Here is a 230,686-nt window from a genome sequence, read left to right as displayed (position 1 = left end):
CGGCGTGGTCTTGTGGTTCATGGATTCGGTGGCGGGCGGGGCGGCGCGGTTGCCGGGGGCGTTTTTCCCGGCGGAGTTTCGCGCGGGCTGGGAGGGGCCGGCGGCGCTGGCGGGGCTTCTGGTGGTGCTGGCGATCGGTTACGACCGGAAGTGGCCGGCGGGATGGCGTGGGGTGGCGGTGCCGGCGGGATTTGTGGCGCTCGTGCTTGTCGCGGGCATCCGGTTCGTCACACTGCCGCCTTCATGAAAAGCGCCTACGAACTCGCCATGGAACGCCTCACCCGGGCTGACCCCGACAGCAAACCGCTCACGGCGGAACAAAAAGGCCGGCTGGCCGACATCGACGCCCGCTACAAGGGCAAGATCGCCGAGCGGGAGATTTTTCTCAAGGGGCAGCTCGACAAGGCGCTGGCCGACGGCGAGCCCGACGAAGCGGACAAGATTCGCGCGCAGCTTGCGGGCGAACGGGCGAGGCTGGAGGAGGAGCGCGACGAGGAGAAGGAGCGGGTGCGGCGCGGGCGCTGATCAGTTCTCGCCCAGCAGCCCGGCGGCGTGGGCGAGGGCGCTTTTGGCCGTGCGGTCGCCGAGCATCCGGGCGAGTTCGCTGAGGCGTTTTTTGCGGTCGTCGTGGATGGCCGTGATCGTCACCTCGGCACGGTCGCCGCTCTGGTCTTTTTCGACAACAAGGTGGCTGTCGCCTTGTGCGGCGACCTGCGGGAGATGCGTCACGCAGAGAACCTGGTGGCCTTTGGCGATGCCGGCCATCTTTTCGCCGACCACGCGGCCGATCTCGCCGCCGACGTTGGCATCGACTTCGTCGAAAACGAGCACGGGCACGTCGTCGAGATCGGCGAGCACGGTCTTCAGGGCAAGCATCACGCGGGCGAGTTCGCCGCTGGAGGCGATGCGGTTGAGCGGGAGCGGCGGCTCGCCGACGTTGGGCGAGAAGAGAAACTCCGTGCTGCAATCACCGGCCGGGCCGAGCGCGGGAGCGCCGGCGGTGGCGGAGAGCGGGACGAGGCGGATCTGGAAGTCGGCCTTCCTGAACCCGAGCTGCGCGATGCTTCTGGCGGCGACCTTGGCGAGCTCGCGGGCGGCTTTTTCACGGACGGCGTGCAACCCGGCGGCAGCGGCGCGGGCGGTGCGTTCGGCGGCGGCGATTTCCTTGTCGAGCCGGGCGAGAGCGCCCTCGATGTCGCCCTGGATCTCGAGGCGGCGGCGCATGTCGTCGCGCGCGGCAACGACAGCGGCGAGGTCGCGTCCGTGGCGGCGGCGGGCGTCGAGCCAGGTGTTCATCTGCGTTTGCAGGTGCGCGGCCTGGTCGGGGTCGAAGTTGAGTTCGCCGGCGAGGGATTCGAATTCGGCGCCGAGGTCGGCGAGTTCGATGCTGGCGGCGGCGAGGCGATCGGCGAGGGGTTTGCTGTCGGGATCGAGGTTTTCGAGGTGGCGGGCTTCGCGGACGAGCGCGGCGACACGGGCGGTGGCGCCGTCCTCGCCGGTGAGGCCGTTGGCGAGGGCGGAGGCGAGTTCGATGAGCTCCTGCGCGCGGGTCATGCGCTGGAAATCGCGTTCGAGGGTGTCGATGGCATCGTCGGTGAGATCGAGGGCGTCGAGAGCGGCGAGTTGCGTTTCGAGGAAGGCGATCTGCTCGGAGGTGAGCCGGGTTTCGGTGGAGACGCGGGTGCGTTCGTCGATGAGATCGCGCCAGGCGCGGTAGTGTTTTTGATAGGTTGCGAGCTGCGGGGTGGCGCGGGCGTAGAGGTCGAGGAGTTCGAGCTGGCAGTTTTCCTTCAGCAGGCGGCGGGGTTCGCTCGGGCCGTGGAAATCGATCCAGGCCTCGCCGAGGCGCTGGAGGGCGGCGAGGGTGGCGAGGCTGCCGTTGACGGTGAGGCGCGGGGCCTTGTCGCGGGGGAGGGTGCGGCGGAGGAGGAGCAGGCCGTCTTCGCAGGGAGGGAGTTCGAGTTCGGCGAGGAGAGCGTCGATGCGGGCGGGGTTTTTGAAATGGAGGGCGGCCTCGACTTCGCAGGCGGGGGCGCCCTGGCGGATGAGGGTCTTGTCGGCGCGTTCGCCGGCGAGAAGCGAGAGGGCGCCGAGGAGGATGCTTTTGCCAGCGCCGGTTTCACCCGTGACGGTGGTGAAGCCGGGCTCGAACTCGAGCGAGACTTCCTCGAGGAGGGCGAGGTTTTTGATGCGGAGCGACTGGAGCATGGCGTGGGCGGCTGCGTGTGTGTGCGTTGGCTGTCTCCGGGTGAGTGAGCGGAGCGGGACGCGGGGAGCAAGCCCGGCGTGGCGAGGGCGGTGTTGCCGGTCGCCCCCGGGGGGGGAGGGGGGGGGCGCGCTGACGCGCGTCCGGCGGCGGTTCGTCAGAAAAAGCCGCCGCTCCGGCAGGCCGCGTCCCCTTTTCGTTCAATGCCGGTCCGGTCAGTAGACGAACGTCGATTCGTCCTTGATGACGGGTTCGTCGAGGAACGAGCTCATGAACTCGAGGCGCGCGCGGCCGGAGCCGGGTTGCACGCCCTGGGCCTCGATGCTGAGTTTGGTCGTGCCGTGCGGGTTGAGCACCACGTCGGGGAAGGTCACGGTCTGGCCCTGGATCGTGCCGCGGGCGTCGCCGCCGGTGGTGACCGGGCGCAGGTGCTGGCTGAGCGTCACCTTGATCTGCCCGTTGACGGGCTTGTACACGCCCTGGTTGATGATCTGGATGTTGTAGATCGTGGTCTGGCCGACGCGGACAGGGTCGACTGTATCCACCATCTCGGTACGCACGCCGGGGGCGCCTTCCCATTCGGTGACGGCCTGCGCCCGCGCCGTGAGCGCCTTGCCGGTGACGGAGGTGGCGGCGGCCGTGGCGACGTTGGCCGTCTGGCCGGGCTGGGTGGCGGTGAGCTGGACGTTGAAGGTCTGGCTCTGGCCGGGGGCGAGCGTGGGGATGGTCCAGGTGAGACGATTGCCCGAGATCGCGGGCTGCGGGCCGGCGGCGACGGCCGTGGCGCCGCGGGGCACCTCGTCGGTCACGACCACGTTGGAGAGGGGCGTGTTGCCCGGGTTGCTGGCGACGATCCGGTAGGTGGCGTTTTTGTAGATGTAGGAACGCGGGGTGCCGGTCTTGGTGATTTCGAGGCGGGACTGGACGATGTCGACCGGGGCCTGGGCGCGCACGGGCTGGCCGCCGTCGAAGGTGGCGGTGGCGGTGTTGACGAGGGTGCCGGTCTTGTCGGCGCGGGCGACGACCGTGACCTCGCGGGTCTCGCCGGGCGGCAGGTCGCCGACGACGGTGTTGAGGTTGCCGGTGCCGGTCATGCCCTCGGGCAGGGTGTCGGTGATGACGACGTTGCGGGCGACGGCGGTGCCGCTGTTGCGCACCTGCACGCGGAAGGTCACGGAGTCGCCGAGCTCGGCGGCGGGCGGGCCGGCCTTGGCGATCTCGAGGCGCGGCGTGCCGGCAAAGAGCGGCAGGGCCGCGATCGGGCTCACGCAGGCGGTGGTCGTCGTGACGTAGTTGCCCTCGCGCTCGGGGCGCACCGTGATGACCATGTCGCGGACTTCGCCCTTGTTCAGGTACGGCCAGTTCCAGGTGAGGGTGTTGCCGCTGACGCGCGCGGCGGGCTCGGACCCGAGAAGCGTGAGACCGGGCGGCAGGTGCTCGGTGGCGGAGACGTTGGTGACCGTTTCCAGCGCGGTGAAGCGCATGAGGTAACGGTAGGCGCCGCCGACCTGCGTCGTGGAGACGACGCGTTTCTGGACGGAGTAGAGATTGGAGTTGAAGTTCGGGGAGAGCGCGACGGCCGGAGCCTGCGCCGGGGCGGCGGTTGCAGACGCATCGGATGCGACCCGGGCGTCGGCAAAGGCGGCGGTCGTGAGGAGAGCGGAAAAACCGGCGAGGACGAGCCGGAGGAGGCGGGCGCGGAGCCCGGGCGATTGCTGGTGTGTGTTCATGACGTGAAAGTGAGAAAGGGATTTTTCGGCGTGCATTGGGTGGCGCGAGAGACCGGTGGTGCAAGTCGTTTGTCTCTGTCCGCCGGTCCGTCCGTGCAAATCGTCTCGCGGCCTGCCCTTGACTCGTCTCCCGCTTCCCATAGCCTCCGCCGCTTTTCTTTGGCATGGCTCAAGACCTGAAAACTACGCTCCAGCTTCCAAAAACGGATTTCCCGATGCGGGCGAACCTTCCGCAACGCGAACCCGGTCGCATCGCGCATTGGGAAAAGCTCGGGCTCTACGCCGCCATTCTGAGAAAAAACGCCGCTTCCGACCGCACCTTCATCCTGCACGACGGTCCTCCCTTCACCAACGGCGATGTCCACATCGGCACCGCGCTCAACAAGAGCCTCAAGGACATCACGCTGCGTTACAAGACCATGCGCGGTTTCCGCACGCCCTACGTCCCCGGCTGGGACTGCCATGGCCTGCCCATCGAACAAAAAGTGACGCGCGAGCTCCAGGCCGCCGGCGAAACCGTCAGCACGGCGGAGCTGCGCGCCCGCTGCGATGCGTTTTCCGAAAGCTGGATCGCGAAACAGACCGCTTCCTTCAAGCGCCTCGGCGTGCTCGCCGACTGGGCCAACGAGTACAAGACCAAGGCTCCCGCCTATGAAGCGGAAGTCATCCGCACCTTCGCAGCCTTCGTCGAAAACGGCCTCGTTTACCGTTCCAAAAAACCCGTTTACTGGTCGATCCCCTTCGAAACCGCCCTCGCCGAGGCCGAGATCGAGTACAAGGACCACGTCTCGCCGTCGATCTGGGTGAAGTTTGCCGTCCCGGCCGACGAGGCAAAAAAGTACAACCTCCCGGCCGACAAGCCGCTTTCGGTGGTCATCTGGACCACCACGCCCTGGACGATCCCGGCCAACCTCGCCATCGCCGTGCACCCGGAGGTCGAGTACGTCGTCGCCGATTCCGGAGCGGAGCGGATCATCGTGGCCGAAGCGCTGCTGCCCGCCGTGCTTGCCGCCGCGAAGCTGGACGAAAAGGCGATCGCGTCCGCCACGGCTTCCGCCGCCGCCAGCCGTCGCAAGGGCGCCGCCCTCGAGAAGCTTGTCGCCCGCCATCCTTTCATCGACCGCGCCTCCCCCGTCGTCCTCGCTGACTACGTGACGACCGAGAGCGGCACCGGCTGCGTCCACACCGCGCCCGGCCACGGCAGCGAGGACTATCTCACCGGCCTCAAGTACGGCCTCGATATCTACTGCCCGGTCGGCGACGACGGCCGTTATCTCGATGATGGCCAGGTGCCCGCCGATCTCGTCGGCCTCACCACGCTCGAATCCGTCGAGGATCTCGAGGCGAAACGCACCTCGCCCGCCAACATCGCTGTCCTGAAAAAACTCGACGCCGCCGGCGCGCTCCTCGCGAAGGCCCGCTACACGCACAGCTACCCGCATTGCTGGCGCTCGAAGACGCCGATCATTTTCCGCGCCGTCGACCAGTGGTTCGTCTCGCTCGACAAGGCCGGACATCGTACAAAAGCCCTCGCCGAGATCGAAAAGGTGCAGTGGATCCCCGCCTGGGGCGCCGCCCGCATCCGCGGCGCCGTCGAGTCGCGCCCCGACTGGTGCATCAGCCGCCAGCGCTCGTGGGGCGTGCCGATCATCGCCTTTTACGACGCCGACAAAAATGCGTACCTCGACGCCGGCGTCGCCCGTGCCGTGGCCGACAAGATCTCCACCCGCGGCACCAACTACTGGTACGATGCCGCCCCGGTCGACATCCTCGAGGGCGTCACCCTTCCCGCCGGCTGGCCCGAGCCCGCCGCGCTCACCTGCGGACGTGACACGCTCGACGTGTGGATCGATTCCGGCTCCTCGCACGCCGCCTCGCTCCGCCACGGGCAGGGCGGCACCACCTGGCCCGCCGATCTTTACCTCGAAGGCTCCGACCAGCACCGCGGCTGGTTCCAGTCCTCGCTCTGGTGCGCCGTCATCGCGCAGGGTGGCGCGCCCTACCGCGCCGTGCTCACGCACGGCTTCATCGTCGGCAAGGACGGCAAAAAAATTTCCAAGTCCGGCCAGTACGAAAAACCCCCGACCTCGGACAACTACATCGCGCACTACGGCGCCGACGTCATCCGCCTCTGGGTCGCTTCGCAGGACTTTACGCAGGATATCACCGTCTCCGACCTCGAAAAGGACCTCAAGGACAAGGGCAGCATCCTCAACATCGTCGCGGAAGCCTACCGGCTCTTCCGCAACACGCTCCGTTACCAGCTCTCCACGCTTCACGATTTCGACGCGGCGCACGACGCCGTGCCGCTCGCGCAGATGGACACGCTCGACCGCTGGGCGCTGCACCAGGCCGCCCGTCTCGTCGCCGACTGCACCGCGGCGTACGACGCGTACGAATACCACCGCGTCATCCACCTGTGCAGCCAGTTCTGTTCGACGACGCTCTCCGCGGTTTACCACGACATCATCAAGGACCGCCTCTACACGCTCGCCTCCGCCTCCCCGCTGCGCCGGTCCACCCAGACCGCGATCCACGGCATTTTCGAGGTGCTCGTGAAAATCCTCGCCCCCGTCCTCACCTTCACCGCGGACGAAGCCTGGACGTGGGGCACATCGGGCAAGGAACTCGCCGACACCGCCGCCGGCACCATCCACCTCCAGGACTGGCCCGCGCCGCCCGCCGCCTGGACCAGCCCCGAAATCGAGGCCGACATCGCCACGCTCCTGCGCGTCCGCGCGCAAGTCACCGAGGCCATCGAGCCGTACCGCCAGGCCGGCGAGATCGGCAAATCCCTCGATGCGGCCGTCACGCTCGAAGCCGGCGCCGACACGCCCGACTACGCCGTGCTGGAAAAACACCGCGATTTTCTGCCCGAGCTCTTCATCGTGTCGCACGTCGCTCTTCGCCCGGCCGGCGCCGGCGCCTCGCTCGGCGTGACCGTTGTGCATTGCCAGACGCTCGGCTATGTGCGTTGTCCCCGCTGCTGGCGCTGGGTGCCCGCGCTCCAGACCACCGCGCACGGCGACGTGTGCCCGCGCTGTGCCGAGGCAGTGCATGCCGTGCCCTGAAAAAACTTTCTGTCAGAGTCCTCCATCGATCAAAACCCGCCACCCCCTCCAAAACATCATGGCCCAAAAAAAGAAAAAACCCGCCCCCGACCGAAACAGGAAGACAGCAACCGCCAGCAGCAAACCCGGAACACCCGCCAAACCCGCCAAATCCGCGACTCGTCCCGTGAAAAAGACGAGACCGCTTGTGAAAGCGAAAAGTGCGAAGACGGTACCGGCTGCGAAAACCGGACGGGCCATCGCCCCGACGGTCAAACCGAAACCGAAAACCAGTCAGCAACCGAATCAGAAACCGAAACCGGAATCCAGATCCTCACGGCAGAAAGACGCCAGCCCGGCCACCCGGCCCGCGGCCCGTCGCTCTTCCGAAAAATCCACCGCGCATCCCGCCCCTCCGGACGGGAAAACTGGCGCGAAAGCAGCTACCAGAAAACCAATCATGAAAGTCCCGGCCAAATCAGCCACCCACTCCGCCTCTCCCGCGAAATCCGCGAAAACTCCGGAAGCCCGAAGCACCAGGAACACCGCCGGCTCCAAAAGCGCCGACGCCGTCCCGGACAAGGGGAAAAAACACGCGGCTCCGCCGGCAGCTCCGGCATCCGGTGGCGGCGCCCGGGCCCGGCCCGACTCCGCCGTTGCCGGCAAGGCAGCGGGCAAGGTTTCCGCCAAGGATCGCCTCCGCAGCAGCATCCTCGCCCGCCGCGAGAAACCCGCCAAGCCCATCGCCTTCACGCTCGACGAAGTCCGCGAGATTGCCAAGCAGAGCGCGGCCGCCGAGGCCACGCCCGAGCAGAGCGCGGCCGCCATCGCCCGCGCCCGCGCCGCCCGTCTCGCCGAGGCTGAAAAGGCCGCGAAACCCGCCACGCCCAACCGCGTGCAGGCCGCTTCGCTCGCCGACATTCTCGGCTTCAATCCCGCCGCGAAAAAGAGCGTGGCCGAGACCGAGGAGTCGCAGATTCCGGAAAAATTCCGCCGCTACTACAAACTCCTCATCGACCTCCGCCAGCATGCCAGCGGGCAGCTCGAGAGCCACACCGAGGAAACGCTGAAACGCTCCGCCAAGGACGACGCCGGCGATCTCTCCAGCTACGGCCAGCACATGGCCGACGCCGGCACCGACACCTTCGACCGCGATTTCGCGCTCAGCATGGTGGCCAGCGAACAGGAAGCGCTCTCCGAAATCGACGCTGCCATCCAGCGCATCAAGGCCGGCACCTACGGCATCTGCGAGATCACGCAAAAACCCATCGCCAAGGACCGGCTGCTCGCCGTGCCCTTCACCCGCTACTCGACGGAGGCGCAGAAGGAAGTCGAGAAGACGCGCTACCGGCCCCGCGGCCAGGCCGGCCTCCTCGCCGAACTCGGCGAAGACGGCGCCAAGATGATGGACGACGCCGACATCGACGAATGAGCATGGCCGCAGGGTTTGCCGCGTGGCGCGGGCGTTCCGCCTGCTGTGGGAGCGGCGGCATTCCTGCCGCTGCGACGAGGCGCAACGCGCCTCGCCTCCGAACCGTGCGACGCGCTGCGTCGTCGCAGCAGTCAGGAGACCGCACCTGAAAATTTCTCTCCCGTGCCTGAACACAACATGATCCCTCCGGCGAGTTCTCCTGCGCCGGCTCCGGCTGACGGTTCACCGGCCTCGCCGGTCGCCCCGTCATCTGCTCCCGCGACGACGCTCGCCCCTGCGCAGGCGGAGCCGCGACGTTCGCGTCGGGAACGGGTGCATGCCTACCGGCTGCTCTGGTGGATCGCGCTGGCGGTTTTCGGGATCGACCAGGTGACGAAAACCTGGATTGCCGCCGTGATCCCGTTCGACCCGTACGGCTGGCACCTTCACCGGATCGTGGTCATCGACGGATTTTTCAATCTCGTGCACGTGGGCAACACCGGCGCGGCCTGGAGCATGTTCGAGGGCAAGAGCCTTTTCCTTGCCGTGCTCGCGGTGGTGACGCTGGGCGGCATCTACCTGTGGCGCCACCAGCTCGGCCTGCGCTCGCGCATCGCCCAGGTCGGTTTCGGCCTGCTCTGTGGCGGCATCGTCGGCAATCTCGTGGACCGACTCCTGCACGGTCACGTGATCGACTTCCTCGATTTCCATTTCGGCAGCTACGTGTATCCGACTTTCAACGTCGCCGACATGGGCATCTGTATCGGCGTGGGGATTTACGTGATCCACTCCGTCTTCCAGCCGGCGGCGAAGTGATCCCGGATCGGCAAGGGGGGGAGAAGGAGCGAGCGACACAGGGATAGATCACTGATGTTACGCGGAGTGTCGTGGCGCGGGCGTCTCGCCCGCATCACTTTCCCTCCGTCGCATAACATCAGATAGATACCACAAGCGCGGAGGCCTGTGGCTACGCATACCGTTCAGCTGAAGCCGTTCTGGCAGACGGACACGCGTTCCGATACGGCACGGGTTATTTCCCGATCACATAGAGATCGCTGATTTCGAGAGCGTTTTCGTCGGTCTGCGAGTTGAACCCGATCGAGAGCTTTGCGATCCGGACGCTTCCCGGATCGGCGGCGGAGAATCCCTGGTAGCTCGCCAGCGGCACATAGGCCACGTGCCACTCGCCGTCGGCGGGAATGATGGGGAAATACGTCACACCCATCTCCCCGTTGCCGTGCCACGACATCAGGCGCACGGTGGCCGGTTTCAGGCAGCGCGCCCGCACCAGCACGCCGGTGATGCGCGACTGGTCCACTTCCTGCGGGAGCGTGAAACGCGGATACGCCCAGCGATCCACGCCCGGAGGGAATTTGACCGCAAAACCCCATGCTGCCGGCGGCTCGTGGGCAAAGGTTACCGTGCCGTTGGCGTTGCGGTCCCACCGGTAGGCTTCGCCTGCCGTCAGCGCAAAATGATACGTGCTCGCCTGAAGGTGGGCTGCGATATCGCCTTCTCCGAGCGAAGGAATCAGGGACAGTGCCGCCGGTCCGACGCGGGAGCCGTCGTCCGCTGTCGCCGTGACCGACAACAGCCGGTCGTCGCTCGCCATGCCTGCCGGCAAGGCGGCGATTTCCACGTCCAGCGTTACCTGCTCACGCTTCCCGCCTGCCACCGTGACGCTTGCTTCCGTCGTTCCGCCCGCGCGAAGAATGATCGTGCGGGTTTCGCTGCCGGAATTGTTCACGCCGACCGTGACCGGCAGTCGTTCGCAACCGGCCGGAAGAAAATACCCGCGCGCCGAGATCGCCTGCATCTTTTCCGGATCGATCTGCGGTTGGAGCACGATCGACGCAACCGGGGGCAGGGCCGGAGCCGCCGCCTTGCCCAGGCGATACAAACGCATCGCCTCCGTATCCGTTTTCAGACTATCGGCGAGCGAAGCACGGGCGACCCGGAGATAAACGAGTCCGTCGCCCGCCGGCGCTTTTTTCACGCCTGCCTCCAGCGGGAGGGAACGCCCGTCGGCACCTTGCGCTGCCAGCGCTTCGAAGGGCAGCGTCACCTCCGCGCCGGCTGCCACCTTGCCTGTGCAGACCACGACCAGCGCCTGTTCGTTTTCATTCGCCGGGTCCGTCCCGGTCGGCACGAATACGCGGATGCGTTCCGCGCCGGGAACCAGCGCGGCGGGCACGTCGCCTGCATACTCCATCCCGGCCAGCGCCTGCCCCGCCTGCGCCGATGCCGCCAGCATGCGCAACGGGGAACCGTTGCGGTCGAGCATCCCGAAGTGGCGGCTGTCGCCGTGTTCGCTGTAATCGACATACACGAACGGGAAAAAACGGGCCACACCGCAGGCCCTGGCCTCGACCGCCTGCATCGCATAGGCGAGCGCCGTGGCGGTCTGGTCGCTTGTCGAAGGACGCACACCGGTTTTCCCCGGACGCGACAAACCGACCTCGGTCATCCACAGCGGTTTGGTTTCGTATCCGGCCGCCGCCAGCCAGCCGCGATACTCGCCGACCAGCCGTTCCAGCCCGAGCGGATTGCCGTAGTAGTGGAACGACAGAAAATCACATTCGTCGAGCAGACCGTTGCGCGCGGCCAGCTGGAGGTAGACCGGATTCAGCGACGCAAAGACGCCGCCGCCGATCGGCGTATCCACACCGGCTTCCCGCATCGCCTGCCGGACCGTTTTGACCAGAGGCACGTACTGATCCGCCGGCTGGTTGCCGCCGAAGCCGATATCCGGCTCGTTCCACACTTCGAGGGCTCCCCACAGATCGTGCCAGCGCAGCGCAACCTCGCGCCACGCGCGGCCGGCCGCGATCAGGTCGTCGGGGAATTTCCCTTTCTGCGCCCTGCCCATCCAGACCGGAGCGTCGTGAAACATCTCCAGCACCGGCACGCCGGCGGCGGCATACAACCGGCGCGTGGATTCGTAGCTTCGGACGGTTTCCCATTCCGGACGCACCTCCGCCGGGCGGATCGCGTTCCACGAAAGCCGTTCGCGCGCCAGCCCGCCTGTCCCGATCACATGAGGCAGATTCCCGACCAGCGCCGGCCGGGCTTCCGGTTTTGTCAGCCACGACATCGCGGTGTCGATCGACAGGAAACCGTCCGGCGGTACCTCGCCCGGAGGACGACACCATACACCGGTGGCCTGCGCCTCGCCCGCGGCGTCGAAAACCACTTCGTGGTATCCTGCCGGCAGCGTCGCGTTGACGGAAAGCAGGCCGCGATCATCGACCGTCGCACGACCTTCCGCCAGCACGCGCCCGTCGTAGTTTTTTACGCGATACGCATGCGTCTCGCCTTCCGCGCTGCCCGGCGGGGCGCGAAATGCCAGCGTCGTTGCCGGGCCGGCGGCGGGAAACAGCGCCGTGATGTCGGCAGGTTCGTAACCGGCGTCGGCGGCGTGCAGGGACACCGCCGCCAGAGCAAGCAGTGAGGAAAAACGGACGAATCGGGGAAAACAGGCAGGCATGATCATAAGGGAAAACAGAAACCGGAGATTGGAAAACAGAGTTGGAGGGAAAGGCGGCCGATGGGCAGCCGGGAGGGCGTCGGATCAGCCGTCGATTGCCCGGGTGTACCAGATATCCCAGCGCTCCTTGAGCTGTTGTTCGGAGAAGGAGCCCACGTGCCCGTCGGCGAAAAGCGCATTGAGCTTTTCGCGATGCGGATAAACGAGCCCGGCTCCGGGATTGGTGGTCGCCCATGTATTGAAGTGAGGATGGGAATGCCCTTCGGCCACCAGCAGCGACTGGGCGGGATTGGCGATGCGCGCGAGAGGGAGTCCCCCGGCCGTCACACCGCCATTGGCATTCAGCCAGCTCACGTGCGCCTGGGTCATCTTGTAGCTGATCCAGGGTTCCGTGTAGGTCTTGTCGGTGACATCGGTATCGGGACATCCGAGCGGGCCGCCCGGCTTGCAGGCACGCAGGACCGATGCCCACTCGTATTTCACCTGCATCCCCAGATAGGGGGCGAGATGGTAGTACCAGTTGTTGTCGGGATTATTGGTTCCGTCGTAAGAAAGCGGATACCGTTCCCGGTGATCGGCGGCGTAGGCGGCAAAGGCCGGCCCCATCTGGCGGAGGTTGCTGACGCACTGGATGTTCCTCGCCGAGGCCCGCGCACGGCCGGCAACAGGAATGATGATGGCGGCGAGGATGCCGATGATGGTGATGACCGTGAGCAGTTCGATGAGGGTGAACCCTCGCGGCGGGCGGTGGAGTGAAGACATGGGGAAAAACAGGGTTGTGTACGGGCAGGGAGGAGGAAAGCCCGCGGCCGGTCTCCGGTTGACCCGGTCATGCCACGGGCGCGACAGGCGAAGCGGTCAGCGCCGGGCCAGACGGCCGGCGGCCAGCCCCAGCAGGGTCAGCCCGCCCAGGATCAGGGCCGCGCTGCGCGGTTCGGGAATGGCGGCGGTAGTGACGAGAAAATTGTCCACGGACGACGCTCCGACGACGGAAGCGCCGTCGTTGCGCGGATGGATGCGGAAACCGGTGGCGGTGATCGAGGTGTCGACGTCCAGCCCGGTCGCGAACCAGCCGTCGTTGGTGGAAAACAGGCTGGTTTCCGTGGTGCCGTCGCTCAGGAAGGCGCGGGCCATCTGTGTCGCCGGATCGTAGCTTATCCCCAGCGTGTAACTGGCAGTGGCGGAGAATCCGCTGACCGTGCCGCTGGCAAGCGTGGTGGTGGTGCCGTTCTTGAATAGGGTCCAGCCTCCCGACGGACGGATCATGACCCACAGAATGCTGTCACTGCTGCCGAACCACGCTTGCGAACTCGACGTGTCGCTGCTGAGGAAGCCGACTGCGACCCAGTCGGAGGTGGAGCTGACGATGCTGGCCGACACCGTGGTCACCGCGGTTGGCTGCGTGATGGCGATGCGCATTTCTACGGGATAGATCGTACTGCCTGACTGATAGCCGATGATCGTCCCCTCGGCGGAAAATCGGCCGGAAGCCGAACCGGTCCCCGTTTTCCAGACGCCGCTGCCAGTCTGTTGTTCGGGGGACGTCCCGGCAAGGCTGCTGCCTTCGATGCGGGTGGTTCCGTTGAGGGTGAACGTATCCTGGACGAGCACCACCGTCTGGGCGGCGAGAGCCTGCGCCGCGACGGCGAAGGCGAGACAAGGCACGGCGCGCGCAGCGCCGGTGAACAGGGAGGGGAGGGTTGGGTGTTTCATGATGAGGTCGTGTGGTTCAAAACCGGACCCGATGTTATGTCGGATTCGAGTGTGCCCGATTTAGCACATATCAATCCATGCATGTCAAATAGTTTTGTGCCTGATCAGGCACATATCGGCAGAGCCGATCATCTTTTCTGCCACAACATTTATCCCGACCTCTTATCGGAAAAGATCCTGAATGTTGGCCTTGAGCGCCTTGGCCAATGGAACCAGTTCGAAATCTCCCACCCAGCGGGAGCCGCCTTCTATCTTGGCAATCGTATCCCGGGAAATATCCCAGCCAAGCCGCTGACAGCGCGCGGCAAGCTCGGTTTGCGACAGATTCTGTGCGTCGCGTAAACGTCTGACGGTCGGGCCAACGATATTCTTGGAAGCGCGCATGTTTGGTTGCAGCCCGAGCGTAATTCTTTTGAAGAATCCGTATGTGCCTGATCGGGCACAACCGGGGTAGCGGAAGATTCCGGGGCACTATTTACCGCGCCGGGGCGAGAAGGATCGCCCTGAAGGAACATCCTTTGCATCAAGCAGAAAACGTAACCCGGGGTTGAGCCCTGCCGGTGAATTTGCCTCACTCGCCTGTTGTCCTGCTGCTTCATGGCCCGTTCCCGCATCACCGAAATCGAAGGCTTTGAACGGGAAGTGAGGGACCTGGAGTCACCTCGCATTGCGAAAGTTTTTTCGATAACGGTCTCCCGGCTTATCGGGAAAACGCCGATCCCTGATGCTTTCGAAAAACAAAGCCGAAGCGTGCAGGCTTCGGCTTGGGAAGGGAGAGGCTGCCCGCAGCCATGCGGCGGCGGGGAGAGGACGGCGGTTCAGTAAACCTGCTCGTCGAGCAGGGTGAAGAGTTCGGCCTCGGTGATGCGTTTTTGCTGCATCGTGTCGCGCTCGCGGAGCGTGAAGGTGCCGTCTTTTTCGATCGTATCGAAATCGATCGTCACGCACCACGGGGTGCCGATCTCGTCCTGGCGGCGGTAGCGGCGGCCGACGGCGCCGGACTCGTCGTAGAAGGCGGCGTACTTGCGCTTGATTTTCCTGTAGAGTTCCTGCGCGCGGGCGACGAGCGGCTCCTTGTTTTTCAGGAGCGGCAGCACCGCCACCTTGACCGGCGCGATGCGCGGCGAGAGGCGGAGCACGACGCGTTTCTCCACGTTGCCCTTCTCGTCCTTCACTTCCTCCTCGGCGTAACCGGCGCAGAGCGCGGCGAGGAAAATGCGGTCGAGACCGACGGCCGGCTCGATGACGTGCGGCACGAATTTTTTCTTCGTGGCCTCGTCGAAAATATCCTGCGGCTTGCCGCTGTGCTGCGCGTGCTGGTTGAGGTCGTAGTTGCCGCGCGCGGCGATGCCCCAGAGTTCCTGCACGCCGAAGGGGAACCGGAACATGATGTCCGTCGTGCCCTTGGAGTAGAAGGAGAGCTTGGCCTTCGGGTGGTCGTATTCGGAAAGGTGTGACGCAGGCAGGCCGATGCTCCTGAGCCAGCCGGCGCACCAGTCGATCCAGTAACGGTGCCACTTCGCCCAGTCGTCGTCCTCGTGGATGAAAAACTCCATCTCCATCTGCTCGAATTCGCGGGAGCGGAAGATGAAGTTGCGCGGGGTGATTTCGTTGCGGAATGACTTTCCGGTCTGCGCGATGCCGAAGGGCAGTTTCACGCGGCCGGTGTCCACCACGTTCCTGAAATCGACGAACATGCCCTGCGCGGTTTCCGGGCGGAGGTACGCGATGGCCGAGTCGTCGCGCAGCGCGCCGACGTACGTCTCGAACATCATGTTGAAATCGCGCGGCGGCGTGAGGCTGCCGGGTTCGCCGGTGGCGGGGGAGGGGATCAGCGGAATCTGTTCGGGCGTGGCCTCGGTGAACTCCTGCGGCTTGACCGGGGCGAGCGCGCCCTGGATGGCCTTCTTGCGTTTGAACGTTTCGGCGGCGGCCTGGAGTTCGCCTTCGGTGTTTTCGCTTTCGAGCGCGGAAACGTAGCCGTGGGTGGCGCCATCGACGATGACGGCGGCGAAGAAGAGCTGGTCGGCGCGGTAGCGTTGTTTGCTGACCTTGCAGTCCACGAGCGGGTCGGTGAAGCCGCCGACGTGGCCGGAAGCGTGCCAGACCTTGGGGTGCATGATGATGGAGGACTCGATGCCGACGACGTCGTCGCGGCGGCGCACCATGTCGTTCCACCAGCAGTCGCGGATGTTCTTTTTCAGCTCCACGCCGAGCGGTCCGTAATCGAAAAACCCGTTGAGGCCGCCGTAGATTTCGGAGGACGAAAACACGAAACCGCGGCGTTTGCAGAGCGAAACAACGGCTTCCATCAGGTTGGATGACTCGGAGGGCTGCGTGGACATAAAGGGTCTTGTTAAGCAGCCGGACGCGCCGGGGTCAATGGCGGGAAACAGGGGAGCGGCGGCGGGGTGTGGCACGGCCATCCTGGCCGTGGACGGCGCGCAGCGCCGCCTTTGTCCGGAGCGAAACACGGGCTGGAAGCCCGTGCCACGTCGGCATCATGGGCAGGATGCTCAGGCCACTTTTGCACCTCTCTTGACTCGCCGGCACTTTTTCGCGCCGCTTGGCGCGCGCATCCGCCATGATCCATATCGTCCTGTTCCAGCCCGAGATCCCGCAAAATACCGGCAACGTCGGCCGGATGTGCGCGCTCACGCGTTCGCGGCTGCATCTGGTCCATCCGCTGGGTTTTACCATTACCGACCGGCACTTGCGGCGGGCGGGGATGGATTACTGGCATTCGCTCGACGTGCATCATCACGCGGACTGGGCGGCCTTCCGGGCGAGCCCGCACGCGCCGCGACGGCTGTTTTTGTTCACGACAAAAACGGAGCGGTCGTTCTGGAGCGCGGCGTTTGCCGACGGCGACGGACTGGTGTTCGGCAACGAGGGTCACGGCGCACCGGACTGGCTGCACGACGAGATCGGGGAGGCGCAGCGGCTGACGATCCCGCACGCCAACCCGGAGCTGCGTTCGCTCAACCTGAGCACGGCGGCCGGCATCGCCTGTTACGAGGCGTTGCGGCAGGTGGGGATGGGCTGAAACGCCGAAACGCCGAAACGCTGAAAACTGAAAAGCTGAAATCAAACCGGCGGCAGCGTGGACGCGCTACCATGGCCGAAGCCCTGTTTTTCACTTCATGCCGAAGCCGTGCATGATTTCCGAAGCGCCCCAGCCGATCAGGCCGGTGACGGGGAGCGTGAGCACCCACGCCCAGACGATGCGGGAAACGATGCCCCATTTCACGGCGCTGAACCGCTTGGTGGCGCCCACACCCATGATCGAGGTCGAGATGACATGCGTCGTCGAGAGCGGCACGCCCACGTGCGAGGCAGCCTGGATGATGAGGGCGGCGGTGGTCTCCGCGGCGAAGCCGTGGACAGGCTGGAGCTTCACCATCTTGTGGCCCATCGTCCGGATGATGCGCCAGCCGCCGCCCGCCGTGCCGGCCGCCATCGTGAGCGCGCACGTGATCATGACCCACTTGGGCACATCGAAGGTCGGCGTGTCGAGAAAGTGCAGCCAGCCCGGAAGATTCTCGAACGCGCCGGACTGGGTGCCGGTGAACAGGGCGAGGGCGATGATGCCCATGGTCTTCTGCGCGTCGTTGGAGCCGTGGCTGAAACCCATCCAGCTCGCGCTCACGAGCTGGAGTTTGCCGAAGACGGCGTTGATGATCCTCGGCGTGAGTTTTTTCAGCACCGCGTAGAGAAACAGCATGAAGATTGCCGCCCCGATGAAACCGACCACCGGCGAGGCGAACATCGGCATCACGATTTTCGGCCAGAGACCTTCCTGCATGTGGTGCTCGGGATTGTAGATCGACCACTTGAGGACGCCCCAGTTGCCGTGCGCCGTGGAGAGCGCCGCGCCGCACAGGCCCCCGACGAGCGCGTGGCTGGAGCTGGAGGGCAGGCCGAGCCACCACGTGAACAGGCCCCACACGATGGCGGCAATGAGCGCGCCGAGCACCGTGGTCATGGTGATGGCTTCCGCCGCCACGAGGCCGTTGCCGATGGTCTTCGCCACGGCCGTGCCCATGAGCGCGCCGAAAAGGTTGAAGAAGGCCGCCAGCATGATCGCCTGGCGGGGCGTGAGCACCTTGGTCGAGACGACAGTGGCGATGGCGTTGGCCGCGTCGTGGAAGCCGTTGATGTATTCGAACACCAGGGCCGCCACCAGAACCACGAGAAACAGGGTCATCGGTCTAAAGGAGGGAGTGGGAGGGGAGGGCGCGGCGGCTCAGGAGTATTTCAGGACGATCTGGAAAACGACGTTGCCGGCATCGCGGCAGCGGTCGATGGCCTTTTCGGCCATTTCGAAGAGCTCCTGGAGAATGACAGTTTCTTTCGCGTCATAGGGGCCGTGGTAGAGCTCCTTGAGCTGGCCGAGCATGACCTTGTCGGCCTGGCCTTCGGCGTACTGGAGGCGTTCGTTGGCTTCCTGCACGCCTTCGAGCTTCGCGCCCTTGCGAAGCTGTTTGACCATGAAGACGACGGCCTCGGCGGCCTGGCCGAGCAGCTCGGTCTGGCGCTGGAAACCCTCGCGCGGGAAACGGCCCGGATAGATGGAGAGGCGCTCGACGAGTTTTTCGGCGATCTTGGGGATGCGGTAGAGCGCGCGGGAAAGTTCCTCGATGTCTTCGCGCTCGATCGGGGTGACGAAGGTTTTGCAGAGCTCTTCGGTGATCTGCTGGGTGATGCGTTTGTCCTTGCGGCGGCTCTGGATAAAATCGTCAAGGTCGCCCGCCGAGGTAAACGATTCGCTGCGTTTGAGATAGGTCGCGAGAAGTCGGGTGCTGACAAGCGCTTCTTCGGCGCTGGCCTCGAGAAGGTCGTAGAACTTCTCGTCTTTTCCGAACAATGATTTGAGCGAAAACATCAGGGGTGCTGCGTAGCAAATGGCCTGACGTTGTAAAAGCTGAAATCCGGGATGCCGGCACTGCGCGCTTCGCGCTGATGAAGAATGACGAATGCAGAATGTCCGGTTTCCGCGTTTCCGTCCGGTTTCGCCTTTCATTCTTCATTCTTCATTCTTCATTCTTCATTTTTTCCATGTCCACCATTCCGAACGTCCTCGCCGAACGCTACGCCTCGCCACTCGTCAAAGCCCTCTGGTCGCCTGCCGGTCGCATCGCTCTGGAGCGCGATTACTGGATCGCCGTGATGAAGGCCCAGCGCGACCTCGGGCTGGCCATCCCGGCCGCCGCCATCGCCGACTACGAACGCGTCAAGGACCGGATCGACCTCGCCAGCATCGACGCCCGCGAACGCGTCACGCTCCACGACGTGAAGGCGCGCATCGAGGAGTTCAACGGCCTCGCCGGGCGCGAACTGATCCACCTCGGCCTCACCTCGCGCGACCTCACGGAAAACGTCGAGCAACTGCAAATCGCCCGCTCGCTCGGCGTCGTCCGCATGAAGGTGGCCGCCGCGCTCGTGAAACTCTCCCGCCGCGCCCGGCAGTACCGCGGTCTCATGCTCACGGGCCGCACGCACAATGTGCCGGCCCAGCCCACCACGCTCGGCAAGCGCATCGCCATGGCCGGCCAGGAACTGCTCGCCGCCTTCACGCGCATCGACGAACTCGCCGCCCGCTATCCGGTGCGCGGGCTCAAGGGCGCGGTCGGCACGCAGCTCGACCAGCTCACGCTTTTCGGCGGCGACGCCGCCAAGGTCGCCCGTCTCGAGGCGCGCGTGCTGAAACACCTCGGGTTCCGCGTGTCGCTCTTCGCGGTCGGCCAGGTGTATCCGCGGTCGCTGGATTTCGAGGTCGTCTCGGCGTTGCACCAGGCGGGCGCGGCCGCGTCGAGCTTCGCCACCACGCTGCGCCTGATGGCGGGGCAGGGGCTCCTGACGGAGGGGTTCCAGAAGGGGCAGGTCGGCTCGTCGGCCATGCCGCACAAGGTCAACGCGCGCAACTGCGAGCGCATCTGCGGTTTTTCGACGATCCTCTCCGGCTACGTGACGATGACCGGCGCGCTCGCCGGCGACCAGTGGAACGAGGGCGACGTGTCGTGCTCGGTGGTGCGCCGCGTGGCGTTGCCCGATGCGTTTTATGCGATCGACGGCCTGCTCGAAACGCTGCTCGCCGTGCTCAACCAGATGGATGTGTTCGAGGCCGCCATCGCGGCCGAGAACGAGCGGCAACTGCCCTTCCTCGCCACGACCACGATCCTGATGGAGGCGGTCAAGGCCGGGGCCGGCCGCGAGACGGCGCACGCCGCGATCAAGGAGCACGCGCTCGCCGCCGCGAAGGCGATCCGCACGGGGCAGGGCAGCACGGACCTGACCGGCCTGCTCGCCGGCGACACGCGCCTCGGCCTGTCGCGGACGAAACTCGTGGCGATCCTCGCCGATGCGAAGCGCTTTGTCGGCGCGGCTCCCCAGCAGGTGGACACGTTTGTCCGCACCGTCGCTGCCGTGGCGAAAAAGGTGAAAGGCGCGGCAAGTTACGAGCCCGGCAAGCTGTTGTAACCGCCAGCGGCTCAGCCGCTGGCGGTTACAACAGGGTTCAGGGTTCAGGGTTCAGAGTTTAGAGTTCAGGGTTCAGAGTGGTTGGCAGGTGCCACATTGCCGAAACTCCAAACTCTGAACCCTACACCCGGACGCCGCCGCGTCAGCGGCGTCCGGCAAATCTGCGTTTCCCCCTTTACTCGGGCAGTCTCCGGGCCAGATTGATGGCATGACTCTTGATCTCCCCCTCCTCGCAGGGTTTATGGGCATCGGCGGTACCGAGCTGATTGTCATCCTCGTCATTGTGCTTCTGCTCTTTGGCGGTGCCAAATTGCCGGCGCTGGCCCGCGGTCTGGGTCAGTCGATCAAGGAGTTCAAGAAGGCCCAGGTCATGGATGAGGACGACGACGATGACGAGGACGGGAACGACCGGAAAAAAAAGACGGGTTCACCGAAACTCGCCTCGACTTCGAAAAAAGCGCCTTCCGACAACTGACGCGCCGACGGCGGAAAGCCGGAAACGAAAAAATCCCGCGCCTGCTGAATGCGCGGGATTTTTTGTGTCCGTTGACGGAGCGGCCGAAAGGAGCGGCGGCATTCCTGCCGCTGCGACGACGCAAAGCGTCGCCGGTTTGGAAAATTCGCGGCGTGCCACCCGCGGGGGGGCGAGGCGTGTTGCGCCTCGTCTGCAGCGGCAGGAATGCCGCCGCTCCTTTTTTATCACGATCGCGACGCGATCCGGCGGGCGACCTGGTCGATGATGGCCTGATCGTTGTTTCCGGCCCGCCAGACGAGCGAGAGGAACTCGGCAGGGTAGATGTCGTTGCTCTTGAAAAAATGGCGGTCGCCGCCGCAGCAGTACATGAGCGAGGCGGGCAGTTCGCCGTGAAGCTTGGCGCGGGCTTTGGGGATGATGCGGGGGAGCCAGACGATGCCGGCCACCGAGGCGTCCTTGGGCGGCAGCGAGGCCTCGTCGAGGAGCGGGCCGGGCGACGGTTGCCCGCCCTGGATGTTGAGGAAATAGTCGCGACGCACCCCTTCGATGCCGAGCGCGATGTCGTAGCCGGGTTCGCCGTCGCCGTTCTGGTCCTCGGCGTAGTCGTAGAGGTGTTGCGGGGTGATGCCGTTGGCGGCGAGCCACGCCTGTTCCTGTTCGTTAAAAAAGGTATCGGCGCCGCGCTGGCCTTTGGCGTAGAGGCCGACGGCCTTGTCGTAGAGCACGCGAAATGTCCGGGCGAAGGTGTAGTGTTTCATCGCCGCGCAAGGTTGCCGGAAACGGTGACGATGCAAATCGCGGGAGGCGGTCGGCGCCGCTCACCCGCCGGTCGCGGTCTTGTAGAGGAGAAACACCAGGAGCTGTCCGGTAAAAATGCGCAGCAGCATGGTCAGCGGGTACACGGTCGCGTAGGCCACGCCGGGAGCATCGCTGCCGGTGGACTGGTGTGCGAAGGCGAGCGCGGGCGGATCGGTCATGCTGCCGGCGAGCATGCCGCAGAGTTCGGCGTAGTTGACCTTTTTCCAGAGCCGCGCGGTCACGGCGACGACGAGGAGCGGCACGATGGTGATGACGGCGCCGTAAAGCATCCAGCGCAGGCCGTCGGCGCCGAGCAGCACGGACACGAATTTCTCGCCCGACTTGATGCCGACCGCCGCCAGGAACATCGTGATGCCGATCTCGCGCAACATGTGGTTGGCGTTGTGCGGCATGTGCCAGACGAGCGGCCCCGTCGTCGTCAGGCGCGAGAGCAGGATGGCCACCACGAGCGGTCCGCCGGCCAGGCCGAGCTTCACCGCCGCCGGCAGGCCCGGGATGAACAGCGGGATCGAGCCGAAGAGCACGCCGAGGGCGATGCCGAAGAAAAACGGCATGGGCTGCGGCAGGTCGAGCGCCTTGCGCGAGTTGCCGAGATCGGCGGCCACGGCCTCGATCTGCGCCGGCTCGCCGACCACCATGAGCACGTCGCCGAACTGCAGGCGGAAACCGGGCGCAGGCGTGAACTCGAGCCCCTGGCGTTGTACCCGCGTGACCACTACATGGTGTTGCGCGAAGGTGGAGAGGCCGGCCAGCGGTTTGCCGAAAACGGCCGACTTGGTCACGATCAGGCGCTGGTTGGTCACCGTGCCGGGGATCGTCTTGAGGTCCACGCCGGTTTCGGCGCCGATGACGATTTTCACGGAATCGAGTCCGGCCTCCGGGCCGACGGCGTGGAGGATGTCGCCGAGCTGCAGGCGCGTGTCGGGCCGGGCCACCTCGACGACGCCGCTGCGCGAGAAGCGCGAGATGACCACGCCCGAGCCGGCGAGGCCGGGGACTTCCGAGAGCTTGCGGCCGTCGAGGTTGACGTTGCGCACCTCGAAGTTGCGGGTGGTCGGTTTCGGCACGGAAGGCAGGTGGGAGGCCTCGGCGTCCTCGACTTCCTTTTTCACATTCACCCGGAACCATACGCGCACGAGGATCATCGTGAGGATGATGCCGATGATGCCGAACGGGTAGGCGATGGCGTAGGCGAGACCCTGGATGGCGGTGGCGTCGTCGGGCGCGCCGACCTCCCCGAGCGCCTGCCCCGCCGCCGCGAGGCTCGGGGTGTTGGTGGTGGCGCCGGAGAGCAGGCCCACGCCGGCGGGCACCCCGACCATGCCGGTGCCGATCCACAGGGCGGCGACGGCGACGCCGAACAACACGATGGCCGCGGCAAAACCGTTGAGGATCAGCCCGCGCGAACGCAGCGAGGCGAAAAAACCGGGCCCGATCTGCAACCCGAGCGTGTAGACAAAAAGAATCAGCCCGAACTCGCGCACGAATTCGAGGACGTTGTGATCGAAACTCAGCTTGAAGTGCCCGAGCGCCAGTCCGGCGAAAAGGACGCCGGCCGCGCCGAGCCCGATGTTGCAGATTTTTATTTTTCCGAGAGCGATGCCCGCGCCGCCGGCGACTCCGAGAAGGATGACCGTGCGGGCGACGGATTCATGAGCGAAGAGGTTTTGAAGCCATTCCATAAAGACAGATAGACAAGGCATGACCGGCGCACAGGAGGGTGCGGTGTGGCAACCGGGAAAGTTGGTGTGTGTTAGCGGGGCAATCTGCTACCGGGGCCGGCATATCAGGTAAAGGATAACCATGAGGGAGCTTCGCCGGAGCGGAAAACCGGAGAGACAAAACCGTGAGCGGATCACCCTGACCAGGGGAAAAACTCTCCCGTGCCACTCCGGCGCCTCCGCATCCGGCGAAGTCCTCAAAATTGCGGACGCCGGGACGGAGTGCGGCCCCGCAGTCGCTTGCGGAGCGAACGGGGACGGCCCGGCGAAAACTGTGAACGAACATCGAGCGGCCACGAGGTGAATCCGGCCGGCGCGAAGGGCGCGATCTTTTTTTGGCATCGTTATGCCAAAATTAGCAAATGTGCGCGGCGCATTGACCGGCGCTTATCGATCTGCCTGATTTTGTCGCCGTGCCACCGATTACCGCCCAAGGGAAACGCATTCATGCCACGCGCCAGCGCGCCGCCATCGCCGAAGTCATCGCCGAGGCGGCCGGGCCATTGACTGCCGAGGAGGTGTGGACGCTGGCGCGCCGCCGGTTGCCGCGCATCGGGTTGCGGACAGTGTTTCGCAATCTCCAGGAGCAGGTCGGGGAGGGCGCGCTCGCGCGGGTGAGTTTTCCGGGGCAGCCGACGTCCTACGAAAAGCCGACGCCGCGACATCATCCGCACTTTTATTGTCTGAGGACGGGCCGGATCTTCAGCCTCGACTGCGAGACGCCGGACGTGCGCGCGCAATGCCCGTTGCCGCCGGGTTTTGTGGCGGTGGGCTGTGAGGTGACGATTTTCGGCTACAGCGCGGGCGCGGCCGCCGGGGCAATCGGAGCGACCGGAGCCGCCGGAGCGACGGAGCCACCTGCGCGGCCGGCCGTCCGCCGCGGGCGGAAGTCCCCGGCCAAGCCGTAAGCCTCAGCCCGGCCGGTCCGGGGACGGTTCTGCCGGGGGCTCCCCCCCCCCGATCCCCCGAATTTCGCCGCTTGAAAGCTGCGGGCCACCGTCCACGCTGGGCAGTTTCATCCGACGCCCGCCTCTCCGTATCGCCGGACGGCAGGCGCACCAACTGCACTCATGGACGTTTCGCTCACTCGCAATTTTTGTATCATCGCCCACGTCGATCACGGCAAGACGACGCTCTCCGACCGCCTGCTCGAATACACCAACACCGTCGCGCAGCGTGTCATGACCGACCAGCACCTCGATGCGATGGACCTCGAACGCGAGCGCGGCATCACCATCAAGAGCCACCCCGTCGCCATGGTTTACCCGGCCAAGGACGGCCACCGCTACAAGCTCAACCTCATGGACACCCCCGGCCACGTGGACTTCGCCTATGAAGTCTCCCGGTCGCTCGCCGCCTGCGAAGGCGCCGTCCTCCTCATCGACGCCGGCCAGGGCGTGGAGGCCCAGACCGTGGCCAACGCCCACCTCGCCACCGCCCAGGGTCTCAAGATCATCCCCGTCATCAACAAGATCGACCTCCCCTCCGCCGACCTCGACCTCTGCACCCAGCAACTCGAGGACATCCTCATGATCCCCGCCGAGGAGGCCATCCTCGCCAGCGGCAAATCCGGCATCGGCATCGAGGAGATTCTCGAAGCCGTCGTGCAGCGCATCCCGCCTCCCCGCTGGGCCGATTACCCGCAGACCCGCGCCCTCGTCTTCGATTCCCTGTACGACTCCTTCCGCGGCGTCATCACCTACGCCCGCGTCTTCTCCGGCTCCCTCAAGGCCGGCGACCAGATGACGCTCATGAGCACCAACCAGCGCTCCGAAATCAAGGAAGTCGGCGTCTTCACCCCCAAGATGACCAAGCTCGCCGAACTCAGCGCCGGCGACGTCGGCTACCTCGTTTCCAACATCAAGGACCCCTCCGAGATCAAGATCGGCGACACTGTCACCCTCTCCCGCACCCCCGCTACCGAGATGCTCCCCGGCTACAAGGAAGTGCGCCCCATGGTCTTCTGCGGCCTGTATCCGCTCGAGTCCAACGACTACGAAAAACTCAAGGCCGCCCTCGGCCGACTCCGCCTCAACGACGCCGCCTTCCTCTACCAGTCCGAAAGCTCCGTCGCCCTCGGCTTCGGCTTCCGTTGCGGCTTCCTCGGCCTCCTCCACATGGAGATCATCCAGGAGCGCATCCGCCGCGAGCACGACGTGGAGATCATCTCGACCTACCCGAGCGTCGTCTATCACGTGAAACCGCACGGCAAGGACGAGATCGAGGTGGACAACCCCGTGATGCTGCCCGATCCCGGCACCATCGACTATATTTCCGAACCCACCATCAAGGCCGCGATCCACATCCCCAACGAGTCCATGGGCGACATCCTCGCCCTCGTCATGGAAAAGCGCGGCACCGTCGAGCACACCGACACCCTCGACGCCACGCGCGTCATGCTCACCTGCATCCTACCGCTCAACGAGATCCTCGTCGATTTCAACGACCGCCTCAAGAGCGTTACCCACGGCTACGGCTCCATGGATTACGAACTCGGCGAGTACCAGCCCGCCGACCTCGTCAAGATGGACATCCTCATCAACGGCGACCCCGTCGATGCCTTCGCCAGCATCGTCCACCGCGACAAGGCCGAGGGCAAGGGCCGCGAACTCTGCGAAAAACTCGCCGACATCATCCCCGCCCAGATGTTCAAGGTGGCGATCCAGGCCGCGATCGGCGGCAAGATCATCGCTCGCGACAACGTCAAGGAAATGCGCAAGGACGTCACGGCCAAGTGCTACGGCGGCGATATCTCCCGCAAGCGCAAGCTCCTCGACAAGCAGAAGGAGGGCAAAAAGAAGATGAAGCTCATCGGCAAGGTCTCCATCCCGCCCGACGCCTTTATCCAGGTGCTGAAGAACTGAGCGGGAGCCGTAAACCTGTTCGTTTTTTAACCACGGATTTCACGGATGGAAACCCGGATAAAGACAGGGAGTTTATTCCAGTCCCGATTCCTGAAAGCAGCTTTCCATCCGTGAAATCCGTGGTCAAAGCGAACGCCTTGAACGCCTCACTCTGCTTTTAACCACGGATTACACAGATAAAAACCGGATACTACACGTTTCCGGGAGTTGCCGTTCGGCATCGGGCCAAACGGCAGAGGGCTCACAGGCGGATGAGCTGACTGGCGGCCTTCCCCGGTTCGAGTGTGATTGAAGACTGGATACCGGAGTCAACGTTGCCGGATTCCGTATTGATGACATAGGAACCGTGGAAGCCGCGGAAACGGAAGCAACCGTCGGCGTCGGTAATCCCTTCCGTTTGGGTGCGCCATTCCCGGTGGATGAGATCCTGCAGAACGTGCCAGGCGGGCTTGGGGCGCATGTCGTCGAAAAGCAGTCCGGAATAAACCTTGTTTTCTCCCGGCGCGGCGCCGCCATCGGGGAGGTTCCACCAGGTGATGCCCTCGACCGTCGGATGGCTGAACCAGAGGCGGTAAAAATTGCGGGCGACGACCGCTTGGGCGTCGAGACCTTCGGCGGTATTGCCGGGGGCGGTGAGCGTGATTTCGCTGACGTGTAGCGGGAGTTTGAATCGCGCGTAGTGGTCGAGCGCCTTGAACAGGATTTCGGGCGTGCAGATTTGGCCGGAGAGCACTTTGCCGAGTTCGGCGTCGGAGAAAACGTGGAATTGAAGCCCGATGCCGCCGACGCGCCGCCCGGCGGAGAGGAGGCGCTCCAGCAGGAGGGTGAGGTCCCCCATCTTGTTCGTCCAGCCGTCCATCTTGCCTTGCGTCCAGGCGGGACTGATTTCGTTGACATCGAACCGGACATCGGGGGGAAAATGCTTTTCGGCCCAGGCGAAGGCTTTTCCCTCGTAATCGTCCGTCATGCGAATCCCGCGCGGCGTCCGGTCATAGAACGCCACCGGCTCGTTGAGCACATCCCAGCGCTTGATGCGGTCGCCGTAGCGGGCGGCGATTTCCGAGATGCGTTTTTCCCAGAACGGAGCGGCCTCGGCAGGATCCTCGGGCAGCCAGTCGGGGACGGACCATTTGCGCAAACACCAGACAAGCGTGTGGCCGTGCATGCGCAGGCCGCGCTCCTCGCAGAATTTCACGGCTTTGTCGGGTGGCGGCCGGCGGGCAATGGGCACGCTGTGCAGGCCAAAGCGCGGACGGCCTTGTTCGGGTTCGAGCGTACGCCAGTAGAAGGGAACCGTCGCGCCGTTGAAGAGTGCGCAGAAGGCCTCCTCGTATTTGCGGTTGAGTTCATCCAGCGGGTAATCCCCGAGCTTGAAAAGGTTGGCTCCGAAGTGAAAGGGCGAGTCGTGCTGGCGGACGCGGACCGTGACGCCGGGCATGGGTTTGCCCGTGAAGTCGGTTGTGCGGATGATGGCGTCGCTCTGGCGGTGGCGCCGGATGCCATCGTCGATGCGGGCCTGGAGCCCGGGGGCCGACCAGAGCTTTTCGTATTCGGTGGAAACAAGGGAATGGGGGTTCATGGCTGGATTTTATCCGTTCTTGTCAGTGCAGGTCATACGCGGTGTCACAGGCGGATGAGTTGTTCTGCGGTCTTCTCCGGTTCGAGGGTGATTGAAGACTGGATACCGGAGTCAACGTTGCCGGATTCCGTATTGATGACATAGGAGCCGTGGAAGCCGCGGAAGCGGAAGCAACCGTCGGAATCGGTCACGCCTTCCGTCTGCGTGCGCCATTCCCGGCGGACAAGATCCTGCAGGACGTGCCAGGCGGGCTTGGGGCGCATGTCGTCGAAAAGCAGTCCCGAATAAACCTTGTTCTCACCGGGAGCCGCGCCGCCATCGGGCAGATTCCACCAGGTGATGCCCTCGACGAACGGGTGGCTGAACCAGAGGCGGTAGAAATTGCGGACGACCTCGGCCTGGGCGGCGAGTCCTTCGGGAGAGTTGCCGGGGGCGGTGAGCGTGATCTCGCTGACGTGAATGGGCCGTCCGAAGCGGGCGTGGCGGTCGAGGACGGAGAGCAACGACTCCGGTGTGTAGGTCTCGCCAGCGAGAACCCTGGCGAGGTCGCTGTCGTTAAAGAGGTGAAATTGCAGGCCTATCCCTCCGACGCGACGGCCGGTGGCGAGGAGGCGTTCGATCAGGGCGACGTATTCATCGGTGTAGGCATTCCCTGCCCGCACGCCCCAGACCCCGGTCGTCTCGTTGATGTCGAGGCGGGCCTCGGCGGGCAGGTATTTTTCCGCCCATTCAAAAGAACGCGCCGCATAGTCCGGCTGCATGGGCAGGCCGACGGGTCGCCGTTCGTAGTGAGCGACGACTTCGTTGACGACATCCCAGCGCTTGATGCGGTTGCCGTAGCGGGCGGCGATTTCCGCGATGCGTTTTTCCCAGAACGGAGCGGCCTCGGCAGGATCCTCGGGCAGCCAGTCGGGGATGCCCCATTTGCGAAGGTTCCAGACGAGGGTGTGGCCGTGCATGCGCAGGCCGCGTTCTTCGCAGAATTTCACGGCTTTGTCGGGTGGCGGCCGGCGGGCAAGGGGCACGCTGTGCGTGCCAAAGCGCGGACGGCCTTGTTCGGGTTCGAGCGTGCGCCAGTAGAAAGGAACCGTCGCGCCGTTGAAGAGGGCGCAGAAGGCCTCCTCGTATTTGCGGTTGAGTTCATCCAGCGGGTAATCCCCGAGCTTGAAAAGGTTGGCCCCGAAGTGAAAGGGCGAGTCGTGCTGGCGGACGCGGACCTTGACGCCGGGCATGGGTTTGCCCGTGAAGTCGGTTGTGCGGATGACGGCGTCGCTCTGGCGGTGGCGCCGGATGCCATCGCCGATGCGGGCCTGGAGCCCGGGGGCCGACCAGAGCTTTTTGTATTCGGTGGAAACAAGGGAGCGGGTGTTCATGGCTGATTGGGAAAACAACGAGGAACGCATCTTGCCGGCGTTCCGCGCTTGTGCGATGGGGAGGGTAATACAACGGTTGCATTCGTGCCTCCTCCTCTTCGTCAGATCGCCGCCCGGCTGGGGCTTTCCGCTTCGACGGTTTCCCGTGCCTTGCATCAGGATCCACGGGTGTGTCGTGCAACGACAGAACGGGTACAAGCGGCGTTGAAGCAGGCGGGGTATCAGCTCGATCCGGTGGTTTCGGCGGGCATGTCAAAAATCCGCCAGCGGAGTTTTTATCGGGAGACGCTCGCCTGGTGCGGAGATTGTCCGCGAGAGACGATGCCTTGGCTGTCATCCTTTTTCCGGTCGGTAGAGAATTACGGAGCGCGGCTGGGTTATGCCGTGGAGTATTTTCATTTCAAGCAGGGGACATCGCGGGAGTTGGCGAGGCTGGCTTCCATCTGGCGGGCGCGTGGTATTCGCGGAGTATTACTGGGACCCTTTCGTTCGGGACGAACCGGGCTGGCTTTCCCGTGGGAGGGGTTTGCGTGGGTGTCGATCGGCCATGCGGTGGATACGCCGACACTGCATTCGGTCGGGCGGGATTATGCGACCGACATCAAGACTGCTCTGGATTGGCTGAAGTCGCAGGGCTGCCGGGGTCCCTGTTTCATTCAGGATCCGGAGGTCGCCCATCTTTTCAGACGGCCCATGCTGGAGGCGGCATTGCTGCATTATCACGGAGCAAGCCCACGGCCGCGGGAGCCGTTTTACGAAATCGATCCCAAGCGGCCGGAGGCATTCGGGCGGTGGTTTCGGGCGAACCGGCCCGACGGGGTGATTTTATCCCGGAAGTTGAGCGAGCCTTTGCGCCGGATGACGGCAGCAGTGGATGGGTTGCCGCAGGTCCTGCTTTCATCGACGGAGACTCGCGGCGTCGCGCATTTTACCGCCCGCTATGAGGTGATCGGCCAGGCTGCGGTCAACCTGACGCATCGTTTGCTGATCAACCGGGAGTTTGGCCTGCCGGCCTACAAACAGACGGTGGCGCTGAACTCGGTGCTGTTCACTGGCGAGGAGGATGCTGTCGCTGCTTCGGAATCACTTTCCGGGGCGCCGTGAAATTCCTGTCACTGCGGGATTCCGGTTGCCTCCTGCGTTGAGTACGAATTGTAGGCTTTTCGGCATGAGCACTCCCCGCCGGATTACCCAGAAGGATATTGCCCGGGCGGCCGGGCTGACCATTGCGGCGGTTTCCCTCGCCCTGCGCAACGATCCCAGCATCCCGTCCCGCACCTGCGTCCGTGTCCAAAAGTTGGCCGCCAGACTCGGCTACGCGCCCGATCCGATGCTGGGCGCTCTTTCCCGCTATCGCTTGCGCACCAACCCTGTGGGGTTTCATGGCAATCTGGCTTGGCTGGCATCGACCACCGCCGACTTCGATTGGCGGGAAATCCCGCATTTTGTGGAATACGTAGAGGGAGCCCGCCAGCAGGCAGCCCGGCATGGCTACCATCTGATTATCCTCGATCTGACGGAGACCGAGGGGTCGTGGAAGCGGGTTAGCAATGTCGCTCTGGCCCGTGGCATCCAGGGCTTGCTGCTCTGCCCGCAGCCCAATCCCGATACCAGCATTTCGGAACTGCTCTGGGAGAATTTTTCTGCCGTGACTTTTGGATACAGTCTCAAGAAGCCGGACCTGCACTCGGTCGCCCCCGCCCATTATCAGGCGACTCTGGATACGATGGAAAAACTCCATGCCCTGGGATACCGGCGGATCGGATTCGCAACCATTCGCAGTCACGATCAACGCACCAATCATAACTTTCTCGCGGGTTACCTCGCGGCCCGGACCCTCCTCGGACATCCCGACATTCCGCCTTATTTGGGTGAATGCTGGTGGACCGAGGAAGCTCTGCGCGACTGGATACTGGACAATCGGCTGGAGGCGGTTCTCACCTGCGACGTGCAGTTCAATCGCTGTATTGAGCAATGGGCGCTCGCTGTGCCCCGCCGCCTCGGCGTTGCCTGCCCGATGCTCCCTTCAACCGATAGCGGCCTCAGCGGAGTGCTGGAGGACAACCGGCGCATCGGCGCGGCCGCCGTGGATCTTCTGGTCGCGATGATCCAGCGCAATGAGCGCGGTGTGCCCGAACACCCGCAGCGCCTCCTCATTCGTGGTTCGTGGCATCCGGGCTCCACCCTGCGCAGGAGTGTGCCTCGTTCCCGGGTCACTTAATTTATCAAGTAACGCGGCGGTTGTTGCCCGCGGGTGGCTGGTCGCAAGATGCCGCCATGCCCGCAATCCCCCTTGTCGAAGAGTATTGCTCCCCGCGGTCTTCAGCCCACGCCGAAACCTCGCGTATTCTCTTCGCCCTGGATCACAGCGAATGGGCATGCTTTTTCCCCAATGGAACCGCGGACCTCGCGGCCCACGGACGGGCGGATTATTGCGATGTCGAGATGCTGGCGGGACCCGATGCCTGGCGGGAGCGGGTGCTGCGTATCCGTCCGCGTGTGATTGTCAGTGCATGGCGCACGCCTGCCATCGTCGGGGAGCTCGCCTGTTCCGGGGGAGGGCCGGTGGAGTATGTGTGTCATGTCGCCGGTTCGGTGCGCCATCTGGTGACACGTGCACAGATAGAAGGGGGGCTGCTCGTCAGCAACTGGGGTTCGCTCGTCGCCCCGATTGTGGCGGAACATGCGTTGCTCCTCGTTCTCGCCGGTTTGCGCAATCTGCCTTCGTGGCGTGACGTCCTGGGCTGGCCTGATGACCGCCGCCGGGAACGACTGGCCACCCGCTGCCTGCATGGCAAGCGAGTCGCCATCCATGGTTTCGGAGCCATCGCACGAAAGCTCATCGGCTTGCTGCGTCCGTTCGGCGTATCCATTTACGCTTACTCAGCCGGTGTTCCGGTCTCCTTCATGGAGGAACACGGAGCGCATCCGGTTTCCTCGCTGGAGGAGCTTTGCGCCGGAGCCGATGTATTTGTGACTTGCGAGGCGCTCACTCCCGCGACCCAAGGTGTGATTGGCCCGGATGTCCTGGCCTTGCTGCCGGATGGCGCGGTGTTCGTCAACGTGGGCCGTGGGCGCCTGGTTGACGAGCCAGCTCTCTTGCGAATCGCCCGTGAAAAACGCCTGCGCGTCGCCAGCGACGTATTTGTCAGCGAGCCCGTTTCCCCGGGCTCACCCTTTGTCAGCCTGCCCGAGGCGCTGGTCTCCCCTCATATCGGCGGACCGACCGATGATATGTATCCATTGTGCGGTGACTACGCTCTCGCCAACGTGAACCGCTATCTTGCGGGGCAACCGGTTGAGTCGATGGTGGCCCTCACCGCCTACGACCGCTCCACCTGATCATTCTCTCCCTCCCCACACATACCACCATATCAATTAAGGTAATTATTTCCCCAATACACTCCAACCTGCAACCACCACCCAATATGAAAAAGCACAAACTCCTCCTGCCTCTGCTCCTTGCCGCTTCAACGCTCAACCTCGCGGCCACCACCTACCAATGGGATAATGCCGCCACCTCCTCCAGTTGGGACACCGCCGCCAATTGGTCACCGAACGGCACGCCCGGCGAAGGCGACACCATCGGGACGCCGCTTAAAACGGGTGCCGCACTCGTCAATGGTGAAAAGTCCGTTTACAGCATGGACATCGGCTCCGCATGGACGCTTCGGGGCACTGGCGGGCAGTCGCAACTGACAATCGGCGCTGGCGGTTTGATCAAATCGGGTTCGGGCACGCTGGTTATCCGGAATGACAATGCTCTCGCGACCACCGTCTTCAACGTCACCACCAGTTCCGTCACACTCAACGGCGGTTCCATCGCCTTTGGTTCCAGTCCCAATCCACTCACCTCCCTGTACGTCTCTGGCGTAACGAGCGTGACTTCAAGCAGTGCTACGCTTCCTTTATACGTCCTCAATGCCACGCTGGCGGGCGGCTTGGATAACGCAGGCACCGTTGGGCTGCATGCGGGACCCGATGGCACCGCCACCGCGCTCACCGTTGGCGGCATCACGGGATCAGGAACCGGAGTCATTCGAGTGGCCTCCGCTAGTGCAAACAAGTCGAGCACGCTCAAAATTGCTCTCGGAAGCGGCACCAAAAACTACAACGGAAAAATCGAAAACGGCGGCGCGACGAACTCACTCACCATAGAGAAAACAGGCACAGGCACCCAAATCCTCTCCAACGCCAACACCTACAGCGGCGGCACAACCGTCGAGGAGGGGGCGCTCCTCGTTGCCAACGCCAGCGGCAGCGGAGTCGGCACCGGCGAAGTTGCGGTGAAAAACAGCGGCACGTTTGGCGGCACCGGAATCGTCGCCCTTGCGGCGGGCAACGCGATCATCGTCGATTCCGGCGGAACCCTGATTGGCGGGGACGGAGAGACGCTTAACAGCGTCCTCACCATCGCCAACGACGTTACCTTCCAGAGCGGCTCCACGATCCGGCTGGCCTTGGGCGCTGGCGGCGCTCACTCCTCTATCGCTCGCACCGGCGGCATCTGGAGCTTTGCCAGCGACCAGTCCATCTTCTTCGACAACATCAGCGAAGGGGCCCAAGCCGGAGTTGTTTATTCCGGCATCATCACCGGCCTTGCCTCCGATCCCGGAGTCGACGGATGGACGATTGCCAACGCTGGCTGGACGGGCATGTTTTCCTATGACAACGGTTCGGTCAGCGTCGTGTTGAACTCCGTCATTCCCGAACCTGCCTCCGTCGCCTCCGTTCTCGCTATCGTGGCTGCGCTTGCCGCTTGTTGCGTTTGCCGCCGTCGTTCCACCCGTTAAGCAATTCAAATCCTCCCCCCGCCCCTCGCGTTATGAACCGCCCCACCTTACGCTCCGTTCGCGCTTTCACGTTGATCGAACTGCTGACCGTTGTTGCCATCATTGGCGTCCTCAGTGCCATCCTTCTGGTGACGCTGGGCAAGGCGCGCTCCATGGCGGAGCGCACCTCCACGATCGCCAGTCTTCGCTCCGTCGGGCTTGCCATCGCCGCCTATGTCAACGACGACCGCCAAGGTCGCCTTCCCGGAAATCTCAATATCGGCCAGATGCCGGGTTACTCCACTAATAACAGACGATATCTCGGCTATTTTCTCTGGCCTTATTTGAGTGATCCCGAGCCGACCGCCACGACCTACGTGTCTCCTGCTCTTAAGAATCGGGCCTACGAGCGCCAACGCGTGTCGGAAGGCATGGGCATCGACACATTTGTTTACATGGTTTGCACACAAATCGGTTCTTCGGCCAAAGGGAATCTGCTCGCAAATCCCTTTGGCAACGGCAGCGAAGAAAACAAACCACCTTACCCGATTTCGTTCGTGAAGCTTGCCGAATACAGTCCGAGCAAAGAATGGGCCATCCGGGACGTCGACAGAAAGATTCGGAGTGGCTCTAACTACCTGCCCGAACCACCGCTCGGCAACGTCCGCATGCATCTCTACTTCGACTGGCACGTCGCCCCCGTGAAGGTGGAGTAATTCCGTCACGTCCCCCCCTCCGCCTCGATTTTTCGATTCATCATGTCCTCCATCTCATTGTATCCATTGATCATGACAGCAGGAGCTTTTCTGGCCGCGCTTCCCGTTTCCGGGGCTCCTTCCGCCAAGGAAAATCTCGCCGCTCTCCACATCGGCGATTTCGCCCTGGCACCCTCAAAAGTCGGCGTTCATCCGCGCCTCTTCACGGACGCGGCCGAAATCGAAGCCGCCCGAAAACAGCATCGCGACGACCCGAAATTCTTTGCCCGCTTCCTGCCCAAACCGCCTTTCGGTCGCGTGCTCCTGGATACCGCCTCCCTGCCGCGCCAACAACAGATTATTTTTGACCTCTGCCACGTTGCCGCTGCCTGGCGCGTCACCGGTGACGAGGCCCTCCGCAAACACCTGCTGCAAGACTGGCAACCCGCGCTCGAAGGCTACCAGATCATCGTCACCAAAAACCTCGGCGGCGGCCAGGGACTCACCGCCGGACACATCCTCTTCGGACTCTCCTTCGCCTACGACACCCTGCACGGCGCCTTCGATCCCGGCTTCGAGGCGCTCCTTCGCAAAACCCTTATCGCCCAGGCCGCGCAACTTCACGCGGACCTCGTCTGGCGCAAGAGCTTCGCCTACGAACAAAACCATCTCATCATCCCCGTTTGCGGCCTCGCCATCGCCTCGCTTGCCATCGTGGATGAACATCCGGCCGCGCGCGAATGGGGAATTTTTTCAACGAATCTCACCCATCGCTGCCTCGCCGCCATCGCTCACGACGGCTGGTTTTTCGAGGGGCCTTCCTACTGGAGCTACACCATGCAGTTCCCCGCCGCCTATGCCCTTGCCCTGAAGGGTTCCACCGGACGCGATCTTTTTGCCGAGCCGCCCTTTCGCGACGCGGGGTTGTTCCTGGCCCACATGTTTCTTCCCCATCCACGCTTCGTTTTTGATTTCGGCGACTGGGGGCCCCGCGTCAACGGCGACGGCGTCACTGCCCAGAAAGGCTACGAACTCCCGTGGCACACCCTCACCAGCGGCGTGAAACATTTCCCCGCCATGGCGATCTTGCAGAGCACACAAGACCCGTTGCTTGCCGCCTTTATCGCCCGCCAGAAAAAGGCGCGCGCCGACATCAACATCCCCATTGACTCCGCCTTCAGCCTGCTCTGGCAGGAAAAACCCTTCCCGGACGACGCCGAGCAGGGTTATGCCACGCGCCCGCCGTATCATTATTTTCCCGACATGGATATCATCCACTGGCGCAACGACTGGTTCGATCCCGATGCCACTGCCATCGCGTTCAAATCCGGTCCTCCTGCCGGTCATCGGGTGGGAGAACTGCTTCCCGGCCACCCCGAGTGGAAACCATCCCTCGGCCACGCGCATCCCGATGCCGGCTCCTTCATCCTTTTTGCCAAGGGAGTCTTTCTCGCCAACGACACCGGCTACACCGGGAAGAAAGAAACCGCCGATCACAACTCCCTCCTCATCGACGGCGTCGGCCAGGCGCGCGGCGGCACGGCGTGGGGCACCTTCCCGATCGAGCGGTATCCGAAATACAACAAGATCCACCTTCGCGACACCTGGCTCACTCCGCGTGTGGCCGCCGCCACGGCGGTCTTCGCCGATGCCTACGATGTGCCGGATTTCGCGATGGAGCGTGTCAACCGCCATCTCATGCTTATCCAAGGTCGCTTTCTGGTGATTCTCGACGACCTGCGTTCCGCCAAGCCGCATACGTATCAATTCCGGCTGCACGGAGACCGCGAGCCGGTCGCCCTGGATGAACACCGGGTGCTCTTCCGGAATGGTCCCGCGCAACTCGTCCTCCACTCGCTGGGGACCGTCGCCAGGCGGTCCATCGCCCCCACCATTGTCGAGACGGAACTCTACCCGCAAAAACCATCGCGTCCGCAGCGGCGCGGTTTTCACGTCGCCCTTGATTCCCCCAAAGTGGAAAACCATTTCTTCGTCACCGCTGCGTGCATACAGGCAGGCGACGAGTCGCCCGATGCTTTCACCGCCGTGTTGGAAGCTCCCGGTCGTCTCCGGCTTTCCGACGGGAAACAAACTTGCATGGTCTGGCTCGGAGACTCGGCCGGACTCGAAGGAAGCTTCGCTTATGCGCTGCTGGATTCCGATGGCGCGCCCTCCACGGTCGGCCTGAACGGCAAAACCCTGTCCACCGACTTCCTGTCCCTCCAACTGGAGACTCCAGGTGCGGCCGAGTTCATCCGAAGCCCGTCCGGTTCATGGCAGCCGGCTTCGAAGGAGCAAACCGCTGGCGTCGTCAGGAACCAAAAATAACGAACCGGGAAGGAGCCTGCAGCATAAGGAGCGGCAGAGCCCAACCGAAGAGAGAGACCGCTAAAGGTCGCTAACGGACGCTAAACCGGATTTTTTCCGATTGTCCGGTCTTTAGCGTCCGTTAGCGACCTTTAGCGGTTTATTCAAAATGATCCTGTTCCATAGGGAAGTAATTAACTGGATTGAAGGTGATTGGGGCATGAGGGGAGTTTTGTGGAGTCGTTCTGGCCGCGGTGTTCTCTGTGCCGGAGCCCTGTGTTCCCGGTGACCTTTCCGGCGGTCTCTGGAATTTTCTGCCTGAAAGCAAAACCTCTCTCCGTTGGTTTCCGCGAATTTCAGCATTCCCGTGTGCAATTTCAGGGAAAATCATGTGGCGCATCGGCGGTTCCCTGTTTTCATCCAAGTCCTCAAAAACCAGATGAACCACGGATCGCACGGATTAACACAGATAAGAATCTGTCCCGCAGACCCTTCCATCTGCACAATCTTTCATCCGTGGTCAAAGGCATCTCCGAATGCCACCAGATTATCCAACCATGAGTACCGGCAGCCTGATCCATTCTGAAATCAGCAAAGCCATTATAGGATCGGCGATGACGGTACTGAATACGCTTAAACCTGGGCTGAGTGAAAAAGCCTATGAAAACGCGCTCGTTATCGAATTACGTAAACGCGGCCACCAGGTGAATCAGCAAAAACGCCACGATGTTTTTTATGATGGGATTCTCATCGATACGCTCATTCCCGACATGATCGTCGATGAACTTGTCATTGCAGATCCCAAGGTGAAAGATGATTTCACCCCGACAGATCAAGCGCAGGTGATCGGCTATCTCGCCATCAGTGGCCTCAAGCTGGCGTTGCTCCTCAATTTCAAACACGCAGACCTGCAATGGAAACGTGTTGTTCGCTAACCGATCATGTTTGTTCTTTATCCGTGAAAATCCGTGACATCCGTGGTTAAAGAAGCACGCCTTTAACCTTCCGCCTTCCCACACCTTCCGTCCTTCCAACGACCCATCCATGTTCAGCCTGTTCCTTTCCGAAGAAAAAAAGATGCGCAAGCACGCCGCCAACTGGCTCGAGCTGGCGGACAAGATCTACCACTACCGGCGCGATATCCTCGAAACCCCCGTCCTCGCCGACCTCCAGGCCAAGGCCGCCGCCTTGCGCGACGCCCTGAAAAAACGCGTCGACGCCGCCAGGCTCAAGGTCGCGATCGAGGCCCTCGAACCCGTGCTCAAGCGCGCCGGCGGCACCCATTACCCCAAGTCCGGCCTCGTCGAGAACGTCGAGTTCTTCCTCGTCGCCGCGATCGTCATCCTCGGCATCCGCACCTACATCGTGCAGCCTTTCAAGATCCCGACCAATTCCATGTGGCCGAGCTACTACGGGATGACCGGCCAGGTGTACGCCTCGCCCGCCGACGAGCCCGGCCCGGTCGGCAAGTTTGCCAACCTCGTCCTCACCGGCTCGCGCCCGCGCCGGATCGACGCTCCGGCCTCGGGCGAAGTCCTCGTCCCGCTCGCCATGAACGGCCAGCCCGAGTCGCGCGCGGTCAGTGGCCGCAACTGGCTCGTCTTCCCGGCGCAAAATCGCGAATACGCCCTCCTCGTCGGCGGCGAACGCCTGACGCCCGCCACCGTCACCGTGCCTGGCGATTTCGATTTCAGCCAGGTGATCCGCGACGCCTTTTTCCCGGATGACCACCGCCTCCTGCGCGAAATTCTCAACGACCCGGCGCAGGCCGGCAAAGTCGTGAAACTCTCCAACGGCCAGCTCGCTCTCCGCACCGGCAAGACCGTCCGGGCCGGCCAGCGTCTGCTCTCGTTCGACATCCTCACCGGCGACCAGCTTTTCGTGGATCGCGTCAGTTACCACTTCGTCCGCCCGGGGGTGGGCGACGGTTTTGTTTTCCGGACCGATCACCTCGCCGAGCTCCATTCCTACCAGGCGCCCGGCACGCCGACCGACCAGTACTACATCAAGCGGCTCGTCGGCCTTCCTGGCGACAAGCTGGAGATCCGCGACCACACGCTTTACCGCAACGGCGCTCCGATCACCGGTTCACCGGCCTTCGACAAAAATGCCCGCCAGGCCGAGGACTATCCCGGTTATCGCAACGAAAAATACTTCGGCGTCGGCCAGACGTTCACCGTCGAACCCGACCGCTACATGGCCATGGGTGACAACTCCGCCAACAGCCTCGATGGCCGTTACTGGGGCACGGTTCCGGCCAAGGATATCGTCGGCCGTCCGCTGATGATCTATTACCCCTTCACGAAACGCTGGGGCCCCGCGCCGTAAGCGGCTGATCAAGAATCAAGGGAACTTCTGAAAATTGAACAGAAGGCAACGAAGAGAACGAAGAACAACCAGGGACGCTTACCGTTCACTCCTGTTTAACTCTCTTATAGTAAATAACTTCTCGTCTGAAGTCTTCTTTGTTTTTATCTTCGTTACCTTTGTTTCCTTCTGTTCAAAAATGAATTTCCGGATGCTCCCTTACTTCTTCACCCCTCGCCAGGGTGCTTGGGCTTGCACCGCGCCGCCGGCTCCCTGAAAAACGACCCTGTGTCGAACAACGGTTATCAGGTTATCGCCCGCAAATGGCGCCCCCAGACATTTGACGACGTCGTCGGACAAGACCATGTCGTGCGCACGCTGAAGAACGCCATCGCGCGCAACCGCATCGCGCACGCCTACCTCTTCGTCGGCCCGCGCGGCACGGGCAAGACCTCCACCGCCCGCATCTTCGCCAAGGCCCTCAATTGCACCGGTGGTCCCAAAGCCGACTTCGACCCGGCCGATCCCGCCGTCAAGTCCATCACCGACGGCACCTCCATGGATGTCATCGAAATCGACGGCGCTTCCAACAACTCCGTCGACCAGATCCGCGACCTCCGCGACGACGTCCGCTACGCGCCCACCCAGGGCAAGTTCAAGATCTACATCATCGACGAGGTGCACATGCTCTCGACGGCCGCGTTCAACGCGCTGCTCAAGACACTCGAAGAGCCGCCCGAGCACGTGAAATTCGTGTTCGCCACCACCGACGTCCAGAAGGTCCTCCCGACGATCCTCTCGCGCTGCCAGCGTTTCGACCTGAAGCCGATCCCCGACGAACTCATCATCAAGCGCCTCGCGCAGATCGGCGCCGAAGAAAAAATCAGCGCCACGCCCGAAGCCCTTGCCTGCATCGCCCGCATGGCCGACGGCGGCATGCGCGACGCGCAGTCGATCTTCGACCAGATGATTTCCTTCTGCGGCGCGGAAATCGGCGAGGCCGACGTCCTCGATGTGTACGGCCTCGTTTCCGCCGAGCAGATCGCCGCGCTCGCCGGCGCCATCGCCGCCGGCAACCACCAGGAGCTCGTCCGCATTGTCGAGGATTGCGACGCCAACGGCCGCGACCTCGTCCGCCTCCTGCATGATCTTCAGGGCGAAATCCGCCAGGCGCTGCTCGATGCCATCGCCAACAACGGCCGCACCACGCGGCTCGGCAACGTTCCCATGACGACCGAGCAGGTCACGCGCCTGCTCGATGCCCTGCGCGAAGGCGAGGGCAGCGTGAAACTCGGCCTCTCCGACAAGATCAATTTCGAGGTCACGCTCCTCAAGGCCGTCGAATCCAGCCGCAGCCGCGCCATCGATTCGCTGATCCGGGAACTCGCCGCGCTCGCCGAAGCCGCGCCGGACCCCGCAGGCGCCGCCGCCGGCGACGAAAAAAAAAAGCCCTGATCACGCAGCTTGAGGGGCGGCTCCTCGCGGCCCTCGCCGATGGCGCCGCCACGGCCGAAGCCGCCAGCCAGGCCTTCGCGCTCGTCGCCGCCGCCAACGCCCGCCACGACTCCGCCGCCGCCGCCGGCGAAAAACGCGCCCTCCGCTTTGTCGACAAAGCCCCCGCCGGTGCGGCCGGAGTTGCCTCGTCCGCGAGCGGCAACGGCGTCAACAGCGACAGCGATGCCGAAGGCTATGACGAGGATGCCGCGTTCGCCGCGTCGGCGTTCGCCGGTTCCGGTCATGACTCCGGTTCTGTCACCGATGACATCGGCGGCGCGATGCCCATGCCTGCCTCCGACGACGACGGCGCTCCGCTGCCCGATGCCGCGGCCGAGGCGGCGATGCTCTCCGAACTGCGTTCGCGCGGCGAAACCGCCACCGGCGTCTCTGCCCGCGACCTTGCCCGCCGCGAGGAGGCCGCGGACCCGCGCACCCTGCCGCCGCTCGATGACCTCGTCGCCCGCGTCCCTGCGCCCGTGCGCGAGAAACTGGACGAACTTTTCCGGGCCCGTTTCGTGACCGTCAAAAAAATGCCGCCCGGCGTGTTCAAGGCTCCGCCGCTGAACTGATCCGGCGACAGGCCGTCCCGGCGAGGGGAACCGGCCTGGCATGATTCCGGTGTGGCACGAGCATCCTGCCCGTGTTGCGGAAGGCGGCGTGGAACGCCGTCCACGGCCAGGATGGCCGTGCCCCTTTTATCGCCACACGCGGATCAGAGCGTGTACGGCAGCGGGTACTTCGCGGTGAGCCTGGCGATGCGGGCTTTCGCGTCGTCGATGGCGGCGGCCTGGCCGTCGGTGTCGATGGCTTTCAGGACCGTGTCGATGGCCGCGGCGATTTCATCCATGTCGGCTTCGCCGAGTCCGCGCGTGGTCACGGCCGCGCCGCCGATGCGGATGCCGGACGCCTGGAAGGGCGAGCGCGTCTCGAAAGGCACGGTGTTTTTGTTGAGCGTGATGTGCGCGAGATCGAGCGTCTCCTGCGCCTTTTTGGCGGTGAGTTCGGGCAGGTTGTGCCGGAGGTCGAGGAGGAACAGGTGATTGTCGGTGCCGCCGGAAACGATCTTGTAGCCGCGTTTCGCGAAGGCGGCGGCGAGCGCCTGCGTGTTTTTCACGAGTTGCTGCGTGTAGGTCTTGAACTCGGGTTTCAGCGCCTCGGCGAAGCACACCGCCTTGGCGGCGATGACGTGCATGAGAGGGCCGCCCTGGCCGCCGGGGAACACGGCGGAGTCGATGGCCTTGGCGTGCGCGGCCTTGCAGAGGATGAGGCCGCCCCGCGGTCCGCGCAGGGTCTTGTGCGTGGTGGTCGTCACGAAGTCGGCATGGGCGACGGGCGACGGATGGACGCCGGTGGCGACGAGACCGGCGATGTGCGCGATGTCGGCAAACAGGTACGCGCCGACGGAGCGGGCGATCTCGCCCATGCGGGCGAAGTCGATGATGCGCGAGTAGGCGCTGGCGCCGACGGTGATCATCTTCGGCTGCTCGCGGGCGGCGATGGCGGCGAGCTCGTCGTAGTCGATGAGGCCGGTGTCCTCGCGGACGCCGTACTGGACGAAATTGTAGAGCTTGCCGGAGAAGTTGGCCGGGTTGCCGTGCGTGAGGTGTCCGCCGTGGCTGAGGTTCATGCCGAGGATCTTGTCGCCGGGCTGGAGGACGGCGGTGTAGACGGCGAAGTTGGCCTGCGAACCGGAGTGCGGCTGCACGTTGGCGTGCTCGGCACCGAAGAGTTTTTTGGCGCGGTCGATGGCGAGCTGCTCGACCTTGTCCACGAACTCGCAGCCGCCGTACCAGCGTTTTCCGGGATAACCCTCGGCGTACTTGTTGGTGAGCACGCTGCCCTGGGCCTCCATGACGGCCGGGCAGGTGAAATTTTCCGAGGCGATGAGCTCGATGTGGCTTTGCTGGCGGGCAAACTCGGCCGAGATGGCCGAATGGATTTCCGGATCGAGTGTCTTGAGCGGCGAGGCGTTGAGCATGGTGATGGAAAAACGAAAGGCCCACGCTCGCGAAAGGGCAGGGGAGGGGCAACGGGAATTTTCGGTCCTGCACCCGGGTATTACCTTTGGGGAGGTTCTGAAAATTCGTTTTTGAACGGAAGGAAACGAAGGCAACGAAGATGAAACAAAGAGGATTTTTAAATTAAAAGTTATTTATTGTAAGCAGGTTGTATAAAAATGAATGATGAATGTCCTTGGTTGTTCTTCGTTCCCTTTGTTGCCTTCTGTTCAATTTCTGGAGATTCCTTTTTGTGATTGTTCTCCGGTTCCGGAACGGGAGGAAGGGCCACAAGAAACACACAATTTCCTTCTGCCCGGCGCGAATCTCCCGTGCGCTCATAAGCGCGATGGAGGGTTTCATGCGCGGCGTGTTCCTTGGTGTTTTTTGTGGCTATTGAAGGGCTTGGAATTTTCGCGTTACGTCGTGCCGCCGAGCGTGAGCACCGGGGGGAAAACGACGCTGCGCGGCTCCGGTTCGCCGAGCAGGGAGACCGCCGCCCGGCCCATGGCGCGAAAATCGAAGCCGAGGCAGCTCAGGCCGGCGGCCTTGCCGACATCGGTGCCCATGACGGAAAGCACGCCGACTGCCTCCGGGCAGGCGCGCCCCGCCGCGACCGCGAGCGCGTGCAGGCTCGCCGCCACATGGTCCTCGGGGACAATCAGCGCTGTGCGTTTTTTCTTCGGCAGCGCGGCGACGAGCGCGGCCTGTTCCTCCGGCGTGCGGGCGTGGACCCGGGGGGCGAGCCGTTCCTCGCAACCGAGCGCGCGCGCCTCCTTTTCCAGCGCGCCGAAAAACTCGTCCACCGCCGGGTCGCCGTCGAAGGGCGACACCGGCACGATCCGGTCGAAACCGCGCCCCGACAGGTGCGCGAGCGCCTGCGTGGCCGCCGCTCCGAAATCGGCGCGCACGTTGGAGAGCGCCACGCCCGCCGGCGCCTGGCGGAAGAGAAGCACGCCGGGCGCGAGCCGGGCGGCGGCGCGTTTCAGGACGGCGTCCGCCCAGAGGTGATCGAGCACGAAGCCGCCCGCATCGGCGCCGTGCCGTTCCAGAAAACCGTCGAGCAGCAACCGCTGCGCCGCCGCTCCCGCGAAGACCGGCGGTTTTGCCGGATCGGGATGGTTGACGAGCACGTCGTCGTGCCAGAGCAGCATCGCCCGCCGCGCCTCGCCCGAACCCGCGCTGATGCCTTCGAGCAATTCGCGGTAGAGCGCGCTGCACAGCTCCAGCCGCCGGATCAGGCACGCCACCGGGCGCGGACGGTCGAGCAGCAGCTGCGCGGCGACCTTGTAGAAACGGCCGCTGCTGTGCTGCCAGACCTGCCCCTCCTGCGCCAGCCGCTGGAGCAGGCGAAAGGCGGTGGCCGCGGAGAGACCGAATTTTTTCGCCAGCTCGCGCGTGGTCGGCAACGGCTGGTCCACGGGCCATGTTTCGCTCTCCATGCAGGCGCGCACATGCGTTTCGAGACGCTGACGGGATTTCGATTTTTGAGCGGGAGCCGGCATCGGATTGGAAAAGCGGGAGGCGGACAGGCCGCCGAAGAACGTGAAACAGCCAACAGGTCTGTTGCGAATATGCAACATGATTTTTTGTTGCAAACAAGGTCTCCATATGTTTCCAATGCGTCCATGCAACTCACTCTCCTCGTTCTGGCCGCGGGCATGGGTTCCCGTTACGGCGGGCTCAAGCAGGTCGATCCCATGGGGCCGGCCGGCGAAACGGTGCTCGATTATTCGGTGTACGACGCGATTCGCGCGGGCTTCGACCGCGTGCTGTTCGTCATCCGGCGCGATTTCGAGGAGGCGTTTCGCGCATCGGTCGGCGCGCGTTTTGCCGGAAGCATCCGGGTGGACTACGTGTTTCAGTCGCTCGACGCGTTGCCCGCCGGCCACACGGTTCCCGCCGGCAGGACCAAACCCTGGGGCACCGGTCACGCGGTGTGGTGCGCGCGCGAGGCGCTGGGGGACGACGCATTTGCGGTGGTCAACGCCGACGATTTTTACGGCGCCGACTCGTTCGCCCGTCTCGCCGCCTTCCTGCGGGCCGCCGGGGCGGCGACGGCGACACCGCCCGAATACGCGATGGTGGGTTTTTCCCTGGCCAACACGCTGTCCGAGCACGGCGCCGTCTCGCGCGGTGTTTGCGAGGTGGATACACACGGGCTGCTTGCCGGGATCGAGGAGCACACCGGCATTCTGGCGGCCGAGGTCGGCCCGGGGGCGGATGCGAAGTACAGGCCCGCGACCATCGTGTCGATGAACTGCTGGGGTTTCACGCCGGCCTTCCTGCCGCAACTCGACGCGTGCTGGCGAACGTTTCTCCAAAAACACGGTGGCGACGAAAAAACCGAGTTTTATCTGCCTTTCGCCGTCAACGACCTGCTCCGCGCCGGCTCCGCCCGCGTGCGGGTGCTGCCGACCGGGAGCCAGTGGTTCGGCGTCACTTACCGCGAGGACAAACCCCGCGTGCAGGCCTCCATCGCCGCGCTCGTCGCCGCGGACGATTACCCGTCGCCGCTGTGGCACTGAGGAAATCACCATGTCCGCTACCACCCTCCCGCCGCTTTCCGGATTCGCGACCCTCGGTCACCGCTTCGCACTTTATGGAGAAGTGGTGGCCGCCGTCCCGTACGGATCGGGTCACATCAACGACACGTTTGCCGTGACCGTTTCGCAGGCCGGCGCGCCGGTCCGCTACATCTGGCAGCGGATCAACCACCGCATCTTCACCGACGTCCCGGCGCTGATGGACAACATCACGCGCGTCACCACCCACCAGCAGGCGCGCCTGGCCGCCGGCGGCGCGGCCGACGCCTCGCGTCGCGCGCTCACGGTCGTCCCCGGACGCGACGGCCGGCCGTATGTGCGCGACGACTACGGAGCCTGGTGGCGCGCCTACCTGTTCATCGAAAACGCGCTCACTTACGACAAGATCGAAACGCCCGCCCAGGCGCGCACCGCCGCCTGCGCGTTCGGGGAATTCCAGCGCCTGCTCGCCGATCTGCCTGGCGGGCGTCTGCGCGAGACGATCCCCGGGTTTCACGACACGCCCCGCCGCTACGCCGCGCTGGAAGCCGCCATCGCCGCCGACACCGCCGGGCGCGCCGCTTCGGTCGCGGAAGAAATCGCCTTTGCCCGCAGCCGCGAACCGCTCTCGCGCCGCCTCACCGACCTGCTCGCCGCCGGCCTCGTGCCGGAGCGCGTCACGCACAACGACACCAAGCTCAACAACGTCATGCTCGACAACGCCACCGGCGAGGGCGTCTGTGTGATCGATCTGGATACGGTCATGCCCGGCCTTTCGCTCTACGATTTCGGCGACATGGTGCGCACCGCGACCAACGCCGCCCTGGAAGACGAGACGGATCTCGCGCTCGTGGTCGCCCGCCCGGAAATTTTTGTCGCGCTCGCCGAAGGTTTTCTCGCCGGAGCCGGCGCGGCGCTCAACGACACCGAACGCGCCCACCTCGTGACCGGCGGCCAGGTCATGACGTACGAGGTCGGCATCCGTTTCCTCACGGACTACCTGCAAGGCGACGTCTATTTCAAAACGAAACGCCCGCATCACAACCTCGACCGCGCCCGCAACCAGTTCGCTCTCCTGCGCAGCCTCGAGGCGCAGGCCGATGCGTTCCGGCAGATCATCGGGGAAACGTGGGGAAAGCTGAAGGAGCCCTCTGATAATTGAACAGAAGATAACGAAGGGAACAAAGATATTCCGGTTCTCGTAACCCATCCCGGATCCGTGGTTTTTTCCAAAACAGAAAATATTTCTTTCGCTTAACCTCCCTGCCAGCCTCCAGCGAATCTTCGTTCCCTTCGTTATCTTCTGTTCAATTTTTAAATTCCTTTATCACACGTTGATCCCGGCATTCCCGCGCCCCGCGGGCAATCAGGCTTCTGTTCAAAAACATTTTTTTAAAATCTCTTTAAAGCATTTTTTTAAAAATTGTAGCCGTACAGGATCCTGAAAACAGAACCACGGATATCACGGATGCACACGGATAAGGAGGAAGCGGCAAGGCATGGTTTGAATCCGTGATAATCCGCGAAATCCGTGGTTAAAAAACGACTACAGTTTTATTTGAACCGCTCTATGTCATCCATCTCTCCCCGCCTTCGCAAAGCCCTCGTCACCGGCGGCGCCGGTTTTATCGGCGGGCACCTCGTCCGCACGCTGCTCGAAGCCGGCACGGAAGTCGTGGTGCTCGACAATTTCCGCACCGGCAGTCCGGACAACCTCGCCGGTTTGCCCGCACCCGGTGTGCGGCTGGTGCGCGGCTGCATCACCGACCGGGCGACGGTACGCGACGCGGTGCAGGGCTGCGACGCCGTGTTTCACCTCGCCGCGCTCGTCAGCGTGCCCGAGTCGATGGAGCGTATCCACGAATGCGTGACGCTCAACGTCACCGGCCTGCTCACGGTCCTGGAGGAGGCGGCCGCCGCCGGCGCGCGCAAGCTCGTGCTTTCCAGCTCCGCCGCGATTTACGGCGACGATCCCGAAGTGCCCAAGCGCGAGGACATGCGCCCGGCCCCGAAAAGCCCCTACGCGATCACCAAGCTCGACGGCGAATATTACTGCGCGCTCTTCGCCGCCGCCGGCCGCATCGAGACGGCGAGCCTGCGGTATTTCAACGTCTTCGGTCCGCGCCAGAACCCGAACAGCGCCTACGCGGCGGCCGTGCCGATCTTCATCCGCCGCGCGCTCGCCGGCCAGCCGGTGGCGATCCACGGTGACGGCGGCCAGACGCGCGATTTCGTTTACGTGCGCGACGTGGTGGCGGCCAATCTCTTCGCTGCCCGGACGGCGGGGCTGACGGGCGTTTTTAATGTCGGTTACGGCGGCAGCCTGACGATTCTGGAACTGGCGCAGCGCATCATTGCGCAGACCGGCAGCGCCAGCCGCATCGTCCACGAAGCGCCCCGGCCCGGCGACGTCCGGCATTCGCGGGCCTCCGCCGAAAAGCTCCTCGCCGCCGGCTGGACGCCGGGCTACGATCTCGACCGTGGTCTGGCCGAGACGCTGGCGTGGTACCGGGAACAGCACTAGCGCGTCGAAGCAGGCCGGCGTATATCCTGCGTCATACCTGTGACCCGGGCTTGCGCCGGGCGGCGGCAAAGGCCAGGCCGGCCAGTCCCGCCAGCGCCGCGAAGGCGAACGGCTCGGGAACGGCGGAGCCTGCGGCGGTCTTGAGGAGGCCGTTCGCGACGTCGAGGATGCCGACAAGAACATCGCCGGTCGTGAGCTGGCCGAGATCCGTTGTCAGGATGCTTTGTATGCTGGCGGGCGTGGTCCACAATGCGCTGCTCGTCACGCTCCATTCGGTGGCGCTGGCGATGTCGCCGGAATTGAAGATCCAGTAGCTGAGCTGCGTGCTTGTTTCGGAAAGAATAGCACTCGCAGAAAAATAGCCGTCAATGCCGTCATAACCGCCGTCTCCGATGGCCGAACTCGCCAGCAGGGTGAAATGATCCAGAAGGTAGGTCAGGTCGGTTCCGTGTTCGCCGAAGTCCGTATTTTCGGAAAAAATACCGAGATAAATGAGGGAGCCTTCCGGCATCGCGTTTCCGGAGGAGTCGACGATCATGACGGTTTCGGCAGAGTTTCCCCAGAAGACGTTGATTTGGGCCTGCGCGGAAAGAGCGTAAAGGAGACCGGCAAGTAACAGGCCTGTTTTCAGAAAAAAGAAGGCGGATGTTTTCATGTGTAGTTATTTTTGTGTTACTGAATGTCGGGCCGGTTCCAGAAGAAGCCGGAGAGATCGGGCTGGCGCGTGATGATGATCGCCGCGCCGGCAGGGATCAGGGCGCCGGAGGCGTCGATGGAAACGTTGTCTGCCCGGCGCCAGCCCTGAAGTCCGGCTGCGGTCGATCTTACATAATAGACCTGAAAAGAGGCTCCGTCCCACACGGCGACGGTGTCGGCCGTGACCGTCGCCCCCGCTTTCAGGCCGGTTTCCGGAGAGCCGGTGAACAGGCCGGATTCGGCCAGCGTGATGTCGCGGGCAGCCAGGGCCGATATGAGGTTGAATCCGGGTTCGATCCGCACGGAAAACGGTTCGTGACGAATTTCGCCGACATAGCGGAGATGCAGGGCCGTGGAGCCGCGACGAGTGAAAAACACGCCTTGGTCGGGGTAGATGACGACGCCCGATTCGTTTACAGAAACATTGGCCGCATTGCGCCAACCCTGGCCGGTGGAAGTTTCTCTGTAATAGAAAACATTATACGAGCTGCCTGACCAGAGGCTGACCAGGTCGGCATTCAGGATGGAGCCGCGGCTCAGGCCGGGAGGATTGTCGGCTCCGAAAAGATTGGCGAGTGTCCAGTGTTCACGAATCCGGTAAATGCTGCCGGCGAGGTCCGCATTTCCGAGGTCGCCGTCAAGGGTGAGGGTATGCTCCGCGCCCGATGTGGCGACGATGTCGGCGATCATTCCGCGGGCGGGACCGGTGACCAGCTCGAGATAATGGGTGGAGTAACGGGATCCGGGGGCGGAGTTGTAGCTGTTATCGGACCAGCCGGCGGTGTCGTCGGTCAGAAGGGTGAGACCATCTCGCACCGTGATGGCGGAGATGCGGCCGCTGGCCGAGACCGGCTTGGCCAGCGAAATGGCGTTGTAAGCCCAGGACTCCGCCTGCCCGGGAAGCGGAGCGGGGACAGAAAACGACATCATGCCGGCCGGGGTGGTGGCCACGCTGGCGGTGGTCGTCCCGGATACGGCGACGACCACGCGGAGGAAGCGGCGGGGGAGGCTGCCGGCGGAGACGCTGTCGGTGACGACAACCCGGCCGCCGGATTCGGTCACGGAGGCGCCGGCTGCAAGCACCTGCCAGTCTGTATCCGAAGAGGTACGACGGGCGAGAGGCGTCCAGGGGCCGGCCGCGTCGGCGGAGGCCTCGACTGTCCAGGAAAGATCGGAGGCCGTGGTCTCGCGCAGGAAGCGCAGGCGCAGGCGGTCGTTTTCCAGCCAGACCTTGTAACCGGGAAGGGGAGTCGCCCGGACTGGGTCGCCGCCGAGCGCGTAACGGAGCAGCGGGGAGAGGTCGCCATCGGCGGGTTCCACGGACGGCAGGGAGGTGGTGTCCGGATACTTTTCGGCAAGCCATCCGGCCCAGGTCTGGCGGCCGGTGGCGAGGGCGGGGATGCCGGTTGCGGGGAGGGCGTGGTCGTAGAGCCGGATGTCGCGCAAGGTGCCGGCGAGGAAGCTGGTGGAGTTGCCCGACGCCGGCCTCCAGCCAAACCAGGCCAGTTCGTCCGGGGAAAGCCGGCCGGAGCGACCGGTGGCGGTGCGCATGAGTTGGCCGTCGATGTAGACGCGGGCCGAACCGTCCGCCGCAACGGCGAGGGCGTAGTGGCGCCAGACGCCGTCCTGCCACGTTTGCGGGCTGGTGAGGGGCACGTCGAGGGCGTTGGCGGAGAGGCCGCCCAGGCTGGTGCGGAGCGAGACGGTGCCGTTGGCGACGTTGGTGGTGGCGAGGTAGAGATGGAGCGAGCCGGATTCTCCGCGGGTGCCGTACGAAAAGAGGTTTTTGCTGCTGATCGTGCCGCCGGCATCGAGACGGAAGTGAAAGGCGAGGGTAAAGGCGCCGTCGGGATCGAGGGTGAAGCGGGGCAGGGCGAGGGTGTCGTCGACGCCGTCGAAGACGATGGCGGGCGAGTCGTCTCCGTCGGTTGCGGACGGGACGGGGCCGTTCGAGGAGGGGCCGTTGGCGGGCAGGGTGGTGGCGTGGCGGCGGTAGTCGGAACTGTCGGGCGCGATGTTGCCGTCGAGATCGCCGCGCAGCCAGAGGGCGAGGCCGGCGGGGCGGTCGTCGTCGAGCAGGCGGACGCTGGCGGACGAGGGATGGCCGGCGAGGCCTGCGGAAGGGGTGCCGATCGAGAGGACGAGGGTCTTGTCCGGTTCCGCGCGGCCGTCGTTGACGAGCGGCACGGTGACATCGACGCTGTCCGCCCCGGCGGGGAAGACGGCCGTGGCGGGAGGATCCTCGTAATCGGTGCCGGTGATGGCGGTGCCGGACCAGGCGAGAGGCACGGTGAGGGTGTCGTCGGTCCGGGTGCGGGTGAGGCGGAAGGTGACGGCGCCGGCCGGTTCGGCGACAGAGCCGGCGGGCGACGAGACTCGTACGATCTGGCTGAGGCCGTCGCTCAGGGTGAGCACCAGCGGGGTGAGATCGGCGCTCTGGGTGGCGCTCGGCGCGAGGGCGATTTCGAGGGTGCGGTCGCCGAATACGGGGCCGGCGGCAGCGGGCGCGAGGGTGAGGGTGGCGGTGTCCTCGTCGGCGGGGAAATAGAGCGTGGAGACCGAGGCGGTGTAGTCGCCGCCCGCGCCCCGGACGGCGGTGCCGCCGAAAGAGAGCGCGAGCGTGCTGGAGAGGCCGAGATAGCCGGTGCGCCTGACGGTGAGCGCGAGGCTGCCGCCGCCGCGAACGAGCAGGCTGTTGGCAGGGGGCGTGATGCGGGCGAGGGAAATCGTGCCGAGGTCGAATCCGTAGTTGTACCAGAGATACGGCTGGAGGACGTTGGCGAAGCGGGAGGCGAAGGTGGCGCGGGTGGAGGCGGAGCTGCGGACGCCGTAGTGGGTCTCGATCTGCACGCCGTTGACGGTGCTGTTGTCGAGGAGGCAGGTATGGCTGCGGACGATGTAGCCGCCGTCGAAGAAAAGCTCGTCGCCGATGACGGGGTACTGGGGTGAGGGCCAGGCGGGAACGCTGCGCAGGTTGAAGAGATCCCCGAGGCTGCGCTCGCCGCGGATCAGGTCGGAAAACGGCACGCCGGGCCGCAGGAGCGCCAGCGTGCGGAAGGTGCTCATCCAGGCGTAGCCGGGATTGTTGAGCACGGCATCGGTCCGGTTGAGCTGGCTGGCGCCGAGGGCATAGCCGAGTTCGAGGCGACCGATGGTGTGTCCGTGGCCGTGGATATCCATGACGTGGCCGAATCCGTATGCGGATTCGGCGGAGGCGCGGGCGGCGGCGATGAAGTTGTGAAACTCGTTCCAGGCCTGCTCCGCCGGGGCGTTGCCCTGGGCGCCCTCGACGATGTCGCGGTTGGGGTCGAGCTTGGTGCGGTTGAGGTGGGAGATGACGAGATGCGGGTAGCGGCCGGTGCGGGCTACGATCTCGTCGTAGCAGGCGATGGCGAGCTCGCGGGTGTTGGTGTCGGTGACCAGGGTGCCCCAGGTGCGGTCGGGAATCTCCGCCGGAGTACGGTCGCCTCCGTGACCGGTGGTGAGAATCAGGGGGAGATTGCCGGCGCGGTACTCGATGTAGTTCTGGCGCCCGTAGTAAGTCCCGCCGGCCTCGTAGGGCTGGGCGGCGAGCGTCAGCCCTGTGAAAAGGAAAGCGGACAGGCGCAGGAGGTGAAGCGGGAGTGGCATGTCTGGAGGCGGGTGAAGCGGAAAAGTGAGAAACGCAGGAAAATGGCCGGCCCCTGCCGGGGAGAGATTCTCCGCGGGCGGCTTTTGACCGACCCGTGAAAACCAGCACCGGATGTGCCGGCGGGATGGCGTGAGGCTACGCCACGGGCAGAGGGGAGGAGCCGCCCGGCGGAGGGGAGAACGGCGGGGGACGTCGCTCCGCTTGACGGTGGCGGCGGCGGGCGTTTGCATCACCGGTTTTATGCGTATCCGTGCTTTTCAGGGTCTCGTCCCGCTCCCGCAACATGTCGAAGAAGTGGCCTGCGTCCCGTACGACGTCGTCAACGCCGCCGAGGCCGCCGCGCTCGCCGCCGGCAAGCCGCGCAGCCTGCTCCATGTCGACCGCGCCGAGATCGACCTGCCCGCCGGCACGGATCCGTACAGCGACGCCGTTTACGCAAAGGCCCGCGAAAACTTTCTCAAACTCCAGGCGGATGGCGTGCTCGTCCGCGAAAAGGGTCCCGCCGTTTACATCTATCAGCAGCAAATGGGTGAGCACGTGCAACGCGGCGTCGTCGCACTCTGCAACGTCGAGGATTACGACGCCGAACTCATCAGGAAGCACGAGAAGACCCGCAAGGACAAGGAGGACGACCGGACAAAACTGATCGACACGCTCGGCGCCAACACCGGCCCGGTGTTCCTCACCTACCGCGACGAGGCCGCCGTCACGGCGATCGTCGATGCCACCGTGAAGACGAAGCCGGTCTACGATTTCACCGCGCCCGACGGCATCCGGCACACCGTCTGGCGGATCGAGGGCGGGGCGGATGTCGTGCAGGCCTTTGCGGCCGTGCCGCTCACCTACATCGCCGATGGCCATCACCGCGCCGCCAGTGCGGCGCGCGTGGCCCGGCTGCGGCGCGAACGCAACCCGCAGCACACCGGCGCCGAGGATTACAACGGGTTCCTCTGCGTGCTGTTCCCGGCCAGCGAACTGAAGATCTTGCCCTACAACCGCATCGTCGCCGACCTGAACGGACGCATGCCGGAGGCGTTTCTCGCCGAGGTGAAGGCGACCTTCGGGCTCGAGGAGGGCGCCGCGCCGTCGCCGGATGCGGTGGGCAAGGTGAGCATGTATCTGGGCGGAAAGTGGTACGGGCTGCGTTGCGCCGCCGCGCCGGATGCGGACCCGGTGTCGCGTCTCGATGTGAGCGTGCTCCAGGACAGGCTGCTCGCGCCGCTGCTCGGGATCGACGATCCGCGCACGAGCAAGCGCGTCGATTTTGTCGGCGGCATCCGCGGCACGGGTGAACTCGTGAAACGCGTCGATGCCGAAGGCGGGGTGGCGTTTTCGATGTATCCGGTGACGATCGACCAGCTTATGGACATCGCCGACGCCGGCCAGATCATGCCGCCGAAAAGCACCTGGTTCGAGCCGAAGCTGCGCTCGGGGCTGGTGACGCACACGTTCTGAGAGGGAGGGCGAGGTCTGCAAGCCGATGGAGCGGCGGCATTCGTGCCGCTGCGACGAGACGCGGCAGCGTCTCGCCCCTTCAAGGGTGCCACACCACCAATCCGGCGACGCTTCGCGTCGTCAGCAGCGGCACGAATGCCGCCGCTCCGTGCAACAAAAACCCGCGTCCGTTTTCCGGAAACGCGGGTTTTTTCGTAAAAGAGTGGTGGCAAGACTCGGAATCGAACCGAGGACACGGTGATTTTCAGTCACCTGCTCTACCAACTGAGCTATCTTGCCAAGGGAAAGGCGGTCCAGCAAAGGGTCTCCCGGAAGGGCGTCAACGGGAATTTTACCGGGATTTTCGACCGGCGTGCCGCTCCAGTTCACGGTCAATCCACCCGGCGAGGGCGGCCTGCCCGGCGAGCGTCTCGGGCGGGGTGCGGGCGTTGCGCCAGGCATGGAAGGGGCGGGCGGCGCCCTGGCCGAGCGTGGCGGTGTCGTTGTGGATGACAGCGTCGACCGTGCCCGCCGCAAAGAGCCGGGCGACGGCCTGCGCCTGGGCGGCCTCGTCGGCGCCGGCGGTGAGCTTGAATCCGATCACGAAGAGCGGGCGGCCGCCGGGAGGCGCGTAGCTGCGGAGCTCGGGGAGGAGCTTGGGCGTGGGGACGAGACGGAGGATCATCTCGTCGGCGCGCGAGGTGAGTTTGCCCGCCTCCACGGTGTCGGGCCGGTAGTCGGAGACGGCGGCGCACTGGATGACGGCGTCGCAGTCGCCGGCGCCGAGCAGGGCGCGCAGGCGGGCGCGCAGGTCGGCGGTGGAGCCGAAGCGGCGCGTGTCGGCGACGGTGCGCGGCAGCACGGCGCCCTCGCCGTGGAGCAGCGTCACGGCATGGCCGCGGGCGGCGAGCGCATCGGCGAGGGCGGCGCCGGTCGCCCCGCTGCTGATGTTGGACACAAAACGCACCGCATCGATCGGCTCGCGCGTGGCTCCGGAGGTGACGAGGATTTTCACGAGGTGGTGGTTTGAAGTTGGTAGTTTGAAGTTTGAAACTGGTAGTTGGCAGTTTGTAGTTGGTAATTGGTTACGAATTGCGCTGGCGGTTGATGACCAACTTCAAATTTCCAACTTCCAACTTCAAACTCTCCCGGCCCGCGCGGGCCGGCTCACGCAATATGCCGGGGGTCGCGGGCCGGAGCGGTCGGCGAGAAATGCACCTGGATCTGCGTGACGATTTCGTCCGGTTCGAGCAGGCGGCCGGGGCCTTCCTCGCCGCAGGCGAGCGCGCCGGTGCCGGTGCCGAGGACGCGCGCGCCGAGATCGGCGAGCTTGCGCAGCGAGGCCTGGGTAATGCGATTCTGATACATGACGACATTCATCGCCGGCGCGATCCACCACGGTTTTTTGCGGATTTCCCACGCGAGAAAGAGCGGGCCGATGGCGTCGTCGGCGAGGCCGGCGGCGAGGCGGTTGATGGTGTTGGCCGTGGCCGGGCAGACAATCGCGAGGTCGGCCCAGCGGGCGAGATCGATATGATCCATGGCGCGGCCGGGCTGCCAGAAATCGCTGTAAACGGGTTGCCCGGTGAGCCCTTCGAGCGTGGCATTGCCCACGAACTGCAGCGCGGCGGGCGTGGCCACCGTGCGCACTTCGTAGCCGGCCTGCACGAGTTTGGAGATGGCGAAGCAGGCCTTGTAGCAGGCGATGGAGCCGGTGAGGGCGAAGAGGATGCGCGACTTGCGCTTTTCGGGCGCAGCCGGGACGGCGGCTGCCGTGGCTGCGGTCCCGGGAGCATTGGCAGCTCCGGGAGCGACGGCCGCAAACGGGCTGGCGGTAAACGGACTGGCCGTGGCCGGCGAGGCGGCGGCAGGGCGCGGCGCGGAGGCGGTGGCGGACGGGAACGGGGAGCTGGTTCGCGTATTCATGCGGAGGGATGGGTGGGTGGTGTCAGTGATAACTTTCGGTATCGGAGGGAAAACTACGGTCGCCGACGGCGGCGGCAAAGGCGGCGAGCCCGGCGGCAACCACCTGGCCACCTTGCGCGAAGGGGCGGACGAACTTTGGCCGGAAGCCGGGCGTGAGCCCGAGCAGGTCGTGAAACACCAGCACCTGGCCGTCGGTGTCGGGCCCGGCGCCGATGCCGATGGTCGGGATGGCGAGGGCGGCGGTGATCTCGCGGCCGAGCGCGGCGGGCACGCACTCGAGGACGAGGCCGAAGCAGCCGGCGGCCTCCACGGCACGGGCCTGGCGGAGCAGGTCGGCGCCGGCGGCGCCGCCGCGGCCCTGGACCTTGTAGCCGCCCATGGCGTTGACGGATTGCGGAGTGAGCCCGAGGTGGCCGATCACCGGCACGCCGGATTGCACGAGGTGGCGGATCACGTCCTCGTGACCGTCCACGCCCTCGATCTTGACGGCGTGAGCGCCGGAGCGGAGCAGGAGGGCGGCGCAGTCCACGGCAGCCGGGATTCCCTTGCAGGCGGCCAGAAACGGGAAATCGGCGATCAGCAGCTTTTGAGCGCCCGGCCCATCCGGCCCGCCGAGCCCGCGGGCGACGGCGGCCGTGTGGCGAGCGATGATTTCGGGTGTGGCGGAGAAGGTGGTGGCTTCGCCGTCGACCACGCCTGCCACGCTGTCACCCACGAGCACACAATCGACCGGCGAGTCGGCGACGAGGCGGGCCTCCCAGTGGGTGTAGGCGGTGGACATGGTAATGGGAGCGCCGCCCTTGCGGGCCTTGAAATCGAGGACGGATTTCATATGAAACGCCTACGTTCGCATATTTATCCGGTTCTGCCAATAGCCGGTTATTCGCCAATTGATGGCGGTTTCGGGGTGACGGGAGGAGCGGGACTCGAAAAATGCCCAAATGTGCCTGTCCGGTTGCGAGGTGCGCGGAGCATGGTATTTTCTGCAACCTTCTTAAATAGCTTGTCCACCCTCGGGCTGTGCCCATTAACGTCATCCCCATCTTTTTCTTTCCCGCCATGAACGTTCTCCTCCGCAAGGCTCTTTTTATCGCTGCTGGCTCTGCCGTGCTTTTCGCGGCAGGCTGCAAGAAAAAACCGGTTCGCCCCGATCCGGGCTCCACTGTTCTCGGCCAGGGGGTGGGAACATCGTCCGGATTGAACAGCGGAAACGGCTACCTCAATCCGACCGATATTTCCGGTGGCCCGCTGACGCCGTACAATCCGTCTTCACAAGTAGCAGATACGGGTTCCCTGCTCACCGACAACCCGAACACCTTTGCCCCCGGCGGCGAGATCCGCGGCCAGTTCCAGCCGGTCTATTTCGCCTTTGACCAGTCGGCGATCCGCGCCGAGGAGCGCGGCAAGGTCCAGGCCGCCAAGCAGCACCTCGACGCCAACCCCAACGACCGTGTTCTCCTCGAAGGCCGTTGCGACTGGCGCGGCACGGCCGAGTACAATCTCGGCCTCGGCGACCGTCGCGCGTCTTCCGTCCGCCAGTATCTCCAGGATCTCGGCGTGTCTCCTTCCCGCATCGAAGTGATCTCGAAAGGCGATCTCGAGGCCGTCGAGAATGCCGACGCCGCCACCGCGGCGCAGGATCGCCGCGTCGATATCGTGATCCTGAAATAATTCCCTGCCATTTCATTCCCGCCCGGGGTTATCCCGCAGGCGGTGCAAAAGCCCCGGAACCGGGTTTCCCGATCCGGGGCTTTTTGTTGATACGAATCGGAGAGAGCCCACGAAACACACGAAAGGACACGAAAAAAATACGAAGAAATCCGGCTGCCTGATTTTCGTGTCTTTTCGTGTGTTTCGTGGGCTCCCCCTCCGCGCCCGGTCCGGGTTCGTGTGCCATTCCGGTGAGACTGTTTGCAGGCGGGGGTTGCTCGCGCCTTTTTCGCCCTCGACGTTTGCTGGAGGTGAAACTTTTTTCGCACCATGTCCCACCAGAAATCCGATGGCATGAACTACGCTCCCCAAGGCAAACCGAGTCCGGTCGTCAAGGCCGGTGAATTTGTCTTTGCGGCGGCTCACCTCGATCACGGTCATATCAACGGCCAGTGCAACGGCCTCAGCGAGGCCGGCGGCGTGCTGAAATGGATCTACGATCCCGATGCCAAAAAGGTGGAGGACCTGCGTGCCCGCTTCCCGCAGGCGAAGGCGGCGCGCTCGCTCGACGAGATTCTCGACGACCCCGAGGTGAAGCTCGTGGCCGCCGCCGCGGTGCCCAACGTCCGCGGGCCGATCGGCTGCCGCGTCATGGAGGCGGGCAAGGACTATTTTACGGACAAGACACCGTTCACCACGCTCGACCAGCTCGACCAGGCCAAGGCCACCGTCGCCCGCACCGGCCGCAAGTACGCCGTGTATTTCAGCGAGCGTCTGCACGTCGAGTCGGCCATGTACGCCACCGACCTGGTGCAGCAGGGGGTGATCGGCCGCGTCATCCAGGTGATCGGCCTCGGCCCGCATCGCCTGAACAAGGCGAGCCGTCCCGACTGGTTTTTCAAAAAGGAGCAGTACGGCGGCATCCTGTGCGACATCGGCAGCCACCAGTTCGAGCAATTTCTGACCTTCACGGGCGCGACGGATGCGACCGTGACCAATGCGGCGGTGGGCAACTACGCCAACCCCGACAAGCCCGAGCTTGAGGACTTCGGCGAGGCCAACCTCGTCGGCGACAACGGCGCCACCAATTATATCCGCGTGGACTGGTTTACACCCGACGGTCTCGGCACCTGGGGCGACGGCCGCATGACGATTCTCGGGACGGAGGGCTACATCGAGTTGCGCAAGTACCTCGATGTGGGGCGCGAGAAGACGGGGGATCATGTCTATCTCGTGGACGGGAAGGGCGAGCATCACCTGCAGGTGGCGGGCAAGGTCGGATTCCGTTTCTTCGGCGAGCTGATCCTCGATGTGCTCAACCGCACCGAGAAGGCGATGACGCAGCGTCACACCTTCAAGGCGGCCGAGCTTTGCCTGCGCGCCCAGGCGGCGGCGCGGTGGCTGACGCGGTAGCAGCGGGACCCGCCGTGCCCGTAGCCGTAGCGTAGCTGCGAACTTACGTTCGCAGCTACAGGGGTCGCTGTGCGGCGTCGCGGCGGCGGTATGATGGAGCGGCGCAGGCGTCTACGTCGTTTCCTTCCGGCTACGCTACGCCGGCTCGGTGAATTTCTCCCGGAGCAGGCGCACTTCGGTTTCGCCGACGCCGAGGACGGTTTCCAGAAATGTCGCGAACGTGCCGTGCCGTTGCGTGATGGAGTCGCGGAGCGCGCGCAGGTATTCGGGCCGGGCGGACAGGAGGTCGCGCGCGACCTGCGGTTTCACCTCCACGCCGTCGAGGAGTCCGGGGATGTTCATGTCGTCGGCGAGGGCGGCGCGGCAGGTGTTGGTGAGCAGGTAATCGGCGAGGATGGCTTCGTCGGGCACGCCGAGAGCGGAGAGCAGCAGCGCGGCGCCAATGCCGGTGCGATCCTTGCCCACCGTGCAGTGAAACAGCAGCGCCCGGTCTTCGGGCAAGGCGAGGAGGTGTTCGAAAAAGGGCCGGTAGCGGGCCGCCAGCGAACCGGTGCTCGCGTAAAACGCCTCCATGAAGGGCACGCCGGAATCGGCGGTGGCGAGCTGGCGCGCCCATGCGTCAGGGCTGTCGTGTCCGGCGGAGCAAAGCGTGATCGCGATCGCGTCGCCGGGCAGGCGGTCGGGGGCATGGGCCGCTTCGTCGGCCTCGCGAAAATCGAGAACGGTGAGAATGCGGCGGGCGGCGAGTTCGGCGACATCCGCATCGGAGAGGCGGTCGATGAGGCCGGCGCGGTAAATCCGCCGGCTGCGCACGCGGCGTCCGTCGCCGGCGGGCAAACCTCCGAGATCGCGGAAATTGATCGCGCCCTCGAGGGGCACGATCCGGCCGAGAGCATCTTCGGGCAACAGACCGGAGGCGAGGGCGACGGCTGGCGAGACGGGCAGGGAGGACGACGAGGGATGGCTTGCGGTGGCGGACATGGTGGCCCATGGCAACGGAAAGGGCCGGGGATGTCCAACATCGGGTTTCGGGCAGGGGGCGGGGGGCTGCTCAGGACGGGCGTGAGGAGACGGGGAGTGTGAAGAAAAACGCGGTGCCGCGTCCCTGGGTGCTTTCGACCCGCACGCGTCCGCCGTGGAGTTGCACGATGTGCTTCACGATCGAGAGGCCGAGGCCCGTGCCGCCGGTGTCGCGCCCCCGGCCTTTGTCCACGCGATAAAACCGTTCGAAGAGATGCGGCAGATCGGCGGAGGGAATGCCGGGGCCGTTGTCGCGGACGCAGACCTCCACTTCGGATCCCTTGAGCTGCAAGGTGATGTCGATGCGGCTGCCGGCCGGCGTGTAGTTGAGGGCGTTGTCGAGGAGGTTGTGAAAAACGAGCGAGAGTTTGAGCGGATCGAACGCCAGCGGCAGGGGCGCGGAGCCGGGCGAGAAATGCAATTCGTGGCGGGCGGCGGCGGGACGCGAACGGTAATCGTCGAGGATGCCCTGGACGAGGCGGACGAGATCGGCGGGCTCGCGCTGCAGGCCGGCCTTGCCGGATTCGAGGCGGGAGAGCGTCAGCAGGTCCTCGATGATCGAGTTGAGCCGGTCGGTGTGGCGCTGGATGGTGAGCAGAAACTTGTCGCGCTGCGCGGCGGGCAGTTCGCCGCCGCTTTCGATGATCGTCTCGACGTAGCCCTTGATGACGCTGAGCGGGGTGCGGAGCTCGTGGGAGACGTTGGCGACAAAATCCTTGCGCACGGCCTCGAGGCGTTTTTGCCGGGTGATGTTGTGCAGGACGAAAAGCACGCAGGGCGGCTGGCCGATGTGGAGGTCGGGGATGACGGTGCCGGTGACCTCCAGCCAGGTGACGGCGGCGGAGGTGTCGTCGGCAAACTCGATTTCTTCCTGCGGGCGGGCGCCGTCGCGGCGGACGGCCTCGACGTAGCGGAGGAAGGCGGCGTTGTGGACAACGGTTTCCAGGCGGCGGTGCAGGATGGCGTCGGCGCGGGGGAAGATGGCGCCGAGGGCCTTGTTGGCGAGGAGGACGGTGTTGGCGGCGTCGATGACGAGGACGGCTTCCTGAAGGCTGCCGAGGGTGGCTTCGAGCTGGGCAAGCTGGCCGACACGCTGCCGGTCGAGGCGAGCAATGTCGGCAATGAGATGGTTGGCGGCCTCGCAGAGGCTGCGCCAGGCGGTATCCGTGCGGGTGGGCAGGTTTTCCTGGAGGAGCGGCTGGCGCTGGAGGATGGCCATGTGCAGGGCGCTCAGGGCACGCCGATGCGCCAGCAGCCGCAGGAGGGTGACGGCGAGGACGAGCGAGAGGAGGATGAGAGCGAGCCAGATCATCGGATGCGGCGCGAGGCACCGCCGGTTCAGGGTTAGGAGTTCAGGGTTCGGTACCCGGGGTTCGGGGCGGAGGGCGGGGCGGATGTGGCGTTTGGCATTCCGGCACTCTGAACGCTAAACTCCACAAACGCCAAACCCTGAACCCTGCATGGTCGCGCGCTCAGCGCGCCGCCATGCGGTAGCCGACGCCGCGGATGGTTTCGATGAGGTCGGCATGCTCGCCGAGTTTTTCGCGGAGACGGCGGACGTGGGTGTCGACGGTGCGGGTTTCGATTTCGGTTTCGTAATTCCAGACGTTGATGAGGAGGTGTTCGCGGGTCTGCACCCGGCCGCGCCGCTCCATGAGGAGTTGCAGGAGCTTGAATTCGGTGGCGGTGAGATCGACGGGCTGGCCGGAGATGGCGACTTCGTGCCGCTCGGTGTCGAGGGTGATGTCTCCGGCGCGCAGGAGGCGGGAGGAGGCGGCGGCATCGCCGGCGGGGGCGATCGCGGCGTCGCCGACGCGGCGGAGGATGGTCTGCACGCGCAGGACGACTTCCTTCGTGGAAAAGGGTTTGCAGATGTAGTCGTCGGCCCCTGTCTCCAGCCCCTGGATGCGGTCGCCCTCTTCGGCCTTGGCGGTGAGGAACATGACGGGCACCTTGCCGAGCCAGGGATCGGCGCGGAGCAGGCGGCAGAGCTGGATGCCGCTGAGATCGGGCATCATCACGTCGAGGATGACGAGGTCGGGCCGGAAAGTGCGGGCAAAGCCGAGGCTGAGATTGGGATCGTTGAGCGTTTCGACGACAAATCCCTTGGCCCGGAGGTGGAAGGCGAGCAGTTCGGTGACGTCGGGCTCGTCGTCGACGACGAGGATTTTTTGTGATGCTGGTGACGTTTGCGGGACGGATTCCGACATGGACTTTGGTGGATCAAGTTATGCGGAGCACGCGGATTGCCGAGTGTAAAGCCGGGCTGTTTCCGGATTGTAACAATCTTGCAGGAGCAGGGGAGAGCAGAGGGGGGGGCCGGCACCAAAAAAAAACGGGCACCCCGGAAAGGGATGCCCGTGGAAAAAAGCGGATTGCAGGAACCGGCTCAGTAACGACGGTCGCGACCGCCGCCGAAGCCACCGCGATCACGGTCACGGCCACCGCCGAAACCGCCGCGGCCACCGCCACCGCCGCCACCACCGAAGGAACGGCCGGCGCCTTCTTCCTTGGGACGGGCTTCATTGACGGTGAGAGCGCGACCGCCGAGGTCGACGCCATTCAGCTTCTCGGCCGCGATTTTCGCCTCTTCAGGCGTGCTCATGGTGACGAACGCGAAACCGCGGGGGCGGCCGGTCATCTTGTCCATGGCGACATAAACGTCGGTCACGTTGCCGAACTGGCCGAAAGCCGAACGGAGTTCGTCTTCGGAGGTCTTGAAGGACATGTTGCCGACGTAGAGTTTGGAATTGCTCATGTGATGTGGGTCGTAGAATTGCGTCTGCTGCCAGTCCGTTCCCGGTCATCGGGTTTCGAAATCATCACTTGAAGCCTGACTCCATCTGACGAATCACCAGTTCCTGTCATCTAACGTGCTCTAACGATAAGGTTCCGGAGGAGAGCGGTTTTACGGCAACATGCAAGGCAAATAATAAAAAAAGGCATGATTGGTAGCATCTAAAAATGGATATAACTTATTATCCTGAAGTCGAATGCGGTTTTACTCATCTTCCGGATTAGCGGAGCGTCGGCAGCAGGCGGAAAGAGGCGGGCAGAGGGTGTCCTTTTCCGGAAAAGCGGCGTGCGGTCGCCGCATCCGCGATTATCTCGTTGCCGCGGGGCGGACGGAGCGGCTTTGCTGGCGGTTTTTCCGGACTTTTCCCGGACTGTTTCCGATCCGTTCCGACAAACCGTTTACCGACCGATTACTGTTACCATACCGTTATGATGAAGCGCACCCATCACTGTGCCCAGCTCACCTTGGCCGATCTCGACGCGACCGTCTCGCTCATCGGCTGGGTTGATTCCATCCGCGACCACGGCGGCATCCTTTTCATCGACCTGCGCGACCGCAAAGGCATCACGCAGGTGAAATTCGACCCGCAGACCAACCCGGAACTCGGTGCCCTGGCCGCCACGCTGAAGCCGGAGTCCGTCATCGAGACCGAAGGCAAGGTCGTTCCCCGGCCCGAGGGCACGGTCAACAAGAACCTCCCGACCGGCGCCATCGAGATCGATGCCACCGCCCTCATCATCCACAACATCTCGGAAACACCGCCGTTTCCGCTCGACGACGCCGCGGCCGACAAGGTCAACGAAGACCTGCGCCTCACCTATCGCTACCTCGACCTGCGCCGCCCGCGCATGCGCAGGAACCTGCAGGTACGTCACCGCGCCACCAAGTCCATCCGCGACTACTTCGACGCGCAGGAATTCATCGAGGTCGAGACGCCCGCCCTCTTCAAGTCCACGCCCGAGGGCGCGCGCGAATACCTCGTGCCCTCGCGCATCCACCCGGGCCAGTTCTACGCGCTCTCGCAGTCGCCGCAGCAGTTCAAGCAGATCCTCATGGTCGCCGGCGTGGAGCGGTATTTCCAGATCGCCCGCTGTTTCCGCGACGAGGACCTGCGCGCCGACCGCCAGATGGAGTTCACCCAGGTGGACGTCGAGGCGTCGTTCATCACGCGCGAGGACGTTTACCGGCTGTTCGAAGGCATGCTGAAAAAGGTGTGGAAGGACGTCCTCGATGTGGACATCCCGACGCCGTTCCTGCGCATGCCCTATGTCGAGGCGATGAACCGTTTCGGCGTGGACAAGCCCGACCTGCGCTTCGGCATCGAGCTGTCAGACTTTTCGGATACATTCAGGACCTCCGCCTTCAAGGTTTTCAAGACCACGGTGGAGAACGGCGGCGTCATCAAGGCGATCAACGCCAAAGGCCTCGCCGACCTCACGCAGGGCGAACTCAAGAACCTCGAGGACATCGCCAGGTCGCTCGGCGCGAAGGGCCTCGCCTTCATCAAGGTCGAGGGCGGCGAATGGAAATCGCCGATCGTCAAATTTTTCTCCGACGCCGAGAAAGCCGCGCTCACCGAAAAACTCGGCGTCGCCGAGGGTGACATGATCTTCTTCGCCGCCGCTCCGTGGGAACAGGCTTGCGCCATCCTCGGCCGCATCCGTCTCGAGGCCGCGCAGCTCCTCGTGAAGCGCGGCAAGCTCGCGATCGATGCCAGCGACTGGAAGTTTCTCTGGGTCGTCGATTTCCCGCTGATGAGCTACGACGAGGAACGCGGCGGCTACGTGGCCACGCATCACCCGTTCACCGCTCCGGTCCCCGAGGATGCCGCGCTGCTCGACTCCGACCCGAAGGCCGTCCGCGGCCAGCACTACGACCTCGTGCTCAACGGCATGGAGCTCGGCGGCGGCTCGATCCGCATCCACCAGCCGGCGTTGCAGAAAAAGGTTTTCGAGGACGTTCTGAAAATCCCGAAGGACGTCGTCGAAAGCCGTTTCGGCTACATGCTGAAGGCGTTCACCTACGGCGCCCCGCCGCACGGCGGCATCGCGTTCGGCCTCGACCGCCTGGTGGCGCTGCTCTGCGGCACCACGAGCATCCGCGACGTGATCGCCTTCCCGAAAACGCAAAAAGGCCAGGACCTGATGGCGCAGAGCCCGACGCCCGTCACCGCGAAACAGCTCAAGGAATTGCACATCCAGACGGTGATCCCGGCGGAGTGACGGACCATTGCGGATTATCTGCTCCGAAATCAAACCACCCAAACCCTGATCACCAATGACCGGAACAGAAAGAGGACCGCTAAAGGGCGCTAACGGGCGCTAAAACAAAAAAGTCCGGTTTTAGCGCCCGTTAGCGTCCTTTAGCGGTTCCCTCATGGTTTGGGATTAGTGTCCATTAGTGGTTAAAAATGAATTTCCCAAGGCTCCCCGTAGTTGCTTTTCCATGATCGAAGTCCGTCAGCTCACCCGCGTTTTCCGCACCTACAAAAAGCAGCCCGGTTTTATGGGAGGCGTGAAGGGGCTTTTCCACCGTGAGTTCGAGGAGACCGCCGCCGCGCGCGACATCACGTTCGACATCGCCGAGGGCGAGCTTGTCGGGTTTCTCGGCCCCAACGGCGCGGGCAAGACCACCACGCTGAAAATGCTTTCGGGCCTCATCCACCCGACGAGCGGCACCGCGCGCGTGGCCGGCTTCGACCCCGTGCGCCGCGAAAACGCCTACCGCCGCATCTTCGCGCTCGTGCTCGGCCAGAAAAACCAGCTCTGGTGGGACCTGCCCGCGATCGAGTCCTTTCTCCTCCTCCGTCATATTTACGGCCTGCCCGCGAAGCAGTATCAGGAAACGCTCGACGAACTCGTGGACCTCCTCGATGTGCGCGCCAAGCTCAACGTCATGGTGCGCGAGCTCTCGCTCGGCGAACGCATGAAGATGGAGCTCATCGCCGCGCTGCTCCATCGCCCGCGCGTCCTGTTTCTCGACGAGCCGACCATCGGGCTCGACGTCGTTTCACAAAAAGCCGTCCGTTCTTTCCTGCGCGACTACAACCGCCGCCACCGGGTGACGATCCTGCTCACCAGCCACTACATGGCCGACATAAAAGAGCTGTGCGAGCGCGTGATCGTCATCCACAAGGGCCTGAAAATTCACGATGGCAGTCTGGCCCGTCTGGAAATGGCGGGCGGCCGGAAAAAGATCATCCGGTTTCGCCCCGCAGCGGAAGCGTTGCCGGTCGGGATCGCGGCCGGAACTGCGGCGGGAGCGGTCGGGCCGTTTGCGGATGTCGCCGCCTTCGCGCCGGAGGGTGTCGAGCCGCCGGTCGTGGCCGGCGACGGCGAAATCACCCTGCATGTGCCGACCGATCAGGTGGTGGCCGTGTCGCAACGCATCCTCGCCGCCGGTCCCGTGGCCGACATCACGATCGAGGATGTGCCGCTGGAGGACGTGATCGCCGCCCTGTTCAAGGCGCAGTGAAGGCGGCCGGACGATTTCCGATTCCTGATCACCAACTGAAGTGACGCGGGCCGACGTGGCACGGGCATCCTTGCCCGTGGACGGCGCTCCGCGCCGCAAACGTCCCTCCCACCCCCCGGCAATCATGGGCACGGATGCCCATGCCACACCAAACCCACGGGCTGGAAGCCCGTGCCACGCCGTCCTCCGCGTAACATCCGTTACCAATCGGGAACTGCGCATCATCCCGCATCTGGCGCGGCAGCGCCTCCAATCGAAAATCGGGAATCGAAAATCAGAAATCCCGCCCTACAGAAACCGGCTCACATCCGGGATTACCCGGATCCGCTGGCCGCCGGCGCGGCGCTCGAAATACGGGTCGATTTCGGGCAGGTCCATGCCATCGTCGTCCTCCTTGTCGGCGGCCTCCTTTTTCTTCGCGGCGCGCTTCGCCTTTTTTCCGGATTTGCCCGATGGAGCGAGGCGGTCGCCCTCGTCGTCCTCCTCGTCTTCCGTGCCGAATTCCACGCCTTCGAGCGAGATCCCGGCCCATTCGTCGGCATCGAACGCATGCGACATCCGGCGCGCTTCGGATTCCAGAACGAGCGCCGGATTGCGCACCCGGCTGCCTTTCACCAGCTCGAACAGGCACGGATAATACCGGTCGCGATAGCGTGCCTGGAAGTCCGACATCCACTTGTTGGCCACGCCTTCGCGCCGGTGCAGCAGCGTCACATCCGAAAAATGGATGCAGGCGTCGTACCACGCGAGCAGCTCCGTGTGATGCTCCGCGAGCTGGCAGTTGACCACCGTGATCACCCGCGCCACCTCCAGACCGGCTGCCCGGCTCCACGGTACGAGCGCCTCGAGCTGGTCCACCGGGTTGCCCCGGCCGTCGGTCAGGAAAAACACATGCGTCGCTCCCGCCGGCACCTGCGCATCGATCGTCCCTGCCTCCAGTTGCCAGTGGGCCGTGGTCACGTCGGCGAGCGCTTCGCCGGCCGCCGCCTCGCCCTCCGGCAACAACAGGACCGCGTTGTCCTCCTCGCCCAGCCCGTCGGCCACCAGATCGGCGATCACCTCGCGACGCCCCGAACCGGCCGCGCCGAGAATGATGTAGAGAAGAGGTTTTCCTGATGATTCCGGACCAGACACAGATTCCATACCGCAGACCTCAAACGAATTTCCGAAATCCTGAATCCCAAAATGCGGCTCGCTCGCCTGTTCTTCCCCGGAGGCCGCCCGGTTCCCGGAAATCCCGCCGCCGCGGACGGGAGCCGGCGGGAGGCCGGAAGTGGATCGGGTTGTCGGCCTGCACTCGACAAATCCGCTGCCGCGTCGTGAACTGCCGTGCCTCCCGTTCGTGTCATGAAGAAACCGTCACAGGCTCGCTCACTCTGGATCGCTGTCGGCCTCGCCTTCGGGCTGCTGATTGCGGCTTGGTGCGTATTTTTCGTCATCGCCTCGCGCAATCGCGTGCAGGAAGTGCCCGTGCACGCCCGCTAAGCGCGACGCGAAGGGGGCGTTTGCAGCCCCGCTATCGCAGACTCGCCCTGCCGCGGGATTCTGTTTTAGTTCCGTCCCTGTCATGATCTGCCGCATTTTTCCCCGTTTTCGTCCGTTGCCCCCGGCCGGCGTCCGTTCCCGACGCGGCGTGACGCTGATCGAGCTTCTGGCCGTCATTACCCTCATCGGCGTACTTGCCGGTCTCGTGATCGCCGGGATCGGGCATATCCGCAACCAGGCCCGCATCGCCACCTGCCGCTCCAATCTTCGCCAGGCCGGCGTGGCCATGCTCAACTACGCCACCGACAGCCGCGACCTGCTTCCCGGCCCGCTCTGGCGCGGCCAGGGTCCGGTTTACAATTCGGACGCCTCCGGGAGCTTCGATACCGGCAGCGGCAACCTGGCCAATTTCCTCGTTCCCTACTTCGGCCTCCAGCCGCCACCGCCCTCCACCGAAATGCGCGCCCAGGCGCTCTCCTGCCCGGCGTGGCTGAACTCCGATCACGCCCCGCAAACCAGCATCTGCTACTATTCCACCGGCGAGACCGGCGCGGACGACGGCTCCGGCTATTTCCCTTTCGGCCGTTACAGCAGCAACCCGGACAATCTCGTCCGTCCGATGCAGATCTCCGCGTTGCCCGAGCCTGCCACCACGGTCGCCTTGCGCGAATTTGACCGGAAACAGCTGCCCGAAGATTCGAGTTCCTTTTATGCCACCGACCCGCGTGTGCCGCCCCGGCCCGTCCATGGCAACGTGCGCAACGCGCTTTATTTCGACGGCCATGTCGGCCCGATGCGATGACCGGCCAAGGCCGATTTTGAAATTTGAAATCTGAAGTTGGAAGTTTGTAATTTGAAATTGGTGACAAAATGCGGGAAGGAACCGACAGCCACCAACTTCAAACTTCCAACTTCAAATTTCAAACCGCCACCTGCCAACTTCCCCTTGCATACACCCAAACAGAACACCCCGCCAGATACTTCCGGCCTGCCCGCTTTCGATGCCGCCATCGACCGGGTGCTCGCCGGCGACAACATCGTGTGGCACGTCGATAGCGTCTCCCAGTACCAGGCCTTCGTCACACCCTTTGCCGAAGCCGCCGTGCGCGACCGGCGCCGGCTTTTTTACTTCCGCTTCGCCCGCCATCCGCGCCTCCTGCCCGAAGATTTCCCGTGCGAGGCGATCACGCTCCGGCCGGAGGACGGTTTTGAGGTATTCATACATCGGATACGGAGGGTCATCGGCGAGGCCGGGCTCGCGGCCTACTACATCTTCGACTGCCTCTCCGATCTCGCCACCGACTGGTATTCCGACGCCATGCTGGGCAACTTCTTCATGCTCACCTGTCCTTACCTGTTCGAGCTGGAGACCGTCGCGTATTTCGGCCTCCTGCGCCGCCGCCACTCGCGCGACGCCACCGAGCCGGTCATCGCCACCACGCAGCTCTTTCTCGACGTCTTCGGCTGCGGCGACCGCCTCTACGTGCGCCCGCTCAAGACGCAGTTTCGCGACTCGCCCACCATCCATTTTCTCCACCTCCGGGGGGCGGACAATTCGTTCGAGGTCGTCCGTTCCAGCGCCGAAATCGCCCGCGCGCTCCTGCATGCCGGTCCCAACTGGGCGGCATCCGAAGTGTATGGCGGCGAAGTCTGGCACCGCGCCGAGGAGCTCGTGGCCGGCACCCGTCCGGCCGCCGACCCCGAAGCCACCGGCATCGCCGGCGACGATCACCCCGAGGTGTGGCTCCAGCTCGTGCGCATGATGATCACGCGCGACGAGGCCATCATGCCGCTCGTCAGCCGTTACCTCAGCCTCCGCGATCTGCTCGCCGTCCGCCGCCGCCTTGTCGGCACCGGGCTCATCGGCGGCAAGACCACGGGCATGCTCGTCGCCCGCAACATCATCGCCCGCGATCATCCGGCGCTCGCGCGCAAGCTGGAAGAACACGATTCGTTCTACGTCGGCTCCGACGTGTTTTACACCTTCCTCGTCCGCAACGGGCTCTGGCCCGACCGCGAACGCCAGTGCGACCCGGCCACGTTTCTCGATGGCGTGGACGAGGCGTGCGAAAAAATCCGCGCCGGCACCTTTCCCGACTACGTGCTCCGGCAGTTCGAGGCGCTGCTCGACTATTTCGGGCAATACCCGCTCATCGTGCGCTCCTCCTCGCTGCTCGAGGACAACTACGGCCGCTCCTTCGCGGGCAAGTACGAGAGCGTGTTTTGCGCCAACCAGGGCACGCGCGAGGAGCGCCTGCGCGCCTTTCTCGACGCCGTGCGCACGGTTTACGCCAGCACGATGAGCCGCGAGGCCCTCAGCTACCGCGCCCGCCACGACCTGCTCCAGCGGGACGAACAGATGGCACTGCTCGTCATGCGTGTGACCGGTTCGATCCAGGGCGAGTATTTTTATCCGCACCTGGCCGGCGTCGGTTTTTCGTGGAATCCGTTCGCGTGGCATCCCGCGATCGACCCGAAGGCCGGCGTGGTGCGGCTCGTGTTCGGGCTCGGCACACGCGCCGTCGACCGCGTGGACGACGACTACACGCGCGTCGTCGCCCTCAACGCCCCGCTGCGCCGGCCCGAGGCCGATTTCGACGAAATCTTTCGCCACTCGCAACGCCGGGTCGATGTCATCGACCTCGCCGCCGACCGGCTCGCCTCGCACGATTTCGAGACCGTGCTCGCCCGCGCCGCCGACGTGCCCGCGGAGTTGCTCACCACCCGCGACGACGACGTCTCCGACCGTACCGGCCGCGAAGTCCGCGTGCTCACGCTCGAACCGCTGCTGGCCGACGCTTCGCCGGGCGGCTTCGTCGCCGACATGCGCGCCCTGCTCGGCACGCTCGAAGCCGCCTACGGACGCCCCGTGGATGTGGAGTTCGCCGTCAATTTCGAAGCTGGCGCCGACGCCCCGGTTCCCGTCGGCGCTCCGCCTTCCTCATACTGGATTCATTTGCTGCAATGCCGGCCGCTCCAGGTCCAGGGCACGCACGATCCCGATGTGCCCGAGGTGCGCCTGCCGCCGGAAGACATCCTGTTGCAGGCGCGCGGCGCGGTTGTCGGCCACAGCCGCGTGCGGCGCATCGACTGGATCATCCGGGTGCGTCCGGAAATCTACGCCACGCTTGGCGAGCAGGACCGGCATGCGGTGGCGCGCGCCGTCGGCCGGGCCAATCGCGCGCTCGCGGACCAGGGCGGCGCGGTCATGGCGATGGGTCCGGGCCGCTGGGGCACGCAGATGGCCTCGCTCGGGGTGCCGGTGCGGTTTTCCGAGATCAACCACATATCCGTCATCTGCGAACTCGCGATGATGCACGCCGACCTCACGCCGGACATCGCGCTCGGCACGCATTTTTTCGGCGAGATGGTCGAAATGAACATGCTGTGCTTCGCGCTTTTCCCCGGGCGCGAGGGCAACCGCCTCGACTCCGCCGCGCTCGATGCCGCCCCCGACCATTTCGAAAAACTGGCCGGCGACCCGGCGGCGGCGAAACACGCCGTGCGCATCGTGCGCGCCGCCGATCTCGCCCCGGCCCCGGACGAGGGCCTGTGGCTCATCGCCAACGCCCCCGCGCAGGAGGTGACCGTGAGCCGGCGGAAACCGGAGTGAACGGAGCGGCGGCATTCCTGCCGCTGCGACGAGGCGCGTCAGCGCCTCGCCTCCGGAGGTGGCACGGGCATCCCTGCCCGTGAGCGTTGCCTCTCCGCGTGGCACGGGCTTCCAGCCCGTGTTCCGGAGAGGCACGGAGGCGACGCTGCGCGTCGTCCAGCGGTCTGGAGACCGCCGCTCCGGGGGCGGCACTTCGCGCCGTCCACGGGCAAGATGCCCGTGTCACTTTTTCCGGCTTGCCGTCCTATCCGTACCAGTTCAGATAGTACGGTATGTTGCCGTTCCCCATCACCCTCAGGCCGGGCGAGCCCGTGGCGGAGCAGGTGCTCCATGCCGTCCGCAAGGCCGTGGTGAGCGGACAACTGGCGGCTGGCGAAAAATTCCCTTCCGTGCGCCAGCTCAGCCAGGCGCTCCGTATCAACCCCAACACCGCCCACAAGATCGTCGCCGCACTGGTCGCCGAAGGCGTGCTCGTCACCACTCCCGCCGTCGGCAGCACCGTGGCCGCCCGCCCGGAAGACGCGTCCGGCATTCGCGCGCGCAAGGCCCGCGCTGCCGGGCTCGACCCGGACATCGAACGCCTCGTCGTCGAATCCCTCAAACGCGGCGTCTCGCTCGAAGATTTGCAGGACGCCGTCGCCCGCCACTGGGAAAGCCTCTCCCCGCCCTGAACCCGTCCGCCGTTCCCGTTCCGTCCTGTCAGCCGCCTTCACCTCAACGGCATCACCTCCCGACCACGATGAAACACGCCATCGAAACCTTTGCCCTCACCCGGCGCTTCGGCCGCCGGAAAGCCCTCGATGCCCTCACGTTGCGCGTGCCCGCCGGGTCCGTGTTCGCCTTGCTCGGCCCCAACGGCGCGGGCAAGACGACCACAATAAAACTCCTGCTCAACCTCCTCGCGCCGCACGACGGGAGTTCCTTCGTGCTCGGTTGCGATTCCCGAAAACTCGGCCCCGCCGAATTCGCCCGCATCGGCTACGTCGCCGAAGGGCAGGACCTGCCCGACCGGATGACTTTGGGCGAGTTTGCCGATTATTGCCGTCCGTTTTATCCGGCATGGGATCGCGAGCTCGAAGCTGTGTTGCTGCGCACTTTCGAACTGCCGCCGGACCGGCAACTGCGTCACCTCTCGCGCGGCATGCGGATGAAGGCGGCGCTGCTCGTCGCGCTTGCCCGGCGCCCCCGGCTGCTGCTGCTCGACGAACCGTTCGGCGGACTCGATCCGGTGGCGCGCGACGATTTCATCCGCGGTCTGATCGAGGCATCGCTCCTCGGCGAGTGGACCGTCCTGCTTTCCTCGCACGATATCGAGGAGGTGGAGCGGCTCGCCGATCACATTGCGATCATCGACCGGGGGCGCCTGCAACTCGCCGAATCGCTCGAAGCCTTGCAGGCGCGGGTCCGCCGGGTGGAGTTGCGCTTCGGTTCGCCCGCGGCGGCGGCGGAAGCGGCGCGGCGGCTGACGGGGACCGGCAATCCGGCGTGGCTCGACGTGGAGCAGGCCGGTTCACGTGCCGGGTTTGTGGATACGGCATGGCGCGGGAGCGACAGCGAACGCGCTTGCCGCGAACGGTTGCTGTCGCCGCTGGCGTCCGCAACGGATGCGCCGGGCGCAGCGGACAACATCACGATCACGGCGAGGCCGATGCCATTGCGCGAGATCTACCTGACCCTGGCGCGGACGCCTGCGCCAAACCTGAAAAATCCTGTATCATGAAAACGCTTTCCCCCGCCTCTCCCGATTCTCCGGCCGCGCCGGCACTCGCGCCGCGCCGCTTCGCACTCGTCTGGCACATCGTCAAAAAAGACCTGCGCCGGCAACGCTGGCTGTTGCTGGTCTGGGGCGGCGTCTGGTTGCTGCGGCTGGCGTTGCCCTTGTGGCTGATGGCACGGCTCGAACCGTCCGAACCCGGTTACGGCGCAACGGAAGCAACCGTCCTGCAGGTCGCGCTGCTCGCCGACCTGCTGCTCCTGTTTGTCATCATCGCCCGTGCCGTCCAGTCCGACGGTCCGCTGCGAAAGGAAGCGTTCTGGCGCACGCAGCCGGTCTCTCCGGGCCAGATGCTGACGGCCAAGCTGCTGTTTGCCGGCATCGCCTGCTGGCTCGCGCCGTTGGTCGTGATGGCGGCGGCATTGCTGTGCTATGGCGCGGGCGCGGAGGAGTTTTTTGTGTCGCTGCGCAGCGTGGCGCTCAACCAGGCGGCCTGTGTGCTGGCGGCGTCCACGTTTGCCGTTGTTTTTCGCGGAGTGGCGGCGAGCCTGATCATCGCGGCGCTGGTGTCGTGCCTGTTCATCATCTTGCTCCCCGGCGCGAATCCCGTCGGGCTTGACGGGGTGCTGATGGGCAAATCGTTGTTTGCCAGCCGGATGCTTGCCGGCGCAGGTGTTTTGCTGACGAGCGCAGCGATCGCATGGAGGGGCGCCTGGATACGACGTTCGGAATGGAGAGCCTGGCTCGCAGGCACACTCGGGTTTATCCTCGCCCTGAGCGCCGCGCGTTTCTGGCCGGTGGATTTCGTTCGCCGGCTGCCGGGTGAACAACGCGCGGTGTTCGCTTCCGGAACCGGAAACGAAACGCCCCAATTTGTAGTATCGCGTTCCGGTGTGGTGGGGAAACCCGTGGTATCCCGCCACGAGTTCCGGTTTATCCGGTTTTCCAACACGACACTACGAAAACAGGAAAACGGTGATAGCCAAAGAGATCGCGCCTGGCGCGAGGATGTGTTGCACGATCTGCCTCGTATCCAGCCTGCGGTTACACTCCGGGTGGCGCCGCCGCACGAAGACCTTGTCTGGGAGCCGGTGAGGCTCGAAGTCGATGCACCCGGACGCCAGACATGGGAAACAACTGCTGCCCGGAACTCGAGATCGGATAATCTTGCGATCGCATACGGCTTGCTGCGCAAGCGAGGTGTCACGCCATTCGCGCAATTCACGCAATTCGCGGCAGGATACGAGTCGCCGGTCTGCGAGTGGCTGTTTCCGCTGTCCGGGGTTTTTTCCCGGACAGAAAATCCGTGGCCGCCCCCGCCATTCGCCTGGGAGGGCAAGCTGGAGTATCGGGTGGGACGCCCGGAGATCGTCTGCGAATTGCCGTTACGCGCCGGAGCGAAGGCCCGGGGACCCGGTATCGAGGTGAAGGTGCTGCGTACGGAGATCAGCTTTGGCAACATCCACCTTACCTTGCGCGAACGCCGCCCGGTATGCGCCGGCATCCGGCTTCCCGGGATCGACCGTTTATTTGAGCCCGAAAGCTGGTTCGATGGCGTGCGTTATGTGCTGGTTAACGACAGGCTCGGTGAGGCGACAACGGTGCATCCGGTCACCTCGGGCGAGAGTCTGGCCGAATTTATGCAAACGGTGCCGTTCGTGATCTCCTCGCGGCGGATGGACTTCACTGTGGTCCGGAAGCCCGAGGTGCCAGGAACGGACGACCGGGAAGCACGACGGGAACGCTGGCGGGGACGATGGAGATGGGTGCGCGAGGGGCACATTGACCATGAACAACAGCGGGCTGCCGAGGAAGCTGCTGCGCGGGCGTGGCTGGCGGATGCGCGACTGCTCGTCATCCGGGTCGCTCCGGCCGGGCGGGCCACCGCGGAAATACGGGAGGAAATGTTTCGCTACGAACCGTAATTCCGGAGCGGCGGCATGGCAAGCTGTCGGCCTTCGGCCTCGGTACCTGCCGCTGCTGAAGTGGCGCGGGCGTCCCGCCCGCTCCGGAGGTGGCACGGGCTTCCAGCCCGTGTTCCGGAGAGGCACGGAGGCGACGCTACGCGTCGTCCACGGCCAGGATGGCCGTGCCACGCCGGAATCGTTCTCGTTCTCCTGATCGATCGTTCTCCTGCTCCGGCACTCGCACGGCACTCGCATGGCACACGCACGCACGGCGCGCCGCAGCACGAGTACGAGTAAGAGAAGGAGTACGAGAAAGATCCCGATCCGGAGAAAGAGCAGGAGAACGAGAATGAGAACGAGTGGAAGCGCCCCCCCCCACGGCCAACAAAAAAAAACCGCCGGAGCTTTCGCTTCGGCGGTTCTTGCAAAAACCGAAAACTGCCATGCAGCAGTTCAGGCCTTCAGGTGACCGGAGACGAGCTTCGTCATCTCGAACATCGTGACGGTCTTCTTGCCATTGAAAACGGCTTTCAGAGCGGCGTCAGCGTTGATCTTGGTCTTCTCCTTCGGATCCTGGAGCTTGTTCTTCTTGATGTACTCCCAGAGCTTCTTGGTGAGCTCGGTACGAGGAAGAGGTTTCGCGCCAACGACCGCCGCGAGGGCATCGTCAGGTTGAACCGGTTTCATGAAGGCTGCATTGGGTTTACGTGTAGGAGCTTTTTTAGCCATAGCGGCGTTAGTCCTGGATTTCGCGTCCGCGAACGCAACAACGATTTTTGGTATAAAATCAGGCTTTTCAGAGGGGGAATTTCAAACTTGCGGAGTTGCCCCCGAGCTTTCAAAAGCAGCCGGCCCGCCGGTAGTTGACATCCAACTACGCATCTCCGGCCGTTCCCCCCGCCTTGGCGAACTGTCCGTGCAGCGAGGCATAGGCTCCGCCGGCGGCCACGAGCTGGTCGTGCGTGCCGCTTTCGATGATGCGCCCCTGGTCGAGAACGAGGACAAGATCGGCGTACCGGATCGTGCTCAGGCGGTGCGCCACGACAATGCTGGTGCGGCCGCACAGGAGGAGTTGCAGGGCGCGCTGGAGGCGGGCTTCGGTGAGCGCGTCGATGGCGCTCGTGGCCTCGTCGAGGATGACGAGCCGCGGGCCGGCGAGCATGGCGCGGGTGAAGCACACGAGCTGCCGCTGCCCGAGCGAAATGCCGCCGCCGCCGGCGCCGACCTCCGTGCGCAGGCCGCCGGGAAGCGCGTCGAGCAGGTCGAGGCAGTCGATGGAGGCGGCGGCGGCGCGCACGTCGTCTTCCGTCGCCTCGGGCCGGGCCATGAGGATGTTGTCGAGCACGGTGCCGCTGAAGAGGAAATTTTGCTGCGTGACCATGCCCGTCTGCCGGTGCAGCGAATGGCCGGTGATCGTGTGGATATCGCGGTGGTCGATGAGCAGTTCGCCGGAGGTGGGCAGGTAAAATTTGGAGACGAGATTGATGATCGAGCTCTTGCCGCTGCCGGTATGGCCGACGAGCGCGATCGTCTGCCCGGGCTCCGCCGTGAAGGTGATGTCGCGCAGGACGGGCACCTCCGGGTTGTAGCCGAAGGTCACGTTGCGGAATTCGATGCGCAGCCCGGCGGCGGCTGAGGCCGCCGCCAGTCCGGAGTCTGGAGTTTCGGGTCTGGAGTTGTCGGCCGATGTGGCGGATGCGGGCGGCGTGGCATTGCCTGGACCCTGAACTCCGAACCCTGAACCCTGAGCGGAAGCTGCTGCGAAGCCGCAGCGCGGATCGGGGAGGTCTTGCGCGTCGGGCGCGTCGGTCCATTCGGGCTTCAGGTCGATGAGCCGGAACACGCGCTCGGCCGAGGCCATGGCGATGAGCGCCTGGTTGTACTGGTTGGCGATGACCTGGATGGGCGAGAAGAAGAGGTTGGCGACAAAGAAAAACGTGATCAGGTCCTCGAGACCGATGGCCCCGGAAAAGGCGCGCCAGCCGCCGAGCATGAGCAGCACGGAAATGAAGAGCTGGCTGTTGAGCTCGAGGATCGGCGTGAGGACGGCGGAGGTGCGGGCAAGGTTGATGTTGTGCTGCGAATGGTCGGAGAGGAGCTGGCGGAAGAGGCCGGCGTTGGTCTCCTGGCGGACAAACCCCTGGGTCACACGGATGCCGTTGACGGATTCGGCGAGCGTGGCCGTCACCCGGCTGAAGCTTTCCTGCGAGGCGCGCGAATAGCGGCTGAGCCTGACACGGAAGCGGCGGTTGAGCCCCCACAGGATCGGGGCGAGGCCGGCGACGACGAGAAACATCTTCCAGTCCGTCCAGAGCATGACGAGCGCGGCGAAGCTCATCTGCCCGACCTGCACGATGCTCACGAAAAACACGTCCTGGATGCCGGTGCGCAGCGCGTCCACGTCGGATGTCATGCGGCTGAGGATACGGCCGAGTTTCGTGCGGTGGAAAAAACTCATCGGCTGGCGCTGCACGGCGTCGAAGACTTCGCTGCGCAGGCGGTTGACCACCGTCTCGCCGATCTCGAGCGCGAACCGCTGGCGGAAGTGGAACATGCCCTCGGTGACCAGGGCGAGGCCGCCGTAGGCGAAGAGCATGGCGATGACGGTGCTCCATTCGTGCCGGGCGATGGGTCCGGCGATGATCACGCTCATCAGCCACGTGAGCGCGGGGAGCTGCATCGCGCGGCACAGCGTCAGGAAAATGAGCCAGTTGCGCTTCGCGGCGACGTGCCGGGTGTAGCCGAACATCCGCCGGATGAGCGACCACTGGAGGGGCTTGAACTGGGCGTCGTCGGTCTCGAAGCGCGAATCCTTGTGGACGGTGAGCAGGCGGTCGGGGCGGTCGGGTGCGCCAGGGGCGGAAGGTTTTGCGGTGCTCATGCCTTGTCCTCCTTCCGTATCGTCGGCGCGACGGGCGGCGGCAGGTTGGCGGTTGATTGCAGCGAGGCCTCGGGAAACACCGGCGCGGCGTCGAGCTTCGCGCCGTCCACGAGTTGCAGCGCGGCCACGCGGCGGTAGGCGCCGGCCTGGCGGAGGAGTTGTTCGTGCGAGCCGCGTTGCACGATGCGGCCGCGCTCCAGCACGATGATCTCGTCGGCCCGGCGCAGGGTGCTCACGCGGTGGGCGACGATGAAGGTGGTGCGGCCGGCGATGGCGTTTTGCAGGGCCTCGAAAATCTCGTGCTCGGTCTGCGCGTCGATGGCGGCGGTGGGGTCGTCGAGGAGCAGGATGGCGGGCTCCAGGAGGATGGCGCGGGCGAGGGCGAGGCGCTGGCGCTGGCCGCCGGAGAGGCTGTTGCCGCCTTCGCCGAGGATGGTGTCGTAACCCTGCGGCAGCTCCAGGATGAAGTCGTGCGCGGCGGCGATGCGCGCGGCGCGCTCCACCTGCTCGCGGGTGGCGTCGGGATGACCGAAGGCGATGTTGGCGGCGACGGTGTTGGAGAAGAGAAAACTTTCCTGGAAGACGATGCCGATGCCGCGCCGCAGGTCGTCGAGGTGGAGGCGGCGCACGTCGATGCCGTCGATGAGGACGCGGCCGGCGGTCACGTCGAAAAAGCGCGGGATGAGGCTCATCAGAGAACTCTTGCCGGCGCCGGTCGCGCCGAGGATGGCGATGCAGTGCCCGGGCGCCGCGTGCAGGCTGATGTTGTCGAGGACGGCGTCGCGGCCCACGTAGCTGAAGGAGACGTTCTCGAACCGCACGTCGCCCTCCAGACGCGGACGGCGGATCGGGTCGGGGATATTCTGCACCTCGACCGGCGAGTCGATGATCTCGAACACACGGCGCGCGCCGATGAGCGACTGTTGCACGCTGTTGACGAGCGTGGCCACCTGGTTGACCTGGCCGGAAAACTGTTCGAGCAACCCGGCAAACACGACGAGCCCCGTGCCGAGCGGCAGCCGGCCCTGGATCACGAGCCAGCCGCCGTAACCGAGCAGCGCGAGGATGTTGATGCGGGTCAGGAGGCCCACTGCCGGCGAGAACAGGCTGACGCGAAAAAAGATGCTGCGTTGCTGGTCGTACACTTCGCGGTTGGCGCTCTCGAAGGCGGCGCGGTCCTCCTCCTCGCGTCCGAACGCCTTGATGACCTGGATGCCCTGGATCGATTCCGTGAACCGCTGCACGAGCCGCTCCACCAGCGTGCGGTTGCGGGCGTAGCGCGGCTGGATGATGCGCGAAAAGGTTGTCGACATGATCGCCAGCACCGGCGTCGTGCCCAGGCAGAGCAGCGTCAGCGGCACGCTCAGGTGCGTCATGTAGATGATATAGACCGTGAGCGACACGATCATGATGACGCTCTGGATCATGACCTGGTCGACAAACATGCGCACGGCCTGCACGTCGCCGGTGACCCGGGTGATGACCGACCCGGTCGTGTTGGCGTCGAAGAAGCGGAACGAGAGGCGTTGCAGTTTTTCGTAGATTTCCGCGCGCAGGTCGACGACGAGGCGTTGTTGCACGAGGCGGTTGATCGCCACCGTGTAGGCGTAGTTGAGCGACGAGCGCACGGCGGCGAACCCGAGGATGGTGCCGGCGATGGCGAGCAGCACGAGGATGGGCCGCGCCTCCTCGGGCAGCGCAGGGATGTATTTCATCTCCGGCATCGGCACGGCGTGCGCGCCGTCCGGCCCGACGGGCGAGACGACGTGGCGGATGTAGTCGATGCCCATGCCAGTGAGCGAAAGTCCGCTCAGACCGAGTGTCAGCAACACGAGCTGGAGCGACAGCACCTGGAGGCACTGCTTCCGGTAACGCCAGGCCAGATTGAACAACCGCCGGACGAGTACGCCATTGGTCAGGCGCGTCGCGGGTGAGGGCGGCGTCGGGGAAGGATGCATGAAGGGGACCACACTAGAACGAGAGCACCGCCGATTTCACGCCTGATTGCGGATTTTTTGCGGTGGAAGCATCGTCGGGCCGGGAGATCCTGCGTGCTTTCGGCTGCGGATTCCCGGCCCGTTCATGGCAAAAGCCGCTCCGCCCACGCCGGCGGCTGGCCGGTCCGCGCATCCGGGAGCGGGAGGCGAGGGGAGCCCCACAGTTTTTTCCGGAAACGGGCCACCACGCGGTAGCCGGCGTCGCGCCATCCGCCCGGCAGCCAGCCGAGCGCGGTGCCGGCGGCGCGCCAGCCCGGACCGAGCAACCGTGACAACGCCACCACGCCATCGGTCCGCAGCGCGTGACCGGCTTCCGGGTGTTGCCGGTCGTAAATGAGAACCAGTGAATCGAAGTCTTGCGGGGTGGCCGGAGCGGGCAGCCCCGCGCGCCGGCAAAGCTCCCGGGCCGTCGGCCCCTGCAACGGCGCGGCGTGCAGGCGCCTGCTCCGCTTCAGGAGAAACCGCATCAGCGCCACACACAGCCCGCACTCGCCGTCGAAGAGCAGGACTGGCGCGGTGGCGGGAGCGTTTGTGGGTCTGGAACCGGAAGCCATTGCCTGCCAGCCTGGCACGAGTTTCCCGGGAACGCCAGGTTGCACAACCGCCTGTTTCCCGCCCACTCTCCTGCCCATGCGCATCGGGCCGCTCACGCTGTCGTCCAATCTGTTTCTTTCACCGCTCGCCGGCTACACCAACCTGCCGATGCGGCTCACCGTGCGCGAACTCGGCGGGCTCGGCCTCGCCACCACCGACCTCGTCAACGCCCGTTCGCTCCTCGAGCGCAGCAAGGGCGCGATGCGCCTCGTCGCCACCGCGCCCGGCGACCAGCCGCTCGCCATCCAGCTCTTCGGCGCGGTGCCGGAAGAAATGCGCGACGCCGCCGTCGTCTGCAAGGAACTGGGCGCGCAATCGGTGGACATCAACATGGGATGTCCCGTCAAAAAAGTCGTCAGCATCGGCGGCGGCTCCGCCATGATGACCGAACTCAAAAAAACCGCCGCGCTGGTGCGCGGCATGATCGAGGCGGTCGGGGGGGGGAGGGGGGGGAATCCCGGTCACCGCAAAAATGCGCCTCGGCTGGGATGACAACAACCTCACCGCGCCCGACCTCGCCCGCGTGCTCGCCGACGTCGGCATTGCCGCGATTTTTGTCCACGGCCGTACCCGCGCGCAGGGCTTTTCCGGCACGGTCAATCTCGCCGGCATCCGCGCCGTCGTCGAAGCGGTGCCGGGGCTGCCGGTCATCGGCAACGGCGACATCACGACTCCCGAAGCCGCGCGCCACATGATCGCCGAAACCGGGTGCGCCGGTGTGAGCGTCGGGCGCGGGGCGTTTTACGATCCGTGGATTTTCCGGCGCACCGATCACCTCCTGCGCACCGGCGAACTCCTTCCGGAGCCCGGCTTCGGAGAGCGCGTGCGCGTGATGCGCCGGCATTTTGAACGTTATTGCGAATTTTACGGCGAGGAACACGGCGTCCGCCTTTTCCGTCGCGTGGCGCCCTGGTACGCGCGCCGGTTCGGGCCGGCGAAGTTTTTTAAACAAAAAGTCCTGACGCTCACCTCCCGCGCCGGTTTCGAGGCGCTGATCGCGGAGTACACCGCCTGGCGCGCGCAGTTTTGCGACGAGCGTGGCGAGTTGCTGCCGCGTTTCCGGCTCGAACCGCTGACGGCATCCTTCATGCGCGCCCCCGGCGAGGCGGGGGCGGCGGCGGATCGCGAGGCGATTCCCGTGCCGAAGGGGCCGGTGGAGCGGTGGTGAACGACCGGCGGTTTCACCCCAAGGAACGGCACCCTGTAATTGCGAACGTCATACCGGTGTCCCGGATATTTTTGACTTTACACAAAGATCGCAAAGAACGCGAAGAGCAGGATCAGCAATCCTTTGCGTTCTTTGCGGCCTGGGTGTAAAAATCTGAAGGTTTCGGGATGTCGCTATTATTTCGCCGCGGGCTTCGCACCGTTCGCGGCCGTGTTGGCGGCGCAGGCGCAGGCGGCGTTTTGCACAAAAAAGTCGTTGCCCTTGTCGTCCACGAGCACGAAGGCCGGGAAATCGACGACATCGATCTTCCACACGGCTTCCATGCCGAGTTCGGGATACTCGAGGAGCTCGACTTTCTTGATGTTCTCTTTCGCCAGAATCGCCGCCGGACCGCCGATGGAGCCGAGATAAAAACCGCCGTGTTTCTTGCAGGCGTCGGTCACGGCCTTGCTCCGGTTGCCCTTGGCCAGCATCACCATCGAGCCGCCGTCGGACTGGAAGAGATCCACATAGCTGTCCATGCGGCCGGCCGTCGTGGGGCCGAAGCTGCCGGAGGCGTAGCCCTTGGGCGTCTTCGCGGGGCCGGCATAATAAACGGGGTGGTTTTTGATGTAGTCGGGCAGGCCCTGGCCGGCATCGACGCGCTCCTTGAGCTTGGCGTGGGCGATGTCGCGCGCGACGACGAGCGGGCCGTTGAGGAGCACGCGGGTCGTCACGGGGAGTTTCGACAGCGTGGCGAGGATGTCCTTCATCGGCTGGTTGAGGTCCACGCGGACGACGTTGTCGTCTTTGATCTGGCGGTGTTCGGCGGGGATGAAACGGCCGGGGTTGGTCTCGAGTTTTTCGAGCCAGATGCCGTCCTTGTTGATCCTGGCCTTGATGTTGCGGTCGGCCGAGCAGGAGACGCCCATGCCGACGGGGCAGCTCGCGCCGTGGCGGGGCAGGCGGACGACGCGCACGTCGAGCGCGAAGTACTTGCCGCCGAACTGCGCGCCGATGCCGCTCTGCTGGGCGATGCGCAGGACCATTTTTTCGGTTTCGAGGCAGCGGAAGGCGCGGCCGTGCTCGTTGCCGGATGTGGGGAGCGCGTCGTAGTACTTGGTGGAGGCGAGTTTGACGGTTTTCAGGCAGGTTTCGGCGCTGGTGCCGCCAATCACGAAGGTGAGGTGGTAAGGCGGGCAGGCGGCGGTGCCGAGGTAGGAGAGTTTTTCGGTGAAGAACTTTTCGAGGCTCTTCGGGTTGAGGAGGGCCTTGGTTTCCTGGAAGAGGAAGTTTTTGTTGGCGGAGCCGCCGCCCTTGGCGACGAAGAGGAATTTGTACTCGGCGCCCGGCGTGGCGTAGAGGTCGATCTGCGCGGGGAGGTTGGTGCCGGTGTTGGTCTCCTTGTACATGTCAAGCGGGGCGGTCTGCGAGTAGCGGAGGTTTTCCTTCGTGTAGGTTTCGTAGACGCCCTTCGAGAGCCATTCGGCGTCGTCGGCGCCGGTCCAGACCTGCTGGCCTTTCTTGCCGACGATGGTGGCGGTGCCGGTGTCCTGGCAGAAGGGCAGGATGCCTTCGGCGGAGATTTCGGCGTTCTTGAGGAGGGTGAGCGCGACGTAGCGGTCGTTGGCCGAGGCCTCGGGGTCGTCGAGGATGGCGGCGACCTGCTTCAGGTGTTTTTCGCGGAGGAGGAAGGAGGCGTCGCGGAAGGCCTCGCGGGCGAGGTAGGCGAGGGCCTCGGGCTCGACCTTGAGGATTTCCTGTCCCTCGAATGAACCGGTGGAAAGGCCCTCGCGGGAAATGAGACGGTACTCGGTGTCGTCGGCGCCGAGCGGGAAGGTGTCCTGATAGGTGAAGGCGGGCGTGGCCATGGTCGTGCGGATCGGTCGTTGATGGATGTGTTGGTCGACCGGGCAGCGGTTTGGTCGTGCCGCCCGGCGAAAGGTCAATGGTCGATCACTCTGGCAGCAAACGACGGGGCGAGGCAGGCATTTTTTCGCGCCGGCGGGGAATGGCCGCGGAAATAAGCGGCGGTTGAGCCCGGCATTAGGGCGGATCAGCGGCGGCGCTTGCGGGCGGCGCGCAGCTCGGCGAGACAGGGGGCCACGGCCGGGAGCCGGGCGGCGTGGGCGAGCCATTCGCGGCGCAGCCAGAAACCGGGGATGCTCATGGCGTCGATGCGATCCTGGCCGTCATCGCCGGTGGCGTATTCGCCAAAAAGATCACCGGCGCGGCGATAGAAATGGTGGTCGGCCTTGTCGGGATCGATCACCCAGTACTCCTGGACGCCGTGCGCCTCGTAGGCGGAAAACTTGGCCTCGCGGTCGCGGCGGGCGGTGGCCGGAGAGAGCACCTCGACCACGAGCGTGGGCGCAAAATCCGCATGGGTGACGCCCAGCCGGGCTACCTGCTCCGGGGTAAAATACGACAAATCAGGCAAAAAGGTATCCCGCGGACTGAGCCGCACCGCGACGGTTTCGCGGTGCAGTTCACCGAGTTCGAATTCCTCGATGTACTGGTGCAGGAGGCTGTCCAGAAAATTGACAATGCGGGCGTGGTTGAGCGCGACGGGGGAGCGCTTGAAAATGTGGCCGCCGATCAGGTCGGCGTGGATGCCGGGCTGGAGCCAGTCGAGGAAGCGGGCCGAGTCGAGGAGCGGGTTGCCCTTCGGCGCCGGCGTGCGGCCGGACGCCGGAAACCGGAGCGGCGCGGCGGAACGTTGACGACGGCGGGTGGAAGCGGGTACGGCAAAAACGGTGGCGACGGGCGGCTTGGCCATGATTATCCACTGTGCGCCTCGCCTCCGGAATGGCAACCGTTGCGTCTTCCGGTCACGCCCTTCCCGCCCCGCCGGATGCTGGCGAAGCCAGCCTTGGAGTGCGGCAGTCCTCTGCCGCTTTCCGCTCCAAAAAAGCGGCAGAGGACTGCCGCACTCCAGGGTGGCTTCGCCGCAGAAAGGCGGAATGCAGGGGGGGGGCATCCTCGCCCCGCCTCCGGTCCGAATCCGGTTTGGACAGCCGTTGGCAAAAATGCTTCGCTCGCCGGCTTCCATGTTCCCTCAACTGGTTACACTTCTGGGCATCCTCACGGTCGGGTTGCTGAGTCCGGGGCCTGACTTTTTTCTCATCGTCAGGAACAGCATGAGCGGTTCGCGCGCACGGGCTTTCGCCACGGGCTGGGGCATCGCGGCCGGGCTCGGGTTGCAGGTGACCGCGCTGTCGCTCGGGCTGGCGGTGGCGCCTGCCCTCGTATTGCGGACAATCCAGCTCGCCGGCGCCCTGTTTCTGGCGTGGATCGGGCTGAAAGCCTTGCTGGCCCGGCCGGCGGCGGATGCGGTGACGGTGGAGGAGGGCGGCAGGCAAAACGCAAACGCGCCGGCATCCGCCGCCGCCCTGCCGGTCGCGGCGGCAGCAGCCGTCCGCCAGCACCTCCCTGCCGACCGCGACCGCAAACAGGCGGCGGCGGGATTCATGGAAGGGTTTTTGTGCAACGTCACCAATGTGAAGGTGTTCGTTTTTTTCGTGAGCCTGTTCTCGCAGTTCGTGACGGCGGAGTCGGCCTGGCAGTGGCGCGTGCTCATGCCGGTCACGGTCGTCGTCCACGGCGCCGTCATGTGGTTGCTGATCACGTGGGCGTTGCTGTTTCCGCCGGTGGCGAGGCAACTGGCCCGGGCGCAACGCTGGCTGCCGCGCGCCTTCGGCGTGGTCCTGCTCGGCTTCGCGGCGTGGGTGGTGCGGGAGGCGCTGCGCTGAGAGCGGCCACCCGGTTTCGAGTCTGTTCAGCCTGAAAAGCGCGGGAGGGATCCGCGCATATCAGCGTTTTTTCACGCGCCCGTGATCCGCGTGATCGTCTCGCCGAGGCGGGTGATGTCCGAAGGCGCCACCACGGCGGCCGGACGCTGCCGCGGCCAGCCGCAGGTCTCGCTCGGCCAGCGGCCTTCGTCGAGAAAGGTCTGCATCGCGCCGGCCAGCCCGGTCACGTTGAGATAGTCGCGCTGGTCCTTCTCGTTGCGCACGAAATGCCGCGCCGCGGCCGGGATCGTGGTGATCTCGCCGCTTGCGACATACGAGAGACCGTTGAAATGCACGAAGGCGCGGCTGTCTTCCAGACGCGTCGCGGGGCGGTCGAGCTCGCCGCGCAGGTAACGGTAATATTCGAGGTGGTTCTCCACCAGCGTGTCGAAGGGCGGGAGCGTCTGGCGCTCGGTGCGGCCGTCGTTCCGGACGATTTCGTAATGCGAACCCACTACGTAGCGGATGCGGGCTTTTTCGAGGACGATGGTCTCGTGGTGGATGTGCGGCTCCGGGCAGGCATGCGTGAGCGCGATGCGGATCGTGGCGCCGGTCGCCGTGACGGCCTGCGTGAAAAACGTGTCGGTGCCCTCGATTTCGTTGCCGCGGTAAAGCTCGGCCTTCACCTGCGCGAGCCGCGCCCAGTCGAGCACGGCGGCGGGGCCGGCCCAGTAAAGGGTGTTGTGCACGTAGTGCGCCATGGCGTTGCCGAAACACGAGTCGAGCAGCAGGCGGCCGTCGGGCGTGCGGAGGCGGGCGGCCCAGTTGTTGCGCGAAAAATAGGCGGCGGTGCGCGGCCATTGCGCGAGGAGGCGCACGTCGGTGAGCGCGCCGAACTCGCCGGCGAGGATGCGCTGCTTGAGCGCGGCGCGGGGTTTTTCGATGATGAAATTGAAGCCGACCAGGGTGGCCTTTTTCGCGGCGCGATCGGTGGCGATCATCGACTCGAGCTCGGCGGGATCGAGGGAGGGCGGTTTTTCGAGATAGACGGGGATGCCGCGCTCGACGGCGGCGCGGTGCATCTCGGCGTGGAGCGAGATCGGCGTGGGGATGACAATCAGGTCGAGCTCCGCGCCGCAGGCATCGAGCAACTCGCGGTAATCGCCAAAAACACGCACGCCGCGGGCCGCGAAACGCCAGCGCTCCTGCTCGTTCGCGAAGGCCTCGGGACGCGGGTCGCAGGTGGCGACGAGCCGCGCCTGGCCGAGCTCCTCGAGCTTCACCAGCGCGTTCTGGTGGACACCGGCGAAGCCGCCCATGCCGATAATTGCGACCCGTGCCGGAGAGACGCGGGCGGCATTGCCGCCGGCGCTCTTGCCGACGCTGCTGTCTGTAGTTTTTTCGCTCATACAATTTTGAGTTTTGGCAGATCCTGGCCGTCAACGAGGCCGACCGGACGACCCGCCCGGTCGACGACAATCAGGTCGTCGATCTTGTGTTGTTCGAAAAGGCGGAGGGCATCGACGCCGAGCGCGTCGTCACGGATCGTCTTGGGCGAGCGCGTCATGAACGTGCCGACCGGCTGCGTCAGGAAATCCGGCCCGGTGAGCGCGGCGCGGCGAAAATCGCCGTCGGTGAGGATGCCGGCGAGCTTGCCGGTCTTCGGGGCGAGCAGCGCGATGGAGCCGCTCTTGGCCCTGGTCATGCGCAGGATCGCTTCCTGGAGCGTCACCGTCTCCGGCGCGGTCGGCAGCCGGTCGCCGCTGCGCATGATGTCGCTGACGCGCAGCAGCAGGATGCGGCCGAGGTTGCCGGCCGGATGGAAACGCGCGAAATCGTCGCGCGTGAGGCCGCGCTCCTTGAGCAACACCATCGCGAGGGCGTCGCCGAGCGCGAGCGCCGCCGTGGTGCTCGCCGTCGGCGCGATGCCCAGCGGGCACGCCTCGCGCGGCACCCGGTAGAGGAGACGCAGCGGCGCATGGCGGGCGAGTTCGGAATCCGGATTGCTGGTAAACGCCACGAGCACGACGCCAAACCGCTTCAGGAGGGTGACGAGCCGGATGACCTCGTCGGATTGCCCGCTGTTGCTCAGCAGGATGACCACGTCGCCCTCGCTGCACAGGCCGAGGTCGCCGTGCAGCGCCTGGGTGGCGTCGAGAAAACAGGACGGGATGCCGGTGCTGTTGAACGTGCCCGTCAGCTTGACCGAGATGTGGGCCGACTTGCCGACGCCGGTGAAGATCAGCTTGCGACCGCCGGCGATCGCCGATTGCACGGCCCGGGCGACTTTTACGAAATCGGCATCAAGACTCGTGCGGGTGGCTTCGATGGCGTCCTGCTCGATTTGCAGGCATTCGCGGGCATGGGCGAGAATGGATTTGGGAGCGAGAGCCATTTAGGATTTGAGTCAGAGGGAAGTTTGCGAGACTTGGAAGCAAACCCGCATCCATCAATTCATTTTCCGTGCCTGTCGTTTTCATGAGGAGATTTTCGTTTTCCAGAAGGTTGCTGCTCGCCCTGCTTGTGCTGGCGGCGCTCGCCGGATGCGAGCCCCGCCCGGCCGATTCGTACACCGCCGAGGTGGACGAACCGGCTTTCAGGCGCGGCAAGGAACTCGTGCGCCAGGGGCGCGACGGCGACGCGCTCAAGGAGTTTCTGAAGGTGATCGCCGAGCGCGGCGACGACAACGCGCCCGAATCCCACCTCGAGGCGGGTATCCTTTACCAGCGGCACATGAAAGATCCGCTGGCCGCGATCTATCATTACCGCCGGTTCCGCGACCTGCGTGTCAATTCCCCCCAGGCGGAAAAGGTCCGCGGGCAGATCGAGGCCGCCATCCGGGAATTTGCCCGCACGGTGCCCAGCCTGCTGACCGAAAACCAGTCCGGCAACGCCGAGTTGCAAAACGAGATCGACGCCCTGCGCCGGGAAAACAACCAGCTCAAGACGGAGCGCGAGACCTTGCGCCTCAGCCTCCAGGAAGCCGCCCGCCGTGCCCAGGCTCCGCTCGCGCCGCCGCCTTCCGGAGAGGGTGTTGGCGGCGGCAATACCTCGGTTGCGCTCACGCCGGTGCAGCCCGACGGCTACATCTCGCCTCCGCTGTCTCCGGCGCCGCCGGCCGGCTGGCAGCAGACGCCCCCGCAGCCATCGATACGTCCGCCCGCGCAACCGGCCCAACAACAACAGCAGACGGCGCAACCCGCCTCGCGCCCTCCCGGCAGCGCCACGATGCGCAGCCATGTGGTGACCCGCGGCGACACGCTCTACAGTCTGGCCCAGCGCTACTACAACAACCGCTCCCGCTGGCGCGATATCCTCGCCGCCAACCAGGACCAGCTCGCCAGCGAAAACACACCCCTGCGCATCGGCATGGAGTTGCGGATTCCGCAATAACGAAAAAGTGTCGCATCCGTGCCGGCGGAAACGGAAAACGAGTCATGCAGCCCCGAGTCACCGTCCGCGACATCGCCCGTGAAGTCGGCCTGCATTTCACGACCGTCGCCCGTGCGCTCAACAACCATCCCCGCCTCCCGCCGGCCACCTGCAAACTCGTCCAGGATGCCGCCGCCCGCATGGGCTACACGCCCGACCCGATGCTCACGGCGCTCAACGCCTATCGCAAAACCGTCCGCCGCCCCCGCTACCAGGCCACGCTGGCGTGGATCGACAACTGGCCTCGCCCGCCGTTCATGTTCAACGTCGGCGAGTTTCGCGAGTACTTTGCCGGTGCCCGCGCCCGCGCCGCCACGCTCGGCTATAAAATCGAGGAATTCTGGACGCACGAGGACGGCATGACTCCCGCCAAACTCCGCCGCGTCCTCAAGGCCCGCGGCATCCAGGGCATCCTCATGCCGCCGCAGTCCCGGCCCGGCACAATCTTCGATTTCGACCTGACCGGCTTTTCGGCGGTCGCCCTCGGCTACTCGCTCCTCAAGCCCGCTCTCCACGTCGTCACCAACCACCAATTCCGGACCATGCTCCTCATGCTCCGCAACCTCGACCGCCTGGGCTACCGCCGCGTGGGCGTATGCGTCGGCAACGTCTGGGACGAAAAAGTCGGCCACAACTGGAAAGCCGGCATGCTCCTGGCCGACGACACCAGCCAGGGCCGGCTCAGCCTCGCCATGCTCTCGCCCGAAGCCCCCGCGCGCCTCGCCGAAACCCTGGCCGCGCAACCCTTCGACGCGCTCGTCGGTTACTCCGACATCCATACGTTCCTGCGTGCGCACAACGCCCGCATCCCCCCCTTCGCCAGCCTCAGCGTGCTCGAGGACGACGACCATTTTTCCGGCACCTCGCAAAACAGCACCCTCATCGGCAGCAAGGCCGTCGATCTTGTAGTGGACATGATCCATCGCAGCGAAACCGGCGTTCCGGAGCAGCCAGTCCACACCCTCATCGATAGTGTCTGGAAAACCGGCAAAACCCTTCCGCCGCGCCAACCCTCCCGCCGACGGCAAGCGTCCTCCGCCTGAAAAACATCCGCGCGTCTCCCTCGTCGTGCAACAGGTAGCGCAACGATCCTGTTGCACCCTCCATGCGTGAATCCATTATGGGTCTCGCATGGACTCACACGCTATCCCCACTACTCCACATCCCGCCATCCGACGCCGCTCCATCCGCGCGCATTCCCTCCCGGCGTTCACGCTCATCGAGCTGCTCACGGTCATCACCATCATCGGCATCCTTGCGGCGATTATCATTCCGACCGTCGGCAAGGTCCGCGAATCCGCCGCCCGGACCACTTGCATTTCCAACCTGCGCCAGATTGGAGTCACGCATCTGCTCTGGGCAAGCGACCACAAGAATATCATCCCGATGGCCTGGCAGGCGGGACGCAAAAGCAACTCCGTTTACGGTTCGGATTGGTGGCACTGGAGTTACTACCTCCGGGGCTATTTTTCAGAATCCCCTGCCTCCGCCACAAATCCGAACTCGGGCAAGATCCTGCAATCCCCCCTCGTCCTTCGTGCCGCCGGGCGCACCTGGGCCGAGAATACCTATGTCCGCCTCAAGCACGACAACCAGGCCAACGCCACGGATAGCGACCTCAACCTTTCCTCCCTCAGCGCCCCCTCGCAACACCTCATCCAGCTCACCGGCAATCTCCAGGCCAACGGAACCCTCACCGCCACCATCCGCTACGACAACATCGCGGGCACCGGGGGATTTTTCGGCTACGGCGGGCGCGCCAACTGCCTCTTTGCCGACGGCCACGTCGCCTCCCTGCGCCGCGACCAGATCACCCTCGAAATGTGCACCCGCCAGTAGCCTCTCCCTCCTCTCCTTTCATCCCCGTTTTCCATACACGCCACGATCTAATCCGAACATTCGCCAACTATATCCATGAAAACACTACAAAAAATCCTTGCCGCAACCGCCGCCCTCCTCATGGCCGCGTTCGCTCCGTCTTCCATTCAAGCCGACACACTCGCGCTCTATAACTTCTCCAGCGGCTCCGTGGCGTCCACAGCCGGCTCCGGGCTGGCCTCCGCCGGCAGCTTTACCGCGACCGGGCTCGCCGACACGATAACGACCAATGGCGCCTTCGGTGTCCCCCTCAACCAGACCCCGGCCTCCAAGACGGCCGCCATCGAGAGCGACGCCTATGCCAGCTTTACCCTCACGCCCTCCGAGGCGCTCGACCTCACCCAGCTCAGCTTCACCCTGGGCCTCTCCAACAACGGCGCCCAGACCTACACCGTGCGTGTGGCCGTCGTCGCGGTGACCGGCTCCATCTCGACCGAACTTGGCGAAGGCGTCTTCCAGACCAGTGCCTCTTCAGGCAGCGCCGGTCAGTATGGCTCTCCCACCGTGTTAGACCTCACCTCGTTCAGCGCCACCGCCGGATCCTTCTCCGAGCCCGTCACCTTCCGGTTTTATTTCTGGGACAGCCACAATAATGCGGGTGCCTACGTGCGCCTCGACGCCATCACGCTCGTCGGCCAGGCCGCCGCGGTTCCCGAGCCTGCCGCCGCCGCCCTTGTCAGCGGTTTCGCCGTGGCCGCGATTGTGGCGATCCGCCGCCGCGCCGGGAAGTGGTGAAGGAAGCCCCCCACGCAGACTCCAGTGCCGCCCCGGCAACATCCACACCCATGACCATCGTTAGTATTCAATATAAAAATATATCCCCTGCTCGCGGCCTGCGCCGGTGGCTCGCGCAGGCGGGTCTCGCCTTGAGCGTGGCCATCGCCCCCGTCCTGCACGGACAGACGGCGGCGACCGGTTTCGAGTCAGACACGCTCGCGCCCTTTGGCGTGGAGGTATCGGCGGGCAACCTTTCCGAGATCATCGAGCCGTCCGGTTTCGCCCCGCGCGCGGGCAGCAAGGTGCACCACCTCCGCTGGTGCCAGAGCAACTACACCGGCTCGCGTACGAGTCGCGGCGTGGAAGGAACATCGGGCAGCGGCAACCCGCGCATCACCGAAGAAGGCTGGTTCGCCTTCAGCTTCCTCCTGCCCGACACCTTCCCCGCCAAGTCAGTCATCCTCGGGCAACTGATCTGCTGGATGCGCGAGCTGCCGAAGACGAACAAGACCGTGGCCCTCAGCCTGAACGCAAACGGACGCCTGACGCTCGACGGTTATTCCGGGGACGGAACCGGCGGAGCCACCCGCGAGGCCGTGCGTCCGCTCCTGTCCTCCGTCAAACGGGGAGTCTGGCACGATTTTGTGATTTACGTCCGTTTCTCCAATAAAAACACCGGCGTCATGAAGGCGTGGATCGACGGTGCGCCCGAAGCCGCGCCTACGGTTGAAGTTTCCGGCATCAACCTCGGCAACGGCGCATTCGACGACACCGGACGGATGACCGACGGAGCCTACGTGAAATGGGGCATGTATTGTCACGACGTCGCCAACCACACGGAGGGGGAGACGCGCGACGCTTATTTTGACGAAGTCGCCTATCTGGTCGGCAACCCGCCGGGCGCCTTCGACCTCGTGCGCCCGAAGGATCCCGATGCAGTCCGTGCCGGAATTCCTGAATCCCGAAGTTCCGATTGATGTCCCCGTTTCACGGCGCTTTCAGTGTTTTTCCGGCCACCCAGCGTCCGCCCACGAGCACCGTCTGGGGCGTGCCGGGAACGCCGCGTTCTCCCCGATGCAGCATCGATACCAGCAGGTCGGCCGCCGCGCCGCCGCTGTCCAGAGGCATTTCCCACACGCCGGATACCTCGCTGTTTTCATCCGGAAGATTCGGGCATGCCAGGCTGATATCCTCCGGCACCCGCCGGCCCAGTTGTTCCAGACGCCCGCCCAGATAATCGGAACCGATGATCGCATCCGGACGATGTTTTTTGAGCCAGCTTTTCAGTAACGCGGGATCGGGCTGTTGCAGCATCAGGACGGGAATCTGTCCGGTCAGGCCGGCCATCTCCTGCTCGGCCATATAAGCGCCCAGATACTGGCGCCGGGTGCGCTCGACGTGATCCCGTGTCAGGACAAATCCGATACGACGGTGCCCGGTCTGCCGAAGCTGCCGGACGCATTCGACCGTCGCCTGAAACTGCGCGGCCGCCACCACATGCAGACGCGGCGCGCCGAGCGTGTAGCCGAGCGCCACGGCAGCGAAATCCTCCCAGGGAAAATCGCTCAGGTCCGCCCCCGGCACCGGCTGCGGCGCGACCAGGATGCCGGCAATGTTGCGCGCACGCAGAACCGAGGCCGTTTTCCGCAGATGCCTCCGGTCGCGTTTTCCCGTGTCGAACGCCTCCAGCTGGAATCCGTGGCGCAAGGCCGTGCGGCGGGCTCCTTCGAAGAAGGCGGTGAAATGTTTGTTGTGCCTCCAGTCGTGCGGCGGCCTTTCATGGCCCAGCCAGGCCAGCACTCCCTGATAATTGGCCGGTCGCAAACGGTTCCGGTAGGCGGCCAGCGCCGTCATCATCGGGTCGGGCACGTAGCCCAGTTGCTCCGCCGCCGCGCGAATCCGGTCCCGCATCTCCCGCGAGATGCGCGGATGATTCCTGAACGCCATGGACACCGCCGCCTGCGTCACACCGAGCTGGCGCGCCACGTCGGCTTGGGTGATGCGCTTGCCGTCCGTTTGGGTATCCATGCTTATGCGTATAAGCATCGCCGCTATTGTCAGACAAGCCTTCAGTCGCAGGGATATCCGCAAGCTCTTCATCCCGATGACCCCCGCGAAGCATTCCCTGTCACCTGCCCCTCTTTCCCCGTCGGCCCGCCTTCACTGCCGGGGCGCGTTCACCCTGATCGAACTGCTGACCGTGATCGCCATCATCAGCATCCTCGCCGCGATCATCCTGCCCGCCGTGGCCAGGGTCCGCCAGTCGGCCCGCAAGGCCCAGGCCACGTCCGACCTCCGGCAGGTCGGCACCGCCATCAGCATGTATGCCGCCGACTACAAGGACAAGGTGCCCGGGCCCAATGGCCTCGGCATGAATCACACCTTCAACCGCAACTCGGACAAACCGTATTATCTCGCTCCCGCCATCGCTCCCTACATGTCCCGACGCGACCAGAGCAAGCTGGGCAGCGACGAGGAAACCGTTCCCCAACTCGTCTGCCCCGGCTTTCTCCGGCACGACCCGGTCATCAAACGCAACCGGCCCCACTATGTGCAGAACTACACCTTCGAAGGCATCAGCGGGAAACGCGTGCTGGGAAAAACCGACAACGATCCCGCCAGACAGATCGAGCCACCCACACTCATCTCGCTGGCGCAGTTCAGCGCCCTTTCGCGCATCTGGGTGCTGACCAATCTCGACCAGGCTCTCGTGACCGATAACCCCAAAATGGACAACGCCGGCGTCACGGATTCCTCCTGGTTCAAGACATCCCCCGCGGCGCCCGTATGGGAAAACTCGCGCCTTCGTCTTTATTTCGATGCCCATGTCGCCTCCGTCCCCCGCGACGCAGATCCCTGAGTACAATCCGCTATCACCACCCATAATTCATCATGAAGATATACCTCCATCACCCGGTGATCTCCATCGCCCGATCCGGCGTCGTCGCCGCCGCGTTCCTGTTGTCATGGTTCGCCACTACGGTTGAAGCCGCGACGGTCACCCTGTCCGCCAGCGACACGAACGACGCCCCCGGTTTCCATACCGCAGGCAATTGGTCCGACGGCTTGGCGCCATCATCCGGAAACGACTATGTGGTCGCCGGCAACCGGACCCTCCGTACCGGCACCGATGCATCCGGCTATGTTTTCGCCGGCAAGAGCCTCACGCTCGGCGACGGCACCAACAGCGGCGAACTCGCGTTGCGTTCAGGCGGTACGTTTACCGTCGATGATCTGGTGCTTCACTACGGCCGGGTCGCCAACTACACAAGCAGCGTCACGACCACGCTCGCCGGCAACGTGACACTCATCGGTTTCGGCACATTCACCCCGTCGGCAGCCACGCGCGTCCTGAACATTTCCGCGTCGATCAGGGGCGCCGGCGTACTGAGGATTGAAAATGGCATCACTATCATCACCTCTTCGAACAACACCTGGTCCGGAGGCACGCTGCTGCGTAATTCCAGCGGGACTACCCCGGCATCGCTCGATGTCCGCGCCGATGGAGCCCTGGGAACCGGAAACGTCACCCTCCAGCCCGGCACCACGCTGAAACTCGGCGGCGGCACGACCCACCAGTACCTTCACGAGAATGCCTCCCTCATCCTCACCACCGGACTTTCCGCCGGCTCCGTCGATCTTTCGTTTGTGGGCTCCAATCTCGTCACCAGCGTAAGAATCGAGGGCATCACCTGGACGGAAACCGGCACCTATGGCGCCATCGGTTCGGGGGCCGACCACGAATTCGGCGTATTCACCGGCACAGGATACCTGCGAATTGGCGCCATTCCCGAGCCCTCGACCTCCGCGGCGATTCTCGGCGGTTTGCTGTTGCTGGCGACCTGCGCAGGGCGTCGTCATCGCTGATGGCAGCGCGTCCCCCATTCCCCGTTGCCGCCTTCCCATGCGTCGCCTCACTTCCCTGTCTTTTCTCGTCGTCATCCTTGCGGTAATAACGTCCGCACTGTTTGCCCGGGAAAACACAAAGAGCACCGGCCCGGTCCTCCCCTCAATCGATCCGGCTCGCGTTGCCGAAATTGCCGGCTGGTTGTCCGGCCGCACCGCTCCTGCCTTTTATTCTCCCCCCTTCGCTGACCGCGCATTCTGGATACGGGCGGCCGCCGCCCATCCGCCGACGGAACTGGAGGCCGCCGCGACAAAGGCGGCGAAAAAGGAACCTCCGCCGCTGACCGAGGAACTCTACGACGATTTCAGGAAAACCGGACGACGCGGAGCCTGGGAAAAACCCCACGCCGCCCGCACCGAACGCCTCGGCCTGTTTCTCTTTGCCGAAGGCATTGCCAACGACGGGCGCCACCTCCCGCACCTCGAACGGGAGCTCGCCGCCATTCTCGACGAACCCACCTGGGCCATCCCTCCCCACGCCGGGCGACGCGCAACCTGGCATGATGCGTACGACCTTGTCGATCTCGCCGCCGCGATCCGTGCCTGGGACATCGCCCTGTGCGATTACCTGCTCGGCGACCGCCTCTCCCCCGACATCCGCAAGCGTCTGCGTTCGGAAATACGCGCACGCGTCACCGAACCCTACCTCCAGCGCGTACGCTCAGCCAGCCGCCGCGATTTCTGGTGGATGAACGGTGGCAACAACTGGAATGCCATTTGCAACGCCGGCGTCATGGCCAGCACCCTCCTGCTCGCGGACTGGCCGGTGGAGGAGCGGGCGGAACTGATCGCGGCTTTCGAAACCCTCACCGCCTTCTTCATCGACGGATTTGGCGACGACGGATTCTGCCACGAAGGCATCGGATACTGGTCTTTTGGATACGGCCATTATATGCTTGGCTCCGAGCTGATCCGCCTGGCTACGGACGGACGCATCGATCTGCTCGCGGGCAAAAAGCAGGAACTCATCGCCACCTTCGACGTCCGCTGGCAACTGACCGGCGGGATTTTTCCCGCCTTTGGCGATGTCAGGATCGCGTCGCGCGCACCGGCGCACTGGCACGATTTCGCGACGCTGCGCTATGGCGGTTCGGGCGGCATCATCGGTCGCAGCGCCAGTCCCACCTGGGTTCAGCCGCAGGGACTCGGTGCGCGACTTTATATCACCCCCTGGGATCTTTCCCTGCCCCGTCCTCCTCCCGGCTCCCCGGAGGCCCGGGCCATCGCCGCAAAAGTAAAAACCCCTCCCCTGCGCGACTGGTTTCCCGATGGCGGGGCGCTCGTCGTGCGACGCCGGCCCGCGGAACAGGGCCTGGTCGCTGCCTTCAAGGGCGGGCACAACAACCAGCCTCACAATCACAACGACCTCGGCTCCTTTGTCCTTCTCTGCGAGGGTGAAATCGCCCTGACCGACCTCGGCACCGACGTTTACACGAAAGACACCTTCAGTCCCAAACGCTACACCAGCGGAGTCATGAACTCCTTCGGCCATCCCGTCCCCCGCGTCGCCGGCCAGCTTCAACGCACCGGCGCCGGGGCGCAGGCAGTGACCGTGCGCGCCGATTTCAACGACAATGCCGACACCTGGGAAATCGACCTGACGAGCGCCTACGACGTACCCGCGCTGGAACGGCTCACCCGCACCTTCGTTTTCACCCGCGCAGACGGAGGGCGCCTGGAAATTGTGGATCGTGTTCGCTTCAAGCCGGGCCAGCCGCAAGCTTTCGGTTCGGCACTCGTTTTGCGTCCCGATCAGAAAAGGGAGAATGCAACCGCATCCGGTTTTCGCGTCGGACAGGTCGAAATCTCGTGGTCCGCCGATGCGGATACGACAGCGACCATCCTCCTTTCCGAAGATCCCGTCCACGGTATCGTTTCCGGCCAGGCTCCGCGAGGCACGCGCCTCGGCCTCGATTTCGCTTCGCCGGTGACCGAAACGACCCTCCACCTTTTCATCGCTCCGGCGAGATAGACCGCAGCCCTCCCCGTCAACCGCTCGCGGCGCATCGGGCGCTCACCTTGCCACGGATACAGATATGCCGGAGGGGATGACTGCCTCCGGAAGATCAAACCGTTCCCGAATTACGCCACCGCCCGTCGCAGGAGTCGCATCCGTACAGGCGCTGGCCTGATTAACGTGTAAAGCACCGCCTCATTGGACGGCGGATATGGCCCGGATACGTTTGGCTCCATGAACCCCCGCCTTTCTCCGACACCCGGCTTTCGCTCCCGCGCCTGTTTCACCAAGTCGCATCCGTCCGGCTTCACCCTGATCGAGTTGCTGACGGTAATCGCGATCATCGGCATCCTCGCCGCCATCATCATTCCCACTGTCGGCCGGGTCCGCGAAACGGCCAAGGCCAGCGCGTGCGCCTCCAACCTGCGGCAACTCGCCGCCGCCTGCCTCCTCTACGCCAACGAAAACAAGGATCGCCTCATGCCGATCCAGGGAAAGGATTCGGATGATCAACAGGTAACATGGCGGAAACTCGTCGAGCCCTACATCGGCTCCCGGCGGGCCGGCAACAGTATCCTCATCTGCCCGGGTGATCCCATCAGATCTTATCCCGTCTCTTCGGCCACCGGAGAATGGCCGGCCTCCTACGGCCTGAATCCTGCGTCCGAGTTTCTCAGCCAGGCCACTCTGCTCGGGTACGCCGGCTCGCAGTCGAAAACATTTTCGGCGATCAACCAGCCTTCCCGGTTCATCATGCTCGCCGATATCGGCAAAAGCAGCGGGGGGGGAGGCACCGATCCCTCCACTTGGGTAGACGGGCGCAACGACCAATCACCCAACTATGGCTATGCCCGCTTCCCGTGGGGAGGCGCGTTCAACCTCGAATGGAGCGTGTGGCCGCGTCACGGCGGAAACAAAAAGGCCAACGCCGCGTTTTACGACGGCCATGTGGCGGCGCTCGACCTGATCGAGGATCTCAAAAAACACCCGGATGGCGACCCGCTTTGCCTCTTCGACAACCACTGACGTCGTCATCTGCCGGCAAGCACGTCGCGCCTTTTTCCCGAATTGAACGAACCGCGTCTTGTACCGCCCCGCACCCTTCCCCGAAAAAAGCTTCTCTCCCCGGCCAAAGCGGTTAGCTCCTGGAAACATGTCCGTATCCATGGAGACGATTGCCCGGCGTCTGCGCGTGTCGAAGGTCACCGTTTCGAACGCCATGCGCGGCAGCGGACGCATCTCGGCGGAGACACGCGCCCGCGTGCTCGCGATGGCCGGCCAGCTCGGCTACCGTCCCAATCCCCTCGTCACCGCCCTGATGAGCAACCTGCGCCGCAAACGTTCCAGCCGTCGCTGCACGCTGGCGTTCGTCACCTGTTTCCCGCAACGCGACGAATGGTGCTCGCACCCGACCTTCGTGCAGTTTCAGGCCGGCGCGGAGCGGCGCGCCACCGAACTGGGTTACCGTCTGGAAACCCACTGGTCGGGCGAGGTGGAGCACAACAGCCGGCGCCTGAGCACCATCCTCTATGCGCGTGGCATTCCCGGTCTCGTGCTCGCGCCGCTGCCCGCCAACGGCATCGGTATCGAACTCGACTGGAGCCACTTTTCCACCGTTGCGATCGGGCACACCTTTACCGGCTTTCATGCCCACCGCGTCAGCAACCACCAGTTTCACTCGATCAAGCTCGCGATGGATGAACTCGTCGCGCGGGGCTACCGCCGCATCGGGCTGATCATGCCGGCGATGGACGACAACAAGGTCGAAAACATCTGGTCGGCCGGCTTCATCGCCGCGCGCCAGCGGCACCGGTTGCCCTCCATCGCGCCCATCGTGCTGCCACGTTTCGAAGCGGCGACCGCCGTCCCCTGGATCAAACGCAAGCGACTCGACGCCGTGGTGAGCACAAACCACCACATGCTGCGCCACATGCGCGGCATCGGCATCGACGTTCCCGGCGAAGCCGGTTTCGTTCACCTGGACTGGTCCGCCGAAAAAGGCGAAATGGCGGGCGTGAACCAGCGCTCCGACCAGATCGGCGCGGCGGCGATCGACCTGCTGATCGAACAACTCAACAACAACGAAGCGGGCATCCCCCTCCTCCCCAAAACCGTCATGATCGACGGTTGCTGGCACGAAGGCCCGAGCCTGCGGCCACGGGAGACCGCCTTCTGAACGCGAGTGCTCCGGACAAAAAAGCCCGTGCAACCGGGAAGTACCGGAGCACGGGCCTATTCGCCGGTTTTTCGCGATCATCATGCTTTACGAGTTAATCAATTCCGCGGTGGCCAACGACCGCCCCCCGCCGAAGCTCGTCGCCATGTTGCCTCGGTCATGTTTTTTCCCGCGCCGCCTGGTCCCCGTTGGCGTCGCTTTTGCCTTCGTCCTGATTGCTCTGCTTCTCGTCCGGCCCGGCCATGCCGCCGCCGCAGAAAAAATCCGGACCGACGGCCAAACCCTTCTCGAACAAAAAGACTTCGACATCGCGGGAAAATCCGGCTCCGGCCCCGATCATGAAATCCGCCGCCTCGCTTCCGGCGGCCCCGACGGCATCGCGGCCCTGCGCGTGATCACACATGCGGGCGCGGACAAACCCTGGAAGGCGCAGCTCCGGGCAACCTCCCGCTTCCCCGTCGCGAAAGGCGACACCGGCCTCGTGCAGTTTTACGCCCGCGCCACCGACACCAGCCATGAAAGCGGCCAGGCTACCGTGCGCATCAACCTGCAAAACGCCGCCGGTCAATACCCGCGCATCCTTGTCGCCCAGTTCCCCGTCGATCGCGACTGGCGGCTCATCAGCGCGCCCTTCGCGTTCCGCCAGGATCACACCGCCGGCGACGTCATCCTCAACCTCGATTTCGGTTACGGAAAACAGGCGGTGGACGTGGCCGGCCTGCGTCTCTCGAACCAGGGGAACACACCGATGGCGTCGTTGCCGCGCACCCGCGCCAGCTATCCCGGACAAGCCCCCGATGCGCCCTGGCGACAGGCCGCACTCGCCCGCATCGAGAAAATCCGCAAAGGCGACCTCGCTCTCGTCGTGACCGACGCCGCCGGCCAGCCCGTGTCGGGCGCGAGCATCCGCATCGACCAGACCGCGCACGCCTTCCGGTTCGGTACCGCCGTCAGCGCCGACCTGCTTGTCGCCGACTCCGGCGAGGCCGGAAAATACCGCGAAATGCTCGGCCGGCTCTTCAACGCCGCCAGCCTCGAAAACGACCTGAAGTGGCCTGTCTGGGCCGGCGAATGGTCCGGCTACGACCGGCGCCGCACGCTGGAAGCTCTGGCGTGGCTGAAGGAAAACGGATTTGCCGTGCGCGGCCACGTCATGGTCTGGCCGGGCTGGAAAAACCTGCCCGAATCCGTCCGCAGACTGCGCGGCACGGCCGACGAGAAACGCATCTCCGGCCTCGTCCTCGAACACATCCGCGACATCGGCGCGGCGACAAAACCCTTCATCTCCGAATGGGATGTCCTGAACGAGCCTTACAGCAACCATGACCTGATGGATGCCTTTGGACGCTCCGTCATGGTGGACTGGTTTGACGAAGCCTCCCGCCTGCTCCCCGGAGTCCCGCTCTACCTCAATGACTGGGGCAACCACGACCAGTCGAACGAGCCCGACCATGTGCGCCATTTCGAGGAGACCGCCCGCTACCTGCTCGACCACGGGGCGAAGCTCGGCGGACTCGGCCTGCAATGCCACATCGGCGGCCTCCCGTCTTCTCCGGAAGCCTTGCTCGCCACCCTCGACCGCTATCGGGAAACGCTCGGCCTGCCTGTTCGGGTGACGGAATTCGACGTCAACACCGATGACGATGAACTGCGCGCCGACTACACTCGCGATTTTCTCATCGCCATGTTCAGCCACCCGTCGGTCGCCGGCGTGCAGTTCTGGGGTTTCTGGGCGGGCAGACACTGGTTGCCCAAGGCCGCGCTCTACGGGCGGGACTGGACGGAAACTCCGGCCGGCGCCGTTTATCGGGAATTGTATCAGCAAACCTGGCACACACGCGACGCCGGCCTGACGGATCGCGAGGGTCGATGGGCCACGCGGGGTTTTTACGGACGTTACAACGTCGAGGTGGAGCGCGATGGAAAGACGCAGGTTCTGGCGATCGCGCACGAGCCGGGAGAGACCGGCCCGTACCGGGTCGTGTTGCCGCCAGGTTTCTGAGCCCGGGCCGGATGCGTACAAATAAGTCTGCCGCCCCCAAACTCGCGCTTCACATCGCCGCGGGATCCGTTCACCCTTCGCTTCCGTGTCACGACCAGCCCCGATCACTACCACCCTTGCACGCCTTCTCCTCGCATGGCTTCTGCCCGTCGCCGGGCTCGCCCTTGCCCCCTCCGCCAGAGCCGCGTCCGCTCCGCCCGACACGCCGACCGCAGCCGCTGCGCGGTTCGATTTCAACACCGCGCTCTTCCTCCTCCGCAACGCCGGCGCGCACCTGCCCGCCGCCGCCCCGGCCGACCGCCTGCTCTACGCCGGCGCCCTCCTCAATGCCCAGCCGCGCAGCGACGCCCGGATCGCCGAAGCCCTTGCCATCGCCCGCTCTGTCGATGCGCCGGAAGCCCGGTTTCTCGAGGCCCGTATCCTCCACGAGCATACCGAACCCCGCCAGCCGCAGGCCGCCGCCGCCCTTTACGAGCAACTCACCGTTCTCCCGGGCTTTGCGGATAATCCGCTCGTGCGCCGCGCGCTCGCGCCTCTCGCGCTGATCCGCCTTTACGAGACGCCCGGCCCCTCCCGCGCCGAACGTCTCGCCTCCGCCGAGGCGCTCCTGCCGCTCGCTACCCATCCACCCGTCGCCCGCGACCTGCGCTACCTCATCGGCCGCACCCTCCTCGAATGGCGGCTCGATCTGCCCCGCGCCCGCGAGCATCTGCGCGCCGCCCGCCAGATCGGGTTTTCCCAGCAACCCCGGCAAATTTCCCTGCTCGTCACCCTCGGCCAGCTCGCCGAGGAAACCGGCGACACCGCCCTTGCGATCGACTGCTATCGCGACTTCCTCCGCCTCACCGCGCGTGACTCCCGTGCCGACACCATCCGCCAGCGCCTCGCCGCCCTGGAAAAGCCTGAAAACCTGAAGGCTGAAAAAAACCGGATGCACCACAGAGAAGGGGAGCGGGCGCAGAGATCGGAATTATAATTAATTAATTTACAATATGTTACTTGATAAATATCCAGCATCATTGGTCGGCCTCTGTGCCCGCTCCCCTTCTCTGTGGTGCAATTTTTTGTCCCCGCGGTTGATCCTCAACTGAAGACGTCCCGGATTTCAGCCTTCGGTCTTTTCATGAAACGCCTCATCCCCCTCATCGGACTCGCCCTGCTCGCCGCCGCTTTTTTCCTCGCGCTTTTCAAGGTCTTCACCCGGGCCTCGGAACGTCGCGACCCGGATACAAAAATCATCCGCATCGGCCACTGGCTCATTCACGACGGCATGCGCGAGGCCTTCGCCGAAGTCATCGCCGACTACGAGCGCATCCACCCCGACGTGCGCGTCGAGCAGAATGCCGTTCCCCTCAAGACCTGGTTTGCCTGGCAGCGCGCCCAGTGGACCGGCGGCACCACGCCCGACATCATGCAGCTCGGCAAGGGCACCGGTGACGCCGAACTCGGCCGCTACTATCTCCCGCTCTCGTCCCGGATCGACGCCCCCAATCCCTACAACGCCGGCACGCCGCTCGAAGGCATCCCCTGGCGCGAGACCTTTGTCGACGGGCTCGCCAGCGGCATGACCTACAACACCGCGCTCGGCGAGAATTTCGGCATCCCGGCGCAGATCAACACCGTCCGCTTCTTCTACAACCGCCACCTCCTCCGCGCCATCACCGGCCGCGACACCCTCGACGGCCTCACCCTCGACGGATTTCTCGAACTCGGTCACGCCGCCCGCGAGCATGCCGCCCGCACCGGCCGCCCGATCGTGCCGCTCTCCGTCTGCGGACCCTACGCCGAGGGCCTCTTCGACCAGATTTCCGGCGCGCTTACCCAGCACCACGTCCTCGACAACCCCGTCCGCACCCTTCGCAACGATCCCGCCCGCTTCGCCGCCGACTACCTCGCAGGTGACTGGAAACTGGATACGCCCGACATCCGCCGCGTGCTCGAACTGTGGTCGGAAATCGCTGCCCTCGCCCAGCCCGGCTACGCCCAGCTCCAGCGCGAGGACGCCCATTTCACCTTCGTCACGGGCAGCGCGCTCTTTCTCTATGCCGGCAGCTGGGACTACTCGGGCATCACGCAACAGGCCCGGTTCCCTGTCGGCATCATGCGCATCCCGCTGCCGCGTCCGGGCGAGGGCCGCTACGGCGAATTCACGCTCGGCGTTCCCTCCGAAGTCGAGGCCGGCCTCGAAGCCGTCATGGGGGTTTCGCGCGATTCTCCCCATCCGGAACTCGCCATCGATTTCCTGCGTTGGCTCACCAGCTATCCGATGGCGGTGAAATTCTCCGCGCTCAGCCGGCGCATCTCCGCCGTGGTCGATGTGCCTGCGCCGGCCGAACTCGACGCGGTCCGACCCGCCGCCGGCGGACTGTTCGGCGGCCCGAGCATCAGCCTGCGGCATATCGGCGGCAGCAACGCCGCCCTCGTTTTCAACCAGAATATCCATCTCCTCGACGCCAGCCCTCTGGCCGGCGGCGATGCCCGGCGCGGCATCGAACCCTTCATCGAAGCCGTCCGCGCCCGCTGGACGCCCGCCATCCGTCGCGATCTCGCGCTGCTGCAACGCGCGCGCCTGCGCAACATCCGCACCGCCGACACCCGCGCGTTCTTCGCCGCCAGCGAGCCGGCCGTCACCGACACGGCCGCCGCCCCCGGAGTCGATGCGATTTTCGAGGCCGTCCTCGATCAGGAACTCGACCTGGCCCGCCTGCGCGGCAGCCTCGCGCCGTAACGGAGCCCGCCAGTGGCGCGGGCGTCTCGCCCGCTTCCGGTGTAGGGCGCCCTTCACGTGCGCCCGTTTGCAGGAGGGTGCATCAACCGCCCTTCACGGGCTACACCGGCAATCGCCGTCAGAGCGAAGGCACGAACTTTGCCGCCGGCACGCGCTCCACGTGGCCGTCGTAAAACAGGACATTGCGCGCGCTGCCGTGCGCCGGTGCCGGCAGGATGCCGGAGCCCCAACTGGCGGTATTGCCGGTGCCGTCCAGAAATTCCTTGTCCACATCCACCATCATCCATGTACGGGAAAGCGGATACGCCGTCATTTCGGCGAGGGTGCGCTGCTGCCATCTTGGCTGACCCTGGGTGAAGTTGATGTCGCCGAACGGACAAAAATCCCATGCCCCGTGACTGGCGCCCCACGGGCGGATGTTGACGACAAACGTCTTTTTTTCCGCGCGATCAGGTCCGCCGGCGGCGACCCATCCCGGGCACATGAACATTTCGTTCGTACGCCGGGTGGCGCTGATCTCCGTGGTCGGCAGATAGTCGGCCAGCAGCTTCGCAAGCAACCCGGGCGTAGTCCCGGGGGCCGGGTTGTAGTAAGGTTCCTGTCCGCCCCAAAGCGGTCCCGGAAACCGTTCCCGGTGCTCCGAGGCATAGAGCTGGATCGCCCCGTGAATCTGGCGCAGGTTGGACACGCACTGGACGGCGCGCGCCGTGGAGCGCACCTTGCCGACAGTCGGAATGATGATCGCCGCGAGGATGCCGATGATGGCGATGACGGTGAGCAGCTCGATCAGGGTGAACGCCCGGAAGGGCCGCCCGGGCGCCGGCGGATGATCGGGGATTTTTCCAAGTGTGGCGAATCGGGATACGGGGTGCATGAGGCAACAGGGTCCACGCAAAAATCCCGTTGGCAAACCCGCCGGATTTCTACCTGTAGAAATAAAGAATCCCGTCGCCGCTCCTCACACCGGATCGCGGAACTGCAAGGCGTGCAGGCGCGAGTAGAGACCGCCGGCATCGACGAGGTCCTCGTGCCGCCCCGCCTCGACGAGCCGGCCGCCTTCCATGACGAGGATCATGTCGGCCTTCTGGATCGTGGACAGGCGGTGCGCGATCACGAAGCTGGTGCGGTTCTCCATCAATCGCTCCATCGCCTGCTGTATCAGGCGCTCCGATACCGTGTCGAGCGCGCTCGTGGCCTCGTCGAAAATCAGGATGCGCGGGTCCTTCAGGATCGCGCGGGCGATGGCGATCCGCTGGCGCTGTCCGCCGGAGAGCTTGGCGCCGCGTTCGCCGATCACCGTCGAGTAGCCGTCGGGCATCGTCAGGATGAACTCGTGCGCGTTGGCGGCGGTGGCGGCGGCGAGAATCTCCTCCCGGGTGGCGTCGGGGCGGCCGTACTTGATGTTGTCCTCGACCGTGCCGGAAAAGAGGACGTTTTCCTGGAGCACGATGCCGATCTGGCGGCGGAGCGACTCGACCGTGACGCGGCGCACGTCGTAGCCGTCCACCAGCACCTCGCCGGACGCCACGTCGTAAAAGCGCGCGAGCAGATTGATGAGTGTGCTCTTGCCCGAACCGCTCGGGCCGACGATGGCGACCATGCGGCCTGCCGGCACCTTGAAACTTACGTCCGTCAGCGTGCGCGGGCGGCGCACGCCGAGCACGGGGTTGCCGGGGCGATTGGCCGGCGAGGCGGCCACGCCCGGACTGGAAGGCGGCGTCGCCGGTTCGTAGTCGAAGCAGACGCTGCGAAACTCGACCTCGCCGCGCGCCGGCGGCAGTTCGGCCGCGCCGGGTTCGTCCTTCACCTCGGGTTTGGTGTCGAGGAGCGCAAAGATGTTTTCCATCGACGTGCTGGCACGCTGGAGCACCGCCGCGAGATCGACAAAACGGACGATGGGCGGAAACACGAAGGCGATGTAGCCGTTGAAGGCGACCAGCGTGCCGACCTGCATCTGGCCCTTGATAACCATCCAGCCGCCGTAACCGAGCACGATGAGCGCGCCGAACGAGCCGAGCAGATCGGCCACGATGGCGAGCCGGGTATTGCGCATGACGATGCGCGAGAAGTTGAAATAATCCTGGTTGATGCCGCCGGCGAAGCGCGTGGTTTCGGCGGCTTCGCGGGTGAAGGACTTGACGACGCGGGCGGCGGCGACGCGCTCCTGGAGGAAACCGATGACGCGGTCCCAGTTGTCGCGGTGGGTGCGGCTTTCCTCGCGCATGCGGCGGCGGTTGTGCAGGTAGTTGAAGACAAAAAACGGCAGGACGAGCGTCACGCACAGCGCCAGCCGCCACTCCACCCAGTAGAGAAACCCGAGCACGCTGAAGACGGTGACGGTGTCGGCGATGAGGTTGATGAGAAAGCCGTTGGTGAGCTGGTAAAATTCGTTGGTGTCCTGCGAGATGCGGGAGGTGATTTTCGCCGTCTGGTGCGCGTCGAAATAGCGCAGCGAGAGCGACTGCATGTGGGCGAAGAGCGCGATCCGGATATCGCACACGATGCGCATGGCGGTGAACTGCAGGAGGCGCGTGCGCAGGAAGGTGACGAAGCCGCGGGCAATAAAGATCGCCGTAAAGATGCCGAGCAGCAGCCCGAGCTTGTGCAGGTCGTGAGCCGGAAGGGCGTCGTCGATGACGAGTTTCACGATCCACGGGCCCGGCAGGGTGAGCGCCGTGGCGAGGAGGATGAGCAGGATGCCCAGGGAGAGTTTCGGCAGGTGCGGACGAACCATGCCGATGAACCGTCGAAACGGTGAAGAGTGCATGCGGATGCGAGGATGCGAAGTGGCCGGCGAGCTTTGCGAGGATGGGGGATCGTGCGAGCGAAAAGGACAGAAAACAGAATCGCAGTCATCGTTAAGAGCAACACTATACTTATGTAATATATTTATTGTAATTAATATACATGATTATTTCGGGAAAGATCGGCCACAAAAAACAGGCAGAATGGCCTCCGGTAGTGCCAAAAGGGCTCCGCCGCCTTGCAGGCGGACGATGCGTTTGCGCCCGTCGGCAATAGTGTATTCAGGTCATACGTACAGAGGCGCCCGACAGACAGGGCAAGCGGCTGTCCGGTAGAGGAAATGGATGCGCCGAGGCAATGGTCGGGGTCGGAACCAGGCCAATCTGTACCGCATAGCGGGAGAGCTGTGTCGCCCGGTGCAATCCGGTCTTGTTCATGATCCTGGCGCGATGGTTGGCCACCGTGAACGGACTGAGGCCGAGGGTTGCGGCGATTTCCTTGGTGCTCAGGCCGGTGGCCATGAGGCGGAGAACGCCTAGTTCCCGCTGGCTGAGCGGGGCCGCCGGTGTCTGGTCGGGCGCTCCCTTGTTGTGCATGATAGCGAGGATCACCTCATTGACCCTGGAACTGAAATAAACCTGTCCTTTGTCGAGTACTCTCACCGCTTGCTGAAACTCGGCCAGAGGCGCGGCCTTGCTGACATAGCCGTGCGCGCCCGCTTCCAGCGCCAGCCGGATGGTGTCAGGCGAACAATCTCCGGAAAAGACAAGCATGCGCGTGCCCGGGCTGACATGGCGAATCTGACGAAGCAGGCCGATGCCCGAACCAGCCGCAACGATGACTTCCACTATGACAAGATGAGGCTGATGCCTGCGTACCTCTTCCAGAGCGGAAGAATGATCGCAGGGCTGAGCCACCACCACGGACTGATTTTCAGGAGAGATGAGAAATTTTACAACGAGCTCTCTGATGGAGATGTGATCATCAACCACGACGATTTTTTTCGAGGAAGAAGGTGATAGCATCGGTAGTTCTTGTTGCCATTTGTCTGTTGTAAGGTGGATGGTTGAAGGTTCTTATCGACACATATAGCCGGCACTGAATACGCGAGCTTCACGCCGTCGGGATCCGGCGGGAGGTACGATCGCATTTTCAGGGCACAAATGCACCGGGGGAAGCATTGACCCGCTGATCCCCCGTTCCCGGTCCCCGAAACGCTGCAACCCGAATAGATCCCGGGTAGTGCAAAAAGGGGCCTGATACCAGCGTCCCGAATGTTTTTGATTTTACACAAAGGCCGCAAAGGACGCGAGGAAGGTAATTGGCAATCCTTTGCGCTCTTTGCGGCCTTGTGTAAAAATCCGAAGGCTTTGGGACTTTGGTATGATGAGTCATCGGATACGAGCTTGATCCAGCCATCGGACATGGCGGATTCGAGCCATGATCCCGCAAGATCCTGCCTCGCCCCGATCTCGCTGTGCCATCCAGGGCAAAGCCACCCGCGCCGGAACACGTATCCGGGAAAAAAAGACAGGCCGCCGATGACGCCGCGTCCGCGCCCTGCCTCAGCGTCGCAGCGCCGCGCAGACGATGCCGGCGGCCACGGCGGCATTGAGCGATTCGGCGTGGCCGTATTTCGGGATGGTCACGAAACGCGTGACCGCCGCCCGCACCGCCGGCGATAATCCCCGGCCTTCGCTGCCGATCACCACCACGACATCACGCCAGCCGCCGCCGGCCGGCGGGGCCAGCATGTGGACATCGTCGCCACCGAGGTCGCAACCGAGCACCGGCACCCCCGCCGCGATGGCGGAGGCGAGCGCGCCGGACCCGCCGGCCAGCGGAGCGACGTGAGCCGCCATCCGCGCGAAGGAGCCCATACTGGCGTTGATTGTTTTTTGGGAAAACAGGTCGGCGCAGTCGGGCGAGAGCACCACGCGGTCGAACGCGAACCAGTCGGCGATCCGCAACAGCGTGCCGACATTGCCCGGATCCTGGATGCCGTCGAGCGCGAGCGTGAACCCGCTTGCAAGCGCCGCGGGCGGCAGCGGCTGCCGGCGGATTGCGCCGATCGCCAGCACGCCGGACGGCGTCGGATAATGGCTGATCCGCGCCATCTCGTCCTCGCTGACGAGGCGGGCGTCGTGGGTCGGCCGCCCGGCGGCCGTCAGCGTCGCGCGTCCCGCCTCCGTCAGGTAGAGGCCGGATAACGGATATCCCGCCGCCAGCAGTTCACCGACGACCTTGGGCCCCTCGACCACAAACACGCCTTCGGCCTCGCGGTGCTTTTTTTCCTGCAACCGGCGCAAATGCTGGACCTGGGTTCTGGTGAGCATGGAGGAGCAACTTTGGGCGGAATCCGGCGCTGCGAAAAGCCAAAGCTGCGCGCGGGAGCCGTGAACAGGTCTTCAGAAGGCGTAGCCGAGCGAACTGATGATCCGCTGCGTCTTGCGCGCGTCGGGATCGGCGATCGCGTTGTCGTATTCGTATTCGAAACGGATGTTGAACGAGAGTTTTTCCGTCAGCTTGCTCTGCAGCGCTGCATTGAATCTCACCTTGAGGCTTTCGTCCGCGTTGGTGGCCGCGCTGGTGGAGTGCTGGTCCGGCCAGTACTGCACGTTGAAATCCTGCAGGAACGTCAGGTGTCCGTTGATCTTGAGGGTATAATCTTCGAAAAATTCGGTCAGCGCGGCGATGCCGCCCTCGACTTCGGGCGCGCTGCGGTACTGGCCGGTGATGCCGCCGCCGACATTGAGCACATGGCGGTCGCGCTGGATCAGCTTGTAGCCGACGCCGACGTTTTGTTCGAAGTTGTGGTCGATGTCGGCGATCGCGTCCTGGTAATAGCTCGTGGCGGTCTGGGTGAAAAACCGTTCGCTGATCTGGTGCCGCCAGCGGAGGCTCGCCTCGATCCGGTCGGAGTTTTTTATATCGTCCTGCTCGCCGTAGAGCAGGCGGGCCGTGGCGCGGTACGTATCGGGACCGACTTCCTTCTGCGCTTCGAAACGCGCCTGGTAACTGAGCGAATCCACGCTTCCGCTTTTCTGCTGGTAACCGAGTTCGACCTTGCCCTTCCAGCGAGCCTTCGCGGGTGCGGCGGCGGGCGGCGGGCCCTTTTTGGCGCTGTCACCGGCGGCGGCGACCGCGGCAGATTTCGACGGGGGCGCGGGCTTCGCCGGCGCAGTCGCGGCGACGGATCCCGGAGCGGACGCGGGCGCCGAAGGGGAGCGGATCGCATCGGACGGTGTGCTCCCGGTCGAAGGTTCGGGGACCTCGACCACGGCAGCCTTGGCCTCCGCCACTTCCAGAGTGCCGAAAATATCGGATTTGAAGAAAATCTTGCCGTCGCGCCGGTCGATGATCCGGCCGGTCAATTTGTCTCCGTTGGCCAGGTGCAGCTCGACCACCGGTTCGAGGCCGGGCGTCGCAGTCGTGGCATTGTTGTTGTCCGACCCCGCAGCCAGGAGACGGGCGGACATGGCAATCCCCGCCAGACAAAATCCGGCGATGTTTCGAAAAAACCTGATCCGCGATCCCATTATTTTGAAAGTTGCTCCCGATGGGGGACTGCTGGCGAGCGTGAATATGTCCATCGGATTGCCGCAAACGCTGCAAGAATCATGCAAAACCACTCTGCAGTTTGCATCCCGCGAGAATTTTCTTTCTGGTGACCGCCGTATCGTGCATGCCGGAGTGGCGCATCTGACTCGGGATGCGTTTCGCCAGTTCCAGAGATCAAAACATGAAATTTCGTTCTGCCAAAGGTGTCACTCTCGTCGAGGCCCTCATTGTCATCCTTATCATCGTTGTTCTCGGCCTGATGGCGATTCCCGCCTTCAACCGCATCAATGCCACCCAGCAGGAAAAGAAGGTGGTCAACAACCTCCGCCTGCTCAACGACGCCGCCCAGCGTTACTTCGTGCGCACCGGCGAGAGCACGGTGACGTTCAACGAACTCGTCGGACCCGGCAAGGAGATCGGTGAAATCACGCCGGTCGCCGGAGAGAGCTACCCGCGGGTCATCAACCGCGACGAGCCGGAGATCCGCGCCACCGGCTCGACTATTCCGGGCAAGGAAACGATCGCCTACACGAACTGAGCGCGAGGCGGAGGGCGCGATGTGACGCGGGCGTGCGTTAGCACAAAACCGCCTGTCTTGTCGCGTGTTGTCGTTATCGGGTTGCCGCCCCGGGCCTGCAGCTGGCAGTGTCGGTGTCTGTTTTACCCATGAAGAAAGACGCCATCCTCACCAAGATCCGTAACGAAAAAGTCATCGCGCTCATCCGTGCCGACAATCCCGACGGCCTCCTCGACTGCGCCAAGGCCCTCGCCGAGGGCGGACTCACGAGCATCGAGCTCACCATGACGACGCCCGGTGCCATCCGCATGCTGGAAAAGGCCACCGCCGCGCTTCCCGATTTTCTGTTCGGTCTGGGCACCGTGCTCGATGCCGAGACGGCCCGCGCCGGCATTCTCGCCGGAGCACGCTTCATCGTCACGCCTGCGCTCCGGCCCGAGGTCATCACGCTTTGCCGCCGTTACAGCGTGCCGGTGTTCAGCGGCGCCCTCACGCCGACGGAAGTCGTCAATGCCTGGGAGGCCGGCGCCGACGTCGCCAAGATTTTCCCCGCCGAGTTTTTTGGCCCCGCTTACATCAAGTCGCTCAAGGCTCCGCTCCCGCAGGTCGAGATGGTGCCGACGGGCGGCGTCAACGAGAACAACCTCGGCGACTTCATCAAGGCCGGCGCCTTCGCCACCGCCGCCGGCAGTTCGCTGGTCCAGGCCCAGGCGCTCAAGGACAAGAACTGGGCCGCCATCACCGCCAAGGCCAAAGCCTTCGTCGCTGCCGCCGCGGCTATCGGCGCGAAGTAAGCGGGCCAGCCTGGCGGGCGAGGCCGGCTGATATGCCGGTATTCGACCGTAGGGGCGCATTCACGTGCGCCCGTTGATGAGCATCGGAGCTCCATTCCGCGAACGGGCGCACGTGAATGCGCCCCTACGGGACCAGGGCGGCCGGATTCGCGGTATTATTCAGGGCGTCAAGCCCGGTGTGGCTCCGTCGGTGGCGGCCGCGAGCAACTGGCGCAGCAGGGCGTGTCCGGATTCTTCCTGCGCCCAGGGCATGTGGCCGAAATCGCCGGTGTGCCGGATGGTGTCGGGGCGGGCGTCGAGAAGAGGGCGGTTTTCGGAGAACGGGACGACACGATCCTGCGTGCCGTGCGTGACGAGAACAGGCACTCCGGACGGGAGTTTTTTCAGGGCGGCCACGGTATCGAGCCGCTCGTGCGGGAAATAGATCCAGACGCCGTAGGCATGCGCCATGCGCGGGATGCTGGCAAAGGTGCTTTCCAGGGCGAGCCCGGCGACGGGGCGACGGGTGGCGAGTTGCGCGGCAAAGGCGCCGCCGAGCGAGTAACCGTGGGCGAGGATCGCCCGCGCATCGACTTCGGGGCGGGCGGCGAGGCGGTCGAACCAGGCGACGGCATCGGTGATGCCGTTGTCGGCTGTCGGCTTGCCGCCGGAGCGTCCATAGCCGCGGTAACTGACGAGGAGGGTGGACACGCCGAGCCCGTTCCATACCCGGGCCGCGCCGGTGCTGTCGTCGATGAGCTGGGCGTTGCCATGAAAATAGAGGACGGCCGGAGCGGGTTTCTCACGGGTGGCGCCGGGCGCGGGGGACCACCACGCCTCGACGCGGCCTTCGCCGTCCGGCAGATCGAGCCACCAGGTTTCGAAGCCTGCCGGCGCGGTGTGGCCGGCGGCGCGGGCGCGGTTGTGCTGGGCGAAGAGCAGCCGGTCCCGCACCAGGGCGAGCATCAGGCAGTAGCCGGTATAGATGAGAATGACGGGAAGAAGTGCGGACACGAGAAGGCGGCGGAAGCGTGGCATCGGCGGAGAAAGGCAAACGGTGTGGCCGCGCGTGCGCAAGCGCGCGACCGCAATGTGGCGCGGGCGTCCCGCCCGTGTTCCGTAGCTGCCGACGTAATACCAGGGTCCCGAATGTTTTTGATTTTACACCAAGGCCGCAAAGGACGCGAAGAAGGTAACTGGCAATCCTTTGCGCTCTTTGCGAGCTTTGTGTGAAAATCTGAAGGCTTTGGGGCTTTGGTATAAGTCGGCAGGCGGCCGAATGCCCGGTCATGCCGGCGGCCTGCAAACTTACGTTCGCAGCTACGGGCTTTCAACCCGTGCCACGTCGGAATCACGGCCAGGATGGCCGTGCCACCCTGGGCGGCAAGGCCGCCGACCGTGTTCCGCGAAGCGGCGCTACCGGCGGAGGGCGTCCACGATCTCCTCCAGCGGATACGTGACGATTTCCGCGAGCGTGGGGTGATACCACGGGGCGCGGAGGAGGTCGGCAGCCGTGGCGCCCAGGGTGAGCGGACCGGTGAAGAGGTGGATCAGCTCGCCGGCATCGCGGCCCACGATCTCGGCGCCGAGGAGGCGGCCGCGTTTCGGCTCGGCAAGGAGTTTGACGTAGCCGTAGTGCGCATCCATGACGATGGACTTGCCGTGATCGTCGAACGGATACGACGCGGCGATGTACGGGGTCTTGCGCTCGCGCAGTTCGCTCTCCCGCGCGCCGATGGTGGCGAGGGCGGGATCGGTGAACACGACGCCGAGAAGCGGCTGGCTGGCGACGGGTTTCAGCCGGCGAGCCGGTCCGGGACCGGGATTGGGATTGGCGGCAAACGCGTGGCGGGCGGCAAGCTCGCCCTGGGCGACGGCAAGGTGGACGATTTCATGCGGGCCGCAGACATCGCCGCCGGCGTAGATGTGCGGCTGGCTGGTCTGCTGCCAGCGGTTGGTGCGGATGCGGCCGCCATCGTCGAGCGCGACACCGGCGGCGGCGAGGCCGAGGCCCTGCGTGGCGGGTTCGCGGCCGAGGGCGTTGAGAAGGTGGCGGGCGCGGCGGACGTGTTTTTTGCCGCGGTGCCCGAAGGTGACGGTTACGCCGGTGGCGGTGGCGCGGACGGCGAGGAGCCGCGTGCCGGTGTGAAGCTCGATGCCTTCGTCGCGGAAGGCGGTTGCGATGACGCCGGCAGCTTCGGCCGAGTGATCGCGGAGGAGATGCGGGCTGCGCTGGATGATCGTGGTGCGCGTGCCGATACGGTTGAGGAACTGCGCGAGTTCGACGGCGACGATGCCGCCGCCCAGGACGATGACGCTTTCGGGAATGTGCGCGAGGTCGAGGACGTCGTCGCTCGTCCAGTGCGGGGTGTCGGCCAGGCCGGGGACGGAGGCCGGCACGCTGACGCGCGAGCCGGTGCCGATGAGGAATTTTTCGGCGCGCAGGCGTTGCCCGTTATCGAGTTCGAGCGTGTGCGGGTCGATGAAGCGGGCGTAGTGGCGGAGAACGGTGAAACCGCCGGAGAACATCGCCTTTTCGCGGTAGGCGGTGAAGTCGCCGATGACTTTTTTCTTCCAGCGGTGGAGCGCCTTCATGTCGATCGTGGCGCCGGGGGCGCGGATGCCGAGGCGCGCGCTGTGACGGGCGCGGTGGAGGATTTCGGCGACGTGGAGCAGGGTTTTGGAGGGCATGCAGCCGCGCAGGATGCAGAGGCCGCCGAGTTCGCGGGCGCCATCCACGATGGCGACGCGTTTGCCGAGGTCGCGAGCGACGCGGGCGGCGTTGAACCCGGCGGAGCCGGCGCCGATGGCAATGAAATCAAAGGAGCGGAGGCGGGTGGCAGGCATGGAAAATCAAGGGAAGTTCTGGAAATTCATTTTTGAACAGAAAGAAACAAAGGTAACGAAGGTAAAACAAAGAGGGCTCTGAATAAGAAGTTATCGGTTTTAATAAAGTTAAGAAAGGATGAGCGGTAAGCGTCCCTGGTTGTTCTTCGTTCTCTTCGTTGCCTTCTGTTCAATTTTGGGAGCCCGCCTTGATTATTAATTTCTTCCGCAGGTAGGGCGCGGTCGGGCTGTTTTTGTTGGCGGGATCGAGGAGGCCGGCGAGCGGGCCCTGGTAGAGGAGGTGGCCGCCGTCGGGACCGCCGACCGGGCCGAGTTCGATAATCCAGTCGGCCTCGGCAAGGAGGTCGAGGTGGTGCTCGATCACGACAACGGTGTGGCCCTGGTCCACGAGCGCGTGGAGGACGTTGATGAGTTTCTCGCAGTCGCTGAGGTGCAGGCCGATGGTGGGCTCCTCGAGCAGGTAGAGGTTGCGCGGGAGCGTGCCGCGGCTGCGCTCGGTGTAGGTGGCGAGGCCGCGCGAGAGCTCGGTGACGAGTTTCAGCCGCTGCGCCTCGCCGCCGCTGAGCGTGGGCGAGGACTGGCCGAGCGTGAGGTAGCCGAGTCCGCAATCGACCATGAGCCGGCACACGGACGAGAGCTGGCTGTGGAAATCGAAAAACGGGACGGCTTCCTCGAAGGTGAGCCGGAGGACTTCGCCGATGGATTTGCCTTTCCAGGTGATGTCGGAGAGTTCCGGCGCGTAGCGGAGGCCGTGGCAGTCATCACAGGGCAGCCAGGTATCGGGCATGAAGGCCATTTCGAGCTTGATGCGGCCGACGCCCTGGCAGGCTTCGCAGCGTCCGCCGGCCGTGTTGAAGGAGAAGCGGCCGGCGTTGTAGCCGCGCAGCTTGGCCTCGGGAAGCGAGGCGAAGAACTGGCGGATGAGATCGAAGATGCCCAGGTAGGTGGCGGGCGTGGAGCGCGGGGTCTTGCCGATGGGCGACTGGTCCACCTCGATGACGGAACGGAAGCCGTTGGCCGAACGGAGTTCGTCGAAGGGAAACGTTGCGTGCGAGGCCGGGGTGGCTCCGGAGGACGAGGGCGGGAGGTCGCGGGTGATGCCGCCGGCGCGGACGAACTGGCGGCCGGTGAGTTTGCGGGCATCGGTCTTGATGGCCTGGGCGACGGCCGGGTGGAGGAGGTCGCGAAAGAGCGTGGATTTTCCCGCGCCGGAAGGGCCGGCCACCATGATGAGGCGGCCGAGCGGGAGGCGCAGGTCGATGTCGCGCAGATTACGGAGGCGGGCGCCGGTGAGCGTGAGGAAACCGGAGGGCGCAGACGGTGGCACGGGCATCTTGCCCGCGGGTTCGGGAGAAGCAGATGCGGCCGGGTGATTTTTGGCGCGTTGCAGGCGGGATTGTCGTGCGGAATCACGGGCTGGAAGCCCGTGCCACGATGCGGGCGGGATGCCCGCGCCACATTCCCGGTACGCGCCGCGCAGGGGATGCCGGATACCGCGGGCGAGGAAGAGGCCGGTGAGGGAGCGGTCGCATTGCCGGATCTCTGCGGGCGTGCCTTCGGCCAGAAGTTCGCCGCCGTGAATGCCGGCGGCCGGGCCGAGGTCGATGATGCGGTCGGCGTGATCCATGAGCTCGTCGTCATGCTCGACGACGAGGAGCGTGTTGCCCTTGTCGCGCAGGGTTTCGAGCGTCTCGATGAGCCGGTCGTTGTCGCGGGCGTGCAGGCCGATGGAGGGCTCGTCGAGCACGTAGAGGACGCCGGCGAGATTGGTGCCGAGTTGCGCGGCGAGGCGGATGCGCTGGGCCTCGCCGCCGCTGAGCGTGGCGGTGGGGCGCTCGAGCGTGAGGTAGCCGAGGCCGACGTGATCGAGGAACCGGAGGCGTTCCTCGATCTGCGGGACGATGTCCTGCGTGATCAGCCGGCCGCGTTCGTCGAGGTCGAGCCGGCGCAGATGGGCGAGGAGTTGCGCCGGGGTGGACCGGAGGAGTTCGGGCAAGGAGAGAGTGTCGGGAAAAGCCGAAAGCTGAAAACCGACCGCTGGAACGGGGGCCGTGGCGGCGGCGTTTTTTTTCAGTTTTTCAGGTTTCGGTTTTTCAGCTTTTGGCCGCACGAAGCGAAGCTTCACCGCGCGCGCGATGCGGTTGAGGCGATCGCCGTGACAGGCGGGGCAGGGGGTGCCCTCCTCGGCGAGATCATCGGCGGTCTCGATGCCGAGCGCGCGGAGCTGGGCGGCGGGATCGTTGCTGTTGCGGTCCTCGTCGTCGTCGGCTTCGAGCATCCACGGATAGATGCGCCCGTGGCCGCGGCAGACGGGACACCAGCCGCGCGGGGAATTGTGCGAGAAGTGCTTCGGATCGAGCTCGGGGAAGGATTCTCCGGTTTCGATATCGGTGCGCGTGGTGGAAAACCAGGAGAGGATCCTGCTGCCTTTGGCCGTGTCGGGGAGGGCGAGGAAACAGGAGCCTTTGCCGAGCGCGAGGGCGGCGTCGAGAGCGGCGCTGGCTCCCGGTCCGGAGTTTGTTTTTCCGGATTTCAGGTCGGCGACAACGGCTTCGATGTCGTGCTCCTTGTAGCGGTCGAGTTTTTTAAACGTATCGGCGCGCAGGATACGTCCGTCGGCGCGCATGAGTTCGTAGCCCTGCCTGGCGATCCAGGTGGCGATGGGCTGGTGGTGGCCCTTGCGGCCGCGGATGAGCGGGGCGCAGAGGTAGAGGTGTCCGGCCCGGCGGGCGGCGGGCGAGGCGAGGACGTCGGCGAGGAGTTTCCTGAGTTGGGCGGGCGTGAGCGGCTGGACGGGGCGGCCGGTGTCGGGATGGTGCTGGATGCCGAGGCGGGCGTAGAGGAGGCGCAGGTACTGGGCGACTTCGGTGATGGTGGCGACGGTGGACTTGCGCGAGCCGCGCGTGACGCGTTGCTCGATGGCGACGGTGGGCGGGATGCCGGTGAGGCGGTCGATGGCGGGACGCGGGAGCTGTTCGACAAACTGGCGGGCGTAGGGCGACATCGACTCCATGAAGCGGCGCTGCCCCTCGGCAAAGACGATGTCGAAGGCGAGCGTGGACTTGCCGGAGCCGGACACGCCGGTCACGACGGTGAGCTGGCGGTGCGGGATGGAGAGGGAGAGGTTCTTGAGATTGTTCTCGCGCGCGCCGACGAGGACGAGGGCGCCGACGGTGCCCGCGCGGTTCGGGGTTTCCGGTTTCGCGTTCAGGGTTTTGGCGGGCGTGGCGCCGGCGGTTCGCTTTGCTGTTCCGGACTGCGAAGCAGCCAACTCCGAACCCTGAACCCTGAACCCTGAACCGGCCGTATCTGCGAGCGCCGCTCGCAGATACGGCGCCGTGGCGGTGTCGGTTTGCGCGATGCGTTCGGGCGGGCCTTCGGCGACGATGCGGCCGCCGTCGGCTCCGGCCTCGGGTCCGATCTCGATGAGCCAGTCGGCGGACTTGAGGACGTCGATGTTGTGTTCGATGACGACGACGCTGTGGCCGGCGTCCACGAGGCGCTGGAGCACGGTGACGAGACGCTTGACGTCGTGACGGTGCAGGCCGGTCGTCGGCTCGTCCAGCAGGAGCAGGGCGCCCGCCGGGCGGGCCGGCGACGGTCTGGCGTTCAGGGTTTCGGGTTTGGCATTTTGGCGCGTGCCGGGTTTTGGTGCATTGCCTGCCGAAACTCCGGACTCTGAACCCTGAACGCTGGATTGCGCCGCGTCAGCGGCGCCGCCGAGGTGGCGCACCAGTTTGAGGCGCTGGGATTCGCCGCCGCTGAGCGTGTTGAGCGGCTGGCCGAGGGTGAGGTAACCGAGGCCGACGTCGGCAAGGGGTTGCAGGCGGGTGCGGATTTTTTCGCAGGTTTTGACGTCGGCGCCACCGGCCTGGTCGTCGCCGGAAAAAAGAACGAGGGCGTCGTCGATGCTCGTGGTGAGGAGGTCGGAGATGGAGAGGCCGCGATGTTTGACGGCGAGGATTTCGGGTTTGAAGCGGCGGCCTTCGCAAACCGGGCAGGGGACGAAGACGTCGGAGAGAAATTGCATCTCGACCCGTTCGAAGCCGAGTCCGTTGCAGTGGTCGCAGCGTCCGTCGCCGGCGTTGAAGGAAAAGCTGGAGGCGGTGTAGCCGGCGGCCTCGGCGGCGGGTTCGCGGGCGTAGAGATCGCGGACGAGTTCCCACGCCTCGGTGTAGAGGGCGGGGTTGGAGCGCGGGGTGCGGGAGAGCGGCGACTGGTCCACGAGGACGATCTCGCCGATGGCGTCATCGCCGGTGATGGAGGCGATGGCGGCGGGGTCTTCGGTGAGCTGGTGCCGGCGGGCGAGGAGGCCCTGATAAATGACGTTGTCGAGGAGGGTGGACTTTCCCGAGCCGCTGACGCCGGAAAGGGCGACGAGGCGGTGGAGCGGGAGGCGGAGCGTGAGGTCGCGGAGGTTGTGTCTGGTGGCGCCGGTAAGGGTGAGGAGGCCGTGCGGGCGGGACGCCCGCGCCACTTTGGAAGCGGGCGAGACGCCCGCGCCACAGGGGCGGCGGACGGCGGGAGTGTCGATGCGGAGGCGACCGGAGAGGTATTGGCCGGTGAGGGCGTCGGAGGTGAGGAGATTCGCCAGCGGGCCTTCGAAGACGACATGGCCGCCGCGCGCGCCGGGTTCGGGCCCGATCTCGATGACGTGGTCGGCGGCGCGGATCATGGACTCGTCGTGCTCGACCACGACGACCGTGTTGCCGGCGTCCGTGAGCGTGCGGATGATGGCGATGAGGCGGTCGATATCGCGCGGATGCAGGCCGACGCTGGGTTCGTCGAGGACGAAGAGCGTATCCACGAGCGAAGTACCGAGGCAGGACGTGAGGTTGACGCGCTCGACCTCGCCGCCGCTGAGCGTCTTGGAGGTGCGGTCGAGCGTGAGGTAGCCGAGGCCCACCTGCTCGAGGTAGCGGAGGCGGGTGAGGATGGACTCGAACGCGAGCGAGGCGGGAGCGGCGCCCTCACCGGCATCCGGGCGAAGGCCGGACGATCCGGGGCCGGATACCGGTTTTTCCGGGTTTCCGTTTTCGACGGCGAGCAGCGCGAGCAGCTCGCGCACCGGGAGCTGGTAGATCTCGGGCAGGGTGCGGCCCTGCCATTTCCAGCAGAGGGCTTCGGGCTGGAGGCGGGTGCCCTGGCAGGCGGGACAGAGATTGTAGCTGCGGAAACGGGAGAGGAAGACGCGGACGTGGGTCTTGTAGGTGTTTTTCTCGAGCCAGTTGAAAAACCCTTTCAGGCCGTACCAGGCTTTGGGCCATTCGCGGCCGGGCTGGCCGTAGTCGGGTTCGCCGTCGATGATGAAGGCCTGCTGTGCGGGGCTGAGTTCGGCGAAGGGAATGTCGGCGGGGATCTTCAGTTTTCGGGCGAAGCGGAGGAGGTCTTTTTTCGATTCGCCGTAGACTTCGCCTTCCCAGCATTTGATGGCGCCGTCGTCGATGGTTTTGGTGCGATCGGGAATGGCGAGGCGGTAGTCGATCTCGATGATGCGTCCGAAGCCGCGGCAGGCGGGGCAGGCGCCGAGCGGGGAGTTGAAGGAAAACAGCGCGGGCGTGGCGGCGCGGAAGGTGCGGCCGGTTTTGGGGGAATGCAGCCCGCGCGAGTAGTGGCCGACCTCGTGCCAGGCTCTGTTTTTTTCGGCGAAGAGGTGGACCTGGTTCTGGCCGAAGTGAAGGGCGGTTTCGGTGGCTTCGAGGAAGCGGGAACGGTTTTCCGGCGTGATGGCGATACGGTCCTGGGCGACGTGGAGGTGCGCGAGGGTTTCCGGCAGGGGGGCGGAGGAATCGAGGAGATCGTCGATGCGGGCGGACTGGAGGGGGAACGCCGGAAGATCCGCGGACCGAGGGACCGGGGGGGAGGGGGGGGGGAGCGGCTTTGCTGTTTTCCCCGGTTTTTTGTTTCCGGTCTCCGGACCTCCGGCTTCCGGCTTCCGGTCCTCCAGCAGCACGCGGGTGTAGCCCTGGGTTTTGAGGTTTTGCAGGATTTCGGCCCAGGCGAGGTTGGCCGGGCGGTTGATGCGGAAAGCGATAACGAGCGTGTCGCCGGCGTGGGCGTCCCAGGTTTTTTCCCGGATGGAGTGCGGGGTGTCGTCCTCGACCGGTTCGCCGGTTTCGGGATCGAAGCAGCGGGCGGTGTGGCTGAACCAGACTTTGAAGAAATCGGTCAGCTCCGTCATCGTGCCGACGGTGGAACGCGAGGTTTTGACCGTGTTCGTCTGCTCGATGGCGATGGAAGGGCGGATGTTTTCGATGCTGTCGACCTGGGGTTTGTCGAGGAGGTCGAGAAACTGGCGGGTGTAGGCGCTGAAGGTCTCGACATAGCGGCGCTGCCCCTCGGCGTGGAGGGTATCGAAGACGAGCGAGCTTTTGCCCGCGCCGCTCACGCCGGTGACGACGGTGTAGCGGCCGAGCGGGATATCGAGGTCGAAGTTCTTGAGGTTGTTTTGCCGGACGCCGCGCAGGCGGATGGCTTCGGGAACGGCGGCGGGCGGGGTCGGCGCAGAGGAGGGGGCACGGGCGACGGCGGAGCGGGCGTTGGCGGAACGGGAAGAGCTGGTTTTGACGGAAGCGGAAGTGGCCACGGTGAGAGGAAACGACAACGGTGCCCAATGCGGCGAGGTTGTCCAGGGATTGGTGCGGAGGACGCCGATTCCCTTTCAGCGACAAGGACCTGGACCGGTGTCCCTGTGGGTTTTGATTTCAGGAGTTTCCGGGAAACCGGTTTTTACCGCGTCCCGATGCGTTCAGACGTTAACCACGGATTGCACGGATCGACACGGATTTAGGACATCCGTGCCCATCTGTGCAATCCGTGGTTGAAAAACCAGGTCGTCCATTTCTGGAAAGTCTAAAATCAAGCGGCGATTGGTATCAGGTCATCCTGCCAGCAGGTTGCGGATAGCGGCGGCGAGGCCTTCGGCAGCGGCGGCGAGCCAGCGGGCGCCTTTTTCGGCGGTGGCGCGGGTGGCGTCCCCCATGACGCCGGTCGGGGAAATATCTTCCGTGGTCCAGGCAAAGGTGAGCGACGCGCCTTCGGGCCGGAGCGTGCCGGGATCGTCGAGCTGCGCAGGCCAGGCGCAGAGGGCGCGATCCATGCGGACGAGGTCGGGCGCGATGGCCAGCATGAGCGAGGTTTCCCACTCGCCGGCGTGGAAACCGAAGGTGGCTTCCTGCGCGGAGAGTTCGGCGGGTTTGTACCCGTGTGTGAGCATGCCGGCGCGCAGGCCGGGAAGCGCGGGGTCGGTCTGCAACTCGCGCAACGTGTACGTGAGGACGGCGCTGTTGCCGCCGTGGGTGTTGAGGAGGGCGAGCGTGCGGAAGCCGAGCCAGTGAAGCTGCGCGGCCTGGGCGCGGAGGAGGGCGCGGAAGGTGCGGGTGCTGTGTGTGAGCGTGCCGGCGAACGAGCGGTGTTCGGTGCTTTTGCCGACGAGGAGCGGCGGCGCGACGTAGACGGCGGGAGAAGGGGCGGAAGAACGCGAAGGGGAGGACGCGGAAGGAAACAGGTGGCCGAGCGCGCGGGCGAGGAGTGCCTGGCCGATGAGCGCATCGGTGCCGACCGGCAGGTGCGGGCCGTGCTGCTCGATGGCGCCGGTGGGCAGGATGACGACGGCGCGTGCCCGGTCGGCGGCCGGGATGGCTTCGAGCTCGTCGCGGGTGAGGGACGGGAGGAAGCGGGGGAAAGGGGAGGTTGCCGCTGGAAGTTTGAAATGCGCAGGGATGGCGGAGCCGGAGAGGGAAGAGGAGGCGAGAGAGGGGGAGGGCGAGGGCGCGAGGCATTCGGCGAGAAATGACGCGAGGCGGGAGGCTGCGCTGGCGAAAAGGCCGTCGGCATCCGCGCCGGGGAGAGCATCGGTGGGGAGCGGGGGGGGCTGGCGAAAACAGCCGGGGCGGAAGGTGGCGTCGCGCACATCGCCGGTGCGGGTGACCGGTGCGGGCGGGGTGTGCCGGAGGGCACTGGCAAGGGCTTGCGCGGCGGCGCGGTCGGCGGCGGGAGCGGCGGGGTGAAAGTCGAGCCCGAGAGCGGAGAGATGGAGCCGGTAAACGCGGAGACCGGTTTCGATGCGGATGTCGAGCGCAGCGGCGTTGAGCCATTCGCGATGCCAGGGACTGGTTGAAAAGAGCAGGAGTTTTTCAAGACCGGCGCGGCGAACGCCGTCGGCCAGTTCGAGGACGGCGTCGCGGGCGGTGTCGGGATCGATGCCGAAAAAAGAAGACGGGTAGGGCGCAGGGCCGAAACGGAAAGGAGGGAGGACGAGGACGGACGCCGCGAAGGCGGTGGCGCTTCGCGCCGGTTCAGGGTTTGGAGTTGGGGGTTTCGGGTTGTTGGCAGGCGCGGCATACCCTGAACCGTGTACCGAGGCCGCAGGCCGACAGTCTGACACGCTGAACGCTGAACCCTGAACCCTGAACCGTGAACCCTGAACTCCCGCCGCCGCAGCGGCGGCGGAGGCGAGGAGCGGGGCGGCGACGAGTTCTTCGGCATCGAGAGGCAGGCCAAGCCCGTGATCGGCATAACCATGGACGGGGAGAATGGCGACCGTGCCGGGTCGCGCAGCGATGTCGGCAAAACCGGTCGTGGGCAGGTGAGCCCAGGCGAGAGCGGAGCCGGAAGAATCGTCGGTGTGGCGGGACAGCCGGGTGGTGGCCATGCCGGGCACGATGGCGGCTGGCGGGAGCGGGGCAAGGCTGCGGGCAAGGAGGCCGTGAGGCCGCAGAGGTGAGCGGGAAGCATCGGCATCGGAGGGTGACGCTGCGCGTGGTCGCGCGGGCGGGGCAAAGTGTAAGTGTAAAAGGAAGTGGTGAATGCCGGATTGGCAGATTGGCAGTAAAAGTGGCATGGGCTTCCAGCCCATGATTCCGGGGAGGTGCGGGCATCCCTGCCCGCGCCTCCCGCGCCACTTCTGCCGGGAGGCAACGCACACGGGCAGGGATGCCCGTGCCACGCCGGGAGGCAACGTTCATGGGCAGGGATGCCCATGCCACTCTCGCTTCCGATTACACTTGGCGGGACGTGGCCGGCATTTTTGGGGGTGCAATGCCGCCGGAAACGGATCATTTTTGCAGATATGTTGCGTTGGCTTGCCCTGAGTTCACTGATGCTGGCGGGATCCGCTCCCGGGAGAGCGGCGGAGGCCGCGGGTGACGCGTTGAAAAAACCGTATGCAGTCATGAGCACCTTCCGCGCGGGGTTGCCGGCGGAGAAACGAAACACCTGGGATTCGTTGCCGCTGGCGGAGCGACAGCGGCTGGCGGCGCCGGTGCTGGCGGAGATCTTGCAGGAAGCGGAGCGCGGCGAGGTGGCGCGGACGCCGGCGCCGGATGGCGAAGAGCCGGGCATGCTGGCGATTGATGCAGGCAACCGGATGGGCGCAGTCAGGATGTTGCTGGATGCAGCGATGCCATCGCCCGTCAGGGAGGGCGCGACAGCGGTTGCGACCGTGCCGCCGGATGTGGCGTTGTCGGCCGCGTTGCGTATCGGCGAGCAGGCGATGCCGGATGATCCGCTGGTTTTTCCGATTCTGGCGCGAGCGGCGTCGCACGGGATCGTTGCGGCGCATGTGGCCGGGCAGGGGGGAACACTTTCGGCGGAGCAGGCGAAACGGATCGCCGCCAGGGTGGACGGGCTACGCCCATGGCCGGAGGCCGATGGCGCCCTTTTTCGCCGGGAGATGCGGTTTGGCCTGGAGATGATGCGGAGCCGGCTGCGAAAGCTGACGACAGACGGCGAGAAAACGCCGGAGTGGATGTCGCGGCTGCGGGTGTCGTCACTGGGCTATTATTCGGCGGACGAGTTTTTTGTCGGGTTCGAGGACATGGTCAACGGGGAGGCGTTTATCGTGAGCAGCCGGCGCGGTCCGGTGAGGGGGATCCGTATTCTTGCGGTGAATACGGAAGGGGGAACCGCGCAGATCGCCCGGGGCGACGAGGTGGCGACAGTGAAGGTGAAATCGCGCGAGCTGGTTTATGCGGGACGGATGCTGACGAAGGCGGAGCTGGCGCAGTTTCGCCACGTGGCGGGGGACGACGAGGCTTTGCTGAATCCGGTCGCGCTGGCCGCCGCCCTGGACGAACTCGAGGAGAGGTCGGAGGACTTGATCGGCCGTTTCGAACGCGGGGAGCCGCCGGATCCGGAGGACGGGAACCGGCGGACCTTCGGGGTGATCGACCGGGAGACCATGCGCAGCGTCGACGCGGCGATCCGGTATGCGGGCGCCCGGCAGCAGATCTTGCGGGCGATGCTGGAGTTGCGGGCGACGTCGCGCGATCCGGCGAGCGCGGAAACGGCCGCATGGTTGAAGGAAAACTACGGGATCACGGCCGCCGCCTCGAAGGAGGACGGCGCCGTCATCCTCTCGCTGCCCGATCCGGTGCCGGAGGATGTACCGGGGTGGCACCGGTGGAAACCGGAGATGGTGCTGCAATGGAATTGAGGTGGCACGGGCATCCCTGCCCGTGGACGGCGCGAAGCGCCGCCTTCCGGAACACGGGCTGGAAGCCCGTGCCACTTCATGGCCAGGATGGCCATGCCACCCGGACTCCCCGTGTCAATCAGTGGAATCTGTGGTCCAGCCGGCACCTGATTTTTGCTCCGGCAATCCGGAGTCCCGTCTCATCTGGTCGATTCATTCCAGAATTTTGCAAGAGGGTGTTCATTTTGAATTGAACTCAATGAAGTAGTAAGCTCAGCTTAACGACGTGATTCCTGTTTCTCACCATTCCGCCGAATTGACCGCCGAGGAGGCGGGGGCGGATGACGCGGATGCGGGGAAGGGAGCCGTCCTCGGGGTGCATGAGCAGGAGATCGTGGCGATTTTTGTGCAGTTGACCCAGGCGCTGGGGGCGCCCCGGTCGCTGGGGGAGATTTACGGGTTGCTGTTTGCCTCGCCGGTGCCGCTTTCGGCGCAGGACATCACCGGGCGGCTGAAGATCAGCAAGGGCTCGGTGAGCCAGGGGCTCCGTTTTTTGCGCACATGGGGGGCGATCAAGCCGGTGGTGATCATGGGGGACCGGCGGGAGTTTTTTGAACCGGTGGTCGAATTGCGCCAACTGGTGAGCGGATTTATCCGCGAGCGGATCCAGCCGGAGCTGGAGACATGGAAGGCCCGCGCCGATGCGCTGGGCAATTCGGATTTTGCCGGCATGGCGCCGGACGAGGCACAGCGGGAGATCATGGAGAATCGTGTGTCCAAGTTACAGACTTGGCCGAAGCGTGCCATGACCGTCCTGCCCATCGTCGCTCGCTTGCTGGGTTGACATTTTTCATGCGGCTTTCACCGCGAACCAGTTTATTTTTTTCAGGTTACGCCCCGGGGACGTGACGGGGCGAAGCTCGGTCGAAAACCGAACTGAGCCCAGCCGGGGCGACGAAGCGCGGCAGCGCGTACGAAGCACGAGAGAGCGAAGATGGCGCACCCGGAGGGTGCGGCCTGGAGCGCAGCGGAAGGCCAGACCGGACCGGGTGCCCTCCGGGCGACCAAAGTCGCAAGCTCGCTGGAGTTCCGAACTGACGAAACACTCTCGTTCTGGTTCAGTTTTTCCCTCACAAGCTTCCCCATGCGTATCCTGATCACCGGCGGGGCCGGATTTCTCGGCTCCCATCTTTGCGACCGTCTTCTTGCCGAAGGGCACGAGGTCATTTGCCTCGATAATTTTTTTACCGGACGTAAAACCAACATCGTCCACCTCCTCAACAATCCTGCGTTCGAGCTCGTCCGGCACGATGTCATCGATCCCTTCAAGTTCGAGGTGGACCAGATCTATAATCTGGCCTGTCCTGCATCTCCTCCTCACTACCAGTACAACGCGATCAAGACCATCAAGACCTCGGTCATGGGCGCGATCAACTGCCTCGGCCTCGCCAAGCGCATCCGTGCCCGGGTGTTTCAGGCCAGCACGAGTGAAGTTTATGGAGACCCGGCGGTGCATCCCCAGCCGGAGAGTTACTGGGGCAACGTCAACCCCATCGGCATCCGGTCCTGTTACGACGAAGGCAAACGCTGTGCAGAGACGCTGTTTATGGATTACCACCGGCAAAACGGCACCGATATCCGCATTGCTCGCATCTTTAACACCTATGGTCCCCGCATGCACCCCAGCGATGGCCGGGTCGTTTCCAACTTCATCGTTCAAGCCCTCAAGGGAGAGGATATCACTATCTATGGAGATGGGAACCAGACCCGTTCCTTTTGCTATGTGAATGACTTGATCGAGGGTTTTGTCCGTCTGATGAATCAGGATACGCTGACGGGCCCGGTCAATCTCGGCAACCCCGGCGAGTTCACGATGCTGCAACTGGCCGAGCTCACGCTCAAGCTGGTCGGAGGAAAATCGAAGATCGTCCACCAGCCGCTTCCCCAGGACGACCCGAAACAGCGGAAACCGGACATCACCCTGGCGCAGCAACACCTGAAGTGGGAGCCAACCATTGCGCTCGAAGACGGGCTGGCGCGCACGATCCAACACTTCCGGGAGACATTGAAGAACTGAAGTTTTTGACCACTAATCCACGCTGATCTTCGCTAATTCCCGAGCACCCGCTTTTGAGTCATGGATCACAATTCCCGGTCATCATTAGAGCGGTTCAAATAAAACTGTAGTCGTTTTTTAACCACGGATTTCGCGGATTATCACGGATTCAAACCATGCCTTGCCGCTTCCTTCTTATTCGTGTGCATCCGTGATATCCGTGGTTCTGTTTTCAGGATCCTGTACGGCTACAATTTTTAAAAAAATGCTTTAGCGTCAATTAGCGTTCATTAGCGGTTAAAAACGTATTTTCCAGATCCTCATTCCCATGTTATCCGTTGCTAATACAGCGGGAAGTGTTCCGCATATATCACCGCTGCTGCGAAAAGTAGGGCTGCTGGGTTTCCCGACACCAGACGCACTGCTTTGCCTTGCGGTAAAACGCGGCTGCTCCCATTACGCACCGGCGGATTATGACGGATCGGCGGTCATGGATCCGGGAACAGACGTGTTGAGTAACGAAGAACTGGCGATAGCCCTGCTTTCTGGCGCCCAGGAATATCATCCGCAAAGGATCCGGTGTGCGGCGCAGTTGCTGGGGGCTCCGGAAATGGACCGAAGCCGTCTGGTGCGTCTGGCGCTGATGGAGCGGGCCACCCCCGTACTGCGCTATATCGCGGACCAGGCAGCTATTTATGATACCGGGCGCAGGGATTTTTGGGAAAGGCTCATTGCCGCTCTTCCGGTTGCCGCGCGGGGGCGGCCAGGTGTATGGCCCCACCCGAGCCGGTTTGTTTCCGCACCCGGAAGATTGCGAGGAGGAGTCGTCGCTCGTCCCGTATGGCTACGGCCCGGGCGCATGCGGCATGCCGCAAGATGAAAAGCAATCCACTCCATATTCTTCGGACGCTGGATGACTATCTTGTCCATCCGTTCAGCTTGTATATCTACGGACGGTCGGCGTTGGCGCTGGGTTTCCCGGATGCACCGGCAGGCTATCATGCAACGATGGATGTCGATGCGATTCTGCCCGCCGGGGATATTCTGGCCATCGATGCCAATGAGGATTTCTGGCAGGCGCAGGCCAAAACAAATGAAACCCTCGACAGTGCGGGTCTGTATTTCACGCATCTTTTTGAAGACAGGCAGGTCATTCTGACATCGGATTGGCTGAAAAAGGTGGTTATACTGGAAATCTCCGGACTGAAACATCTGCGCTTATGGCGACCATCGACTGAAGACCTGATATTGACTAAAATGATGCGGATTGATCCGCAGGATCGCGAGGATATAGAATTTCTTTTGAGGCAGAAGGATTGTTCGGTCGCTGTATTGCATGAATCGCTGGATCAGGCGCAAATACCACCCGTTACAGAAATCGAAGATGCCTTTGTCGCGAACAGGGAGTGGCTGCTCACTTGCATAGAAAAAATCGGGAATAACTGAAGGTCTGTTGAACCGCTAATCCACGCTAATCTTCGCTAATAAACCAGGCAGTGATTCTACACAAAGATCGCCAAGGGCGCGAAGAAGATAATCGGCACTCCTTCGCGTTCTTTGCGACCTTTGTGTAAACGATCGGGATTGAGACGACTTCTCCTTTCATCATTAGCGTCAATTAGCGTTTTTTAGCGGTTAACTCCCTCCGGATTTCCCATTCCCAACTACAAATTCCCAACTTCCAACTACCAACTTCAAATCCAATGACCATCTGCTGTATCGGTGCCGGTTATGTCGGGGGGCCTACCATGGCCATGATTGCGCTCAAGGCGCATGATATCACTGTCAACGTGGTTGACATGAATGCCTCCCGCATCGCGGCGTGGAATTCGGACAACCTCCCGGTGTACGAACCCGGCCTCGACGAGATCGTCAAGGAACGGCGTGGCAAGAATCTGTTTTTTTCGACCGATATCCACGCTTCTATCGCCAAGGCTGATATCATCTTTGTTTCGGTCAACACGCCGACCAAGACCTATGGCGTCGGCGCCGGCCGTGCCGCCGATCTGCGTTATATCGAATCCGTCGCCCGGACCATCGCAGAGGCCGCCACCACCCCCAAAATCATTGTCGAAAAATCGACCATTCCGGTGCGCACGGCCGAGACCATCCAGGCCATCCTCAAGGCCAATGGCAACGGGTCCAGCCACCAGGTGCTCTCCAATCCCGAATTTCTTGCCGAGGGCACAGCCGTCGCGGATCTGCAAAATCCCGATCGCGTCCTGATCGGCGGCGAACGCACGCCGGAAGGCCAGCAGGCGGTGGAAACGCTGGTCAGCGTCTATGCCCGCTGGGTGCCGCGCGAGCGGATTATCACGACCAATCTCTGGTCCTCCGAGCTCTCCAAGCTGGTAGCCAATGCCTTCCTTGCCCAGCGCATCTCCTCGATCAATGCCATTTCCGCTCTCTGCGAGGCGACCGGGGCCAATGTGGATGAAGTGGCGCATGCCATCGGTAGGGATAGCCGCATCGGCCCTAAGTTCCTGAAAGCCTCGGTCGGTTTCGGCGGCTCCTGTTTTCAGAAAGACATCCTCAATCTCGTCTATCTCTGTGAATACTTCGGGCTGCCTGAAGTCGCCAGCTATTGGGACCAGGTGATCAAAATCAACGAATTCCAGAAACACCGCTTCGCGGCAAAGATTGTCCGCACGCTTTTCAACACGGTGGCCGGCAAAAAAATAGCGGTGCTCGGCTTTGCCTTCAAGAAAGACACCAACGACACGCGCGAATCGCCGGCGATCAGCGTGGTGCGCGACCTGCTGGAAGAGCAGGCCAACGTGGTGGTTTATGATCCCAAGGTTCCGGCGGAAAAAATCCGCATCGATGTCCTCGGATCGCCGGAAACCGGAGATCGGAAACCGGAGGCTAGCCGTCTGAGCGTTGCCAGCTCGGCCTATGAAGCGTCTGCTGGCGCGCACGCGGTGGCGATCCTGACCGAGTGGGACGAATTCAAGACGCTCGATTTCGGGAAAATCCATGCCAGCATGCAAAAACCCGCCTTCCTGTTCGACGGCCGCAATATCGTTGACCTGGAGAAACTGGAGAAGATCGGCTTCCGGGCGTATGGGTTGGGGAAGTGAACTGGCAGGTCAGCATAAACCCGAATGATGATATTACACAAAGAGCGCGAAGGACGTGAAGAAGGCGCCGATCAAGAACGTACTGAATGACTACACCGCAGAGAATGGGAGTGGGCGCAGAGGTCAAAATTCATCATCGGTCAAAAATCACCCTGTATTTCTGGAAATTCATTTTTGAACAGAAGAAAACAAAGGTAACGAAGGTAAAAACGAAGAGGACTCTGAACAAAAGTTATTTATTATAAGAAAGTTTAGCAGGAATGAATGGTAAGCGGCCTTGGTTGTTCTCCGTTCTCTTCGTTGCCTTCTGTTCAATTTCCAGAAGTCCCCTTATGATTTGCGGAAGTGAGCCGGCAGGTCAGCATAAACCCGGATGATGATTTTACACAAAGATCGCGAAGGGCGCGAAGATTCCGGGCGCTTATAAGCGCCACGCAATGTTTCATCGGCGTGAAGGTTTTTGCGCTCTTTTGCGGCTGAGAAAATTTAACCGCGAATAGACGCGTACCGAGCGAAGCGACAGCCTGCCATGAACGCGAATAAAACCCGATGGCTCCGCCATCCCTGCCTTTATTAGCGTCAATTAGCGTTCATTAGCGGTTAAATCCGGATTTCGTATGGATAGTTCCAGACAGTCTATCGAATTGAAGCGCCTGGCCCGGCGTTATATCTGGTGGGAAACGCCGGAGAGGGCGCTGGAATCGCCCGAGCGGGTGATCGCCCAAACGATGACACTCGGCACCCTGTCCGATCTCGACTGTCTGGTGCGCCTCGTGACTCCCCGGACTCTCCGGCATACCCTCGAGGTGGCCATGCCGGGCTGGTTCGATGCCAAAGCCTGGGCCTTCTGGCATTACCGACTGGGATTGACTGACCCGGGTGAAAATCCCCCTCCCTTGCCCGTCAGGAAAACAGCATGACGATATTTGCGCCTCATTTTTCCATTCTGCCTCCCGCCCAGCAGATGATCTGGCCCCGCCTGGAACCTTTGTCGGTAACGCCTTGGGTGCTTTATGGAGGCACGGCAATCGCGCTGCGCCTGGGTCATCGTGTTTCCGTCGATTTTGATTTTTTCTCACATACACCGCTGGATAAAAAGGAACTATACAGGATACTTCCCTGGCTGGAAACGGGAGATGTCCTTCAGGAGCAGGGTCATACCCTGACTCTGTCGCTTCCGGTCGGTGATGATTATGTAAAACTTTCGTTTTTCGGCTCCATCGATTTCGGCCGTGTCGGCGAACCGGAACAGGCCGGAGCCAAGGATGCTCCCGCCGTTGCTTCGCTGGATGATCTGTTGGCACTCAAGCTGGCGACTATTTCCAGCAGGGTAGAAATCAAGGACTACCGTGATATTGCCGCGATGTTAATGGCGGGAAAAGATCTCGCCACCGGTTTGGCCGGAGCCGGCGCGTTGTATAAACAGCAATTTTCACCAGCCGTGGCCTTGAGGAGTCTCGTCTGGTTTGAGGATATTCCCGATCTGGAAAAAGAAGTCCGGGATATTCTGGTGGAGGCTGCGCGCCGGTGCCCGCTGCAATTGCCTCCGGTAAACCGCATAAGCAACCGTTTGACCGCCAGTCCCGATGCTGTTTAGGGAACTCCTGAAAATTCATTTTCACCGTGAAGGACGTGAAGAAGGCGCCGATCGAGATCGTACTGAATGACGACACCGCAGAGAATGGGAGTGGGCGCAGAGGTCAAAATTCATCATCGGTCAAAAATCACCCTGTATTTCTAGAAATTCATTTTTGAACAGAAGAAAACAAAGGTAACGAAGGTAAAAACGAAGAGGACTCTGAACAAAAGTTATTTATTATAAGAAAGTTTAGCAGGAATGAATGGTAAGCGGCCTTGGTTGTTCTCCGTTCTCTTCGTTGCCTTCTGTTCAATTTTCAGAAGTCCCCTTATGATTTGCGGAAGTGAGCCGGCAGGTCAGCATAAACCCGAATGATGATTTTACACAAAGATCGCGAAGGGCGCGAAGATTCCGGGCGCTTATAAGCGCCACGCAATGTTTCATCGGCGTGAAGGTTTTTGCGCTCTTTTGCGGCTGAGAAAATTTAACCGCGAATAGACGCGTACCGAGCGAAGCGACAGCCTGCCATGGACGCGAATATCAAACCGTATGAATCCGGAAAACTTGCAAGATATGATAAGCGTATTCTGGATGAACGACTCAAACGCTACAGAACCGGACAAAGCGAACCAATCCCTCATGCAGAAATGATGCGACGACTTCGGAGGAAATGAAAAGCAAGCCAATCTTTGAACTCCCTGAAGTTGTCTGTTGCCGATATCGAAAAATGTGACATGATCACTGAAAGCATGAATACAACCAAACCCAAACCATTACCCAAAAAACGCAGGTCACGTCCAACAAAGCCGGTTAGCCAATCCAAGGTCGAACATTTGCTTCCTCAATGGGTGATAGGTTCGTATGATGGACCATCCGATGGTCGTCTGTCTCTTCGTAAAGGTTATTCGGAATGAGCAAGCGGCCATTGATTGATACAGGAGTTCTGGTTGCCTTGCTGGATGCTTGCGATATGTATCATCGGTGGAGCAAGCAAGTTGCCGCTCGGCATCCCAATGGTTTTACGACGTGTGAAGCGGTGGTATCCGAGTTGTTCTACCACGTGCGGGCAAGCGAGCGTGCCAAACATGCTCTATTCTCGCAATGATCGAAACCGACTGGCTGAATGTTATGCCTGTCCTGCCTGTATTTCGTGTTGATGTAGCCCATATCATTGAGAAATATCATCCGCATGCAGATTATGCGGACGCTTGTCTGGTTGCCATGCATGAATATATGGATGCAACGATCTGGACGATAGATCGTCGGGATTTTTCCCTCTATCGAACCCGGACCGGCAAAGCCTTGGCGACATGTTTCCCTGATCGACTTGGTCCTGGCGACTAATCACTAGCCTCTGGAATGTCTTGGCATGCTCTTCATGTTTATCGGCTTGTGGCTACGAATAAGGCGAGTTCAGGACGCTCGATTTCGGGAAAATCCATGCCGGCATGCAAAAACCCGCCTTTCTGTTCGACGGCCGCAATATTCTCGATATCGGAGACTTGGAAAACTCGGTTTCCAAGTCTAGGTATGGGGAAACAATAACGATATTTGGACACTTTTGATTTTGAAAGTATACTAATAGTGTTGTTTTATTGTTAATTATATAATATAAGGTTCGAATATGCTGAAGAAAGTAATATTTGTTTCTCTTGTTGTAGTTCTGGTTAGTGGAATAGGGCTACAATATTGGGGCCAAGCAAGGAAAAGGAAAGACTTGTCAATTCCTGATCTTGAAACGTTGTTGCCTAAAGAAATTCCGGGATGGGTTATCGAAGATCGTCCAGTAGCAGATTCTCCGGAAATGCTTAAGACCGTCGAAAAGGTTTTGAGTTATGATTCTGCGATATTTCGCATATATCGTAAGCAGAACTTGGAGATTAGTATATATGCCGCATATTGGCTTCCTTCAAAGGTTCCTATTAATCAGGTAGATGCACATACACCCGATGTATGCTGGGTAGTCAATGGCTGGAAAATGGAAAAGCGGCCTCCGTTGGAAGATATTAGGACAAAATATGGAGTGTTATCTATACCGAATGTTCGTAATTTTAATGTATCGGGCCATACATTGTCGGTTCTTTATTGGCATGCCGTTGGATCGAAAATTAGAATAAACAATAGTATTTCGGAAGCTGAGTTAGGAGTAGTGCAGCGAGCCAGAAAACGTATGGCTCAGTTTTATAATATAATAATTGAACCCCCGGGGGAGCAATTTTTCATAAGAATTTCTTCCAACCAAAATATTACGGAAGATCTTTCATTACCTCCCGTTGAAGCATGCTTGGATTTGGTGGGAGCGATCGTAAATGGTAATGGATTCTCTATGTAACTACATGTAAGTGACAATGGTTTAGGAATGACACTATTCATAAATGATTCCCAAGATAATACATCATACGGCTAAAGACGTGAATATCCCTCTTCTGTGGAAGGAGTATCAAATGAAATGCAAATCATTACATCCTGATTGCGAGTATAGGCTGTGGACAGATGAGGATAATTTGATATTGATCAGAACGCAATTTCCTGAGATGCTTAGCTTTTATCAAGCTCTTCCTTATCCTATAATGCGTGCTGATGTCATTCGCTATCTATATATGTATGTTTTTGGTGGAATATACATGGATATGGATTATGAAATGATACGGCCATTTGATCTATGGGACTATGAATGTATCCTGCCTTATAATAGGAATATAAGATCGGGCGATGAGTATGATGGGATTGGTAACTGCATATTTGCTTCCCGGCCTAAGCATCCATTCTGGCTTTATTTAGTGAGGACTATTGAAAAAAATCAACCATACGAAAGATCTGTAGATATAGAGGCATCTACAGGACCAGCTTTTATAACAAAACTAAAAGATGAAGTATCACGGCAACAGTGGGATATGTGGAGTATATATATGCCGGAACGAAATATGTTTCATCCTCAAATACCTTATTCAAAAAGGACACGAGATCAATTGTTGAATAATGGAATTACTTATGGGATTCATCATTGCGATGGAACATGGCGGTCTGGTCCTGTTCGTTATAGGTTGAAAAAAATAATCAAGAACATGTTATTGCGAGCAGGAATCAGGAAGTATTGACGCTGTTTGATATATCGGGAAGTTGGCTTGAGGCAATCATGACATCTGCCATAAATAATAATAAGCGTATTATAAAAAACGCATCCCTCCTCTACGTTCGATTAGGTCTTACAATAATAATTGGGTTTATTACAACTCGTAAAATATTACAAGCATTAGGTGTAATTGATTACGGGTTAGTTAATGTCATCGGAGGCGTTGTAACCATGTTCTCATTCCTTTCGGGAACAATGTCGTTGGCATCCTCTCGGTTTTTTAACTTTGAATTAGGACAAGGTAATCAGAAAAAACTTAAACAAATATTTAATCTTACCCAGTTAATCTACATAGGTCTTCTGATTATTTTATTAATATTAGCGGAGACAGTTGGATTATGGCTTGTTAATCATAAAGTTGTTGTTCCAGTGGAGCGAATGGGTGCTGCATTGTGGTTTTTTCATTTTTCAGTTATCGCTTTTCTGTCGAATATGGCGCTTGTTCCATATCAGGCATTGGTACTCGCTCATGAGAACATGAAGGCTTTTGCTTGGATATGTATGGGGGAAAGCATTGCTAAGCTAGGGATTGCCTATCTACTAATTTTTATCACTTCCAATCTTGATCATCTAGTTCTTTATGGAGCATTTTGGTGTTTATTGGCTATTGCTCTATTCTTGGGCTACTATATCATATGCCATTATAACTATCCTGAATCTAAATTTTCATTTTATTGGGATCCAAAGCTTTTTCAAGAGATTCTTTCTTTTTCAAGTTGGAATCTTTTTGGAGCAGTCGCTGGATTATTTAGTAACGTATTGGTCAATCTATTGCTGAATAATTTTTTTGGACCAGCTGTTAATGCAGCTCGCGGAGTGGCGCTCCAGTTATCAACAGCCATCGCCAGTTTTGGACAAAATTTCATGACGGCTGTAAATCCACAAATAATCAAATACTATGCAGCCCATGATATTGAGCAAGTCCATATACTGGCAATGCGTGCCTCGCGTTTAGGTTATTTGTTGATTTTGTTCATTGGGTTGCCGGCTATTTTTGAAATGGAATTTGTTTTGAAAACATGGCTAGGTGTCATTCCAGCACATACAATTTTATTCGCTCAACTAATGATAGTTAGAATATTGATAGAAACATTTTCCTATCCATTATTGACAGTCGCACAGGCCTCCGGTCGTGTCGCTTTGTATCAAGTTGTTGTCGGAGTCACGATTTGGCTGAATCTTCCCCTCTCTTATTATATTCTTAAATTAGGGGCTCCACCTGAGGCCACAGTTCTAATTGCTATATCCTTAGGAATTATATGCCTTATTCTAAGGCTCTTTCTAGTTCATAGGTGTTCAGGATTAGCAATTCATAAATTCTTAAGAAATGTACTAATTCGATCTGGTTTAGTCACTTTAATTGCTCCAATTTTCCCTTATCTGGCAGAATATTTTTTAGAACCAACATGGGAACGTTTTCTGCTAGTATGCGTTCTATGCGTTATTTCAGTAGGTTTATGTAGTCTTTTTGTGGGACTTTCTCATGATGAAAGAAAAGGTATCATTTTAGCTATAAAAGATAAATTGAAGATCTTATGGCCTACATCCGAAGCACCAACTAGGATATGATTTTGTTGTTAATGATGTATAATTGATAACATGGTAACCGTAATATAATATAATTATGAACTGGATAATCCCGATGGCCGGAAAAGGTACACGAACAAGTGAGCTTGGAATGTTCAAGCCCTTTATTAGAGTAAATGGTTTTACAATACTAGAGTGGCTCTTGCTCTCCTTAAGCGTTTATATAGATGAGGAGAGCAGGTTTGTGTTTGTTACGACGAAGGCGTTTCAAGAGGAGTTTTCCGTTAGGGAAAAAATTTGTAATTCGCTACAACGCTGTGGGCTGTATGCGCACTTTGACGTAGTTGAGGTAGATCAAACCCCTCAAGGTCCAGCTAAATCTGTTTATCTCGGTGCTCAAATGTTGAAAGGCCAAGCAGGGCCTGTTACTATCGTAAATGTCGATCAATATATTCATTTTGAATTAGGGCCTAATAGCGGGCAAGATAGTGGTTTTCTCCCCGTATATGCTGAATTTTCCAATAAAGCAAGTTATGTTGAAGTACGAGAAAAGAAAATCCTTCGAGTAGTTGAAAAGAATAATATCTCAAATATTGCAAGTGCTGGAGTTTACGGAGTGTCATCAGTTGATTTGTTGATTTATATGCTTGATGCCTTATTCCGGTCAGAAGAAACGGTAAATGGAGAATATTATGTAGGTCCTGCATATAACTTTCTAATCAAAGACGGCATTAGTATTTATCCAACAAGTGTGTTAGCAAAATTTGACTTGGGTAATTTATCTGGAATCTCCCTCTTCAAGCGTCGCTTAATGTTTAACAGCAACTTACTTACGACTCCTGTGTATTCCGTTTTTTAATATGAGCAATTTTTTTATTACAATGTCAGGTGGTACCACTCAAGTCATTAATGCGACTTTGGTTGGTGTTTTGAATAATATACGTAAATATTTTCCCCACTCTAGGATTTATGCTGGCTTTCCTGGAATATTAGGCGCGTTGAGTGACAATTATGTTGATATCTCTAGCCTTAACATAGCAGAACTCCGCAAGCTCTACCGTACCCCTGCATCAGGGTTTATCGGTACAACTAGAGTAAAGATTCTTGGTGAAAATGAATACGCCTATCTTGATAAACTATTTAAACGGTTGAATGTCAGCTTCTTCCTGAATATAGGTGGAAGCGGAACAATAAAACAGACACTTGCTGTCCATCAGCATTTACAGAAATCTGTAGTTGTCGCAGCATTACCGAAAACCGTTGATAATGATTTTGGTGATAAGAAATTTGATGATGTCTATTTTACACCAGGATTCCCTAGTTGTGCTAATTATTGGCGCCATAAGACACATGTCATGAATTTGGAAGGTCTGGGCTCTTATTCGCACGATGCAGTCTTAATCGCTCAGACCTTTGGCAGGAAGACTGGCTTTATTGCCGGTTGTGCGCGTCTAGCTGATCCCGATCGTAAGCTCCCACTGATGATATTATTGCCCGAGGATCAGAGGCCTACAGATGAGGTTGTGGCTCATATAAGACAAATGGTTGAAGCCCGAAAACGGGTCATAGTTGTAATGACAGAAGGTTATGAGGTATTTGATTATGAGAAAAAACATGATCCATCTGGTCAAGTTATGTATGGATCGAGTAGAAATACCAGTGCACAACTACTTGTGAATGTATGCATGGATCATGATATATCGGCAAGAGCATTTATTCCCGGTTTCGACCAACGAAGCGAAATGCGATTTACTTCCACAATTGATTTGGAGGCTGCCGCAGGCGTTGGTGCTTATGCAATAAGAATGATAGCTGAAGGGCATGGACAATTTTTTGCCAGCATCTGTAGAAATGAAAATGGATTAAACGGTATAGGATTTCGAATGATAGAGTTGGCGGGAATCAAAGACTATGGGAGAGAAATGTCACCAGGGTGGATTCGATATGGCTCTTATGATGTCACCGATTCTTATGTGGAATATGTAGAGCCATTGATAGGGATTGGGCAGGTTCCCGTTCCAAATAATGATTACGCTGAATACTTTTCCTATCCATCTGGTTTATGAAGACAAAATCGGCAATTCTATTAATTGCATACGATCGTCCTGATCATTTTTCTAAAGTACTAAATGCTCTGCGGGAAGAAAGCGTGTCTTCCTTTTATTGTTTTGTTGATCATCCTGTTACATCAAATGAGAAATTAAATATTCGAAATAAAGATGTTATACGTCTAGCGGAAGCAGTGAATTGGGCCAATGTTAAGCTCATTATTCGAAAAGAAAATATGGGGCTTGCTAGAAACTTAACTGATGCTGTTTCGACTGTTCTTAATAATCATGATTCAGTTATAGTATTGGAGGATGATTGTGTTCCTCGGCGAGGCTTTATCAGTTATATGAACTATATGATTGAAGCATATGGGACCGATAGGCGTGTTCGTTCAATTTGCGGTTATCTTCTTCCTGTACTACATCATAAGATATTTCAAAGTCATATATTTTTAACTCGTTTTTGTCCATGGGGTTGGGCTACTTGGGCTGATAGATGGAAGGACTTTATCCTTCCGTTGGGAAACGCATTGGCTGCATTGCCCTCTTTTGCTGCAAAAATAGAAAGTGTGGGAGAAGATGTTAAAGATTATTGTTCTGATGAATATTTCTTAGATCCGAAAGCTGAGATTTGGAGTTTGAGCTGGATAATCACACACTTAAGGGATGCTTCCTTGTGTATTTATCCATCATGTAGTTTAATTAATAATATAGGGTTTGATGGCTCGGGAGTTCATTCTTCGGTTACTTCCGCCTTCGATCTGGCAACCCTGTCAGAGTCAGATGATCTCCGAAATAGTAATTGGCAGCATTTATCGCCGTATTGTGATGTTGTTTTGAATCAAGACGCATTAGATTATATGAATAAGTTCTCCACGCATTCTATGAGATTGCGAATGCGAAATAAATAGAATTTGAAAAATGGTGAAAACGATCAAAATTGCTATTTTCATCTCCGGTCCGAAGCGATTTACTCCGCTAGTAATACAGCGCATGAGAAGTATCGCTTCTGAATTTAATCCGGAATTTTTCGTACATTTATGGACTGATGAAAGTGGTCCTAAAGCACGGACGGGTTTTTCTTTTGATGAAAATAAACTTCTAGAAGAACCGGACGTTCGTTGTCTCATTCTACATCGTCCTTATTCTGGAGATGCGTATAAGGATTCACTCGGTAGTCACACTAACTCAGGTTCTCCTATCTTTGCAACAATGGGTATGTTTTTAGGTATCAACCAATTATGTTATATTCTCGGAACACTCCCAAATCAAGATGAATACACTCATGTCTTGAGGATAAGAAGTGATTGCGCATTGCTTGATCCACAAATGTTTAATAATGTTGATTTTGCCTCGGATCATCTATATTTCTCTTTTAATCCTTTCATACCTAAAGAGTGGTTGTCGGATCATTTATGTCTTGCTAAACGTGAGCATTTTCTCCGATTCTGGCAATTTTCGGATATACATCAAATATATGATTTTTATGTGAAGGCGCGCCGTAATCCAGAAAAGATGTTGTCATTACTGAAGGCTGAAAGATTTTCTTCTAAAACGAAGGTGATAAATTTTTTTTACCGATTCAGAGATTATCAGATTATTTATACATCACCTAAGGAAAATGAACCTGATTGGGTTAATAAGGCCATTATTGCTAGACAATATCGGGATATCTTTCTTGAACCGGAAAAGCTTTTCAGAAGTGAAGAAATCGAGAAATATTATCAAGGCCTCAGGCAGGATGCGCCAGATCCGCTATCCGGGATGAGGTATTTTAAAAGGATAGTCTTGCGATATCTGAAGTTTGCTAAAAAATAATCTTCTATATGGATGCTCATCAAAAGAACCTACTTATATCACTTCTCTTGGCATTATTCTTCTTGGGAGTAGGTGTAGGATGGCTTTTTTATTCTAGAAATCTTCTTCTAAAAAAGACAGGAGGTGCGGGCCTTTTGATTGCGTTGTCAATAACTCTAATAATACTTGGAACTCCAGTTGCATGGCAACTGTCGCTGCTTCCTTCTTGGAATGACTTGGAATATCCGATACTTTCAGGGATTGGTGGCGGGGCATATGGACTAGATTATACGTTATATAATAAAACTAATTTATTTTATTTTATCCATTGGTTGACTTTTGCCTTACTTACTACCTTCTTGCTTAATTTGTATAGTCCAATTACTGAGAGCAATCGAAAAGATATTCTACAATCTCTTAAGTTGCTCTTAAGGAAAAATATGTTTATTGAGTATGGAATCTTAGGTGCTATTATATTTTTCGTATGTTTTTTCTTTACCGCCTTGGGATGGAACCGCTTTTGGTATAGTCCAATGGGGAGGTTTGAAGGTGCGACATCTCCGGGAGGACTATCTTATTTATTAGCTGGCATAAAATTTTTGCCATTTTTAATGTTACTTCTAGGTGTTGCGGCGGCTTTCGCTTTAGCATTGGGCACCCGTCCATACATTACAGGTATTGCCATATGCATTTCTGTTCTTCCGTTTATTGTAATGGCTTCTAGAGGATTATCCATCATATTACTGTGTGGATATGTAGCGGTGTTATTTAGGCAAAAAAAGATAGGGCGGATCATTGGGATTATTATCGCACCCTTTGCGCTGGGATATTTCTTGTTAATTCCGTTGCGATTACGATCACTAGATTTTACTGGTTGTGCTGCTTATATTGAGGCAAATCTAGTGCTTGTTAATGAGGTTTTTGGTCAAAAAAAGTTTAGTTTTGTTGTCGCAAATGTTTTAAGTAATTTAAGCTTAGGTTTTCCGATTGTTGCTGAGGTTTTGTCGATGGGCGAGTCGAAGAATATTCTAAATGGAGTTCCTTCTCAATATCTTTGGTTATCCTTTTCTCCAACAATTAGTGCAATCGACGGGTTTTCTCGTAACTGGGTTATGTTTAATCCTAGAATAAATCGATATACTCCTTATAATACATTAGCTGAGTTATATGGTATAGGCTTATTTTTTTCCGTTATATTTATGTCGCTGCTGTACAGTCTTATGTTAGGACTTGCTAGAAGTTTGGCTCGCATGGGTAGCCTTGGCTATATCGCGTCATTTGTAATCGCAGCCTCAGTGTTCCTTAGCTTATTTCAGATGCAACAATATCAGATAAGAACTTTTATGCGAGTTATTTATTTGGCGATGGTTTTTTATATGGCTTTTGCGATTCTCTATAAGACCGGTTTTTTAAATTTATTGGAGAGATCTTCTCAATTATACGGTAAAAGAAAGGCATACACTATGCCTCTTGCTTCGACTAAGCAACGCAAGGTGACGAATGCATCGAAATAGGGGTAGCGTTATGGATGGAAGAGTATTACAAACTTGTGTTCCTGATTATCGAGTGGAATTTTTTGAATTGCTCTGCCAGAATGGAGTGTGCTGTAAGGTATATTCCGGGGATTCATATTATGATTCGAGTATAAGGACGGCTTCAGAAGTCGGCAGTTGGCATGTTTTGGTGTCAAATCGCTTTCTTTTTAAGCGTTGTCTCTTGTGGCAATATCTCCCCTATGGGCTTTATATAGATAGATATGCCGTTATCGCGGAACTTAATCCAAGAAGCATTAGTACTTGGTTATTGGTTCTTTGTCGTGCAATATTAAGGCGCCCAATGATATTATGGGGACATGCTTGGGCACGTGCTGGCCGTTGGAGTATGTCTAGGGAGATACGTTTATTGCTATGGCGGTTATGTGATGCAAAGATTGTTTATACATGTCAGCAGGTTGGCGAATTGAGGGAAATCTTACGTGGGCCTATTTTCCCTGCTCGAAATGCGCTTTATTCGGAAACGATGGTAAAACGCAGGGAAATAAAAGATCGTAGCCATTTTATTTACGTTGGGAGACTGGTGTCGGAAAAAAAACCTCAACTTCTATTAAGAGGATTTGCATTGCTGATAAAGGAGAATAGTGCTCTACATTTAGATTTTGTGGGTGGAGGTCCAGAACGTATGAAGTTGGAACAATTGTCGAAGGAGATGGGAATATATGAAAGGGTAAGCTTTCATGGACAGATAGCAGATATTAAACGTTTGGAATATTTATATGATAATGCAATAGCAGCAGTATCCCCTGGATATGTAGGGCTTTCGGCAACTCAGGCATTCTTCTTTGGGGTACCCATGTTAATTGCTAAAGATGAGCCGCATTCTCCAGAAATTGAAGCTTGTCGTGATGAATTTAATACTATTTTCTTTCAAGGAGATGAAAAATCGCTTGCTCAATGTTTACGCAATGCATGGCATCGCCGGATGGAATGGGCTCTCATGAGCGACAAGATTCAAGATGATGTTGTAATGAAATATTCAATTGAGAAGATGGTGGAAAGTTTCTCGGAGTCCATCAGATGTTCCACTGTTGATAGGGAAATTGATCTTTGTGTATAGTTATTTTTATAATGAAGCATCTACATTTCGTTCAATCTATTGAACCATTACAAGGGGGGGGGCTAGGAAGGGCGGCCTTTGAGTTGAGCAGTATGATGAATGTTGAAGAACAGTCATATCTGGTAACGACACAAAAAGGAAGGACACTAAGAGAATTAGACCATACCATTTATCAGCGAAATGGCCCGATGAGGGCATTTTATTCGAACGAATTATATCATGATTCTCCATCTTTAATAAAGAATTATGAAATTATTCACGGTCATGGATTTTATGTCGCTCCTAATTGGATATTCGGGAGAGAGGCAAGGCGCCAATCTAAGCCGCTAGTTTATCATGTACATGGAATTTTTGAACCATGGATATTACATCGGTCTCATTGGAAAAAAAAAATTGCACATTGGTTATTCGAAAACTATAATTTTAAATATGCATCCCTTTGGCGTGCACTAACAGACAAAGAGGCGGATCAAATAAGGGCGCAAGGGATTACTGCACCAATTATTGTTGCCCCAAATGGCATAGAGCTTGCAACATTTGAGGAGATTCCCGGCCTACGGAATCGCTTAAGGTCACAGAGAACAAAGAAAACGTTACTCTTTTTGGGACGTCTCCATCCGAAGAAAGGACTGGATATGTTGATAAGGGCTTGGGTAATGACGCCATTAGTTTTAAGGAAAGATTGGCAGATTGTTATTGCTGGACCAGATGAGTTAGGACATGAGGCGATACTAAAAAAACTGGTGAAGGATACTGGCTTGTCTGAGGAAATTATTTTTATCGGGTCAGTAAGTGGAGAAAGTAAGCTACGCATTCTCGCCGAAGCAGAGGGGTTTGTATTGCCTTCTTACAGCGAGGGTTTTTCTGTCGCCATTCTTGAGGCAATGGCATGTAGACTTCCTGTTATTGCTACTAGGGCATGTAATTTTCCTAGTCTAGCAATAGATGGGGGAGGCTGGTGTGTTGATGTAAGTCTTGAGGGGATTAAGGAAGGTTTACGGCTATTCCTTACGTCTAGTGATCAGGAGCGTAAGGATCGAGGAGTATTAGCTCGAAAATTGGTTGAGAGAGTCTATACGTGGGATACTGTTGCAAGAGAAATAGGCATTGCCTGTCGGAATATTGCTTAAATAAAATGACATGTATTCGAAATGATTTATTTGATTCGGCCAGAGGCTATAATCGGGGGCGAGGAGTGGGAGCGTTTTTATTGTGGCAGTTGATTAAGTGGCTTTTTTTTAAAACGGTATTTCCTTGGCCGTCCTCTTTAAAGGTTGCACTGTTGAGAATATTTGGGGCAAAGATGGGGAAAAATATCTGTTTGAAGCCACAGGTGAATATTCATTTGCCTTGGAAATTGGAAGTAGGAGATTTTGCTTGGATTGGGGAAGAAGTGTACATTTTGAATTTTGAAAAAATCTACATTGGCCCGCATGTTTGTATCTCGCAACGAGCGTTTTTATGTGGTGGAAATCACGATTTCCGTGACCATACGATGCCCTATCGTAATGGGCCGATTACAGTTGAAGGAGGAGCATGGATCGGTGCTCAGACGTTTATTGCACCCAATATAACAATTGCTGAGGAAGCGATTGTTACGGCTGGCAGCGTGGTTTTGAGAAATATGCCGCGGGCAACGATTTGTTCGGGGAATCCATGTGTTCCACTAAAACCTCGGTGGAAGAATAATTAATATCTGTTTTCTAAGCAGTGCCTAAAATACAAATTATAACAAATTTATTTCATCCGGATGAATTGGCTGGTGCAGCATTATTTTCCGACTTGAGTCAATTCTTGCACGAGCGCGGCCATGACGTTCGAGTTTTGTGCACATTCTCGTATTATCCAGCTTGGCGTTTAAGGAGGGAGGATTGTGGCGTGGGAGTACGTGAAGAGCAGTGGAAGGGGATTCCACTCAAGCGGATCTCAATGTATGTTCCGAATCGAGCCTCGGGAGTCCGGCGCATGCTTTCCGATTTGAGTTTCTTCTTGTCGATTTTGATACGGAATGGGTTTCGCGGTTGGAAACCAGATGTGATTTTAACGGCATCCCCGATGTTTTCCCAGTGCCTGGCTCAGCGATTCATCTATCCGTTTCGGAGTATTTCCCGGATGATTGTTGTGCAGGATTTTGTCGTCGATGCGGCTCTTGAACTGGGCATCCTCAAGTTATCTTTAATTGGCATACCGCTTCGTTGGCTGGAGCGTTGGAGTTTTCGTTCCGCAGCAACACTTTCCACGATCAGCGATGCTATGCTAGAAAAGTTAAAGGGGATTGTTGGCGATGATCGTCGTCTGATCCTTATTTCCAATTGGATTCACCAAAGCATTGCCAATGAGATTGTCCGGCAACGGCAGTCAGCACTTATTCGCCGGGAAGGTATATTACTCTATAGTGGAAACCTCGGCGTAAAGCAGGGGTTGCCCCAATTTCTGGAGGTATTTCAGCTTGGCCGCGATAACTGGAGTCTGGAAATCCATGGCGGAGGGGCGGAACTCGGGAGAATGCGAGACGCGGTGAAGGACGCCCCAGGGGTAACTTTGGGAGAGGTTTTGCCCGAGACGGATTACGTCACAAAATTACTTACTACCTCGGTCTGTCTGGTGACGCAAATGCCGGGGGTGGGAGCTAATTTTCTGCCCAGCAAATTATTGCCTGCATTGGCGGCGGGAACCCCGGTTCTGGCTGTTTGCGAAAAAGATAGCCCCTTGGGCCGCGAGGTGGTGAGGGGACAATTTGGCGATGTCGTGCCGCCTGGCAATGTAGAGAGGTTGCGATCAGTACTGCGGCACTGGCGAGCTAATCCGGATATTTTGAGGACTTACTCAGCGAATGCTCTGGGATGGGCGGGCCGTTACTCCCGTGATCATGTTTTGGGACAATACGAAGCGGAACTTTTGAAGTTGGTGGCTCAAGGTTCCAAGCAAAATAGTTAATTGGAAGCCAAGTCTGATTTTATCTAATCTAAAATGAAACATTCGATTGTATTTGGCGGCGAGGGTTTTATCGGGAGGCATTTGGCGGACCGATTGTTAAATGATGGGCAGCAGGTGACGAGCGTTGACTTAGCCGAGTCCGATCGACGAGAGGGGATAAAACGGCGTTTTGTCACCGCAGATGTGCGGGGAACGTTGACTTTCGAAACCTTGGAGGCCTCCCCCCCTGTTCTTTTTAATCTGGCAGCGGTGCATCGTACGCCGGGACATCCCAACCGTGACTATTTTGATGCGAATCTTAACGGAGCGGAAAATGTTTGCGACTTTGCCCGGAAAACGGGAGTGCGGACAATCGTTTTTACGAGCTCGATCGCTCCTTACGGAGCTTCTGAGGAACTAAAAACCGAGGAGACGCTGCCGACACCTAATACGGCGTATGGTATCTCCAAGTTGGTAGCCGAGCATATCCACCGCAGATGGCAGGCGGAGAAGCCAAGCGAGCGTCGTTTGGTGATCGTGCGACCGGGGGTAGTGTTTGGCCATGGAGAGAAGGGTAATGTCACACGGCTTTATTGGGCGTTGCGTCGCAAGCGCTTCGCTTACCCGGGGCGCACGGATACGATCAAAGCGAGTATCTATGTCAAGGATGTGGCCGCGCTTTTGGCGGAGATGTCTGAACGGCCTGAGTCAGGCGTATTTGTCTATAACCTGACTTATGAGCCTGCCCCTACGATTAAGGATATCTGCACTGTGATGAGCACGGTTACAGGGGTAAGGACTCCAAAGCGGGTTGTCCCGGGGATTGTCCTGCGCGGTGTCGCAACCGCTCTTGGTTCGGTGCATGGTTTGCTAGGAGATGGGTTCCATCCTGATCGGGTTCGAAAGTTGATGATCTCTACCAACATCAGCGGAAAAAAACTGCAAGAGGATGGCTACACGCTGAAATATTCCCTGGAGGATGCCATTCGGGATTGGTGGAAGGATTGCAAAGAGTCCGGGCTGGAATGATGCGAAAAGCCGCTCGGGAATTTCAGATTTCAGTTTTCAGCGTTTTAGCTTTCCCTCATATATGATCGTTTATCGCCAGCGAGGCCTCGCCAATATTCATACCTTTCTGGTCACCCTTATCGCGACCGGATTCTTGCCTTTGTATCGGGAAATCCTGCCATCGCTTACCTATGTAAACCTGGAGGAAGTAGAGTTGCTGCCTTATGTGGTGGCGGTCTTCCTGGGGATGGTGACGAGTTCCCGGCTGATTCATGATCGGGCCACTCACCTTCACCAGCTCGAATACTGGAACGCCTTTGTTCTGGCGCTCCGGCAGGCCGTTGTTGTCGCGGCATTCATTTTTACCTTCATGTTCATGGCCAAGGACCGGACGGTCAGCCGTCTGTTTCTGGGCTCTTATCTGGTGTTACTGACGGGGATATTGACCGTGTTGCACTCCCGGTTGCCGCGCATGCTGGCCGATATCCTGTTTCCGGATTCGGCCAAGATGCCAACGTTGTTTGTTGGGCGCACGGGCAATCTGGAGGCTTTGGACTCCTGGATTACCAATCGTGGGCATCTGGGTATGATACCGGTGGGGCTGTTGTCCGATACCCCGCCTAGCCGGATAGAGCGGGCGGTGGCACCTTACTTAGGTACGACCGAAAAGCTGGCCCAGGTTCTCCGGGAGCGACGAGTAGGGCAGGTAATCCTGCTGGAGTGGATCGATGATCCCTTAGTGGTGGAGCGGATGATCGGGCTGTGCGAATCGGAGGGATGCCGATTTCTGATCCACAACAACTATGGCGCCAAGTTCGCCCGCACGTTTATTCCTTTGGAAGAGGGGGGGCACCATTTTCTGGCCTTACAGCACGAGCCATTGGAAGATCCGCTCAACCGCCTGCTGAAACGTCTGGTGGATATCGCGATTTCTCTACCCATCGTTCTGTTCGTCGTGCCTCCACTCTGCATCTGGGTCCGCCTCATGCAACGTAAGCAGGCTCCGGGTTCGCTGTTTTTCGTCAATCCGCGTGGCGGGCAGAACCGGATGAGTTTCAACATGCTGAAATTTCGATCGATGTATGCGATCGAGCACGATATCAACAAGCAGGCGACCAGGGGTGACAGCCGCATCTATCCCTTCGGAGCCTTTTTGAGGAAAACCAGCCTGGATGAGTTCCCCCAGTTCATTAATGTACTCAAGGGGGATATGAGCATCGTGGGGCCGCGTCCGCATCTGCCCAAGCACGATGACGAGTTCAGCCAAGTAGCCCGATCCTACCGGATTCGGTCACTGGTCAAACCGGGTATTACCGGACTCGCTCAGGTGCGTGGTTATCGGGGCGAGATTACTGATCCGGAAAAGCTCCACCGTCGGGTGTACTGGGATCTGTATTATGTGACCAACTGGTCGCTGGCTCTGGATTTCCGGATCATTTTCCTGACTGGTTGGCAAGTCATTCGTCCACCCAAGACTGCATATTAGGTTTTGATGTTTATGGTAGTTGTCAGGGTGACAACGGGACTTCAAATGATTCGGGAGGTTCCGATAGCTGAAATTGCAGGAGGGGAAGTGATTTTGTAATTACCTCCAGTTTTTCCGTATCGTGAGGACCGGCTTTCTCTTTTATTTGGTCATAACGATTTCGTTGGTCGTTCGTCTTTAAGGTAAGGACTTGGGAATTGGAATCAAATCCCAAGTCTTGCCAACGTTCCCATTCCGTAATTTTTTTGGATTCTTTTTCTTTTATTACGATGGCACTTACACTGGGTGTAGACCTGATGAAGAAATTTTTATTGAAGCTGTTGGCAATAGATATGCGACGGAGGTCGTAAGTGATCTTGGTATCGAAGATGATATTGTTGGTAAAGATGATACCGGTCGGGAGTACGGGGTCCCGATTTTCCCTGTTGATTGTTTCGGGATAACGCTTGCGCCATATTGGAAACTTCCTGAATTGCTGCAAGGGTTTGAGTGCAGCATCGAAGATGGTGCGATTGGCGATGAACAGCGCGATGTTGGAATGGAAAATGTAGTTGTCTTTTATCGTTGTATATCCACCTCCTCCGATATGGATGGCGCTTGATCCTATGTTGCTCATGATGTTTGAAAGAATATATGTGTGCTCCAGCAAATCATCCAAGTAAATCGCATGTGCTTTGTCTGCCGATGTATACCATGCCAATGAGGAGCTTTGTGAGCCCGGTTTGCTTATTTGGAGTCCATGTATCCGTCGAAAAATATTAGCCATGATCTTGGTCCCCCGACTCGACCAATCACGTCCTGCGTAAATGGCTCCAACATCATTGGTTTCCTTGGCAACATCTTCGATGATATTGTACTGTATCAGGTGTTCGTTGCCCGAGAATATGATCGCGCTATGTGGAGCATCCTGAATCCTGTTGTGTTCAAGGGTAATGCCTACACCCGAAATGCGGAAGGCCGGGTAATAGCATTTCAGGCGTTCTCCTGTTTTGGTTAATATATTGTTGCTGGCTATGATTCTGGATTGCGTAAGAGATGGTCTATCTCCTCCGGAAAGAATCATGCCTCCAAGGCCGGGAGAGTAGATGATATTCTGACTGATGCCGAGAGGCTCCTGGGTACTGGCGGTAAGTGCCTGATACCCAGCCAAGCTGATTACGTTCCCTTCGAACTGCACATCAGCGCAGTCGTTGATAACAATACTATCGCCGGTACTGATCTCCCAGGTTAGTCCTTCGATAGTGAGATGTCTGGTCTTATCGATGCTCAGGAGAGTCGGCAGAGTAGAAACCGTGACTGTCCCATCGCTCCCCGGCCAAGGTAGGACATAAAGCTGGCCGGTGTGGGAGTCGAACCACCACTCTCCCGGAGCATCGAGAGCTTCTTCGACATTGAGGAGAGCAAACCTTGCTCCAGGGACAAACGGATATCGGGGTTTTTGCTCGAACGAAATTTCCCGGGTGGTGGCATTGATCCCGGCAATGTCCAGAATCTGGTCAAACCAGTCCGGCTGGGTGAAGACATGAATGCTACCTGTTTTATGGATGTTTTTCCGGATCTCTTTGGGAAGGTCCAGAGCGGTGAAGCCGGTGGGACGATTTTTGTCGGTTTGAGCAATATAAGCCCAGTTTTCCCCATACGGTTTTTCCGAATTCCAATTCGGCCAGCGAGCCAACTGTAACCTTCGGCGTTCCGCAAAAACTTCAAACACAGGTAGATTCTTGCCCAAGCGGCTTTCTCGTTTGGGCGGCGCTTTGACGATACCTGGGTCGAAATCGTAAACAAGGGGCTTGCCCAGTTGGGGGGGGGCTTTGGGCTTTAACAAAACTCCGCCGATAAGGCGCGGAAACTCCCCCGAGTAAGCCGCGATACGAAGAGGCGTCTGTGCGGTTCCGGAATCTGCTTCGGTCAGGCGGATGGTATCGACAAGATAATAATCACCTCCTCGAACGATGATTTCCGTAATCGGATCAGGTGATTTTTGGGATTTTCGAGTCCGCTCGATAGCGGTTTGCAGGGAGGCGAGAGGGCCATCGTTCCGGTTAGCGGCAACTTCCGGTAGATTACCCGACCAGGAATCGTTCCCGTCAGGAGCGACATAGATGTGGCGGGCATCCTTGCTCCAGGCTTCCAGCAACGGAACAAGGCAGAAGAAAAAACAGGCTATCCATCTGGTCATAATTTCACCGGTTACGGCTTTGCCGGAAAACGCAAGGGCAGGCCGGCCCTTGTGCGTCGATTTGCCGCTCTTTTCGGAGAATCAGAAGGCTGGAGAGCCGGATTTCCGGTTCTTCGGGTCTCTGGCCCTCCACTTCTTCGGACAGCTTGACCCGATAAGGGCGGGTGTGAATCGTCCGGTAAATGGGTTTCCCGGCATGGCCACCGCTTCGCTTTCTCGCGTTTTTCCTGTTGCTGTGCCCGCTCGCCGGTCGGGGGCAAGGAGCGGGATTCGATACCGGGATGTCCGTCGAAAAGCTGGCCGAGGCCATGCCGGCTGTCGATCGACCGGTGTGGTTGCGGTTGCGGGGGATGCAAGGGGCGCCGGTATGGCGGGCGGACGGAGGACCGGAGGGCCGGGTGAAGATCGCTGCACGGCGGGCGGCTCTGGCGAGGTTGCGGGCAAAAGGGTATTTGCTCGTGGCGGGTCACTTGCGCTGGGGCAACGCCTCATGGGCCGGAGGTGTGCGAGCAGGGAGTGGCTCCCGGTTTCCACAGGATTTGCGCGAGGTCTACGAGCGGTGCCGGTTGCTGGCGCTGACTTACGGCGATCTGATCGATTACTGGGAGATCGAGAATGAACCGGACATCGCCTTTTCGGCAGATAACGCCGAAACGTATGCCGCGTTTTTCAAGGCGGCGGTACTCGGTGTGCGGGTGGGGCGCGCGCGCGCAAGCGCGCGACAGCACGCGCCGCGAGGCGGCGCCGTGGTCATGGCACCGATGGCGTTGCCGCCAGGGCCCTATTTTCAGCGATTGCTGGATCTTGGGCTGCTGGAGTGGACCGATGCCTTCAATTACCACTATTACGGCTACGCGGAGGATTTTACCGGGGTGTATCGGCAGTTTGAAGCGGCGGCGGCAGAAAGTGGCGCGGACGTCTCGTCCGCAGTCCGGAGCGGGCGGGACGCCCGCGCCACGCGGGGGGGCGACGCCCACGGGCAGGGATGCCCGTGCCACGTCGGATGCGGGCGGGACGCCCGCGCCACAGCGCTGCCCGTCCTGTTGACTGAATACGGCTACGGGCCGCTCGATGCGGTGCAGAGCAGGACGGTCGAGGGGCGGGTGCGCCAGTGGCGGTGGTTTCGGGATACGGAGGCACAGATCGACGCGCTCGGCATCGAGGGGCCGATGGCGTTTTACATGATGCCGTACTATGAGCGCGGGATTAACGAATTTGGCCTGCTGATGCGCGAGCCGGGTGGCGCGGGCGTCCCGCCGGCTGTTGGAGACGCTGAAAATCTGAAAACGGAAAAGCTGAAAGCGGAGGGTGGCGCTGGCGTTCGGACCGTTCCGCGGGCGTTGGCCCGTGCAAGCCTGCATCCGGTGTGGCCGGCCCAACTGTCGCCGGCAGGGATGGCGGGCATGCGCTCGGGTGGCTGGACGGTGGGACCGGCGGAGGCTCCGGCGGTTTTCCGGGCCGGCGGGGTGACGTTTGTGCCGGGGGACTTCGGGGCGGAGGTGCCGGAGCCGTGGATGCGGCGGATCGGACAAAAATTCGGCGAAGGTCTGGAAGCATCGCCGGCCATGGCGTGGTTGTGGGAACGGGCGGTGGCCCGGTGGCACGGCCCTCCTGGCCGTGGATGGCGCGGGAGTGGCATGGGCATCCTGCCCATGTCCGGAAAGACATTTGCGGCGCGGAGCGCCGTCCACGGGCTGGAAGCCCGTGTCACGTCGGAATCATGGGCAGGATGCCCATGCCACTTCTGCGCCGCCTCTGACGTCTCTTTGACTTACCCCCCCCCTCGACCTTCCGGCTCCCCGGTGGTGATCGATTTTTTGCCGCAGGAGGGGGAGGGGCTTGTCCAGTTCAAGGACCTGGGCGGTTATCTGGTGACGGAGGAGATTCTGGGCGGGAGCTATTCGGGAACGGGAAGGCTGGTCGTGTACAATTTCAGTGATCGGCCGGTGGCAGGCTCCTTGCGGTTGCCGCCGGAGTTCCGGGCGGAGTTCGACGACGGAGAAACGGCGGGCGGCGCGGTGCTGATGCTGGCGCTGGCGGCCGGAGCGCGCCGCGAGATCCCGGTGCGCGTGGCATTCGGAAAACGGGATTTTGCGGGAAAGGATGCGGAGGTGGTGTGGGAGCCGGGAACGGATGAGATCGCCGCGGAACAGCAGCCGTCCGGCGAGGGCGGGATGCCCGAACGTGGCACGGGCATCCTTGCCCGTGAGCGGTGCCTCTCCGCGTGGCACGGGCTTCCAGCCCGTGGACGGCGCTCCGCGCCGCAAATGTCTTTCCGGACATGGGCAGGATGCCCATGCCACTACTCCCGATCCGTCCACGGCCAGGATGGCCGTGCCACTTCGCATGCAGGCGGGGGGGGCGCTGGCGTCAGCCGGTGGCTGACGACCTTGTATCCCCAGCCTGCGGGGATGCGGTGGCAGGCGCGGGAGGTGTTTGCGTTCGGGGGAGAGGAAGCGGAGGCCGCGCGCGAGCGGTTGCTGGCGCGGCCGCTGGCAACCGGTGAACCGGCCGTGAAAGCCGAGGGGCGCTGGCTGGTCACCGACGGGGTCGAGGTCGAGGAAACGGAGGACGGATGGCTCTTTCACCTGGAAAAATTCCCGCCGGATGTGCCGATGCGTCCGATGGTCGCGGAGTTGCCATTGCCCGCCCATTTCCGGTTCGGGCCCGGCGAGGTGTTTTTGATGAACTATCGCCAGGTGGCTCCGGACGGGGCCGAGCCGGTGATGTTGCGGGTGGACGATCCGGACCGGCGGATGCGGCCGGTGACCGGGGAGTTTGGCGATATGATGGACGTGTATTTTCGCACGGAAAACGGGAACCTGTTTTCAACGTCGTATCGCCTGAATGTGAAGCCGGAGTGGCAGCGTTATTTCGTGACGGCCAGCGGGCTGACGATGGCGTTCTGGGGGAGGGCGGAGCTGCCGTGGCGATTCGCGGAAAACCGGCCGGTGTCGCTGGTGTTTTTCCTGCGCCCGAGAAGCCTCCCGCTGGCGTTCGAGGTGAAGCATCCGGCCATCGGAACGCTGACGCAGTGAGGCCGGATCGATCGAAGCGTTGAAAAACGTAGTCGGGAGAACCGCAAAAGAGCGCAAAAATCCTCACGCGGATGAAACGTTGCGTGGCGCTTATAAGCGCCATGGAGAGCTTCTCTGCAAAAAGATCCTTTGCGCCGCTTCGCGGCTAAAAAAATCCGCGCAATCCGTGGTCAAAATACATTTTTAGAGCAGTTCAAATAAAGCTGTAGTCGTTTTTTAACCACGGATTTCACTGATTATCACGGATTCAGACCATGCCTTGCCGCTTCCTTTTTATCCGTGAAAATCCGTGCAATCCGTGGTTCTGTTTTCAGGATCCTGTACGGCTACAATTTTTTAAAAAATGCTCTAACCGCGAAAGAACGCGTACCGAGCGAAGCAACAGCCTGCCATGGACGCGAATAATACCAAGGTCTCAAGGGAGGATCAAAAAATCAGAAATTACACAGAGAACACGGAGAAGGCACAGAGTTTCGGGAGGGCAAACGAAGCACTGGCACAAGACAGTACATCCCGAAGAATGCTACCGGCCAGATTCATTGAGGATAGTTCAAAGAAATAGCCGTATCATCCATGAAAAGACAGAGTTGCTATTTTGAGATTACCGGCCAGATTACCGGCCATCTGATTACCGATGAGTGAACCCGCTGCTTTTTATATCAAGCCCTCTTCCATGGAACCTCTGTTCCCTGAAGACAGGGAACACCGGCTTGCCGGACTTGCGGGCGAAGTGCTGAAAGCTTCCTCACGTCTTTTCGGTTCCTTGCATCCCGTCACCCGTAAAAGCCTGACGGAGGTCGTTCGCCAGATGAACAGTTATTACTCAAATCTGATCGAGGGACACCGGACGCATCCGGTGGAAATCGAAAAAGCATTACAGGGTGATTATTCGAGGGATCCGGCGAAGCGGGCGCTCCAGTTGGAAAGTCGTGCCCATGTGGAGGTGCAGCGGCTGGTGGAAGAGCGCATCGGGGGCGGGGAGACGTTTTCCCTGTGTTCCGGCGAATTCTTGCAGTGGGTGCATCGGGAATTCTACCGGCGTCTGCCGCCGGAATTCCGGCAAGTGGCGACGACTTCGGGCAAGGTCTCCGTTGTCGAGCCCGGCGTTTTTCGGACGGCGCAGGTTCAGGTGGGATCGCACTTCCCTCCGGCTGCCGGGGCTCTGGAAAACTTTATGAGCCGGTTCGCTCTTTACGAACCGATGCGGCTCGACCCGGTGCAGAGAATCGTCGGGGCTGCGGCCGCTCATCATCGCCTGGCATGGATTCACCCGTTTCTCGATGGAAACGGGCGGGTGATTCGCCTGTTCACCCATGCATGGATGATCGCCTCCGGAATTGACGGAGCGGGGCTGTGGACGGTGTCACGGGGGTTGGCCAGGAGCCGGTCGGTTTATATGGACAGACTGGCGGCTGCCGACGCTCAACGCTGGAATGACTACGACGGGAGAGGTAATCTGACGGACAGGGGGCTATTTGCCTTTTGCCAGTTCTTTCTGGAGACGATGCTGGATCAGATTTTGTTCATGGCATCGCTGCTGAATCTGGAGGCGATCGAGACGCGGTTTCTCCGTTACGGGGAGATTCATTCGGTGACCCGGGGCGAAAAGAATATCGGGCCGCTTTTGCGGGATATCTTCATGCGGGGAACGGTGTCCCGGGGCGAAGCCGGGAGGATACTGGGCATGCCCGAACGGACGGCCCGACGCTACGTCAGCGACCTGATCGAACGCAGGATACTGGTTTCGGATGGTCCCGGCCAGCCGGTGCGGCTGGTGTTTTCGAGCGACAAGCTCGGCTATTATTTCCCGGATCTTTATCCCGAAGGGATTTGACCGGTGCGGCAGTGCAGCCCGAAGGGGCTGACCGGCATATTTCATACGTTTCTGGACAGTCATCACGGAAACCGGGCAAACACTTGACATTTAACGTTTAAGGGGGGATCTAAAAATACATTTTTTACCGCTAATGAACGCTAATTGACGCTAATAAAGACAGGGATGGTGGAGCCATCGGGTTTTATTCGCGTTCATGGCAGGCTGTCGCTTCGCTCGGTATGCGTTCATTCGCGGTTGGCTCTTCAGAGATTCCCGGAGGAGAAGCATACGCTTGATAACGTCCCGACTGTTGTTGATTTTTACACAAAGGCCGCAGAAAGCGCAAAGGATTGTTTTTCAGGAACTTCGCGTTCTTTGCGACCTTTGTGTAAAACCCGGAATTCCGGGACCACGGAGGTGATCAGCGCAACTGCGGATCGTCGAGCGACAGCAGCAGGTTGTCACGCTGGCCGGAGCCGCCTTGGTGGTTGAAGCCTTTGCCGAGAGAGGTCTCGATACGGAGGTTTTGCGCGGCGCTGGCCGAAACAAGAACGGGTTCGCGGGGAACCTGCACCCGGGTGCCGGCTGGCTGGACGTTGCGCCGGTCGTAAAGAACCGCCCCGTCGCGCTGGCGGACAATCTTCAGATTGGTGGGGCCGGTGAGAACGATGTAGAGGGGACCCTCGTCGACCGGCGTTATGCCGGACGAAGCGGCAGCCGGTGGAGCAGAGGGCGTCTTGCTGCCGCCGCCAAAAATCTTGACCCCGGCCCAGACGACGAGGACGAGGAGAATGATGCTGGCGGTGATCAGGGTCCCGGTCTTCAGGATAAGCGCGCGGTTGAGATTGAGGCCCGCGATGCTCGATCCGATCGAAAAGGTCCGCACGGTCGGGGGAGGAGTCGCCTGGGGCTTGTGCGCAGGCGCTTCGGGAGACGGGTTCGCCGCGACGGGGGCGGGGGAGACGGGCGAGGTGTCGGCGGGGGGTTTTTCGCTGGAGACGGAAAGATCCATGCGTCCGTAGACCTCCCGGTTGAGCGCCTTGGCCGAACGGGCTTCGCCGAAGCCGAGCGCATGAAAGTCGGCGAGGATGCGGTCGCCGGGCAGCTTCAGGAAATTGGCGTAGTTGCGGAGAAAGCCATGCAGGTAGATGTCGGGCAGGCGGATATCAAACTGGTTGCTCTCGAACTTGTGGAGGTAGTCGCTGCGAATTTTGGTGGCTTCCGCCGCTTCGCGGATGGAGATGCCTTTCCGTTTGCGGGCTTCTTCGAGGCGTTCACCGATCGTTTGCATAAGGTTGAGTTAGAAAAAAGGATGGGCCAGGGGAAGCAGTATCTGGAACTGTCGCGGGAGAAGTTGCAAGCGGTAGCTGGATATCCGGCCGGGCGGCGGCAGGGGCGCGGGCGTCTCGCCGGCAACTGGAGGCCTGGAATCGTTCTCATTCTCGTTCTCTTACTCCTTCTCCGGATCGTACTTTTTCTCGTACTTCTTCTCTTGATCTTGCTCGTGCTGCGGCGCGTCGTGCGAATGCCGTGGGAATGCCGGAGCAGGAGAACGATCGATCAGGAGAACGATCAAGAGAACGAGAAGGAGAACGAACCCGGACCAGAGAAAGAGAACGAGAAAGAGAACGAGAAAGAGTACGAGAACGATTCCGGAGTGGCGCGGGCGTCTCGCCCGCTTCGGAAAGCTGAAACAGGCGCGGAGGCCAGGCCGAAAAAATGGCGCGGACAGGCGCCGCCGTATCCGGAAAGGCACGACGGGCGCGCCGCCGCGCGGATTCAAAAAAAAAGCGCGATCCGGAGGAGGATCGCGCCTGGCGAGGAAAATGCGGGCGGGCGGGCCGGCCCGCGGCTGCGCTCAGGCCTCGTATTGCGGGCGGTCGGGCTTGGGCCAGTCGATGTGGAAGAACTTGCCGCGCTTCACGTCGGTGCGCTCGTAGGTGTGCGCGCCGAAGTAGTCGCGCTGGGCCTGGAGCAGGTTGGCCGGGAGGCGTTCGGAGCGGTAGCCGTCGTAGTAGGCGAGCGCGGAGCTGAAGGTCGGCACGCTGATGCCGTTCTCCACCGCGAGGGCCACGACCTTGCGCCAGTTGGCCTGGGCCTTCTGGATCGTCTTGTTGAAGTACGGATCGAGGAGGAGATTCGCGAGCTTCGGGTCGCGGGCGTAGGCTTCGGTGATCTTCTGGAGGAAGGCGGCGCGGATGATGCAGCCGCCGCGCCAGATTTGCGCGATCTGGCCGAAGTTGAGCTTCCAGCCGTATTCCTTCTGCGCCTCGCGCATGAGCTGGAAGCCTTGCGCGTAGGAACAGATTTTCGAACTGTAGAGGGCGTCGTGGACGGCCTCGACGAGGGCTTTTTGCGTGCCGGAGAATTTTTTGGCCTTCGGGCCCTTGAGGATCTTCGAGGCGGCGACGCGCTCTTCCTTCACGGCGGAGAGGCAGCGGGCGAAGACGGACTCGGCAATCGTCGGGGCGGGCACGCCCATGTCGAGCGCGTTGACCGAGGTCCACTTGCCGGTGCCTTTCTGGCCGGCGGTGTCGAGGACGATGTCGACGAAGGGCTTTTTCGTGACGGGGTCCTTCTGCCTGAGGATGTCGGCGGTGATTTCGACGAGGAAGCTGTCGAGCGCGCCCTTGTTCCAGGTGGCGAAGATGTCGCCGATCTGCGGGGCCTTGAGGCCGAGAAGGCCTTTCAGCACGGCGTAGGCTTCACAGATCATCTGCATGTCGCCGTACTCGATGCCGTTGTGGACCATCTTGACGTAGTGGCCGGCGCCGTTCTCGCCGATGTACGTGGCGCAGGGCACGCCGCCCTTGACGGGTTTGCCGGGCGCGGCGCCGAGGAGGGGCTTGCCGGTCTTCTTGTCGACCTTGGCGGCGACGGCGTTCCAGATCGGGGCGAGTTCCTTGTAGGCGGCCTTGTCGCCGCCGGGCATGAGGGCGGGGCCGAAACGCGCGCCTTCCTCGCCGCCGGAGACGCCGGAACCGATGAAGCGGAGGCCCTTTTCCTTGAGCTGCTTCTCGCGGCGGATGGTGTCCGTCCAGAGAGCGTTGCCGCCGTCGATGATGATGTCGTCCTTTTCGAGAAGGGGGACGAGGCCGTCGATGACGGCATCGGTGGCTTTGCCGGCCTGCACGAGGATGATCATCTTGCGCGGGCGGGAGAGGGACTGGACAAACTCCTCGAGGGTTTTTGTCCCGACGAGACCGCCGGGGGTGTCGGGGTGTTCCGCGACGAATTTATCGGTCTTCTCGGTGGTGCGGTTGAAGACCGAGATCTGGAAGCCGTGATCGGCGATGTTGAGCGCGAGGTTTTGACCCATGACGGCCAGGCCGATGAGTCCGATGTCGGAGTGCGTTTTTGCCATAGATGGTAAGCGAAAGAGGAAGGAAGGGTTAGAAGGGCGGGCGAGGGAAACCAATCTGAAATTGTGCAGTCATTCTCATACGCGACCCGGAGGGGCCGGTTAGTTGACGGGCTGATGCGCGGCGGGCGTGGCATGCAAACGCGTGCGGGCGTCAGGCGGGGTCGTAGTCGAGGTACGGGCCGAGCCAGCGCTCGGCTTCGGCGAGCGGCATGGCCTTGCGTTTCGCGTAGTCCGCGACCTGGTCGCGGGCCAGTTTGCCGACGCCGAAGTATTTGGCCGCCGGGTGGTTGAAATACCAGCCGCTCACGGAGGAGGCGGGCGTCATCGCGCAGCTTTCGGTCAGGCTCACGCCGGTCGCCGCGGTGGCGTCGAGGAGGCGGAAGAGGACGGGTTTTTCGGTGTGGTCGGGGCACGCCGGATAACCGGGCGCGGGGCGGATGCCGCGGTAGCGTTCGCGGATCAGGTCCTCGGGCGTGAGGTTTTCCGCGCGGCCGTAGCCGCAGAGGTCGCGGGCGTGTTTGTGGAATTTTTCGGCCAGTGCTTCGGCGAAACGGTCGCCGAGGGCTTGCGTCATGATGGCGTTGTAGTCGTCGCCGGCTTTTTTGAACTCGGCGGCGAGTTTTTCCACGCCGTCGCCGGTCGTGACGGTGAAGCCGCCCATGTAGTCGAGGCGGCCTGACGGGTTGAGCGACGGATCTTTCGGGGCGACGAAGTCGGCGAGGCAGAGGTTGTGCTCGCCGGCGGGGCGCTCGAATTGCTGGCGGAGCTGGTGGAAGCGATCGAGGACGGTGGCGCGGGTTTCGTCGGTGTAGAGCTCGATGTCGTCGCCGTCGGCGTTGCAGGGCCAGAAGCCGATGACGGCGCGGGGGCGGAAGCGTTTTTCGGCGATGATGCGGGCGAGCAGGTTTTGCGCATCGTCGAAGAGCCGGGTCGCCTCGGCGCCGACGACGTCGTCGGTGAGGATCTGCGGGTAGCGGCCGTGGAGCTCCCACGCGCTGAAGAACGGTCCCCAGTCGATGAAGGGGACGATGTCGGCCAGCGGAATATCGGTGAAGGTGCGCGTGCCGAGGAATTCGGGGCGCGGGATGTCCACCGTGGTCCAGTCGGTCCGCAGGGCGCGGGCGCGGGCTTCGGCGAGGGGAAGGAGCGGTTTGCGGGCGCGACGGGCGGCGAAGTCGTCGCGTTGTTTTTGCTGCCTGGCGGTGACCTCGGCGAGCCAGGCGGGTTTTTGCTCGGGCGAGAGGAGGGCGCTGGCGACGTTGACGACGCGGGAAGCGTCGAGGACGTGGACGACGCCGGGCGCGTATTCGGGCGCGATCTTCACGGCGGTGTGCGCGGGGCTGGTGGTGGCGCCGCCGATGAGGAGCGGGATGGTGAAGTCGTTGCGTTTCATCTCGCGGGCCACGTGAACCATCTCGTCGAGCGAGGGGGTGATGAGGCCGGAGAGGCCGATGAGGTCGGCGCCGAGGCGGCGGGCTTCGGCCAGGATCTTGTCACACGGGACCATGACACCGAGGTCGTGGACTTCGTAGTTGTTGCAGGCGAGGACGACGCCGACGATGTTTTTGCCGATGTCGTGCACGTCGCCCTTGACCGTGGCCATGACGATGCGGCCCTGCGTGCGGGTGGCTTCGCCGGCGGCCCGGGCGCGCTTTTTTTCCTCCTCCATGAAAGGCGTGAGGTACGCGACGGAGCGCTTCATGACGCGGGCGCTCTTGACCACCTGCGGGAGAAACATCTTGCCGGCGCCGAAAAGATCGCCGACGACGCGCATGCCGTCCATGAGCGGGCCTTCGATGATGTCGAGGGGCCGCGGATACTTTGCCGAAGACCGGGCTTCCTCGGTGTCGGCCTCGATGTGGGCGTCGATGCCCTTGACGAGGGCATGGGCGAGGCGTTGTTCGACGGGGAGGGCGCGCCAGGTGTCCGCCGCGGGCGCGGCGGAGGGTCTGGCGTTCGGGGTCTGGAGTTTGGCGTTGTCGCGGGCGGCCTTGATTTCGTCGGCCAGGGCGATGAGGCGGTCGGTGGCGCCCGGGTCGCGGTTGAGGATGACGTCCTCGACGTGACGGCGGAGGTCGGGGTCGAGGTCGTCGTAGTTGCCGAGCATGCCGGCGTTGACGATGGCCATGTCGAGGCCGGCGCGGATGGCGTGGTAGAGGAAGACGGTGTGGATGGCCTCGCGGACGGGATTGTTGCCGCGGAAGGAAAAGGAAACGTTGGAGACGCCGCCGGAAACCTTGGCGCGCGGTAGTGTTTTTTTGATGACGCGCGTGGCTTCGAAAAAATCGACGGCGTAGTTGTTGTGCTCCTCGATGCCGGTGGCGACGGTGAGGATGTTGGGGTCGAAAATGATGTCCTCGGGCGGGAAACCGGCGTGTTGCGTGAGGAGGTGGTAAGCGCGGGTGCAGATGCGGACTTTTTCGTCGCGGGTGGCGGCCTGGCCCTGTTCGTCGAAGGCCATGACGACGGCGGCGGCGCCGTAGCGGCGGAGGAGGCGGGCGCGGCGAAGGAACTCGGCCTCGCCGTCCTTGAGCGAGATGGAGTTGACGATGCCCTTGCCTTGCAGGCACTGGAGGCCGGCTTCGAGGACGCTCCACTTGGAGGAGTCGATCATCACCGGGACGCGGGTGATGTCGGGCTCGGCGGCGATGAGGTTGAGGAACTTGACCATCGTGGCCTCGCCGTCGATGAGGGCCTCGTCGACGTTGACGTCGATGATGTTGGCGCCGTTGGCGACTTGCTGGTGGGCGATCTCGATGGCGGCGGCCCAGTCGCCGGTTTTGATCGCTTTGGCGAATTTGGGCGAGCCGGTGATGTTGGTGCGCTCGCCGACGAGCAGGAAGGTGGAGGCGGCGGAGGACGCAGACGAGGATTCGTCAGCGGAAGTGGTTTTGTTGGTGTCGGTCACGGTGGTCAGGTCGTGGCGGGTGTTTTTAACCGCGAATGGACGCGAATGGATACGGAAGACGGAAATGGGGAACCGCTAAAGAACGCTGAAGAACGCTAAAATCGAACCGGGAGAGGGGAGGGGGAGAGCTGGCACGGGAGTGGTCTGGCTTTAGCGGATTTTAGCGTTCTTTAGCGGTTAAAGGAATGAACCGGTTGGTTTGTTTTCAGGACAGGGTGAGTGGTTCCAGGCCGCTGAGGCGGAGGTCGGTGTGGCGCGGCGGTATCGGACGCGGGGGGAGGCCGCGGACGGCGTCGGCGATGGCCTTGATGTGCGCAGGCGTGGAACCGCAGCAGCCGCCGACCAGGTTGACAAGGCCGGCTTCGGCAAACTGGCGGAGGATGCGCGCCATGTCGGCGGGCGTCTCGTCGTAGCCGCCGAAGGCATTCGGGAGGCCGGCGTTGGGGTAGCAGGTGACGGGGCACTCGGCGAGGCGGGCCAGCTCCTCGACAAAGGGACGCATGCCCGCGCCGCCGAGCGCGCAGTTGATGCCGACACTGAAGGGTCGGGCGTGGCGGATGCTGTTGTAGAAGGCTTCGGGCGTCTGCCCGGAAAGGGTGCGGCCGGAAGCGTCGGTGATGGTCACGCTGATCATCACGGGGAGGCGCGTGCCGAGTTCGTCGAAAACGCCTTCGATGGCGAAGAGCGCGGCCTTGGCGTTGAGCGTGTCGAAGATGGTTTCGACGAGCAGGGCGTCGACACCGGCCGCAACGAGGGCGCGGACCTGTTCGGTGTAGGCGTCAACGACCTGCGCCCAGGTCACGGCGCGGTAATCGGGGCGGTTGACGTCGGGCGACATCGAGAGGGTGCGGTTGAGCGGACCGATGGCGCCGGCCACGAAACAGCGGCGGCCGGGCGTGGCGGCTTCGGCGGCGCGAGCGGCGCGCAGGGCGAGCGCGACGGCGGCGGTGTTGAGCTCGGTGACGAGCGGTTCGAGGTGGTAGTCGGCCTGCGAGATGCGGGTGGAGTTGAAGGTGTTGGTTTCGACGATGTCGGCCCCGGCAGCGAAATAGTCGGCATGGATCTTTTCGATGACGTCCGGGCGCGTGAGCACGAGGAGATCGTTGTTGCCCTGGAGATCGTGCGGATGACCGGCGAACCGGGCGCCGCGAAAGTCGGCTTCCTGGAGCTTCCACGTCTGCACCATCGAACCCATCGCGCCGTCGAGGATGGCGATGCGGGAGGCGAAGAGTTCGCGGAGCGCGGCGAAGGAGGGCGACCCGGCGGGCGGTGCGGCGGAAGTGGAAGCGGCGGACATGAGCGGTCAGGTGTTGGCGAAGAGCAGGGAGCAACCAAGCGAAAACTGCGACAGATGCAAATAAACATATCTGTAAATTTGGATATGATGATTTGTTTTCTGGAGCCGAGAGGGCTGTCTGGCGAAAGGACGCCAAAAAATGCGCCGGAATGAAGATTGTCGTCGGCAGCCAAATGTCATTTTTCGGCGGGATGAAATTTTGCATACCTCTGCCAAAATCAACGGGCAGCGTCGCTCTGGCGACGCTTGCGGCAGTCGCCGGCTCTGCCGCGACGGCAGCGGCCCAGACCGCGCCGGATCCGACGGTGCTCGAAGGGATTGTCGTCTCCGCGACGCGCACGCCGCAGGAGCTGAAAACGACGCCGAGCAGCGTGACGGTGCTGTCGCTGCCCGATATGGATACGGCCCAGATCACCGATCTGAAAACGGCGCTCGCGACGGCGCCAGGAGTGAGCGTGACCAACGTCGGATCGCCGGGCGCGATGTCGGAAGTGCGTATCCGGGGAGCGAACACGCACCAGACGCTTTTTATGGTGGACGGCATCCGGATGAATGACCGGACGGCGGGTTATTCGAATTTTCTGGGCGGCGCCGATCTGGCCGGCCTCGACCGGATCGAGATCCTGCGCGGCCCGCAAAGCACGCTCTATGGCAGCGCGGGCATGGGCGGTGTGATTGTCCTGGAAACGGCCCGCGGCGGACCGGGACCGGTCCGCGGCGTCGTGTCGGCCGGCGGCGGGTCGTTCGACACGTTTCAGGCATCGGCGGCGGCGAGCGGCTCGCAGGGGAAATTCAGCTACAGCGCGTCGATTTCGCGTTTCCAGACACAGAATGACCTGCCCTCAAACGATTTTGATGTGTGGGCCTACTCCACGCGCCTCGAAATGGCGGTGAATGACCGGGTGACCGTCGGCGCCACCTTCCGCGGCCAGGTGGCCGACTACGAGGAGACCGGCGGTTATCTCTATCCCTCGCCGGGCGAGAACAAGAATTACAGCCATCTTTTCACGGCTTACGCCGATGTGAAGGTGACGGATACCTTTCGCTCGCACCTCACGCTGGGCTGGCACCAGAGCGAAAACGAATGGACGGACAAATCGGGTTCCCCGTGGGCGGCAGACCTGAAGACGGTCAACACGCGGGAGATCCTCGACTGGCAGAACACCTGGCAGGCCGCTTCATGGCTGGAGCTGGTGGCGGGCATCAACTACGAAAACATGGATTACCGGGCTTCCCCGCTCGCCTACGACGACGAACTGGTCGCGGGCTACCTCTCGGCCACGGTCCGGCCGGTGGAAAACGTGTCGGTGACCGGCGGCTTGCGCTACGACGATTACGATTCGGTGGGCGATCACACGACGGGACGCATTGGCGTGGCCTGGTATGTGCCGCAGACGGACACGACGCTGCGCGCCACGTACGGGACGGGCTTCGTTGCCCCGAGCATGGCGGATCGTTACGGCGGCGCCTGGCAGCCGGCCAATCCCGACATCAAGCCGGAAAAGTCCAAAGGCTGGGACATCGGTTTCGACCAGGCCCTGTGGAAAAACCGGGTGGCGCTGAGCGCGACGTATTTCCGCAACGAATTCCGCGACATGTTCGGCTACGATCCCGTCACCTTCATGACCACGAACACCGAAAAGGCATTCGCCCAGGGTGTGGAGGTTGCCGTCGGCGCGAAGATCACCGACATCGTCCGCGCCCGCGTCGCCTGGACGTATCTCGATACCGAGGACAAGGCGACAGGCTGGCAGCTCGCCCGCCGTCCGCGGCACACGCTCGACGCGCAGATCACGGTGCAGCCGGTGGAGGCCTGGATCGTCGGCGTCGGCGGACGTTTTGTGGCTGACCGCACGGACGCGGGGAATGCCAGGATGGAGGACTATGCCACGATGCGGCTCTTCACGAGCTACGAAGTGCGCAAGGATCTTTTCCTGAAGGCGCGCATCGAGAACGTCTGCGACAAGTCGTACGAGGAAGCCGCCGGTTACCGGGCGCTGCCTTTCGGCGCTTACGGCAGCATTGAATGGCGGTTTTGATAAAAACCTGCCACGGTCCCGCCCGCTTTGATGACACCACGTTTCCATAAAACTGCGGGCGCGAATGCGCTGCGGGCCGGCTGGCTCGCAACGCTGGCGGTTTGCTGGCTCGCTTTTGCGGGGAGAGGGACGGCTGCGGTGGCCGCGACGGAAGGAGCGGGCGTCCCGCCCGCGCCACAAGCCGCAACGGTGCGTGTGGTGTCGCAAACCGTGGGTACGGACGAACTGCTGCTCGCCATTGCCGCGCCGGAGCAGGTGGCGGCGCTCAGCCACCTGGCGGGCGACGCGGCGTTTTCAGGCGTGGCGGACGAGGTGGCGAAAGCCGGCTACACGCTCATGTCGAAAAACGGCGACGCGGAATCCGTGCTCCGGTTTCGCCCCACGCTTGTCCTGTGCGCGGACTACAGTCGCGTGGAACTGGTCGAGCAGGTGCGGCGCAGCGGCGTGAAGGTGCTGGTTTTCGGGAAATACAAGACGCTCGACGATTCGTACGCGAACCTGCGCCTGCTCGCGCGCGAACTCGGGCCGGCGGCCGAAACCCGGGCGGAACAGGTGATCGCGGATTGCCAGGCGCGGGTGGCGGCGCTGCGCCAAAGGCTGGCGGGCGTGAAACCGGTGCGCGTGATCGCGCCTTCGACTTACGGCGTGATCCCGGGCCGCGACACGACGTTTCAGGATTTGTGCGACTACGCCGGAGGCGAAAATCTCGCGGCCACGCTCGGCGGCCTGCGCGGGCACGACGAACCGCCCGCCGAGAAAATGCTGACGTGGCCGGTCGACATGGTCGTGCTGCCCGGCGACACGGTCGAGGCCGCGCTGGCGCCCATTGTGAAACTGCCGCCGTACAAATTCATGGCGGCGGTGCGGATGAAGCGCGTGGCGCTGGTCGAGTCGTGGCAGCTCGGCTGCGTATCGCATTTGAGGGTACAGGGCTACGAGCGGCTGGCGCGCGGGCTGCACCCGGAGCGGTTTGCCGGCGAGGGAGAAACGGCGGTTTCCGTGGCGCGGGCTTTTTCTGCCAATCGCCCGCAACGTGGCCCGGGCATCCTGCCCGTGATTCCGGCTCCGGCGTGGCACGGGCTTCCAGCCCGTGATTCCGAAGTGGCGCGGGCGTCCCGCCCGCAAAGTGGCACGGGCATCTTGCCCGTGGACGACACGCAATGTCGCCTCCTGCCTCCCTGTTCTCTCCGCCTCCGCTATCCCCGAATCACGGGCAGGATGCCCGTGCCACTCGCCCATGCCTGCCGCTAGCTCCGCCACCGCCCGTTTCGCCTTCCCGGTCGCTCTCGCGCTGCTTGTCGTGCTGGCGGTGGTCTCGCTCGGCGTGGGTGATTTGCCGATGGGGCCGCGGCAGATTCTCGACGGCCTGCTGCGCCGCGACGAACTGGCGACGACCGTCCTCTGGCAGATGCGGTTGCCGCGGGTGGTCGTGGCCGTGCTGATCGGCGGGGCGCTGGCGGCGAGCGGCCTCGTCATGCAGGCCTATTTTCGCAACAGCCTCGCCAGTCCCGGGCTGCTCGGCGTGAGCAGCGGGGCGGCGGCGGGGGCGGTGGTGGCGCTCGGGCTCGGGCTGGCGGGCGCATCGTTGTTCATCGCTCCGCTGGCCGCGATCATCGGCGCCTCCGTCGCCACGGGAGCCGTGATCGTGCTGGCGCGGCGCGGCGCGAGCACGGAACGGCTGCTCCTGGCGGGCGTGGCGCTCAACGCCCTGCTCGGCGCGGTCACGAGCTACGTGCTCTCCAATTTCACGCTCACCTACGAGCGCAACGCGCAGATCATTTTCTGGCTGCTCGGCGGGCTGGAGGACCGGACGTGGGAACACGTGTGGATGGCGTCGCCGATCGTCCTCGGCGCGGCGCTGCTCTGGCCGCTGGGGCGCCCGATGGATCTGCTCAGCCTCGGTTCGACCGAGGCGCAGAGCCTGGGCGTGGACGTGCGGCGGCTGCGGCGGCAGTTGCTCGCGCTCTCGACCGTGCTCACGGCGCTGGCGACGGCGGTGGTCGGCACGGTCGGATTTGTCGGGCTGGTGGTGCCGCATCTGCTGCGCCTGCTGGTGGGGCCGGAGCACCGGCGGCTGGTGCCGCTCTCGCTGGTCGGCGGCGCGGCGTTCGTGCTGGCGTGCGATCTGCTCGGGCGGTTTGCGGGCAACCTGCGGCTCGGCATCGTCACGGCGTTCCTGGGCGGGCCGTTTTTTCTCTGGCTCTTGAGGAGGCGCGCATGAAAACCACGATGACAGACCCGGCGGCAACCAACGAGGCTCTCCGGCTCGACCGCGTTTCGGTCGCTGGCCGGTTGCGCGAGGTGTCGCTGGCGTTGCCGCGCGGCGAGCTGGTCGGGCTCGTCGGGCCGAACGGCTCGGGCAAATCCACGCTCATGCAGGTGGCGGCGGGTTTGCTGCCGCCGGACCCGGTTGTGGCACGGGCTGGAAGCCCGTGCCACGTGACGTGGAGCGGGCGTCCGCTGGACGACATCGCCGTGATGGAGCGCGGGCGGCTGACGTCGTGGGTGCCGCAGGAGGCGCGGTTCGAATTCGGTTTTACGGTCCGCTCGGTGGTGGCTCAGGGCCGCTATGCGCACGGCGACGATGACCGCGGCGTGGACGAGGCGCTGGAGCGGCTCGACCTCGTGGCGCTGGCCGACCGGCCCGTCAACCGGCTGTCGGGCGGCGAGCGGCAGCGCGTGCTTCTGGCGCGCGCGCTGGTGACGGGAGCGGCGTTGCACCTGTGGGACGAGCCGCTGGCGGCGCTCGATCCGCGGCACGCGCTCAAGGTGCAGGAACTCGCGCGCGAACTGGCGCGGGCCGGTCGCACGGTGATTTTTTCGCTGCACGACCTGCGCATGGCCTACCGGCTCGACCGCGTCGTGGTGCTGCACGAAGGCCGCCTCGCCGCCGCCGGGCTGCCGGCCGAAGTGCTCACGCCGCAAACGCTGCTCGATGTTTTCGGGGTGCGTTACCGGTTCGTCGAAAGCCTTGTGCTGGAGCTTCCCTGATCGAAAGATCCATATCGCCATGCCGACCATCAAACCCACCACCGACGAAAACGAACACCGCTCGCAGATGCAGGAACTGCAGGACGAGATGCACGCGAAAATCGCGGCCGCGAAGGAGAAACGCGATCTCGTCATCGTCAACACGGGCGACGGCAAAGGCAAGAGCACGGCGGCCTTCGGCATGCTCGCGCGCAACGTCGGCCACAAGCGCCGCAGCGTGGTCGTGCAGTTCATCAAGGCCGGCGACGCGGCCATCATGCGCGCACTGGCCGGGCCGTTCCTCGAATGGCACCGCTGCGGCGAGGGGTTTACGTGGGACACGCAAAACCGCGCCGCCGACATCGCCAGTTGTCGCGGCGGCTGGGAGGTGGCGCTCAGGGCGCTGCGCGACCCGGAGGTGAAATTTGTGGTGCTCGACGAGCTCAACATCGTCCTGCAATGCGACTACATGCCGGTGGCCGAGGTCATCGAAGGGCTGCGGTCGCGCGCGCCGGGCAAGCATGTGGTCATCACGGGCCGCGGAGCGCCGCCGGAACTGGTGGCGTTTGCCGACCTCGTCACGGAGATGAGGGAAATCAAGCACCCGTTCGCCGAAGGCGTGCAGGCGCAGCTCGGGGTGGAATTCTAGGCCTCGCTCGCGGATGACACCGGTAGCCGGAAGAATAACGGAGCGAGGGGAAGTTTGAAGTTGGCAGTTGGTTCCCGGCAATGCGAGCCCCCCCACACACCACCAACTCCTCCGCACTACGCACGTAACCAAATTCCAACTACTAACTTCAAACTACGAACTACGAACTACCACTCATGAAACGACGTGTACCCTGTGAGTTGCTTGGCCGGCGCGTGGAGCTGCCGGAGCGTCCGCAGCGGATCGTGAGCCTCGTGTCGTCGGCCACCGAAACGATTTTTGCGCTCGGTGCCGGGGGGCGCGTGGCGGGCGTGTCGGCGTACTGCCACCGTTACGTGGATACGTCGGGCGCGAAAGTGGCGGGCGACTACCTGCGGGTGGACGAGGAGGCGCTGCGCGGGCTGCAGCCCGATCTCGTGCTGGCGACGACGGGCGTGCAACTCGGCGTGGCGCGGCGGCTGGCGGCCGCGGGCTTTCCGGTGTTCGTGCTCCCGGTGCCATCGAGTTTTTATGCGATCCTCGACAACATCCGGCAAGTGGGCGGACTCGTCGGTGAACTGGCGGCGGCGCACGCGCTGACCCTCCGGCTGGAGGCGGAAGCGGAGGAGTTGCGCGCGGCAACGGCGAACGGCGGCAGGCGGCGGCCGCGGGTGCTGGCGGACCTGTGGTTCGGGCGGTTCGAGCGGTTCGCGGGCGGGATGACGTTCATTCACGACCTGATCGGGCTGGCGGGCGGTGAAAACGTCTTCGCGGCGCGCCCGGAGGCCTACCTGAAGCCCGACCTCGCGGAGGCGCGGGCGGCACGGCCGGAGGCGGTGATCGTGTTTTCGGAAGAGGACGACCATCCGGTGGACGTGCCGGCGCTGGTGCGCGAACGGGGATGGGAGACGCTGCGCGTCGTCGAATCGTGCATCCGGCGCGGCCGGATCGTGATTCACGACGGACCGTCTTTCATGGAGACGGCGCGCTGGCTGGCATCGGAATTGCGGCAGGGTAGGGAGGAAGGATGACCTTTTGCGTGTTGAAATGTTAATCTTGATCCCGCGCCGAAGTAATCCAGCTTCTGCCTTTCTTCTGATTTTGTGGTGTCGCCTGGCCACCGGCGCCGGTTTATCTATCGTATCGGAAAATTTATGACGACTTCACCGGTTTCTGAGGATGCGCAGCGCGAGATCACGCGGGTGTGCGTGCATGCCGCGCAGCTCCTGATGCAGCACGGCACGGAGAGCGCGCTGGTCGAATCGGCCTCGCGCCGGCTCGGTCTGGCGCTGGGCGTGGAAAGTGTGGAGGTGGCGGTCATGGCCAACGCGATCACGCTGACGACCCTGTGCGGGAAACGCTGCCAGACCACCGTCCGCCGCAACATCGATCGCGGCATCAACATGCACATGGCGGTCGGCGTGCAGCGGATCATGCTCGACGCCGAGGCGGGCGGGCTCGACGTGGCGGAAGTGGAGCGCCGGCTCGGCGCGCTGACGCCGTTTCACTACAACCGCTGGCTGGTCGTGGTCATGATCGGGCTGTCGTGCGCGGCGTTTGCCCGGCTGGCCCATGCGGACTGGAGCGGCTGCGCGCTGACGTTCGTGGCGAGCGCGGCGGCGATGGTGGCGCGTCAGCAACTGGCGGTGCTGCATTTCAACCCGGTAGTCAATTTTACGGTTGCGGCGTTTGTGGCCACGTCGATCGCGGCGCAGGGCCTGCTCCACGATCTCGGCACGAAGACGCCGCGGATCGCGATGGCCTCGAGCGTGCTGCTCTTCGTGCCCGGCATGCCGCTCATCAACGCGGTGTCGGACATGGTGAAGGGCTATATGAACACGGGGATCGCCCGCCTCGGTCTTGCCGTGCTGCTGTGCGTGGGCACATGCATCGGCATCCTGCTGGCGATGATGGTGTGGGGAGCGCGCGGATGGCTGTGAGGCGATGTGACGGGAAACCGGAGCGAAAAAACCGATGAATCTTTTACTGATTGTTCTCGAAAATGCGCTGATCGCCGCGGTGCCGGCGGTGGGTTTCGCGCTGCTGTTCAACGTGCCGCCGCGGGCGCTGGTTTACGTGGCGATGGGCGGAGCGTTCGCGCGCGGGTTGCGGACGTTTCTGGCGGAGGGCGGGCACATGCCGGTGGAATGGGCGACGCTGCTGGCGGTGTCGCTGCTGAGCATGATCGGCGTGTGGCTGGCGCAGCGGCTGCGCGCGCATCCGAAGGTGTTTACGGTGGCGGCCATCATCCCGATGATCCCGGGCGTGCCGGCGTACACGACGTTGCTGGCGATTGTGGAAATCAACCGCACGGGTTTCACGCAGGAGCTCTGGCAGACGGCGGTGACGAACGGCCTGAAGGCGCTCTTCCTCGTCGGTGCGCTGGCGGTGGGCCTGGCCATGCCGGGGCTGCTGTTTTACCGGCGCAAGCCGATCGTCTGAAATAGCCGGCGGGACGCCCGCGTCGCGTGCTCCGCTACGGGCGCACCACGAGGCGGACGCGCTGCTTTTGTTCGAAACGGCGGCGCGCGAAATCACGTAACAAATCTTTCGATACGCCGTCGATTTTCCGGTCGTAGTCCTCGAAGCGTTCGGGCGGGAGGCCGAAGAGGAGGTTGATGCCGTGCTGCATCGCCACGGAGGCGTTCGTTTGCAGCGACATCCTCCGGCCGGCTTTCAGGCGCGTGCGGCAGCGTTCGATTTCCCCGGCGCTGAATTTGCCGGCTTTGACGCGGGCGATCTCGGCATCGAACTCGGCAAGGACTTCGTCTTCCTTGCCGGGAGCCGTGCCGGCGTAGAGGCCAAACAGGCCCGCTTCCACGCCGACGATGCGCTGGGCGCGTACGAAATAGGCGAGGCCTTTTTCCTCCCGCACGCGTTCGAACAGGCGCGAGGACATGCCGCTGAACAGTTCGTCGGCGACCTCGCTCGTGATGTAGTCGGGATCGGTCAGCGCCGGTCCGGCAAAGGCGTCGAAGACCACGGCCTGCTCGCGAGGCCGGCGTTCCGTGAAGTTGCCGGGATGCGGGGGAGTCGTGAAGCGGGCGGGGCGTCGCGGAGTCGTGCCGCGCGGCAGTTTGCCCAGCAGGGTTTCGAGCCGGGGAGCGAGTCTGGCGGGGTCGAAGTCACCGGCGGCGACGAGCACGGTATTGGCGCCGGCGCGCAGGGCGTTCCAGAGCTTGCGGGCGTCGGCGGTCGAGGCGTCGCGGAGATGGGCGGCTTCGCCGTTGGCATCGACGGCGAGCGGATAGTCGCCGAAAAAATGGCGGCGAAGGAGCTTTCGCCCGACGGTCACGACATCGTCGGCGTCCTGCTGGAGGTCGGCGATCCGGGAATCGCGCTCGATGTCGAAGGTGGTGCGGGCGAAGGCCGGGCGGTAAATCGCATCGGCCAGCAGTTCGAGCGCGCGGGCGGAGTCGGCGGGAAGGACTTCGGCGGCGAGGCCGAAGCAGTTGTTGCCGGAGAAGGGATAAAAGGCGCCGCCGATTTCCTCGATGGCGCGGGCGACTTCGGCGGCGTCGCGTTTTTCGGTGTCGCGCGTGAGGAGCGTGGCGAGCAGGCCGGTGAGGCCGCGGCGGTTGGCGGGTTCGTGGAGCGGACCGCCTTCGCAGAGCAGGCGCAGGTGGAGATTGGGGAGGCGGCGGTTGGGCAGGAGCAGCAGGCGGGCGCCGTTGGCGAGAGTCACCGGCGCGGGCAGGGCGGGGGCGGGGCGGGTGTGAACGGCGGGCGCGGCGAGAGGGGCGGCGGCGCGGGGGCCGAGCGAGACGGTGGTCTCGCATCCGGCGGGCAGCCAGGTCTTGAGGACGCGGCGGAGGTCGGCGGTCGTGACCCGGCCGATCCGGTCGAACCAGGCGCGGCTGAAATGAAGATCGCCCGCGATGACTTCGGCGGCGCCGAGGCGGGCGGCCTGGCCGGACATGGTCTTGCGGGAGTTGATCTCGCTGACGACCACCTGGCGGACGGCCTTGCGCAGGCGCTCGACGGTGAGACCGGAGGTGAGCGCGCGGCGGAGTTCGGCGTGAACGGCGGCGGTGGCGGTGGCGCGGTTGCCGGCGTCGCAGGTGAAAAAGACGGAGAAGAGGCCGGTGTCGCCGGGGGCCCAGTTGCTGGCGTCGATGGTGTGGACGAGGCGTTTTTTCTCGCGGAGGGCCTGCCAGAGGAGGGAACTGTCGCCGTGGCCGAGGATCATCGCGAGGAGGTCGAGGACGGGCGAGTCGGGGTGGGTGAGGCCGGGCACGTGCCAGGCGAGGCCGGCCCGGGTGAGCTCGACGTCTTCGAACAGATCGAGCGAGCGCGGGGCGAGCTGCGCCGGTTCGCCGGCGACAGGGGAGGGGAGGAGGCGGCCGCGCGGAGCGACCCCGGCGCCGAAATGCTTTTCGACGAGGGCGAGGGAGGCGGCGGGATCGACGTCGCCGCACACGACGACAACGAGGTTGTTGGCCACGTAACGGCCGCGGTAATACGCGAGAAGATCGTCGCGGGTGAGGGTGGTGAAGACATCCTTGTATCCGATTATTGGATACCGACAGGGGTGTTCGCGGAAGGCGGTGTCGAAGAGCGCCTCGCCGAGGCGGCCGTCCATGTCGTCGCGCGTCATGGCGATTTCGCGGAGGATGACGTCGCGCTCGCGGGCGAATTCGTTTTCGGGGAGCGTGGAGTGCAGCACCATGTCGGCGAGCACGTCGAGGCCGGTGGCGATGTGGGCGGCGGGCAGGTCGGCGTAATAGACGGTGCGGTCGAAGGTGGTGTAGGCGTTGAGGTTCCCTCCGCAGGCCTGGACCTCCGCGGAGATGGCGCGCCCGGCGCGTCGCGCGGTGCCCTTGAAAAGCATGTGTTCGAGGAAGTGCGAGACGCCGCTGCCGAGGAGCGGGCCTTCATGGATGCTGCCGGTTTTTACCCAGACCTGCACGGAGGCGACGGGCGCGGAATCGTCGGCGAGGACGATGGCGGTGACGCCATTGGGGAGCACGGTGCGGTGCACCGGTTTGTTCCAGAAGGTTTCGAGCATCCGGCGGTCAGGCGCGGCAAGAAGGGAGAGCATGGGAAGGTGGGAGTGCGGAATGAAAATAGAAAAAGAGAGCCGGGCAGCCGGAAAGGATACGGCGGATAACGCTGGCGTGGCGGAGCGGTTTCGGGTCCGCATGCCGAAGCCCCGCGCTCCGCCTCTCCGTCACTTGCCTTCGGCCTTGAGTCGTTTGACGGGCTTCCGGGCGGCCTGGTGGCACCGCGGCAGGAAGGGTTTCACGAAGGCGTCGTCGAACTCGAAAACGCCGGAAAAATCTTCGCGACGATCGGCTTCGGTCTTGCTGAAGATATTGTAGTCAATCAGATTATACACGATCTCGCCAAAATCGTCGGAGCGGTGGATGCCCCATTCGTTAAGCACGGTCTTGGCCATGGGGCCGAAGCGGTCGAGGGCGAAGTCGCGCAGACCCTCGGAGAGCTCGCGACCCGAAACATGCAACGACCGGCGGGCGCGGGCGGCGTCCTGTTGCCTGATCTGCTTGACGGTCTGGTCAAGTCCTTCCCGGATAAAAGCATAGGCCTGCCTGGAATAGCGGCCATCTTCCTTGCGGATGAGTTCTATAACCTGATTGAAATCGAGAGCGGACATGAAGAATGGAATGTTGGAACGGAATATATTTGGCGCAACAGCGCAACCGTACTCGGAGCGTGTTTTTGGTTATGATTAACGAGCCGAATATGCGCCGCCGGATGGCAAAAAGAATATTTCCGATTTGTAATTCTGCCGGAGGGGGGGGTAAGGTGTTTACCTGACACAGATGATCGCCTCCACACAAACCAACCATCCACTGGCCAACGTTCGCGGTGTTCCCCCTGCCACCGGGAACCGACTGGAAGCGGCTTGCCAACGACTCAAGAAATCCGGCCTTCGTATTACCCAGCCTCGCATCGCTATTATCAATGTACTGATGCAGCATGAAGTCCCCGTCAGCATCGAGCAAATCTTCGAGGAGCTTAACCGCGATTCGTGCGATCTCGTGACGGTCTACCGTTGTCTGGGTGCATTCGAGGAAATCGGGCTGGTCAAGCGCAGCTTCTTCCACAACGGCACCAGCCTCTACCACCTGACGGATCGCACCGATACCGTGTATCATGTCGTCTGCAAGGAGACGAATGTCGTGACCGCACTCGACCCGGAAACAACAGCCGAGGTGAGCGGATTGCTCAAGAAGGTGGAAAAGACGCTCGAAGACCGTGGTTTCACGGATGTCACCCACATGCTCGAGTTTTTCGCGCGCGCGCCGCAGCCCGGCCACGGTCGCGAGACGGGCGCGGGTGTCACTCGCAACAGCCAGCCTGTAATCCCGGAAGCTTCCGCTTTCGATGTCTGATTCGTGAGGCAGGGTTTCCCGCTTCATTCATAATCGCGCCGGCTTCCGCAAGGAGCCGGCGCCTTGTTTGCCGCCTGTGTTTGCGGGGGGTGCTCATGTGAGGCTCACTTTGTATATGCCGAGGCTCATCGCCAGGATTCCCGGACGGGAGCAGATATGATAGGCTGGGCGCTCAAACCTTGTATTATTACCCATGTCTGCACACACCTCCTCATACGCTCTCGCCCGTCAACGTTATGCCGATCTCGGTATCGATACGGAAGCCATGCTGGCCCGCGCCGCGGCCACGCCGGTTTCCTTGCACTGCTGGCAAGGCGATGATGTCGGCGGCTTCGAAAGCTCGGCCGGCCTGACCGGCGGCGGCATCCAGGCCACCGGCAACTATCCCGGCAAGGCCCGGTCGATCGCGGAACTCCGCGCCGATCTCGGGCAGGCCATGCGGCTGATCCCCGGCAGCAAGCGGCTCAACCTGCACGCCCTCTACGCCGACTTCGGCGCCGCTCCCCGGGTGGAGCGCAGCGAACTCGGCGTGGCGCATTTCCAGTCGTGGATCGACTGGTGCCGCGAGCAGAAGATCGGCTTCGACTTCAACCCGTCGTATTTCTCGCATCCGCTTTCCAATGACGGCTTCACGCTCAGCAGCGCGGACAAGGCGGTGCGCGAGTTCTGGATCGCGCACGGCATCGCCTGCCGCCGCATCGCCGCCGAAGCCGGGCGCCAGCTCGGGTCGCGGGTGGTGACCAACTTCTGGATGCCCGACGGTTACAAGGACACGCCCTTCGACCGCCGCGCGCCGCGCGAGCGCATGGCGGAATCGCTCGACGCCATCTTTGCCGAAAAGATCGACGAGGCGCACAACGTGGATGCCGTCGAATGCAAGCTTTTCGGCATCGGCAGCGAGAGCTACGTGGTGGGCTCGCACGAGTTTTTCCTCGGCTACGCGACCACGCGGCAGAAGTGGCTGTGCCTCGACGCCGGCCATTTTCATCCGACCGAATCGGTGGCCGACAAGATTTCGTCGGTGCTGCGTTACGTGCCCGGCCTGCTCCTGCACGTGAGCCGCGGGGTGCGCTGGGACAGCGACCACGTGGTCACGTTCGACGATCCCACGCGGGCGATGCTCGAGGAAGTGGTGCGCGGGGATTTTCTGCCGCGCACGGCGGTCGGGCTGGATTTCTTCGACGCGAGCATCAACCGCATCGCCGCCTGGGTGATCGGCACGCGCTCTGCGCAGAAGGCCTTGCTGGCGGCGTTGCTCGAACCCGCGGCGCAGCTTCGCGAAGCGGAAAACGCGGGCGACTACACCGCGCGCCTCGCCTGGCTCGAGGAGGCGAAGACGCTGCCGTTTGCCGAGGTGTGGGACGAGTTCTGCCGGCGCGCCGGCGTGCCGGTTGGCCCCGCCTGGCTGGCGGAGGTCAAGGCGTACGAGAAGGACGTGCTCGCGAAGCGCACGTGAGCCGGGAAAGGAGCGACAGCATGGCAAGCTGTCGGCCTTCGGCCCTCGGTACCTGCCGCTGCGACGAGGCGCCTCGCGCCTCGCCCCGCATGCGGCACAGGGATCGCGGTCGTGGCGGCCACCACACCAGGGCGTCGATAGGTCGACGCAATCCGGATGCCCGGCCGGCCAATGCAGCGGCAGGAATGCCGCCGCTCCCATAAAAAACCGCGCCCTCCGGAACCAATCCGGAGGGCGCGGTTTTTTCGTTCGTGCGTAAGTCTTGCCGGATTACGGGGCGACCGGCGCCATGCGGCTGTACTCGGCTTCCATGACGGCGTTGAGCTGCTCGCCGCCGCTGCGGCCGGCGTTGAAGGCGGCGATTTCCTTTTGCAGTTCGGCGTAGCGGGGGCTCGATGCGGCGGCTTCGGGCAGCACTTTTCCGGCGACATGGACGAGGATGCCTTTCTGTTCTGCCGACATCGTCATTTCGCTGACCTGGCCCTTGTCGAGCGACGCGAGCGGCTGGAGGGCGGCTCCGGGAATGCCCTGCGGGGGCGAGACACGGGTGAAGTCTTTCCAGGTATCGACCTTGGCGGTGAGGTGCGCCGCCTGGGCTGCGGCGGTGACGGCATCGGTGAAGCTCTTGCCGCTCTTGAGGCCGGCCTCGATGGCGGCGCGCACCGTGACGCCCGCAGCGTTGAAGAGGCGGCGTTTTTCGGTGGCCTGCCAGTCGGCGGTCACGCGCTCGCGGACTTCGGCGAAGGCGGGCTGGCGGGAGGGAATGTTTTCCTGCCACACGAGGACGGCGGCTCCGCCCGGCGTGGTAATGGCATCCGAATACGGCTGGTCGGCGGAAAGTTTGCGGGCCTCGTCCATCACGGACGGCGAACCTCCGAGCTCGGCGGGGATCGTCTGCTCGTCGAGCGGCGGGACGGTTTTGACCGTGAGTTTGTTGCTCTCGATAAAGGCGGGGAGCGCATCGAGCCTGACCTTGCCGAAGAGGGCGAGGCTGACATCCGAGGCGGCCTTGGCGGCGAGGGTGCGGGCCTTTTGCTGGCGGAGGGCCTCGATGACCTGGGGCTTGACGGCGGCAAAATCGGCTTCGGCATCGGCGGTCTCCGGCGTTTGCGGCTGGAGAAGGGCAGGGGCCTTGGTTTCGGGTTTCGGGAAACGCCAGGCGTTGGCGTGGTAATAGTCGCGGGCCTCGTCGTCGGTGACCGTGACTTGCGGGAGCCAGGCCGCGGCCGGGAAATCGAGGTAGCGCACGGAAACTTTCGCAGGGATTTCGTAGCGGAGCGCGTTGTCGTCGAAATATTTCTTGATGACGGCTTCGTCGACCTTGATGGCGGGATTGAAGCTGGCGTAGTCGAGCGAGGCGACGTCGAGGGTCCAGCGCGTGTCGGCCTGGCGGAGTTGCTCGATCACATCGGCGGGAAGCGTGTAGCCGGGGCCGGCGAGGAGCTTCTGGACCTTGTCCACGCGGATGTCGTCGATGATGACGCGGTCGACATCTGCCTCGGAGATGCGGGGATTGGTGCGCAACTGGTCGCGAAAGTCGGTATAACGCTTGTTGTCGAACAGGCCCTGGGCGTTGCGGAAAAAGGCGAGGCCGCGAATGTGGTCGACGATTTCCTTTTCGGTCGGCGGCGGCAGCTTGATCGAATCGGCGAGCGCGATCGCCGTGTAGCGGCCGAGCGCGAAGGGCTGCAACTGCTCGTCCTGAATCGGGATCTCGCCGTAATTCAGGGTGATGCTGAGCCTGGCATCACTGAAGACGGTGGCGCCTTCCCGGGAGTTGAGATTCACCCCGAAAAATTCGCGCCGGACGGCTTTCGGATTGCCGTGCCCGCCGCCAAACAGGCTGGAGGTCGCGCCTGTGACGAAGACGAAGCCGATGATGACGACAACGAGCAGCAGAAGGAACAGCCACTTGAAGTGTTTCTGAAATGTGTTCTGGATCCAGGAGATCATAGGTGGGCAAAAGGTCGGAGAGTAGGTCGGTCATGCCTGCTGTCAATCGCCGGCATGCCCTTCTTTCCTCGCAGATCGGTGGTCGCCGGCAATCTGGCCATGATTCCGTGGCATGTATGTGTTTCAATCATTCCGGAGCAGGTATCCGGAAACGGACCGCAGAACCGGCTCGCTATCGCGCGAAAAGGGCTTCATTTTCACCGGTTCCGGTTCTGTTTCCGGCACTGCTTCATGGACTGAAAAAATATCCTCATTTCTCTCAACATTTCAGTTGACGAGCCCCGGGCCGAAACTCACGGTCTGCGCTCTTTTTCTCGTTTTTTGACCCTTCCCGGTTCGCCCAGATAGCTCAGTTGGTAGAGCACACCCTTGGTAAGGGTGAGGTCGTCAGTTCGAATCTGATTCTGGGCTCCAGGTCAACGTCGCCATCGACTTCGGCGACGCTAAACCCCGAGGTCATTTCTACATCTCATACCAAACCGTCTCCTCTCACTAATATGGCTAAAGGCACATTCGAGCGCACCAAACCGCACGTCAACGTTGGCACCATCGGCCACGTCGACCACGGCAAAACCACCACGACGACCGCGATCCTCAAGGTCCAGGCCGACAAGGGCTTGGCCGAGTTCAAGTCCTATGCGGATATCGCCAAGGGCGGCACTGTCCGTGACGCTTCCAAGATCGTCACGATCTCCGTCGCTCACGTGGAGTACGAGACGGCCAACCGTCACTACGCCCACGTCGACTGCCCGGGCCACGCCGACTTCGTCAAGAACATGATCACCGGTGCCGCCCAGATGGACGGAGCGATCCTTGTCGTTTCCGCCGCTGACGGCCCGATGCCGCAGACCCGCGAGCACATCCTCCTCGCCCGCCAGGTCGGCGTGCCGAAGATCGTGGTCTGGCTCAACAAGGTCGACCTCATCGACGACCCCGAGCTCCTCGACCTCGTCGAGATGGAAATCCGCGAGCTCCTCTCCAAGTACCAGTTCGACGGTGACAACGCCAAGATCGTCCGTGGCTCCGCCACCGCCGCTCTTGACGGCAAGCCCGAGGGTGTCGCCGCCATCGGCGAACTCATGGACGCCATCGACTCCGAGATTCCCGAGCCCGCCCGCGAGACCGACAAGCCCTTCCTCATGTCCGTCGAGGACGTCTTCTCGATCACCGGCCGCGGCACCGTCGCCACCGGTCGTATCGAGCGCGGCATCATCAAGGTCAACGACACCGTCGAGATCGTCGGTCTCCGCGACACCGCCACCACCGTCGTCACCGGCGTCGAGATGTTCCGCAAGCTCCTCGAGAGCGGCCAGGCCGGCGACAACGTCGGTCTCCTCCTCCGCGGCGTGGACAAGGAAGGCATCGAGCGCGGCCAGGTGCTCGCGGCTCCCAAGTCCATCACCCCGCACAAGAAGGCCAAGGCCGAGATCTACGTCCTCACCAAGGAAGAGGGCGGCCGCCACACTCCGTTCTTCAACGGTTATCGTCCCCAGTTCTACTTCCGCACGACGGACGTGACGGGCGTCGTCAACCTCCCGAAGGGCGTCGAGATGGTCATGCCCGGCGACAACATTGCCGTCGAGATCGACCTCATCAACCCGATCGCCATGGAGAAGACCCAGCGCTTCGCCATCCGCGAGGGCGGTCGCACCATCGGCGCCGGTCGTATCACCGAGATCATCGAGTAAGTCAGGTATCCGTTTCAACGACCGCCGAGGTCCCCGGTTTCGGGGCCTCGGCTGCGTCGTCTAAAGTTTTCGTCAGGCAGTTTTCAGTTTTTTACAGGCGTGTAGCTCAATTGGTAGAGTAGCGGTCTCCAAAACCGTTGGTTGGGGGTTCGATTCCCTCCGCGCCTGCCACTTCCGTCAGAGTTGTCATCAATGAAAAACCCGTTCCGCAGCATCCGCATCTTCTTCGGCGAGATGGTCACCGAGCTTCGCAAAGCCAACTGGCCCACCTTTCCCGAGCTTTGCAGTTCCACCGTCGTCGTGATTGTGGCCGCGGTCATCCTCGGGCTTTTCACCAGCATCTGCGACTTTTCGCTCTTTGAGGTCGTCAGCCTGTTCACCAAGTGGGTGAGCTGACGCTGCCCCCCTCCCACCACCTCATGTCCACCGAAACCCAAGTGCCCGCCGGCGCCCAATGGTTCGCGCTTCACACCCTCTCCGGCCAGGAGAACAAGGTGAAGCTCTACATCGAAAAGTTCATCGCCCCCGAAGAACTCAGCGATTACATTTTCGAGGTGCTGCTGCCCACCGAAGTCGTCTCGGAGGTCAAGAACGGCAAGAAGAGCACCAAGACGCGCAAACTCTATCCTGGTTATGTTTTTGTCCACGCGAAGCTTTTCGACGAGGAGCAGAAACTCATCAACAAGCCGTGGTACTTCATGAAGGAGACCGCCGGCGTGATCGGTTTTGTCGGCGGCGACAAGCCCGCCGCCCTCCGCCAGAGCGAGGTCGATGAAATCCGCGCCCGCATCGAGGCCGCCAGCGGCAAGGAAGTGCCCAAGGTCACCTACGAGATCGGCGAGGAACTCAAGATCATCGACGGCGCTTTCGCCAACCTCACGGGCCGCATCGACGAGATCGATCCCGAGCGCGGCAAGCTCAAGATTTCCGTTTCCATTTTCGGCCGGTTCACGCCGGTCGAGCTCGAATACTGGCAGGTGCAGCGCATGACCGAATAAGCGCCGGGCCCGTTACAACCCGACACGATTCCTTCCGATTTCATCCATCCAGCATCGCGCAGCATCCATCCGGTTTTCGGTTTTTGATTCAGGATTTTCGGCCCGGGTCCGCCTCTTCAGCCACGACGAAATTCCACACGTTTCAAAAAACTAAAATCCAAAATCAAAAATCACACCTCTCATGGCCAAGAAGATTCAAGGTTACATTCGCCTCCAGCTCCCTGCCGGCGCGGCTAATCCCGCTCCTCCGGTCGGTCCCGCCCTCGGTGCGCAAGGCGTCAACATCATGGCGTTCTGCAAGGAGTTCAACGCCAAGACCAAGGACCAGAACGGCATGATCCTGCCGGTCGTCATCACGGTCTACTCCGACAAGAGCTTCACTTTCATCCTCAAGTCGCCGCCCGCCGCCGTGCTCCTCAAGAAGGCTGCCAACATCGCTTCCGGCTCCGCCAAGCCCAACATGGACAAGGTCGGCAAGGTCACGAAGAAGCAGCTCGCCGAGATCTACAAGCTCAAGGCCAAGGACATGAACGCCAACGACGAGGAGGCCGGCATCCGCATCATCGCCGGCACCGCTCGCAACATGGGCCTCGAAGTCGTCGACTGAGCCGCAAATCCGCTCGCGCACCGGCTTCCGCTCCGTCGCCTGCCGGTTGCCGTTTCCTCTTCCTTCCGTCTTTTTCTGTCAGTCCAACCACAACTCAACGCGGGAGTTTTCCGCCAGCCGGAAAACGTTCGCACCGCAAGGAGTCATCAATGCCCGCCAAACAAAGCAAACGCTACCGCAGCGCTGTCCAGGTCGCCGACCTGAACAAAGAGTACAGCCTGGCGGAGGCCGCCGAGGTCCTCGCCAGATTCCCGAAAACGAAGTTCGACGAGACCGTCGAGCTCTCCATCCGCCTCGGCGTCAACCCGACGCAGGGCGACCAGATGGTCCGCGGCACCACGCCGCTGCCCAACGGTTCCGGCAAGAAGGTCCGCGTCATCGTCTTCACCGACAATCCCGAGGCCGCCCTCGCCGCCGGCGCCGATGAAGCCGGCCTCGCCGAGCTCATGAAAAAGATCACCGAAGGCTGGCTCGACTTCGACGTCGCCATCGCGACCACCGAAGCCATGAAGCAGGTCCGCACCCTCGCCCGCGTCCTCGGTCCCAAGGGCCTCATGCCCAACCCGAAGGCCGGCACCGTCACCGACGACATCGCCGCCGGCGTCAAGGCCGTCAAGGCCGGCCGCGTCGAGTTCAAGATGGACAAGGCCGCCAACATCGGCGTCGGCGTGGCCAAGCGCTCCTTCACCACCGCCCAGATCGTCGAAAACGCCCAGGCCGTCATCGAGGCCATCGGCAAGGCCAAGCCCGCCGGATTCAAGGGAACCGGTTACATCAAGAGCGTGACCATCTCCTCCTCCATGAGCCCGGGAGTCCGCCTCGCCGCCGCCGAATACAGCAAATTCTAAAAGGATCGACCCAATGAGAGCCGAAAAAAAATACGTCATCGCCGAGGTCGAAACCCACCTCAAGAAGTCCGACTACGTCATTCTGGCCAATTTTAACCAGGTGACCGTCTCCGACGTGGCCGAACTCCGCGCCAGCCTCAAGGCCGAGAAGGCCGAGTTCCACGTCGTCAAGAACAGCTCCCTGCGCGTCGCCGCCAAGGCCCTCGGCCTGCCGGATGTCGACGAGGCCCTCACCGGCCCGACCGCCGTCGTCGTCGGCGGCGAGAACGTCGCCGGCGTCGCCAAGGTTTTGAAGAAGTTCTTCGAAACCAAGCAGAAGCTGGAGATCAAGATCGGCGTGATGGAGAAAAAACTCATCTCCGCCAAAGACCTCAACGCCATCGCGGACCTGCCTCCGTTCGATGCGCTGCGCGCCCAGTTCCTCAGCCTCCTCACGAGCAATGCGGCCTCTTTCGTCCGCCTGCTCGACGCGAAGGTCAAGAAGGACGGTGGCGATGCCGCTCCCGCCGCCGACGCGCCTGCCGCCGCCTGATTTGCCCGGGCCGCGTTTTGCCACTATACTACCAACTTCAATCCATTCACTTCCATCCACCTTTCCGCGCCGTTCGCGGCGCGGTCAGCCCAACATCCAACCGTCGGAAAGCTAGGAGATACGTCTCTTAAACGCGCGGCCTTCTTGCCGCCGCTAGCCGAAGACAGGAGATTACCATGAGCAACATCACCAAAGACCAAGTCATCGAGTGGCTGTCCGCCCAGCCTGTTCTCGAACTCGCCGCCCTCGTCAAGGACCTCGAAGCCAAGTGGGGCGTTTCCGCCGCCGCTGCCGTCGTCGCTGCCGCTCCCGCCGCCGCCGCCGCGCCTGCCGAGGAGAAGACCGAGTTCGACGTCATCCTCGCCGCTGCCGGCGCCAACAAGATCGGCGTCATCAAGGAAGTCCGCGCCATCACCGGCCTGGGCCTCAAGGAAGCCAAAGACCTCGTCGAAGGCGCTCCGAAGCCCGTCAAGGAAGGCGCTTCCAAGGCCGACGCCGAGGAAATCAAGAAGAAGCTCGAGGCCGCTGGCGCCAAAGTCGAACTCAAGTAACGCTCACGCGCACTTGGTCTTCCGCCACTCTCACTCTTCCAGTTCTCCCGGGACAGGCCGTGTTTTGCGCGGCCTGTCCTTTGCCTTTTCTTTTCACTGTTCTTTTCAGGTTAGTTTTTCCGCGCCACCGGCCCCTGCCGGCGACGCCGTTTCCATCACCGCGCGCCTCCCGCTCGCGGCAGCCGCCACGGCCTGACCCGTCCTCCACGCACCCGCGCCCGACGACACGCCGCCCGCCCGCCGCCAGCCCAAGCGCCCGCACCGTCTGTTTCGACCTTTTTCATTTTTCATCCAACCGGGAACACACATGGCCGACCGCAATCACTCCGAGCGTCTCAACTTCGGCAAGCTCCGCGAAGTCCTCCAGCCGCCCAACCTCATCGAGATCCAGATCACGTCCTACCTCGACTTCCTGCAAAAGGGCGTGCCCGACAAGCAACGCAAGCCCCAGGGGCTCGAGGCTGTGTTCCGCGAGGTCTTCCCGATCGAATCCTACGACGGCCGCCTCAACCTCGAATACGTCAGCTACACCCTCGGCGAGCCCAAGGCCTCCGAGATCGAGTGTATCCGCGAGGGCATTACCTACTCGGTCCCGCTCTACGTGAAGCTCCGCCTCCGCGAGGAAGACTTCATCAAGGACGAGGAAATCTACATGGGCGAAATCCCCATGGTCACCGAGCGCGGCTCCTTCATCATCAACGGCGCCGAGCGCGTCGTCGTCTCGCAGCTCCACCGCTCGCCCGGCCTCTGCTTCGAGAAGGACCGCCACACCAACGGCAAGGAGCTCTTCGCCTTCCGCATCATTCCCGATCGCGGCACCTGGCTCGAGGTGCAGTTCGACATCAACGACCTGCTCTACGTCTATCTCGACCGCCGTCGCCGTCGCCGCAAGTTTCTCATCACGACCCTCTTCCGGGCGCTCGGTTATTCCGACAACACGAAGATCCTCGAGCTGTTCTACAACGTTCAGGACATCAAGGTCGCCAAGCTCCTCGACATGGAGAACGTCTCCACGCTCGCCTTCGTCGAGGACGTCATCGACGCCCACCAGGGCGTGGTCCTGGCCCGCGCGCTCGAGCCGCTCACCAAGCAGATCGTCCGCTCCTTCGAGAAACACGACGTCACGTCCGTCCGCGTCATCGACACCGCTGTCGACGAAGGCGCCATCGTCCGCGCCCTCAAGAAGGACCCGACCCGCAACGAAGAGGAAGCGCTCAAGGAAATCTACAAGCGCCTCCGCCCCGGCGAGCCGCCCACCACGGCCAACGCCAAGGCCCTCCTCAAGCGTCTCTTCTTCGATCCCAAGCGCTACGACCTCGGCGCCGTCGGCCGCTACAAGATCAACCAGAAGCTCAATATCGATACGCCTCTCGAGGAGCGCATCATCAACAGCGAGGACGTCATCCTCTCGACCAAGTACCTCGTCCGCCTCCGCGGCGGCGAAGGCGTCGTGGACGACATCGATCACCTCGGCTCCCGCCGCGTCCGCACCGTCGGCGAACTCCTCGCCAACGAGTGCCGCAAGGGCCTCGCCCGCACCGAGCGCCTCGTCCGCGAGCGCATGACGATGTACGACCAGAGCGTCGATTCGATCACGCCCAACAAGCTGATCAACCCGAAGGCACTCACCACCGTCATCCGCGACTTCTTCGCCCGTTCGCAGCTGTCGCAGTTCATGGACCAGATCAACCCGCTCGCCGAGGTCACGCACAAGCGCCGCCTCTCCGCGCTCGGGCCTGGCGGTCTCAACCGCGAACGCGCCGGCTTCGAGGTCCGCGACGTCCACCCGTCGCACTACGGCCGTATCTGCCCGATCGAGACGCCCGAAGGTCCCAACATCGGTCTGATCAACTCGCTCTCGACCTACGCCCGCGTCAACCAGTTCGGCTTCATCGAGACGCCGTACCGGATCGTCAAGGACGGCCGCGTCACCGACAAGATCGAGTACCTCACCGCCAACCAGGAAGAAGCCAAGATCATCGCCCAGGCCAACGCCGAGATCGACGACAAGGGCCACTTCGTCGGCAAGGTCACCGTCCGCCAGGACGGCGAATTCCTCGAAGTCTCCGCCGAGGAAGTCCACTACATGGACGTCTCGCCCAAGCAGGTCATCTCGATCGCCGCCGGCATGATTCCCTTCCTCGAGCACGACGACGCCAACCGCGCGCTCATGGGCGCCAACATGCAACGCCAGGGCGTGCCGCTCCTGCGCACGCAGGCCCCCTACGTCGGCACCGGCATCGAGGAGCGCGTCGCCCGCGACTCCAAGATCGTGCAGGTCGCCGAGGAGGCTGGCGTCGTGGCGCTCGTCGATGCCCGGCGCATCGTCACCACGCCCGACGGCGAACTCCCGAAAAACTTCGACCGCAACCCGAAGTCCGACCCGAAAAACGGCGTCCGCGTGTACGAGCTCCGCAAATACATGCGCTCCAACGCGAGCACCTGCTTCAACCAGAAGCCCATCGTCAAAAAGGGCCAGAAGATCAGGATCGGCGACATTATCGCCGACGGTCCCTCGACCGACAGCGGCGAGATGGCCCTCGGCCGCAACGTCCTCGTCGGCTTCATGCCGTGGAACGGCTACAACTTCGAAGACGCCATCCTCATCTCCGAAAAGGTGCTGAAAGAGGACATCTTCACCTCGATCCACATCCACGAGTTCGAGGTCACCGCGCGTGACACCAAGCTCGGGCCCGAGGAAATCACCCGCGACATTCCGAACGTCGGTGAAGAGGCGCTGAAAAACCTCGATCACAATGGCGTCATCCGCGTCGGCGCCGAGGTCAAGCCCGGCGACATCCTCGTCGGCAAGATCACGCCCAAGTCCGAAACCGAACTCGCTCCGGAAGAAAAACTCCTCCGCGCCATCTTCGGTGAAAAGGCCGCCGACGTGAAGGACACCTCGCTCATCGTCCCCTCGGGCGAGAGCGGCATCGTCATGGATGTGAAGGTGTCTTCCCGCATCGACAACCAGCAGGAAAAACTCTCGCCCTCCGATCGCCGTCGCCAGACCAAGCAGATCCAGGAAGAGTACAAGACGCAGATGGACAAACTCCGTGAGACCCTCACCGAGTCCCTCTCCAACATCCTCCTCGGCGAGAAGATCCCGCTCGATGTCGTCAACGGCGCCACCGGCGAAATCATCATTCCGGCCAACCGCAAGATCACCAAGACCCTCCTGCGCAAGCTCGCCGCCGTCTCCAAGCACGTCGAGATCGACCCGTCTCCGGTCCGTATCAAGATCATGGAGATCATCGGCTCGTTCCAGTCGAAGTTCGACGAACTCGAGACCGACCGCGAGCGCAAGATCTCCAGCGTCGAGTCCGGCGAAGACAACGGCAACGGCGCGATCAAGCAGGTGAAGGTTTACATCGCCACGAAACAGAAGCTCGAAGTCGGCGACAAGATGGCCGGCCGCCACGGCAACAAGGGCGTCGTCGCCAAGATCGTGCCCGAGGCCGACATGCCCTTCCTCCCGGACGGCACGCCCATCGAGATCTGCCTCAACCCGCTCGGCGTTCCTTCCCGCATGAACGTCGGCCAGGTGCTCGAGACGCACCTCGGCTGGGCCTGTTCCAAACTCGGCATCAAGGTCGCCACGCCCGTGTTCGACGGCATTCCGGAGAAAAAAATCCGCGAATACCTCAAGGAGGCCGGCCTTCCGGTTTCCGGCAAGAGCGTGCTCTACGACGGACGCACCGGCGAGAAGATCGATCAGGAGGTGGTGGTCGGCTACATCTACATGATGAAGCTCAACCATCTTGTCTCGCACAAGATCCACGCCCGCGCCGTCGGTCCCTACTCGCTCGTCACGCAGCAGCCGCTCGGCGGCAAGGCCCAGTACGGCGGCCAGCGTTTCGGCGAAATGGAAGTGTGGGCGCTCGAAGCCTACGGCGCCGCGCACACGCTGCAGGAGCTCCTCACCGTCAAGTCCGACGACGTGCAAGGCCGCACCAAGATCTACGAATCGCTGGTCAAGGGCGACAACACCCTCAGCGCCGGCACGCCCGAGTCGTTCAATGTTCTCATCAAGGAAATCCAGTCCCTGGGTCTCGACATCAAGCTCAACAAACGCGACGCGCTCAGCGCGACGCTCGCCGCCAACGGCTAAAAACAATTAAGAATTAAGAATTAAAAATTAAAAATTACCGAGGGGCGTCCCCTCCATCCGGTAATCCCTGATTTCTGATCCTTAATTCTTAATTATTAATTCATAATTCTTAATTTAGAAACCACATGAGCATCCAACCCAACGAAACTGCCGGCGGCATCGCCCGCGAGGAAGCCCGCTCCGCCATGGGCTCCGAGGAGAACCCGTTTGACTGCGTTTCGATCACCGTCGCCTCTCCCGAGACGATCCGCGCCTGGTCGCGCGGCGAGGTGAAAAACCCCGAGACGATCAACTACCGCACCTTCAAGCCCGAGCCGGGAGGCCTCTTCTGCCAGAAGATTTTCGGCCCCGTGCGCGACTACGAGTGCGCCTGCGGAAAGTACAAGCGCATCAAGTACAAGGACGTCGTCTGCGACCGTTGCGGCGTCGAGGTCACCATCGCCCGCGTCCGCCGCGAACGCATGGGCCACATCGAGCTCGCCGTTCCCGTTTCCCACATCTGGTTCCTCAAGTCGATGCCCAGCCGCCTCGGCCTGCTCCTCGACATGACGGCCCGCTCCCTCGAGCGCGTCATCTACTACGAGAACTACATGGTCACCGATCCGGGCAAGACTCCGCTCGAGCCCAAGCAGCTCCTCACCGACACCGAGTACCGCCAGGCCCTCGACGAATACGGTGACGACTCCTTCGTCGCCAAGATGGGTGCCGAAGCCGTCCGCGAGTGCCTCGTCGGCATGGACATGGAAGCCACCGTCCTGGAACTCCAGGAGCAGATGCGCGCCACCAAGTCCAAGCAGATCAAGAAAAAGCTCTCCAAGCGCCTCAAGGTCATCCAGGGCTTCATCCAGTCGCAGTCCCGTCCCGAGTGGATGGTGCTCGAAGTGCTCCCCGTCATCCCGCCGGACCTGCGCCCGCTCGTCCCGCTCGAAGGCGGCCGCTTCGCCACCTCCGACCTCAACGACCTCTACCGCCGCGTCATCAACCGCAACAACCGCCTGCGGAACCTGATGCAGCTCAAGACGCCCGACGTTATCATCCATAACGAAAAGCGCATGCTCCAGGAGGCCGTCGACGCCCTCTTCGACAACGGTCGCCACGGCCGCCCTGTCACCGGCGCCGGCAACCGCCCGCTCAAGTCGCTCTCCGACATGCTCAAGGGCAAGCAGGGCCGCTTCCGGCAAAACCTTCTCGGCAAGCGCGTCGATTACTCCGGCCGCTCCGTCATCGTCATCGGCCCCGAGCTCAAGCTCAGCCAGTGCGGACTCCCGAAGAAGATGGCGCTCGTTCTCTTCGAGCCCTTCATCATCCGCCGCCTCAAGGAACTCGGCTTCGTGCACACCGTCCGCGGCGCGCGCAAGATGATCGAAAAAAAATCCCCCGAAGTGTGGGACATCCTCGAGGAAGTCACCAAGGGCCACCCGGTGCTGCTCAACCGCGCGCCGACGCTCCACCGCCTCTCGATCCAGGCCTTCGAGCCCGTCCTGATCGAAGGCGAGGCCATCCGCGTCCACCCGCTCGTCTGCACGGCCTACAACGCCGACTTCGACGGCGACCAGATGGCCGTCCACGTGCCCCTCTCGCTCGAGGCGGTCATGGAGTGCAAGATGCTGATGATGGCGACGAACAACATCTTCTCGCCCTCCTCCGGCAAGCCCATCCTCACGCCCTCGCAGGACATCGTTCTCGGCGCGTACTACCTGACGATCGAGCCTCGCAAGAAGCCCGCTGCCGGCGTTCACGTCCCGCTCCTCTCCGGCCTCCGCGAAGTCCTCTTCGCCAAGGCCGACGGCGCCCTCAAGGTGCACGACTGGGTGGACGTTCCCAACCCGGATCACGGACGCGAAACCGTGTACGGCAACAGCGAGAAAAAAGTCCTCCGCACCACCGTCGGCCGCGTGATCTTCAACCAGATCTGGCCCTCCTCGGTCGGTTTCGTGAACTTCCCTGTTCCCAAGGGCAAGCTCGGCGATCTCATCCTCAACACCTACAAGAGCGCCGGTCACTACGCCACCGTCGAGACGCTCGACAAGCTCAAGGAGCTCGGTTTCCAGACCGCGTTCCAGGCCGGCATCTCGATCGGAACGGGTGACATGATCATCCCCGAGGAAAAGAAGGACATCGTCGCCGACACGCGCAAGAAGATCGCCGAGGTCGAGGCCCAGTTCAACAAGGGCATCATCACCGAAGGCGAGCGGAAGAACAAGGTCATCGACTTGTGGACCAGCTCCACCGACCGCATCGCCAAGGCCGTGTTCGCCAAGCTCGAGAACAACGACGGCCGCGACGAACAGAATCCGGTTTACATCATGATGGATTCCGGCGCCCGCGGTAACAAGCAGCAGGTCCGCCAGCTCTGCGGCACCCGCGGACTCATGGCCAAGCCCTCCGGCGAAATCATCGAGCGTCCCATCCTCTCGTCCTTCCGCGAAGGTCTCACCGTTCTCGAATACTTCATCTCCACGCACGGCGCCCGTAAGGGTCTGGCGGATACGGCCCTCAAGACGGCCGACGCCGGCTACCTCACGCGCAAGCTTTGCGACGTGGCCATGGATGTGGTCATCGCCGAGGAAGACACCGGCAGCCGCGACGGCATCTGGAAGAAGGCGATCTACGAGGGTGACGACGAAATCGTCGGCCTCGCCGAGCGCATCATCGGCCGCTGCTCGTCCGACGACGTCTACAACCCGCTCAACCCCACCGAGCTCCTCATCGGAGCCGGCGGCCTCATCACCGAGGAAATTGCGGCGAAGATCGTCGATGCCGGCATCGAGCGCGTGAAGATCATGTCGCCGCTGACCTCGATCAGCAAACACGGCATCGACGCCAAGAGCTACGGCATCAACCCGGCGACCAACTTTGTGGCCAAGCAGGGCGACTCCGTCGGCATCATCGCCGCGCAGTCGATCGGCGAACCCGGCACGCAGCTCACCATGCGTACCTTCCACATCGGCGGCGTCGCCTCCGGCGGTTTCAAGACCCCCGAGATTCGCGTCCGCTCGAGCGGCACCGTGAAGTACCGCGGCCTCCGCCTCGTGCACACCGCCGAAGGCGCCAGCATCGTCCTCAACAAGACCGGCACGATCAGCGTGATCGGCGACGACGGCGACGAGCAGGAAGTGCACAACATCGTGGTCGGTTCCTTCCTCCACGTGGCCGACGGCGCGAAGATCAACAAGGGCGACGTCCTCTCGCAATGGGACCCGTACAACATTCCGGTTCTCTCCGAAAAGGGCGGCACGCTCGCCTTCAAGGACATGATCCGCGGCGTCACCGTGAAGAACGAACTCGACGAAGCCTCCGGCCGCATTGCGACTGTGGTCATCGAGCACAAGGAAGACCTCAACCCGCAGGTCGAAATCCGTGACGAAGCCGGCAAGCCGCTGGCCGCCTACTCGATTCCCGTCGGCGCGCAGATCGTGGTCAACGAGGGCGACATCATCGCCCCCGGCGCCCTCCTCGCGAAGACGCCCCGCCAGGCCTCCAAGACCAAGGACATCACCGGTGGTCTCCCCCGCGTCGCCGAGCTTTTCGAAGCCCGTCGCCCGAAGGACGCCGCCGAGATGGCCCGCATCGAAGGCATCGTGTCGTTCGAAGGCACGCTGCGCGGCAAGCGCAAGCTCGTCGTCCGCAACGAGGAAACCGCGCAGGAAGAGGAGCACCTCATCCCCGCCGGCAAGCACATCATCGTGCAGCCCGGCGACGTGGTCCACAAGGGCCAGCACCTCACCGAAGGCGCCGCCGATCCGCACGAAATCCTCGAGATTCTCGGCCCGTCCGCGCTCTACGAGTTCCTCATCGGCCAGGTGCAGGAGGTTTACCGCCTGCAGGGTGTGACGATCAACGACAAGCACATCGAGATCATCATCCGCCAGATGCTGCGCAAGGTCCGGATCACCGATCCGGGCGACAGCGAATACTTCTGGGGCGAGCAGGTCGATCGCGCCTCCTTCCTTGCGGACAACCGCCGCATCGAGGAAGCCGGTGGCAAGCCGGCCGAGGCCGAGCCGATCCTCCTCGGCATCACCAAGGCCTCGCTCGAGACCGAGTCGTTCATCTCCGCGGCCTCCTTCCAGGAGACGACGCGCGTCCTCACCGACGCCTCGACGCTGGGCAAGATCGACCTCCTGAAGGGTTTCAAGGAAAACGTCATCATGGGTCACCTGATCCCCGCGGGCACGGGCCTCCCGGCCTACAAGCGCGTGAAGATCAGTCTGCCCTTCGGCGCCGACCTTCCCGAGCCCGAACCGGTGGCACCGGAGACCGCGTCGCCGATCCCGGCCGCCGCCGAGCCCGCCCCCGCGCAGGCCGGCTGAGGCAACAGGTATCCGCCCCTCAATTACAAAGCCGCAGTCGAAAGACTGCGGCTTTTTTGCTGCTTTCGCCTGATATCTGATAACGCAAACAAATGGAATTTGTATGAAGTTTACAATTCGGATTGACGACACATGAGCCACGCCAATATCTGGTTTTTTGTTCAGTCAGCCATCTGCGAATCCTCCGTAGCTGGTTTTCCCTTACAATCGTCAGCCTCAACTCCTGCTCTCATGCGAAACTTTGCCCTCTACGCCGTGCTGTCGGCGTATCTGCTTCCTTCAACTCTCATGGCCGACGAACCGGCTCGTGGCACAGTCGTTATGGTCTCATCAATAGGAACTTGGGTTGTTATCACGTCCATTTTCATGATCCGGAAACGCCACCGGGAAGCCGCCAGCGCAACGGAGACCGCCAAGCCCGATCAGAAATCCTGAACTGCGAAGGAGACCCGACGATGAAGAAGACGGGAATTCGCAGCAGGTTGCCCCGGGCAACCGGACTTGTCACATCCATTCTGGCCGCACTCGGTCTCGCCGTTTCGGTAACAGCGGCCACGGTGCCGTTCATCGATGACTTTGAGACGGCGGGCGGCTACACGGCCGGGCCACTGTCCGGCGAGGGAGGCGAGCATCCCTGGACGTTTGCCGCGCCGCTGTCGGCGGAGATTGTCACGGGCGGATTTTCCGGCGAGCAGGCGCTGTCGCTGCTCGGCAAGGGCTGGCTTGATTTTACGCCGGAAAACCCCGGGCAGTACCCGGTCACCTGGATCGACTTCTACACCCGTCCGGTGTTTTCGCCGGTCGAGGCGCTGCCGAAGCTGAAAAACCTCAAACGCGCCGCGGCGACCGGCTTCGTGACGGTGGAAACCTCCGGAGAAATCTACGTCGTCAACGGCGACGGCGAGGGTGGTGGGGAATGGATCGCCACCGGCCACCGCGTGCCGCTGGCCACCGACGACAGCAACCGTTCGGCCAACTGGCTGCGCGTGTCCTACCGTCTCGACTACCCGTTAAAACGCTGGGACCTGTTCGTCGACGGGCAGCTTGTGCTGCCGAACCTCGCCTTCCCCGACAACACGCAGACCGGCTTTTCGCAGTTCTCCCTGCGCGGTGACGAGGAAACCGCTGCGTTTCTCGACTATTTTTACGTGGGCGGCGACAACCCGCTCTACGCCGACGCCTCGGGCGACGGCATTCCCGACTCCTGGCTGATCGCCCACGGACTGAGCACCGCGATCAACCAGCGCGACCTCGATCCGGACCGCGATGGCCTGAGCAACCTGCAGGAATACCTGCTCGGCACCGATCCGACGAAAGCCGACACCGACAACGACGGCGTGTATGATGGCCGTGAGGTGGCCCGCGGCACCGATCCGAAGACGGCCGAAACACATCCGCTCGGCACGGTCCCGTTTGCCGACAGTTTTGAAGCCGACGCGCCCGGCACCTTTGCCGACGGCACCCGGCTGTGGCAGGTGACCGCCACCGGAGAAAACGCCGCGGTCGAGGTTCTGTCCGCCCCGACGCCGCTGGCCGATGGCGGCAGCCACTACCTGAGCCTGACTGGTTCGGGCATTCGCGTGGAACGCAGCTTCGCTCCCGACCCCGCATCCGGGAACAACGACCAATCCGTGTGGCTCGACTTCCGGCTCCAGGCCGCTCCGCGCCGCGAGGCCCCCGCCATCCCCGCCGATGTGGCCGCGGTCTTTTATGTCTCCGAGGAAGGTTACCTGATGGCGCTCGACGGCAACGGAGCCGGCGGCGGCGTCTGGCACGGCCTCGTGGCTGCCACCCCGGGCGACTGGCACCGGATCACATTGCAGCTCGACTACGGGACGCAACGCTGGTCGCTCTGGCTCGACGGCGTCCGCTACGGGCAAAACCTCGGCTTCGCCCGTCCGGTTCCCTTCTTCTCCGGCTTTGCCGTGCAACATAGCGAACGCCCTGCGAATCCCGCCGCGCTCGACGACTTCCGGGTGACAATTGGCGCAACCGTAGCCGATGAACCGGCCGGCCTGGACAACGACGGCGACGGCCTGACCAACGCGCAGGAACGCGCCCTCGGCACCGATCCGGACAATCCCGACACCGACGGCGACGGCATCCGCGACAACATGGAAATCGCCCTCGGGCTCGACCCGCTTACAGCAGAGGGGATGATCGCGAAACTGGTGGACGAGGGCAACGGCACCTGGGCCTGGCGCACGCAGTTCTCCACCGCCGAAGGTTACGAAACGGGTCCGCTCGACGGCCAGCTTGGCTGGCAGGCGACCGGTAACGCGTCTGTGTCCAACGGCGAAGCCGTCCTGCACGCTCCTGATGCGGACACACCCGCCACGCTCGAACACGTGATCGGGGCCGGCGGTATTGACCGCGTCTGGCTTTCCTTCCGCGCCAGACTCGAAGTCGGTCGCCTGCCTGATCCGGCGTCGATCACCGGAAAAGTTTCCAGCCTCTTCGGCTACTCCCGCGAGGGTTTTATGTCGATCTACGATGCGGCCACCGGCAAGTGGGTGGAGCACGATGTAAAAAATCTCGTGACCGCTGCCGGCGAGTGGAACGACTACACACTGTATCTCGACTACCGCGAGCACCGCTGGCTGCTGGCGGTCAACGGCCGCCTGGTGGCGCGTGACATCGGATTCCGCGACACCGGCCTGACGACGATCGCGCGCATCCGGATGATGCAGGAGGGAAGCGACCGCGAGACTCCGCACGAAGCCCGCTTCGACGATATCGTGGTCAGCAACACCGAACCGGCCGGCCTCGACTTCGACGGCGACGACCTGACCAACGAGGAAGAACGCCTGCTCGGCACCGATCCTTTCAACGCCGATACCGACGGCGACGGCATGCCCGACGGCTGGGAAGTGATTCACGGCCTCAACCCGCTCGATCCGAAGGACGCCCTGACCGACACCGACGGCGACGGTTTTTATAACCTTGTCGAGTACCAATACGGGCTCGATCCGCAGGTGGCGGACGGCGCGCTTCCCGGCTACGCGCACCTGGCGCAGTGGAACGGCATCACCGGCAGCACCGTCAATCTGCTGACCGTCGACAGCCGGTTTGTCGATTCGCCCGACCTGCGCACGCTGATCGACAAACTGGAACTGCCGAACACCCCGACCCGGGGCACCAACTACGGCACCCGTATCCGCGCCTGGCTGCTGCCGCCGGTGACGGGCGACTACACGTTCTGGATTGCCGGCGACGACGAATGCGAACTGTGGCTGTCCACGGACGAGACACCGTTTGCCCGTCGTCGCATCGCGCTCAACCAGGGCAGCACCGGCTACCGCGTATGGACCACACGGGCCTCGCAGCAGTCGGCCGTCATCACCCTGCAGGCCGGTCAGCGCTACTTTGTCGAAATCCTGCAAAAACAGGGCACCGGTTCGGATCACGTTTCGGTGGCCTGGCAGATTCCGGACACGACCGCACGCGCGGTCATTACGAGCGAATACCTCGAGGCCTTCCCGCGCTTTGCGGACGATCAGGACGAGGATGGCCTGTCCGATGCCTGGGAGATCGCGCATGGTCTCAGCGTCACCAGCGGAAGCGGGGTTAACGGAACCCATGGAGACAGGGATGGAGACGGTTTATCCAATTTTGAGGAATACCGCCTCGGGCTGCATCCCGGAAAAGTGGATACGGATGGCGACGGTGTCTCCGACTACGCCGAGCTGGAGTTCGGCACCGACCCGCTCGATGCGGACTCGGCGGTGACGCTCGGCGCGCCGCCCCCCTGGCAGTCAGGCAGCATTGGCGGCAAGGCGTTCCAGTATGTGGCGCAGTCCGAAGGTCGCGTGTTCCTCTGGACCAATGCGGGCACCTTCAGCGGCAAATCCGACGCGGGCGGCATCCTGTACCAGCCTGTCACGGGCAACTTTTCGTGCGATGGCGCAGTGCATTTTGCCGACACCACCCGCACCGATCTGGAAGGCGGCATCATGGTCCGCGCCTCGCTCGAGAAAGATGCGCCTTACGTGGCGATCACCCGTAACCGTTCCTCCGGATGGCTCATCCGCTATCGGGTGGTCAAGGCCGGGCGGGTGGCAAGCATTACGACAGCCGGAGGAACGTCGCTCGACTACACGCATTTTGCCGTGCGGCGCACTGGGGCGGTGGTCTCCCTTTTTGCCCGGACCAAGGCGGGCGAGATGCGCAAGGTGGCGGATTGCCCGGTCACCTTCACTGAAGACGATGTCGTGGTCGGTTACGTGGCCTGGGGTTCCTCGACGGCATCGCCCGGTGTCCTCGGGTTTACGGTCGGAGCGGTGAACCGGGACACCGCGCCGGACGGCATGCCCTCCGATGCCGGGCTCACGACTTTCGATTCCGTCAGGTGGATGAACGAATGGGATGGGCTGGCCGACCCTGCCACCTTGGCCACGACGTCGGCGCGGGAGCCGGCCTTGGAAGATCTGGTCCAGGCCGGGGCATCTCTTTATGTCGCATCCCGGGCCACCGGTGTGGAGGCATACGCCCGCAGTGGTCCGTGGACAATGGATACGGCCGGCCGCACTGCGATTGCGCAGGAACGGCGCGGCGGCCTCTCCTGGGCTCTGGCAACACCGGCCGATGGCCTGTTCCTGTTCGAAATCTCTGCACAGGAGTCTGTGGCCGGCAAGGAGAGCCCGTCCTTGTTCCGGCTCAAGCTCTTCATTGATGGCCAGTATGCCGGCACACGAACGGTGACGGCGCTGCCGGACGGGAAGGCGGTATCCGGATTCTGGTTCACCCCTTGGCTGAAAAAGGGCGTTCACTCGATCCATGTGTTCTGGGACGGGTCGCAGCCCGAGCCGAGACTGCGGGTAAATTCCGTGTCACTGCATGCCATCGGCGGTGCGGATGAGGATGGCAACGGTGTTGCCGACTGGATCGATCGTCGCCTGCACCTTTACAACGGCATCCATGTCGATCCCGGCGAATCCGGAATCGTGACTTCGGCGGTGTCTCCGTTTCCTCTGGAAGGACGCGCTCGCTGGCCTCGCCTTGCCGGGCTGCTGGCCAATGAGGAATCTGTGACTGTTTCTCCGGGAGCGGGCTATCGCTGGTTTGCCTCGTTGCCGTTGCCGAGGGGAGCTGATGTTTCCGTTTCCTGGTCGGGCGAGAACGGCGCGGTTTCCCGGCGTTTCATCGCTCGCCGGGCTCCGCACAACGTGATGGACGGCGGCACGCTGCACCTGCGGGCCGGTTCCAGCCTCCTGGTCTCGGTGGCTGCAACGGATACGGAACCGGGGCAGACTGTCTCTCTTGTCCGGGGAGGCGTCCCCGTGACCCTCGAACCCGACGGCAATCTCGCCGAGCTGACCTTCCCGGACTCCGGCACATTCCTGCTCACCGGTACCGTGACCGGAACGCAGGGCGGCCCGCAGCAAGCGACGACGACCGTGCAGGTTTACTCGGCGGAGCTGCCGCCGATGCCCGGTCTCATTCTGCGCGAGCGGATCATGAACCGGCCGGCGCTGCCATCCGGCGTGATACTCGAGGCCGATCCCCGGCTCGGTCTCGTATCCGTCCCGGGCAGCAGCACGCAGATCGCCTGGCAGGCGGACGACAATGTCATGCACCACGTCATTGCCCGGGCTGGCCAGGATGGCCCGGTCCTGGCTGCCGCCGAGGCGCCCGGTTCCGCTGTCCACGCCACCGTCGATACCTACACGCACCTGATCGATACCCTGCCCGACGGCACCCGCGAGGTGGAAACGATGGTGATTCTCAGCCCCATGCGTCCCGAACACACGGTTCGTCTCGAGGTCATCGTGGCGGGCGTGGTGTTGGCCGACGGCACCCGTTCGGTGACACTCAAGCCGGAGGATTTTGACGAATTGGGCATGGCCCGCGTGCGTTTCCTGATGCCTCCGGGTACCACGACCTCCAACTGTCACCGCACCCACCTCGTCTGGCGCGACAGTGTCATCGGCACCAAATGACGCCATGAACACCCCGACCCCGATAAAATCCCGGAGCCGTCGATGGATTGTCGGCATCACGGTCCTGGCTGTGGCCATCGCTGCCGGTCTGTGGTGGTGGCAGGGAGGAGCGTTGCCGCCGGACAACGGGGCAACTGGCAGTTCAGCGGCGCCCGCCGACCCGGAAACGGCGCAAACAGCCGTTGTCGCTGCCCACGCAGATCAGGCCCCGTGGCGGCAGTTTGCGGCCACGCATCCGGTTTTGCTGGTCGTGACCGATGCCGACTGGCCCTGGGCGGAGCGGCAACGGGCCGTCAATGACCTCGCAACCGCTGCCCTGACACCGGAATTGCTGGCCGCCTGTTTCGATTACCTGCGCTCGCCGGTGCCGGCAGAAGAAAAACCGGCCATGCTGGAACGCGCCATCCGCAACGACCTGCTCAATGTGCTGCGCACCCGTACCGATGAAACGCTCGCCCTCGTTCCCGTGCTCGCGGAGCAGGCAGCCGATCCCGCCCAGGATTCCGCGCTCCGCGACTACGCGCTGCAGCACCTCGCCACCTGGGCTCCGCGGCTCCCGGAAGCCGAACAGCAACTCGCCGTGGAAACGCTGTGCGATACCCTGAAAGCGCGGGAAGCCTCCTATGCCGGCACGGCCCTGCTCGGTCTTTACGATATGAGCAACCGGGAGACCCGCACCGTCAGCCTCCCCGGGCTGGACCTTCCGGCCGAGGCGATCCGCATCGCCACCGACAAAAGCATGGGGCTGCACTCGCGGATCGGTGCGCTCGCCCTCTGCCAGCAGATGCAGGTGGCCAGTGACGATCTCGTTGCCCTCGCCCTGAACTGGCAGACCGATTCCACCCTCCCGGAGCCGGCCCGCCGGGCGGCCTCCGCCTACCTGTCGCAACGAAGCCGGTGATCCTCCCCGTCCACACTCCCTCATTCCCTCGCATGAAACGCTGCCTTTTCCCGATCCTGTTTTTCCTGCTCCTGTCCGGTGCGTATGGTGATACCAACAACAATCCGCCTATCGGGATACCCTGCGTCGGTCCCCGGACCGTCATCACCGGCCTTACTCCACCCAGGGCTGTCATAAAACCCCGGAACAGCCCGTATTCGGTCGAGGAGGGCGGGAGCCTCGAAATCGTTGTCGATTGCTCGATCCGTGACGGCTCCGTGACATGGACGTATGACAATGATTGCCAGACAGGATCGTATTACAGTTATACCGAAACACTAACCGGATCGTTTGACGACAATGCTTCTGTGACGACGGCCGTTCTGCGGATTCCCTTCACCGCTCCCGATATCCGCCCCAATGGCGGCGTTGTCCACGTTCCCCTGCCCGAGCTTTACATGATGTGGAGCACCGGCTCCGGTCATGGCCCGGGAACAACAATTATGAGTGACAAAGAAATGGTCACCCGGGGGATGACCGTTCCGGTGACCATTCTCACCCGAGGCGTCGATCCCCGCGGCAGCCACGACTCCGAAGGCTGGGAACCGAACTCCGCCTTCGCCGGAGGCGACAGCGACGGCGACGGCCTCGACGATGCCTGGGAACTGCATTATTTCGGCAACCTCGATCAGGGACCATGGGACGATCCCGATGGCGACAACCTGCCCAACATCGTGGAGGCCAACCGCGGGTATAACCCGACCATCAAAACAACTCTGGAGCCGCTCTACATCAAACCGTACACCGGCCTGAAGACGACGGCCGCGCCTCAGTCCCTTGCCGTGGCCATCGAAAACCCAAATCACCTGGGCGTCATTCGCTACACGCTCGACGGGACGGAACCCGTGACGAGCAGCCCGGTGTACTACCCGGGAAATTACATCGAGCTCCTGCCGGCAGGCGACATCACCGTGCGGGCTACATTGTTTGTCCGGGACCTTCCGGTGATTTTCCAGACGGAGACCTTCAAAACGGTCATGCCGAAAAACGGACCTGCTTCCGGCATGGAAAGTATCCGTTTCGGGGATATCGATGTGCCTGTCCCGCCTCGGCCTGTATTTCAGGGAATAATCATGAGACCTCTGGCACCACCGGATGAACCCAGAGATGAAGATGGCAATCGGCTGCCTGTCACGCCGACTTATTCCGACATCTATTTCCCACCGTATTATGTTACCAGCGGTAACTGGTTTGCCTGGGGTACGGAGAACAGGGAACTCATGATGATGTATGCAAGAGACCCTCTCCAGGGTCCTCAGGGCGAGCAGGAAGGATGGCTGGCCATCTATCAGGGGCAAACAACTGCCAGTTGCCCCGTTCCCGTGCATGGCTATGACTGGCCATATACAGCCGGAGATCTCTATCAATCTTCGTCGTGGACTCTTTTGACGGGAAGCGGCGCTTGGTACAACGCTTCCGTCATCTGGGCGGATGGCGACGAGGACGGCGACGGCATCCCGGACCTCATCGAACTCGGAGTCTACCACACGAATCCCCGTCACGCCGATACCGACGGCGACGGCCTTCCCGATGCCTACGAAGTTCTCCGCTCATACCTGAATCCTCTCCATGCTGCCGACGCCTCCGAAGACATCGACGGCGATGGCCTGACCAACCTCGAGGAATACCTGGCCGGCACCGACATGCTGGTGCACAACCTCGATTCCGACCGCGACGGCCTGAGCGATGAGGATGAAATCAACCTCTACGGAACCGATCCGCACAACCCCGACACCGATGGCGACGGCATCCCCGACGTTTACGAAATCTCCGTCGGCACCGATCCCCTCGTCGCCCGCCAGGAACTCATCTCGACGGATTTCCAGACGAGCCTGCGCGTCGGCTGGCAGGACACCGACGGCGACTGGATGCCCGACGACTACGAGGACCGCTACCCCGGCATCATGGACCCGCTCGTGGCCGACGGCGACAAGGACGGTGATGGCGACGGCGTCAGCAACTGGCAGGAATGGGCCGGCGGCCACCGTCCCGACAATATCGATACCGATGGCGACGGCATGCCCGACGGCTGGGAACTGCAGTACGGCCTCGACCCGACCGATCCCCGCGATGCCGACCTCGACACCGATGGCGACGGCCTGATCAACCGCCTCGAATACGAGTTCGATGCCAACCCCCTCAAGGCCGACACCGACGACGACGGCCTGTCCGATCTGCAGGAAGTGCTCTGGGGCACCGTGCCCCGGGTTTTCGATTCTCACCAGCCCAGCCATTTCCGCTCCGGCCTCTCGCATTACTGGCAGTTGCAGGACGACGGTACCGACACGGATGGCGACGGTCTGTCCGATCTGGCGGAGCAGGCCTGGGGCACCGATCCTCAAAATCCCGATACCGACGGCGACGGCATGACCGACGGCTGGGAAGCGCACAACAAGCTCGATCCGCGCGACCCGACCGATGCGGCCAAGGATACCGACAGGGACGGCCTGACCAACCTCGAAGAATACCAGCGCGGCTTGCTGCCATACGATTTTGACACCGATGGCGACGGGCTCGGCGATGGCTGGGAAATCGCCCAGGGCTTCGATCCGCTCAGCTTCCGCGAAGGGCTGGTCGCCTGGTGGCGATTCGACTCCGGCGAAGCGAACGGGGCCTTCAACGATTCGGCCAGCCTCCGGCACGACGGGTTGCTCACCGGCGGCGCCAAAGTGACTTCGGGAGGGCGCGTGAAGAGCGCCCTCCAACTGGACGGGAAAGACGCCTGCGCGGTGATCAAGGATCACGAGGACTTGGCGCTGGCCGGCAGCGCCACCGTGTCGCTGTGGTTCAAGCCTGCTGCCAACTCCCTGCGGCAGACGCAGCAACTGTTCGACAAGCGCGGCAGCTACACGCTGGAACTGGTGCCGGAGGCCGAAGCCGGTTCGGGCGCGGTCAGCGGCAAGACCGCCCGGGTCGTGTTCACCTGGTGGCAGGACGGCGAGCCGCAGAGTTTTGCCGGCACCGGCGTCGTCACCGCCGGCCGCTGGAATCACCTTGCCCTGATCCTCGATCGCGAGCAGGGGCAGTTGCGCCTGCTGCTCGACGGCGAGGACGCGGGAGTGCTGGACGACGCCGCGCTGGCCGCGCCCTTCGAGCCCACGGAGTGGCCGCTGATCATCGGCAGCCAGCGCACGCTGCCCCGGCCGCGCACGCCCAACGGTCTGCTGGACGACATGCGCCTCTATACGCGCGTGCTGGAGTCGGCCGAGTTGCACGCCCTGTCGCATCCCGAGGACCCGTCGCTCGAGCCCAACCGCGACCGCGACGAGGACGGCGCGACGGAGAAACAGGAATACACCGCCGGCACCGATCCGCAGAATGCCGACACCGACGGCGACGGCCTGACCGATGGCGAGGAGTTGAATCAGTACTCCACCAACCCGCGTCTGGTGGATACGGACGGCGACGGCCTGAGCGACTACGACGAGGTGCACGTGTACGGGACCAACCCCCGTTCACAGGACACCGACGGGGACTATCTGAACGATTACGACGAGATTTTTGTGCATCACACCGACCCGTTGAAACGGGATAGCGATGGCGACGGCATGCCAGACGGATGGGAAGTGTACTACGGATTCGATCCGCTGGATGCGGCCGACGGCCAGGCAGATCCGGATGGTGACGGGATCGTCAATGTGGACGAATACCTTCAGGGGAAATATCCTCACTATGCGGACGCAGTACCGGCCGGAACGGACAGTGATGGAGACGGGGTACCGGATTGGGACGAGACCCGTCTTTACGGAACCAATCCGAACAATCCCGACACCTATGGCGACGGCATGGGCGACCTGTACCGGGCGGCCTATGATCTGTGGGACTGGCCGGAAACAATACCTCCCCAGGCCAGTTCAGGAGGGATGGAACCGGGGTTCGGTGTCGGATGGAATGGAGTTGTGAAAACACCGGGTCTACCGGCTTCGACAACCGACCTGTCGATAGGAGTAAGTCCGATTGGCGGTCTTGACGGGAGGATGATCGCAGCCGCCTCGGGGAGTTCCGGTTCGGGCAGTGCAGGCGGTGATGCAGACGGCGACGGCACCAGCAACGGAAACGAGGCGGGTCGCAACAGCTCGCCGCGCGACCCGGCAGACCTGTCGGCAGTAGTCCTGCTGCCGATCCGGGTGACGCCGCGGCCCAAAGAGGTGACGATCGCTCACGACGCGCCCGAACCCGAACCGATTCGACGGGAGGGACCGGTAGCAGCATTACGCTACTGGAGAGGCGATACCGTACATGTGGATGAAGAAGTCGGAGACGGACGGGGGAACCTGATCGCCGCAGTGGACCGCGTTTACGTGGAAGACCCCACAGGGCAGGTGGAGCGCGAGCAGATTGGCACCGGGGGAGGGCTGAAGGCTGGAGTGCGTTCGGATGCGCACCTGGGGGAACCTGCGGATACCACGTATAACTACCGTTCAGGCTACAACATCACGACGTTCGTGGAGAAGCTGCCAGTGGACGAGAACGGTTATGTCCGCTTCCGGATTGTAGCGGAAGTGGGCGTGCCCAGCAAACGCCTGCCCAAACCGGGCGGCGGCGGGGATGGTGACGGCGGTGAAAATCCCTCCAACCCCGGTACGGATGGCCCTGGCGGTAACGAGGGTGGCTATTATGGGGGTGGACCGGGAAGCGGTCCCGGTGGTTGGGGACCATGGCTGGCCGGGGTGCTGATCGGCGGCTTCAACGGCTCCGGCACGGGAAACCCGACCACGCCCTCGCCTTACAAATGGGAACCGCCTCCGAAGCCGACCTATGCAGCGACCAGAATGACCGCCTACATCATCAACCGTGCGGACCTGTCGGTCAGCCACGCAGTCAAACCCGACGATTACCTGTCCGAGGAAGACGAGGACGAGATCGGCGGCATTGCCAGCCTGGCGAAAGAGGACAAGACTGCCCCCGGAGTGATCATCGTGCCGGAAGTGAAATCGAAGCTGCGCCTTGGACGCGGTCCCCTGGGCACCGAACAACTCGTGCTGACATGGGACAGCAGCAAACTGATCATCCCCGATCCGGAAAACCCGCAGGGGCCTGCGCTGGCCAGCCCGAAGGTGTTTGCAGGAAATGAAGTCCGCTTCCTCGAACTCTACGGCAAGGAAAACACTGCAGCCAGGGTGCAGGTAAAACTGGAGGCGCAGCGCGCCGGCGGGTCGCCGATTACTTCCGATGCCCCCGACACCGTCCAGGTCGTGCTCGCTCCGATGACATTACGGGTGGACGCCAATCGTAATGGCAGAATCGACGATCAGGACGACGGGGTGGCCACACAGGAAAAGCCTTACCGCTTCTGGCTGAATGACGATCAGGATACACAGTATTCATCCCTGTTCTGGACAGACATTGATCCGGAGCGGTATCCACCAAACAGGCCGGATTCGGCAGATCGCATCATCAACAGCCCTCGCGATTGTGAAGACCTTGCGAGGTTGTGGTTCGGCCTTCAGACGCTGGCCGACATGCTCAAAAAAGAAGACGGAGAGCTTTATCTCGGATTCAAATGGAAAAACACCAGTGGAACCAAACCGGCCCTTCGCCTTTTCAGGGCGGCCGATCCGGCGGGCGACCTGGGGCATATCAAGAGCGTAAGCATTGCACGGGAGCAGTCATCGGGCGTATCGGTTACTGCCCACAATTTTTGCCTGCTCGACATCTCCGCACCCGATATCGCTGTGGCGGCTTCCGGTGTGGTTGATACCGTGACACCCGCCGGTGCCTCTCCGGCGGATTTCATATTCAAACGCAGGGACTTGGAGAAACTGGAATCGAATAATCCCTGGCTGTATCTATTGTTTGAAGGAGTGGAGGAAGGCATTGCAGAACTGACACCGGTTATCGTTCAAAAACCAGCCGATGGAGACTGGCGTCTGGTCGCCAAGGGAGACAGTGTCTGGATTGAACTGATAAACATAAGAAAAATGTATATGCGCGCCCACAGTACGCCTCTCCCGGATAATTTTCCGCTACCGTTTGATTTGTCGCAAGCAAGTAACCCTCCGTATCCCTTCATTTATGATGAAAATGGGGCGTTGCAGGTTCCTGAATATTATCTCGGTTATGCTCTGGGAGACAGCACATCGGATGATTTGAGTAGATATCCGTTTACCCCGCCTTCCGATGAAAAACCGGAATGTGTAGTGTTTGTACACGGAATCGATATGACAGTGCCTGCCCAGCAAGGTTACGCCCAGAGTTTCTTGAAGCGACTTTGGTGGGAAGGCTATCAAGGTCGTTTTGTCGCATTTCGTTGGGCAACTACTCTGCAAGACGATGATATGTTCAAGTTCTTCTCGCTCGAAACAGGTGCCAATTTCCAGATATTCAATGGAGGTGAATACAGATCATGGAAAGGGGGGGCCTCGTTATGTAAATACATGACACATCTAAAGGGAGAGTTGCCGACAAACAGCACAGTAAGCCTGGTCGCCCATAGTCTGGGTAACGCCTGTGCGGCAGAGGCCTTGCGCCAAGGAATGCAGGTGGATAATTTTGTCGCTATGGAAGCTGCAGTTCCCCTGAGTTGTTACTTTTCCGAATCTCAATTCGCCCCTGCCGAAGAACGTCTTGTAACAGCGGAACTTGAATATCAGAAAGCGAACCCCGCGACTCCGGAGTATGCGTCACAAGGTGGTTATCATGGTTATCTTGCATCTATAAAAAACAACGTATCCGACAATTTTGTGTGCTACTACAACAAGGATGATTTTTGGCTGATGACAGGTAAAACTTCTGCTTGGGCCTTCCAAAGCTCTGTAGATTGGTTGACAAACGAAGTGACAGGTAAACCGGGAGATCGAGTCGGTCCGAGTGAGTACAGCGTGAAAGAAGAAGGAGGGCCATGGTTTGAATACGAAGGACTCACTGAACATGAACGTCCCGTTCGTGATCCTCACGAAATCATGGCCTTCGTATCTCGCCCACGTACTCGCGCATTGGGGGCAGTTGAAAATGATTCCATGCTTCCCCCAGGGGTGGAGGGCGTTAATATGAATAGTCAGTTCGGATTTGAACGCTCCCGTATAGATCATAGTGGGCAATTCCAGCGAAATATTCAATATATGTATGAAGATGGGAAGGGAAATTCTTGGCTAGATAGGGAAAATAGAGAAAAATCTTTCTACCAAACATTAATGGAACACTTGGATGTATCATCCAGCCTAGTGCCGACACCATGAAAAAACGAATAGCATCAATAGCTCTGATATCGGTCTTTGTTATTGTCGCATGCTTCTTTTTTAACAGGAAGAATTCGACCGAAAAATTACCAGCAGTGATGGAGTCTCCGCAAAAGACTAAATATGTTGTCACGGGGATGCCCCCAAATCCCCCTTTGGTAAAGGCACAGGGCTACCCTCCTACTACCGAGCAGGCCAAAGCCCAATGGGAATGGTGGCGTCGTATGATGAAGCAGGATAGAGGCTTTCAATGGAGAATGCCGATTTCCTTTTATGGCAAGGTGCTTGATCAATTTGATAACCCCGTGAACGGTGCTGAGGTCGACCTTGAGTGGTCTTCTGATGGATCCGTGCCCAAACGTACCCTTTACACTGACTCCAATGGATTATTCAGTATTGAGGGAATACACGGGAAGGGAATCAGCATATCCGTTTTCAAAAAAGGTTACAATCAATTACGTGATGGGGAAAGCCGCAGCAGTTTCGAATATGCTGATTTTTCGCAGTCCCATTTCCATGTTCCAAATAAAAATGAACCATATGTTTTTCGTTTGCAGAAGGTTGTGTCGCCTGAACCACAGTATCGGCGGACAACCAAATTCAAAATGAAGCCAAATCAAGTCATGACAATAGATGCCATGCGAGGAAAGGTAGAAAAGCTGCCTGTAACATTGATCATAGATAGAAAAATTTCATCTTCCGATGAAAAAAAAGCTGATTATAAATTTATAATCAGCATGAATGAGGGAGCAGGCCTGATTGAAACTAAGTTGGATTATGTTGTTGGAACACTAGCACCCGAAAGTGGCTATCAAATAGAGTATGTACATGAAACATTAATGAGAGACTTACATGGTTTTTCCGTAAAAATCATGTTTTTCATCAAAACCCCGAGCGGCAAATATGCCCGCATGGGTACGAGCTTTATGGTGGGCCGAGATGAAAGCAATGTGTCAGTCACAGTTGTATACAACCCATCTGGATCAAGAAACTTAGAATCCGATGAATCTTTGATCATCAATTAACTCAACCGGCCAATCATTAACGACAATCCGAGGCGACAATCCGAGGGAGGGACAATCCGAGGGGGACAATCCGAGGGGGACAATCCGAGGGGGTCAAACCTTAATTTTTGACATTTTTGCTGGACAAGAGAGAACGGCTCCGGCTGGGTAAGGGGCATGATTTTAATACCGGCCGGGGACGTGACGGGGCGAAGCTGTGGGGGTGAAGGGCATTTGGTTCCTGCAGGATGCTCGGGAAAGGGGGAGATACGGTAATGTCGAGGAAGTTGAGGATCGAGTACGAGGGGGCGATGTACCACGTGATCAACCGGGGGAACTACCGTGCGGACATATTCGGGAGCGAGGGGGCGAAGGATGCCTTTGAGGAGTGCCTGTGGGAGGCGTGCGGAAAGACGGGATGGAGGGTGCATGCGTATGTGGTGATGAGAAATCACTACCACCTTGCGGTGGAGACGCCGGGAGGGAACCTGGTGGAGGGGATGAGGTGGCTGCAGGCGACGTATGCGAACCGGTTCAACCGGTTTCGCAAGGAGCAGGGCCACGTGTTCCAGGGGAGGTACAAGGCGCTGGTGGTGGAGGACGGGACGCATATGGGGAACCTGTGCAACTACATCCATCTGAATCCGGTGAGGGCGGGAATCTGTGAAGTGGAAGAGCTGGCCGGATACAGGCACGGGAGTTATGCAAGGCTGGAGCATCCGGAGAAGAGGCCGGTGGCATTGACCTTTGAAATGGTGCTGTCGCTGGCGGGAGGACTGCGAGACGACCGGGAAGGGTGGGCGAGTTATGCGGCGTACCTGAAATGGCTGTCGGAGGACGAGGCGGAGCAAAAGAAGCAGGCGTTTGAGCGGATGTGCAGCGGATGGGCGCTGGGAAGTGATGCCTTCAGAAAGGATGTGATCAAGGATCAGGCGGATGCGCTCGGAGAGAGGGCCTTGGGGGAAGCGGACGTGGCGGAATTGCGTGAGCTGAAATGGAGCATGGCACTGGAAAGGTGCCTGCGGGAATTGGGCAAAACCACGGCCGACATCCGGGCGGGAAGGAAGGCAGCGCCTTGGAAGGTTGCGGTGGCCGCCTATATGAAGGCTCATACCTCGGCGAGCAATCCCTGGTTGGCGGAAGCGCTGCATATGGGAGCCCCGGCAGGAGTGTCCCGTTATGTCGCCGAATCCCGTCGAACGAATTATCGGGAATGCGGAAAGGAGTGGTCAAAAATATCAAAAGTAAAGGTTTGACCCGAATGGCGCTAAGTTAGGGCGTTTTTCCGTCTACCTGATAGGTAATTTCCAATACATGAATTGACTCGATTATGGCTTGGGTTCCAGAGGAGTTCCTCCTCCCAAAAGGCCGGATAATCCCCACGTTTCTCATGCGACTGGAAGTCACTGGTTTTCAACGGAGAGGTGGCCTAACTTAGCGCCATTCAGGTTTGACCCCTTCGGGGTCCCTCCTTCGGGGTCCCTCTTCGGGGTCCCTTCGATGTGTCGGCACAGGCCACTCCTCCATCTCCCTATATCTATGACGAGCAGGGGGCTTTGCAGCTTCCCGAACATAATCTTGGTTATGCTCTTGGAGACAGCACATTGGAGGATATGAGTCAGAATCCGTTTATGCCAACTCCGGATGAGAAACCTGAGTGTGTAGTCTTTGTGCATGGGATTGACATGACAATAGATGCTCAACAAGGCTATGCGCAGAGCTTTTTCAAGCGCCTTTGGTGGGAAGGTTACCAAGGTCGTTTCGTCACATTCCGTTGGCCAACCGTATTATCTTCAATAGCCATGTTTTCGCCAACAGGCACCAATATGCAAATATTCAACGCTGGTGAATACAGGTCATGGAAAGCCGGAACCGCCCTAAAGAAGTATATGGTCCGGCTAAAAAGTGAATTGCCCGCCAATTCCACTGTAAGTTTGGTTGCCCACAGCCTTGGCAATGCCTGCGCTGCGGAAGCATTGCGACAGGGCATGCAGGTGGATAATTTTGTCTCCATGGAAGCAGCAGTCCCGCTTAGCTCCTATTTCCAGGAAACACAGTCTGTTCCAGCAGAAGAGTCTCTTGTAAGAGCAGAACTTAAGCATCAGCAAACGAACCCGGCGACTCCAGAATATGAGTCACAAGGTGGTTATCATGGTTATCTTGCTTCCATACGGGTTAATATCAATAATAACTTTGCATGCTATTATAATAAGGATGATTTCTGGCTGATGACAGGGAAAACGGCCCAATTGGTGACATATGTTGAAAATCCAAACCCTCATGAACCTCCTATTAAGGTAACACTTGAAAAATCGGTTGACTGGCTGACAAATGAGGAAACGGCGAAGCCTAGTGACCGCATTGGACCCGGTGAATACAGCGTGCAGCCAATTATAGGACCATGGTTTGAATATGAAGGAATAGTTGAGCATCAACGTCCTGTCCGTGACCCTCATGAGATCATGGCATTCGTATCTCGCCCTCGTACTCGCGCTTTGGGATCTCTTGAAAATGACTCCATGCTGCCACCGGGTGTAGACGGAGTCAATATGAATGGACCAAGTGGGTTCGGATTTGCTACATCACGTATAGATCACAGTGGTCAATTCCAGCGAGATATCCAATATATGTATGAAGATGGAGAGGGAAACAAATGGAATACCCCATTTTATGAAATTTTAATGAGTGATTTAAATGTTTCTTCCAGCCTAACACCGACACCATGAAAAAAAAACTAACAGCATCAATAGCACTGATACTGGTTTTTGGGAGTATTGTATATATTTTTTTTAATAGAAATCATTCGACAGATAAGACACCAGCAGTGGTAGAACCGCAGCAAAAGACCGAATACATTGTCAGGGGAATGCCTCCCAATCCCCCGCTGGTAAAAATACACGGTCAACCGATAACAGAACAAGCTAAGGCGCAATGGGAGTGGTGGCATAGCATGATGAAACAAGACAGGGGTTTTCAATGGAGAATGCCTATTTCTTTCTATGGAAAGGTAATTGATCAATTTGGTGATCCCGTGAGTGAAGCGAAGGTCGATCTTGGATGGACTTCCGATGGGTATGAGTCGAAGCGCACTCTATATACCGATTCGGATGGATTATTTAGTTTAGAACAGGCGAACGGAAAAAGACTTACTGCAACAGTTTTCAAAAAGGGGTACAGGAAGCCAAATGATGGATCAAGTGGAGGTAGCTTTGAATATGCCGATTTTTCTCAATCTATTTTTCATGTTCCAGACAAAGAAAATCCTTATATTCTTTATCTTCAAAAACTAATATCACCTGAGCCATTATATAAACACTGGACAAGGAAGAGAACAACTGGAGATGGAAATGAGGTTCATATCAAGCTAGCCAATGGTAAGTTTGAGGAAACAGAAGCGTTATCAATCGCTATTAAGCAAGATCCGATACAAGGAGATCGTGCGCCCAACCAAGTGCTCACAGTCACAATGACTAACGGAGGAGGATTAATTCAGGTTCCCAACGAAAATCCCGTCATGGCCCCGGAGCAGGGATATTCTACCTCCTTGCAATTTAAGCAAAATTTATCGGATCCCGTTTTTCGGAAGGATCCCTCTGTTTATTTATATATTAAAACTAAACTTGGACGCTATGCATGGGTTAAAATCAGGATGCGACACAATGTAAGATGGCAGCCATCGTGCGAAATATTGCATTACTATAATCCATCGGGCTCTCGAAATCTGGAGGTCGATGATTCCCTCTTAATCGAGAGTCGTTAATATGAAATTTATTTGGCAGCTATGACTTAATGAATCTACGAACATCTAACTTTTTACTGCTTTCATTGGTTGTATTTATCCTACTGACACTCCTCTTCTGGAGAATCAACTTCTCGATTAACGAACAATTAACAACGACACATCAGAAGTATACCATCACGGGGATGCCCCCAAATCCCCCTTTGGTAAAGGCACAGGACTACCCTCCTACTACCGAGCAGGCTAAAGCCCAATGGGAATGGTGGCGTCGTATGATGAAACAGGATAGAGGCTTTCAATGGAGAATGCCGATTTCTTTTTATGGCAAGGTGCTTGATCAATTTGATGATCCTGTGAGTGATGCCAAAGTTAAACTTCAGTGGTTTTCATATGGGCAGGTTCCGGGGAGCGGACGATCTCTACTGACGCTAATGGATTATTTAGTCTAGAGGGCGCATATGGCAAAGGCATTAGTATATCAATCTATAAGAAGGGTTACAATATTCGTCGCGATGGTGGGAGCAGTGGTAGTTTTGAGTATGCAGATTTTTCCCAGTCCCATTTCCATGTTCCTGACAAGCGCAATCCATATGTCTTCCATCTTCAGAAACTAATATCACCCGAGCCACTATACAAATACTGGAAAATGAGAAAATTGACGGGAGATGGGAATGAAATCTATTTTAAGTTGGCAAACGGAAACTTTGATGAGAGCGAAGAATTGTCTATCTCCGTTAAACAGGGCCCGTCACGAGAGCCTTGGGGCCCAGATCAAGTGCTTACGATTGCCATGACCAATGGAGGTGGATTAATTCGAGTATCTAATGATAATCCCGCCATGGCCCCTGATCACGGATACTCCCCATCGCTACAATTCAAACAGAATTTGTCTGATGCTAATTTTCGCAAAGATCCCTCTGTCTATTTATATATCAAAACCAATATGGGGCGTTATGCATGGGCACAAGTTAAGATTAAGCATAATGTAAAATGGCAACCACGGAGTGAGATTTTATATTATTATAATCCCTCTGGTTCGCGCAACTTGGAAATCGACGAAGCATTGTTTATAAAGAACCCGGACCAATGCGAGGGAATCAAATCTGAATAATTGATATTTTTTGGACCCTGCCGGTTGGGGAGACAACCGGGACAAGATGAACAGAAGCCAGATAACCGGAAAACAGGTTGCGTCACCGAACGGGGACGTGACGAGGCGAAGCTCGGTCAGATTCCACAAATCTGCCACTTGTAAAAGTAACATGTGAAGCTTCGGTTGATTGGTTGACAAACGAAGTGACAGGTAAACCGGGAGACCGAGTCGGTCCGGGCGAGTACAGCATGAAAGAAGAAGGAGGGCCATGGTTTGAATACGAGGGACTCACTGAACATGAGCGTCCCGTCCGCGATCCGCATGAAATCATGGCCTTCGTATCTCGTCTTCGCACTCGGGCTCTGGGTGCACTTGAAAGTGATTCCATGCTGCCAAACGACATGATCGGGGTAAATATGAATGGCTCCGCGGGCTTCGGATTTGAACGCTCTCGGATTGATCATAGTGGACAATTCCAACGGGATATTCAATATATGTATGAAGATGGAGCGGGGAAATCTTGGACTGATCATCAAAGTAGGCCAAAATCACTTTATAAGTCTTTGATGGAGCACCTGAATGTTTCATCTGGCATAACGTCAGCACCATGAAGAAGTTATTTATATTGGGAATGGTTGTTATATTGGTTGGTTTTTTTGCTGTATATTTCCTTGTTGGAGGGAGAGATGCTGAAGAAACACCTGTAGCAACAATAGAGTCGCCACAGAAAACTGTATATGTTGTTAGGGGAATGCCTCCGGATCCTCCCTTGGTAAAAATAGAAGGTTTTCCGACGACAGAGCAGGCCAAAGCTCAATGGAAATGGTGGAGTCAAATGATGAAGAAAGATATAGGCTTTCAATGGAAGATGCCCATGGCTTTTTATGGTAAGGTACTTGATCAATTCGATAATCCTGTAAGTGGTGCTAAAATTGATCTTGAATGGACTTCCGATGGATATGTCCCCAAACGCACTGTTTACACAGATGCCAACGGATTATTCCGTCTTGAGGGAGCACATGGGAAAAGGCTTACCGTATCAATTCATAAGAAAGGTTACAATATTCGGCGTAATGGAGAAAGTGCAGGAAGCTTCGAGTATGCCGATTTTTCTAACACCGTTTTTCATGTGCCGGATAAAAATAAACCATATATTTTTCGACTGCAGAAACTTGTGGATCCGGAGCCATTGTATCGAAGGATAAGCGAATTCAAAATCAAGCCAAGCCAATCTGTTACAATGGATGCCATGCGGGGAAAGGTGGAGCCACTGCCAATGGTGATTAACATGGAAAGAAACCTGTCATCTGATGAAAAGCAGGCGTCCTATACATTTACAATCAGACTGGATGATGGCGCAGGACTGATCGAAACCAAAATGGATTATGTGATCGGAACGTTGGCACCTGAAGCGCAATATCAATCGGAGTATGTATATAGTATTCCAATGAGAAATGCGTATGGCTTCTCTACAGGAGTTATGTTTTTTGTCAAAACACCAAGCGGTAAATATGCCCGTATGGGCATAAGTTTTCTGGTCGGCCGCGATGGAGAGGGCAGGGGATCCGTTACAGTTGTCTACAATCCTTCTGGATCAAGAAACCTGGAATCAGATGAGTCTTTGATAATGGAATGATGTGGAAGTTTAATAATTAAATGTCTGTACGCCCACTCAGTCTTTTGATGATTTTACTGATTATTCTGACCATATCGGCTTTCGTCCTCTTCCCGGAGAAGATTGCAACTAACGGATTGGCGACAGGAGCACCGCAAAAGACTGAATATGTAGTTACAGGGATGCCACCCAATCCCCCGTTGGTGAGAATAAAAGACTATCCCCCAGCGACAGAACAGGGCAAAGCCCAATGGGAATGGTGGCGTCGCATGATGAAGCAGGATAGAGGATTTCAATGGAAAATGCCAATATCATTTTATGGCAGAGTGCTTGATCAATTCAATGATCCTGTGAGTGGCGCAAAAGTAAAGCTTCAATGGTCTTCTTACGGACAGGTTCCAGAACGAACAGTCTATACCGATAATGATGGTTTATTTAGCCTAGAAGGTGCACAAGGGAAGGGGATTAGTATATAAATTCATAAGAAAGGTTACAATATTCGGCGTACTGGCGAGAGCGGAGGTAGTTTCGAATATGCCGATTTTTCTCAATCGCACTTTCATGTGCCAGATAAGAATAATCCATATATTTTCCGACTACAAAAACTTGTAAATCAAGAACCATTGTATCGAAGGATAAGCGAATTCAAGATTAAACCAAACCAATCTATTGCAATGGATGCCATGCGAGGAAAGGTAGAGCCATTGCCAATAGTGATTTCCATGGAAAGAAAACTGTCATCTGACGAGAAGCAGGCTGCCTATAGTTTTATAATCAGAGTGGATGATGGTACAGGCCTGATTGAAACCAAGACGGATTATGTAATTGGAACGCTGGCACCTGAAGCAGAATATCAATCGGAGTATGTACATACCATTCCAATGAGAGATGCCTATGGCTTCTCTACAGGGATTATGTTTTTTGTCAAAACACCAAGTGGTAAATATGCACGTATGGGCATAAATTTTCTGGTCGGCCGCAATGGTGAGGGTAGGGGATCGGTTACAGTTGTCTACAATCCTTCTGGATCAAGGAACCTAGAATTAGATGAGTCTTTGATAATGAAATGACGTAGAAATTTTGAAGGGCGCGCTCAATATTGCCTAACACAATGAAGAGGATTTACTACCAATATTTCAGATCGGAAGCAAACAAAGGAAAATTAACATTCTTCGGCCTGACCCGAATGGCGCTAAGTTAGGGCATCTCTCCGTTGAAATCCAGTGAGATGAACCTGCAAGCCAACCATAGCATGGCGAAGACCGGCATGCCAAAAGGGATGAAGAGACACTTTTTTCAGCTTCTCGGCTACGAACCTTCCATATGTTTCGGATCAAATCTCGCCTACATCAAACTGAACATCCCAACGCCTTGCCTGCCACGTGGCGCTTGTTCCTGTTAACCACTCGAAAGACCTTCGGCCTCTTTCATCCGAAATGCCTCCGATATAACTCCGGTAGAGATGCGACTGCAAAAGTTATGGAAATGAACGTCATTCACGTGAAACGCCTCCCTGATAACCGCAAGTTCCTTCGATGATCACGGTGCGGCGATAGTCACGCCTTCCTTTTGCAGCGCCCTTCGCAGCGTGCGTGCGAACGCCAGCGCGTGCGGTCCGTCGCCGTGCAGGCAGACGGTGTCGCCGTGCAGGGCGAGCCAGCTCCCCTCCAGCGTGCGCACACGCCGCTCGCGCAGGATGCCGAGGACCTGCGCGCACATGTCTTCAGGCGATTCGATCAACGCACCCGGTTGATCGCGCGTCGCAAGGGAGCCATCCGCCCGGTAACGGCGGTCCGCAAACACCTCCGCGCAGACCGGCAGGCCGTGCTCTTCGGCCAGCCGGGCAAGGGCGCTCGACGGCGGCGCGAAGATCAGGACGGGGTGTTTCCGGGCCACCGGCTCCCGTCCATCGCCGGGTAGCGGAGAATCCATGACGCTGGCGATGATTTCCGCGGCGATGCCGGCATCCGCCGCCGCCTGGTTGTAGAGCGCGCCGTGGGGTTTCACGTGTGCCAGCGGTACCCCCTCGGAATCGCAGATCGTCGCCAGCGCGCCGACTTGGCGTGCCACGAGAGCGCGCACCTCGCCCGGGGGCAGGTGCAGCGCCCGCCGGCCGAAATGTTCGCGGTCTTCGTAGCCGGGATGGGCGCCGACACGTACCCCGCGGGCTTTGGCGGCGCGCACCGTCCGCAGCATCGTGGCGGCATCGCCGGCGTGGCCGCCGCAGGCGATGCTGGCCGAGGTCACCCGTTCCAGCAGCGCCTCGTCCGCCGGGCTGCCTTCGCCGAGGTCGGCGTTCAGGTCCACGCGCAGGTTCAGGCTCATCGTCCCCCCCGTTTCCAGGATACAGCCATCCGCAGGCGCGTCAGCCGGCCGGTCTGGTCCAGCCAGGCGCGCTGCGCCTCGGTGACGGAAACCTCGACAAACTGCACCGCGCCGCCCGGCCTCGTCTGCACCAGCCGGGGCAGATCCGCCGAAATCACGTGGGCGATTTGCGGATACCCGCCGATCGTCTGCCGGTCGGCCAGCAGCACGATCGGCTTCCCGTTGGGCGGCACCTGCACGGAGCCGGTGACGACCGGTTGCGAAATCATCTCGCGCGGCTCGCGCAGGGTCAGCGTCGGCCCGTCGAGGCGCATGCCCATCCGGTCGGTCTTGCGGGTGATCGCGAACGTCCCGGTCACAAAGGCCCGCCGCGCGCGCTCGTCGAACCAGTCGGCCTGGACTCCGCGCACGCAGCGGATCACGACCGGGCTGTCCCGCGTGGCGTCCGCCGCCTTCGTCACCGGCACCTGCTCGGCGGTGCTCCATGTGCCGTGGGCAGGGAGACCGCCGGGCGGAGCGCACCAGGGGATCTCGTCGCCGGTTCGCAGCGTGCGGCCCTGCCAGCCTCCGAAACCGGCGCCGAGATGGGTGCCCGCGCCGCCCAGAATCACCGGCACCTGGAGACCGCCCGCCACGGCCAGATACGCGAAATTGCCCGCCGTGAAACGCCCCAGCTCCAGCACTTCGCCGGCCTGAACCCGCCATGGCCGCGCTGTGGCCACGCCGGCAATCCGGGCTCCGGCCAGGGCGACCACGGCCTCTTGCGAAAAATGCAGGCGCGGGCCGGACATACCCAGCTCCAGCACCGGAGCGTCCTCCGGATTTCCCGCGAGGATGTTGGCAATGCGCGCCGAGATCGCATCCATCGCCCCGCCGGGCGTCACGCCGATCGACGAATAACCCGGCCGGCCCGGGTCCTGCACCGACGTCAGCGAGCCGGGCCGCAGCACCTCGATCACGCCGGCCGGCGCCTCCTGTTCGCTGCCTGACGAACGGGACCGCCCCGACGCGCGCCCGCCGCCGGCGCGTGTTTCCGGTGGCGGGGTGGCCATGGCCAGGGCCTCGCTTTCCGGAATCGCCGCAAACCGCACCCGGTCCCCCGGTTCGAGCAGGGTGGGCCGGTCGGCGGCCGGATCGAACAGGGTGAGCGGCGTTTTCCCGATAATCTGCCAGCCGCCCGGAGTGGCGGCCGGATAGATGCCCGTCTGCCCGCCGCCGATGCCCACGCTGCCGGCGGGCACGCGCGCCCGCGGACTGGACCGGCGCGGCACATGCAGCTTCGCGGGCAGACCGAGCAGGTAGGGAAACCCCGGTGCAAAACCCACCGCCGCCACCCGGTAGCGGGCTTCGGTGTGAAGCGCCACCACTTCGTCGGGGGACAGCCCGGCATGCCGCGCCACGGCGCCGAGATCCGGTCCTGCGTCGTCGCCGTAGCAGACCGGCACGAGCACTTCGCGTCCCGCCGGCAGGGATTTGGCCGAGGCCGCTTTTTTCGCGAGAGGCGTTACCCAGGCCCGGACGACCTCCATCGGCGTGAGGTTGCCCGTGATCGCAATCCGGTCCGGCCGGAACAGGACTGCGACCGACGTGACGGCGGTCACGATATCGTGAACGCCCGGGAGCAGGTTGGCCCGCAAGGCCTTGGCCAGCGCCAGCACCTTGGCCAGCGTCGGCTCGTCGGCACGGTCTCCCGGCATGACCAGCAAGGCGGAATCTCCCAGAGGCTCGATCGACATGCCGGCGAGCAAAACGGTTTCCGGGTGCCGGCACAATGAAGGATGACAACCGGCCCCCCCCCCGGCGCCCGCGTTGCCGTGCTGAGGGATCGAGTTTTTCGCGGACGGTCTCCTGGGTAATGCGGCAAGCTGCCCTGCTTTCGGTTCGACCACGGATGGCCTGGGGCGGCTGTGCCGCAACCGAAGGGAGAAGAATGGCCACGAAAAACACGAAAAAACACGCCGCGCATGAAATCCTCCATCGCGCTTATAAGCGCGCGGGAGATTCTCGCCGGACAGAAGGAAATTTTGTGTTTTTTGTGGCCATCCCGGTTTGAATCCGGAACGCATCGACACCGAGGGAAATCATGCGCTTCCACGCACGATTTCTCAGGATAGCTTTACGGATTTCCGGAGATTACACGGAGGGCAAGTTGCCTTTCCGGGACCGGCAATAAACTCCCTGCCTTTATCCGGTTTTATCCGTGTAATCCGTGGTCAAATGAATCCGGTCCGGACGCGGCGGGCGGCAGCGGACGCAGCGAGTCCGCATTACCCGAGGCGGATCAGTTCGGCGGTGGGCGGCACGTCCTTGATGATCTGCGACGGCTCCGGTCCGACGCCGAGGTAGCGCAGGTTGGGGAGTTTTGCCGGGTCGTCCGGGAGCGTCTCGCCGTGATACGCGACTTCGAGCAGCGTGCGCATCATCGCGGCGACGTAGCGCTGCGCGTTTTTCGGCAGGTCGGCAAAGTGGCGGATCCTCGAAACGTCCTCGCTCCAGCCGGGGTGTTGCGAGTACACGGGGCGCAGCGTCTTGCGCACGGCATCGTTGCGCGGCACGTGGTGGTAACGTTTGCCGGCGGCATCCTCGTAGGCGGTGGCGATGAGGAGGTCGCCGGACCAGTCGCCCTGGTGGGTGAGGGCGTCGAGCTTGTTGATCATCACGTCCTGGAAACCGCCGTAGCGGAGGGCGTCGCCCTTTTCCACGGCGTCGTACCAGCCGACCATGCGCTGGCGGCCGGTGGAGGTGCCGAATTCGAGTTTTTTCAGGATGACGGCGAGCGGGTGCGCGTCGTCCATCTGCGTGATGAAGGTGTGGGTGCCGACCTTGGTGTCGTACGCCTTGGCGACGCCGAAGGTGTGGATGGGCTGCACCGGGATGCCGGCGCTCTGGAAAAACTCCGGCGTGAAGGTGTGCGAGGCGGTGACGTTGGGCGAAAAACCGTGGCGCTTGTCGAGCCAGTAGGCTTGACCGAACTCGCCGATGACGGTGCGCCCGGCGCGGACTTCGCCGAGGATGAGTTCGCGGACTTCGCCGATGTTCTGCGCGAGGCGGCGGCCGGCGAGCCAGTACGTTTCGGTGAGTTTTTCGAGGTCGAGCGTGAAGGGGGCGGCTCCCCGGAAAACGGTGAAATCGAACTCGGCCTTTTCGAACACGCCGAGCTCGATGGCTTCGGCATTGGCGCGCAGTTCGGCGGCGGAGAGTTTGTCGAAAAACCCGGCAAAGGTGACGGCGCTCGTCCGGCAGACATGTTCGATGATGCGCAGGGCGCGGTCGGCGCGCTGCGCGAGCTTGCGGGCAAAATCCTCGCGGGGGCCGAGGAAGTCGGCGTACGTGATCTGCCACTGTCCGGCCTCGTCGAGGTAGGCGGGCGTGATGCCGCGGCCGGTGGAGCCGCGCGGTTCTTCGTGGATGACGCCGGTGCGGTAGTCTTCCCACGCGAGGTCGAGCAGGCGGTGGGTGAGGTCGGAGACCATGGCGCGCTCGTCGATGAGGAGGCGGGAGAGGACCTTGTAACCCTTGCGTTCGAGAGGCTGCGCTTCCCACCAGGCCTTGCGCGGATCGGCGACGACGCCGCTGCCGATGGCAAGGTGGCGGATGCAGCCTTCGACGACGCCGGCGGGCAGGAGGTTGAGCTTGATGCCCGCGGCGGTGTGGCCGGAATTGGCGCCGCCGTTGACCTTGAGGACGACACTGACGGGGCGGGGCGTCTCGCGCAGCTCGTGGACAACTTCGGGAATCAGGCGGCCCTTGCCCTCGTCACCGAGGGAAATGCCGACATCCGCAATGAGCTGACTGGAGAAAGGAGAGAGAGACATGATGGCAAACGGCCTAAACAAACGGTCCGGCGGCGGAGCGGCAATAGCGGAATGGGGGGGGGCGGCCCGGAGCCTTTCGGCTTTCCGCGCCGCCGCGCTTCCGGCATTTCCTCCGCCATCCGATGTCCGGTTCGACGCACAGATCTCCCACGCTGCAAGATATCGCCGATCGCACCGGCTTCAGCCGGTCGGCCGTGTCGCTGGCGTTGCGCGGGCACCCGAGCCTGCCGGCGGCCACGCGCGACGCCATCTGCAAGGCAGCAGCCGCCATCGGCTACCGCCCCAATCCGCTCGTCGCCGCCCTCATGGCCCAGCTTCGCGACCGCCGCCGGCAGACGGCCTCCCGCCGCGAGACGATCGCGGTCGTCCACCGCCATCCGGCCGGGGCGAGGCGCGCCAGTCCGTCCAATTACTACTACGTGCTCCGGAAGGCGCTCCTGCGCGAGGCCGCCGCGCGCGGGCTCGATGTGGACGAGTTTCATCACGAACGCGGCCGCATGCCCGATGCCCGTCTCAGCCAGGTGCTTCTCGCGCGCGAGATTCACGGAGTCGTCCTTTTCCCCGGCTCCAGCCCCGGCGATCCCGGACTCGAATATCCCGACCTCGACTGGCCGGGCTTCACGACCGTGCTTATCGGTTCCCGCACCTGCCGCCGCGAGTTTCATCAGGTCGTGGCGGACCATACCTGGAATATCGATCTCGCGCTCGAGCACGCCCGTACCGGCGGCGCGCGCCGGATCGGCATGGCCGTGCCGGAAGCGCAGGACCGGGCCACCAACCACGTGTGGGCCTCGCGCTTCCTCCTTTACCAGAACGGCATTTCGCGCCGCGACCGTGTGCCGCTGTTTTCCCCGCCCGGCAGCACGACGCTTCCGCCTGCGTTGCTGGTCGACTGGGTTCGCCGGCATCGCCCGGAAGTGATCCTCATTTCCGGCAGCGGCGTTCGCGACCATCTGGCGGCGGCCGGCATCCACGCGCCCCGGCACGTCAGGCTGATCAATCTGGCGCAACGCGGGGAAAAGGATCTCGCCGGCATCAATCCGCATACCGAAGAGGTGGGACGCGCCGCCGTCGAATTGCTCGTTTCCATGCTCCAGGCCAACCAGCGCGGCCTGCCGGAGTTTCCCCGCGTCATCTCCGTCAAGGGCCGGTGGGCGCCCGGAGCATCCTTTCCGGAGTCCGCCGGGAGCTGAAGCACGGGAGAATTCGGCTTGCCGGAGCGGCGGCGTCCCCGCCGCCGGACGCGCGTCAGCGCGCCTTCCGATCCTGCGGGGTTGCAGACCTGTACGCCCGCGTTGCGGGCACCCGGCCAGGTCTGGCCTTCCGCTGCGCTTCAGGCCGCACCCTCCGGCGGCGAGGACGCCGCCGCTCCATACCTCGGGGGTTGCCTCCGGGGTTCTTTACTCAACGGGTGCAGTGGAAGGGGGCTTGTCGGCCGGGCCCGGATTGCCTCACGCTCGCTCCCGCTCCTCCCGCCCGATCCATGTGCTTTCCGCTTCATCCGTCACTATCCCTTGCGATGCCTGTTCTTCTGGCCGCCCTCGCGTTGTCCGTAGCCTCGCCGGGCGCGGCCCCGCTGCGCGCGGACAGCCTTTCGTCTGCTGCGGATCGTGAGGGGACGGAGCCGGCAACTCCTGCCCGGGCAACGACGTTGCTCGAGGAAAAGGCCTGGCTGGCGATGCGCGAACGGCGTTTTACCGAGACGATGCCGGCCTTCGGTGCGGCGACCGGAGCCCTGCCCGCCGGGAGTGAAGTGCCGCCTGCGCTCGCCATCGGTCGTGCCGTGGCCCTGCTCAACACGCAGCCGCGCACGCGCGACAACGTGGCCCGCGCCGACCAGCTTCTGGAGGGACTCGCCGCCGCACCCGATGCCACCGCCCCGTTTGCCCGCTACCTGCGTGCCCGCATCGCCGAAGTCCACCTGTTCGAGCCCGACCTGAAACTCGCGGCCGCGCGTTACCAGGCGCTCGTCGACGATGCGCCCTCGCATCCCGCCGCGCAGGCTGCCGTGCCCCGGCTGGTCGCCCTCCGCATTTACCGCCTCGGCGACGATCCCGCCCGCGTGCTCGCCGGGCTCGAGGCGCGGGAGCCCGCGCTCACCGATCCCGCCGCCCTTCGCGACTATCACCTCGTGATGGCGCGCAGCTACCTCTTTTTCCGGATCTCGCCGGACCTCGCGCTCGCCCATCTTCTCCGGGCCGACGAGGCCGGCATGATCGTGCCGGCCAATTCCGCCTCCGTGCTCGCCAGCATCGCCGAACTCGCCCGCGAGCAAGGCCGCACCGACACCGCCCGCGCCGCCTGCGAGCGGTTTCTCGAAAAACACCGGCGCGACCAGCGCGTTTACATGATCCGCCGGCAACTGGCGGAGCTCGACGGCGCGCCGGCAATCGCGGCGCCAGCGCCGGCCGCGTCCGCATCTCCCTCCGTTGTTTCCACCCTTTCCACCCGATGAAACGCATCCTTCCCTGGATCGGCCTCTGCCTGTTGCTCGCGGCCTTCGCGACCGCCGCCCTGCGTGTGTTCAACCGGGCGCGCATCTCCGCCGACGGGGCGGCCGCCGACACCGCCGTCATCCATCTCCGCTTCGCGCACGTGACGATCCACGAAGGCATCGTGCGCTCCTACGACGACGCCATCCGAGAGTACGAGCGGCTCAATCCCGGCGTGCGCGTCGAGCAGATCCGCGTGCCGCTCAAGCTCTGGGCCTCGTGGCTGCGCACGCAGATGGTGGGCGGCACCGCGCCCGACATCGCCGACATGGACCGCGGCCAGGCCGACGAGTTTCTCGCGCGTTTTTTCCTGCCGCTCGACCCGTGGACCGAGCAGCCCAACCCCTGGAACGCCGGCACGCCGCTGGAAGGCGTCCCCTGGCGCGACACCTTCATCGACGGCCTCGTCAGCGCGCCCGCCTACCGCGCCTCGTTGCAGCAGGTTTACGGCATTCCCCTGACCGTCGGCACCGTGCGTGTCTTCGCCAATGCCGAGCTTCTCCGTCAGATCACCGGTTCGGAAGAACCTCCCCGCGACTACGCCGCATTCATGGAGCTGTGCCACCGCATCCGGGACTACGCCCGCGAGCGCGGGGTGCCGATCGTGCCCGTCGCCGGCTCGCAGACGCACGCCCTGCCCATCCTCCGGCATCTCTTCGCCAGCCAGACGCAGAAGCTCGCCTTGCAGATCAACCCTTACCAAAGCCTCGCGTTCTCCGCGCGCGACGTGGCCCTGGGCTACCTGCGCGGCGACTGGAACTGGAGCCGCACGCCCGCCGTCATGGACGGCGTCGCCATCATGGGCGAGGTGGGCCGGCAGACGGTCGAGGGTTTTGCCCAGCTCCAGCGCGAGGACAGCATGTTTTACTTCACGCAGCGCCGGGCCGTCATGCTCGCCACGGGTAGTTGGGAAGCGGATACGGTGATCACACAGACGCCCTTCCGGCTCACGGCATTCACCGTGCCGGTGCCGCTGCCGGAGGATCCGCAGTTCGGGCGCAATGTGCTCGGCCCGGTCTCCGAACTCGGCATCCCGCCGGGCAACGCGATGGGCGTCACCCGGGCCTCGCTGAACGCCGACCGGGCGGTGGATTTCCTGCGGTTTCTCACGAGCCAGTCCGTGTCGCAGCGGGTGATGACGGAGTCCAACCGCCTTTCGTCGGTGGTCGGGGTGACGCCGCCGCCCGGTCTCGAGGTGTTCGAACCGTTGTCCGACGGCTGGCCGTCGGGATTCTCGTGCGAACTGACCGGCGTGGCCGCGGGCGGCCCCGGCGAGTGCTCGCGAATCTATCGCGGGCAGCTTCACGAGCTGGTGGGGCCGCGCGGCTCGGCGGAAAATTTTGCGCGTGTGATGGACGAACTGTTTCCGGAGGCGGTGCGCGCCGACCTGCGCTCGGCCATCCGCGACACGAGCCGCAACAGCCGGGCCGAGGACGGCGTGCTGACGGCCTTCTGGCTCGCGCCGGGCGAGGGCGACGACGCGCGCGCCAGCCGCCTGCGCGAGGCGCAGACGCTCCGCGAACTCGAGGCCGCGCAGATGGAGTATGGTCTGAAAAACTGGACGCTGTCCGCGGAGCGGCGTCGTCCCGGGCCTTGAGAATACGGATTACGATGCCGTTCAGGGTTGTGCCGGCTGGCTTTCCGGAACAGCCAGCCACGGTTCTTTCAGGCCAGCTTCCACGCGCCAGCCGAGCCATTTGGCAGCCTGCATTTCCATGCGCAGGGGAACCCCGGTATCAGCACCAGGCGGCAGACGCAGCACAAGGTGCTGCGGGTCTTCGAAGGGAGCCCCCGTATCATCCCAGTCATTACCAAGGGAACGACCCCGGCGGGCATGTGCAACGACCCTGCCTTGGGGGTCCAGCAATTCCACTGCGGCAATTGATCCGGGATCGACGAACCGCCAGTCGAGGGCGATGACGATATCCGATGCCGGTGTCGCCGGCATGATGTCGAAACGGACAAATCCGTTACCATGCCGATGCTGGCGGAAGAATAACCAGTCGTGCGCTGCCAGCGACACGTCCGCGTGGGTAACGGAGAGTTCCGCCTGGGCATCGCCGCCACAATGCAGGATCAGGCGGACGTCGGAAGCGAATGGTGGCAGCGGCGGCAGATCGAGAATCCCGAATTTCGGACCGGCAAGGGAGCCGGCAGCAAGTTCCACGGAGGGAGGATTGCCGGAGGTGAGCCGATAATCCAGAACGTCGTCGGACGCGTTTTTGCCGGCGCGAAATCCGATTTGTTTGTAGAGCCGGACAACGGTCGGAGAGGAAGCGCCGGCTCCGGGGTGGATACGGAAGGTGAGGGCGGCGTCATGCCGGCCGCCGGCGCGTCCCGTGAGGAGGGCAATGCCTGCCGGATGCGCGGGCGTGAGCGGCGAGAGCGGCACGCCAAGGCGATCGGCCTGCCAGAGCCAGGCGGCCCCGCGCACGGCGTTTGCGCCCATGCTGTGCGCGCCCATCGCCTGCACGGGAAGCAGATCGGCAAAAGCATGCAGGTATGCGGGATCGCCGGTGCGGGCCGCGAGCGCGGCGGCAGCTTCAAAGATGAATTGCGAACGGTCCTCGCCCACCGTTTCGAGCAGATTGCCTTTGGCGACAACATCGAGGAGCTGGTGTCCATAAGCTCCGATGCGGGTGTCGAGCGCCGGCGAACCTCCGGTGACGGAACGCCATTTTTCCAGGGCCATGATGTTGATGCCGGCGTAGTAGGTGCCGGTCTCCATGGGGACGTCGTGGGAGAGATGCGTTTCGAACGCCGTACGCAGGATCTTGTAGTGCGTCAGTTCGTACAGTTCGGCGAGATGCAGAAGGACACGGGCGCGTTCGCGTCCGGTGTAGCGGAGCTTGTGGCGCGAGAGAAGTTCGGCGGCGGTGCCGCGGGCGGCTTCGAAGGAGCGCCTGTCACCGGTGAGCAGATAATGGCCGATGAGGCCGGTGATCCAGTAATGGCCAACGTGCCAGTGGCCTGTGGTGTGAAGACCGGCAGCATGCGTCTGGATCCATTTGGAATTTTGGGAGGCATGCAGGATGGCAACATCGCGAAACTGTCGCGCCATGACAGCGGCACGGCGAAAAAGCGCAGGATCTCCGCTACGCAGGTACTGCATGAAGAGGGCTTCGATCAGCGAAGTCTCGTTGTTCTTCCATCCGCCGGGCGAGCCGGCATCGCCAAAGTCAAACCCTCCCGTGGTGTCCTGCCGGCGGACATCGCGGGCGAAGGCGGAGAAAAACTCCCGCAGGGGACGCTCGAAGAGGGGGAATTTTTCCATCGCTTCGTCGGAAGTGAGCCAGGGACCGCCAAAGACTCCGGTTTGGGCGACATGGGCAGGCCCGGGGAACACTCGCAGCGGGTTGGCGGCGCGAGCCTGGACGGCGGACCAGCCGGAAGGCGGTGCCAGGACGAAGCGGAATGTCTGGCTGATGCCGAAGGGAAGTTCGACGCAGGTGGCGTGGCGCGGCGGCTGGGCGTAAACGGTCACCCGGCCCGGACTCCACGCGATGGCCGCGGGGTTCATGTTGTCGAAATCGGCCACGGCAACCGCGACATCGGGAAACCGGACGGCGCCGGTGGCCCGGACATTTTCCCGCCGCTGTGACGTGACACCGGTGTCGATGACGAGATCGTAGCGGCCTTCGCCGAAATACTGGTGCAACTGGGTGAGGACGAGGCCGCCATCGGGTGCGGGCAACGCCAGTTCGCCGCCGGTGGCAAGGGCAACCCGGACGGGATCGGCGCCGGTCCTGCCGGCCGGGGCGACGGGAGAAACGGGCAGCGTCAGCCCGATGGAGCGAACGGCGAGATGCGAGACGTGTTCCTGCTGCTCGTGGCTCATTTCCACCTCGAGCATGTCACTCCCGGCGAAGGCGTGAAAACGGCCGTCCCAGGCGACGCCGAGAACCCGTTTCCCTCCGGCTTCGAGAAGGCGTCCGCGCATGCGGATGATGGCATGAAACGGGCCGTTCCTTTCGATTTCGACGATCTCCGGGGGCAGGGCATCGGAAAGAAAACGGCGTCCGTCGAGGGTGGTCAGCTCGAACCCGGGAAAGTTTTCTCTGGAAATGCGCCAGACGCGACCGTTCAGATTCAGGGTGATCGCCCCGGTCTCTTCCGTGGCCAGCGAGGGGGCGACGTGCGACCGGAAGGCGGGGCCATAATGGAACCTGTAGTTTCTCCTTTCATACGCAGCCAGGGAGGCGGGAAATTCCACCAGCACGGAGATCGCGCTGCCATCGGAGGGGCGTTGCGCGAGGATGGCCGTTTGTGCCGGGATGACCGTGCCGGAGGAATCGGTTACCTGAAACGTGGAGGAGTCGAAAACCTGTCCGGGAGCGAAGGGAATGCCACCGGAGGCGACCTCGTTGTGGCGGACCAGGCCGTCTGTTTCGGAAATCGTGAAGGGCACGCTGCCGGAGGGAAGGATGACGGGAGGGGGAGGAACGGGGTCTTTTTCGGGTGAAGGTCCAAGCCAGTCGCGCAGCACCTGGCGTTCCTCACGCACGGTTGTGAAAGCGGGCATCATCGAGGTGAACGCGCCCGGTCCGGCGCGGTCCACCTCGAGTTGGGCGGCGTCGATCCAGACATCGCCTTTGTCGGGCGTGAGCGGCCGGACCCATGTCTTGAGCAGGTGCACGCGAATGTGGCCCTGGTCGGTCTCTTTGGAGACATGGAGGGGAACGACGAGGCGTTGCCACCCGGGAGTAAGGGCGAGGGTGCGGCGTCCGGTCGCTCGCGGGCCGACTTTGTAGTGGTCATCGAGTGCGAAGACCTCGAAGCCGGCCTCGACCTCGACACCCGGCTTGTCGCTGCGTACGTAAACGGAAAACACAGCGTCGCATTCTCCGGGGAAATCGCGTGCGATCCGCCAGGTAAAGGGGCGGGGGCCACTCAGCACAAGCGAGCGTTTCCCCTCCCGGGCCTGGTCGGAATCGAAACGCCATCCGGCCATTTCGCCGAAGTCGCGCCGGTCGCTGCCGGAGGGCAGGCCGAGTTCGCGTGGTTCGGCACGAAGCTCGAATCCGCCGTCGGCCAGCCAGTTGCCCGCGGGGAACGAATCCCTGGCGTGGGTGACCGCCGGGGCGGTTGCCAGTCCGGCAAGGGCGAGGCCCAGCAACGATGCGTGTGGAAAGAGCATCCTGAAATGTGTTTGTTTGCGCAGGCTCAGGAGCGCCGATGGTGACGAAGACCGGCAACGCACAACGCGAATATGCCGAACATCAGCGCCCAGGTCGAGGGTTCGGGGATGGGCGCAATGGAGAAACTTCCGGTCAGCTCTCCGATACTCAGCACGCCGGAAAGTCCCGACTCTCCAAAATTGATGTAGGACAGTATGGCTCCCTCGAAGGCATTGGCGCCGGTAACGGAAAGGAGACGGGTGTAAGTCTGATCGAAAACTCCCGTGTTCTGAAAATCGATCACGAAGGTGGCCGGACCGGCACCGTCCTGTGTCAGGTCGCCGGAAAGGCTGAGACGTGCGTCGGCACCGAGGTCGAATCCGAGGATCGCGCCGCTTTCGAACGACGCGTCATGCAGGGACAAGGCCGCCCCGGCCACAAAGGTCGCTCCGTTCGCAACCGCGAGATCGCCATCCGCCGCGAGACTTCCGGTGACGGCCAGCGTGCCTTCATCCACCCGCGTGCCGCCGGTGTAGGTCAGAGCGCCGGAAAGCGTCTGTTTCCCTTCGCCCGTTTTCAGAACGGCCAGCGTGCCGCCTGTGCCGTCGACAAGAATCGTGGATGCGGTGAAATCGGCTGCGGCATCGGTATCGATCCTGAGCGTGGCGACATTGGCGCCGGTCGAAGCGATGCGCGATCCGTAGAGGGTGGCCGCGGTCGATCCAGCGGTTTGCGTCAGGCCGTTGACGGTCGCCGTGCGGCTGTAGCCGGCTGCGTTCGATGCGTTGTTGATGAGATAGACATTTTTGGTGTTGGTGCCGCCAAACGTAACCAGCCCCAGGCTGTAGTCGTTTGTTACGTTGAGGCGGATGCTGGCCTCCGCCGTGTCGGAGGCGCCCATGTTGAGATTCGCAATGGACAACGAGTTGAGGCGGCGTCCGCCATCGTTGCGTCCGAAGTAAAAATTGCCTCCGCCGGTGTTGGTGAACCCGAGCGTGTTGACCGTGAGGTTGAGCAGACGCCCGGTGTTGTAGTCCATGAAGGATACACTGCTGCTCCCGTTGTTTTTCTTCAGTTCGCCACCGATGCCCAGTGAGTGGGTGCCTGCGGTGTTGATGGAATTGAATGAAATATTACGTCCGCCGTCGGCGGTCACCGTCATGTTGTTGACGGCATATGCACCGTTGAGGGTGATGACCGGAGAACCACCCGTGATGGTGAAGGTGACGTTGGCATCGGCTGCGTTGGGCACGCCGCCTTCGGCAGGACTCCATTTGGTGGAGTCACCCCATGTCCATTCGGGATTGCCCGTTGCATCGGCAGTCCATGTGTGATCGTCGGCGGAGGCCTGATGAGCGGACAGGAAGGCGGTTACGATCAGGGTGCCGAGACTGGAGAGGCGTAATATTTTCATGAGCTTTGAGTTGATGGATCCGGATTACGGGGAGGAAGCGGATGAGGGGCGGATATTGGTCGTAACCTCGATGCCGGTGATCGTGAATGCTCCGGGGAGGTTTCCCGAGCCGAAGACGAGGGAGTCGAAGATATGTGTGACGGGGGCACCGATGCGGTCCGTGTTACCGATGGCGAAAGGGGTTCCGGCGACCTCGCCGGAAAATTTCAGACCGGCGGACGTCCGTTCGATGATCAATGTAACCGGTTGCGACCCGGTGCCGAAGGCCGCGCCTTTGAATCCGACGATGCGATTGCCGCCGCTTGTCGTGAAGGTGGCGTTGCCTCTGGTGACGGTTTTGTCTCCGGGATCGCGGAAGAGATTGGTCTGTTCGGTGCCGCCGGTGTTGAGCGTCACAAAATATCCCTGCGCGCTGTCCCCTGCAGGGTTGGTGTCGGGGTTGTGGGGAAAGAGCGTGGCGGGGTCCTGACGGCTGTCATAGAGGCCGAGGCGAAGCGCGCCTCCGACGTTGGCAGGAGCGCTGTCATAACGGATCGTGAGCCGGAGCATCACACGGTCACCGGGTACCTCGAGCGTCACCGGATCGAAACGCGTGTATCCGGCAGCCCACGCTCCGTTGACGCGAAGGCCGGGGCCGGAGCCCTGGAAAATATCGTTGTTGCCGAGATTACTGTAAACATTGCCCTCCGAGGTGGCGGTCTGGTTGGCCCGGGCATCCTTGACGGTGACCTGTGTCAGATCGTCGGCAAGAACCGTGCGCGCTTCCGGCGCAGCGGTCGCCGACATGGTTGCCGGAACGGCGAAAGCGGTCAATGCCGACAAGGCTGCGGCAAGCAAGGGAAGTTTTCGCGTGTACATGGGTTCCGGAAACAGGCGACGGAGAAAAAGCGTGAACGCAGAGGCAGAGTGGAGTGGTTACCAGGTTTTCTGGGGTTCTTTCAGGCCGACGGAGGCGACGTGGCCGTCGAAGAAGGCGCGGTTGCGTCTGGACCCATGCACGGGGGAAGGTGCCATTTTGTCATCACCCCATGAATACGACCATGACTTTGCAAGCTCGGCGTCCATGTCGGTGAGCATCCAGACCCGGCTCGGCGTCGGGATCGAGTGCAGGGGAACGGGACTGTTTTTGGGAGCGCTGGCGTCGGGGTTGCCCCACACGGTGCCGTCGTAGCCGGGGATGATATCGGAACGGGTATTGTTGGCATGGACGATGGCATTTTCCGAATCGGCCACGCCAATCAGGTCGGGACGTGCAACGGCAAAACCGGGACACACCATCACGGGGATCATGATGACCTCGTTGTTGATCATCGTGGTCTGGAACTGGGGTGCAAGGAACCAGGCGAGGCGTCCCTTCTTGTTGTTCTGCATGATCGCGGGGAAAACCTTTCCGTAAAGCGGACCGGGCAGGGTGTTGTTGCGTTGTTCGTTGGCGTGGAGGATTACGGCGAGGGCAATCTGGCGCATGTTGGACTGGCATTGCGCGGCGCGGGCGCTTTGGCGAACCTTGGCCGTCACCGGGATGATGATGGCGGCGAGAATGCCGATGATCGCGATCACGGTGAGCAATTCGATCAGGGTGAATGCCTGACGCCGCAAGAACCTCGTTATCGGAGAGTGCGGATATGAAGTTGATGAGTTCATGGGCAGGGGTGTTGTTTTTCCGAAGGCTGGGTGGCCTGCCGGATACTGGCAACGATCGGTTAACTTTATTGTATAATTGCGAAAAACCGGATTGGATTCCGGCATGTCTTCCGATGGTCAATCCGCAACCGGGACCGCGCCCGAAAGAACCCCGCCGTCCTCGTCCCGTCCCGCCGCCGTCCGCCCGCGGGTGTCGCTCAAGGACGTGGCGGCGGTGGCAGGCGTGACGAGGATGACGGTGTCGCTCGCCTTGCGCAACCATCCGTCGATCCCGCCGGCCACGCGCGAGCGTATCCGGATTCATGCGACACAACTCGGTTACCTTCCCGACCCCGAAGTGGCGCGCGTCATGGGAGAAATCCGCGCGCGGCGGCGCAGCCACCGGCCGACAACCATCGCCTGGATAACGGCGCACGAGCACCGCTACGGCTGGAAAAATCATCCGACCCACCTTGCCTATCACAACGGCGCCATGCGGCGGGCGGAGGAATGCGGGTATCATCTGGAGGAGTTCTGGCTGCGCGAGCAGGGCATGACGGCCCGAAGGCTCGGCAACGTGATCCGCAACCGCGGCATCAATGGCGTGATCGTGTCGCCGTTTCCCTGGGCACAACCGTTGTTCGACGGCTTTCCGTGGGAATTTTTCTCCGCCGTCGCGATTGGATATTCCATGATCCGGCCGCCGCTCTGCCGCGCCTGCAACCACCAGTTCCAGTCCATGCAGCTTCTCGTCGCCGAACTTCACCGGCGCGGCTACCGGCGGATCGGGTTTGCGATGGAGGAGGACCAGAACAACCGGGTGCGTCACAACTGGCGCGGCGGATTCATGTCGGATGCGGCGCCGCTGCCGGGCTGGCCGGTGGTTCCGTTTCTGTTGCACGCCGACTGGACGCGCGAGCGGTTCAGGAAGTGGCTGGAAGCGGAAAAACCGGATGTCGTCGTCACCGCCGGACCGGAAGTGGAGCGCTGGCTGGCGGAGCTGGGTCTGCGCACGCCGCGCGACATCGGGCTGGCCAATGTGGACCTTGTCCCCGTGATGGCGGAGCGCAGGATTACCGGTATCAACCAGAACTCGCCGCAGGTCGGCGCCGCCGGAGTGGATCTGCTGATCTCGCTGATGAATTCCAACGAGCGCGGCATCCCCCGCGTGCCGCGCATCCAGATGGTCGAGGGCGAATTCG

At 61.9% G+C, this 230,686-nt stretch carries 164 protein-coding genes, 3 tRNA genes and 1 pseudogene (2 of these 168 only partly in view); 102 read left to right on the top strand and 66 right to left on the bottom strand.

Annotated elements, in window-relative coordinates; genetic code table 11:
• Together OPIT5_05615 and OPIT5_05610 are read left to right on the top strand one after the other, a co-directional pair.
• A protein-coding gene (locus tag OPIT5_05615; GenBank protein ID AHF89788.1) for a competence protein ComEC crosses the window boundary here: on the top strand, positions 1 to 247 show its 3' portion. Its footprint begins 1,421 nt before the window's first position; only the last 247 of its 1,668 coding nucleotides appear in the window; its start codon lies off the left edge, out of view; its stop codon occupies positions 245 to 247.
• Positions 244 to 525 (top strand): hypothetical protein, encoded by a 282-nt coding sequence (locus OPIT5_05610; GenBank protein ID AHF89787.1) that lies wholly within the window; start codon positions 244 to 246, stop codon positions 523 to 525. Before OPIT5_05615 ends, OPIT5_05610 begins: the two co-directional genes overlap by 4 nt.
• Here OPIT5_05610 and OPIT5_05605 read toward each other — a convergent pair whose 3' ends face one another.
• Together OPIT5_05605 and OPIT5_05600 are read right to left on the bottom strand one after the other, a co-directional pair.
• Entirely contained in the window at positions 526 to 2,208 is a 1,683-nt protein-coding gene (locus OPIT5_05605; protein AHF89786.1) for a DNA repair protein RecN, read from the bottom strand.
• Positions 2,209 to 2,421: 213 nt separating this feature from the next.
• Complete coding sequence (locus tag OPIT5_05600) at positions 2,422 to 3,972, bottom strand: hypothetical protein (protein ID AHF89785.1); 1,551 nt, start codon at positions 3,970 to 3,972, stop codon at positions 2,422 to 2,424.
• A gap of 128 nt (positions 3,973 to 4,100) precedes the next feature.
• Here OPIT5_05600 and OPIT5_05595 point away from each other — a divergent pair, with 128 nt between their 5' ends.
• Complete coding sequence (locus OPIT5_05595) at positions 4,101 to 7,007, top strand: isoleucyl-tRNA synthetase (protein AHF89784.1); 2,907 nt, start codon at positions 4,101 to 4,103, stop codon at positions 7,005 to 7,007.
• Positions 7,008 to 7,019: 12 nt separating this feature from the next.
• Here OPIT5_05595 and OPIT5_05590 read toward each other — a convergent pair whose 3' ends face one another.
• Entirely contained in the window at positions 7,020 to 7,247 is a 228-nt protein-coding gene (locus tag OPIT5_05590; protein AHF94106.1) for a hypothetical protein, read from the bottom strand.
• A 199-nt stretch (positions 7,248 to 7,446) separates the two neighbouring features.
• On the opposite strand from OPIT5_05590, the gene OPIT5_05585 reads away from it, so the two are divergent.
• Both OPIT5_05585 and lspA read left to right on the top strand, forming a co-directional pair.
• Positions 7,447 to 8,418 (top strand): molecular chaperone DnaK, encoded by a 972-nt coding sequence (locus OPIT5_05585; protein ID AHF89783.1) that lies wholly within the window; start codon positions 7,447 to 7,449, stop codon positions 8,416 to 8,418.
• Between the two features lie 177 nt (positions 8,419 to 8,595).
• Positions 8,596 to 9,213, top strand: coding sequence for a lipoprotein signal peptidase (gene lspA, locus OPIT5_05580; GenBank protein AHF89782.1), 618 nt, complete (start codon positions 8,596 to 8,598; stop codon positions 9,211 to 9,213).
• Between the two features lie 214 nt (positions 9,214 to 9,427).
• On the opposite strand, the gene OPIT5_05575 is transcribed toward lspA, so the two are convergent.
• The 5 genes from OPIT5_05575 to OPIT5_05555 form a co-directional block, all read right to left on the bottom strand.
• Positions 9,428 to 11,890, bottom strand: coding sequence for a glycosyhydrolase (locus tag OPIT5_05575; protein AHF89781.1), 2,463 nt, complete (start codon positions 11,888 to 11,890; stop codon positions 9,428 to 9,430).
• Positions 11,891 to 11,968: 78 nt separating this feature from the next.
• Entirely contained in the window at positions 11,969 to 12,646 is a 678-nt protein-coding gene (locus OPIT5_05570) for an N-terminal cleavage protein (GenBank protein ID AHF89780.1), read from the bottom strand.
• A gap of 96 nt (positions 12,647 to 12,742) precedes the next feature.
• Positions 12,743 to 13,597 (bottom strand): hypothetical protein, encoded by an 855-nt coding sequence (locus OPIT5_05565; GenBank protein AHF89779.1) that lies wholly within the window; start codon positions 13,595 to 13,597, stop codon positions 12,743 to 12,745.
• Positions 13,598 to 13,759: 162 nt separating this feature from the next.
• Positions 13,760 to 13,981, bottom strand: a complete 222-nt coding sequence (locus tag OPIT5_05560) for a transcriptional regulator (protein ID AHF89778.1) — start codon at positions 13,979 to 13,981, stop codon at positions 13,760 to 13,762.
• A gap of 434 nt (positions 13,982 to 14,415) precedes the next feature.
• Positions 14,416 to 15,942 (bottom strand): glycine-tRNA synthetase subunit beta, encoded by a 1,527-nt coding sequence (locus OPIT5_05555; protein ID AHF89777.1) that lies wholly within the window; start codon positions 15,940 to 15,942, stop codon positions 14,416 to 14,418.
• Between the two features lie 239 nt (positions 15,943 to 16,181).
• Here OPIT5_05555 and OPIT5_05550 point away from each other — a divergent pair, with 239 nt between their 5' ends.
• Entirely contained in the window at positions 16,182 to 16,643 is a 462-nt protein-coding gene (locus tag OPIT5_05550) for a tRNA methyltransferase (GenBank protein ID AHF89776.1), read from the top strand.
• Between the two features lie 90 nt (positions 16,644 to 16,733).
• On the opposite strand, the gene OPIT5_05545 is transcribed toward OPIT5_05550, so the two are convergent.
• Both OPIT5_05545 and OPIT5_05540 read right to left on the bottom strand, forming a co-directional pair.
• Positions 16,734 to 17,804 (bottom strand): inorganic phosphate transporter, encoded by a 1,071-nt coding sequence (locus OPIT5_05545; GenBank protein ID AHF89775.1) that lies wholly within the window; start codon positions 17,802 to 17,804, stop codon positions 16,734 to 16,736.
• Positions 17,805 to 17,843: 39 nt separating this feature from the next.
• Positions 17,844 to 18,482 (bottom strand): phosphate transport regulator, encoded by a 639-nt coding sequence (locus OPIT5_05540; protein ID AHF89774.1) that lies wholly within the window; start codon positions 18,480 to 18,482, stop codon positions 17,844 to 17,846.
• A gap of 173 nt (positions 18,483 to 18,655) precedes the next feature.
• Between OPIT5_05540 and OPIT5_05535 the strand changes: the two genes are divergently transcribed.
• Together OPIT5_05535 and OPIT5_05530 are read left to right on the top strand one after the other, a co-directional pair.
• The gene (locus OPIT5_05535) at positions 18,656 to 20,077 is read left to right on the top strand and encodes an adenylosuccinate lyase (GenBank protein ID AHF89773.1); all 1,422 of its coding nucleotides are present in this window, start codon (positions 18,656 to 18,658) and stop codon (positions 20,075 to 20,077) included.
• A gap of 208 nt (positions 20,078 to 20,285) precedes the next feature.
• Entirely contained in the window at positions 20,286 to 20,552 is a 267-nt protein-coding gene (locus OPIT5_05530) for a preprotein translocase TatA (protein AHF89772.1), read from the top strand.
• A 224-nt stretch (positions 20,553 to 20,776) separates the two neighbouring features.
• Here OPIT5_05530 and OPIT5_05525 read toward each other — a convergent pair whose 3' ends face one another.
• Positions 20,777 to 21,310 (bottom strand): hypothetical protein, encoded by a 534-nt coding sequence (locus OPIT5_05525; protein ID AHF89771.1) that lies wholly within the window; start codon positions 21,308 to 21,310, stop codon positions 20,777 to 20,779.
• A gap of 60 nt (positions 21,311 to 21,370) precedes the next feature.
• On the bottom strand, positions 21,371 to 23,053 hold the full coding sequence (locus tag OPIT5_05520; protein ID AHF89770.1) for a permease: 1,683 nt from the start codon (positions 23,051 to 23,053) through the stop codon (positions 21,371 to 21,373).
• A 452-nt stretch (positions 23,054 to 23,505) separates the two neighbouring features.
• Here OPIT5_05520 and OPIT5_05515 point away from each other — a divergent pair, with 452 nt between their 5' ends.
• Together OPIT5_05515 and OPIT5_05510 are read left to right on the top strand one after the other, a co-directional pair.
• Positions 23,506 to 24,000: a Fur family transcriptional regulator gene (locus tag OPIT5_05515; GenBank protein ID AHF89769.1), complete on the top strand. Its 495-nt coding sequence runs from the start codon at positions 23,506 to 23,508 to the stop codon at positions 23,998 to 24,000.
• Between the two features lie 162 nt (positions 24,001 to 24,162).
• Positions 24,163 to 25,956, top strand: a complete 1,794-nt coding sequence (locus OPIT5_05510) for a GTP-binding protein LepA (protein ID AHF89768.1) — start codon at positions 24,163 to 24,165, stop codon at positions 25,954 to 25,956.
• Between the two features lie 241 nt (positions 25,957 to 26,197).
• On the opposite strand, the gene OPIT5_05505 is transcribed toward OPIT5_05510, so the two are convergent.
• Both OPIT5_05505 and OPIT5_05500 read right to left on the bottom strand, forming a co-directional pair.
• Positions 26,198 to 27,535, bottom strand: coding sequence for a glycoside hydrolase family 10 (locus OPIT5_05505; GenBank protein AHF89767.1), 1,338 nt, complete (start codon positions 27,533 to 27,535; stop codon positions 26,198 to 26,200).
• A 44-nt stretch (positions 27,536 to 27,579) separates the two neighbouring features.
• A complete protein-coding gene (locus tag OPIT5_05500; protein AHF89766.1) occupies positions 27,580 to 28,908 on the bottom strand; it encodes a glycoside hydrolase family 10 in 1,329 nt (442 codons plus the stop codon).
• 249 nt (positions 28,909 to 29,157) lie between these two features.
• Between OPIT5_05500 and OPIT5_05495 the strand changes: the two genes are divergently transcribed.
• The 10 genes from OPIT5_05495 to OPIT5_05450 all read left to right on the top strand — a co-directional run bounded on the left by OPIT5_05495 (position 29,158) and on the right by OPIT5_05450 (position 41,055).
• Complete coding sequence (locus OPIT5_05495) at positions 29,158 to 30,012, top strand: transcriptional regulator (protein AHF89765.1); 855 nt, start codon at positions 29,158 to 29,160, stop codon at positions 30,010 to 30,012.
• A 64-nt stretch (positions 30,013 to 30,076) separates the two neighbouring features.
• Positions 30,077 to 31,129 (top strand): LacI family transcriptional regulator, encoded by a 1,053-nt coding sequence (locus OPIT5_05490; protein AHF89764.1) that lies wholly within the window; start codon positions 30,077 to 30,079, stop codon positions 31,127 to 31,129.
• A 56-nt stretch (positions 31,130 to 31,185) separates the two neighbouring features.
• Positions 31,186 to 32,250 carry a phosphoglycerate dehydrogenase gene (locus OPIT5_05485; GenBank protein AHF89763.1) on the top strand — a complete coding sequence of 355 codons (1,065 nt, stop codon included), beginning with the start codon at positions 31,186 to 31,188 and terminating at the stop codon, positions 32,248 to 32,250.
• Positions 32,251 to 32,336: 86 nt separating this feature from the next.
• A complete protein-coding gene (locus OPIT5_05480; GenBank protein ID AHF89762.1) occupies positions 32,337 to 33,701 on the top strand; it encodes an autotransporter in 1,365 nt (454 codons plus the stop codon).
• 32 nt (positions 33,702 to 33,733) lie between these two features.
• A complete protein-coding gene (locus tag OPIT5_05475) occupies positions 33,734 to 34,396 on the top strand; it encodes an N-terminal cleavage protein (protein ID AHF89761.1) in 663 nt (220 codons plus the stop codon).
• 42 nt (positions 34,397 to 34,438) lie between these two features.
• Positions 34,439 to 36,703: a Heparinase II/III family protein gene (locus tag OPIT5_05470; protein AHF89760.1), complete on the top strand. Its 2,265-nt coding sequence runs from the start codon at positions 34,439 to 34,441 to the stop codon at positions 36,701 to 36,703.
• Positions 36,704 to 37,239: 536 nt separating this feature from the next.
• Entirely contained in the window at positions 37,240 to 37,617 is a 378-nt protein-coding gene (locus OPIT5_05465) for a hypothetical protein (GenBank protein AHF89759.1), read from the top strand.
• Between the two features lie 109 nt (positions 37,618 to 37,726).
• Positions 37,727 to 39,010: a signal peptidase gene (locus OPIT5_05460; protein AHF89758.1), complete on the top strand. Its 1,284-nt coding sequence runs from the start codon at positions 37,727 to 37,729 to the stop codon at positions 39,008 to 39,010.
• 267 nt (positions 39,011 to 39,277) lie between these two features.
• Positions 39,278 to 40,444 (top strand): DNA polymerase III subunit gamma/tau, encoded by a 1,167-nt coding sequence (locus OPIT5_05455; GenBank protein ID AHF89757.1) that lies wholly within the window; start codon positions 39,278 to 39,280, stop codon positions 40,442 to 40,444.
• A 326-nt stretch (positions 40,445 to 40,770) separates the two neighbouring features.
• Positions 40,771 to 41,055: a hypothetical protein gene (locus OPIT5_05450; GenBank protein AHF89756.1), complete on the top strand. Its 285-nt coding sequence runs from the start codon at positions 40,771 to 40,773 to the stop codon at positions 41,053 to 41,055.
• A gap of 143 nt (positions 41,056 to 41,198) precedes the next feature.
• On the opposite strand, the gene glyA is transcribed toward OPIT5_05450, so the two are convergent.
• Positions 41,199 to 42,464, bottom strand: a complete 1,266-nt coding sequence (gene glyA / locus OPIT5_05445; GenBank protein AHF89755.1) for a serine hydroxymethyltransferase — start codon at positions 42,462 to 42,464, stop codon at positions 41,199 to 41,201.
• On the opposite strand from glyA, the gene OPIT5_05440 reads away from it, so the two are divergent.
• A complete protein-coding gene (locus OPIT5_05440; protein AHF94105.1) occupies positions 42,463 to 42,579 on the top strand; it encodes a hypothetical protein in 117 nt (38 codons plus the stop codon). The genes glyA and OPIT5_05440 overlap by 2 nt on opposite strands.
• A gap of 323 nt (positions 42,580 to 42,902) precedes the next feature.
• Here OPIT5_05440 and OPIT5_05435 read toward each other — a convergent pair whose 3' ends face one another.
• On the bottom strand, positions 42,903 to 44,066 hold the full coding sequence (locus OPIT5_05435; protein ID AHF89754.1) for a transcriptional regulator: 1,164 nt from the start codon (positions 44,064 to 44,066) through the stop codon (positions 42,903 to 42,905).
• A gap of 45 nt (positions 44,067 to 44,111) precedes the next feature.
• Between OPIT5_05435 and OPIT5_05430 the strand changes: the two genes are divergently transcribed.
• The 3 genes from OPIT5_05430 (at position 44,112) to OPIT5_05420 (ending at position 47,532) form a co-directional block, all read left to right on the top strand.
• Positions 44,112 to 45,011, top strand: coding sequence for a nucleotidyltransferase (locus tag OPIT5_05430; protein ID AHF89753.1), 900 nt, complete (start codon positions 44,112 to 44,114; stop codon positions 45,009 to 45,011).
• A 10-nt stretch (positions 45,012 to 45,021) separates the two neighbouring features.
• The gene (locus OPIT5_05425; GenBank protein ID AHF89752.1) at positions 45,022 to 46,170 is read left to right on the top strand and encodes an aminoglycoside phosphotransferase; all 1,149 of its coding nucleotides are present in this window, start codon (positions 45,022 to 45,024) and stop codon (positions 46,168 to 46,170) included.
• 408 nt (positions 46,171 to 46,578) lie between these two features.
• Complete coding sequence (locus OPIT5_05420) at positions 46,579 to 47,532, top strand: Vi polysaccharide biosynthesis protein vipB/tviC (protein ID AHF89751.1); 954 nt, start codon at positions 46,579 to 46,581, stop codon at positions 47,530 to 47,532.
• 31 nt (positions 47,533 to 47,563) lie between these two features.
• On the opposite strand, the gene OPIT5_05415 is transcribed toward OPIT5_05420, so the two are convergent.
• Positions 47,564 to 48,187, bottom strand: a complete 624-nt coding sequence (locus tag OPIT5_05415) for a hypothetical protein (GenBank protein AHF94104.1) — start codon at positions 48,185 to 48,187, stop codon at positions 47,564 to 47,566.
• Positions 48,188 to 48,204: 17 nt separating this feature from the next.
• A complete protein-coding gene (locus OPIT5_05410) occupies positions 48,205 to 52,089 on the bottom strand; it encodes an N-formylglutamate amidohydrolase (protein AHF89750.1) in 3,885 nt (1,294 codons plus the stop codon).
• A 10-nt stretch (positions 52,090 to 52,099) separates the two neighbouring features.
• On the opposite strand from OPIT5_05410, the gene OPIT5_05405 reads away from it, so the two are divergent.
• Complete coding sequence (locus tag OPIT5_05405) at positions 52,100 to 53,314, top strand: SpoOJ/ParA/ParB/repB family protein (protein ID AHF89749.1); 1,215 nt, start codon at positions 52,100 to 52,102, stop codon at positions 53,312 to 53,314.
• A 203-nt stretch (positions 53,315 to 53,517) separates the two neighbouring features.
• On the opposite strand, the gene OPIT5_05400 is transcribed toward OPIT5_05405, so the two are convergent.
• The 4 genes from OPIT5_05400 to OPIT5_05385 all read right to left on the bottom strand — a co-directional run bounded on the left by OPIT5_05400 (position 53,518) and on the right by OPIT5_05385 (position 56,051).
• Positions 53,518 to 53,593 (bottom strand) — tRNA-Phe (locus OPIT5_05400).
• A 52-nt stretch (positions 53,594 to 53,645) separates the two neighbouring features.
• Positions 53,646 to 54,308, bottom strand: coding sequence for a DNA/pantothenate metabolism flavoprotein (locus OPIT5_05395; GenBank protein AHF89748.1), 663 nt, complete (start codon positions 54,306 to 54,308; stop codon positions 53,646 to 53,648).
• Between the two features lie 152 nt (positions 54,309 to 54,460).
• Positions 54,461 to 55,219 (bottom strand): phosphopantothenoylcysteine decarboxylase, encoded by a 759-nt coding sequence (locus tag OPIT5_05390; GenBank protein ID AHF89747.1) that lies wholly within the window; start codon positions 55,217 to 55,219, stop codon positions 54,461 to 54,463.
• Between the two features lie 22 nt (positions 55,220 to 55,241).
• Entirely contained in the window at positions 55,242 to 56,051 is an 810-nt protein-coding gene (locus tag OPIT5_05385; protein ID AHF89746.1) for a 3-methyl-2-oxobutanoate hydroxymethyltransferase, read from the bottom strand.
• 188 nt (positions 56,052 to 56,239) lie between these two features.
• On the opposite strand from OPIT5_05385, the gene OPIT5_05380 reads away from it, so the two are divergent.
• Positions 56,240 to 56,890 carry an OmpA/MotB gene (locus OPIT5_05380; protein ID AHF89745.1) on the top strand — a complete coding sequence of 217 codons (651 nt, stop codon included), beginning with the start codon at positions 56,240 to 56,242 and terminating at the stop codon, positions 56,888 to 56,890.
• Positions 56,891 to 57,199: 309 nt separating this feature from the next.
• Entirely contained in the window at positions 57,200 to 58,282 is a 1,083-nt protein-coding gene (locus OPIT5_05375) for an oxidoreductase (protein AHF89744.1), read from the top strand.
• Positions 58,283 to 58,417: 135 nt separating this feature from the next.
• Here the strand turns inward: OPIT5_05375 and OPIT5_05370 are convergent, their stop codons facing one another.
• The 4 genes from OPIT5_05370 to OPIT5_05355 form a co-directional block, all read right to left on the bottom strand.
• On the bottom strand, positions 58,418 to 59,263 hold the full coding sequence (locus OPIT5_05370; protein ID AHF89743.1) for a protein tyrosine phosphatase: 846 nt from the start codon (positions 59,261 to 59,263) through the stop codon (positions 58,418 to 58,420).
• A 70-nt stretch (positions 59,264 to 59,333) separates the two neighbouring features.
• A complete protein-coding gene (locus tag OPIT5_05365; GenBank protein AHF89742.1) occupies positions 59,334 to 60,614 on the bottom strand; it encodes a histidine kinase in 1,281 nt (426 codons plus the stop codon).
• Positions 60,615 to 60,774: 160 nt separating this feature from the next.
• Positions 60,775 to 61,512: an ArsR family transcriptional regulator gene (locus OPIT5_05360; protein AHF89741.1), complete on the bottom strand. Its 738-nt coding sequence runs from the start codon at positions 61,510 to 61,512 to the stop codon at positions 60,775 to 60,777.
• Between the two features lie 179 nt (positions 61,513 to 61,691).
• Complete coding sequence (locus tag OPIT5_05355; GenBank protein AHF89740.1) at positions 61,692 to 62,060, bottom strand: RNA-binding protein; 369 nt, start codon at positions 62,058 to 62,060, stop codon at positions 61,692 to 61,694.
• 470 nt (positions 62,061 to 62,530) lie between these two features.
• Here OPIT5_05355 and aspS point away from each other — a divergent pair, with 470 nt between their 5' ends.
• The gene (gene aspS, locus OPIT5_05350; GenBank protein AHF89739.1) at positions 62,531 to 64,321 is read left to right on the top strand and encodes an aspartyl-tRNA synthase; all 1,791 of its coding nucleotides are present in this window, start codon (positions 62,531 to 62,533) and stop codon (positions 64,319 to 64,321) included.
• A 223-nt stretch (positions 64,322 to 64,544) separates the two neighbouring features.
• Complete coding sequence (locus OPIT5_05345) at positions 64,545 to 65,573, top strand: ABC transporter (protein ID AHF89738.1); 1,029 nt, start codon at positions 64,545 to 64,547, stop codon at positions 65,571 to 65,573.
• A 288-nt stretch (positions 65,574 to 65,861) separates the two neighbouring features.
• On the opposite strand, the gene OPIT5_05340 is transcribed toward OPIT5_05345, so the two are convergent.
• Entirely contained in the window at positions 65,862 to 66,716 is an 855-nt protein-coding gene (locus OPIT5_05340) for a hypothetical protein (protein ID AHF89737.1), read from the bottom strand.
• Between the two features lie 204 nt (positions 66,717 to 66,920).
• Between OPIT5_05340 and OPIT5_05335 the strand changes: the two genes are divergently transcribed.
• From OPIT5_05335 to OPIT5_05310, 6 genes are all read left to right on the top strand, one after another.
• Positions 66,921 to 67,058, top strand: coding sequence for a hypothetical protein (locus OPIT5_05335; GenBank protein AHF89736.1), 138 nt, complete (start codon positions 66,921 to 66,923; stop codon positions 67,056 to 67,058).
• An 82-nt stretch (positions 67,059 to 67,140) separates the two neighbouring features.
• Positions 67,141 to 67,860 (top strand): N-terminal cleavage protein, encoded by a 720-nt coding sequence (locus tag OPIT5_05330; protein AHF89735.1) that lies wholly within the window; start codon positions 67,141 to 67,143, stop codon positions 67,858 to 67,860.
• A 144-nt stretch (positions 67,861 to 68,004) separates the two neighbouring features.
• The gene (locus OPIT5_05325) at positions 68,005 to 70,671 is read left to right on the top strand and encodes a pyruvate phosphate dikinase (protein ID AHF89734.1); all 2,667 of its coding nucleotides are present in this window, start codon (positions 68,005 to 68,007) and stop codon (positions 70,669 to 70,671) included.
• Between the two features lie 272 nt (positions 70,672 to 70,943).
• Complete coding sequence (locus tag OPIT5_05320; GenBank protein AHF89733.1) at positions 70,944 to 71,342, top strand: GntR family transcriptional regulator; 399 nt, start codon at positions 70,944 to 70,946, stop codon at positions 71,340 to 71,342.
• A 68-nt stretch (positions 71,343 to 71,410) separates the two neighbouring features.
• Positions 71,411 to 72,391 carry an ABC transporter gene (locus tag OPIT5_05315; protein ID AHF89732.1) on the top strand — a complete coding sequence of 327 codons (981 nt, stop codon included), beginning with the start codon at positions 71,411 to 71,413 and terminating at the stop codon, positions 72,389 to 72,391.
• Positions 72,388 to 74,310, top strand: coding sequence for a hypothetical protein (locus tag OPIT5_05310; GenBank protein AHF89731.1), 1,923 nt, complete (start codon positions 72,388 to 72,390; stop codon positions 74,308 to 74,310). The genes OPIT5_05315 and OPIT5_05310 overlap by 4 nt, the downstream gene beginning before the upstream one ends.
• 435 nt (positions 74,311 to 74,745) lie before the next feature.
• Here the strand turns inward: OPIT5_05310 and OPIT5_05305 are convergent, their stop codons facing one another.
• The 4 genes from OPIT5_05305 to OPIT5_05290 all read right to left on the bottom strand — a co-directional run bounded on the left by OPIT5_05305 (position 74,746) and on the right by OPIT5_05290 (position 79,724).
• Positions 74,746 to 74,979 (bottom strand): SWIB (YM74) complex protein, encoded by a 234-nt coding sequence (locus OPIT5_05305; protein AHF89730.1) that lies wholly within the window; start codon positions 74,977 to 74,979, stop codon positions 74,746 to 74,748.
• A 187-nt stretch (positions 74,980 to 75,166) separates the two neighbouring features.
• The gene (locus tag OPIT5_05300; GenBank protein AHF89729.1) at positions 75,167 to 77,173 is read right to left on the bottom strand and encodes a sugar ABC transporter; all 2,007 of its coding nucleotides are present in this window, start codon (positions 77,171 to 77,173) and stop codon (positions 75,167 to 75,169) included.
• Positions 77,170 to 79,131 (bottom strand): sugar ABC transporter, encoded by a 1,962-nt coding sequence (locus tag OPIT5_05295; protein ID AHF89728.1) that lies wholly within the window; start codon positions 79,129 to 79,131, stop codon positions 77,170 to 77,172. The genes OPIT5_05300 and OPIT5_05295 overlap by 4 nt, the downstream gene beginning before the upstream one ends.
• A gap of 122 nt (positions 79,132 to 79,253) precedes the next feature.
• The gene (locus OPIT5_05290) at positions 79,254 to 79,724 is read right to left on the bottom strand and encodes a membrane protein (protein AHF89727.1); all 471 of its coding nucleotides are present in this window, start codon (positions 79,722 to 79,724) and stop codon (positions 79,254 to 79,256) included.
• A gap of 76 nt (positions 79,725 to 79,800) precedes the next feature.
• Between OPIT5_05290 and OPIT5_05285 the strand changes: the two are divergent.
• Positions 79,801 to 80,932, top strand: a pseudogene (locus OPIT5_05285) (hydrogenase).
• A 176-nt stretch (positions 80,933 to 81,108) separates the two neighbouring features.
• Here OPIT5_05285 and OPIT5_05280 read toward each other — a convergent pair.
• On the bottom strand, positions 81,109 to 82,782 hold the full coding sequence (locus OPIT5_05280) for a fumarate hydratase (protein ID AHF89726.1): 1,674 nt from the start codon (positions 82,780 to 82,782) through the stop codon (positions 81,109 to 81,111).
• 185 nt (positions 82,783 to 82,967) lie between these two features.
• Positions 82,968 to 83,690, bottom strand: a complete 723-nt coding sequence (locus OPIT5_05275; GenBank protein AHF89725.1) for a hypothetical protein — start codon at positions 83,688 to 83,690, stop codon at positions 82,968 to 82,970.
• A 271-nt stretch (positions 83,691 to 83,961) separates the two neighbouring features.
• Here OPIT5_05275 and OPIT5_05270 point away from each other — a divergent pair, with 271 nt between their 5' ends.
• The gene (locus OPIT5_05270; GenBank protein AHF89724.1) at positions 83,962 to 84,663 is read left to right on the top strand and encodes a lysine transporter LysE; all 702 of its coding nucleotides are present in this window, start codon (positions 83,962 to 83,964) and stop codon (positions 84,661 to 84,663) included.
• Between the two features lie 71 nt (positions 84,664 to 84,734).
• On the opposite strand, the gene OPIT5_05265 is transcribed toward OPIT5_05270, so the two are convergent.
• The gene (locus tag OPIT5_05265) at positions 84,735 to 86,051 is read right to left on the bottom strand and encodes an oxidoreductase (protein ID AHF89723.1); all 1,317 of its coding nucleotides are present in this window, start codon (positions 86,049 to 86,051) and stop codon (positions 84,735 to 84,737) included.
• Entirely contained in the window at positions 86,048 to 87,037 is a 990-nt protein-coding gene (locus OPIT5_05260) for a KpsF/GutQ family protein (protein ID AHF89722.1), read from the bottom strand. Before OPIT5_05260 ends, OPIT5_05265 begins: the two co-directional genes overlap by 4 nt.
• Positions 87,038 to 87,120: 83 nt before the next feature.
• On the opposite strand from OPIT5_05260, the gene OPIT5_05255 reads away from it, so the two are divergent.
• The 5 genes from OPIT5_05255 (at position 87,121) to OPIT5_05235 (ending at position 91,646) form a co-directional block, all read left to right on the top strand.
• Complete coding sequence (locus OPIT5_05255; GenBank protein ID AHF89721.1) at positions 87,121 to 88,035, top strand: peptidoglycan-binding protein; 915 nt, start codon at positions 87,121 to 87,123, stop codon at positions 88,033 to 88,035.
• 44 nt (positions 88,036 to 88,079) lie between these two features.
• Positions 88,080 to 89,117, top strand: a complete 1,038-nt coding sequence (locus tag OPIT5_05250) for a LacI family transcriptional regulator (GenBank protein AHF89720.1) — start codon at positions 88,080 to 88,082, stop codon at positions 89,115 to 89,117.
• 88 nt (positions 89,118 to 89,205) lie between these two features.
• Entirely contained in the window at positions 89,206 to 89,913 is a 708-nt protein-coding gene (locus tag OPIT5_05245; GenBank protein ID AHF94103.1) for a hypothetical protein, read from the top strand.
• 75 nt (positions 89,914 to 89,988) lie between these two features.
• On the top strand, positions 89,989 to 90,687 hold the full coding sequence (locus OPIT5_05240; protein AHF94102.1) for a hypothetical protein: 699 nt from the start codon (positions 89,989 to 89,991) through the stop codon (positions 90,685 to 90,687).
• Positions 90,688 to 90,737: 50 nt separating this feature from the next.
• Positions 90,738 to 91,646 carry a hypothetical protein gene (locus OPIT5_05235; GenBank protein AHF94101.1) on the top strand — a complete coding sequence of 303 codons (909 nt, stop codon included), beginning with the start codon at positions 90,738 to 90,740 and terminating at the stop codon, positions 91,644 to 91,646.
• Between the two features lie 10 nt (positions 91,647 to 91,656).
• Here OPIT5_05235 and OPIT5_05230 read toward each other — a convergent pair whose 3' ends face one another.
• The gene (locus OPIT5_05230) at positions 91,657 to 92,697 is read right to left on the bottom strand and encodes a LacI family transcriptional regulator (protein AHF89719.1); all 1,041 of its coding nucleotides are present in this window, start codon (positions 92,695 to 92,697) and stop codon (positions 91,657 to 91,659) included.
• A 76-nt stretch (positions 92,698 to 92,773) separates the two neighbouring features.
• Between OPIT5_05230 and OPIT5_05225 the strand changes: the two genes are divergently transcribed.
• The 8 genes from OPIT5_05225 to OPIT5_05190 all read left to right on the top strand — a co-directional run bounded on the left by OPIT5_05225 (position 92,774) and on the right by OPIT5_05190 (position 103,438).
• A complete protein-coding gene (locus OPIT5_05225; GenBank protein AHF89718.1) occupies positions 92,774 to 93,529 on the top strand; it encodes an N-terminal cleavage protein in 756 nt (251 codons plus the stop codon).
• 32 nt (positions 93,530 to 93,561) lie between these two features.
• Positions 93,562 to 94,536, top strand: coding sequence for an anchor protein (locus tag OPIT5_05220; protein ID AHF89717.1), 975 nt, complete (start codon positions 93,562 to 93,564; stop codon positions 94,534 to 94,536).
• Positions 94,537 to 94,573: 37 nt separating this feature from the next.
• On the top strand, positions 94,574 to 96,547 hold the full coding sequence (locus OPIT5_05215; protein AHF89716.1) for a heparinase: 1,974 nt from the start codon (positions 94,574 to 94,576) through the stop codon (positions 96,545 to 96,547).
• Between the two features lie 219 nt (positions 96,548 to 96,766).
• Complete coding sequence (locus tag OPIT5_05210) at positions 96,767 to 97,558, top strand: hypothetical protein (GenBank protein ID AHF89715.1); 792 nt, start codon at positions 96,767 to 96,769, stop codon at positions 97,556 to 97,558.
• Between the two features lie 139 nt (positions 97,559 to 97,697).
• Positions 97,698 to 98,708, top strand: coding sequence for a LacI family transcriptional regulator (locus OPIT5_05205; protein ID AHF89714.1), 1,011 nt, complete (start codon positions 97,698 to 97,700; stop codon positions 98,706 to 98,708).
• A gap of 82 nt (positions 98,709 to 98,790) precedes the next feature.
• Positions 98,791 to 100,710 (top strand): biopolymer transporter TonB, encoded by a 1,920-nt coding sequence (locus tag OPIT5_05200; GenBank protein ID AHF89713.1) that lies wholly within the window; start codon positions 98,791 to 98,793, stop codon positions 100,708 to 100,710.
• Positions 100,711 to 100,795: 85 nt separating this feature from the next.
• Positions 100,796 to 101,686, top strand: a complete 891-nt coding sequence (locus OPIT5_05195) for a hypothetical protein (protein ID AHF89712.1) — start codon at positions 100,796 to 100,798, stop codon at positions 101,684 to 101,686.
• Between the two features lie 147 nt (positions 101,687 to 101,833).
• Positions 101,834 to 103,438, top strand: coding sequence for a sugar ABC transporter substrate-binding protein (locus tag OPIT5_05190; GenBank protein AHF89711.1), 1,605 nt, complete (start codon positions 101,834 to 101,836; stop codon positions 103,436 to 103,438).
• Between the two features lie 118 nt (positions 103,439 to 103,556).
• Here the strand turns inward: OPIT5_05190 and OPIT5_05185 are convergent, their stop codons facing one another.
• The 3 genes from OPIT5_05185 to OPIT5_05175 all read right to left on the bottom strand — a co-directional run bounded on the left by OPIT5_05185 (position 103,557) and on the right by OPIT5_05175 (position 106,956).
• A complete protein-coding gene (locus OPIT5_05185) occupies positions 103,557 to 104,312 on the bottom strand; it encodes an N-terminal cleavage protein (GenBank protein ID AHF89710.1) in 756 nt (251 codons plus the stop codon).
• Positions 104,313 to 104,396: 84 nt separating this feature from the next.
• A complete protein-coding gene (locus OPIT5_05180) occupies positions 104,397 to 106,172 on the bottom strand; it encodes an ABC transporter permease (GenBank protein AHF89709.1) in 1,776 nt (591 codons plus the stop codon).
• A gap of 292 nt (positions 106,173 to 106,464) precedes the next feature.
• A complete protein-coding gene (locus OPIT5_05175) occupies positions 106,465 to 106,956 on the bottom strand; it encodes a hypothetical protein (GenBank protein ID AHF94100.1) in 492 nt (163 codons plus the stop codon).
• Positions 106,957 to 106,974: 18 nt separating this feature from the next.
• Between OPIT5_05175 and OPIT5_05170 the strand changes: the two genes are divergently transcribed.
• Positions 106,975 to 107,202 carry a hypothetical protein gene (locus OPIT5_05170; protein ID AHF94099.1) on the top strand — a complete coding sequence of 76 codons (228 nt, stop codon included), beginning with the start codon at positions 106,975 to 106,977 and terminating at the stop codon, positions 107,200 to 107,202.
• Between the two features lie 546 nt (positions 107,203 to 107,748).
• Here the strand turns inward: OPIT5_05170 and OPIT5_05165 are convergent.
• Positions 107,749 to 108,519 (bottom strand): RNA methyltransferase, encoded by a 771-nt coding sequence (locus tag OPIT5_05165; protein ID AHF89708.1) that lies wholly within the window; start codon positions 108,517 to 108,519, stop codon positions 107,749 to 107,751.
• 72 nt (positions 108,520 to 108,591) lie between these two features.
• Positions 108,592 to 109,662: a salt-induced outer membrane protein gene (locus tag OPIT5_05160; protein AHF89707.1), complete on the bottom strand. Its 1,071-nt coding sequence runs from the start codon at positions 109,660 to 109,662 to the stop codon at positions 108,592 to 108,594.
• A 263-nt stretch (positions 109,663 to 109,925) separates the two neighbouring features.
• On the opposite strand from OPIT5_05160, the gene OPIT5_05155 reads away from it, so the two are divergent.
• Positions 109,926 to 110,282, top strand: a complete 357-nt coding sequence (locus tag OPIT5_05155; protein AHF89706.1) for a pilus biosynthesis protein — start codon at positions 109,926 to 109,928, stop codon at positions 110,280 to 110,282.
• Between the two features lie 128 nt (positions 110,283 to 110,410).
• Positions 110,411 to 111,055 carry a 2-dehydro-3-deoxyphosphogluconate aldolase gene (locus tag OPIT5_05150; GenBank protein AHF89705.1) on the top strand — a complete coding sequence of 215 codons (645 nt, stop codon included), beginning with the start codon at positions 110,411 to 110,413 and terminating at the stop codon, positions 111,053 to 111,055.
• Positions 111,056 to 111,214: 159 nt separating this feature from the next.
• On the opposite strand, the gene OPIT5_05145 is transcribed toward OPIT5_05150, so the two are convergent.
• The 4 genes from OPIT5_05145 to OPIT5_05130 all read right to left on the bottom strand — a co-directional run bounded on the left by OPIT5_05145 (position 111,215) and on the right by OPIT5_05130 (position 122,534).
• The gene (locus OPIT5_05145) at positions 111,215 to 112,072 is read right to left on the bottom strand and encodes a peptidase (protein AHF89704.1); all 858 of its coding nucleotides are present in this window, start codon (positions 112,070 to 112,072) and stop codon (positions 111,215 to 111,217) included.
• A 378-nt stretch (positions 112,073 to 112,450) separates the two neighbouring features.
• The gene (locus tag OPIT5_05140; GenBank protein AHF89703.1) at positions 112,451 to 113,881 is read right to left on the bottom strand and encodes a pyridine nucleotide-disulfide oxidoreductase; all 1,431 of its coding nucleotides are present in this window, start codon (positions 113,879 to 113,881) and stop codon (positions 112,451 to 112,453) included.
• A 169-nt stretch (positions 113,882 to 114,050) separates the two neighbouring features.
• Positions 114,051 to 120,485 (bottom strand): excinuclease ABC subunit A, encoded by a 6,435-nt coding sequence (locus OPIT5_05135; GenBank protein AHF89702.1) that lies wholly within the window; start codon positions 120,483 to 120,485, stop codon positions 114,051 to 114,053.
• Between the two features lie 276 nt (positions 120,486 to 120,761).
• Complete coding sequence (locus OPIT5_05130; protein AHF89701.1) at positions 120,762 to 122,534, bottom strand: creatinine amidohydrolase; 1,773 nt, start codon at positions 122,532 to 122,534, stop codon at positions 120,762 to 120,764.
• A 447-nt stretch (positions 122,535 to 122,981) separates the two neighbouring features.
• Between OPIT5_05130 and OPIT5_05125 the strand changes: the two genes are divergently transcribed.
• From OPIT5_05125 to OPIT5_05095, 7 genes are all read left to right on the top strand, one after another.
• Positions 122,982 to 124,316, top strand: coding sequence for a hypothetical protein (locus tag OPIT5_05125; GenBank protein ID AHF89700.1), 1,335 nt, complete (start codon positions 122,982 to 122,984; stop codon positions 124,314 to 124,316).
• Positions 124,317 to 124,581: 265 nt separating this feature from the next.
• Positions 124,582 to 125,139 carry a transcriptional regulator gene (locus tag OPIT5_05120; protein ID AHF89699.1) on the top strand — a complete coding sequence of 186 codons (558 nt, stop codon included), beginning with the start codon at positions 124,582 to 124,584 and terminating at the stop codon, positions 125,137 to 125,139.
• A gap of 300 nt (positions 125,140 to 125,439) precedes the next feature.
• Complete coding sequence (locus OPIT5_05115) at positions 125,440 to 126,372, top strand: NAD-dependent dehydratase (GenBank protein ID AHF89698.1); 933 nt, start codon at positions 125,440 to 125,442, stop codon at positions 126,370 to 126,372.
• A 987-nt stretch (positions 126,373 to 127,359) separates the two neighbouring features.
• On the top strand, positions 127,360 to 127,797 hold the full coding sequence (locus OPIT5_05110) for a hypothetical protein (GenBank protein AHF94098.1): 438 nt from the start codon (positions 127,360 to 127,362) through the stop codon (positions 127,795 to 127,797).
• 257 nt (positions 127,798 to 128,054) lie between these two features.
• Positions 128,055 to 129,431, top strand: coding sequence for a UDP-glucose 6-dehydrogenase (locus OPIT5_05105; protein ID AHF89697.1), 1,377 nt, complete (start codon positions 128,055 to 128,057; stop codon positions 129,429 to 129,431).
• Positions 129,432 to 130,048: 617 nt separating this feature from the next.
• Positions 130,049 to 130,351, top strand: a complete 303-nt coding sequence (locus tag OPIT5_05100; GenBank protein ID AHF89696.1) for a hypothetical protein — start codon at positions 130,049 to 130,051, stop codon at positions 130,349 to 130,351.
• Positions 130,348 to 131,028: a hypothetical protein gene (locus OPIT5_05095; protein AHF89695.1), complete on the top strand. Its 681-nt coding sequence runs from the start codon at positions 130,348 to 130,350 to the stop codon at positions 131,026 to 131,028. The genes OPIT5_05100 and OPIT5_05095 overlap by 4 nt, the downstream gene beginning before the upstream one ends.
• 4,949 nt (positions 131,029 to 135,977) lie before the next feature.
• Here the strand turns inward: OPIT5_05095 and OPIT5_05090 are convergent.
• On the bottom strand, positions 135,978 to 136,127 hold the full coding sequence (locus OPIT5_05090; GenBank protein ID AHF94097.1) for a hypothetical protein: 150 nt from the start codon (positions 136,125 to 136,127) through the stop codon (positions 135,978 to 135,980).
• A gap of 1,030 nt (positions 136,128 to 137,157) precedes the next feature.
• A complete protein-coding gene (locus OPIT5_05085) occupies positions 137,158 to 137,286 on the bottom strand; it encodes a hypothetical protein (protein ID AHF94096.1) in 129 nt (42 codons plus the stop codon).
• 3,428 nt (positions 137,287 to 140,714) lie between these two features.
• On the opposite strand from OPIT5_05085, the gene OPIT5_05075 reads away from it, so the two are divergent.
• The 5 genes from OPIT5_05075 to OPIT5_05055 all read left to right on the top strand — a co-directional run bounded on the left by OPIT5_05075 (position 140,715) and on the right by OPIT5_05055 (position 147,538).
• The gene (locus OPIT5_05075) at positions 140,715 to 141,029 is read left to right on the top strand and encodes a hypothetical protein (GenBank protein ID AHF94095.1); all 315 of its coding nucleotides are present in this window, start codon (positions 140,715 to 140,717) and stop codon (positions 141,027 to 141,029) included.
• Positions 141,030 to 141,880: 851 nt separating this feature from the next.
• The gene (locus OPIT5_05070) at positions 141,881 to 142,012 is read left to right on the top strand and encodes a hypothetical protein (protein AHF94094.1); all 132 of its coding nucleotides are present in this window, start codon (positions 141,881 to 141,883) and stop codon (positions 142,010 to 142,012) included.
• 2,081 nt (positions 142,013 to 144,093) lie between these two features.
• Complete coding sequence (locus tag OPIT5_05065) at positions 144,094 to 145,065, top strand: glycosyl transferase family 1 (GenBank protein AHF89694.1); 972 nt, start codon at positions 144,094 to 144,096, stop codon at positions 145,063 to 145,065.
• A gap of 33 nt (positions 145,066 to 145,098) precedes the next feature.
• Positions 145,099 to 146,073 (top strand): oxidoreductase, encoded by a 975-nt coding sequence (locus tag OPIT5_05060; protein AHF89693.1) that lies wholly within the window; start codon positions 145,099 to 145,101, stop codon positions 146,071 to 146,073.
• A gap of 61 nt (positions 146,074 to 146,134) precedes the next feature.
• Positions 146,135 to 147,538 carry a capsular polysaccharide biosynthesis protein gene (locus OPIT5_05055; protein AHF89692.1) on the top strand — a complete coding sequence of 468 codons (1,404 nt, stop codon included), beginning with the start codon at positions 146,135 to 146,137 and terminating at the stop codon, positions 147,536 to 147,538.
• 22 nt (positions 147,539 to 147,560) lie between these two features.
• Here OPIT5_05055 and OPIT5_05050 read toward each other — a convergent pair whose 3' ends face one another.
• The gene (locus OPIT5_05050; GenBank protein ID AHF89691.1) at positions 147,561 to 149,717 is read right to left on the bottom strand and encodes a hypothetical protein; all 2,157 of its coding nucleotides are present in this window, start codon (positions 149,715 to 149,717) and stop codon (positions 147,561 to 147,563) included.
• A 566-nt stretch (positions 149,718 to 150,283) separates the two neighbouring features.
• Here OPIT5_05050 and OPIT5_05045 point away from each other — a divergent pair.
• Together OPIT5_05045 and OPIT5_05040 are read left to right on the top strand one after the other, a co-directional pair.
• Positions 150,284 to 152,755, top strand: a complete 2,472-nt coding sequence (locus OPIT5_05045; GenBank protein ID AHF89690.1) for a hypothetical protein — start codon at positions 150,284 to 150,286, stop codon at positions 152,753 to 152,755.
• Between the two features lie 634 nt (positions 152,756 to 153,389).
• On the top strand, positions 153,390 to 154,589 hold the full coding sequence (locus tag OPIT5_05040) for a cell filamentation protein Fic (protein ID AHF89689.1): 1,200 nt from the start codon (positions 153,390 to 153,392) through the stop codon (positions 154,587 to 154,589).
• Between the two features lie 403 nt (positions 154,590 to 154,992).
• Here OPIT5_05040 and OPIT5_05035 read toward each other — a convergent pair whose 3' ends face one another.
• From OPIT5_05035 to OPIT5_05015, 5 genes are all read right to left on the bottom strand, one after another.
• Positions 154,993 to 155,862, bottom strand: coding sequence for an XRE family transcriptional regulator (locus OPIT5_05035; protein ID AHF89688.1), 870 nt, complete (start codon positions 155,860 to 155,862; stop codon positions 154,993 to 154,995).
• Between the two features lie 159 nt (positions 155,863 to 156,021).
• Complete coding sequence (locus OPIT5_05030; GenBank protein AHF94093.1) at positions 156,022 to 156,354, bottom strand: hypothetical protein; 333 nt, start codon at positions 156,352 to 156,354, stop codon at positions 156,022 to 156,024.
• Positions 156,355 to 156,429: 75 nt separating this feature from the next.
• Complete coding sequence (locus tag OPIT5_05025; protein ID AHF89687.1) at positions 156,430 to 157,935, bottom strand: 6-phosphogluconate dehydrogenase; 1,506 nt, start codon at positions 157,933 to 157,935, stop codon at positions 156,430 to 156,432.
• Between the two features lie 151 nt (positions 157,936 to 158,086).
• The gene (locus tag OPIT5_05020; protein AHF89686.1) at positions 158,087 to 160,843 is read right to left on the bottom strand and encodes a 5-methyltetrahydrofolate--homocysteine methyltransferase; all 2,757 of its coding nucleotides are present in this window, start codon (positions 160,841 to 160,843) and stop codon (positions 158,087 to 158,089) included.
• Between the two features lie 205 nt (positions 160,844 to 161,048).
• Positions 161,049 to 162,140: a 5-methyltetrahydrofolate--homocysteine methyltransferase gene (locus OPIT5_05015; GenBank protein AHF89685.1), complete on the bottom strand. Its 1,092-nt coding sequence runs from the start codon at positions 162,138 to 162,140 to the stop codon at positions 161,049 to 161,051.
• A gap of 149 nt (positions 162,141 to 162,289) precedes the next feature.
• On the opposite strand from OPIT5_05015, the gene OPIT5_05010 reads away from it, so the two are divergent.
• The 8 genes from OPIT5_05010 (at position 162,290) to OPIT5_04975 (ending at position 170,219) form a co-directional block, all read left to right on the top strand.
• Positions 162,290 to 164,179, top strand: a complete 1,890-nt coding sequence (locus OPIT5_05010) for a TonB-denpendent receptor (GenBank protein ID AHF89684.1) — start codon at positions 162,290 to 162,292, stop codon at positions 164,177 to 164,179.
• 30 nt (positions 164,180 to 164,209) lie between these two features.
• A complete protein-coding gene (locus tag OPIT5_05005) occupies positions 164,210 to 165,430 on the top strand; it encodes an ABC transporter substrate-binding protein (GenBank protein ID AHF89683.1) in 1,221 nt (406 codons plus the stop codon).
• Entirely contained in the window at positions 165,417 to 166,400 is a 984-nt protein-coding gene (locus OPIT5_05000; protein ID AHF89682.1) for an ABC transporter permease, read from the top strand. The genes OPIT5_05005 and OPIT5_05000 overlap by 14 nt, the downstream gene beginning before the upstream one ends.
• On the top strand, positions 166,397 to 167,170 hold the full coding sequence (locus tag OPIT5_04995; GenBank protein AHF89681.1) for an ABC transporter: 774 nt from the start codon (positions 166,397 to 166,399) through the stop codon (positions 167,168 to 167,170). Before OPIT5_05000 ends, OPIT5_04995 begins: the two co-directional genes overlap by 4 nt.
• A gap of 19 nt (positions 167,171 to 167,189) precedes the next feature.
• A complete protein-coding gene (locus OPIT5_04990) occupies positions 167,190 to 167,798 on the top strand; it encodes a cob(I)yrinic acid a c-diamide adenosyltransferase (GenBank protein AHF89680.1) in 609 nt (202 codons plus the stop codon).
• A 176-nt stretch (positions 167,799 to 167,974) separates the two neighbouring features.
• A complete protein-coding gene (locus tag OPIT5_04985) occupies positions 167,975 to 168,808 on the top strand; it encodes an ABC transporter substrate-binding protein (GenBank protein ID AHF89679.1) in 834 nt (277 codons plus the stop codon).
• A gap of 123 nt (positions 168,809 to 168,931) precedes the next feature.
• The gene (locus OPIT5_04980; GenBank protein ID AHF89678.1) at positions 168,932 to 169,717 is read left to right on the top strand and encodes a membrane protein; all 786 of its coding nucleotides are present in this window, start codon (positions 168,932 to 168,934) and stop codon (positions 169,715 to 169,717) included.
• A 34-nt stretch (positions 169,718 to 169,751) separates the two neighbouring features.
• On the top strand, positions 169,752 to 170,219 hold the full coding sequence (locus OPIT5_04975) for a hypothetical protein (GenBank protein AHF89677.1): 468 nt from the start codon (positions 169,752 to 169,754) through the stop codon (positions 170,217 to 170,219).
• 34 nt (positions 170,220 to 170,253) lie between these two features.
• Here the strand turns inward: OPIT5_04975 and OPIT5_04970 are convergent, their stop codons facing one another.
• Positions 170,254 to 172,818: a peptidase M16 gene (locus OPIT5_04970; protein AHF89676.1), complete on the bottom strand. Its 2,565-nt coding sequence runs from the start codon at positions 172,816 to 172,818 to the stop codon at positions 170,254 to 170,256.
• Between the two features lie 129 nt (positions 172,819 to 172,947).
• Positions 172,948 to 173,391: a hypothetical protein gene (locus OPIT5_04965; GenBank protein AHF89675.1), complete on the bottom strand. Its 444-nt coding sequence runs from the start codon at positions 173,389 to 173,391 to the stop codon at positions 172,948 to 172,950.
• Between the two features lie 169 nt (positions 173,392 to 173,560).
• On the opposite strand from OPIT5_04965, the gene OPIT5_04960 reads away from it, so the two are divergent.
• Both OPIT5_04960 and OPIT5_04955 read left to right on the top strand, forming a co-directional pair.
• On the top strand, positions 173,561 to 174,133 hold the full coding sequence (locus OPIT5_04960) for a Fur family transcriptional regulator (protein ID AHF89674.1): 573 nt from the start codon (positions 173,561 to 173,563) through the stop codon (positions 174,131 to 174,133).
• Positions 174,134 to 174,326: 193 nt separating this feature from the next.
• Positions 174,327 to 175,589, top strand: a complete 1,263-nt coding sequence (locus tag OPIT5_04955; GenBank protein ID AHF89673.1) for a rhamnose isomerase — start codon at positions 174,327 to 174,329, stop codon at positions 175,587 to 175,589.
• Positions 175,590 to 175,859: 270 nt separating this feature from the next.
• Here the strand turns inward: OPIT5_04955 and OPIT5_04950 are convergent, their stop codons facing one another.
• Entirely contained in the window at positions 175,860 to 177,542 is a 1,683-nt protein-coding gene (locus tag OPIT5_04950) for a hypothetical protein (GenBank protein ID AHF89672.1), read from the bottom strand.
• 112 nt (positions 177,543 to 177,654) lie between these two features.
• On the opposite strand from OPIT5_04950, the gene OPIT5_04945 reads away from it, so the two are divergent.
• The 18 genes from OPIT5_04945 to OPIT5_04860 all read left to right on the top strand — a co-directional run bounded on the left by OPIT5_04945 (position 177,655) and on the right by OPIT5_04860 (position 207,507).
• Positions 177,655 to 177,867 carry a hypothetical protein gene (locus OPIT5_04945; GenBank protein AHF94092.1) on the top strand — a complete coding sequence of 71 codons (213 nt, stop codon included), beginning with the start codon at positions 177,655 to 177,657 and terminating at the stop codon, positions 177,865 to 177,867.
• Positions 177,868 to 177,880: 13 nt separating this feature from the next.
• Positions 177,881 to 177,956: transfer RNA gene (locus OPIT5_04940), tRNA-Thr, on the top strand.
• Positions 177,957 to 178,039: 83 nt separating this feature from the next.
• Positions 178,040 to 179,230 (top strand): elongation factor Tu, encoded by a 1,191-nt coding sequence (tuf, locus tag OPIT5_04935; protein AHF89671.1) that lies wholly within the window; start codon positions 178,040 to 178,042, stop codon positions 179,228 to 179,230.
• 95 nt (positions 179,231 to 179,325) lie between these two features.
• Positions 179,326 to 179,401: transfer RNA gene (locus OPIT5_04930), tRNA-Trp, on the top strand.
• Between the two features lie 21 nt (positions 179,402 to 179,422).
• Positions 179,423 to 179,626, top strand: coding sequence for a preprotein translocase subunit SecE (locus OPIT5_04925; GenBank protein AHF89670.1), 204 nt, complete (start codon positions 179,423 to 179,425; stop codon positions 179,624 to 179,626).
• 23 nt (positions 179,627 to 179,649) lie between these two features.
• Complete coding sequence (locus tag OPIT5_04920; GenBank protein ID AHF89669.1) at positions 179,650 to 180,228, top strand: transcription antitermination protein NusG; 579 nt, start codon at positions 179,650 to 179,652, stop codon at positions 180,226 to 180,228.
• A 181-nt stretch (positions 180,229 to 180,409) separates the two neighbouring features.
• The gene (locus tag OPIT5_04915; GenBank protein ID AHF89668.1) at positions 180,410 to 180,835 is read left to right on the top strand and encodes a 50S ribosomal protein L11; all 426 of its coding nucleotides are present in this window, start codon (positions 180,410 to 180,412) and stop codon (positions 180,833 to 180,835) included.
• Positions 180,836 to 180,984: 149 nt separating this feature from the next.
• Positions 180,985 to 181,683, top strand: a complete 699-nt coding sequence (locus OPIT5_04910; protein ID AHF89667.1) for a 50S ribosomal protein L1 — start codon at positions 180,985 to 180,987, stop codon at positions 181,681 to 181,683.
• A gap of 13 nt (positions 181,684 to 181,696) precedes the next feature.
• A complete protein-coding gene (locus OPIT5_04905; protein ID AHF89666.1) occupies positions 181,697 to 182,215 on the top strand; it encodes a 50S ribosomal protein L10 in 519 nt (172 codons plus the stop codon).
• A gap of 176 nt (positions 182,216 to 182,391) precedes the next feature.
• On the top strand, positions 182,392 to 182,766 hold the full coding sequence (locus OPIT5_04900; GenBank protein AHF89665.1) for a 50S ribosomal protein L7: 375 nt from the start codon (positions 182,392 to 182,394) through the stop codon (positions 182,764 to 182,766).
• Between the two features lie 64 nt (positions 182,767 to 182,830).
• A complete protein-coding gene (locus OPIT5_04895; GenBank protein ID AHF94091.1) occupies positions 182,831 to 182,962 on the top strand; it encodes a hypothetical protein in 132 nt (43 codons plus the stop codon).
• Positions 182,963 to 183,073: 111 nt separating this feature from the next.
• Positions 183,074 to 186,877 (top strand): DNA-directed RNA polymerase subunit beta, encoded by a 3,804-nt coding sequence (locus OPIT5_04890; protein AHF89664.1) that lies wholly within the window; start codon positions 183,074 to 183,076, stop codon positions 186,875 to 186,877.
• Positions 186,878 to 187,002: 125 nt separating this feature from the next.
• Positions 187,003 to 191,190: a DNA-directed RNA polymerase subunit beta' gene (locus OPIT5_04885; protein AHF89663.1), complete on the top strand. Its 4,188-nt coding sequence runs from the start codon at positions 187,003 to 187,005 to the stop codon at positions 191,188 to 191,190.
• A 231-nt stretch (positions 191,191 to 191,421) separates the two neighbouring features.
• Complete coding sequence (locus OPIT5_04880; protein AHF89662.1) at positions 191,422 to 191,625, top strand: hypothetical protein; 204 nt, start codon at positions 191,422 to 191,424, stop codon at positions 191,623 to 191,625.
• 20 nt (positions 191,626 to 191,645) lie between these two features.
• Positions 191,646 to 197,129, top strand: a complete 5,484-nt coding sequence (locus OPIT5_04875; GenBank protein AHF89661.1) for a beta-glucosidase — start codon at positions 191,646 to 191,648, stop codon at positions 197,127 to 197,129.
• A gap of 4 nt (positions 197,130 to 197,133) precedes the next feature.
• Positions 197,134 to 198,030, top strand: coding sequence for a hypothetical protein (locus OPIT5_04870; protein AHF94090.1), 897 nt, complete (start codon positions 197,134 to 197,136; stop codon positions 198,028 to 198,030).
• A 32-nt stretch (positions 198,031 to 198,062) separates the two neighbouring features.
• Complete coding sequence (locus tag OPIT5_04865) at positions 198,063 to 205,247, top strand: hypothetical protein (GenBank protein AHF94089.1); 7,185 nt, start codon at positions 198,063 to 198,065, stop codon at positions 205,245 to 205,247.
• 1,279 nt (positions 205,248 to 206,526) lie between these two features.
• Positions 206,527 to 207,507: a hypothetical protein gene (locus OPIT5_04860; GenBank protein ID AHF89660.1), complete on the top strand. Its 981-nt coding sequence runs from the start codon at positions 206,527 to 206,529 to the stop codon at positions 207,505 to 207,507.
• A gap of 147 nt (positions 207,508 to 207,654) precedes the next feature.
• Here the strand turns inward: OPIT5_04860 and OPIT5_04855 are convergent, their stop codons facing one another.
• Positions 207,655 to 207,927 carry a hypothetical protein gene (locus tag OPIT5_04855; protein ID AHF94088.1) on the bottom strand — a complete coding sequence of 91 codons (273 nt, stop codon included), beginning with the start codon at positions 207,925 to 207,927 and terminating at the stop codon, positions 207,655 to 207,657.
• Between the two features lie 1,509 nt (positions 207,928 to 209,436).
• On the opposite strand from OPIT5_04855, the gene OPIT5_04850 reads away from it, so the two are divergent.
• Entirely contained in the window at positions 209,437 to 209,541 is a 105-nt protein-coding gene (locus OPIT5_04850; protein ID AHF94087.1) for a hypothetical protein, read from the top strand.
• 927 nt (positions 209,542 to 210,468) lie between these two features.
• Here the strand turns inward: OPIT5_04850 and OPIT5_04845 are convergent.
• Positions 210,469 to 210,591, bottom strand: a complete 123-nt coding sequence (locus OPIT5_04845; protein AHF94086.1) for a hypothetical protein — start codon at positions 210,589 to 210,591, stop codon at positions 210,469 to 210,471.
• A 626-nt stretch (positions 210,592 to 211,217) separates the two neighbouring features.
• A complete protein-coding gene (locus tag OPIT5_04840) occupies positions 211,218 to 211,616 on the bottom strand; it encodes a hypothetical protein (protein AHF94085.1) in 399 nt (132 codons plus the stop codon).
• Positions 211,617 to 212,036: 420 nt separating this feature from the next.
• Here OPIT5_04840 and OPIT5_04835 point away from each other — a divergent pair, with 420 nt between their 5' ends.
• Positions 212,037 to 212,288 carry a hypothetical protein gene (locus tag OPIT5_04835; GenBank protein AHF94084.1) on the top strand — a complete coding sequence of 84 codons (252 nt, stop codon included), beginning with the start codon at positions 212,037 to 212,039 and terminating at the stop codon, positions 212,286 to 212,288.
• Between the two features lie 1,949 nt (positions 212,289 to 214,237).
• On the opposite strand, the gene OPIT5_04830 is transcribed toward OPIT5_04835, so the two are convergent.
• The gene (locus OPIT5_04830) at positions 214,238 to 215,011 is read right to left on the bottom strand and encodes a LamB/YcsF family protein (GenBank protein AHF89659.1); all 774 of its coding nucleotides are present in this window, start codon (positions 215,009 to 215,011) and stop codon (positions 214,238 to 214,240) included.
• Between the two features lie 8 nt (positions 215,012 to 215,019).
• Positions 215,020 to 216,759 (bottom strand): urea amidolyase, encoded by a 1,740-nt coding sequence (locus tag OPIT5_04825; GenBank protein AHF89658.1) that lies wholly within the window; start codon positions 216,757 to 216,759, stop codon positions 215,020 to 215,022.
• Positions 216,760 to 216,878: 119 nt separating this feature from the next.
• On the opposite strand from OPIT5_04825, the gene OPIT5_04820 reads away from it, so the two are divergent.
• The gene (locus tag OPIT5_04820) at positions 216,879 to 217,076 is read left to right on the top strand and encodes a hypothetical protein (protein AHF89657.1); all 198 of its coding nucleotides are present in this window, start codon (positions 216,879 to 216,881) and stop codon (positions 217,074 to 217,076) included.
• A gap of 214 nt (positions 217,077 to 217,290) precedes the next feature.
• Here OPIT5_04820 and OPIT5_04815 read toward each other — a convergent pair whose 3' ends face one another.
• Positions 217,291 to 218,838, bottom strand: coding sequence for an adenylosuccinate synthase (locus tag OPIT5_04815; GenBank protein ID AHF89656.1), 1,548 nt, complete (start codon positions 218,836 to 218,838; stop codon positions 217,291 to 217,293).
• A 122-nt stretch (positions 218,839 to 218,960) separates the two neighbouring features.
• Here OPIT5_04815 and OPIT5_04810 point away from each other — a divergent pair, with 122 nt between their 5' ends.
• The 3 genes from OPIT5_04810 (at position 218,961) to OPIT5_04800 (ending at position 222,927) form a co-directional block, all read left to right on the top strand.
• Positions 218,961 to 220,031, top strand: coding sequence for a LacI family transcriptional regulator (locus OPIT5_04810; protein AHF89655.1), 1,071 nt, complete (start codon positions 218,961 to 218,963; stop codon positions 220,029 to 220,031).
• A gap of 326 nt (positions 220,032 to 220,357) precedes the next feature.
• Positions 220,358 to 221,293 carry a hypothetical protein gene (locus tag OPIT5_04805; GenBank protein ID AHF89654.1) on the top strand — a complete coding sequence of 312 codons (936 nt, stop codon included), beginning with the start codon at positions 220,358 to 220,360 and terminating at the stop codon, positions 221,291 to 221,293.
• Positions 221,290 to 222,927, top strand: a complete 1,638-nt coding sequence (locus OPIT5_04800) for a sugar ABC transporter substrate-binding protein (protein ID AHF89653.1) — start codon at positions 221,290 to 221,292, stop codon at positions 222,925 to 222,927. The genes OPIT5_04805 and OPIT5_04800 overlap by 4 nt, the downstream gene beginning before the upstream one ends.
• A 21-nt stretch (positions 222,928 to 222,948) precedes the next feature.
• Here the strand turns inward: OPIT5_04800 and OPIT5_04795 are convergent, their stop codons facing one another.
• The 4 genes from OPIT5_04795 to OPIT5_04780 are packed head-to-tail and all read right to left on the bottom strand — an operon-like array spanning position 222,949 to position 229,505.
• A complete protein-coding gene (locus OPIT5_04795) occupies positions 222,949 to 226,467 on the bottom strand; it encodes a hypothetical protein (protein ID AHF89652.1) in 3,519 nt (1,172 codons plus the stop codon).
• 26 nt (positions 226,468 to 226,493) lie between these two features.
• Positions 226,494 to 227,861 (bottom strand): autotransporter, encoded by a 1,368-nt coding sequence (locus tag OPIT5_04790; GenBank protein AHF89651.1) that lies wholly within the window; start codon positions 227,859 to 227,861, stop codon positions 226,494 to 226,496.
• Between the two features lie 24 nt (positions 227,862 to 227,885).
• Positions 227,886 to 228,719: a hypothetical protein gene (locus OPIT5_04785; GenBank protein ID AHF89650.1), complete on the bottom strand. Its 834-nt coding sequence runs from the start codon at positions 228,717 to 228,719 to the stop codon at positions 227,886 to 227,888.
• 57 nt (positions 228,720 to 228,776) lie between these two features.
• A complete protein-coding gene (locus tag OPIT5_04780; GenBank protein ID AHF89649.1) occupies positions 228,777 to 229,505 on the bottom strand; it encodes an N-terminal cleavage protein in 729 nt (242 codons plus the stop codon).
• Positions 229,506 to 229,695: 190 nt separating this feature from the next.
• On the opposite strand from OPIT5_04780, the gene OPIT5_04775 reads away from it, so the two are divergent.
• Positions 229,696 to 230,686: the 5' portion of a LacI family transcriptional regulator gene (locus OPIT5_04775; protein ID AHF89648.1), read on the top strand. Its footprint extends 65 nt past the window's final position; 991 of the gene's 1,056 nt are visible here — the first part of the coding sequence; it begins with the start codon at positions 229,696 to 229,698; its stop codon lies beyond the right edge, outside the window.

This window comes from Opitutaceae bacterium TAV5 (genome assembly GCA_000242935.3).
In the GTDB taxonomy this organism is placed as follows: domain Bacteria; phylum Verrucomicrobiota; class Verrucomicrobiia; order Opitutales; family Opitutaceae; genus Geminisphaera.
This window is presented reverse-complemented; position numbering and strand designations above follow the sequence as displayed.

Coding starts and splice junctions, on each gene's coding strand:
- OPIT5_05470 (AHF89760.1), top strand. CDS start 34,439: ATGTCCTCCATCTCATTGTATCCATTGATCATGACAGCAGGAGCTTTT.
- OPIT5_05375 (AHF89744.1), top strand. CDS start 57,200: ATGTCCCACCAGAAATCCGATGGCATGAACTACGCTCCCCAAGGCAAA.
- OPIT5_05270 (AHF89724.1), top strand. CDS start 83,962: ATGTTCCCTCAACTGGTTACACTTCTGGGCATCCTCACGGTCGGGTTG.
- OPIT5_05315 (AHF89732.1), top strand. CDS start 71,411: ATGAAACACGCCATCGAAACCTTTGCCCTCACCCGGCGCTTCGGCCGC.
- OPIT5_05475 (AHF89761.1), top strand. CDS start 33,734: ATGAACCGCCCCACCTTACGCTCCGTTCGCGCTTTCACGTTGATCGAA.
- OPIT5_05125 (AHF89700.1), top strand. CDS start 122,982: ATGCTGGCGGGATCCGCTCCCGGGAGAGCGGCGGAGGCCGCGGGTGAC.
- OPIT5_05100 (AHF89696.1), top strand. CDS start 130,049: ATGGATAGTTCCAGACAGTCTATCGAATTGAAGCGCCTGGCCCGGCGT.
- OPIT5_04950 (AHF89672.1), bottom strand. CDS start 177,542: ATGATCTCCTGGATCCAGAACACATTTCAGAAACACTTCAAGTGGCTG.
- OPIT5_05175 (AHF94100.1), bottom strand. CDS start 106,956: ATGCTTGTCTTTTCCGGAGATTGTTCGCCTGACACCATCCGGCTGGCG.
- OPIT5_05105 (AHF89697.1), top strand. CDS start 128,055: ATGACCATCTGCTGTATCGGTGCCGGTTATGTCGGGGGGCCTACCATG.
- OPIT5_05225 (AHF89718.1), top strand. CDS start 92,774: ATGACCCCCGCGAAGCATTCCCTGTCACCTGCCCCTCTTTCCCCGTCG.
- OPIT5_04850 (AHF94087.1), top strand. CDS start 209,437: ATGATGGATCAAGTGGAGGTAGCTTTGAATATGCCGATTTTTCTCAAT.
- OPIT5_04810 (AHF89655.1), top strand. CDS start 218,961: ATGTCCGGTTCGACGCACAGATCTCCCACGCTGCAAGATATCGCCGAT.
- OPIT5_04960 (AHF89674.1), top strand. CDS start 173,561: ATGATCGCCTCCACACAAACCAACCATCCACTGGCCAACGTTCGCGGT.
- OPIT5_05435 (AHF89754.1), bottom strand. CDS start 44,066: ATGTTGCATATTCGCAACAGACCTGTTGGCTGTTTCACGTTCTTCGGC.
- OPIT5_04970 (AHF89676.1), bottom strand. CDS start 172,818: ATGCTCTCCCTTCTTGCCGCGCCTGACCGCCGGATGCTCGAAACCTTC.
- OPIT5_04825 (AHF89658.1), bottom strand. CDS start 216,759: ATGTCGATCGAGCCTCTGGGAGATTCCGCCTTGCTGGTCATGCCGGGA.
- OPIT5_05340 (AHF89737.1), bottom strand. CDS start 66,716: ATGGAATCTGTGTCTGGTCCGGAATCATCAGGAAAACCTCTTCTCTAC.
- OPIT5_05450 (AHF89756.1), top strand. CDS start 40,771: ATGCCTGCCTCCGACGACGACGGCGCTCCGCTGCCCGATGCCGCGGCC.
- OPIT5_05070 (AHF94094.1), top strand. CDS start 141,881: ATGAGCCGCATTCTCCAGAAATTGAAGCTTGTCGTGATGAATTTAATA.
- OPIT5_05160 (AHF89707.1), bottom strand. CDS start 109,662: ATGTCCGCCCGTCTCCTGGCTGCGGGGTCGGACAACAACAATGCCACG.
- OPIT5_05530 (AHF89772.1), top strand. CDS start 20,286: ATGACTCTTGATCTCCCCCTCCTCGCAGGGTTTATGGGCATCGGCGGT.
- OPIT5_05365 (AHF89742.1), bottom strand. CDS start 60,614: ATGATCTGGCTCGCTCTCATCCTCCTCTCGCTCGTCCTCGCCGTCACC.
- OPIT5_05060 (AHF89693.1), top strand. CDS start 145,099: ATGAAACATTCGATTGTATTTGGCGGCGAGGGTTTTATCGGGAGGCAT.
- OPIT5_05535 (AHF89773.1), top strand. CDS start 18,656: ATGTCCACCATTCCGAACGTCCTCGCCGAACGCTACGCCTCGCCACTC.
- OPIT5_05000 (AHF89682.1), top strand. CDS start 165,417: ATGCCTGCCGCTAGCTCCGCCACCGCCCGTTTCGCCTTCCCGGTCGCT.
- OPIT5_05570 (AHF89780.1), bottom strand. CDS start 12,646: ATGTCTTCACTCCACCGCCCGCCGCGAGGGTTCACCCTCATCGAACTG.
- OPIT5_05335 (AHF89736.1), top strand. CDS start 66,921: ATGAAGAAACCGTCACAGGCTCGCTCACTCTGGATCGCTGTCGGCCTC.
- OPIT5_05150 (AHF89705.1), top strand. CDS start 110,411: ATGAAGAAAGACGCCATCCTCACCAAGATCCGTAACGAAAAAGTCATC.
- OPIT5_05545 (AHF89775.1), bottom strand. CDS start 17,804: ATGACCCTGTTTCTCGTGGTTCTGGTGGCGGCCCTGGTGTTCGAATAC.
- OPIT5_05110 (AHF94098.1), top strand. CDS start 127,360: ATGGATGTCGATGCGATTCTGCCCGCCGGGGATATTCTGGCCATCGAT.
- OPIT5_05360 (AHF89741.1), bottom strand. CDS start 61,512: ATGTCGGAATCCGTCCCGCAAACGTCACCAGCATCACAAAAAATCCTC.
- OPIT5_05075 (AHF94095.1), top strand. CDS start 140,715: ATGTCGCTGCTGTACAGTCTTATGTTAGGACTTGCTAGAAGTTTGGCT.
- OPIT5_05465 (AHF89759.1), top strand. CDS start 37,240: ATGAGTACCGGCAGCCTGATCCATTCTGAAATCAGCAAAGCCATTATA.
- OPIT5_05040 (AHF89689.1), top strand. CDS start 153,390: ATGAGTGAACCCGCTGCTTTTTATATCAAGCCCTCTTCCATGGAACCT.
- OPIT5_05605 (AHF89786.1), bottom strand. CDS start 2,208: ATGCTCCAGTCGCTCCGCATCAAAAACCTCGCCCTCCTCGAGGAAGTC.
- OPIT5_05295 (AHF89728.1), bottom strand. CDS start 79,131: ATGCATCCTTCCCCGACGCCGCCCTCACCCGCGACGCGCCTGACCAAT.
- OPIT5_05460 (AHF89758.1), top strand. CDS start 37,727: ATGTTCAGCCTGTTCCTTTCCGAAGAAAAAAAGATGCGCAAGCACGCC.
- OPIT5_05595 (AHF89784.1), top strand. CDS start 4,101: ATGGCTCAAGACCTGAAAACTACGCTCCAGCTTCCAAAAACGGATTTC.
- OPIT5_05560 (AHF89778.1), bottom strand. CDS start 13,981: ATGCGCGCTTCCAAGAATATCGTTGGCCCGACCGTCAGACGTTTACGC.
- OPIT5_04870 (AHF94090.1), top strand. CDS start 197,134: ATGAACACCCCGACCCCGATAAAATCCCGGAGCCGTCGATGGATTGTC.
- OPIT5_05170 (AHF94099.1), top strand. CDS start 106,975: ATGGCGAATCTGACGAAGCAGGCCGATGCCCGAACCAGCCGCAACGAT.
- OPIT5_04855 (AHF94088.1), bottom strand. CDS start 207,927: ATGCACAAAGACTACACACTCAGGTTTCTCATCCGGAGTTGGCATAAA.
- OPIT5_05555 (AHF89777.1), bottom strand. CDS start 15,942: ATGTCCACGCAGCCCTCCGAGTCATCCAACCTGATGGAAGCCGTTGTT.
- OPIT5_04975 (AHF89677.1), top strand. CDS start 169,752: ATGAATCTTTTACTGATTGTTCTCGAAAATGCGCTGATCGCCGCGGTG.
- OPIT5_05430 (AHF89753.1), top strand. CDS start 44,112: ATGCAACTCACTCTCCTCGTTCTGGCCGCGGGCATGGGTTCCCGTTAC.
- tuf (AHF89671.1), top strand. CDS start 178,040: ATGGCTAAAGGCACATTCGAGCGCACCAAACCGCACGTCAACGTTGGC.
- OPIT5_05440 (AHF94105.1), top strand. CDS start 42,463: ATGGTGATGGAAAAACGAAAGGCCCACGCTCGCGAAAGGGCAGGGGAG.
- OPIT5_05185 (AHF89710.1), bottom strand. CDS start 104,312: ATGCACCCCGTATCCCGATTCGCCACACTTGGAAAAATCCCCGATCAT.
- OPIT5_05250 (AHF89720.1), top strand. CDS start 88,080: ATGCAGCCCCGAGTCACCGTCCGCGACATCGCCCGTGAAGTCGGCCTG.
- OPIT5_05410 (AHF89750.1), bottom strand. CDS start 52,089: ATGCAAACGCCCGCCGCCGCCACCGTCAAGCGGAGCGACGTCCCCCGC.
- OPIT5_05050 (AHF89691.1), bottom strand. CDS start 149,717: ATGACCAGATGGATAGCCTGTTTTTTCTTCTGCCTTGTTCCGTTGCTG.
- OPIT5_04860 (AHF89660.1), top strand. CDS start 206,527: ATGTCGAGGAAGTTGAGGATCGAGTACGAGGGGGCGATGTACCACGTG.
- OPIT5_05485 (AHF89763.1), top strand. CDS start 31,186: ATGCCCGCAATCCCCCTTGTCGAAGAGTATTGCTCCCCGCGGTCTTCA.
- OPIT5_05540 (AHF89774.1), bottom strand. CDS start 18,482: ATGTTTTCGCTCAAATCATTGTTCGGAAAAGACGAGAAGTTCTACGAC.
- OPIT5_04985 (AHF89679.1), top strand. CDS start 167,975: ATGAAACGACGTGTACCCTGTGAGTTGCTTGGCCGGCGCGTGGAGCTG.
- OPIT5_05210 (AHF89715.1), top strand. CDS start 96,767: ATGAACCCCCGCCTTTCTCCGACACCCGGCTTTCGCTCCCGCGCCTGT.
- OPIT5_05275 (AHF89725.1), bottom strand. CDS start 83,690: ATGGCCAAGCCGCCCGTCGCCACCGTTTTTGCCGTACCCGCTTCCACC.
- OPIT5_05165 (AHF89708.1), bottom strand. CDS start 108,519: ATGCTCACCAGAACCCAGGTCCAGCATTTGCGCCGGTTGCAGGAAAAA.
- OPIT5_05140 (AHF89703.1), bottom strand. CDS start 113,881: ATGCCTGCCACCCGCCTCCGCTCCTTTGATTTCATTGCCATCGGCGCC.
- OPIT5_05610 (AHF89787.1), top strand. CDS start 244: ATGAAAAGCGCCTACGAACTCGCCATGGAACGCCTCACCCGGGCTGAC.
- OPIT5_04840 (AHF94085.1), bottom strand. CDS start 211,616: ATGATCAGTCCAAGATTTCCCCGCTCCATCTTCATACATATATTGAAT.
- OPIT5_05300 (AHF89729.1), bottom strand. CDS start 77,173: ATGAGCACCGCAAAACCTTCCGCCCCTGGCGCACCCGACCGCCCCGAC.
- OPIT5_05600 (AHF89785.1), bottom strand. CDS start 3,972: ATGCACGCCGAAAAATCCCTTTCTCACTTTCACGTCATGAACACACAC.
- OPIT5_04910 (AHF89667.1), top strand. CDS start 180,985: ATGCCCGCCAAACAAAGCAAACGCTACCGCAGCGCTGTCCAGGTCGCC.
- OPIT5_05245 (AHF94103.1), top strand. CDS start 89,206: ATGGACTCACACGCTATCCCCACTACTCCACATCCCGCCATCCGACGC.
- OPIT5_05420 (AHF89751.1), top strand. CDS start 46,579: ATGTCATCCATCTCTCCCCGCCTTCGCAAAGCCCTCGTCACCGGCGGC.
- OPIT5_05500 (AHF89766.1), bottom strand. CDS start 28,908: ATGAACACCCGCTCCCTTGTTTCCACCGAATACAAAAAGCTCTGGTCG.
- OPIT5_05095 (AHF89695.1), top strand. CDS start 130,348: ATGACGATATTTGCGCCTCATTTTTCCATTCTGCCTCCCGCCCAGCAG.
- OPIT5_04805 (AHF89654.1), top strand. CDS start 220,358: ATGCCTGTTCTTCTGGCCGCCCTCGCGTTGTCCGTAGCCTCGCCGGGC.
- OPIT5_05565 (AHF89779.1), bottom strand. CDS start 13,597: ATGAAACACCCAACCCTCCCCTCCCTGTTCACCGGCGCTGCGCGCGCC.
- OPIT5_05260 (AHF89722.1), bottom strand. CDS start 87,037: ATGGCTCTCGCTCCCAAATCCATTCTCGCCCATGCCCGCGAATGCCTG.
- OPIT5_05010 (AHF89684.1), top strand. CDS start 162,290: ATGAAGATTGTCGTCGGCAGCCAAATGTCATTTTTCGGCGGGATGAAA.
- OPIT5_04785 (AHF89650.1), bottom strand. CDS start 228,719: ATGTACACGCGAAAACTTCCCTTGCTTGCCGCAGCCTTGTCGGCATTG.
- OPIT5_05200 (AHF89713.1), top strand. CDS start 98,791: ATGCTTTACGAGTTAATCAATTCCGCGGTGGCCAACGACCGCCCCCCG.
- OPIT5_04965 (AHF89675.1), bottom strand. CDS start 173,391: ATGTCCGCTCTCGATTTCAATCAGGTTATAGAACTCATCCGCAAGGAA.
- OPIT5_04790 (AHF89651.1), bottom strand. CDS start 227,861: ATGAAAATATTACGCCTCTCCAGTCTCGGCACCCTGATCGTAACCGCC.
- OPIT5_04890 (AHF89664.1), top strand. CDS start 183,074: ATGGCCGACCGCAATCACTCCGAGCGTCTCAACTTCGGCAAGCTCCGC.
- OPIT5_04885 (AHF89663.1), top strand. CDS start 187,003: ATGAGCATCCAACCCAACGAAACTGCCGGCGGCATCGCCCGCGAGGAA.
- OPIT5_04995 (AHF89681.1), top strand. CDS start 166,397: ATGAAAACCACGATGACAGACCCGGCGGCAACCAACGAGGCTCTCCGG.
- OPIT5_05585 (AHF89783.1), top strand. CDS start 7,447: ATGAAAGTCCCGGCCAAATCAGCCACCCACTCCGCCTCTCCCGCGAAA.
- OPIT5_05305 (AHF89730.1), bottom strand. CDS start 74,979: ATGAAACCGGTTCAACCTGACGATGCCCTCGCGGCGGTCGTTGGCGCG.
- OPIT5_05345 (AHF89738.1), top strand. CDS start 64,545: ATGATCGAAGTCCGTCAGCTCACCCGCGTTTTCCGCACCTACAAAAAG.
- OPIT5_05330 (AHF89735.1), top strand. CDS start 67,141: ATGATCTGCCGCATTTTTCCCCGTTTTCGTCCGTTGCCCCCGGCCGGC.
- OPIT5_05490 (AHF89764.1), top strand. CDS start 30,077: ATGAGCACTCCCCGCCGGATTACCCAGAAGGATATTGCCCGGGCGGCC.
- OPIT5_04815 (AHF89656.1), bottom strand. CDS start 218,838: ATGTCTCTCTCTCCTTTCTCCAGTCAGCTCATTGCGGATGTCGGCATT.
- OPIT5_04945 (AHF94092.1), top strand. CDS start 177,655: ATGTATGTGTTTCAATCATTCCGGAGCAGGTATCCGGAAACGGACCGC.
- OPIT5_05090 (AHF94097.1), bottom strand. CDS start 136,127: ATGAATATATTGATCGACATTTACGATAGTAACAGGCCCTGCTTGGCC.
- OPIT5_04845 (AHF94086.1), bottom strand. CDS start 210,591: ATGGAAGACATATGGATTGCGCTTGTCAGGAACATGGAAATGGGACTG.
- OPIT5_05370 (AHF89743.1), bottom strand. CDS start 59,263: ATGTCCGCCACCGCAAGCCATCCCTCGTCGTCCTCCCTGCCCGTCTCG.
- OPIT5_04905 (AHF89666.1), top strand. CDS start 181,697: ATGAGAGCCGAAAAAAAATACGTCATCGCCGAGGTCGAAACCCACCTC.
- OPIT5_05265 (AHF89723.1), bottom strand. CDS start 86,051: ATGAGCGAAAAAACTACAGACAGCAGCGTCGGCAAGAGCGCCGGCGGC.
- OPIT5_05055 (AHF89692.1), top strand. CDS start 146,135: ATGATCGTTTATCGCCAGCGAGGCCTCGCCAATATTCATACCTTTCTG.
- OPIT5_05190 (AHF89711.1), top strand. CDS start 101,834: ATGAAACGCCTCATCCCCCTCATCGGACTCGCCCTGCTCGCCGCCGCT.
- OPIT5_05575 (AHF89781.1), bottom strand. CDS start 11,890: ATGATCATGCCTGCCTGTTTTCCCCGATTCGTCCGTTTTTCCTCACTG.
- OPIT5_04955 (AHF89673.1), top strand. CDS start 174,327: ATGTCTGCACACACCTCCTCATACGCTCTCGCCCGTCAACGTTATGCC.
- OPIT5_04795 (AHF89652.1), bottom strand. CDS start 226,467: ATGCTCTTTCCACACGCATCGTTGCTGGGCCTCGCCCTTGCCGGACTG.
- OPIT5_05405 (AHF89749.1), top strand. CDS start 52,100: ATGCGTATCCGTGCTTTTCAGGGTCTCGTCCCGCTCCCGCAACATGTC.
- OPIT5_05495 (AHF89765.1), top strand. CDS start 29,158: ATGTCAAAAATCCGCCAGCGGAGTTTTTATCGGGAGACGCTCGCCTGG.
- OPIT5_04920 (AHF89669.1), top strand. CDS start 179,650: ATGTCCACCGAAACCCAAGTGCCCGCCGGCGCCCAATGGTTCGCGCTT.
- OPIT5_05425 (AHF89752.1), top strand. CDS start 45,022: ATGTCCGCTACCACCCTCCCGCCGCTTTCCGGATTCGCGACCCTCGGT.
- lspA (AHF89782.1), top strand. CDS start 8,596: ATGATCCCTCCGGCGAGTTCTCCTGCGCCGGCTCCGGCTGACGGTTCA.
- OPIT5_05215 (AHF89716.1), top strand. CDS start 94,574: ATGCGTCGCCTCACTTCCCTGTCTTTTCTCGTCGTCATCCTTGCGGTA.
- OPIT5_05035 (AHF89688.1), bottom strand. CDS start 155,862: ATGCAAACGATCGGTGAACGCCTCGAAGAAGCCCGCAAACGGAAAGGC.
- OPIT5_05235 (AHF94101.1), top strand. CDS start 90,738: ATGACCATCGTTAGTATTCAATATAAAAATATATCCCCTGCTCGCGGC.
- aspS (AHF89739.1), top strand. CDS start 62,531: ATGAAGCGCACCCATCACTGTGCCCAGCTCACCTTGGCCGATCTCGAC.
- OPIT5_05415 (AHF94104.1), bottom strand. CDS start 48,187: ATGAAAACATCCGCCTTCTTTTTTCTGAAAACAGGCCTGTTACTTGCC.
- OPIT5_05005 (AHF89683.1), top strand. CDS start 164,210: ATGACACCACGTTTCCATAAAACTGCGGGCGCGAATGCGCTGCGGGCC.
- OPIT5_04835 (AHF94084.1), top strand. CDS start 212,037: ATGGATATGTCCCCAAACGCACTGTTTACACAGATGCCAACGGATTAT.
- OPIT5_05320 (AHF89733.1), top strand. CDS start 70,944: ATGTTGCCGTTCCCCATCACCCTCAGGCCGGGCGAGCCCGTGGCGGAG.
- OPIT5_05240 (AHF94102.1), top strand. CDS start 89,989: ATGAAAACACTACAAAAAATCCTTGCCGCAACCGCCGCCCTCCTCATG.
- OPIT5_05590 (AHF94106.1), bottom strand. CDS start 7,247: ATGGCCCGTCCGGTTTTCGCAGCCGGTACCGTCTTCGCACTTTTCGCT.
- OPIT5_04800 (AHF89653.1), top strand. CDS start 221,290: ATGAAACGCATCCTTCCCTGGATCGGCCTCTGCCTGTTGCTCGCGGCC.
- OPIT5_05180 (AHF89709.1), bottom strand. CDS start 106,172: ATGGTTCGTCCGCACCTGCCGAAACTCTCCCTGGGCATCCTGCTCATC.
- OPIT5_05385 (AHF89746.1), bottom strand. CDS start 56,051: ATGAAATCCGTCCTCGATTTCAAGGCCCGCAAGGGCGGCGCTCCCATT.
- OPIT5_05480 (AHF89762.1), top strand. CDS start 32,337: ATGAAAAAGCACAAACTCCTCCTGCCTCTGCTCCTTGCCGCTTCAACG.
- OPIT5_05390 (AHF89747.1), bottom strand. CDS start 55,219: ATGAATACGCGAACCAGCTCCCCGTTCCCGTCCGCCACCGCCTCCGCG.
- OPIT5_05145 (AHF89704.1), bottom strand. CDS start 112,072: ATGCCACGCTTCCGCCGCCTTCTCGTGTCCGCACTTCTTCCCGTCATT.
- OPIT5_05290 (AHF89727.1), bottom strand. CDS start 79,724: ATGGCTTCCGGTTCCAGACCCACAAACGCTCCCGCCACCGCGCCAGTC.
- OPIT5_05505 (AHF89767.1), bottom strand. CDS start 27,535: ATGAACCCCCATTCCCTTGTTTCCACCGAATACGAAAAGCTCTGGTCG.
- OPIT5_05205 (AHF89714.1), top strand. CDS start 97,698: ATGGAGACGATTGCCCGGCGTCTGCGCGTGTCGAAGGTCACCGTTTCG.
- OPIT5_04925 (AHF89670.1), top strand. CDS start 179,423: ATGAAAAACCCGTTCCGCAGCATCCGCATCTTCTTCGGCGAGATGGTC.
- OPIT5_05065 (AHF89694.1), top strand. CDS start 144,094: ATGCTTTCCGATTTGAGTTTCTTCTTGTCGATTTTGATACGGAATGGG.
- OPIT5_05220 (AHF89717.1), top strand. CDS start 93,562: ATGAAGATATACCTCCATCACCCGGTGATCTCCATCGCCCGATCCGGC.
- OPIT5_05130 (AHF89701.1), bottom strand. CDS start 122,534: ATGGCCACCACCCGGCTGTCCCGCCACACCGACGATTCTTCCGGCTCC.
- OPIT5_05025 (AHF89687.1), bottom strand. CDS start 157,935: ATGGCAAAAACGCACTCCGACATCGGACTCATCGGCCTGGCCGTCATG.
- OPIT5_05525 (AHF89771.1), bottom strand. CDS start 21,310: ATGAAACACTACACCTTCGCCCGGACATTTCGCGTGCTCTACGACAAG.
- OPIT5_05085 (AHF94096.1), bottom strand. CDS start 137,286: ATGTTTTTTCTCATAATCAAATACCTCATAACCTTCTGTCATTACAAC.
- OPIT5_04820 (AHF89657.1), top strand. CDS start 216,879: ATGCGGCAAGCTGCCCTGCTTTCGGTTCGACCACGGATGGCCTGGGGC.
- OPIT5_05310 (AHF89731.1), top strand. CDS start 72,388: ATGAAAACGCTTTCCCCCGCCTCTCCCGATTCTCCGGCCGCGCCGGCA.
- OPIT5_04900 (AHF89665.1), top strand. CDS start 182,392: ATGAGCAACATCACCAAAGACCAAGTCATCGAGTGGCTGTCCGCCCAG.
- OPIT5_05510 (AHF89768.1), top strand. CDS start 24,163: ATGGACGTTTCGCTCACTCGCAATTTTTGTATCATCGCCCACGTCGAT.
- OPIT5_04865 (AHF94089.1), top strand. CDS start 198,063: ATGAAACGCTGCCTTTTCCCGATCCTGTTTTTCCTGCTCCTGTCCGGT.
- glyA (AHF89755.1), bottom strand. CDS start 42,464: ATGCTCAACGCCTCGCCGCTCAAGACACTCGATCCGGAAATCCATTCG.
- OPIT5_04980 (AHF89678.1), top strand. CDS start 168,932: ATGACGACTTCACCGGTTTCTGAGGATGCGCAGCGCGAGATCACGCGG.
- OPIT5_05550 (AHF89776.1), top strand. CDS start 16,182: ATGATCCATATCGTCCTGTTCCAGCCCGAGATCCCGCAAAATACCGGC.
- OPIT5_05355 (AHF89740.1), bottom strand. CDS start 62,060: ATGAGCAATTCCAAACTCTACGTCGGCAACATGTCCTTCAAGACCTCC.
- OPIT5_05015 (AHF89685.1), bottom strand. CDS start 162,140: ATGTCCGCCGCTTCCACTTCCGCCGCACCGCCCGCCGGGTCGCCCTCC.
- OPIT5_05255 (AHF89721.1), top strand. CDS start 87,121: ATGAGGAGATTTTCGTTTTCCAGAAGGTTGCTGCTCGCCCTGCTTGTG.
- OPIT5_05520 (AHF89770.1), bottom strand. CDS start 23,053: ATGGAATGGCTTCAAAACCTCTTCGCTCATGAATCCGTCGCCCGCACG.
- OPIT5_05155 (AHF89706.1), top strand. CDS start 109,926: ATGAAATTTCGTTCTGCCAAAGGTGTCACTCTCGTCGAGGCCCTCATT.
- OPIT5_04875 (AHF89661.1), top strand. CDS start 191,646: ATGAAGAAGACGGGAATTCGCAGCAGGTTGCCCCGGGCAACCGGACTT.
- OPIT5_05230 (AHF89719.1), bottom strand. CDS start 92,697: ATGGATACCCAAACGGACGGCAAGCGCATCACCCAAGCCGACGTGGCG.
- OPIT5_04880 (AHF89662.1), top strand. CDS start 191,422: ATGCGAAACTTTGCCCTCTACGCCGTGCTGTCGGCGTATCTGCTTCCT.
- OPIT5_04780 (AHF89649.1), bottom strand. CDS start 229,505: ATGAACTCATCAACTTCATATCCGCACTCTCCGATAACGAGGTTCTTG.
- OPIT5_05280 (AHF89726.1), bottom strand. CDS start 82,782: ATGGCCACGCCCGCCTTCACCTATCAGGACACCTTCCCGCTCGGCGCC.
- OPIT5_05115 (AHF89698.1), top strand. CDS start 125,440: ATGCGTATCCTGATCACCGGCGGGGCCGGATTTCTCGGCTCCCATCTT.
- OPIT5_04990 (AHF89680.1), top strand. CDS start 167,190: ATGCCGACCATCAAACCCACCACCGACGAAAACGAACACCGCTCGCAG.
- OPIT5_04915 (AHF89668.1), top strand. CDS start 180,410: ATGGCCAAGAAGATTCAAGGTTACATTCGCCTCCAGCTCCCTGCCGGC.